This window comes from Aureisphaera galaxeae (assembly GCF_028561275.1).
GTDB classification, from domain to species: Bacteria; Bacteroidota; Bacteroidia; order Flavobacteriales; family Flavobacteriaceae; genus Aureisphaera; species Aureisphaera galaxeae.
On record NZ_JAQQTF010000002.1, the window covers coordinates 634,386 to 865,071 of the forward strand.

Annotated in this window: 195 protein-coding genes, 2 tRNA genes and 1 pseudogene (2 of these 198 only partly in view); 89 read left to right on the forward strand and 109 right to left on the reverse strand. The window is 41.4% G+C overall.

Features of this window, described 5'->3' with window-relative positions; translation table 11 throughout:
- On the reverse strand, nucleotides 1-288 hold the start of the coding sequence (locus tag POV27_RS02735) for a TolB family protein (RefSeq protein WP_272861192.1). The gene continues 825 nt to the left of window position 1, outside the view; the window shows 288 of its 1,113 coding nt (coding positions 1-288); the start codon lies at nucleotides 286-288; its stop codon lies off the left edge, out of view.
- Between the two features lie 94 nt (nucleotides 289-382).
- Between POV27_RS02735 and POV27_RS02740 the strand changes: the two genes are divergently transcribed.
- On the forward strand, nucleotides 383-1,540 hold the full coding sequence (locus POV27_RS02740; RefSeq protein WP_336375827.1) for a DUF4910 domain-containing protein: 1,158 nt from the start codon (nucleotides 383-385) through the stop codon (nucleotides 1,538-1,540).
- Here POV27_RS02740 and POV27_RS02745 read toward each other — a convergent pair.
- The 8 genes from POV27_RS02745 to POV27_RS02780 all read right to left on the reverse strand — a co-directional run bounded on the left by POV27_RS02745 (nucleotide 1,537) and on the right by POV27_RS02780 (nucleotide 8,114).
- A complete protein-coding gene (locus tag POV27_RS02745) occupies nucleotides 1,537-1,755 on the reverse strand; it encodes a hypothetical protein (RefSeq protein ID WP_272861194.1) in 219 nt (72 codons plus the stop codon). The genes POV27_RS02740 and POV27_RS02745 overlap by 4 nt on opposite strands.
- Nucleotides 1,752-3,146: a radical SAM protein gene (locus POV27_RS02750; protein WP_272861195.1), complete on the reverse strand. Its 1,395-nt coding sequence runs from the start codon at nucleotides 3,144-3,146 to the stop codon at nucleotides 1,752-1,754. Before POV27_RS02750 ends, POV27_RS02745 begins: the two co-directional genes overlap by 4 nt.
- 7 nt (nucleotides 3,147-3,153) lie before the next feature.
- Nucleotides 3,154-3,888 (reverse strand): prolipoprotein diacylglyceryl transferase family protein, encoded by a 735-nt coding sequence (locus tag POV27_RS02755; protein ID WP_272861196.1) that lies wholly within the window; start codon nucleotides 3,886-3,888, stop codon nucleotides 3,154-3,156.
- Nucleotides 3,889-3,922: 34 nt separating this feature from the next.
- A complete protein-coding gene (locus POV27_RS02760; RefSeq protein ID WP_272861197.1) occupies nucleotides 3,923-4,831 on the reverse strand; it encodes a lipid A-modifier LpxR family protein in 909 nt (302 codons plus the stop codon).
- 103 nt (nucleotides 4,832-4,934) lie between these two features.
- Complete coding sequence (locus tag POV27_RS02765) at nucleotides 4,935-6,425, reverse strand: cellulose synthase family protein (protein WP_272861198.1); 1,491 nt, start codon at nucleotides 6,423-6,425, stop codon at nucleotides 4,935-4,937.
- Nucleotides 6,425-7,117, reverse strand: a complete 693-nt coding sequence (locus POV27_RS02770; protein ID WP_272861199.1) for a glycosyltransferase family 2 protein — start codon at nucleotides 7,115-7,117, stop codon at nucleotides 6,425-6,427. The genes POV27_RS02765 and POV27_RS02770 overlap by 1 nt, the downstream gene beginning before the upstream one ends.
- Nucleotides 7,114-7,629, reverse strand: coding sequence for a toxin-antitoxin system YwqK family antitoxin (locus POV27_RS02775; protein WP_272861200.1), 516 nt, complete (start codon nucleotides 7,627-7,629; stop codon nucleotides 7,114-7,116). Before POV27_RS02775 ends, POV27_RS02770 begins: the two co-directional genes overlap by 4 nt.
- Before the next feature lie 41 nt (nucleotides 7,630-7,670).
- Complete coding sequence (locus POV27_RS02780) at nucleotides 7,671-8,114, reverse strand: Lrp/AsnC family transcriptional regulator (RefSeq protein ID WP_272861201.1); 444 nt, start codon at nucleotides 8,112-8,114, stop codon at nucleotides 7,671-7,673.
- Nucleotides 8,115-8,239: 125 nt separating this feature from the next.
- Here POV27_RS02780 and POV27_RS02785 point away from each other — a divergent pair, with 125 nt between their 5' ends.
- Nucleotides 8,240-9,658, forward strand: a complete 1,419-nt coding sequence (locus POV27_RS02785) for a pyridoxal phosphate-dependent decarboxylase family protein (RefSeq protein ID WP_272861202.1) — start codon at nucleotides 8,240-8,242, stop codon at nucleotides 9,656-9,658.
- A 56-nt stretch (nucleotides 9,659-9,714) separates the two neighbouring features.
- Here the strand turns inward: POV27_RS02785 and POV27_RS02790 are convergent, their stop codons facing one another.
- Nucleotides 9,715-11,298 carry a 4Fe-4S binding protein gene (locus POV27_RS02790; protein WP_272861203.1) on the reverse strand — a complete coding sequence of 528 codons (1,584 nt, stop codon included), beginning with the start codon at nucleotides 11,296-11,298 and terminating at the stop codon, nucleotides 9,715-9,717.
- 4 nt (nucleotides 11,299-11,302) lie between these two features.
- Nucleotides 11,303-12,604 (reverse strand): NAD(P)/FAD-dependent oxidoreductase, encoded by a 1,302-nt coding sequence (locus tag POV27_RS02795; RefSeq protein WP_272861204.1) that lies wholly within the window; start codon nucleotides 12,602-12,604, stop codon nucleotides 11,303-11,305.
- A gap of 191 nt (nucleotides 12,605-12,795) precedes the next feature.
- On the opposite strand from POV27_RS02795, the gene POV27_RS02800 reads away from it, so the two are divergent.
- The 5 genes from POV27_RS02800 (at nucleotide 12,796) to POV27_RS02820 (ending at nucleotide 17,513) form a co-directional block, all read left to right on the forward strand.
- A complete protein-coding gene (locus POV27_RS02800) occupies nucleotides 12,796-13,512 on the forward strand; it encodes a DUF547 domain-containing protein (RefSeq protein ID WP_272861205.1) in 717 nt (238 codons plus the stop codon).
- A 101-nt stretch (nucleotides 13,513-13,613) separates the two neighbouring features.
- Nucleotides 13,614-14,504 (forward strand): hypothetical protein, encoded by an 891-nt coding sequence (locus POV27_RS02805; RefSeq protein WP_272861206.1) that lies wholly within the window; start codon nucleotides 13,614-13,616, stop codon nucleotides 14,502-14,504.
- A gap of 36 nt (nucleotides 14,505-14,540) precedes the next feature.
- The gene (locus POV27_RS02810; protein ID WP_272861207.1) at nucleotides 14,541-15,542 is read left to right on the forward strand and encodes a glycoside hydrolase family 113; all 1,002 of its coding nucleotides are present in this window, start codon (nucleotides 14,541-14,543) and stop codon (nucleotides 15,540-15,542) included.
- Complete coding sequence (locus POV27_RS02815) at nucleotides 15,526-16,263, forward strand: hypothetical protein (protein ID WP_272861208.1); 738 nt, start codon at nucleotides 15,526-15,528, stop codon at nucleotides 16,261-16,263. Before POV27_RS02810 ends, POV27_RS02815 begins: the two co-directional genes overlap by 17 nt.
- Nucleotides 16,260-17,513, forward strand: a complete 1,254-nt coding sequence (locus tag POV27_RS02820; RefSeq protein WP_272861209.1) for a POTRA domain-containing protein — start codon at nucleotides 16,260-16,262, stop codon at nucleotides 17,511-17,513. Before POV27_RS02815 ends, POV27_RS02820 begins: the two co-directional genes overlap by 4 nt.
- Here POV27_RS02820 and POV27_RS02825 read toward each other — a convergent pair.
- From POV27_RS02825 to POV27_RS02875, 11 genes are all read right to left on the reverse strand, one after another.
- The gene (locus POV27_RS02825; RefSeq protein WP_272861210.1) at nucleotides 17,510-18,046 is read right to left on the reverse strand and encodes a GNAT family N-acetyltransferase; all 537 of its coding nucleotides are present in this window, start codon (nucleotides 18,044-18,046) and stop codon (nucleotides 17,510-17,512) included. The two genes, POV27_RS02820 and POV27_RS02825, sit on opposite strands and share 4 nt — an antisense overlap.
- Nucleotides 18,047-18,074: 28 nt before the next feature.
- Entirely contained in the window at nucleotides 18,075-18,284 is a 210-nt protein-coding gene (locus POV27_RS02830; RefSeq protein WP_272861211.1) for a hypothetical protein, read from the reverse strand.
- A 107-nt stretch (nucleotides 18,285-18,391) separates the two neighbouring features.
- Nucleotides 18,392-18,961, reverse strand: a complete 570-nt coding sequence (locus POV27_RS02835; protein ID WP_272861212.1) for a hypothetical protein — start codon at nucleotides 18,959-18,961, stop codon at nucleotides 18,392-18,394.
- An 8-nt stretch (nucleotides 18,962-18,969) separates the two neighbouring features.
- Entirely contained in the window at nucleotides 18,970-19,386 is a 417-nt protein-coding gene (locus POV27_RS02840) for a hypothetical protein (RefSeq protein WP_272861213.1), read from the reverse strand.
- A 119-nt stretch (nucleotides 19,387-19,505) separates the two neighbouring features.
- On the reverse strand, nucleotides 19,506-20,033 hold the full coding sequence (locus tag POV27_RS02845) for a hypothetical protein (RefSeq protein WP_272861214.1): 528 nt from the start codon (nucleotides 20,031-20,033) through the stop codon (nucleotides 19,506-19,508).
- Between the two features lie 64 nt (nucleotides 20,034-20,097).
- Entirely contained in the window at nucleotides 20,098-20,646 is a 549-nt protein-coding gene (locus POV27_RS02850) for a YceI family protein (RefSeq protein ID WP_272861215.1), read from the reverse strand.
- 3 nt (nucleotides 20,647-20,649) lie between these two features.
- Nucleotides 20,650-21,147, reverse strand: a complete 498-nt coding sequence (locus tag POV27_RS02855) for a hypothetical protein (protein WP_272861216.1) — start codon at nucleotides 21,145-21,147, stop codon at nucleotides 20,650-20,652.
- Nucleotides 21,148-21,275: 128 nt separating this feature from the next.
- Nucleotides 21,276-22,385, reverse strand: a complete 1,110-nt coding sequence (locus POV27_RS02860) for a helix-turn-helix domain-containing protein (RefSeq protein ID WP_272861217.1) — start codon at nucleotides 22,383-22,385, stop codon at nucleotides 21,276-21,278.
- A 23-nt stretch (nucleotides 22,386-22,408) separates the two neighbouring features.
- Entirely contained in the window at nucleotides 22,409-23,119 is a 711-nt protein-coding gene (locus POV27_RS02865) for a TIGR04283 family arsenosugar biosynthesis glycosyltransferase (RefSeq protein ID WP_272861218.1), read from the reverse strand.
- Between the two features lie 12 nt (nucleotides 23,120-23,131).
- Nucleotides 23,132-23,923, reverse strand: a complete 792-nt coding sequence (locus POV27_RS02870; RefSeq protein ID WP_272861219.1) for a DUF547 domain-containing protein — start codon at nucleotides 23,921-23,923, stop codon at nucleotides 23,132-23,134.
- Nucleotide 23,924: 1 nt separating this feature from the next.
- The gene (locus tag POV27_RS02875) at nucleotides 23,925-24,812 is read right to left on the reverse strand and encodes a DUF547 domain-containing protein (RefSeq protein ID WP_272861220.1); all 888 of its coding nucleotides are present in this window, start codon (nucleotides 24,810-24,812) and stop codon (nucleotides 23,925-23,927) included.
- A 256-nt stretch (nucleotides 24,813-25,068) separates the two neighbouring features.
- On the opposite strand from POV27_RS02875, the gene POV27_RS02880 reads away from it, so the two are divergent.
- From POV27_RS02880 to POV27_RS02895, 4 genes are read left to right on the forward strand one after another with little or no spacing between them, the layout of a single operon-like run.
- Nucleotides 25,069-25,602, forward strand: a complete 534-nt coding sequence (locus POV27_RS02880; RefSeq protein ID WP_272861221.1) for an RNA polymerase sigma factor — start codon at nucleotides 25,069-25,071, stop codon at nucleotides 25,600-25,602.
- Complete coding sequence (locus POV27_RS02885) at nucleotides 25,599-26,384, forward strand: HEAT repeat domain-containing protein (protein WP_272861222.1); 786 nt, start codon at nucleotides 25,599-25,601, stop codon at nucleotides 26,382-26,384. The genes POV27_RS02880 and POV27_RS02885 overlap by 4 nt, the downstream gene beginning before the upstream one ends.
- A gap of 19 nt (nucleotides 26,385-26,403) precedes the next feature.
- A complete protein-coding gene (locus POV27_RS02890) occupies nucleotides 26,404-27,192 on the forward strand; it encodes a DUF4097 family beta strand repeat-containing protein (RefSeq protein WP_272861223.1) in 789 nt (262 codons plus the stop codon).
- A gap of 18 nt (nucleotides 27,193-27,210) precedes the next feature.
- Complete coding sequence (locus POV27_RS02895; RefSeq protein WP_272861224.1) at nucleotides 27,211-27,903, forward strand: DUF4097 family beta strand repeat-containing protein; 693 nt, start codon at nucleotides 27,211-27,213, stop codon at nucleotides 27,901-27,903.
- 53 nt (nucleotides 27,904-27,956) lie between these two features.
- On the opposite strand, the gene POV27_RS02900 is transcribed toward POV27_RS02895, so the two are convergent.
- The 8 genes from POV27_RS02900 to POV27_RS02935 form a co-directional block, all read right to left on the reverse strand.
- Nucleotides 27,957-31,046 carry a TonB-dependent receptor gene (locus POV27_RS02900; RefSeq protein ID WP_272861225.1) on the reverse strand — a complete coding sequence of 1,030 codons (3,090 nt, stop codon included), beginning with the start codon at nucleotides 31,044-31,046 and terminating at the stop codon, nucleotides 27,957-27,959.
- A gap of 149 nt (nucleotides 31,047-31,195) precedes the next feature.
- Nucleotides 31,196-32,164 carry an arsenosugar biosynthesis arsenite methyltransferase ArsM gene (arsM, locus tag POV27_RS02905; RefSeq protein ID WP_272861226.1) on the reverse strand — a complete coding sequence of 323 codons (969 nt, stop codon included), beginning with the start codon at nucleotides 32,162-32,164 and terminating at the stop codon, nucleotides 31,196-31,198.
- 65 nt (nucleotides 32,165-32,229) lie between these two features.
- Nucleotides 32,230-33,042 carry a purine-nucleoside phosphorylase gene (locus tag POV27_RS02910; RefSeq protein ID WP_272861227.1) on the reverse strand — a complete coding sequence of 271 codons (813 nt, stop codon included), beginning with the start codon at nucleotides 33,040-33,042 and terminating at the stop codon, nucleotides 32,230-32,232.
- A complete protein-coding gene (locus POV27_RS02915; RefSeq protein WP_272861228.1) occupies nucleotides 33,039-33,656 on the reverse strand; it encodes a TIGR04282 family arsenosugar biosynthesis glycosyltransferase in 618 nt (205 codons plus the stop codon). Before POV27_RS02915 ends, POV27_RS02910 begins: the two co-directional genes overlap by 4 nt.
- The gene (locus tag POV27_RS02920; RefSeq protein ID WP_272861229.1) at nucleotides 33,649-34,149 is read right to left on the reverse strand and encodes a rhodanese-like domain-containing protein; all 501 of its coding nucleotides are present in this window, start codon (nucleotides 34,147-34,149) and stop codon (nucleotides 33,649-33,651) included. The genes POV27_RS02915 and POV27_RS02920 overlap by 8 nt, the downstream gene beginning before the upstream one ends.
- A 16-nt stretch (nucleotides 34,150-34,165) precedes the next feature.
- Nucleotides 34,166-35,221 (reverse strand): arsenosugar biosynthesis radical SAM (seleno)protein ArsS, encoded by a 1,056-nt coding sequence (arsS, locus tag POV27_RS02925; RefSeq protein WP_272861592.1) that lies wholly within the window; start codon nucleotides 35,219-35,221, stop codon nucleotides 34,166-34,168.
- Nucleotides 35,222-35,268: 47 nt separating this feature from the next.
- Entirely contained in the window at nucleotides 35,269-35,598 is a 330-nt protein-coding gene (locus POV27_RS02930; RefSeq protein ID WP_272861230.1) for an arsenosugar biosynthesis-associated peroxidase-like protein, read from the reverse strand.
- A 113-nt stretch (nucleotides 35,599-35,711) separates the two neighbouring features.
- Complete coding sequence (locus tag POV27_RS02935) at nucleotides 35,712-36,464, reverse strand: DUF481 domain-containing protein (RefSeq protein ID WP_272861231.1); 753 nt, start codon at nucleotides 36,462-36,464, stop codon at nucleotides 35,712-35,714.
- Between the two features lie 164 nt (nucleotides 36,465-36,628).
- On the opposite strand from POV27_RS02935, the gene POV27_RS02940 reads away from it, so the two are divergent.
- Entirely contained in the window at nucleotides 36,629-36,850 is a 222-nt protein-coding gene (locus POV27_RS02940) for a hypothetical protein (RefSeq protein ID WP_272861232.1), read from the forward strand.
- A gap of 44 nt (nucleotides 36,851-36,894) precedes the next feature.
- Here POV27_RS02940 and POV27_RS02945 read toward each other — a convergent pair whose 3' ends face one another.
- From POV27_RS02945 to POV27_RS03015, 15 genes are all read right to left on the reverse strand, one after another.
- Complete coding sequence (locus POV27_RS02945; protein ID WP_272861233.1) at nucleotides 36,895-38,550, reverse strand: solute:sodium symporter family transporter; 1,656 nt, start codon at nucleotides 38,548-38,550, stop codon at nucleotides 36,895-36,897.
- 11 nt (nucleotides 38,551-38,561) lie between these two features.
- The gene (locus POV27_RS02950) at nucleotides 38,562-39,506 is read right to left on the reverse strand and encodes a carbohydrate kinase family protein (RefSeq protein ID WP_272861234.1); all 945 of its coding nucleotides are present in this window, start codon (nucleotides 39,504-39,506) and stop codon (nucleotides 38,562-38,564) included.
- Nucleotides 39,506-41,377 (reverse strand): alpha,alpha-trehalase, encoded by a 1,872-nt coding sequence (locus tag POV27_RS02955; protein ID WP_272861235.1) that lies wholly within the window; start codon nucleotides 41,375-41,377, stop codon nucleotides 39,506-39,508. The genes POV27_RS02950 and POV27_RS02955 overlap by 1 nt, the downstream gene beginning before the upstream one ends.
- A 1-nt stretch (nucleotide 41,378) precedes the next feature.
- A complete protein-coding gene (locus POV27_RS02960) occupies nucleotides 41,379-42,590 on the reverse strand; it encodes an MFS transporter (protein WP_272861236.1) in 1,212 nt (403 codons plus the stop codon).
- A 3-nt stretch (nucleotides 42,591-42,593) separates the two neighbouring features.
- Nucleotides 42,594-44,237, reverse strand: coding sequence for an MFS transporter (locus tag POV27_RS02965; protein ID WP_272861237.1), 1,644 nt, complete (start codon nucleotides 44,235-44,237; stop codon nucleotides 42,594-42,596).
- Entirely contained in the window at nucleotides 44,230-44,886 is a 657-nt protein-coding gene (locus tag POV27_RS02970; RefSeq protein ID WP_272861238.1) for a uridine kinase family protein, read from the reverse strand. The genes POV27_RS02965 and POV27_RS02970 overlap by 8 nt, the downstream gene beginning before the upstream one ends.
- Nucleotides 44,887-44,891: 5 nt before the next feature.
- Nucleotides 44,892-46,058 carry a glycoside hydrolase 100 family protein gene (locus POV27_RS02975; RefSeq protein ID WP_272861239.1) on the reverse strand — a complete coding sequence of 389 codons (1,167 nt, stop codon included), beginning with the start codon at nucleotides 46,056-46,058 and terminating at the stop codon, nucleotides 44,892-44,894.
- A gap of 1 nt (nucleotide 46,059) precedes the next feature.
- Nucleotides 46,060-48,195, reverse strand: a complete 2,136-nt coding sequence (locus POV27_RS02980; protein WP_272861240.1) for a glycoside hydrolase family 97 protein — start codon at nucleotides 48,193-48,195, stop codon at nucleotides 46,060-46,062.
- 69 nt (nucleotides 48,196-48,264) lie between these two features.
- A complete protein-coding gene (locus tag POV27_RS02985; RefSeq protein WP_272861241.1) occupies nucleotides 48,265-49,158 on the reverse strand; it encodes a GyrI-like domain-containing protein in 894 nt (297 codons plus the stop codon).
- 16 nt (nucleotides 49,159-49,174) lie between these two features.
- Nucleotides 49,175-50,515, reverse strand: coding sequence for a vanadium-dependent haloperoxidase (locus POV27_RS02990; RefSeq protein ID WP_272861242.1), 1,341 nt, complete (start codon nucleotides 50,513-50,515; stop codon nucleotides 49,175-49,177).
- Nucleotides 50,516-50,520: 5 nt separating this feature from the next.
- Complete coding sequence (locus tag POV27_RS02995) at nucleotides 50,521-53,769, reverse strand: VCBS repeat-containing protein (RefSeq protein ID WP_272861243.1); 3,249 nt, start codon at nucleotides 53,767-53,769, stop codon at nucleotides 50,521-50,523.
- A complete protein-coding gene (locus POV27_RS03000) occupies nucleotides 53,762-57,127 on the reverse strand; it encodes a VCBS repeat-containing protein (protein ID WP_272861244.1) in 3,366 nt (1,121 codons plus the stop codon). Before POV27_RS03000 ends, POV27_RS02995 begins: the two co-directional genes overlap by 8 nt.
- Nucleotides 57,128-57,130: 3 nt before the next feature.
- A complete protein-coding gene (locus tag POV27_RS03005; RefSeq protein WP_272861245.1) occupies nucleotides 57,131-60,424 on the reverse strand; it encodes a VCBS repeat-containing protein in 3,294 nt (1,097 codons plus the stop codon).
- Between the two features lie 92 nt (nucleotides 60,425-60,516).
- Nucleotides 60,517-62,127, reverse strand: coding sequence for a RagB/SusD family nutrient uptake outer membrane protein (locus POV27_RS03010; RefSeq protein WP_272861246.1), 1,611 nt, complete (start codon nucleotides 62,125-62,127; stop codon nucleotides 60,517-60,519).
- Between the two features lie 11 nt (nucleotides 62,128-62,138).
- Nucleotides 62,139-65,297: a SusC/RagA family TonB-linked outer membrane protein gene (locus POV27_RS03015; RefSeq protein ID WP_272861247.1), complete on the reverse strand. Its 3,159-nt coding sequence runs from the start codon at nucleotides 65,295-65,297 to the stop codon at nucleotides 62,139-62,141.
- Nucleotides 65,298-66,056: 759 nt separating this feature from the next.
- Between POV27_RS03015 and POV27_RS03020 the strand changes: the two genes are divergently transcribed.
- From POV27_RS03020 to POV27_RS03035, 4 genes are all read left to right on the forward strand, one after another.
- The gene (locus POV27_RS03020; protein WP_272861248.1) at nucleotides 66,057-67,076 is read left to right on the forward strand and encodes a LacI family DNA-binding transcriptional regulator; all 1,020 of its coding nucleotides are present in this window, start codon (nucleotides 66,057-66,059) and stop codon (nucleotides 67,074-67,076) included.
- Nucleotides 67,077-67,164: 88 nt separating this feature from the next.
- The gene (locus tag POV27_RS03025; protein ID WP_272861249.1) at nucleotides 67,165-68,715 is read left to right on the forward strand and encodes a glycoside hydrolase family 32 protein; all 1,551 of its coding nucleotides are present in this window, start codon (nucleotides 67,165-67,167) and stop codon (nucleotides 68,713-68,715) included.
- A 1-nt stretch (nucleotide 68,716) separates the two neighbouring features.
- Nucleotides 68,717-70,066 carry a sugar porter family MFS transporter gene (locus POV27_RS03030; RefSeq protein WP_272861250.1) on the forward strand — a complete coding sequence of 450 codons (1,350 nt, stop codon included), beginning with the start codon at nucleotides 68,717-68,719 and terminating at the stop codon, nucleotides 70,064-70,066.
- Nucleotides 70,059-70,949 (forward strand): carbohydrate kinase family protein, encoded by an 891-nt coding sequence (locus POV27_RS03035; protein ID WP_272861251.1) that lies wholly within the window; start codon nucleotides 70,059-70,061, stop codon nucleotides 70,947-70,949. The genes POV27_RS03030 and POV27_RS03035 overlap by 8 nt, the downstream gene beginning before the upstream one ends.
- On the opposite strand, the gene POV27_RS03040 is transcribed toward POV27_RS03035, so the two are convergent.
- Complete coding sequence (locus tag POV27_RS03040) at nucleotides 70,938-72,956, reverse strand: six-hairpin glycosidase-like protein (protein ID WP_272861252.1); 2,019 nt, start codon at nucleotides 72,954-72,956, stop codon at nucleotides 70,938-70,940. The genes POV27_RS03035 and POV27_RS03040 overlap by 12 nt on opposite strands.
- Nucleotides 72,957-73,312: 356 nt before the next feature.
- Here POV27_RS03040 and POV27_RS03045 point away from each other — a divergent pair, with 356 nt between their 5' ends.
- From POV27_RS03045 to POV27_RS03065, 5 genes are all read left to right on the forward strand, one after another.
- Entirely contained in the window at nucleotides 73,313-73,702 is a 390-nt protein-coding gene (locus tag POV27_RS03045; RefSeq protein ID WP_272861253.1) for a hypothetical protein, read from the forward strand.
- A complete protein-coding gene (locus tag POV27_RS03050; protein WP_272861254.1) occupies nucleotides 73,699-74,679 on the forward strand; it encodes a hypothetical protein in 981 nt (326 codons plus the stop codon). The genes POV27_RS03045 and POV27_RS03050 overlap by 4 nt, the downstream gene beginning before the upstream one ends.
- A 65-nt stretch (nucleotides 74,680-74,744) precedes the next feature.
- Complete coding sequence (locus POV27_RS03055) at nucleotides 74,745-75,998, forward strand: S8 family peptidase (protein WP_272861255.1); 1,254 nt, start codon at nucleotides 74,745-74,747, stop codon at nucleotides 75,996-75,998.
- 17 nt (nucleotides 75,999-76,015) lie between these two features.
- A complete protein-coding gene (locus POV27_RS03060; protein ID WP_272861256.1) occupies nucleotides 76,016-76,486 on the forward strand; it encodes a hypothetical protein in 471 nt (156 codons plus the stop codon).
- A 5-nt stretch (nucleotides 76,487-76,491) separates the two neighbouring features.
- Nucleotides 76,492-78,042 carry a LytR/AlgR family response regulator transcription factor gene (locus tag POV27_RS03065; RefSeq protein ID WP_272861257.1) on the forward strand — a complete coding sequence of 517 codons (1,551 nt, stop codon included), beginning with the start codon at nucleotides 76,492-76,494 and terminating at the stop codon, nucleotides 78,040-78,042.
- A 369-nt stretch (nucleotides 78,043-78,411) separates the two neighbouring features.
- Here POV27_RS03065 and POV27_RS03070 read toward each other — a convergent pair.
- Nucleotides 78,412-78,484, reverse strand: a tRNA-Phe gene (locus POV27_RS03070).
- Nucleotides 78,485-78,632: 148 nt separating this feature from the next.
- On the opposite strand from POV27_RS03070, the gene POV27_RS03075 reads away from it, so the two are divergent.
- The 7 genes from POV27_RS03075 (at nucleotide 78,633) to POV27_RS03105 (ending at nucleotide 86,203) form a co-directional block, all read left to right on the forward strand.
- Entirely contained in the window at nucleotides 78,633-79,367 is a 735-nt protein-coding gene (locus tag POV27_RS03075) for a type III pantothenate kinase (RefSeq protein ID WP_272861258.1), read from the forward strand.
- Nucleotides 79,361-80,602: a BamG family beta-barrel-assembly machinery protein gene (locus POV27_RS03080; RefSeq protein ID WP_272861259.1), complete on the forward strand. Its 1,242-nt coding sequence runs from the start codon at nucleotides 79,361-79,363 to the stop codon at nucleotides 80,600-80,602. The genes POV27_RS03075 and POV27_RS03080 overlap by 7 nt, the downstream gene beginning before the upstream one ends.
- A 19-nt stretch (nucleotides 80,603-80,621) precedes the next feature.
- Nucleotides 80,622-81,980 carry a tetratricopeptide repeat protein gene (locus POV27_RS03085; protein WP_272861260.1) on the forward strand — a complete coding sequence of 453 codons (1,359 nt, stop codon included), beginning with the start codon at nucleotides 80,622-80,624 and terminating at the stop codon, nucleotides 81,978-81,980.
- 2 nt (nucleotides 81,981-81,982) lie between these two features.
- Nucleotides 81,983-82,549 carry an LPS export ABC transporter periplasmic protein LptC gene (gene lptC / locus POV27_RS03090; protein ID WP_272861261.1) on the forward strand — a complete coding sequence of 189 codons (567 nt, stop codon included), beginning with the start codon at nucleotides 81,983-81,985 and terminating at the stop codon, nucleotides 82,547-82,549.
- A complete protein-coding gene (locus POV27_RS03095) occupies nucleotides 82,542-82,742 on the forward strand; it encodes a hypothetical protein (RefSeq protein WP_272861262.1) in 201 nt (66 codons plus the stop codon). Before lptC ends, POV27_RS03095 begins: the two co-directional genes overlap by 8 nt.
- On the forward strand, nucleotides 82,743-84,032 hold the full coding sequence (locus tag POV27_RS03100; RefSeq protein WP_272861263.1) for a hemolysin family protein: 1,290 nt from the start codon (nucleotides 82,743-82,745) through the stop codon (nucleotides 84,030-84,032).
- An 89-nt stretch (nucleotides 84,033-84,121) separates the two neighbouring features.
- Nucleotides 84,122-86,203 carry a peptidylprolyl isomerase gene (locus tag POV27_RS03105; protein ID WP_272861264.1) on the forward strand — a complete coding sequence of 694 codons (2,082 nt, stop codon included), beginning with the start codon at nucleotides 84,122-84,124 and terminating at the stop codon, nucleotides 86,201-86,203.
- A gap of 59 nt (nucleotides 86,204-86,262) precedes the next feature.
- On the opposite strand, the gene POV27_RS03110 is transcribed toward POV27_RS03105, so the two are convergent.
- Both POV27_RS03110 and POV27_RS03115 read right to left on the reverse strand, forming a co-directional pair.
- Nucleotides 86,263-87,174 (reverse strand): GYDIA family GHMP kinase, encoded by a 912-nt coding sequence (locus POV27_RS03110; RefSeq protein WP_272861265.1) that lies wholly within the window; start codon nucleotides 87,172-87,174, stop codon nucleotides 86,263-86,265.
- A pseudogene (locus POV27_RS03115) lies at nucleotides 87,174-88,490 on the reverse strand (hydroxymethylglutaryl-CoA reductase, degradative); the annotation flags it as partial. The pseudogene POV27_RS03115 and the gene POV27_RS03110, both read right to left, overlap by 1 nt.
- A 187-nt stretch (nucleotides 88,491-88,677) precedes the next feature.
- Here POV27_RS03115 and POV27_RS03120 point away from each other — a divergent pair.
- The 4 genes from POV27_RS03120 (at nucleotide 88,678) to POV27_RS03135 (ending at nucleotide 93,689) form a co-directional block, all read left to right on the forward strand.
- Nucleotides 88,678-90,891: a S9 family peptidase gene (locus POV27_RS03120; protein WP_272861267.1), complete on the forward strand. Its 2,214-nt coding sequence runs from the start codon at nucleotides 88,678-88,680 to the stop codon at nucleotides 90,889-90,891.
- A 31-nt stretch (nucleotides 90,892-90,922) separates the two neighbouring features.
- The gene (locus POV27_RS03125; protein ID WP_272861268.1) at nucleotides 90,923-92,512 is read left to right on the forward strand and encodes a peptide MFS transporter; all 1,590 of its coding nucleotides are present in this window, start codon (nucleotides 90,923-90,925) and stop codon (nucleotides 92,510-92,512) included.
- A gap of 79 nt (nucleotides 92,513-92,591) precedes the next feature.
- A complete protein-coding gene (locus POV27_RS03130) occupies nucleotides 92,592-93,137 on the forward strand; it encodes a thioredoxin family protein (RefSeq protein WP_272861593.1) in 546 nt (181 codons plus the stop codon).
- A 15-nt stretch (nucleotides 93,138-93,152) separates the two neighbouring features.
- A complete protein-coding gene (locus tag POV27_RS03135) occupies nucleotides 93,153-93,689 on the forward strand; it encodes a thioredoxin family protein (protein WP_272861269.1) in 537 nt (178 codons plus the stop codon).
- A 12-nt stretch (nucleotides 93,690-93,701) separates the two neighbouring features.
- On the opposite strand, the gene POV27_RS03140 is transcribed toward POV27_RS03135, so the two are convergent.
- Together POV27_RS03140 and POV27_RS03145 are read right to left on the reverse strand one after the other, a co-directional pair.
- Complete coding sequence (locus POV27_RS03140) at nucleotides 93,702-95,717, reverse strand: ComEC/Rec2 family competence protein (protein WP_272861270.1); 2,016 nt, start codon at nucleotides 95,715-95,717, stop codon at nucleotides 93,702-93,704.
- A 57-nt stretch (nucleotides 95,718-95,774) separates the two neighbouring features.
- Nucleotides 95,775-96,272: a C40 family peptidase gene (locus POV27_RS03145; RefSeq protein ID WP_272861271.1), complete on the reverse strand. Its 498-nt coding sequence runs from the start codon at nucleotides 96,270-96,272 to the stop codon at nucleotides 95,775-95,777.
- A gap of 60 nt (nucleotides 96,273-96,332) precedes the next feature.
- Here POV27_RS03145 and POV27_RS03150 point away from each other — a divergent pair, with 60 nt between their 5' ends.
- Nucleotides 96,333-96,695, forward strand: coding sequence for a hypothetical protein (locus POV27_RS03150; protein ID WP_272861272.1), 363 nt, complete (start codon nucleotides 96,333-96,335; stop codon nucleotides 96,693-96,695).
- On the opposite strand, the gene lpxB is transcribed toward POV27_RS03150, so the two are convergent.
- Both lpxB and surE read right to left on the reverse strand, forming a co-directional pair.
- A complete protein-coding gene (lpxB, locus tag POV27_RS03155; protein WP_272861273.1) occupies nucleotides 96,664-97,791 on the reverse strand; it encodes a lipid-A-disaccharide synthase in 1,128 nt (375 codons plus the stop codon). The two genes, POV27_RS03150 and lpxB, sit on opposite strands and share 32 nt — an antisense overlap.
- Nucleotides 97,792-98,079: 288 nt before the next feature.
- Entirely contained in the window at nucleotides 98,080-98,856 is a 777-nt protein-coding gene (gene surE / locus POV27_RS03165; RefSeq protein WP_272861275.1) for a 5'/3'-nucleotidase SurE, read from the reverse strand.
- 171 nt (nucleotides 98,857-99,027) lie between these two features.
- On the opposite strand from surE, the gene POV27_RS03170 reads away from it, so the two are divergent.
- Together POV27_RS03170 and POV27_RS03175 are read left to right on the forward strand one after the other, a co-directional pair.
- Nucleotides 99,028-101,196 (forward strand): carboxy terminal-processing peptidase, encoded by a 2,169-nt coding sequence (locus POV27_RS03170; protein WP_272861276.1) that lies wholly within the window; start codon nucleotides 99,028-99,030, stop codon nucleotides 101,194-101,196.
- A gap of 19 nt (nucleotides 101,197-101,215) precedes the next feature.
- Nucleotides 101,216-102,319 (forward strand): ABC transporter permease, encoded by a 1,104-nt coding sequence (locus tag POV27_RS03175; protein ID WP_272861277.1) that lies wholly within the window; start codon nucleotides 101,216-101,218, stop codon nucleotides 102,317-102,319.
- A gap of 62 nt (nucleotides 102,320-102,381) precedes the next feature.
- On the opposite strand, the gene POV27_RS03180 is transcribed toward POV27_RS03175, so the two are convergent.
- From POV27_RS03180 to POV27_RS03195, 4 genes are all read right to left on the reverse strand, one after another.
- Nucleotides 102,382-103,170: a hypothetical protein gene (locus tag POV27_RS03180; RefSeq protein ID WP_272861278.1), complete on the reverse strand. Its 789-nt coding sequence runs from the start codon at nucleotides 103,168-103,170 to the stop codon at nucleotides 102,382-102,384.
- 124 nt (nucleotides 103,171-103,294) lie between these two features.
- Nucleotides 103,295-104,035 carry a LytR/AlgR family response regulator transcription factor gene (locus tag POV27_RS03185; protein WP_272861279.1) on the reverse strand — a complete coding sequence of 247 codons (741 nt, stop codon included), beginning with the start codon at nucleotides 104,033-104,035 and terminating at the stop codon, nucleotides 103,295-103,297.
- Nucleotides 104,028-105,884, reverse strand: a complete 1,857-nt coding sequence (locus POV27_RS03190; protein ID WP_272861280.1) for a tetratricopeptide repeat-containing sensor histidine kinase — start codon at nucleotides 105,882-105,884, stop codon at nucleotides 104,028-104,030. Before POV27_RS03190 ends, POV27_RS03185 begins: the two co-directional genes overlap by 8 nt.
- Before the next feature lie 73 nt (nucleotides 105,885-105,957).
- Nucleotides 105,958-107,829 carry a histidine kinase gene (locus POV27_RS03195; RefSeq protein ID WP_272861281.1) on the reverse strand — a complete coding sequence of 624 codons (1,872 nt, stop codon included), beginning with the start codon at nucleotides 107,827-107,829 and terminating at the stop codon, nucleotides 105,958-105,960.
- 109 nt (nucleotides 107,830-107,938) lie between these two features.
- Between POV27_RS03195 and POV27_RS03200 the strand changes: the two genes are divergently transcribed.
- On the forward strand, nucleotides 107,939-108,748 hold the full coding sequence (locus POV27_RS03200; RefSeq protein WP_272861282.1) for a DNA/RNA non-specific endonuclease: 810 nt from the start codon (nucleotides 107,939-107,941) through the stop codon (nucleotides 108,746-108,748).
- Nucleotides 108,749-108,754: 6 nt separating this feature from the next.
- Here POV27_RS03200 and POV27_RS03205 read toward each other — a convergent pair whose 3' ends face one another.
- The 7 genes from POV27_RS03205 to purH form a co-directional block, all read right to left on the reverse strand.
- A complete protein-coding gene (locus POV27_RS03205; RefSeq protein WP_272861283.1) occupies nucleotides 108,755-109,420 on the reverse strand; it encodes a hypothetical protein in 666 nt (221 codons plus the stop codon).
- A 53-nt stretch (nucleotides 109,421-109,473) separates the two neighbouring features.
- Entirely contained in the window at nucleotides 109,474-110,733 is a 1,260-nt protein-coding gene (gene rodA / locus POV27_RS03210; protein WP_272861284.1) for a rod shape-determining protein RodA, read from the reverse strand.
- Nucleotides 110,734-112,608, reverse strand: coding sequence for a penicillin-binding protein 2 (gene mrdA, locus POV27_RS03215; RefSeq protein WP_272861285.1), 1,875 nt, complete (start codon nucleotides 112,606-112,608; stop codon nucleotides 110,734-110,736).
- Complete coding sequence (locus tag POV27_RS03220) at nucleotides 112,605-113,114, reverse strand: rod shape-determining protein MreD (protein WP_272861286.1); 510 nt, start codon at nucleotides 113,112-113,114, stop codon at nucleotides 112,605-112,607. The genes mrdA and POV27_RS03220 overlap by 4 nt, the downstream gene beginning before the upstream one ends.
- The gene (mreC, locus tag POV27_RS03225; protein WP_272861287.1) at nucleotides 113,104-113,919 is read right to left on the reverse strand and encodes a rod shape-determining protein MreC; all 816 of its coding nucleotides are present in this window, start codon (nucleotides 113,917-113,919) and stop codon (nucleotides 113,104-113,106) included. The genes POV27_RS03220 and mreC overlap by 11 nt, the downstream gene beginning before the upstream one ends.
- A 13-nt stretch (nucleotides 113,920-113,932) precedes the next feature.
- A complete protein-coding gene (locus tag POV27_RS03230; protein WP_272861288.1) occupies nucleotides 113,933-114,961 on the reverse strand; it encodes a rod shape-determining protein in 1,029 nt (342 codons plus the stop codon).
- Between the two features lie 64 nt (nucleotides 114,962-115,025).
- A complete protein-coding gene (purH, locus tag POV27_RS03235; RefSeq protein WP_272861289.1) occupies nucleotides 115,026-116,558 on the reverse strand; it encodes a bifunctional phosphoribosylaminoimidazolecarboxamide formyltransferase/IMP cyclohydrolase in 1,533 nt (510 codons plus the stop codon).
- Nucleotides 116,559-116,701: 143 nt separating this feature from the next.
- On the opposite strand from purH, the gene POV27_RS03240 reads away from it, so the two are divergent.
- On the forward strand, nucleotides 116,702-117,955 hold the full coding sequence (locus POV27_RS03240; RefSeq protein WP_272861290.1) for an ABC transporter permease: 1,254 nt from the start codon (nucleotides 116,702-116,704) through the stop codon (nucleotides 117,953-117,955).
- Here the strand turns inward: POV27_RS03240 and POV27_RS03245 are convergent, their stop codons facing one another.
- Nucleotides 117,956-118,411, reverse strand: coding sequence for a GAF domain-containing protein (locus POV27_RS03245; protein ID WP_272861291.1), 456 nt, complete (start codon nucleotides 118,409-118,411; stop codon nucleotides 117,956-117,958).
- 96 nt (nucleotides 118,412-118,507) lie between these two features.
- On the opposite strand from POV27_RS03245, the gene xrtF reads away from it, so the two are divergent.
- The 11 genes from xrtF (at nucleotide 118,508) to POV27_RS03300 (ending at nucleotide 128,862) form a co-directional block, all read left to right on the forward strand.
- On the forward strand, nucleotides 118,508-119,059 hold the full coding sequence (gene xrtF / locus POV27_RS03250; RefSeq protein WP_272861292.1) for an exosortase family protein XrtF: 552 nt from the start codon (nucleotides 118,508-118,510) through the stop codon (nucleotides 119,057-119,059).
- Complete coding sequence (locus tag POV27_RS03255; RefSeq protein WP_272861293.1) at nucleotides 119,056-119,481, forward strand: exosortase F system-associated membrane protein; 426 nt, start codon at nucleotides 119,056-119,058, stop codon at nucleotides 119,479-119,481. Before xrtF ends, POV27_RS03255 begins: the two co-directional genes overlap by 4 nt.
- 34 nt (nucleotides 119,482-119,515) lie before the next feature.
- Nucleotides 119,516-120,055, forward strand: a complete 540-nt coding sequence (locus POV27_RS03260; RefSeq protein ID WP_272861294.1) for a DUF3347 domain-containing protein — start codon at nucleotides 119,516-119,518, stop codon at nucleotides 120,053-120,055.
- 48 nt (nucleotides 120,056-120,103) lie between these two features.
- The gene (locus POV27_RS03265) at nucleotides 120,104-120,439 is read left to right on the forward strand and encodes a hypothetical protein (protein WP_272861295.1); all 336 of its coding nucleotides are present in this window, start codon (nucleotides 120,104-120,106) and stop codon (nucleotides 120,437-120,439) included.
- Between the two features lie 105 nt (nucleotides 120,440-120,544).
- On the forward strand, nucleotides 120,545-122,878 hold the full coding sequence (locus POV27_RS03270; protein WP_272861296.1) for a TonB-dependent receptor: 2,334 nt from the start codon (nucleotides 120,545-120,547) through the stop codon (nucleotides 122,876-122,878).
- 50 nt (nucleotides 122,879-122,928) lie between these two features.
- Nucleotides 122,929-124,167, forward strand: a complete 1,239-nt coding sequence (locus POV27_RS03275) for a PepSY-associated TM helix domain-containing protein (RefSeq protein WP_272861297.1) — start codon at nucleotides 122,929-122,931, stop codon at nucleotides 124,165-124,167.
- Between the two features lie 62 nt (nucleotides 124,168-124,229).
- Nucleotides 124,230-124,640 (forward strand): HYC_CC_PP family protein, encoded by a 411-nt coding sequence (locus POV27_RS03280; RefSeq protein WP_272861298.1) that lies wholly within the window; start codon nucleotides 124,230-124,232, stop codon nucleotides 124,638-124,640.
- A gap of 85 nt (nucleotides 124,641-124,725) precedes the next feature.
- Nucleotides 124,726-125,442 (forward strand): heavy-metal-associated domain-containing protein, encoded by a 717-nt coding sequence (locus tag POV27_RS03285; protein ID WP_336375828.1) that lies wholly within the window; start codon nucleotides 124,726-124,728, stop codon nucleotides 125,440-125,442.
- The gene (locus POV27_RS03290) at nucleotides 125,439-127,703 is read left to right on the forward strand and encodes a TonB-dependent receptor (RefSeq protein WP_272861299.1); all 2,265 of its coding nucleotides are present in this window, start codon (nucleotides 125,439-125,441) and stop codon (nucleotides 127,701-127,703) included. Before POV27_RS03285 ends, POV27_RS03290 begins: the two co-directional genes overlap by 4 nt.
- Before the next feature lies 1 nt (nucleotide 127,704).
- Nucleotides 127,705-128,073, forward strand: a complete 369-nt coding sequence (locus POV27_RS03295; RefSeq protein ID WP_272861300.1) for a heavy-metal-associated domain-containing protein — start codon at nucleotides 127,705-127,707, stop codon at nucleotides 128,071-128,073.
- An 84-nt stretch (nucleotides 128,074-128,157) separates the two neighbouring features.
- Nucleotides 128,158-128,862 carry a hypothetical protein gene (locus tag POV27_RS03300; RefSeq protein WP_272861301.1) on the forward strand — a complete coding sequence of 235 codons (705 nt, stop codon included), beginning with the start codon at nucleotides 128,158-128,160 and terminating at the stop codon, nucleotides 128,860-128,862.
- 40 nt (nucleotides 128,863-128,902) lie between these two features.
- On the opposite strand, the gene POV27_RS03305 is transcribed toward POV27_RS03300, so the two are convergent.
- The 17 genes from POV27_RS03305 to miaB form a co-directional block, all read right to left on the reverse strand.
- Nucleotides 128,903-129,613, reverse strand: coding sequence for a YqjF family protein (locus POV27_RS03305; protein WP_272861302.1), 711 nt, complete (start codon nucleotides 129,611-129,613; stop codon nucleotides 128,903-128,905).
- Nucleotides 129,610-130,158 carry a GNAT family N-acetyltransferase gene (locus POV27_RS03310; RefSeq protein ID WP_272861303.1) on the reverse strand — a complete coding sequence of 183 codons (549 nt, stop codon included), beginning with the start codon at nucleotides 130,156-130,158 and terminating at the stop codon, nucleotides 129,610-129,612. Before POV27_RS03310 ends, POV27_RS03305 begins: the two co-directional genes overlap by 4 nt.
- Before the next feature lie 30 nt (nucleotides 130,159-130,188).
- Nucleotides 130,189-130,620: a hypothetical protein gene (locus POV27_RS03315; protein WP_272861304.1), complete on the reverse strand. Its 432-nt coding sequence runs from the start codon at nucleotides 130,618-130,620 to the stop codon at nucleotides 130,189-130,191.
- Entirely contained in the window at nucleotides 130,613-131,353 is a 741-nt protein-coding gene (locus POV27_RS03320; RefSeq protein ID WP_272861305.1) for a 5'-methylthioadenosine/adenosylhomocysteine nucleosidase, read from the reverse strand. The genes POV27_RS03315 and POV27_RS03320 overlap by 8 nt, the downstream gene beginning before the upstream one ends.
- A 6-nt stretch (nucleotides 131,354-131,359) precedes the next feature.
- Nucleotides 131,360-131,719, reverse strand: a complete 360-nt coding sequence (locus POV27_RS03325) for a DUF4844 domain-containing protein (protein WP_272861306.1) — start codon at nucleotides 131,717-131,719, stop codon at nucleotides 131,360-131,362.
- Between the two features lie 67 nt (nucleotides 131,720-131,786).
- Complete coding sequence (locus tag POV27_RS03330) at nucleotides 131,787-132,128, reverse strand: cyclic-phosphate processing receiver domain-containing protein (RefSeq protein ID WP_272861307.1); 342 nt, start codon at nucleotides 132,126-132,128, stop codon at nucleotides 131,787-131,789.
- A 6-nt stretch (nucleotides 132,129-132,134) separates the two neighbouring features.
- Complete coding sequence (locus tag POV27_RS03335; RefSeq protein ID WP_272861308.1) at nucleotides 132,135-132,710, reverse strand: TPM domain-containing protein; 576 nt, start codon at nucleotides 132,708-132,710, stop codon at nucleotides 132,135-132,137.
- A gap of 30 nt (nucleotides 132,711-132,740) precedes the next feature.
- Entirely contained in the window at nucleotides 132,741-133,214 is a 474-nt protein-coding gene (locus tag POV27_RS03340) for a macro domain-containing protein (protein ID WP_272861309.1), read from the reverse strand.
- Nucleotides 133,215-133,219: 5 nt separating this feature from the next.
- Nucleotides 133,220-133,882 (reverse strand): NAD(P)-dependent oxidoreductase, encoded by a 663-nt coding sequence (locus POV27_RS03345; RefSeq protein WP_272861310.1) that lies wholly within the window; start codon nucleotides 133,880-133,882, stop codon nucleotides 133,220-133,222.
- A gap of 116 nt (nucleotides 133,883-133,998) precedes the next feature.
- Nucleotides 133,999-135,630, reverse strand: coding sequence for a chaperonin GroEL (gene groL / locus POV27_RS03350; protein WP_272861311.1), 1,632 nt, complete (start codon nucleotides 135,628-135,630; stop codon nucleotides 133,999-134,001).
- Nucleotides 135,631-135,701: 71 nt separating this feature from the next.
- Complete coding sequence (locus tag POV27_RS03355) at nucleotides 135,702-135,977, reverse strand: co-chaperone GroES (RefSeq protein WP_272861312.1); 276 nt, start codon at nucleotides 135,975-135,977, stop codon at nucleotides 135,702-135,704.
- Nucleotides 135,978-136,134: 157 nt separating this feature from the next.
- Nucleotides 136,135-136,485 (reverse strand): preprotein translocase subunit SecG, encoded by a 351-nt coding sequence (gene secG, locus POV27_RS03360; RefSeq protein ID WP_272861313.1) that lies wholly within the window; start codon nucleotides 136,483-136,485, stop codon nucleotides 136,135-136,137.
- Nucleotides 136,482-137,381 carry a hypothetical protein gene (locus POV27_RS03365; RefSeq protein ID WP_272861314.1) on the reverse strand — a complete coding sequence of 300 codons (900 nt, stop codon included), beginning with the start codon at nucleotides 137,379-137,381 and terminating at the stop codon, nucleotides 136,482-136,484. The genes secG and POV27_RS03365 overlap by 4 nt, the downstream gene beginning before the upstream one ends.
- 1 nt (nucleotide 137,382) lies before the next feature.
- Nucleotides 137,383-137,892 carry an LptE family protein gene (locus POV27_RS03370; RefSeq protein ID WP_272861315.1) on the reverse strand — a complete coding sequence of 170 codons (510 nt, stop codon included), beginning with the start codon at nucleotides 137,890-137,892 and terminating at the stop codon, nucleotides 137,383-137,385.
- 12 nt (nucleotides 137,893-137,904) lie between these two features.
- Nucleotides 137,905-139,185 carry a sigma-54 interaction domain-containing protein gene (locus tag POV27_RS03375; protein WP_272861316.1) on the reverse strand — a complete coding sequence of 427 codons (1,281 nt, stop codon included), beginning with the start codon at nucleotides 139,183-139,185 and terminating at the stop codon, nucleotides 137,905-137,907.
- Nucleotides 139,186-139,191: 6 nt separating this feature from the next.
- On the reverse strand, nucleotides 139,192-140,157 hold the full coding sequence (locus POV27_RS03380; RefSeq protein WP_272861317.1) for a hypothetical protein: 966 nt from the start codon (nucleotides 140,155-140,157) through the stop codon (nucleotides 139,192-139,194).
- On the reverse strand, nucleotides 140,154-141,605 hold the full coding sequence (gene miaB, locus POV27_RS03385) for a tRNA (N6-isopentenyl adenosine(37)-C2)-methylthiotransferase MiaB (protein WP_272861318.1): 1,452 nt from the start codon (nucleotides 141,603-141,605) through the stop codon (nucleotides 140,154-140,156). The genes POV27_RS03380 and miaB overlap by 4 nt, the downstream gene beginning before the upstream one ends.
- 136 nt (nucleotides 141,606-141,741) lie before the next feature.
- On the opposite strand from miaB, the gene POV27_RS03390 reads away from it, so the two are divergent.
- The 8 genes from POV27_RS03390 to POV27_RS03425 all read left to right on the forward strand — a co-directional run bounded on the left by POV27_RS03390 (nucleotide 141,742) and on the right by POV27_RS03425 (nucleotide 152,160).
- Complete coding sequence (locus tag POV27_RS03390; protein WP_272861319.1) at nucleotides 141,742-142,524, forward strand: hypothetical protein; 783 nt, start codon at nucleotides 141,742-141,744, stop codon at nucleotides 142,522-142,524.
- Nucleotides 142,525-142,673: 149 nt separating this feature from the next.
- Nucleotides 142,674-145,172 (forward strand): type I DNA topoisomerase, encoded by a 2,499-nt coding sequence (topA, locus tag POV27_RS03395; protein ID WP_272861320.1) that lies wholly within the window; start codon nucleotides 142,674-142,676, stop codon nucleotides 145,170-145,172.
- Nucleotides 145,173-146,336, forward strand: a complete 1,164-nt coding sequence (locus POV27_RS03400; RefSeq protein ID WP_272861321.1) for a formimidoylglutamase — start codon at nucleotides 145,173-145,175, stop codon at nucleotides 146,334-146,336. It begins immediately after the preceding gene.
- Between the two features lie 114 nt (nucleotides 146,337-146,450).
- Complete coding sequence (gene porK, locus POV27_RS03405) at nucleotides 146,451-147,824, forward strand: T9SS ring complex lipoprotein PorK/GldK (RefSeq protein WP_272861322.1); 1,374 nt, start codon at nucleotides 146,451-146,453, stop codon at nucleotides 147,822-147,824.
- 62 nt (nucleotides 147,825-147,886) lie between these two features.
- Complete coding sequence (gene porL / locus POV27_RS03410) at nucleotides 147,887-148,528, forward strand: type IX secretion system motor protein PorL/GldL (protein WP_272861323.1); 642 nt, start codon at nucleotides 147,887-147,889, stop codon at nucleotides 148,526-148,528.
- 42 nt (nucleotides 148,529-148,570) lie between these two features.
- Nucleotides 148,571-150,130 (forward strand): type IX secretion system motor protein PorM/GldM, encoded by a 1,560-nt coding sequence (porM, locus tag POV27_RS03415; RefSeq protein ID WP_272861324.1) that lies wholly within the window; start codon nucleotides 148,571-148,573, stop codon nucleotides 150,128-150,130.
- Nucleotides 150,131-150,150: 20 nt separating this feature from the next.
- The gene (porN, locus tag POV27_RS03420) at nucleotides 150,151-151,050 is read left to right on the forward strand and encodes a type IX secretion system ring subunit PorN/GldN (RefSeq protein WP_272861325.1); all 900 of its coding nucleotides are present in this window, start codon (nucleotides 150,151-150,153) and stop codon (nucleotides 151,048-151,050) included.
- A 57-nt stretch (nucleotides 151,051-151,107) separates the two neighbouring features.
- Nucleotides 151,108-152,160, forward strand: a complete 1,053-nt coding sequence (locus POV27_RS03425) for an NAD(P)/FAD-dependent oxidoreductase (RefSeq protein ID WP_272861326.1) — start codon at nucleotides 151,108-151,110, stop codon at nucleotides 152,158-152,160.
- On the opposite strand, the gene POV27_RS03430 is transcribed toward POV27_RS03425, so the two are convergent.
- Nucleotides 152,132-152,515: a DUF983 domain-containing protein gene (locus POV27_RS03430; RefSeq protein ID WP_272861327.1), complete on the reverse strand. Its 384-nt coding sequence runs from the start codon at nucleotides 152,513-152,515 to the stop codon at nucleotides 152,132-152,134. The genes POV27_RS03425 and POV27_RS03430 overlap by 29 nt on opposite strands.
- 59 nt (nucleotides 152,516-152,574) lie before the next feature.
- Here POV27_RS03430 and POV27_RS03435 point away from each other — a divergent pair, with 59 nt between their 5' ends.
- From POV27_RS03435 to POV27_RS03455, 5 genes are all read left to right on the forward strand, one after another.
- Nucleotides 152,575-154,494, forward strand: a complete 1,920-nt coding sequence (locus POV27_RS03435; RefSeq protein WP_272861595.1) for an ABC-F family ATP-binding cassette domain-containing protein — start codon at nucleotides 152,575-152,577, stop codon at nucleotides 154,492-154,494.
- A gap of 2 nt (nucleotides 154,495-154,496) precedes the next feature.
- Nucleotides 154,497-154,676 carry a zinc ribbon domain-containing protein gene (locus tag POV27_RS03440; protein WP_272861328.1) on the forward strand — a complete coding sequence of 60 codons (180 nt, stop codon included), beginning with the start codon at nucleotides 154,497-154,499 and terminating at the stop codon, nucleotides 154,674-154,676.
- A gap of 40 nt (nucleotides 154,677-154,716) precedes the next feature.
- On the forward strand, nucleotides 154,717-155,076 hold the full coding sequence (locus POV27_RS03445; RefSeq protein WP_272861329.1) for a SpoIIAA family protein: 360 nt from the start codon (nucleotides 154,717-154,719) through the stop codon (nucleotides 155,074-155,076).
- A gap of 113 nt (nucleotides 155,077-155,189) precedes the next feature.
- Nucleotides 155,190-155,555, forward strand: coding sequence for a SpoIIAA family protein (locus POV27_RS03450; RefSeq protein ID WP_272861330.1), 366 nt, complete (start codon nucleotides 155,190-155,192; stop codon nucleotides 155,553-155,555).
- Nucleotides 155,556-155,625: 70 nt separating this feature from the next.
- Nucleotides 155,626-155,698: transfer RNA gene (locus tag POV27_RS03455), tRNA-Met, on the forward strand.
- A 182-nt stretch (nucleotides 155,699-155,880) separates the two neighbouring features.
- Here the strand turns inward: POV27_RS03455 and POV27_RS03460 are convergent.
- The 13 genes from POV27_RS03460 to POV27_RS03520 all read right to left on the reverse strand — a co-directional run bounded on the left by POV27_RS03460 (nucleotide 155,881) and on the right by POV27_RS03520 (nucleotide 174,307).
- Complete coding sequence (locus POV27_RS03460; protein ID WP_272861331.1) at nucleotides 155,881-156,135, reverse strand: hypothetical protein; 255 nt, start codon at nucleotides 156,133-156,135, stop codon at nucleotides 155,881-155,883.
- A 22-nt stretch (nucleotides 156,136-156,157) separates the two neighbouring features.
- Complete coding sequence (locus POV27_RS03465; protein WP_272861332.1) at nucleotides 156,158-157,057, reverse strand: vWA domain-containing protein; 900 nt, start codon at nucleotides 157,055-157,057, stop codon at nucleotides 156,158-156,160.
- A gap of 265 nt (nucleotides 157,058-157,322) precedes the next feature.
- A complete protein-coding gene (locus POV27_RS03470) occupies nucleotides 157,323-158,903 on the reverse strand; it encodes an Hsp70 family protein (protein ID WP_272861333.1) in 1,581 nt (526 codons plus the stop codon).
- Nucleotides 158,904-158,933: 30 nt separating this feature from the next.
- Nucleotides 158,934-161,225: a hypothetical protein gene (locus POV27_RS03475; RefSeq protein ID WP_272861334.1), complete on the reverse strand. Its 2,292-nt coding sequence runs from the start codon at nucleotides 161,223-161,225 to the stop codon at nucleotides 158,934-158,936.
- 18 nt (nucleotides 161,226-161,243) lie between these two features.
- On the reverse strand, nucleotides 161,244-164,612 hold the full coding sequence (locus POV27_RS03480) for an acetate and sugar kinases/Hsc70/actin family protein (RefSeq protein WP_272861335.1): 3,369 nt from the start codon (nucleotides 164,610-164,612) through the stop codon (nucleotides 161,244-161,246).
- 6 nt (nucleotides 164,613-164,618) lie between these two features.
- On the reverse strand, nucleotides 164,619-165,983 hold the full coding sequence (locus POV27_RS03485; protein ID WP_272861336.1) for a hypothetical protein: 1,365 nt from the start codon (nucleotides 165,981-165,983) through the stop codon (nucleotides 164,619-164,621).
- Nucleotides 165,934-167,583 carry an Hsp70 family protein gene (locus POV27_RS03490; RefSeq protein ID WP_272861337.1) on the reverse strand — a complete coding sequence of 550 codons (1,650 nt, stop codon included), beginning with the start codon at nucleotides 167,581-167,583 and terminating at the stop codon, nucleotides 165,934-165,936. The genes POV27_RS03485 and POV27_RS03490 overlap by 50 nt, the downstream gene beginning before the upstream one ends.
- Nucleotides 167,584-167,595: 12 nt before the next feature.
- Nucleotides 167,596-169,191: an Hsp70 family protein gene (locus POV27_RS03495; RefSeq protein WP_272861338.1), complete on the reverse strand. Its 1,596-nt coding sequence runs from the start codon at nucleotides 169,189-169,191 to the stop codon at nucleotides 167,596-167,598.
- 1 nt (nucleotide 169,192) lies between these two features.
- On the reverse strand, nucleotides 169,193-170,530 hold the full coding sequence (locus tag POV27_RS03500) for a hypothetical protein (RefSeq protein WP_272861339.1): 1,338 nt from the start codon (nucleotides 170,528-170,530) through the stop codon (nucleotides 169,193-169,195).
- A 4-nt stretch (nucleotides 170,531-170,534) separates the two neighbouring features.
- Nucleotides 170,535-172,244 carry an Hsp70 family protein gene (locus POV27_RS03505; protein WP_272861340.1) on the reverse strand — a complete coding sequence of 570 codons (1,710 nt, stop codon included), beginning with the start codon at nucleotides 172,242-172,244 and terminating at the stop codon, nucleotides 170,535-170,537.
- 47 nt (nucleotides 172,245-172,291) lie between these two features.
- The gene (locus POV27_RS03510; RefSeq protein ID WP_272861341.1) at nucleotides 172,292-172,549 is read right to left on the reverse strand and encodes a hypothetical protein; all 258 of its coding nucleotides are present in this window, start codon (nucleotides 172,547-172,549) and stop codon (nucleotides 172,292-172,294) included.
- A gap of 168 nt (nucleotides 172,550-172,717) precedes the next feature.
- Nucleotides 172,718-173,380, reverse strand: a complete 663-nt coding sequence (locus POV27_RS03515; protein WP_272861342.1) for a hypothetical protein — start codon at nucleotides 173,378-173,380, stop codon at nucleotides 172,718-172,720.
- A gap of 27 nt (nucleotides 173,381-173,407) precedes the next feature.
- On the reverse strand, nucleotides 173,408-174,307 hold the full coding sequence (locus POV27_RS03520) for a tetratricopeptide repeat protein (protein ID WP_272861343.1): 900 nt from the start codon (nucleotides 174,305-174,307) through the stop codon (nucleotides 173,408-173,410).
- A gap of 374 nt (nucleotides 174,308-174,681) precedes the next feature.
- On the opposite strand from POV27_RS03520, the gene POV27_RS03525 reads away from it, so the two are divergent.
- The 5 genes from POV27_RS03525 (at nucleotide 174,682) to POV27_RS03545 (ending at nucleotide 180,543) form a co-directional block, all read left to right on the forward strand.
- Entirely contained in the window at nucleotides 174,682-174,975 is a 294-nt protein-coding gene (locus tag POV27_RS03525; RefSeq protein WP_272861344.1) for a hypothetical protein, read from the forward strand.
- A gap of 267 nt (nucleotides 174,976-175,242) precedes the next feature.
- The gene (locus POV27_RS03530) at nucleotides 175,243-177,192 is read left to right on the forward strand and encodes a tetratricopeptide repeat-containing sensor histidine kinase (protein ID WP_272861345.1); all 1,950 of its coding nucleotides are present in this window, start codon (nucleotides 175,243-175,245) and stop codon (nucleotides 177,190-177,192) included.
- A 42-nt stretch (nucleotides 177,193-177,234) separates the two neighbouring features.
- Nucleotides 177,235-177,909, forward strand: coding sequence for a DNA-binding response regulator (locus POV27_RS03535; RefSeq protein ID WP_272861346.1), 675 nt, complete (start codon nucleotides 177,235-177,237; stop codon nucleotides 177,907-177,909).
- 165 nt (nucleotides 177,910-178,074) lie between these two features.
- On the forward strand, nucleotides 178,075-179,778 hold the full coding sequence (locus POV27_RS03540) for a tetratricopeptide repeat-containing sensor histidine kinase (RefSeq protein WP_272861347.1): 1,704 nt from the start codon (nucleotides 178,075-178,077) through the stop codon (nucleotides 179,776-179,778).
- Nucleotides 179,779-179,784: 6 nt separating this feature from the next.
- Entirely contained in the window at nucleotides 179,785-180,543 is a 759-nt protein-coding gene (locus tag POV27_RS03545; RefSeq protein WP_272861348.1) for a LytR/AlgR family response regulator transcription factor, read from the forward strand.
- A gap of 370 nt (nucleotides 180,544-180,913) precedes the next feature.
- Here POV27_RS03545 and POV27_RS03550 read toward each other — a convergent pair whose 3' ends face one another.
- Both POV27_RS03550 and POV27_RS03555 read right to left on the reverse strand, forming a co-directional pair.
- Nucleotides 180,914-181,282, reverse strand: coding sequence for a GerW family sporulation protein (locus tag POV27_RS03550; protein ID WP_272861349.1), 369 nt, complete (start codon nucleotides 181,280-181,282; stop codon nucleotides 180,914-180,916).
- Between the two features lie 12 nt (nucleotides 181,283-181,294).
- A complete protein-coding gene (locus POV27_RS03555; protein ID WP_272861350.1) occupies nucleotides 181,295-181,801 on the reverse strand; it encodes a hypothetical protein in 507 nt (168 codons plus the stop codon).
- Between the two features lie 217 nt (nucleotides 181,802-182,018).
- On the opposite strand from POV27_RS03555, the gene POV27_RS03560 reads away from it, so the two are divergent.
- Nucleotides 182,019-182,663: an HAD family hydrolase gene (locus POV27_RS03560; protein WP_272861351.1), complete on the forward strand. Its 645-nt coding sequence runs from the start codon at nucleotides 182,019-182,021 to the stop codon at nucleotides 182,661-182,663.
- Nucleotides 182,664-182,752: 89 nt separating this feature from the next.
- Here POV27_RS03560 and POV27_RS03565 read toward each other — a convergent pair whose 3' ends face one another.
- Nucleotides 182,753-184,003 carry a tetratricopeptide repeat protein gene (locus tag POV27_RS03565; RefSeq protein ID WP_272861352.1) on the reverse strand — a complete coding sequence of 417 codons (1,251 nt, stop codon included), beginning with the start codon at nucleotides 184,001-184,003 and terminating at the stop codon, nucleotides 182,753-182,755.
- 518 nt (nucleotides 184,004-184,521) lie between these two features.
- Between POV27_RS03565 and POV27_RS03570 the strand changes: the two genes are divergently transcribed.
- Both POV27_RS03570 and era read left to right on the forward strand, forming a co-directional pair.
- Nucleotides 184,522-185,367, forward strand: coding sequence for an ABC transporter six-transmembrane domain-containing protein (locus tag POV27_RS03570; RefSeq protein WP_272861353.1), 846 nt, complete (start codon nucleotides 184,522-184,524; stop codon nucleotides 185,365-185,367).
- 78 nt (nucleotides 185,368-185,445) lie between these two features.
- Nucleotides 185,446-186,330, forward strand: coding sequence for a GTPase Era (gene era / locus POV27_RS03575; RefSeq protein WP_272861354.1), 885 nt, complete (start codon nucleotides 185,446-185,448; stop codon nucleotides 186,328-186,330).
- On the opposite strand, the gene POV27_RS03580 is transcribed toward era, so the two are convergent.
- Entirely contained in the window at nucleotides 186,327-186,833 is a 507-nt protein-coding gene (locus POV27_RS03580; protein WP_272861355.1) for a GTP-binding protein, read from the reverse strand. The genes era and POV27_RS03580 overlap by 4 nt on opposite strands.
- A gap of 118 nt (nucleotides 186,834-186,951) precedes the next feature.
- Between POV27_RS03580 and der the strand changes: the two genes are divergently transcribed.
- The 4 genes from der to POV27_RS03600 all read left to right on the forward strand — a co-directional run bounded on the left by der (nucleotide 186,952) and on the right by POV27_RS03600 (nucleotide 194,852).
- A complete protein-coding gene (der, locus tag POV27_RS03585) occupies nucleotides 186,952-188,256 on the forward strand; it encodes a ribosome biogenesis GTPase Der (protein WP_272861596.1) in 1,305 nt (434 codons plus the stop codon).
- A 128-nt stretch (nucleotides 188,257-188,384) separates the two neighbouring features.
- Complete coding sequence (locus tag POV27_RS03590; protein WP_272861356.1) at nucleotides 188,385-190,523, forward strand: T9SS type B sorting domain-containing protein; 2,139 nt, start codon at nucleotides 188,385-188,387, stop codon at nucleotides 190,521-190,523.
- An 85-nt stretch (nucleotides 190,524-190,608) separates the two neighbouring features.
- Nucleotides 190,609-191,832 (forward strand): DNA polymerase IV, encoded by a 1,224-nt coding sequence (dinB, locus tag POV27_RS03595; RefSeq protein ID WP_272861357.1) that lies wholly within the window; start codon nucleotides 190,609-190,611, stop codon nucleotides 191,830-191,832.
- The gene (locus POV27_RS03600) at nucleotides 191,832-194,852 is read left to right on the forward strand and encodes a DNA polymerase III subunit alpha (RefSeq protein WP_272861358.1); all 3,021 of its coding nucleotides are present in this window, start codon (nucleotides 191,832-191,834) and stop codon (nucleotides 194,850-194,852) included. The genes dinB and POV27_RS03600 overlap by 1 nt, the downstream gene beginning before the upstream one ends.
- Nucleotides 194,853-194,919: 67 nt before the next feature.
- Here POV27_RS03600 and POV27_RS03605 read toward each other — a convergent pair whose 3' ends face one another.
- The 7 genes from POV27_RS03605 to POV27_RS03635 form a co-directional block, all read right to left on the reverse strand.
- A complete protein-coding gene (locus POV27_RS03605; protein ID WP_272861359.1) occupies nucleotides 194,920-195,873 on the reverse strand; it encodes a hypothetical protein in 954 nt (317 codons plus the stop codon).
- Nucleotides 195,874-195,984: 111 nt separating this feature from the next.
- On the reverse strand, nucleotides 195,985-202,542 hold the full coding sequence (locus POV27_RS03610) for an alpha-2-macroglobulin family protein (protein WP_272861360.1): 6,558 nt from the start codon (nucleotides 202,540-202,542) through the stop codon (nucleotides 195,985-195,987).
- 113 nt (nucleotides 202,543-202,655) lie between these two features.
- The gene (locus tag POV27_RS03615; RefSeq protein WP_272861361.1) at nucleotides 202,656-203,456 is read right to left on the reverse strand and encodes a TPM domain-containing protein; all 801 of its coding nucleotides are present in this window, start codon (nucleotides 203,454-203,456) and stop codon (nucleotides 202,656-202,658) included.
- Nucleotides 203,457-203,894 carry a TPM domain-containing protein gene (locus POV27_RS03620; RefSeq protein ID WP_272861362.1) on the reverse strand — a complete coding sequence of 146 codons (438 nt, stop codon included), beginning with the start codon at nucleotides 203,892-203,894 and terminating at the stop codon, nucleotides 203,457-203,459.
- 14 nt (nucleotides 203,895-203,908) lie between these two features.
- Complete coding sequence (locus tag POV27_RS03625; RefSeq protein WP_272861363.1) at nucleotides 203,909-204,499, reverse strand: LemA family protein; 591 nt, start codon at nucleotides 204,497-204,499, stop codon at nucleotides 203,909-203,911.
- Between the two features lie 12 nt (nucleotides 204,500-204,511).
- The gene (locus POV27_RS03630; RefSeq protein ID WP_272861364.1) at nucleotides 204,512-204,841 is read right to left on the reverse strand and encodes a MerR family transcriptional regulator; all 330 of its coding nucleotides are present in this window, start codon (nucleotides 204,839-204,841) and stop codon (nucleotides 204,512-204,514) included.
- The gene (locus POV27_RS03635; RefSeq protein WP_272861365.1) at nucleotides 204,841-205,818 is read right to left on the reverse strand and encodes a M23 family metallopeptidase; all 978 of its coding nucleotides are present in this window, start codon (nucleotides 205,816-205,818) and stop codon (nucleotides 204,841-204,843) included. The genes POV27_RS03630 and POV27_RS03635 overlap by 1 nt, the downstream gene beginning before the upstream one ends.
- A gap of 117 nt (nucleotides 205,819-205,935) precedes the next feature.
- Here POV27_RS03635 and alaS point away from each other — a divergent pair, with 117 nt between their 5' ends.
- The 8 genes from alaS to POV27_RS03675 all read left to right on the forward strand — a co-directional run bounded on the left by alaS (nucleotide 205,936) and on the right by POV27_RS03675 (nucleotide 216,886).
- Entirely contained in the window at nucleotides 205,936-208,548 is a 2,613-nt protein-coding gene (gene alaS, locus POV27_RS03640) for an alanine--tRNA ligase (protein ID WP_272861366.1), read from the forward strand.
- A 1-nt stretch (nucleotide 208,549) separates the two neighbouring features.
- Nucleotides 208,550-209,500, forward strand: coding sequence for a GSCFA domain-containing protein (locus POV27_RS03645; protein ID WP_272861367.1), 951 nt, complete (start codon nucleotides 208,550-208,552; stop codon nucleotides 209,498-209,500).
- Between the two features lie 77 nt (nucleotides 209,501-209,577).
- The gene (locus tag POV27_RS03650) at nucleotides 209,578-210,114 is read left to right on the forward strand and encodes a DUF6252 domain-containing protein (protein WP_272861368.1); all 537 of its coding nucleotides are present in this window, start codon (nucleotides 209,578-209,580) and stop codon (nucleotides 210,112-210,114) included.
- A gap of 181 nt (nucleotides 210,115-210,295) precedes the next feature.
- Nucleotides 210,296-212,155, forward strand: a complete 1,860-nt coding sequence (locus POV27_RS03655) for an outer membrane protein assembly factor BamB family protein (RefSeq protein WP_272861369.1) — start codon at nucleotides 210,296-210,298, stop codon at nucleotides 212,153-212,155.
- A 106-nt stretch (nucleotides 212,156-212,261) separates the two neighbouring features.
- Complete coding sequence (locus POV27_RS03660) at nucleotides 212,262-213,734, forward strand: MORN repeat-containing protein (protein WP_272861370.1); 1,473 nt, start codon at nucleotides 212,262-212,264, stop codon at nucleotides 213,732-213,734.
- 102 nt (nucleotides 213,735-213,836) lie between these two features.
- Nucleotides 213,837-215,945: an ATP-binding protein gene (locus tag POV27_RS03665; protein ID WP_272861371.1), complete on the forward strand. Its 2,109-nt coding sequence runs from the start codon at nucleotides 213,837-213,839 to the stop codon at nucleotides 215,943-215,945.
- Between the two features lie 39 nt (nucleotides 215,946-215,984).
- Nucleotides 215,985-216,239, forward strand: coding sequence for a hypothetical protein (locus POV27_RS03670; RefSeq protein WP_272861372.1), 255 nt, complete (start codon nucleotides 215,985-215,987; stop codon nucleotides 216,237-216,239).
- Nucleotides 216,236-216,886, forward strand: a complete 651-nt coding sequence (locus POV27_RS03675; protein WP_272861373.1) for a response regulator — start codon at nucleotides 216,236-216,238, stop codon at nucleotides 216,884-216,886. The genes POV27_RS03670 and POV27_RS03675 overlap by 4 nt, the downstream gene beginning before the upstream one ends.
- A 51-nt stretch (nucleotides 216,887-216,937) precedes the next feature.
- On the opposite strand, the gene metK is transcribed toward POV27_RS03675, so the two are convergent.
- Complete coding sequence (metK, locus tag POV27_RS03680; RefSeq protein WP_272861374.1) at nucleotides 216,938-218,194, reverse strand: methionine adenosyltransferase; 1,257 nt, start codon at nucleotides 218,192-218,194, stop codon at nucleotides 216,938-216,940.
- Nucleotides 218,195-218,360: 166 nt separating this feature from the next.
- The gene (locus POV27_RS03685; protein ID WP_272861375.1) at nucleotides 218,361-218,885 is read right to left on the reverse strand and encodes a hypothetical protein; all 525 of its coding nucleotides are present in this window, start codon (nucleotides 218,883-218,885) and stop codon (nucleotides 218,361-218,363) included.
- Nucleotides 218,886-219,636: 751 nt separating this feature from the next.
- Here POV27_RS03685 and POV27_RS03690 point away from each other — a divergent pair.
- From POV27_RS03690 to POV27_RS03725, 8 genes are all read left to right on the forward strand, one after another.
- The gene (locus POV27_RS03690) at nucleotides 219,637-220,530 is read left to right on the forward strand and encodes a branched-chain amino acid transaminase (RefSeq protein ID WP_272861376.1); all 894 of its coding nucleotides are present in this window, start codon (nucleotides 219,637-219,639) and stop codon (nucleotides 220,528-220,530) included.
- Nucleotides 220,530-222,206 carry a dihydroxy-acid dehydratase gene (gene ilvD / locus POV27_RS03695; protein ID WP_272861377.1) on the forward strand — a complete coding sequence of 559 codons (1,677 nt, stop codon included), beginning with the start codon at nucleotides 220,530-220,532 and terminating at the stop codon, nucleotides 222,204-222,206. The genes POV27_RS03690 and ilvD overlap by 1 nt, the downstream gene beginning before the upstream one ends.
- 23 nt (nucleotides 222,207-222,229) lie before the next feature.
- A complete protein-coding gene (ilvB, locus tag POV27_RS03700; RefSeq protein ID WP_272861378.1) occupies nucleotides 222,230-223,963 on the forward strand; it encodes a biosynthetic-type acetolactate synthase large subunit in 1,734 nt (577 codons plus the stop codon).
- Between the two features lie 25 nt (nucleotides 223,964-223,988).
- The gene (gene ilvN / locus POV27_RS03705; RefSeq protein ID WP_272861379.1) at nucleotides 223,989-224,522 is read left to right on the forward strand and encodes an acetolactate synthase small subunit; all 534 of its coding nucleotides are present in this window, start codon (nucleotides 223,989-223,991) and stop codon (nucleotides 224,520-224,522) included.
- Between the two features lie 10 nt (nucleotides 224,523-224,532).
- On the forward strand, nucleotides 224,533-226,032 hold the full coding sequence (gene ilvC, locus POV27_RS03710) for a ketol-acid reductoisomerase (protein WP_272861380.1): 1,500 nt from the start codon (nucleotides 224,533-224,535) through the stop codon (nucleotides 226,030-226,032).
- Nucleotides 226,032-227,294, forward strand: a complete 1,263-nt coding sequence (gene ilvA / locus POV27_RS03715; protein WP_272861381.1) for a threonine ammonia-lyase IlvA — start codon at nucleotides 226,032-226,034, stop codon at nucleotides 227,292-227,294. Before ilvC ends, ilvA begins: the two co-directional genes overlap by 1 nt.
- Nucleotides 227,295-227,527: 233 nt before the next feature.
- Entirely contained in the window at nucleotides 227,528-229,966 is a 2,439-nt protein-coding gene (gene thrA / locus POV27_RS03720; RefSeq protein ID WP_272861382.1) for a bifunctional aspartate kinase/homoserine dehydrogenase I, read from the forward strand.
- A 1-nt stretch (nucleotide 229,967) separates the two neighbouring features.
- Nucleotides 229,968-230,686: the 5' portion of a homoserine kinase gene (locus tag POV27_RS03725; RefSeq protein ID WP_272861383.1), read on the forward strand. 205 nt of this gene lie beyond the right edge of the window; the window shows 719 of its 924 coding nt (coding positions 1-719); it begins with the start codon at nucleotides 229,968-229,970; its stop codon lies beyond the right edge, outside the window.

A 230,686-nucleotide genomic window follows, 5' to 3' on the forward strand; every position in this document is an offset into this window, starting at 1 on the left:
ATCGGCATTCATGAGGAACATCTGATCGCATCCCACACCCCATTCCGTATAGTTGGACTGAAACACCAATTGCTTATCATCGAAACTCCAATAAGCCTCTGCATTATCCCCTCCAAAGGTCACTTGCCTAATAGACTTAAAGTGTTTCTCTTCGGGATAGATGAGGGAATCTTTCACCGTTTCCACTTGTGTCGTGGCAGCTTCGGTATTTTCAGTCTTTTGGTCTTCGGATGTGTTCTTACAGGCAATTAATACCGTAAAGGATAGCAAACAAGCTATAAGTCTCATAATAAGCGTAATTTTGTACAAAAATACAGATATGCGTTTAATTGTTCCCTTAATATGTTTGCTTATTCTTTTTTCCTGTAAGAAACCTGTGTCCATGAAAGATGATGTGGTCTTTCTTTCAAGTGATGAGATGCAGGGAAGGGAAACCGGAACAGCGGGCGAACTCTTGGCCGCGGACTATATTGCTGAGCGTTTTTCCGACAATGGACTCGAAGCCAAGGGAACCGATGGGTACTTTCAGGACTTCACCTTTAAACCGAGTAGCAATCCACATGAAGAAACAGAATTCCTTTCAGATAGAAGCACCGATAGTACGGTTACTGGACGTAATGTGGTTGCTTATTTAAACAATGAGGCAGCGCGTACAGTAGTCATTGGTGCCCACTACGATCATTTGGGAATGGGTGGCTTTGGATCGTTACACCGGGGTGAGGAAAAAGTACACAATGGTGCGGACGATAACGCCAGTGGTATTGCTATGCTATTGCGCTTGGCTGAAATGCTGCATACCAACGAAGGGACCGAAGAGAACAACTATGTCTTCATTGCATTTTCCGGTGAAGAGATGGGACTGTTAGGGTCGGCTTACTGGGTGAAGAATGCTACGATCGACATTAGTTCTGTAAATTATATGATGAATATGGATATGGTGGGGCGACTTAATGAAGAGAATACCCTTGCGGTGCACGGAGTAGGGACTTCGCCTATTTTTAAGCAAACGCTTATGTCGAACAATAAGGATTTCAGCCTTTCGGAATTCGAAAGTGGGATTGGCCCGAGCGATTTCACTTCCTTCTATGTGTACGATATTCCCGTATTGTCATTTTTTACAGGACAGCATGAAGACTATCACAAACCCGAAGACGATGCCGAGAAGTTGAATTATGAAGGCATGGATAAGATTCTTTCGTATATCTATGACATTGCTATGGATTTGGATGATAACGGGAAATTGGCCTTCCGTAAGACCAAAAATGAAAGTGAAGAAGTGCCTGCTTTTAAAGTAGGTCTAGGAGTGGTCCCCGATTATTTGTACACGGGCTCAGGAATGCGAATCGATGGGGTAAGTGAAGATAAACCTGCACAAAAAGCAGGACTTAAGAAAGGCGATGTTGTGGTAAAAATGGGTGATAGCACTGTAGTCGATTTAATGAGCTATATGAAAGTTTTGTCCACGTTTGATAACGGACAGAAAACCAAGGTGGTGGTAGAACGAGATGGGGAGAAGATCGAGGTAGAGGTAGAGTTCTAGAAACCACCTAATAGACTGGCGCAGACGCCAAGACTAATAAGGAGATAAATGCCGCTAATGATCCAAAGGACTTTGGCGGTATTCTTTTTTTTCTTGGCTCGATAAACACCTCCAATGATTGCCAAAATTATGGGAATACCAAAGCCAACAAAAAAGATCATAAATACCAATAATCCTAAGCCGTCCATATTACCTTCAACTAGTATCGCATTCATAGTGTTTCTTCTTGTAGTGTAGTAAGATACGCTCTTTTTTCATCACGATAAAACAAATTCATCGTTTCAAAAGGGATGATGTTATAGTCCTTGTTCACAATATGGACACAGGATTTCTTAATTGCCCGAACATCGAAATTGTGAGCGTCGATAAATTGCATCACAATGATTCGAAACAGATTGTCATAACCCAAATTGGGAGCATCTACATGTGGAAGGCAGCACATAATGGATTTTAGGTTTTCTTCGGCTGCTTCCACAGAATTCCCTGTACTGAACAATTCGATCATTTTGCCATGTAACGCCTCGTCCTGCTCATACACGATGGTATTTTTGCTATTGTCCAATAAGTCATTAGGATTGATATAGCGTGTTAATGGAAACACCTCTTCGCCCAGCTTTAGCGCATACCCCATAACCAAAGCATCTGGGTTGCAGGGCACAGGAATGAGATCGTCGGCATTGAATAATGGAGCCTGTTCCAATATTTTTCTTCGAACTTCTGTAAGTGTAATTCTGTCGGTAGTGGTGTTGAAGTTCTCCAATCTTCCCGCAATTTGGGTGGGTTGAAAAGTCACTCCCCGAACACATTTTTGTTGAAGGCCATACTCGATGATTTTACCTATTTCATGATCGTTTTCCCCTTTCTGAAGTGTCACGACCAAAGTGGTAGATAGATTTACTTCGTTGAGATTTTGTATGGCGGCTTCACGGATACTGAAAAGATCCGCACCACGCATTTTCTGAAGGACCTCATTTTCAAACGAATCAAATTGAAGATAAATCTCAAAGTCGGGAGCGTAGCTTTTTAAACGGGTTGCAAAGTCTTTTTCCTTGGCAATTCGGATACCATTGGTGTTTACCATTAAATGCCGAATGGGAAGGGATTTGGCATAATCCAATATTTCGAAAAACTGAGGATGTATGGTCGGTTCACCACCACTTATCTGGACAACATCGGGTTCCTTTTCATGTTCTACGATGGTATCCAGCATCTTCTTTACCTCTTCCAAACTACGATGCCTTCCGTAGTGTGGAGAAGAGCCCGCGTAACAAGTTGGGCAGGTAAGATTGCATCGGTCGGTAATTTCAATAATGGTCAAGCAGGAATGCTGCTCATGATCGGTACACAAACCGCAATCGTACGGGCAACCGTAGTGGACCTTTGTGTTGAATTTATAGGGAGTTTCCGAAGGTTTGTTATAGTTGCGCAAGTTTTTATAGTACTCAATATCGTCGGCAATGAGCACTTTCGAATTCCCATGCTCCTTGCACCGTTTCAACATATAGACATTGCCTTTTTCAAATACAATTTTTGCGTCTACCCTTTTTAGGCATTCCGGACATAGGCTTAGGGTGAAGTCGTAATAGGTGTACTTTCTTTCAGGCATAGTGCTTTCAGCTTTTAATGGACAAGATAGTTTTTCTGTAGTAAATAAGGCAGACGATACATAAGTATTGAATCGAGCTTAACCCTAACAACAGGAACTCATTCGGTTTAAGGAATTCAATAAAGAATCGAAAAGCGAAATAGGCGATCATGAAGAAAGCAAAGATCTTCCCGCTTTTCAGGGGAACCTTGGCTTGAATCCGTTTCAGGAAAACAAATAGGAACGCCAAAAACAATAATTCGTACAGTGCTAAGGGATGTCGCAATAAACCATCTCCCAAATCCATTCCCAAAAAGGAGTTGGTTACCGTACCGTAAGTAAACTCGTTGGTTCCCGAGAGAAAACAGCCAATACGCCCGATGAAAATTCCAAGGATGATAGGAAAGGTAAAGAGATCGCCAGAAGATTGGGTCTCGCCAATAATTTTCTTAGCGATTTCTACCCCAAGCAACCCACCGAAGAGTCCGCCCATGATGGTTTTGGTATTGAGGAGTACAAGCCATACATTTTCTGAAAAGTCAATAAACGGATATTCCAACCATCCAACCACACGCGAACCTACCAGAGCTCCAAATATGGCTCCTAAAATGATGGATAACCGATTCGTATATGAAATAGGATCATTGGAGTTTTTGCGTAAATACACATAGTAACGAAAGGCAATTAAAAAGGCTAGGTATTCCAGAATAAGGTGCACATTCCAGTGTATTCCAAAAAAAGTAGGCTCGAAGGGTAGCTCCAATGGATATAGATATTTTACCTAAAAGTAAACTATTTTAGAAACTCCTCATAAACGACAATACCATATATAAATGGGGCTTTGTGCCGCTGGTTGCAGGCGTCGCGAAATTATAGCTCAATTTATAATTGTTCCGTTTGTTGTGATGGAACATTTCAAAATTATAGAGAAAGAGGTTTTGGTAGGGTTCTTTCAGGAAGACCGAAAAGTCTTCGACGATGTGTCCTTCTAACAAAGCATCGTGAAAAATATAACGATACCCAACCCGAACCGAAAAGAACCACTCCTTGGCATAATCGCCCAATTGCTGATAGGCCGATGAGGTGTTCATTGGGTTCCTTTTTCCGAAGTAAAAAGCGACATCACTCTGTAGGTATATATCCTTGGTTCCTAAAGCGCCTATGGGATTTAAAGCCATGTACACACTAAAGGGATTGGGTTCTAATTTCCATTCACGCACGTATTGAAGGTAGAGGTTGGTATGAAGACTGTTTTTTATTTGTCCCTCCCAAGTAGCGATTCGGGAATCCTCTGCGGCAGATTCGTGAAAGTAACTTTGCAATTGTTCGGCCTTGGATAGTGGCCCTGAGAATCCGAACAATAAACTGGCATCGATCATCCGTTTGTTATTGGTAAGCATAATACCATTGGAGATACCTATAAATCCTGCGTAGGGACGATCTAGGCGTTTTAAACTCACTTCCAAAAGATCCGCAGGGGTATAGATTTCTTGCTGAATGAAAAAGCGGTATTGCCGCTTGTTGACGGAATCACTTCGGGTAATATCATGCGATCGAATACCGATAAATGAACCCGTAGTATAATATCGGTCCGTGAAGAGTAAAAAATCGTTATCATGTCGCAGTTCGAAGGCAGTTTTGTATACACGGTCCGACGGAGAGGGCACATCGCGTTCTTGTCCTTGGACTTGGAAGAAACAAGACAAGGCGAAAAAATAAATCCATAGCGATTTTACCCTAAGCTGCGTATTTATGAATTCGATACAGGGGACCTTTTAGAGTTCGGAGGGAAAGGTACTACAAATTTCGTTAGGCCTTAGAGACAAGGCTCTTGAAGAAAACGAAGCCGAAACCTAAGAATAGCATGAAATGGAATGGGAACAACCCGAAATCACCGCCTTGGTCACCCACAACAAAGGCCGAATACATACCAAAGGCAAAATAGGCCATAAGCAATCCTTCGATGATCACATTGGGGGATATTTTCTTTTTCAGGTATTTATTGCCTTTCCATCCGTCCTTCAAGGACTTGATGTTGAATTTAGGGGTTCGGATAAACTCACTTTTCTTACCCAAATGCCCTTCCAATACCGCCAATGAATTGTGGACGGAGAAGCCCATGGCAATGGAGAAGAACACAAAGAACATACCCACATATTCGAAGAAACGGGACAGTCCGCCGCCATAAATATTCTTGTACGTAAACCAATAACAGATAAAGAAGATAATGGTGCTTATTACAAAGAAGCTCATCACAATGAAGTACGTCTTTAAGTGGGCATACTCATTCTTAATATAGAGCATAGGGATACTTAAGATGGCTACGATGAGGATGTTCAGGAACATGGTACTATTCAACAAGTGAAGAATCCCATGTATTTTGGTTTTGAAGGATGTATTCTCATTTTTTATCACCTTCCAGAGCATTTTCTGAAAGTTTTCGGCTCCACCTTTGTTCCAACGGAACTGTTGCGAACGTGCCGCACTAATGACCACAGGAAGCTCGGCCGGGGTTTCTACTTCTTCCAAATATTTGAATTTCCAGTTTTTCAACTGGGCACGATAGCTCAGATCTAAGTCTTCTGTAAGGGTGTCGCCTTCCCAATTTCCAGCATCGATAATGCATTCCTTTCGCCAAACTCCAGCTGTACCGTTGAAATTGATAAAATGCCCTTCGCTATTTCTTCCTACCTGCTCCAAGGTAAAGTGCGCATCCAACGCAAATGCTTGTACTCGGGTAAGGATAGAATATTCACGGTTAATGTGACCCCAACGGGTTTGTACCACCCCGATTTCCTGGTTTTTGAAATAAGGGACCGTATTTAGTAACCAGTCTTTTTTCGGGAGGAAATCGGCATCGAAAATGGCAATAAATTCCCCTTTGGCAGTTTCCAAACCTTCTTTAAGGGCGCCTGCCTTAAAACCAACACGATTTACACGGGTTACGTGCTTAATGTCCAATCCGGTTTGTTGCAGTTTTTTAATATGGGCAGCGGTACTCTCCAAGGATTCATCGGTAGAATCGTCCAGTACTTGGATTTCCAGTTTGTCCTTTGGATATTCTATTTGTGCAATGTTGTCCAATAAGCGCTCCATTACGTACAGTTCGTTGAATACGGGAAGCTGAATGGTTACGTTTGGAATTTCGTCGGGATTGGAAAAATCGAACTTAGGACATTCCTCCTTGCGTTTTCGGGCCCTTAGATAGTTAAATAACAGATTGAGCTGGGCCAACGCATACATAAAGATAAGTAGGAGGGCGACGGAATAGATGGTTATGGTGATGGTTTCCCAGAACATTATTTCACACTGTATTTAAAAATCCAACCTAAGATTTTTACGCCTGCAAATATAGCACCTTTTACGGTTCCTGAAACTTTTGAGACACCTATTCTATTTCGGTATTTCACAGGAACTTCGACGTAAGAAAACTTCTTTTTCAATGCTTTTAGCTGCATTTCCACAGTCCAGCCATAGGTCTTATCCTCCATATTCAAGGATAGCAGCTTGTCATATTTAATAGCTCTAAACGGCCCTAGGTCTGTAAATCTGGATCGGAAGAAGATGCGCATTAGGGACGTCGCCAACCAGTTCCCAAATTTTTGGGGACCCGTCATCGAACCTGCTTCCCGTAGGGACTTAACGCGTGCGCCTATGACCATATCCATATCTTCTTCAATAATGGGTTTTACGATTTCCGTTAATTGCTCTGGATAGTCACTATAGTCGCCATCCAAAAACACAATAATATCAGGCTTCTCACTTTTCGAGGCGACATATTCCATTCCTTTTAAACAGGCGTAGCCATATCCTCTTCTTTCTTCCTGTAGCACGGTAGCCCCTGCTTCCTTTGCCACTGTTTCGGTAGCATCGGTAGAATTGTTGCTCACCACAATGACTTCGTTTACATGTTTGGGGATATCCCCAATGACTTTATAAATGGAACCCTCTTCGTTATAAGCGGGAATAATTACGGAAATATTGGGATTCATCGAAGGGAAACATCGGGATTGTCACGTTTAAAGGATACTATGGAAGTCCATTCCCCATCCTTTTTATCGTTTTTGTATCGCTCTGCTCTAACCAATTTTCTCTTGTTATATCGCAAACCGAACCCGTTTTTTTGATTGTTTTTGTACTGAAATTTACTTGTCTTGCGGTTCGCAATATCGTAAAAAATCCACCAATTTTCCGCACTATCCATTACATAGTGCCCTTCCTTTTCCAACTTACCGTTTTTATCGTAAAAATGCCAGTACCCATTTTTCTTGTTATCGGAATAATGACCCTTCGCAGCTATTTCTCCATTAGGATGGTAATAAATCCAAAAATCGGTCTTTGTATTCATGGATTGCCAGCCTTCAGACTTTAGCTTTCCATTGCTGTAAAATTCCTTGGCATACGTTTTTTCTGAAATGTCAACGCTTGGGCTTGCGGCAATGGATGCTGTACCCATGTTTAGGGATAGGATACAAAACAGTAAATAAAAGATTGGCGTTTTCATGATAGCTATGTCGAAGAAACAGAGCTATCCTAACGAAGAAATTAAATTTCTTGCGAGAAAATTTTTCGATCTACAATTTTGGATAGCATAAGGGAAGTGGTGAGTTCCCCATATTGGGAAAGCCGCCTGTTCAATTCTTCCAAATGTTCCGTATCGCGAACAAAAGCCTTCATGAGCATGCAATCGTTTCCTGTTAGCTTTAAACATTCACATACTTCATTCACCGTTTGAACATATTCTTCAAACCGTTCTACTTGCCCGAATCGGATCTTGATGGAAATGTAAACACACAATGTATAACCCAGGGCCTTTATATTGAGATTTGCATGATAACCATTTATAATCCCGGCCTCTTCCAATTTCTGAATTCTTTCTGAAACCGAAGGAGAAGAGATACCTACGTTTTTGGCTATTTCGGTTAAGGGCCTACGGGCATTCTCTTGAAGTTGCTGTAAAATTAGCCAATTGGTGTCATCTAATTTCATTTATTAGGATTTAATCAAAAATTATTATATAAAATTAGGCAAAAATTACATTTACCCAAATATATTAATTTTTTGAAATACTAAGGGCCACTACCTTTACAACGTCTAATGCTAAACCAATGCTTATGAATTTTGATCTTACCTCTAGTGAACGAAACACTACTTGGAATTTCCTTTGGAATGAGTTAGAAGACTATTACTCCAAAACAGAAAAACAGAGAACTGCTATATATCCAGAACGCAAAGAAGTGGTTCATGCGTTGGATTCGGACTTTGAACAGCCCAGGTCGACAAAAGAAGCAGTAGAATATGTACTGAAGAGTTTGTCAAAGTATGCCGTGCATACACCGCATCCAGCGTACTACGGAATGTTCAACCCTAGAGCCAATTTTCCATCAATTTTGGCAGATGTAATTTCTGCGGTTTACAATCCACAATTGGCGGCATGGGGACATGCGCCATTTGCCGTTGAAGTGGAACATATGCTTATTCAAAGGATAGGAGAGAAGTTTGGATATACTGCACCTAATATCGATGGTGTTTTTGCCACGGGAGGGCAAGAAGCCCATATAACTGGATTATTGTGCGCATTGCATGAAAAGTACCCTGACTTCGCCTCTTCGGGTGTCCAAGGCTTAGAAAAACTCCCTGTTGTCTATTGCTCTAGTGCTAGTCATCATGCTACTATTAAGGCAGCCCGGGTATGCGGTTTGGGAGGAAGTGCCGTGAAATATATAGAAGTGGACGATGAACAACGCATGCGGGTCGATGAATTGGAACGCCAGATCAAAGAAGACTTAGAGTTGGGATTGCAGCCATTTTTCGTATTTGCCACGATGGGGACTACGGGCTCGGGTGCTATCGACCCTCTTCCAGAAATAAATGAAATAGCTAAGCAATACAATCTTTGGGTACATGCAGATGCGGCCTATGGAGGAGCTGTTCGATTAACAAAAGAACACACAGAGCTTCTAGATGGAATAGAAAATACCGATTCTATAACCTTCGATGCGCATAAGTGGCTTTCGGTACCCATGGCTGCCAGTCTTTTTATAACCAAACACAGATATGCCCTCGGGAAGGCCTTTAGCATAAGTGCTAATTTTATGCCTGAAGAAGAAGATGAAATAGACCGATTGAGTTCGTATACCCATTCCATTCAGTGGTCCAGAAGGTTCATAGGTCTTAAGCTTTATTTACCATTACTTGTTTTTGGATGGGAAGGTTATGAAGAAACAATTCTCCACCAAATACGCATGGGAGATTATTTAAGGGAGCAACTCCTTGCCAATGGTTGGAAGATCTACAATCATTCCCAACTGCCTATAGTATGCTTTACCGATGAACGAATGGAAGAAGATGCTGCGTTTTCCAAATTTGTCTACGATCGGACCTTAGAAAAGGGAAATGCTTGGATTATAAATTACCCCTATGGAAAATATGCCACCCTAAGAGCTTGTATCACCAATTACAATACAACCGAAAAGCATATCGACGATTTGATCGATTGGCTTAATGAAAATCGAGAGGAGTATTTAAAATAGGAGAAATTAAAAAGCCGCTTTATTCTAGGCGGCTTTTCATAATATTAGTTTGCAAATTATTTTTCGTTTACCAAACTCATAAGGTCTACGTCGTTTCCAAGCAATACCTGATTGCCATCGATACGGCCTTCCAAAGGTCCATTTTCCAATTTCAATACCCCTCTTGGACATACTGCGGAGCAGATTCCACAACCTACACAGCTCGCTCTTACAATGTTTTCACCTTTTTGGGCATAGCTACGAACGTCGATTCCCATTTCACAGTAGGTAGAACAGTTTCCACAGGAAATACACTGTCCTCCATTGGTCGTAATTCTGAATTTAGAGAACAAACGTTGTTGGATTCCCAAGATACCTGCCATAGGACATCCCATTCGGCACCAAACACGATTTCCGAAAATAGGGTAGAAACCGGTTCCTATCACTCCACTGAATACAGCTCCGATCAAGAACCCATAGAATGATCTAAGATCGCCTGCTTCAAAAAGGAATAGTTGATTATTGGAGAAGTAGTGAATAGCGATAAGCCCTAATACGATTACCAAATATCCAATGGCTCCGTAGCGCGCATCTTTGGCCAACTCTTCTCTTTTGTAATACCAAATCACAGCAAAAAGCAACCCTAGGAATACGGCTACTCCGATAAGGAACATGTCCTTGGTCAACCAGTATTTTTCAGAATCGTATCCCAAATAGGTACTTACCACTGCCGTAGTCATCACTACTGAGAATACCAATACGGAATGAATGACCCAGCGCTCCACTTTCCAAGCGACCATTCGTTTATCACTAAGTTGTCTGAAAGAGTCCCCAGCTGTTTCGGCCAGACCTCCACAACCGCATACCCAAGAGCAGTACCAACGCTTTCCGTACTTATAGGTAAGGATAGGGGAGATGACGAATACCGATAGAACGGCAAATACAAGGAACGCTATACCTATGGTTTCTGCATTGATAAATTGATCTACCCGCCAACCATCGAAGGCGTAGTAGTTTAATGGCCACATATTCTTTAGGTCATTGTAGGGTAGGGAAAAACTATCGCTATTTAGTCGCGCCATTAATTCTGGAATTAAAAAGGCGAAAGCGGTTTGAAAGAACATCACGCTTACCGTACGTAATTGTTCGTAGCGATTATGGCGGTATTTCCAGATGAACTTAATTCCAAAAGCCAATATGGCCACGGTGTAAAGGGTTCCGTATACGAACCATTGACTCGCCGGATTCCCGCTAAGGAATCGGCTCAACGGATCGAAAAGGCCGACAATACCTGTATTGCCATCGGGATTGGCTCCCAAAAGGCCTTCGTAAAAGTAAAGGATGACATAGAATCCCGTAAGTGAGATTCCTGCTACCCAGCCCCAAAATCCACGGCTGGAAATACTTTTTATCCATACCCCGTGGTTTTTAATACCTTCTAATTTGCCACTATAAGATCCTTTGGCAAATAGCACAATTCCGCCACCAATGGCAAGCAATGAAAGGGTAAGCCAAAGGGCTTGGTTTGCAAATTCGTGAAACAAAGAGAATACTATAATTCCCAATCCAGCCAAACCAATAACGGTTGCAATTTTTTGGGTAGGATTCAAGTAGTTGGAGGCATCGCCTGTAAGCGACATATTTCGTTGTATCGTACTCATGATTTTAAGCGTTAACTGTTTGTTGTTGGACGTAAGAGGATAGTATTTGCGATTCGAATTGTTTATAGAATTCTGGATCGAAATTGGCTTCCCGTAGATGTTGCATTACATAATCTGTACTGCGTTCTTCGGTCAACCAGCGATCGAATACTTCGTGTCGCATTCTAATGCCAAAGGTGTTGATCCCCAAAAACTGTCCCGTTGAGGTTTTGGTGCAAACGGTGATGCATTTGGTGTCGTCTTCGTGTTTCCAATGGAAGTGCGTTTCGTTTTCCCTAGGCTTGGAAAATACCCAACCATAGGTCTGATATTCTATATCGAAAAACTTGGCGCTGTTAAACCAATGTCCAGGTTTGTATTCGGTAGGGTTGCCACAAATGGTCTGGGCCACGGTTTCTCCCATCATACGACCGGTATACCATACAGCTTCTATAGGTCTACGGCTACCAATGGGTTCATGCTGTTCGGCACAATCGCCTATGGCATAAATGTCTTTTATATTGGTTTCGAGCATGCGGTTTACCTTAATGCCGCGCCCCAATTCAATACCGCTATCCTTTAGGAAAGCAACGTTAGGAGATACCCCAGCGGTAAGCCCAACGATGTCACAAGCGATTTCTTCGCCCGTTTCATCGATAACCGCTGCTTTTGCACGGCCGTTTTCATCGGCAATGATTTCCCTTAAGTTGGAAGAGAGACGCAGATCGATATGGTGGTTTTTAATGTGCCTATTAATCATGGCGCTTTCCCCTTCGGGCAGCACACCATTCCAAAAACTGCTTTCTCGGACCAAAAAGGTAACGGGAATGGCACGGGAGGCTAACATTTCGGCTAATTCTATTCCAATAAGCCCGCCACCTACGATGACGGCATGTTTGCATATTTTATTATTGGGGGCGTTTTTCTCCAAGTTTTCAAGATCCTGATAGGAATACAAGCCTTGTACCCCTTCTAAGTCTTGTCCAGGCCAACCAAATTTGTTGGGTTTGGATCCGACGGCGAGAATAAGCTTGTCATAATCGAGGAGGGAATTGTCGGCAAACTTTAAGCGTTTCTTTTCATGTTCTACCGCGGTTACATATCCTCTTACGAGTTCGATCCTGTTCTTTTTCCAGAAGTAATCTTCGTACGGTTTGGTGTGTTCAAAATTCATGTGCCCCATATATATGTACATAAGGGCCGTACGGGAAAAAAAATGATCTGTTTCTGCGGAGACAATGGTAATTTTTTTATCCGAGTGTTTACGTATATGCCTAGCGGCTGTAACTCCGGAAATACCATTACCTAAAATAACAATGTGTTCCATAGAATTTGAATTGGTTGGCAAGTCTGTCGTTACTAAAGTTAAGTACATTACACCGAACCACCTTATTTGGAATGAAAATAAATTTAGAATTAAGTGTAAGGTTCTCAGAAATCTATTTCGGAAAAAAAATGAAAAAGTTTGTAAGCATTAGGGAAAGGTGTTCGACTTAGGCGACATCAAAAAATGAAAAAATGAAAAATCTTATTATCGCAATAACCGCAATTTTAACACTGACCGTTACCTCTTCCAACGCGCAGTCACTGAATGAATTTTTTACCAAAACCGACGCTTTTTTAAGCACCTACGTTTCTAATGGAAGCGTAGACTACAAGGGAATTAAGAGCAATGTTGGTGAATTGAATGATATCTTGGAAATTGCTAAGAACATTTCAGTCACAACTTCACAACCTAAAGAATATCAGGCCTTTTGGATCAATGCATACAACCTGTCTGTGATCAAGGGAATAATTGACAATTACGGAATTAAGTCTCCGTTGGACAAAAAAGGCTTCTTCGATAAGACAAAATACGACTTGGGTGGAACGGCTATTACGTTAAATGATATTGAGCATAAGAACCTGCGACCCAAATTCAACGATGCAAGATTCCATTTTGTATTGGTGTGCGGGGCCAAAGGATGTCCTCCATTAATCGCTAAGGCCTATACGCCAGCAAATCTTGAAAATTTGTTGGAACAGCAAACAATAAAAGCCCTTAACGACAGTTCTTTTATCAGGGTTTCCGGAAAGAAAGTTGCTTTCTCAGAAATCTTTAAATGGTACAAAGAGGATTTTGTCACAAAAAGTAGCAACGAGATTGACTACTTGAACAAATACAGAAAAGAAAAAGTACCCGCGAACGCCAAAGTCACCTATTATTCTTACGACTGGCGTATCAATTCAAAATAACAACATCTAAACAGTCTTCCCGCTTGTCGAACCAGTCCCCAAGATTCGGCAAGCAGCGGAAGCACAATTCCAAAAAATTACAATAACCAAAAAACAACACGATGAATATTTCAAAAAAAATAATTGCTACCGCACTACTAAGTTTTGTCTTCGCCTTTGGTATGGCTCAGGATGATTATGATTATGGTGATGATACCGGAGGATCGGTGATCCAAACCTTGACACCGTCTAAATTGATCGGCAAGGGACAATTCGATATAAAGTGGTTTAACAATCTATATACCCAAACCGAAAGTACCTTTAGCGATGGTACAGAGCCCAGACAGACTTTCTTTACCTCTACTTTGGAAGGATACACCGGAGTAGGAGAGAACAAACGTGTAAATTTGGGATTAATCCTCGAATTTAGAAGTAATGTAGTGGCCGACAGAAGCGCGCTGGATGTTTTCAGTTTTGATGGTGAAAATGGTACAGCACGAAGTGGATTTACTTCCATTGCACCTTCGGTAAAGTTTGTTCCCTTTAAGAATGTGAACAACTTCTCTGTACAAAGTTCCTTCTTTATTCCTTTGGTAGATAACGAAACGGAACAAGGTGTGTTTTTGGATCAGAATGGATTCATCTGGCAAAACCGCTTTTTCTATGACTATACCTTTCCTGGGGATAAATTCCAGTTGTTTTCAGAAATTAATAGTGAGTTGAACTTTGGGGACGAGGCCGATAGTTTTGCCAACAACAGTCTGCGACTAACCCCAGGGATATTCTTAAGCTATTTCCCGTCTTCTAAATTTACGGTATTGGCTTTGGCCCAACACTCGCAATTGATCGATTTGGGGAATGAATTTTCCCAAGACTTCACCGCAGTGGGTGGAGGTGCCAAGTACCAACTTACGGACGAACTGAATATTGAAGCCTTATACACCAACTTTGTTCGTGGAAACGATACGGGATTGGGAGAAACATTTAATATAGGTTTAAGAGCCGTCTTTTAGAAAAGAACTAATTTGTAGCAGTAAAATTGAATCTACATGCGAGTTCTAAAAATTCTACTGCTACTTATTCTATTACAAAGTTGCGAGGCGCAAAATTCCCGAATCAATGGAGTGAGTTTTGTCGCTTCGCCCAAAAAAGCCACCCAAATCCATGTGGATCCGGTGGTAGCTATAAAAGCCAACTATGCGGCAGTAATGCCTTTCGGTTTTATTAGAAATCTGGAATCTCCAGAAATCATTTACAACACCGATAGGCAGTGGTACGGAGAAACGAGGGACGGAGCCGCACAGTACATTGACATATTGAAAACCAACGGCATCAAGGTGATGCTAAAACCCCAGATTTGGATCTGGCGCGGGGAATTTACCGGGTATCTGAAAATGAAGAGCGAAGAGGATTGGAAAGTTCTAGAAGATTCCTACCGCACCTTCATTCTGGACTATGCCCGTTTGGCGCAGGAAAAACAGGTCGCTCTGTTTTGTATTGGGACCGAATTGGAACAGTTCATCATGAACCGATCCGATTTTTGGAGCCAATTGATCGTAGAGATCAAAGAGATTTACAAGGGGGATCTTACCTACGCTGCCAATTGGGACGAATACAAAAGGGTTCCTTTTTGGAAGGAACTGGATTATGTAGGCGTAGATGCTTATTTTCCGGTTTCGGATAGTGTGACCCCTACTTTTGAAGAGGCCGTGGAAGGTTGGAAGCCATGGTTGGAAGAAATGGAAGGCATTTCTACAACCCATGGGAAACCGGTACTCTTCACGGAGTACGGTTATCGTAGTGTGGATTATGCCGGAAAAGAGCCTTGGAGAAGCGACCGTAGCATGACTGAGGTAAACTTGGATGCCCAGGTAAACCTTACGAAAGCACTTTACGAAGTGATGTATGAAAAAGAGTGGTTTAAAGGCGGATTTATATGGAAATGGTTCATCGATTACAATGGGTCGGGTGGAAGTGAAAATTCACAATTTACGCCACAAAACAAACCTGTAGAACAGGTGTTGAAACAGTATTATGAAAACAATAGGTAAATACTTTATTCTCCTGCTTGTCCTAGCGGCATGTTCGCAAAACGACGATGCTGGCGATGTGCTTGGCGAGCCACAGACCTTGGCAGAAATGATTGCCCAAGGTCCGGTGGAGCTGGAAGGCGTGATTTCCTGTGCCTCTGGAAGTGAGAACGAGAATGAAGTGATCGTGTATCTGTATCCCAGACTTGGTGCAAGGAATATCCGTTATTTCGAAACGGCTACGGCCGATGTGGATCCGAATGACTACGAGAATTACACGGAGCTGGAAATAACCACTATGGATTACTTCAATGGATACCTGCTTCAGATAAAAAGACAGATTACCACAGAGAAATGGGTCATTGTTACTTTTGAAGAAGAGGGCGTATTGCAAGTTTCCAATCCGATACGACTGAAACACCTTACGCAAAATACCCAGTTTAGGAATGGATTCCATATCGGGGGAACTTCTGGGATGCCCATTTTTTCTTGGGGCAATATAGCGACGCCCTTCGATGCTATTTATTTTCAGGTAGTGTCTGATGCGAACGACAATTTACTGTCGGGCACTTATACCCATGAAGCTATTTTTCAATACTACAAGACAGAAAATGTAGTGTTGAACATTACACAAGGAACCCCTCCCGATTTGGTATTGGGCGAAGAATACAATTTCACGGTACTTGCCGTGAGCGAAGACAATTGGGTGAATCTAATCGGACAAAAAAGATTTTCGTTTTGAAAAAACTAACACTCCTCTTATTGTTATTGATTAGCGGGTCGGGAATGGCGCAAGAAATCAGTGAGCTGGTCATTCAGGACAACAAAAAGACCCGGGAATCCTTTATAAAACGACTAGTAAAAGTAAAAGAAGGTATGCCTTTGGATTCACTTAAGGCCGAAGCAGATATTGCACGCCTAAAGCGATTACCGGGGATTGCACATGCCTACTATCAGGTCTATCCCAATGAGGACGGTACGTACAAACTGGTGTACGGGGTAGAGGAGAATTTTACCATTATTCCGTCGGCTCAGGTGTATACCACCAACGATGACGAGTTTGCTTATAGACTGGGATTGTATGAGTTCAATGGATTAGGACGGAACATCACCTTTGGAGGGTTCTTTCAGCGGGATATATACAATTCGTTTGGGATCAATTTTAAAGCCCCTTATCTCTTTACCAATAAACTGGGATTGGCGCTTAACTATCAAGATCTCACTACCCAAGAACCTGTGTTTTTTAACAATACCTCTGCCGATTATAAGTACAACAATCGGTCTATGGAGGCGCTCCTATTGTACGAGCTTACTTTTAATCACTGGTTCGAAGGTGGGATAAACTACTTTACTGAAACCTATGAGTACAAATCAGGCGCTACCGATCCGGCGGTGCCACAGAATTTGGAAGTGAAAAAACTGCTCTACAAGTTCCTGTATCAGTACAACAAGGTAGATGTGTACTATCAGTATGTGGATGGTTTTAAAAGCACGCTCAACTTTCAGTACGTTACTTCCACGGACGATACCCTTCCAGAGTTCCTTATTTGGTGGAACGATTTTATTTATTACAAACGTATTGGCGAACGGGGTAACTGGGCATCACGCTTACGTATTGGGCTGGCGTCTAATGATGAATCGCCTTTCGCACCTTTCTCGGTAGACAACAACCTCAACATTCGTGGGGTAGGAAATACGATCGATCGTGGAACGGGTGCTATTGTTTTAAATACCGAATATAGGCACACCATCTACGAAAAGAATTGGTTTGTGCTACAAGGAAATGCCTTTATCGATGCCGGTAGTTGGCGTAATCCAGGCGGGGATTTTGGGGATTTTAGCGATAGTCAAAACCTTAGGGTATATCCCGGGCTTGGTGTCCGTTTCATCCACAAACGTATTTTCAATACCGTTTTTAGGATCGATTACGGCCATGGTATTACCGACGACGCCACGCGTGGATTCGTTTTTGGGGTGGGGCAGTATTTCTAGGAATTCCAATCCTCATCCAGAATAGCATACATATAATTGTCTTGCCATTCCCCGCGTATGGGTAAAATCTTTCTGCGTAAACCTTCCCGTTGCATTCCCACACGTTCCAGAAGTTTAATAGAAGCTGTGTTTGCTGTAGCGACACCCGCTTCAATGCGGTGTAATTTCATGTCTTCGAACCCCCAGCGGAGGAGTTCCATCACCGCTTCTGTGGCATATCCTTTTCCCCAATAATCCGGGAGTAGGTGATAATGTATTTCGGCCATATTGTATTTAGGGATGGAACGATTCATTCCCAATTGACCTATGAATGTATTCCCGTCCTTTAACTGAAGCACCCAACCCAATATCCTTTCATTTTCTTTAGAAGCATCTAAGGCATTGGTCAATACCTTTGCTGTGTCTGCTTCACTTTTGGGAATCCCGATGGTGTTATACCGTGCCACTTCCTCAAAAGAATTCATTCGGTGGATATCTGGGATATCTTCTTTGGTTAAAGGAACAATGAATAGTCTGTTGGTTTGAAGTTTCAAGGTTATGTCGGTTTATGTGTAATCATCATTATGCAATGTAATTTCCGGTATTGATTACTTCTTTAGCCCATGATTTGTGTTCAAAAATATTTCTTCCAAAACCTGCAGCCATAAATAAATCTCTCCAATCGGTTTGGGCCAATTTAATGGCTTCAAGTAATTCTTGTTCACTTCCTTTCGAAATTTTTAGCACCGAATACCATATACGTTCTAAATCTTTTGGTGAACTTTTTTCCATGAATGGGAGATTATTGGAACATCTACGTAGGAGCAATTCTTCCACACTTTCCGTGCTCTTATAGCGAAAGATGATCTGTATCAATGTTTTTGTTTCTTCTGTTAGCGTCATTTTGATTCACTCGAAATCAATTCAATCTGATTTTTGTCAATTCCCTTTGCTTTTGTCACTTTCCAATCGCCCTTTTCTTCAATGGAAGCATACCAGGTTTGAATTTCCGAATTCTTTATCTGATAGACCATTAGGCTTCCTTGCCTGTTCATTTCGGAGTTTGAAGAAACCCAAATACAAAGACCGTTATTTGTTCTTCTTGAAATCAGATTATTCTTATTCTCCGTGCTCATTTGAAATTTATGTAGGGCTTCCTCAAACCCACTATTTGTAATTCCTTGTTTACTATATCTCAATTCCGACAAAACTCGGTTTGGATTAAAAGGAGGAATAGTGATTTCTTCATTCCAATAGGGTTCAAGAACGAATGGAATAGAAGGATAGGTATCGGTGTTGTATTTTGTAATACGCTTTCCAGAGTAATTAAGCCACTTATGGTCGAACCAATTCTTAATCCTTACGACAGAAATTTCGTCTGGATTAAAAGTTTTGATAAGATTGTCTACAACAGCTTCTACAAGCTCTTTGAATCCTTCGGCATCGGTATCATCAAATTTTATATTCATCTTTCCTTTCAATTGCAACCATAGGCTTGCTTTCTTAAAGCATATTCTTTCCAAAATTTCGTGGTATCTTCAAAAGAGAACCTTTCAGGAATTCTATTTAAAACATGAATCTCTCCCGTGTACAAATTTCTCACGGTGATTTTTGCCTGCGTATTTTCTGAAATTTTCATACTCACAGTGTCCCTCCATTCTCCAAATGATTCAAAAATAATGGTGTCACTTTCCATAATAAGTGTTCTCCATTCTGATAATTTAACCCATTCGCTCTCCGAAGCTACACGCAAAGAATCCCGTTTAAAATATACTTCAGAATAATAACCATCCTCACAGATATAATAGTTCCCTTCAAGTTTTTGTTCTGTTTGACAATTCAAAAGGCATGAGAATATCAATAGGTAAATAAATGATTCAATAAGTTTTCTCACTCCTTAAATTATCTAACTAACAATTAAATATAGGGAAGTATTTTATATAACTTCCCTATTTGTACGATGCTTCAACGGAAAGATAGTTTCCTGTTCAATACAAAATCATCTGCAAAATACTATTCCTCTTCTTCTGCAATTTTAATTTCTTTTTCAATTCGATTAGTCTCGGATTCAACTAACGGATTTAAATCCATTTCCCTGACCTTTTTAATATACTCACTAGCTTTAGTATGGTCTTTTCTCAAAAGCTCAATATGAGCTAAATTCAACAATACAATGGATTTGTCATTTTTGGTTCTTAATCCTATTTCCAAAGCTTGAGTCAAGTCAGAATGGCTTTTTTCTAATTCTTGTTTTTCCAATGCAATGAGCCCAGTCGTGAAATAATAATAACTTTTGTGCCCTTTAATCAGTTTGTCTGGGTTTTTAATTTTTGAAATCAGTACTTCAGCTTTTTTTAAATTACGCCTTTTAACTTGTTGAACAGCAGCATAAACGGTTCCATATTTGAAATACCCATAAATAAAAAGTACACCTGCAATTAACATCATTGACATCGCAATGAAATCTTCCTTTGTGTAATAGTATACCGCTGATGTTAAGCAAACTATGATTAGGAATACTCTTGTAATTGGTGTAAACATATATTCAGGATGGTTTGATCAAATGTTGTATAACTAAAGGTATAAAGAAATTCCATTATCAAGTTTACTTAAAAACGAGTTTCCCCTTCAATACAAAATCATCCGCTATGGCCTGATCTTTCAACTTCTTGAAGAAAGAAGGGGAATTGTAGATCACATCGTAATCTGTACGATCCATGGTATGTTCAAACGTCAAGAAGATTTGATCTCCCATTTGCTCGATGGCTGCTTCAATGGTTTCCGTTTGGGTGATCCCTCGAATGGTCATCTTTCCTGTGAGCAGTGCTTTTCCTTCAACAATTTTGCTCGCATTCGATAACTGAAAAGTTGCCGTTGGGTATTCCGCTATGTGAAAGAAATCCTTGTCCCGTAGGTGATTCCGTAATTGCGTATTTTCCTGTTCTAACGTATTCATGTCGATCGTAACTGTTAAGGCCTCGATGGTTTCATTGGTTATGGAAAAGGAAGCGGATTCGATTTCCAAAGTACCCTCGGGAGTGTACCCACCCACAGCAGCCTTTCCTTGCCATGTTAAGGTTTGTGAATCTGTTATTTGAAAGGTCTGTGCTTGTGCAGTGCTGGATAGCAATAGTAATAAGATGAACTTTTTCATGATTTAGTTTTTAGTGATTAATAAATTTCCTGTGGTGTTAATAGTTTCGTAGCCGCATACAGTTTCCCCATCTGCCGTTTTGCCGATGAAGTACCAAAGGGCCCATCCGCCAAAAAGGGATTCACCCACGCGCCAGTTTTTATTCCAAGTGTAGGGTTCCGCCTGATTCAAAATTTGCTTCTTCGTACCGAAGGTTTTGTCCAAATCTTTTAAGGGATATACCTGCCTCAGGTTCCATTGATCGTTGTAGTAGATGTATGCGCCATATTCCATGACAGTAATTTCACTTTCCCTACAAAGCACCGAGGTGGCGTGTTTCCAGTAATAGGTATTCTCAATTTTAATAGGATCGTTTTCCTTTGGGAAATGATTTACTTCTATGGCCTTTCGCAAACCCCGCAGCTTTTCAGGTAAAGAGGCATCGGTCGGGGTGCCATAATCCGCTTGTGCTGTAATTGCAGTGGTGCTCAACAGGCATAGGAGATATACAATTGCTTTCATGATTTTGTGTTTTTATTGATTTCGAAAGCAAAGATGCGGGATGGACCCTATGCGAGTCGTTCCGATTTATAAAATGAAACGTTTTGAAGGAAAAGGGTAGGTTTCAATTTTAAAATTGAAACTTTTAATTAACTGTTTTTAAGATGTTTGGGTGATTTTCCGGTTAATCGAGTTACGGTACGGTTGAAAGAGGCTTTGGAGTTGAAACCGGCCTCGAAAGCAAGGCTTAGAAGGGTGAATTTTTCATTTTCTGGTTTCGAAAGAAGGAATTTCAGTTCTTCGAAACGGAGTTCGTTTACATAATCGGTAAACTTCTTTTTGAAGACCACCGTGAAGGTTTTGGTCACCAAATAGGATTTGGTTTCAATTGCTTCAGAAAGGAGCCCTACGGTCAATTCTTGATTTTTGAACAACCGTTCTTCTTGCATTTTTTGATTGATCTTTTCAGCAATGCCCCGTAGTTGTTCCATCTCCTTTTCCGAAGGAACCTCAATCGTTTTAAAGGCAATGGTATTCCTTCTGGAAAATCCTTCAATCCCCAACCAATAGGTAATGACCGCCATGGTTACGAAAATGGGATAACCAAAGAAATTGAAGGCGTAGTCGAAGAAGAAATAATGTATAATCGTGAAGAGGGTAAACAACACCGAAAAAATAACCAGCGCCCATACAACACGTCGTATCCAAACGATATTTTTTTCAATAAGGCGATAACCCGGGATTTCGGGTGGATTTTTAAGTACGCGAATGGCTTTAGATCCGTAAAACACGATAAGGGCACCGCCAATAACGTACATGGTGGGGAAGTGCATCCAAATCACATAGCCCCAATAGCCTAGCCAAGTGAGGCTTTCCCGTGTTCCATCCCAATAAAAATTCTGTGCCTTGATGAAGAAACTCCAGATGACTTCGATGATGACCGGTAAAAAATGAATCCAGTCCTTACGCCGCAACCGAAAGTTTGGGTTTATGTAACTCAGGGCGAAGAAGTAGATGAGGGTACCGTAGATCCAATTGAATTCCAACAGGAAATAATACCAAGTATCGTAACGTCCCAATCCGAAGAAGTAGAGCGTTTCCGCCAAAAGGCGATACGAAAAGAAAAAGAGAATGGTCGCTAGAAACCGATTGGCTATTTTGTGGATGGTGTTGGTACGCCAAAGGATAATCCCATAGGTAATACCCTGCAAGGCACCAATTACCAATAGAATAACCAGTAATACGATTTTGGTTTCCACTTCCCTAAGATACAGAAGAAGTATTAAGAGGCAATATTCTTTTTGTAGTAGCGGTACAACTCATCGGCATCGGCTCCGAAGAATTTCTTTACGTAGATCGCCCAAAAATGGTACTGTAAGCGCCAAATTCCTTTTTTGCGGTAGAGTCGGCAAGAAGTAGTTAACGAATTGCGAATCACCACAAATTCGTTACGGCGGTACAGTTCGTTGATAAGGATGTTGTCCTCGTAAATGGTATAGCGCTCATCGAACCCGCCAATTTCATCGAAGAGTTCTTTGGTAATGTATTGACTCTGATCGCCGCCTCGACAGGCACGCCATCGAAAACGGGTAAGCCACCCCGCTAAGCGGAGCCACCAATGATTACTATCGAATTTCATTTGAAAACAACCCGCTCGGTTCCCTTTTTCTACCTGTTCCAAGATAAACGTGTCGAATTCCATAGGTGGAAAGGAATCGGCATGCAGGAAATACAAGATGTCTCCGGTAGCTTCATTAGCACCTACATTCATTTGTTTGGCCCTGCCTCGTTCTGACGTCAACAAACGGAACTTCAAAGGCCATACCTTCTGGTTGATGAATTGAGCAACGATTTCTGAAGTATTGTCGGTACTTCCGCCGTCTACAACGATAATTTCCGAAATATTCTCGGGAGAACAGGCTGTAAGCAAATAGCTCAACTGATCCTTAATACCATCGGCTTCGTTTAAGACAGGAATTGCGATCGAAATCATAAAACAAATATATTATTGCTTGTTTAAATTCCAATCGTATTCCAAATATTCTAAGGGTGCATTGGTCGAAATTTTCTGATTGGCATATTGGTTTATATAACCGATCACATCCTGCTTTCCATTTACCGTATAATCCTTTGCATACCAATTAAAAATGGAAGAGAGCTTGGGATTCTCTGCCGAAAGCTCATTTTTTGGGCCATTGATGAAGGCTTTGGTCACTGCATCCAATTGTTCTTCGATTTTGTCCGCTGTGTAGGCTTCATTCAGCAATTTCGGGCAGGAAATGGAAGCGCAATTAATGGCAAAATGTATTCTGGGTTCGTTCATTTTACGAAGGATCCCATTTTCGATTCCTCCCAAAGAAAGATTTCGTTTTCCAATAGGTACGATTCCACGGGTCCAAGGCCCATTGAGGTCTTTAATGCTTTGTGTAGGGTAATTGTCTACGATCAGTTTTACCGTATGGGCATTATACAGATTGATATAGTAAGCCAATAGTTCCTGAACTGGCCAATCCTTTTTGGGCGAATTGCTGGAGAGAAGTGCTAAATAGGCATCCAATTGCGCTTCTTCTTGTTGAAATCCTTCGTAGTTCACCCATCCTTCGTTCGTCACATGCTTTTGGAGCAATGTGTTCCAAGCGGAGTGATCCACAATCGAAGTCGCGGCCGATTGTAAAGGGGGTTGCACCTTTTTTATAGGTTGTCCTTGGGTGCTTAGTCCTGCAGCTGAAAATAATGCACAGCTCTGTAAGGAGAGCAATAAAAGGGAGAGTCCTGCAATTTTTACCAGTAGTTTCATTTTAGTTGTTTAGTGCCCAATCGTAATCCATAAAGCTTTTTCGGGCATTCGAATTAATTGGGGTTTCCGAATATTTGTTGAGGTAGTCGATAAGACTCCCGTCTTTTTTAAAGTCTTTGGCAAACCAACTGAAGATCTTCGAAATCCGAATACGCTCCGCCGTGATGGTATTGCGTTGTGGATCGTTCACAAACTGTTTGGCCAAGGTGTCTAATTGGCCATCTACTTCCTTAGCTGTAAACGCCTCGTTCAATAGGGGAGGACAGGAAAAAGAAGCACAGTTAATCCCGAAATGAATACGCGGTTCATCCATTTTACGGAGGATTTGGTGTTCTATTTCGTCCAAATTATACCATTTGCTGCCCAGCTTCCATAAACGTTGGTTCCACGGTTTGTCAATATCCTTTATGCTTTCCAAGGGAAGATTTCTTAAAATAAGGTCCACTGTCATGGCATTGTAGGCGTTCATCCAGTAGGCCAGACGATCCTCTTGCGACCAATCTTCGGTAGGCATTTGGGCACCTAAAGAAGCAATGTATTCGCGTAAGGCGTGTCGATTTTGGCGAAATCCTTCATAATTCACATTTCCTTCTATAGAAACGTGATTCTTCAACAAGGAATTCCATACCGAATGATTAAAAACTTCGACCATTTCTGTGTTATCGGGTACCGTTTCTTCTTCCATTGTAATTTCCACTCCGGTTTCCTGATCTATATCGGGTTCTGAGACATCGATAACAATAGTGTCCTTAATCACTTCTTGGGCCACAACGGTATCGGCTACCACTATGGGAGTATCCGTTTTAGGTGAAGTAGCCACTGCTTTTTTACTTCCACCACAGGAAGTAAGAATCATGGATAAAAGAAATAAGGGGATGATATATTTCATTTTGTTTCAGTTATGGGTATGTACGTAAAAAAATAGGTTTTGGATGTTACGGGATACAATTCCTGTTCCAAAAAAAAGTTGAAGGTAGCCGTCTCGTTGCATTCAAAAGTTCTTTCCATCTGTTCTAAAAATAAGTAAAGCCCTGATATTAGTAGGTTTTTAGCGCCAAACTTTCAGTAACTTGAAGAAAATTTACAGAAAAATGTAACCTTTTTATCTAACCACGGTCTTCATACCGATACTAGCCAGCAAAGCCTTGAAGCATCAAAGTGATGAAATAATAATGCAAAGTGTAGCCCACGGTGATTTGGATGCCATGACGATCCTTTTCGATCGCTACCATGAATGGATCTACAACTTCTTTTTTAAGATGAAACCGGATGCTGCTTTTTGCGAAGATCTTACACAGAATGTGTTTTACAAGGCCTTGCGGTACCGTTCTTCCTATAGTGGCGGAAAGTTTGCTTCATGGATTTTTACCATAGCGCGAAACCTCTTCCACGATCATATAGAAAAGGAAAAGCATCGATCTAATGTACCGGTAGAACAACTGGCAATTGTAGATGAGGACGGAAAGGACGACCGAACCGATGAAGTAAAACGCTTGCATTTGGTGCTCAATAAACTGAAGAAGGAAGAAAAGGAACTCATTGTGATGAGCCGGTTTCAAGGGATGAAGTACCAGCAGATTGCCGAAGTCATTGGAAGCAATGAAACGGCGGTGAAGACAAGGGTACATCGAGTCATAAAAAAAATGAAAACACTGTATTTCGAAAATCAATTATCATGAAGTGCAACGAAGTAGAAAATAAGATAATCCCCTTTTTGGAAGGAGATCTGGACACCCAGCAGGAAATCGCTATGAAGGAACACTTGGCCTCTTGCGAACAATGTCAGCGACAGGTAGCGGAGACGCAGCAGATGTTGGAGGTGTTCAACGAGGTGGAAGATGCCGTGCCCAGTGATCGTGTACGGGGGAATTTCATCGAATTTTTGGAAGAAGAGAAATCTTTGCAGCGCTATACCATTGGTAGAAAGGAAACCAAGGAATTCCCATGGAAGATGGCCTTTCAAATTGCGGCTTCTGTACTTATCCTTATCGCAGGATATGCTTGGGGCAGTTTTCAAAAAGGAAGTGAGAATGATGCCCAGATTGCCGAATTACGCCTTGAGGCTACCCAATTGAAGCAGGATATGATGCTGGCCATGCTGGACAACCGTTCGGTAAGCAAGCGAATTCAGGCGGTTAATTATACCGAAGATATTGCTGCTCCGGACGAAGAGGTACTCGAAGCACTTATCGATAGGCTTCATTTCGATGGCAATGTAAACGTACGATTGGCTGCTGTGGAGGCTTTGTCAAGATATTCAGAAAACGAAAAAGTAAAAGACGCCTTTATAAAATCACTAACCAACGAAACCAACCCCAACATTCAGATTGCCGTCATTCAATTCTTGGTAGATGTTCAGGAAAAACGCGCGCTGGCTCCTATGCAAAAGCTTTTGGAGCATACTGAGACGCCAAATTTTGTGAAAGATCGAGCGAATGAAGGGATTATAACACTTATGTAAAACAATAAAGACATCAATTATGAAACGAATTAGTATATGTATCATCGCACTCCTTCTTTCCTGCGTTGCTTGGGGCCAAAAAGAATACAAAACCTCATTAAGTGGAGTAAATAGGGTAGTGCTGGAAACCAATACCACGGTAGACGTGGAGATAGGGTCCTCGGGAGAGCTTATCCTGCGGGATGGTAAAAAAAGGGATAGTGGCTATTCTGATGGGAACGAAAAGGAAGACGAACGTGCTAAAGGCCTTACGGCATTGTATGCCGGTGGTGTAGATAACACGGGCTTCGGAATGGCTACCGAAAGGGATGGAAGCACATTGCGATTAAAGGACCTTAAGCCCTTTACACAACGCAGTAGATTTACCCTAATCTTGCCCAAAAACATAGATCTAACCTTAGATTGTGGGAATTTGGGAAGTGCCAATATTGCGAACTTTACGGCAGAGTTGGAGATCGAAACCAATGTAGGCCATATTAAACTGATGGATGTTACGGGACCGATTACAGCAAACACCAGTACCGGTGCCATCGATGTAACGTTTACGAGTGTAAATCAGAGCGCTCCCATTTCCATTTCGAGTTCTACGGGAACTATAGACGTAAGCTTACCTACAAACACCAAGGCAGATGTTGAAATGAGAACCAGTATGGGGACCGTGTACAGCAATTTCGATCTGGTTCCGGAACGTGAGGATGGATTAAAGATCGTAGGGGCCAATCGGAAGATCAAAGGACAACTGAACGGTGGCGGAGTAGACATTCGTTTAATTTCTTCTGTTGGAAACATCTATTTGAGAAAAAAATAATTTAAAAAACTATCAATCATGAAAAAGGTAATTATATGTGCGCTCCTATTGTTGGGTGGGAGCCAGCTGCTCGCTCAACGGGCGGTAGAGTTGACCGAAAGCGTATCCAGCAGCCAAGAGGTATTCCTGCACTTCAAGTTTGCAGATAATATTAAACTCATACAATGGGATAGGAACGAAGCCAAAGTAGAAGCCTCCGTGCAAATAGACGATGGTGAAGGGAATGAATACTTTAGTTTAAAAACCAAAGAAATGGGATCCGAATTGAAGGTTTACTCAGACTTTGGGGAGTACTTCGAGCAAAAAAGAAAGAAAGACAATTGGTGCAACCATGAGACGGAAATCGACTATGTGGTGTACATACCCAGGAATGCCGAAATCGAGGTGAAAAGTATCTCAGGTAGCGTAGAATCTGACAGGTACAATGGTTCTTTGCGTACCGATTTGGTATCGGGCGATGTCACTATAAAGAATTACAGCGGAGATCTTCGTCTAAAAACAGTAAGTGGCGACTTGGATGTGACTATGAACAAGGCCAAAATCGATGCACGCACCGTAACAGGAACGATCTATTCTGACTTGGATATAGACATGAAGACGAAAAACGGAAAATCGTATGGCGGTAACAAGGTACTCGGTACAGTAAATGGCGGAAGTGAGTTGATCGTACTCAACACAGTTTCAGGAAATATCTATATGCGAAAAGGATAGATTTTCATAATTCCACTAGCGAAAAGGGAGCCGAATGAGGCTCCTTTTTTTGTTTAGAATTTGTAGTTGATTCCCAATTGCATCTTCCATCGAGAATTTTCACTATCCACGACCCAAGGAGTAGCATCCGTCACACTGAACTGAAACTGGGGTTCATTGTTTTCTATCCCTCGAAAACGCAACAAACTGAAGTTGGAGTTCACCACATTGGGCACGAAGACCAAGCGTCCCCAATTTTTATTGATGAGGTTGAATACGTTGAAAACGTCCAAGGAAATTCCTAATGACTGACTTTTCCCAATGGAAAGTTCATAGGCCAGTTTAGAATCCAATCTGTGGTTCCAAGGTGTTTTAGAAGCATTTCGTTCGGCATAGCCTCCTCGGTTATCATTGAGGTAATCATTATTGCTGATAAAGGCATCCAAACGTTGCCATTGTTCGGCAGCTGTGCTAACGACATTGCCATTGCCGTCGGTAATATCGATTAGGTTGATTTCGCTTTCGTTCCTTGGAATGTAAATGAGGTCGTTTCGTGAAGAACCATCACGATTCAAATCTCCCTGGTAAACGAATGAAAAGGGACTTCCCGAGGTTCCGCTGTACAAAAATGAGACGAACAAGTTGCTTTTATCATTAATCTGAAAGGTATAATCCTGATTGGCAATAATCTTATGCCTAAGATCGAAGTTGGAGTAGGACAATTCGGGGTCGTTGGCATTAATGACCTGGTTCCATTCAAAATTTGCTGCTGGAGAATTACGTACTGTACTCGATATGTCCTTGCTTTTTCCGTAGGTGTACCCCAAATAGGTTTCATAGGTTTTGGTCGATCTGGAAAGGCCTAGGGTTAAATTGTAACGATAGCCCTCTTCAGAATTCGTCAGCAAAAAGACATTGGTGAAATCGGGGTTGATTTTAGCTGCATCACCCGTTTCCAGGAAGTATTCCCTATTATCGGCGCCATCGAAACGTCCTATGTTATTTCTTCGGTTAATGGACTTAAAGAAAATACCTTTCAGCACTTGGGTATAGGTTCCACTTAACGAAATGTTGAATTTCTTCGGCAGGGTAATGTCCAAGGAGAGATTGGTTTTCCATTCGCGCGGTAATTCAAAATCGGTATCCACCAAATTGATTTCGGCTATGGGCGAGTTACCCGCTAAGTCCTGTATATTTTCAACAATAGGCGTTGTTTCTGAAGGACGTACATCCACATTAAAATATTGCGTTCCCGAAATGTACTCGGCATATGCAAACCACAAATAGGGAAGGCGTCCTGTAAATAGTCCAGAACCACCACTTAGTTTGTAGTTTCGGTCTTCGTCCAGAAAGTATTTAAATCCGAAGCGCGGATTGATGTGTGGACTTGTCTTTATTTCATTGTTGAAACGACTGAATTCTGGCGTTCGTTGTACTTCTTCGCTCAACGGAATTTCACCCAACAGAAATTGAGAATCGAACCGGATACCTCCAGTTAGGGTAAGCCGATCATTCACCCGAAAGCGATCCTGAAGGTACAGTGCTGCTACCAGTACATCGATTTCGGCAGAAGGAGTGTCACTTACAAAGTCGAAAGCGTTGTTGTCCAGTCGATATACCCCACGAATACGCGAAGGGAGATCGTTTAGGAAATTATCTAAGGAACTGTATTCCCAACGCCCGTTCCAAGCTGAGAGGAATCCGTAGTCCACATCATTGTATTGTGCGAATCCACCTAAAGTAAGGGTGTGTCGGTCCTTGGTATAGGTAAACTTGTCTGTGAGTTGAAGGGTGTTAAGATCGGTTCCGTAGACCGATGCTTCGCGATACGTACCAGCAAAGATCCGATTAGAGGCATCAGAAATCTGAAGGTGTGGGAACACCCGACCATCAAAATCACGGTCTTCGCTAACAATGTTATATCCTATACTTAGTAGGTTGGTACTTTTTTCATTGAATTTAGAATTCAATTCTAAAGTCAAACTATTGGCAACGCTATTGTGTCGGAAGCCCTGGTTTCCGAAGTTGAAAATAGATTCGTTCCATTCCAGATTATCGGCAAAACTGCTCACAAAATTATTCCGCAAAGTCCATTTGGTCTTTTGGGATGCGTTGTAATCCAATCGGAAGAAAATCTTAGAACTTCCCGTTTTTATGGAAGCATCATGAAAGGCACCTGGATCGTAATTATAGCGTTCACGCAAGCGATTGGCAATAGCACGTACCATGTCCAAACTGATGTTGGATCCCGAACTTCCCGGGGCATTAAGTACGGGATTGTTGCTGTTCGCTTGTTCTACATTCAGGTAGTAAAACAGTTTATCTTGCTTCAAAGCACCGCCAATTCCGGCACCCACCTGAAAATCGTAAAAGTTTTCTACGTTCTGTTCTATTCCATCAGAAAACTTCCCAACGGTGAGCTGATTGTTGCCAAAGGCATAGACTTCGGCTTTGGTGTTGTTGGTCCCCGTTTTGGTCACCACATTGATGTTGGCTCCGGTAAAGTTCCCGATACTCACATCGAAAGGGGTTGTTTTTATGGAAAGCTGCTTTATGGCTCCAAAACCGATAGGTTGTGTACGGGATAAACTTCCGGGTGTTCCATTGGCGGTAGAGCCAGAGGCACCACTGGAGGGTTCCTGAAAACCGATCACATCATTGTTGCCAATACCATCAATATTGAGGTTGTTGAAGCGATTGCTAGCTCCTGCAAAGGAATTGAGATTGGCCTCGGGTAAATTTCGCGTAAGGTCTTGTATGCTTCTATTAATGGTGGGCGTAGCCTTTATGAGGTCGCTTCCTATAAGCTGCTCGTTGGTTTTTCTTAATTGGGAACCGTTTACGGTAATGAGTACTTCTTCCAATTCACTGGATGCCGACTTCAAAACGATATTTTGATGGGTCACCGCCCCTAAATTGATCTGTACATTTTCGACGACCGCGGTTTCATACCCTAGAAAACTCACTTCTATCCTGTATGCATTTCCGGGAGGTAAACTATGGACACTATAATAGCCTGAAGGCTGTGATATGGCACCGTAGGCGAAGTTGGTTTCGGTATCCGTAACCACCACAGTGGCAATGTCTATAGGTTCGTTGGAGGCATTGGTAATCTTACCTTCCAATTGTCCGGTGGTTTCTTGACCGTAGATAAATGTGGTCATTAAAAAACAACACGCGATAAAAAGCTTATGCATTAATTTCCAGTTCAAAATCTTGCGATTCGATTATAGTTGATCGGGGAACACTAAACAATATATTCCTGAAAGGAAAACCTATACCTACTTATACGTATTCTGGAGTATGTGTATTCTTAGCAACATCCGCCACCATCGTAATGGAAGGTCGATTCGCTAATGTAGATATCGTCCCTACCCAACCCTGCAAGGTTGGATGCAGTTTTGTCGCAAATAGCAATGGGTTGATTTTTCAATAAAATATGTCCGTTCTGGTCGTCCAAATATTCTTCCTCACCAAAGTAAATGGCGGCTTTACCGGTAAAGACACAAGGGCCGTCGGCTGGCATGGGGTCTTTAATGGCAGCTACTTCGATGGATTCTATATAGATCAACTCATCGGTTGGATAGTTCTTGGGGTCCAGAATTCTGTAAGGCTTACGCGCACGGATTTCGATGGTTCCGAAGCCTACATCGGTCAAGGCCTTAACGTAGTCCTTAATCGGGAGACTTCCGCTTAAACATAAAGCACGAAGACGCTCATCGTTGCGTAAGGTTTCATTCATAGGTTGCTCACACGTAGGATCGCTCATTACCAAACGGCCATGTGGCTTTAACACGCGGTACATTTCCTCGATGGCCTTTTTAAGATCCTCTTCTTTGAATATGTTGAACAGGCAGTTTTGTGCTGCTACGTCTATACTATTGTCTTCTACAGGGAGATTCATGGCATCCCCTTTTTTCAGGTCTACGAATTCACTTTTAAACCAATCGTTTTGTGCTTCCGCTTCCTTAAAATTCTTACGGGAAGCTTCCAGCATTTCATCTACCACATCGACACCAATCACACCACCTTTCTGACGGGAAAAGTATGAGAACTGTAGCAATTCCATTCCACCACCAACGCCCACGTACAATACTTTGGGGTTGTTTGTTAAATCACGCGCATGTACCGTACTTCCGCAACCATAGTTCATTTCCTGCATGATCTTGGGGATTTTTAGTCCGGGAAGTTCCCAAATAGGGTTGGTGGTACAACAAAGGCCAACATCTGGGGTTAATGCGGCTTCTTTGTAAACATCTATCGTAGTCTCTAAGTAACTCATATGTATTATTTGGTCTTCAAGAATAAGTGATTTTGTCGGAAGAAACCACTTTTCTTTACGGAAATTTACAATTGTTTTATTAATTCGGTGAAAATGGCGATCATATCAGGTTCTGCCTTGGCTGCCATGGCAATGATTTCGGGAATGTCCACGGGTTTTAGATTATCCGGATCACACTCGTCCGTGAGCACCGAAATGGCGGCAACAGGAAGATCCAAATGATTGGCCACGATGATTTCTGGCACGGTGCTCATACCCACGGCATCGGCACCAATGATTTTTAAATAGCGGTATTCTGCCCGGGTTTCCAATTGCGGGCCTACAACGCTTGCATACACTCCCTTGTGAAGGGTGATTCCTTGATCTTGGGCAATCTGCTCTATGGCGGCGTTCATTTCCGTATTGTAGGGAGCACTCATATCCACAAAGCGTTCTCCCAATTGTTCTACGCCTTTAAAAGCCAAAGGAGAGCTGCCTTGTAAATTGATATGATCATCGATAAGCATGATTTCCCCTTTTTTGAAGTTGAGGTTAATGGCTCCAGAGGCATTACTTACCAATAATTTTTTAATGCCCAATTCGTGCATTACACGGACAGGGAAGGTAACATCGTTCAATGAATAGCCTTCGTATAGGTGAAAACGGCCTTGCATAAGGATGACGCGTTTTCCGGATAGGTTACCGTAGATCAATTTTCCCTTGTGAAATTCGACCGTGGCTGTTGGGAAGTTGGGAATATGGTTGTAGCTCACTTCGGCAATGATGTCCACTTGTTCTACGATCTGTCCCAATCCGGTGCCTAGGATGATTCCAATTTCGGGCGAATCGAATCCACGGGACACCAAGAATTCTGCCGATTCTTCTATGTATTTCTTCATTCTGTTTTCAAATGTGTTAAAAAGGGCTGGAAAGCCTCAATATCTTTAATATCCTCGTAGTAGTCTACGTCGTTCCGTTCGGGAAGTAGGTAAACGTTCTCATGATCTAAATTAGCTAAAGTATCTTTTAAAACAGCGGAAGTCCCCCATTTTTTATCGAGGAAGAGTTCGGGTTTAAGTCGTTTCATTCCCAACAGATAATATCCGCCGTCCTCGGCGGGACCCACCACATAATCATGATCATTTAGGGCCGAAAATGCCTTTTCAAGATCGCTTTGCGAAAGATCGTAGAGATCGCTTCCGATGATGATAATCCGTTCGAAACCTTCGGCAAAGCCTTGTTCAAAAGCATGCATCATACGCAGACCGAGATCGTCTCCGTATTGCTGTTTTTTGTTGTAAACAGCTTCGTCCCAAAGATCGTTTTCCCGAATCTTGACCGAGTAATGCACCTGTTTCTCCACCTTGAGGTGTTGGGTAATGGAAACGGTATGATGCAAAAGGAATTTATAGATATCCAATGCAGCTTCATCGCCAATGGTGGCTGCCAATCGGGTTTTGCACTTTCCTAATTCGGGATTTCGGGTAAAAATGAGGAGGAGATCCTTAGTCATAAACTTTTATTCCTTTCTTCAGCCATTTGCTCCAAGGCTTGGTACAAGTGTGTACGCTGTCGGTTTCTTTTTCGGATAGATTAAATACGGGATATTCTTTGTTTTTCCATTCAAAAATACCCCCATATAGATTTTTTACCTGCGTAAACCCTGCTTTTTTTAGTTTTTCCCCAATTTCCTCAGAACGGATCCCCAAAGAACAGTACACCACAATGGGCGTGTCTTTGTCTTTAATATTTTCGGTAATGGTATCGATAGAAAAATGGGTGTAGCCCACTAACTGGGCATCTTCAATATGACTTACTTCGTATTCTTTGGGTTCCCTGGAATCTAAGACAACCACTTCTCCTTGTGCTTGTTGCATTTTCAGCTCTTCTACCGAAATATAGGGGATACTGTGGGTGTTGTATTGGTTTAATACTTTATCCAGTTTTTTTTGAGCCGACATTACAGTGGCACAACAAAATAATGCTATGAAGAAATAGAACTTCATCTGGAATACTTCAGAATTACGCTACGGTCCCTTGGCAGCTACTTCCAGCACCAGCGGTACATCCGTAGCAGTGTTGGGAGATAATGATATTTCTATTGTTCAGGATTTCTTCGTTGTATTCGCTAATGTGTTTCACCTTGCTGGCAACCTGCAATCCCAGCATCTGGTTGAAATCGCAATCGTATAACCAACCATCCCAACTTACCGAAATGGTATTGGTGCACATTACATTCGCTACTGCCGAAGGATTAAACGCCTCTACCAACGAATACATATAATCTTCATAATTGTCACTGGCAATAAGGTAATCCAGAAAACGTGAAATGGGAAGGTTGGTAATGGCAAACAGATTGTGGAACTGAATTCCAAAATCTTCCATCAATGCTTTTTTGAAATCCTTCTCCATGCTGGCTTGGTCTCCTGGAAGGAAGGCGCCGCTAGGGTTGTACACCAGATCCAAGCGAAGATCACTATCGGGCATACCATAACCTACGGCATTTAATTCCTGTAGGGCTTTTATGGAAGCATCGAACACTCCATCTCCACGTTGTTTATCGGTTTTTCCTCGGGTCCAGTGCGGCATGGAACTTACTACATGCACATTGTGTTTTTTGAAGAATTCTGGAAGATCGTAGTATTTTTTATTGGCCCTAATGATAGTCAGGTTGCTCCTCACAATAAAATCCTTGATTCCTGCCTTGCTGGCTTCTTCTACGAACCATCTAAAGTCTGGGTTCATTTCTGGCGCTCCCCCAGTAAGGTCCAGGGTATGGGCACCCGTATTGCGAATCACTTCCAAACATTGCTCCATCGTTTCTCGGGTCATGATCTCTTTACGATCGGGACCGGCATCTACATGGCAATGCTCACATACCTGATTGCACATGTATCCTACATTGATCTGTAGAATTTCCAGTTTTTTGGGGCGCAATGGAAACTGCTGGGTTTCCTTTATTTTTTCGGCAAAAGTGGGAAGTTCCCCGTTTTGGAAGATTCCATTGGACAGGATTTCCAATTGCCTATTTGCATTGGCCAATTCGCTCTCCCTTTTGTGCAGGGATTGTGTTTTTATCTTGGTCATACGTTGATTTCCTAATGCATACTATTTGTAAGTTAAGACTAACCGTCCAACTTGTTTACTTTGTTCATCATCATTACCCCATGAACCAAGGTGGCTCCACCTTTAATGGCGGCACCTACGTGAACGGCTTCCATCATTTCCTCTTTGGTTACCCCGCGCTGCAATCCGTCCTTGGTATAGGCATCGATGCAATACGGGCATTGCTCAGTATGGGCTACCGCTAAAGCAATAAGGGATTTTTCACGGGCCGTAAGGGCTCCTTCTTCGAAGACCTTTCCGTAATAATCGAAAAATTTGGTCCCCAATTCTTCGCTCCATTCGGTAATATTCCCAAATTTTCTGAGGTCTTTAGGATCGTAATACGACATATTCTTTCTTTTAACTGCCTTATACTAAAAACAGTAGGGTTATTTGTATTGGGTAAAGATAGGGAAGTAGTCTTATTTGTAGGCTCACCCTTACGAAAGTTTTTAGAAAAATGTCAATTAAAGGAATAGCTAATTCCGGTCCTAAAATCGTACTGTGAATTGGGAATACCCAAGGCGGGAACCGCGTCGTAGACAAAGGTGTAGGTTAACTTAAGGTCGAACCCACCAAAAAGTTCCACTGCTAAGGAGCTTTGGCTCGATAAACGGTAGTCGGATACCTCTTTTAAAAGCGGTTGGTAATAGGTGGTGCTAACGAGAGAAATACGCTCGGTGGGATAGAGACTGAATGAAAGATAGCAGCTTCCTCGAAGATCACGTTGTAGGGGCGTAAAATTATCCGCTGTCTCCTCGTGTTCATACATGATCAATGTCCCTAGATAGAACTTATAATTTTCGGATGTGGTGAGTTTAAATCGGGGTCCGGTTCCCAACAATCCCCGAAAGTCGATAAGGCTTACTTTGTTGTATTGGCCTTGGGCAAAGATTTCCCAAGCGATTCTGTCATGGAAGCGGTTGTTGTGTCGTAGGTGCGTAATACCGCTGTTTTCGAACTTGTTTCCTTCAATTTTCTGAAAGTTGATATCATTTTTGAAGATGAACAAATGTTCCTTCATTTTGTACTGAACATGGACGTCGCTCCCGAGGATCACAAAGTCGTTTACATTTCGTTTTAATGCGAAATGTGCACTTGCTGAACCCGACCAGCCGGAGGTGTCTGTGACCTTCCGCAGGGACTCCGCATTTAGGATTTGTCCGTAGGAGGGAAGGCTGAGTACGAGAAACAAGAGAAATGCGAGGGTTTTCACGTAGTTAGTTTACGTAAATATACACCTTTTGAAAACAGTAAAATTATTATGTTTAACAATGTTAAAATTCTGTTTAAACAAAAGGCAATAAGCGGGGTAGAACGTATCTTTGCCAAGAACGAGGATGTATTTTCTCTAAGTTTAACTATTACAAATACGATTGTATGGATATACTAGATCAGGCCTTGGAATTCGAACAACGTAAAATGACGTTTAAGACGACCAGTGAACGCATCGAAGCTTCACGCGAGGTAAAAAGATTAATTCTAGGAATAAACGAAATATATAAAAAGAATAAAGACGCACAGTTAATGGATTTAATGAAGCGTCTCACGGTCATAAAACAAAAGATCGAGAAACGATTAAAAGGTCGTTTGGCCGCTTAGAAAAAATCCCTTGACATCGTCAAGGGATTTTTTTTGCTTCTCTATTATCTGAAGTAGATATAGACACTTGCCACAATGATGATAATGGCAATACCTACAGGTCTTGCAAATTTCCATTGTGTAATATCCACTTGTTTCGTGTATTCCTGAACGTAAGGTTCCTTGCGCGGTCTAAACTTACCGATGAGCAACATGATCGCCACATTGAATAGGAACAATATGGCCATGACATCCAAGTAATGCAACCCGAAATACGCTTGTGACTCTATGGCTGCCAACTCGGCGGCATCGGTAATGCCATTGGCCTTTGCCTCATTAAGTGCTTTTTCTACAAATCGTGGTTGCAAAATAAATTGACTAATGATATAAAGAATGGAACCGGAAAGTAATCCAATCTTAGCTGCAATTGCAGGGACTCTTTTGGTGAGGTATCCCACAATAATGATGGTTAAAATTGGGATACTATAGATTCCGTTGATCTCTTGAAGGTAATCGAAGAGACTACCGGCATCGGCAATAAACGGAGCAATGAACATGGAAGCTAGTGCTAATAAAAGACCGAATCGCTTTCCTTGTTTTACCACAAGCTTTTCATCGGCTTCCGGATTTATATGCTGTTTGTAAATATCTATTCCGAATAGGGTTACGGAACTGTTCAGTACACTATTAAAGGAACTTAAAATTGCACCAAACATCACCGCTGCAAAGAATCCTAAAAATACGGGAGGCAATACCTCGGCTACCAATCTTGGATATGCTTGATCTACACTGTCCAATCCACCGCTAAACATATGATAGGCTATGATTCCTGGTAAGACTACGATAATAGGTCCCAATATCTTAATGAAAGACCCCAATAACAGTCCTTTTTGTCCTTCGGCCAAGTTCTTGGCAGCCAAAGCACGTTGAATGATTTGCTGATTGGTTCCCCAGTAGAATAACTGTACAAGCATCATTCCCGTGAAAATCGTATGGAACGGAACAGGGTCCGTCGGTTTTCCGATAGATTTGAATTTATCAGGGTTCTCGGTGGTCAAAATGTTAATGCCTTCCATAACACTTCCATCCCCAATAAGCATCAGTCCGAAAACGGGGATGAGAAGCCCACCAATCAATAACCCAATCGCATTTATGGAATCTGAAACCGCTACTGCCTTTAACCCTCCAAAAACGGCGTAGATGGAACCAATGATCCCTATTCCCCAAACACAAAGCCAAATGGATTGACCCTCACTGATATTAAAAGCTTCCGGAACGTTGAACATACCACTAATCGCTACCGAACCCGAATACAGGATAACAGGCAAAAGCACGACCACGTAACCGGTTAAGAACAAGCCAGAGGTAATTGTTTTGGTGGACACGTCGAAACGTTTGGCCAAGAATTGTGGTACCGTTGTTAATCCACCTTTTAGATAACGAGGCAATAGAAAAAGAGCCGTCACTACCATGGCGATGGCAGCAAGGGTTTCCCATGCCATAACGGACAATCCACTTTCGTAAGCGGAACCGTTTAAACCAACGATTTGCTCTGTGGATAAATTCGTAAGTAAGAGCGATCCAGCAATAACGCCTGCTGTTAAACTTCTACCTCCCAAGAAATACCCGTCGGAAGTATTTTCATTGGTTTTTCGTGTAGCTAGGTAAGAAATTACCCCTACAAGGATGGTAAAAGCCAAAAAGGTTACAATTGTCATCATACGTTCAAAAGTTAGTTATTCAATATACTCGATATTATAAGGGCGTAGTCGGGGATTCTGCCCACGTTTTGCAATTTGATGGCCGCCATCTTCAAGGCGGTTTCCATGCATATCTGATTGGATTTTCCTTTGATCCAAGCAAATAAAAATCCACTCCAAAAGGCATCTCCCGCACCCGTAGCGTCCATGATCTTATCCACTTTTAGGGCGGATAATTCCAAGATCGGCTTGCCTTGTTCGCTTAGCTTCGCACCTTCTTTTCCCAAAGTAAGGCATACTAGCTTGGCTCCTAATTTGTGTAAATTAGTAAAAATTTCTTCGTGGCTCATCCCTCTACCAAACAAGCGATCCATATCGTCTTGACTTACCTTCACCAAAGGACCCAATGCGCAATATTTCTTAATGGTTTCCAATGCCTCTTGGGTATTGGGCCATATTTTTTTCGAATAGTTAATGTCAATACTCAGTTGGCAACCCGCGTCATGTGCTTTTTGGGCAATTTCCAAAATGGTTTCCCGGGCTGGGGAACGACTCAACGCAAAGCAACTCGTATGATAGATTCGGGTTCTATCGAGCGTGCTCAGGGTGATTTGTCCACTTTCAATGTGGCAGTCCGCCCCTCTCATGGGAATAAATTCAGGGGTTCCCGTAGTTCGGTTAACAAAAATCACCGTAGAAGGAATACCATCGATTTCCCTTACATCTGAAGTATCGATATCTACTTCACGAAACCGTTTCAGGATATAATCGCCAAAGCCATCATTTCCCACGGTAGCCACCATCTTCACGTTTAAGCCCAAGCGAGCCATGTTCATCGCTACATTGGTGGGCGATCCGCCCAGATATCTATGGTAATCCTTGGTTTCCTTAATTGGTTTTTCTACTTGTGTACCAATAAAATCTATTAATGTTTCTCCTATACTTAGGATATCTATGTCTCTTTGTTCGTCTTTCATTAATGGGGGAATAGTTCCTTGGGAGGAACCAAATCATTGAGTTTATGTAAATAGGCTTCATCCAACAGGGAAACACCATATTGAAAAGAAGCGTTCATCCAACCAAAGCCTTCGGTGGTGATGTATTCGAATTCTGTTCCTACATTTCCATATTCTGCAAATACTTTGTGTGTGGCACTTACCACATCGTATTTTTCTGGGATGGTTCCGTTGTAATCGACCGCATTGCGGGTAATCATGTAGAGCCAACGGTAAATGAGTTCTTGCTGCTCTTCATGGAACCCATAGTTCTGAAGTCCTCTCCAAATCATCATTTGATGAGGAGCCCATCCATTAGGATAATCCCATTGCTTTTGCGGGCGTCCAGCCGATATTTCACCACGACTATCGCGATCGCAAGAAGCCACACCACCGGCTTCCTTCAATTTAGGCAGTAAGTTTTCCACCAGTTGTTTTGCCTGTTCCTGAGAACACATTTGAGCCCAAAGGGGCATTAACCCTGTTGCTGAGTAAAAAACATGCGGCATCTCCTTTTCAATATTGTAATCGAAGTACATACCTTGGGCTTTGTTCCAAAGGTATTGATCCATCCGTGCTTTACGTTCCATGGCTTTGTCCGTCCAATACTGGGAGGTGTATATCTGAGTGTCGATTTTGAAGGAATCGTCAAAATGAGTTTCTATTAGCGAAGCGAAATCCGTTTCATACTTGTAGAGCATGGCATTGAGCTCTACCAAATTGAGGTCGGCGCAAATGCCTTCCAAGCGATACGAAGTGTCATGTCCAGATTCCCGAACCGTTCTATCATGCACGAAATAATCGTCTAAGGCTAGATTTTCTAGGGTGCCTTGAGCATATCGCATTTCATAATCTTCCAAAGGCATACCCGCTTTCTTGGCATGCATTTCGATTTCGTGGTGAAAATGCCCTTCTTCGGCTTCTGGCGGCATGCCAATCCCTTCGGCCAAGTAGCGATTTAGACCATTGGACGTAAGTCGCTTGCCCATCACCATCCAAACGGTTTCGTATTCCAGGATAGCGGTTTCCAAATGACTCTTCAACCATTTCTTATCTTGGGTATGTTCAAAAACTTCGGAAATCATACTACTGTAAAACGGGGGTTGTGTTCGTGTTAAATAGTAAGACCTATTGGCATTTAGGATTTTTCCGTAATGCTGAATTTGATACTGAAAATTATTCGCCATTCCTAGGGCAAGATCGACCCTTCCATCGAGCAATAATCCAACCGCTTCAAAATAGCTGTCCCAACCGTACATTTCATTGAACCTTCCTCCGGGCACAACAAAAGGCTCTCCTCTTATGGCACCATTCTTTTCCGAAAGTTTCAAAGAAAGGATTCCACTGTTGGCATTCAAACTTTTTACGTAGGCAGGAGTAATGTTTTGCGGAAGCCGAACCACTTGCAAGGGTAATTGCCGTTGTAATTCGGTATAATATTTTACAGCCAAGGTATCACCGAAGGGGACATATACAGTGAGCACCTCATTTTCTATGGTTTTGTTTTTGGTATCTGCCAACAGGGCTTCAATACCATGGGCGTCCATGCTACGAGTAAGGCCTTTCCAATAGTAATTGTGAATCATTCGAGAGATACGCTGTACGGGAAGTTCTTCAATTTTTGAAGGATCTATTTCCAGTTCGGTTTTGCCTTCATTTTTGGCTATGACCAATTCCTGCAATAAGTTGGAAAGTGGGTAGGTGCCTTGCACAGTGTACGAACCCGATTCTGAAGAGATCACAAACTTCTTGGGGCCTTGATCCTCAACAGTGATTTTCTTATCACCATCGGTGTCTTCTTGGGCCAGAAGAAGTTGTAATGTTTTCTCTATGTCGACTCGAATTAATGTCACGTTACGCTTTGGCTAGTTTATTCAATCTGAAAAGGACGACAAGGATGATGGCCATGGGAATGAGTGAAAGGTAAAATACCTTATTCCCACCGAGCGTGTCGAACAGGTTTCCAATGATTACCGACCCCAACGTTCCCCCTATGGCCGAAAAGAAAGTTAAGATTCCAGCAAGGGAACTGTGTTGGTCCTTTTCTGTATTCGATAATACGGTTGAACTAATCAATGGATATAATGGCGCCAAGAATAGCCCGATCATAGGGAATAGGAACGAAACTAGCGGTAAATCACCTATGGTGCTTACTTCTATATTGGGTACATTACTTGCCATGGGTAACACAAGTAACACAAGGATAGCTGCTAAAATTACTCCAGCTACCGTAAGGTATATCCACTTTATTTTTTTGACCATAATCCCAGTGAGAAATCTCCCGAGAGCTATGGATCCCATAAGTATAACAGCCATCTGATTGGCTAATTTGGGATCGAGATGAAGGGTTTCCTTGTTGAAGGTAGGCAGCCAGGTCATGATTCCCTGTTCGGTCATTACGTAGAAAAAGGCAAAAAGGGCGAAAAGCCAAATGAATGGTTTTTTGAACAGCCGGAACATGGCATTGAAGTCCTGGCGGACGGTCGTATTTTTAGCTTCAACTTGAAGATTGAATTTAGAAAACAGAATGATGAAAAAGGAAACGGCAATAAGTACGGCCATAAGCAAGTAACCTTGCAACCAAGCATCAGGATCATTTTCATCTATAAACGTAGGCATCACCAAGTACATAAATATGATCCCTACCATGAAAATTGTTTCTATATAGCTCATCAATTGACTATGCCCTTCTTTGGTATCTGTTACCTGACCGATAAGGGCATACACGGCTACTTTTGCAATGGCAAAGGTCATCCCCGTAATCGCGAATAATATTTTAACTGCCCAGAAAGAATTGCCATAGTACATCCCAATACATCCAAAAAACACGAAGGCCAAACTTAAAAGCATTCCTTTTTTATAACCTAGCTTGGGTAGGAATGAACCAATTAGGAAGGAAACCAGTGCAATAGAAAGATCCTTGAATAGCTCTAAATAGGCAGCGTCCTGTTTTAAAACGCCGTACACTTCTTGCGAGCGTTCTACCAGATACCCAACGCTATTCAATAACGCTGCGAATACGAAGTAGATAATAAAAAGGGAAAGCTTTATACCAAAGTTTTTCATACGCTATTCTGTTTTAGATCCTCCTAGTCGCAATGCAAGGATTGCTGCTATGGCAAAGAAAACTCCACCAAATATGATGGCGTTTACAGCATCATTACCCAATAAATGTTTAATTATGGGGCCAAAAGAAACAGTTTGTATCAACATGGGGATTACAATCATCATGTTTACAATACCCATATAAACTCCTCTTCGATCCTCTGGTATTACTTTAGATACCATAGAATAAGGAATACCCATCATGGCAGCCCATCCTATTCCGAATAACACCATAGGAGCTAATAACATGTATTTATCTGTAATGAAGGGCATGCTTATCATAGCTGCAGCTGATAAAAACAGACAGCTCACATATACCGATCGGGAACCGTATTTCTTGGCGAAGGGAACCAGTGCTAATGCTACCAGCATAGTAACCAAATTATAGGTTCCATTCATCAATCCTGTTTGTGCAAGCGCCTGTTCCGATAAAAGTTGAATATTTTGAGCAAAGGAGGTGTCAGCAGCACTTACCGCTTCACCTGCTTTACAGGCTTCCATAATACCGTCGAACTTCTCCTGATCATCATTTGAAATACCCAAAAAGCTAGATCGTAGCATTGGGGTAATAAACTGCCAGTAAATGAATAATGCATACCATTGGAAGAAATAAACACCGGATAATTTCCACATCATTTTGGGCATTTCCCCAATTGCGTCGGCTGCTTCAATAAAAGGGTTCAATAGATCCCCTAATTTTTTAATGCTTGGTTTGTCTGGATTCTTCTTTATCAGGCGATAGAGATAGTACAACCAGATGATGGCAATAATGAGGATGATAATCACCAAAAGGTTAATATTCTCAAATAGGCTAGGAACCGCATAGCCTATGGCAAATCCTAAAGCGGTTGGAAGGGAGAGAATAACAAAAAGAACGCTTAAAATCTGGATTAATGGCGATGGTTTGTCCTTATTGAATTCCTTGATTTCCTCGAGTTCTTCTTCAGAAGGCGGAATTTCGGGTGTTTTCCAGTTGGACCAAAGTACTGTAGTGATGGAAGCAATGGCGCCTAAAAAGAAGGAGTAATACACCCATTTGGGAATAGCCGATACCGATTCTGATGCAGTGCTGCAGAGCGCTGTTGCTTCGTCCACTGGAACGCTGAACCAATCCTGAAATAAGAATAAGGAGAAATTAGCGATGGTAATTCCGGCACCCACAAAGAGACTTTGCATCTGATAACCAAACGTTAGCTGATCGTCATTGAGTTTGTCCCCTACAAAGGCGCGATAAGGTTCCATGGCCGTATTATTGGCAGCGTCGAGAATCCATAACAGACCTACGGCAAACCAAAGATGTGAACTGAAAGGGAAAGCAAACAAACACAGACTTCCCAATATTGCACCGATTAAGAAAAAAGGCTTTCTTCTACCGCCCCATTTAGGCAGCCAAGTTTTGTCACTTATGGCCCCTATGATTGGTTGAATAAGCAAACCCGTTACCGGACCGGCTAAATTCAAGAGAGGGAGTTCCCCATGATCTGCCCCTAAAAAAGAAAATATAGGGTTAACGGCTGTTTGTTGCAATCCGAAACTAAACTGAATCCCAAAGAATCCAACATTCATATTCCAGATTTGCCAAAAGGAGAGTCTCGGTTTCTTAATCATATTTTTTGGTCTTGTACGTTAGTTGAAGCGATTTGGAAATCACAAAATCGGCCAATTCCCTATGCGCTTTTATGATTGTATGTTCTTTCTCAAGAACCCTATTGTTGAATTCATTTATGGGATCACGATCACGGCCAATTCTCCGATTTTCCGAGTCACGGAATGTAGCCTCCATAAACACTCTAATATCTGTATTTTTTAATAAAATCGCGTAAGTTCCCTCAATAATCAGCGAATTTCGTAACGAAATCGTTATCGTTTTTTTAAGAATTTCATTTTTTTCATAATCGACCAAGGGTTTGGTAATGTTTTTTACCCCATTTTTAAACAATTCTGAATGCGTATCCAATAACTCCAAATCCACTTCCTCGGGACCGATCCTAGAAAAATCTTTCAATCGTGCCTCGTGATTATCTTTTGGCGGTAATTTGAAGTAATCATCGCTATGCAGGGTATAGGGCTCCGTCCCTGTTAACTGCTCCAATTGTACGGAAAGTACCTTCGCCAACGAGCTTTTTCCACACCCAGATTCACCTCCAATGGCGATCACGATTCTTTCCTGTTCCTTTAGTTTTTGTTCAATAGATGGAAGCAATTGCGACACCGCCAATTCGTAATCCGAATGATATTGAATGTCGTCACCTATCATGGGTATTATTCCGAAAGATGTAAAGCTAATTTCATGAAAACAATTCCCGAAGCGGTATATCCCATTTGGGTCTTACCACCCAAAGCCAATGTCTTCCCATGGATGTATTCCTGAAAATTCCAATCCGGTTTTTCCCTTACGACATCGACAAATGTAGAAATGATGTTCTTCACTTCTCCATGCATGCCGTTTTTGGCCAATCCCCAACAGAAAAGTCCCATCCAAACCGGCCAGATTCCTCCATTGTGAAAGGCGCCTGGGTGATTTTTAAAACTGAAGGAATAGTTGCCTTCCAATAGATTCCAATCCTCACTTTTCTCTGTGATCATAGGCCAAAAGGCTGGAATCAAGGCCGAACCAATCTCTGAAGTTAAAGTGTCTATGAACTGCGATATTTTTTCCTTTTGATGGGCATTCAAACGTGTTTGAAGCAAGGCCAACGCATTTCCAGCGGCGTCGAAACGGGTGTCGTATTTGCCCGGTAGCATAAAGGCGATAAAGTGCAAAATGGAATCGGGATCCAATTGTTGAAAAGCAGTTTTATGATAGACATGTCCTTCCTCTGTTTCATGGGAAGGCCAAAAATTCTGAAAGGCCCGATCCGAATCCAAAGGTTCTTTTCCTGCAATAGTATTCCAAAGATTTTCTCCCCAAAGGCGCAGCATGTTATCATACAAAGTGTAGCCATGAACCGGATATTCGTCGGCCCAATTTCCACTCAACGGTGTATACAACCATCCTTTGTTATTAAATTCGGTAGCCTTTAGAAAGGAAAGGCATTTTTCCACTTTGGGTCTAAGGATATGCCAAGTGCTTTCGTCTTTCGTTTCTTGATAATACATGCAGCATCCCAAAACAAACCATGTGTTCGCATCGATACGTCCTACCAAACTTCCATAGGAAACATCGTTTTCTTTGGGAAGCACGTTAGAAGGGATCATCCCCAAATCGTTTTGGTGATCCGCTAGGGTAAGAAGCGAGTTTTTAAGTCCTTCAATAACTGTATCATTGCCAATTTTGAGACCCGCCAATCCGCATACAATGCTGTCCCGAGCCCAAATTCGTTTGTAATTATCAGCCTCAATGGTACTGGCAAGTATCCCTTCGGGAGTGCATAAATCCTCTAATAGGGCAACCGCATCTTCGTATATCTCCGAAAATCCTTGGATCATGTTACTCACTTATAAGACTCATGGCAAAACCACCTCCAGGGGCTAAATTCACTGTGATTTTTGAAGAAGCATCTACTTCCATCGTTTCGATTTCATAGGCTTCCGGATTGTCATTCCAATGGGCATCGGCGGCATCTTTGTAGATCATAGCCTGATATTTCTTCCCTTGTGGCAAGAAGCTGAGTTCGACCGTTTGCATACGGCTATCTTCGTTGGTGATTCCTCCCACAAACCAATTTCCGCTTTCCTTTTCTTCACGAGCTATCGTAACAAAATCTCCGATCTCTCCATCCAATACCTTCGATTGTTCCCAATCCACACCCACATCGGTAATGAACTGAAAAGCCGGGTGCGGTTGGCCATCAACAGTGTAATGTTCTGGCAAATCACAGGCCATTTGTACTGGACTATAAATCACCACATACAATGCTAACTGATGAGCAAGTGTCGTATTGACCTGGTTCTCTTCTTTATACTCGTTGAATTTAATGTTGAAAGCACCTGGAGTAAAGTCGATAGGTCCCCCCAACATACGCGTAAAGGCAATGGTGGGTAAGTGGTTGGGTGGATTTCCACCATCACTAGCCCATGCATTGAATTCCTGTCCACGGAGTCCTTCGCGAGCAATGGCATTAGGATAGGTGCGACGTTTCCCAGTGGCTTTAATGGGTTCGTGAGCGTTGATCGCAATTTTTTTGGCAGCGGCTTCGCGAAGTACCTTTTCGTAGTGGTTCACCATCCATTGTCCATGATGGTATTCTCCTTTAGGAATGATTTTACCTACATAGCCCGTTTTTACAGAGTTCATGCCATTTTCTTTCATGAAATTGTAGGCCTCTTCCATTTGCTTTTCATAAGTTCTCGGTGCGGCAGAGGTTTCGTGGTGCATGATTACTTCCACGCCCTTTTCCTTGGCATAGGCCATGACTTCTTCAAAATCATAATCAGGGTAGGGCGTCATAAAGTCGAAAATGCCTTCACGGTCTTCGGTGTTGATCCATTGATCCCAACCGGTGTTCCATCCTTCGACCAAGAGTCCCTTAATACCATTCGCAGCTGCAAAATCAACGTACTTCTTGGCATTTTCGGTCGTGGCGCCATGACGACTGGAGTTTTTGGAACCTTCTATGTAGGTATTCATGTCTTGGCTTCCTTCCATGTCCCAAGTGGATTTACCAATGTGCATTTCCCACCAGATTCCAACATACTTCATCGGAGTAAAATAGCTTACATCGCCAATGGCATTTGGATCGTTGAGGTTCACCAATAAATTCGATTCGATTAAATCTCCTGGTTTTTCCCCTATCTGTAGCGTTCGCCAAGGTGTAGAGAAAGGCAGTGAAACCTCTGCCTTACCTCCTAAAATTTCGGAACCGACCAATTCACTCGTCATTTTTAGGCCAGAAGGGTCTACTTTAAGTGTCATCCCCGAATAGTTGGTAAGGTCGGCTTCGTGAAAACTGAGATACAACCCGTCCTGGGTTTTCATGGTAACCGGAGTATTCACAGCATTTTCCGGGATGTAGGTAGCGATAAGATTAGGGTTGCCAACTTTGGAAAGGGCATCGATTTCCGAGAATTTGGATTCGTTGTATAAATGCTCGTAAATATCCCAATCTCCCGGTAACCACCAAGTATCGTGATCTCCTGTTAAATTGAATTCGGTATTCTCGTCCATGATCAACAGCTCGGTAACGCTTTCCTGTTCTGGGAATTCGTAGCGGAAGCCCAATCCGTCGTCATAAACGCGGAAAACCAAGTTCATTTTTCTTGGTGTTACCGTATTTTCTTCCAATGAAATTTTCAATTCATTGTAGTGATTATTCACCATGCGCTGTTCGCCCCAAGGCATTTCCCAATCTTCGTTTATGGTTTCACTTATGGAAGCGGTAATACTGAAACCGCTTTTAAAACTGGGCTGATCTTTTACATCGAAACTCATATAAGACGTATCGATAACGGTAGCACCTTTATGTTGTACTAGATAATAGAGTTGTCCGGTGTTTGACAGACCTACTTTTGCAGTGATGGATCCGTTGGGTGAGGTTACTTCTGTATTAGGGGTTTCGGGTTGGCATGAAAAGAGGATTGCCCCTGCTGTAGCCAACAACAGGGCTGCTAATCGATTCGTAGTCATAATAGTATAAGTTTCTCTTACTTAAAGATAAGAAAATTATACGGTAAGTCTATAGGAAAAACAGGAAGTCTATTCCTTTATGGGAAGGAAAATTTCGGCTTTCCAATTCAATTCATCACCGCCCATATTGGGATTGTTGTAGAACACCTCCAATGGGGTGAGATCAACTTCAATATTATTGGCTTCCGCATACTCTTCTAACGCATACCATGCCCTATCTGAAGTAATGTAATTTCCGTTGTAAGTAGCTTTCAATGCCTTTTTGGAAAAGATCCTTTTATATCTAATTTCAGGGTGCTCGGGTAGATTCTCACTACGCACAATAGGAAAGCAGAAATTATAGATAATGCTGTCATTTTCCTGATCCCATCGTTCAACCTCCACAAAAGGTGTTCCCCGCGGTTCCAGATTGGCCTGTATCATAAAACCAGTGAGCGTATTGTAGGTGCTCATCATTCCTCTAGCTTTTTCTATCTGAATTCCCTTCAACGGAATATAAGCACAGAAACTCGCTTGGGTATCGCTTTCCCCTTCGATAGTTACCCTAATCTCTTTAAGATGTTCATTCAGTTTCTGAAAGAATTCCTGAACCTGTTCCTTAGATTCCTTTTCGAATTTCGATTCACCGAAGGGAATCTGCGTGCGGTACCTTAGCCCATTTTCGGCATCAATAATACCGGCACTTACCTTAACCTCATTATCGCCTACCTTTTTAATGTTCCAAACATAGGTTCTTACGGTATCTCCCTTTTTGATGGTTTGCACCAATTCCCCCAAGCTTTTCTGAACGATAGGCTCGTGATTTTTAAGGGAGGAGTTCCAGGATTTAATCGACTGATTTACGGTACCAACGGTTGTCTCGGCCTTAAAGTTTACCTGATAATCATAGCTCTTAATGAACAAGTACCACAGTACAGCTAAAACAGCTAGGCCAAGGAAGGTCAATAATGCTTTTTTCACCATAAGGTTGCCTCTGGGTTTAGTTTTTACGCATTTCTAGGGTTTTCACAAAATGTTGCCCAAGGGCTTTCCCTTGATCCAAGCCATTATCGATAGCCGCTCGATAGTGGATTCCTCCATACAGTCGACTTACCGCAGCTTCTGCAGCGGCCAACCTAAAGGATTTAAAATTGCGAATAGGAAGACCGTAAGGAACTTCCGTATTATCGTTGAAAGAGAAATTATCTCCAAAAATTCCAGTTAATACTTCCGAAGCCGCTCCTGAAACTACGGAGTGTCCACTTACATACTCTGGAAATGGTGGTGTTTGTAAAATGGGCTGCCAGCTGTCATCCATGTGCTCATTGATTAAAGTCTCCGGACGTACCAAATTGCTTCGGTATTTTTCGTCCCAGCAACTAATAAAGGCATCTGCGATGGCCATGGAGGTATGCGTGTACGTATACATGGTATTCATCACATCATAATCCGCTTTCTTGGTAGCGATCTTTGCGATACCGATCCAATGCGCTCCTGGGGTTATTTTTTTGGTGGCGAACATAAGGTGACCACGGGTTACCGAAACATAAGGGTTGCAATCCCAAAACTGTGCAATTTCGATCTCTTCGCTATCATCTCCATTCTTGGTAATCTCTTGGCTTACGTCATACACTTCTACCAATTCCTTGTAGAAATCACTGTCCTTGTCCATAGAGAAGGGCGGTGGCGGAAGAGGTTTAAATTGAGAAGCGGAATCCAATAGGAACGGGCGGATTTTATTCCAATGGGGTTCTATACCATCCATATACGATGGAGGTGTAGGTTGCCAACGCGAAGGGTCCTCCGTTTGCACTGTAAACTTGGGCATGGTACGCGTTTGCTTGTAGTTGTCTTTGTCCAACCAAGCGGCGATGTGTTCTGCCACTTCCATCCCATATTTTTTAGAAGCTTGAAATTCGGCATCATTGGTCTTACTCCAAATGCCATAGAGACTATCTTGGAAGGCTCCAATACGGGCTTCCGAAAAAATCAATCGTTTGCTCACGTCCATATGGGCAATGAGTGCTGCCAAATCGTAGTTCACATTGGGATTATCCGTCTTTGGGATGGCTTCCAAATCACTAATTTGACCCGCCAAGGAACTGAAATCATCCGATTGGCTCGCTAGGATTTCGTACGCCGCCACATTGGGATAGGCATAAATCCTACTGGCTACGGGTGGAGAAAAAATATCGTGGATCATCACTTCGGTCACTTTATCTACCGAATTGTGAAAGTCATCCGGGCTTATGGTAATAGGCTGGGGAGGTTCGCTACAGGATGCCAATAACAGTAGGCAAACTGATAAAATACTTCCAAATCGCATCATCATCTTAGGCATGTTTTCTATGGTTTTTTGATTAGGTATACTTCTGCTTTTTCATTGTTGAAGGTGACTAGCAAATAGCTGTTCCCTTGGTGTTCAATGATATTTAGGTGGCGCACCGACTTTTGGGCCAAATCCAATCCTAGGAAATGCCCGAGCACGGGTGGATTTTCATTTTCTATCAATGCTCCAGAAAAAGAATCCAGTCTTCCGTGATAGGGTTTTATACCGAAATAGTTTCCGGCGGCCAACACTTCTTTTTGGTTGTCGTTGTCAAAGTCAAAAGTACAAAAAGAGAGGATAGGAGACACCTGCAATCGGTTGTCGAAAGGAACAAACTCGAAACTTCCAGCATTGTTCTTTAGATAGCCCGATTTGAGGGTGTGCACCTCTAACAGGGTACTTTCGGATAAAACGCCTTTTTCAAATATGTTTTCTATGGTTTGCCCCGCAAAGGACTTATAATCGGGGAATTTTTTCTTCAAGAATACCAATTGCGAGGTGAGTTCATCAAAATCTTCCAACGGATAATAATTCCCATTCTTTTGAGTGGCAACAATAGTCTCTGTTCTTCCATTCTTGTCGAAGTCGTATAGATACATCTTCATGGGAGAATTTTCGGAAGCGATAAACTTGGAGTTTTCTCCCCAATTCCCTAATAACAAATCCTGATCACCGTCGGAATCTATATCGAAGGATGTTAGCGACTGCCATAGCCCATTTAATGGCTCAGCTCCCAATTCTTTCTGAGTGAAGGTTCCGTTTACATTTTCGAATAAGGTTGGGGACATCCATTCACCTACTACCACAAGGTCCTTCACTCCGTCTCCAGTGACATCCACCCAGTGGGCATCGGTAATCATTCCTATGCTCATAGGAGCATTGTTGGGATCTATTTGAAAGGTGCCACCTTCATTCTTCAGGAAATAGGACTCACCTGGCGTTCCGAATCTATTGGTAAGGGTCTGATTTCCTATAAACAAGTCCATATCTCCGTCTCCATCATAATCCTCTGCAGCGACGACTGAGGCATTTTGAAACATTTCCAGTAGATTCGATGCAATGAAGGTCGTATCGCTTTGGGTATACAATGCATCGAGTAGGGCAGGGGACGTTCCGGAAAAATCACCTCCACCAGTACCTACAAACAGATCGTTCTTTCCGTCTTTATTGAAATCGGCGACTACAGCATCTATGTCTTCCGTGACTCTATTTTCAGTAAAAATAGTCTGTGGAGATGCGGCAAAAGCCGTATCACCCTGCATAAACATTTGTGCCTCTTTGAATTTTGACCCTCCAAAGAAAATATCATCAGTTCCATCGCCATTAAAGTCGCCTACAGCCGTAGCAGGACCACGATCGGAAACCTGATACGGAATCAGTTTTTCGCGATGAAAATTGATATAAGGATCCTCCTCATGGGTGAAGTCCAAATAAAGATTGTTTTCTGCCTTTTCGAATAAGGTCTTTTCTGAAGGCTTAAGCGAATTGTAATCGAACGGTTGTGTGCCTTCTGGCTGAATATCCAATTTCTGATTCACATCGACATTCGTTATAACCTGATAGGTTCCGTTGGGCCAAACGATTTTTAAAGAATCCACCTTTGTAGTTTCACCATACCCAAAATGGATGATGGGTTCTGAAGAAGCCTGAAATCCCCGTACCGTATACATTTCCTTGTATTGCTGAATCCCATTGTGATACGAAAATACCTTGGTGCCAATTCCGAAAGGATTCTTTCCATTGTAATTCAATGAAAGTTTCAGGTAGTTGGCTTTATCATCGGTTTTGTTCGCATAAATAATGGGACTTCGATTCAGGTTGTGTGTAATAATATCCAAATCGCCATCACCGTCGAAATCTGCCAGGGCAGAGGCGCCCGAAATAAGGGAGTCCCTTTGTATCCATCGTTCCGATTCATCCGAAAACGAGGCATTGCCCATTCCCTTGAAAATGTAATTAGGAACATTTCCCTTAGGCATTAATTCCAAAGCTTCTTTGTCCATGAGTCGTGTAGATTCCATCTTTTTCTGAATCTGCTCGTTGGAGACAAAGTTGATATAGTCCAGATCATTGGGTCGCTTGGCAATCCCGTTAGAGATAAAGAGATCCTGTTCACTATCCTGATCGAAATCGGCAAAGAGGGCGCTCCAGCTCCAATCGGTGGCCGCCACTCCGCTCAAAGGAGCCGTTTCGGTATAGTCATAGCCCTGCTGATTCAGGAACAGCATGTTCCGGGTGTATTGGTAATGATACCCGTAGTTCTCCGTTCGTAATTTCAGGATTTGGAAGTTATCATCACCTTCCGATGCTTTTAACACCTTTTCATCTTCGGGAAGCATGTCCAAGGAAATAAGATCGGGCCAACCATCGCGATTCACATCGGCTACGTCATTTCCCATGGAAAATCGGGAAGTATGTCCGAAATATTCCCGCATCTGATCGGTAAACGTCCCATCCTGATTATTGATGTAATAATAGTCATCCTCGTGGAAGTCATTACCGATATAAAGATCGGGCCAGCCGTCGTTGTTAAAGTCCGAAACTGCCAATCCAAGACCGTAGCTGTTTACGCCTCCATAAATTCCTGCTTCTTCACTCACATCGGTAAATGTTCCGCCGTCGTTTCTGAGCAGTTTGTCTCCGGTTTCATAATTGCGTTTATATCGTAGGTCTACCTTTCCGAAGGATTCTTGGGTATGTACAGCGTGATTCAGCAAGTAAATATCCAGATCACCATCCAAATCGTAGTCTAAGAAAGTAGCATTCGAGCTATAGGAATCATGATCTAATCCATAGGCAGCCGAACTTTCTGTGAAAGTGTCGTCTCCATTGTTAATGTAGAGTTCGTTATGACCATCGAATCCTAGGATACCTACCACAGCGCAGACGTAAATGTCTAATAGTCCGTCGCCATTTACATCCCCCATCACCGCACCAGTATTCCAAGTGCTATTTCCGGCAACGCCGGCTTTTTCGGTAATGTCTTCGAATTGAAAGTTGCCTTTGTTTAGGTAGAGTTTGTTTCCTACTTGATTTCCAGACAAGAATATATCTGGCAAGCCATCTACATTAATGTCACCCACGGCCACACCACCGCCATTATAGAAATATAGATAGTCGATAATGTTGAGGTCGTCCGTTTCGGTAATGGTATTTTCGAAAATAAGGCCCGTATCTTCACTTTCTAAAGAATCGAAGAGAACGGCCTTCTCTTGACAGCCTACTAGCGATAAAAGTCCGAAGACTAGGAGTAAGACTCTATTCATTATGGGCAAAGATTTTTGGGGTTCCATTATTGATGGCTCCAATGTAGAAACTGTTTCCATCTTTGTCCTTAAAGGCGGCCAAGTACTTCATTTCACCTTTCACGAAGAATCCACTGGTATTGTAGTCCTGCCACTCGAAGTTGAAATCCCCCTTGTTTAAAAGGATATTTCCGTAACTGGCATCTAACTGCGAATATTGGGGTTTGAATTCGAAATTATTTCCTCCCATGATCAAGTCGGTAAGGCCGTCACCGTTTACATCGGTACAAGCAATGCCGCAGACACAGGAAAGCTGCACACGTGCAGGTAATTTTTTAATGCTGAAGTTACCGTTTCCATCATTAATAGCGATTACAGATTCTGGGGTATTCACCTCGCGAACTATGGAACGGTCTATGATTTCTTGAGCAAATAGCTCGTCGATAGCACGTGTAGAATATTCGCGTGCCTTAAGGTTCTGCTTTTTCAAGGATACCATCTGTGAGGTCAATTCCTTTTTCTGATGAATGGGATAATCCTTCCCGTTTTTCTGAAGGGTAGTGATCTGTTCTATGGTTCCGTTGTTGTCAAAATCGTTCACGAACATTTTCATGGGGGTGTCGTTAGAAGGTAGGTAGTGGATGTTGTTTCCTTCGTTTCCTAGAATCAAGTCTAAATCCCCATCCTGATCCAAATCGGAAGCAGCTACCGTTTTCCACCATCCGGTAAGACTATCGAGCATGGTCGCTTTTGGACTCAATCGGCGTCCGGAATTTTTGAATACTTTCACTCCGCCCCAATCGGTCGTTGTCACTAGATCTTTTTTGTTATCCCCATCCACATCGATCCACTCTGCATCGGTGACCATGCCTAGGTCTTTGGTGTCGTAAGCCAAACGCTGTGTGGCATCGGTAAAGGTGCCGTCTCCATTGTTTTCCAAGAAAAGATGCTTGGGAGTCACTCCGTAGATGCCTACTACGCTTCGCGAACCAATGAATAGGTCTACATCGCCATCCGCATCGAAATCATGGGGTGCTATGGTTGAGATGTTCTGAAAGGTGGACGGAAGTACTGTTTCTGACTTCGCGAAATTGCCTTGGCCATCATTCAAGTATAAACGAGGAACGTATTTATTCTCAGCCCCTACCTGATTTCCACCAGTCCCTACGATAAGGTCCAAGTCACCATCGGCGTCGGCGTCAAAGAAAGTGGCTACTACATCTTCTAAAGAGGCATCCGTATTAAATACAGGTTGCGACTTTAGCTTCAGGTTACCCTTCCCAGAATGCAGGTAGAGTGTTCCCGATTGCCCTTGGGCACCTCCAAGGAATATATCATCATTTCCATCACCGTTAACATCGCCAATGGCCATGGCCGGTCCTTCTTCGGAAAGTTTTTGGTAAATCAATCCTTCATAATCGAAGTCATTATAGGCGTTTTCTTTGTGTGTTACCAAAGTGGTATTCGGAATTTCCTTTAACAAGGTGTTATATGTTTCCTTCACTGGAGCATAGGTGTCCGTTGCATCCTCTTGCTTCAAGGCAAGTGTCTGATTGGCTTCAACATTCGTTAGCAGTGCCGTTTTATCGTTCGGCCAAACAACGCGCAGAGAATCTATGGAGGAAACTTCACCCAATCCAATAGTCATATCGTATTCCATGGAAGATTGAAATCCACGGGAAGGTACCAACTCCTGAGTGATAATTTCATCAGAATGATACATCGTTACCTTGGTTCCAATGGCAAAAGGATTCTTTTCGCCTCCTTCAAACGTCAGCTTGATGTAGTTATTCTCGGTTACGTCGCTGGTGTTGTTGCGATAGAGAAAGGCCTCCATATTTACGTTGTTCACCACCAAATCGAGATCACCGTCATTGTCTAAGTCACCGTACGCTGCTCCGTTGGACATACTCGGAGTTCCCAATCCCCAATCTGCAGCCAGATCGGTAAAGGTGATGTCTTTATTGTTGTGGAAGGCATAATTGGGCAGGGGTTTTATGGGCATTTTATCGATAATGGAGTCGATTGCCTGCTTTTTACCTGTCAATGCCATTTTCTGAATGATTTCATTGGCGAAGAAATCGACAAAATCGAGATCGGTAAGGTCGTGGTTAATTCCGTTAGTTACGTAAATGTCACGGTAGCCATCATTGTCCATATCGAACATAAGCCCGGCCCAGCTCCAATCAGTCGCTTCTACGCCACTGTGGTAGGCAACTTCAGAAAAAGATCCGTTTCCATTGTTTATCTGTAGCGTGTTCTGAATGTACTGCTGATAAAAATCCTTACTCTGTTTCAGTTTGAACACGTTGTAACCGTCAAATTCCATCACGGATTTTACGCGCTCTTCTTCTTCCGGGAGCATGTCGGTAATAAAAATATCCTGAAGCCCGTCGTTGTTAATGTCCGAAATGTCCACTCCCATGGCCGAAAGGCAGAGTCGGGAGGTCCAGTTTTTAACGTCTTCGGTAAATGTACCGTCCTGATTGTTGATGTAGAGGTAATCCCTTTCGTAAAAATCGTTGGAGACATAGATGTCCGGATATAGATCGTGATTTATGTCGGTAATCATTACACCCAATCCGAAACCGATAAGACTTCCGTAGATTCCAGCTTCTTCACTTACATCGGTAAAGACGCCATTGTCGTTTCGCATGAGTAAATCTCCAACTCCTCTGAAGATATGTGGTACATTTTCCCAGTTCTGGGCTCGCTTTTCGCGTTGTTCGGCGTAACCCAGACTGCTCACGGGAATATTGCTGTTATTAAGTATATAGGCATCGAGATCTCCGTCCTTGTCATAGTCGAAAAAGGATGCATGGGTAGAGAATCCGGTTTCGGCCAAATTGTATTCCTTGGCACTTTCGGTAAAGGTGAGGTCGCCGTTGTTTATATACAGATCATTATCATGGTTGTTGCCTTCCATATTTCCAGCATTGCTCACGTAGATATCTAATAGACCATCTGCATTTACATCGGCCATGACTACTCCGGTGGACCAGGGCTTGTTTCCAACGACGCCAGCACTTTCGGAAATATCTTCGAATTTCCAATCACCTTTATTCAAATAGAGCTTGTTGGGGCCCATATTGGCGGTGAAGTAAATGTCGGAGAGTCCATCGTTATTAATATCACCAATGGCCACACCACCTCCATTATAGAAGTTACGGTATTTGAAGATGTTGAAGTTCTTCTGATTTTCAACAAAATTCAGAAAAGAAACACCCGTTTCATCACCAGGAAGTAGGGTAAAAAGAGCTTCTGTTTGTTCATCTGTGACATCTTTTTTCTCCGTTTCCGAATCACCGCAAGAGTTGAGCAGAATGAGGAAAGAGGCAATAAACCAAAACTTTCTATGTGGGACGGTATACAACTGCATAGTTTACTGTTCTTTTTTTAGGAATAGGGGAGTGCTATTATTTCTTCCCACTATATAATATAGTTTGTTTCCTAGAGTTAGTTTTTCAATGTTTCTACAGGCGCCATTGCTCGAAAATCCTTGGTTTTCTACCTGAGTAAAAAATCCCTTAGCGTCGTTGAGCAACAGTACACCATGGGAGGCATCCAATCTTCCGATTTGGGTACTTACTTCAAAATTATTTCCAACCAAAAGTGCATCTAGATAGCCATCGTTATTCATATCATCTATCATTACATCATTCACAGTAGAAACTTGGGCTTCCATAGGAAGTAGATGCGAAATATAAGTATTATCACCTTGGTTTTCAAAATATGTGGAGCCTAATTGGAACACTTTTTTAATCCCTCCTTTGGGAGTGTTTTTTATAGGCAATACATCGTTTACGTTGGCCTCTGCGAAGTCCTTGTACGAAAGGTAGTTTTTGTTAATGACGGGTAGCTGTTTGGCCAGTTCATCCTTTGTAGCTAACATGGTTTCTGTTCCCTGATAAAAGTAGGTGAGTATGGGGTCTACTTTTCCATTATTATCAAAGTCATTTCTGTAAAGGGTAATCGGTTCATTTTCGGATGCGCTTAGGCGGGTATTTAGCCCCCAATTGCCTGCTAGGATATCATAATCGCCATCCTGATCGAAATCTGCAACGCTTACAGTGTTCCACCAACCATTTGTAGACTCCAGTCCATTGCCTTTTGAAAGCGTCAGTGTTTTTCCGTCGTTGAAAAAGATGGAAAGGGGCATCCAATACCCAGAAACAACAGCGTCTTTAAAGCCGTTGCCATCCAAGTCGATCCAGTGGACGTCCTTCACATTTCCGATCTGTCGAAATTCCTTCGAAATGGTCTCGGTATGATCCGTAAAGTCTGCGTTGCCATTGTTCACGAAAATATATTGCTGAGGCGTGGCTCCGAATTGATGGGCCAGCACATTGGATGTTATACAAACATCCATATCATTGTCATTGTCAAAATCTACTACGGTTACCTTGGAGGCGTGCAATTCAGTAGTGTTAAATTGAACTGTATCCCGAACCATTTTCCCGTTTAGTTGAATGTACAATCTAGGTTGCAAGGCCTTTCCTTTTCTGAATTCATTTCCGCCACTCACAATTAGAAGGTCGTTGGCTCCATCTCCATTGGCATCGAACACTACAGCATGGGTGTCTTCGTTAACGGAGGTTTCCTCTGCGTCTGGTAACTTCCCTCTTTCGAAAGTGCCATCCTCTAGTTGGCGCCATACTTCCGTAGCTTGAAACTTACCGCCCAAAGCGATAAGGTCGTCGAGATTGTCGTTGTTCAAATCTCCAGTAATGATAGCACCACTATCGTTGGTGTTTGCGAAAGGAATGAGTGGATTACGACTGAATTCTATTGAAACATTATCCTTGTGTTGAAAGGGAATGGGGCTTTCAGTATTCGTAAGTATGGTTTTAGCTTGAGAAATGGGGGTGTCATAATAATTTCCCGAAGCATCACTTTGTTTTAACGTAAGGATACCATTGACGGTTGGATTTTTGAGTGTTTGAAAAGATCCGTTAGACCAAATAACCTGAAGGGAATCTACGGTGGTTTTATCCCCTAAGCCTACAAAAACTTCGGGTGCGATAGCCGATTGAAATCCCCGGGTTGTATAGTTTTCGAAAGATTGGATTTCGTCTCCAACAAATACTTTGATTTTGGCTCCAATACCCATGGTGTTGCTGCCAGTTCCTTGGAATCGTATTAGTAGATGATTGGAGTTGCCGTCATTCTTCTGTGTGGTATTTTCCAATACGAAAGCAGGCTCGTTCACATTGTTTACTACAAGATCCAGATCTCCGTCGTTGTCTAGATCTCCGTACGCGGCCCCATTACTAAAGGACAGTTTTTCTTCGAACCAATCATTGGTGGTATTTTTGAGCTGGCCGTGTTCATTCCTAAAAAAGTAGTTCGCCGTTTTCTTTTGTGGAAGGATTTTGATGAACTCCATTTCCTGTTCCGTCATTCGGGATCCCAGTCTTTTCTGAATGTTATCGTTGGCGATAAAATTCACGAAGTCCATATCGTTGGTAGCCCCAAGAATACCATTGGTAATGTACAGATCTTTCTTTCCATCATTGTCGAAATCAGCCAGTAGGGGAGCCCAGGACCATTCGGATGCTGCTACGCCATATAAAAAGGCATTTTCCGAAAATTGAAGGTTGTCGAAGTTGAGGTGCAAGGTGTTTTGCATGAATTGCGGTTCGTATCCATACCGCAATTGGTTTTGGTAAATGGGATAATTGTATTCGGTCCCAGCAGATTTTAAGGTTTCCAAATCTTCGGGGAGCATATCCATGGAAATAATGTCGGGGAAACCGTTGTTGTCTACATCGGCAATGTCATTTCCCATAGAAAAATGGGTGGAATGCCCAAGCAAGGACTCGGTTGAGTTCAGTTCCTTAAAGGTTCCGTCCTTCTGATTGATATAGCAATAGTCGTTTTCAAAAAAATCGTTGCCTACGTAGATGTCAGGATAGCCATCGTTGTTCAAATCACTAATGGCAAGTCCCAATCCGAAGCTTATGTTGTTTTGTAGGATATTCGCTTCTTTAGATACGTCCACGAATTCACCTTCTTGGTTTTGGAGCAATTTGTCCCCAATGAGTGAATCATTGCGAAAGCGGAGGGTTCCCCTCCCGAAATTCGTATTGGGGTTTAACGTATGATTCATGACATAGGCGTCCAAATCGCCATCGAGATCGTAGTCGAAGAATGCAGCTTGGGTTCCCAAGCTTGCCTGATCTAAACCAAATTCTGCCGCTTGTTCTGAAAAATAAGGAACGCCATCTTTGACCCCTTCATTAATGTACAATTGGTTTTCCCCTGTTAGGTCTAAATGCCCACTTACCTTAGAAATATAAATGTCCAATAGCCCATCTTGGTTAATATCTACCGTTGTGACGCCAGTAGTCCATCCCGTAGCATTGTCGATATTGGCTTGTTGGGTAATGTCTGTAAAATTGAGGTTTCCTTGGTTAAGGTATAGTTTGTCACTTTCTTGATTGGAGGTAAAATAAACATCCAACAATCCATCATTATCAAAATCGGCAAGGGCAACTCCGGCCCCATTGTAAAAATAGAGGTAGTTAAGGATGTTTAATTGGGGTGTGCTTTGTAGGGTGTTGGAGAAATCTATCCCTGTATTTTCCTTAAGTACAAAACGTTTTTCGCCTGTCTCTTTAGAGCAGGATACAAACAGCACGAATAGCAATAATATGGGGATATAGGTTTTATTCACCTAGAAATTACGTTTGCCTAATGGTAGAATAAATATAAAAGAGGATTAGCAACTAATCCTCTTTTATATCAATAAATTTATATCAGATAATCCTAGTAACCTGGGTTTTGCTCAAGGTTAGGGTTAAGGATGATCTGGCTCGCAGGAATCGGGAATAGATTCAAGTTGGCGTCACCAACAGCTCCTGGGTCTTTAAGTGCCCAGTCTCTGGTGTACTGTCCGAAACGAATCATATCGTTTCTTCTCCAGAATTCTGCGTATAGCTCACGTCCTCTCTCGTCTAACATATCTTGTTCTGATACAGAACCTAGAGGAGAAGCACCTCTTAATACACGTAGTTCGTTCACCAATCCAGTAGCATCTCCACCGCCTCGCATAACAGCCTCGGCTTTCATAAGGTGAGCATCTGCATACCGGAAGAAAATCTCGTGGTTGGTAAATCCACCGTAACGTGGGTTGTACTTCATTACACGGATACCAGTAGTTTCATCATTATTAATCAAGTTGATGTTACCATCTCCGTCGGTGAAGTCACGCTTAAATGTTAGTGGCGCACCTCCACGTTCGGTCAATGGAGTTCCATTGATTTCGTACTGCTGTCCGATTAGGAATCCGAATCCAACGTTAGATCCCGATACAAATCCAGGGAAGTCACCAGACTCTTCTGTACCTGCTTCACCGGTAAACGTTTCACCAGCTGTAGGTACGAATCCACGACGCTCTTCCTGACCGCTTCCAGGTTCGTTGATGTTGGCATCTCCTTCGAAAAGATCATAGAACTCTGCAAGGGTAGAGAATCCGTTCCATCCACCTCCTGCAATTTCAGGAGCTTGGTTGTAGTGAAGTCCATTCCAGATACGGTTACCTACTGAGGTTTCCAAAAATAGAATAGTTTCACTATCTGAAGTTTCTCTAAAGATATCGAAGTAACCTGCTTGTAATTGGTACCCTTCGGCAGCAATATCGTCTACAAGGCTAACTACGCGGTTCATGTCTGCTCCATTAGGACTTCCACCTACATAAATGTGCTTGTTCAATAGCACTTTTGCCAATAGGTATCGAGCGGCGGCTTTGGTTCCACGGTTATTTGTAGTACCAGGTCCTCCTGCAGTTAAATTCCCAATAGCACCTTCAAGATCTGAGATGATAGCGTTAACAGCTACTTCACCACGGATCACTTCAGGATCTTCCAAAAGGGAAGCTTCTGGATCACGAATTGGGATTTGCCCAAAGTTGTCCAAAATTACCCAATACCCCAATGCACGCAAGAATTGCGCTTCTCCAGTTTCTTGGTTGCTAGACAACGTAGTTAATGGAGATAGTAGCTGCGTAGCAGCAAAGTGGGTTTGGTTCCACTGGTTCCAAGTATTGGTGATGAAAGCGTGGTCTGTTTGCCAGTTGTGTTGGTGTAACTGTCTCCAGATACCGTTGTCACCCCAGTCGGAACCTCTTGTAGGAATCAAGAATTCGTCTGTAGTAACCTCACTAATGGCAAATAAGTTTGCTTGGTCTCCAATACGACCGTTCAATCCATTGTAGATACCATCGATAAAGGTTGCAGGGTCTGCAATACCGATAAAACCAGGATCGTTAATAGAGTCTGTCTCTTCCACTTCAAGATCCGTACATGAGCCCAGAAGGAAAGTCAATGTCAATACACCTGCGAAGAGGCGAATGCTGTTTTTCAACTTAATACTTTTCATAGTTGCTTTTTTTAAAATTTAGCGTTTAATCCTACAGTAATAGTTCTTGGTCTTGGGTACGATGCGTAATCAATTCCTGCAGTAGGAATTGCAGAAGCATTGATCGTTCCAGTACTAGATGATACTTCAGGATCAAGTCCGCTATAATCTGTTATTAAGAAAAGATTCTGTCCTGTGACGGATAATCTCAATGAATCGAAGAAGCTATTTTCGTCTTTCAATGGGAAGTTATATCCCAACGTAGCATTTTGTAGTCGAACAAAGTCTCCAGCTTCTACGAAACGGGAAGATACCGCTGTAGTAGCTGCTCCATCTTCTCCACTAGAGATGGCCGCTTGAGTTACGTTCTTACCAATGGTGATACCACCCGCAGTAAAGAAGGCGTTATCGGTTGCATTGTACACGTGGAATCCAAACTGACCGTTTAAGAAGGTAGAAAAGTCAAAGTTCTTGTATCGTAAGTTAAGTGATAAACCTCCAGTTACATCTGGCACGGCGTCTTTTCCGATAAAGGTTTTGTCACTATCAGGATCTCCAACACCGTCTCCGTTTACGTCACGGTACGTTGGGAATCCAGCATCGTCAAATCCAGTAAACTCAGCTACATAGAAAGAGAACAATGGCTCTCCTGCCTGTAGTCTTTGAGCAAAGGCACCGGTTAGACCGTTACCGTTAATTGGACCTGCATCGATTACTTGATTGGTGTCCTCTACTTCGTTCTGGTTGTACGCAACATTGAAAGAAGCACTGAAACTGAAGTCCTCGTTGTCTATGATATCATAGTCTAAGGCCAATTCAATACCTTGGTTAATTACCGTACCATCACTCAAGTTAGAGAAGATAGTAGGAATACCAGAAGTTTGAGGAGCCGCTAGGGTTCTTCTCAAAAGAAGGTCGGAAGTCTCTTTACGATATACGTTAAGAGATCCGCTGAAACGATCGTCGTTGAATCCGAAGTCAACACCGAAGTTCAAGTCCAATGTTTCCTCCCACTTTAATTCTGGGTTATCGTTACCTACGAATACGGTACCCGGATCGGTAACAGTACCATCACCATTAAATCCGATACCACCAAAACGGGTTCTTAATAAGAAGTTGGCATATCCCAATCCTTCTTGGTTACCCACGATACCGGCACCAACACGAAGCTTTAAGGTAGATACGTTATCTCCTACGAAGTCTTCTTCAGATAGTTTCCAAGCGAAAGCACCAGAAGGGAAGTAACCATACTGATTGTCACCCCCGAACGTTGATGAACCGTCCGCTCTAAAGGTACCTGTTAGTAAGTACTTGTCCGAGATATTGAAGTTAGCTCTTACGAAGAATGATTGTAGTTCGTCGAAGTTGTCGAACTGATCTGCGAAGTAAGAGTCTATAGTTCTATTGAAAATTCCCGTTAGGTCTTCCACAACAGTTTGCTCACCAAACTCTGCTTCTGGGATTAAACGAGTAATATAAGCTCTGTTTACATCGTAAGCAAATTGTTGGTAGTCACCGCTAACAAGCCCATCTACACGGTCGTAGGTGTCTCTAATATTATCGGCCAACTCATCCAAAGATCGGTTCATGGCCATACCGGAAGCTCCAGCATTGAAACCTCTACGATCGAATTTCTGATATGAGTAACCTCCTAAAAGGTCTACCTCTACGTTTCCGAAAGTATTTTTATAGTTTAAAGTACCTTCAAAAAGAGTGTTCTCATTTTCTAAGGTGTTGTAAGAACCACGACCTCTTCCAGAAACCTGGTTAAGACCGGCTACTTCTGGAGAAAACAAAGAAGTTGTTTCTGCATCACTGTAGTCATAACCTCCCGTTACTTTGGCTGTCAATTCTGGAATGATATCGTAAGCCGCAGAAAGGTTCACTAAGTATCTGTTCGTGTGCGAAAGACTCGAGTAGTTTGCCAATAAATTTACTGGGTTTAATAGGTTACTTCCTGGGTCAAAATTTTCACTAATAGGCCACGTAGGGTTAGCCGTAATAGAAGCCCCAATGAAATCCCCTGTAGAACCAGCGCCACCACTAATAGGGGCATTTTGGTCATTTACTCGGGAAACAGTCCCTTGTAAGGACAGTGTTAACTTATCGCTTAGGAGTCGTTGCTCTGCATTTAGACGACCTACAATACGCTCTTGGTCCGTATTTTTAACAACACCAAATTGCTTTCCGTATCCAAAAGAGGCACGTACATTACCTGTAGCGTAACTTTTTGAATAACTCACGTTGTTACGCGTAGATGCGGGAGAACGTGTATAGAAATCTTGGAAGTCACTGTCGTTTCTAAAGTTCAATGCAGCTGGGTCATTACCGAAATCGGCCAAGGCCTGAAGGTAATCTCTTCTTCCCAATAGGTCATACTCGTTTGCAGGAGTAGAAGCACTTACAGAAGTACTTACTTCCCAAACACCACGAGAGTTTCCTCTACCGCTTTTTGTCTTAACGATTACAACCCCATTTGCACCACGAGAACCGTAGATAGCGGTTGCAGAAGCATCCTTAAGAATACTTATGCTTTCAATATCGTTAGGGTTCAAGAAGCTAAGTGGGTTACGCTGCGCTCCAGCACCGAAAGCTAAATCTCCTGGAGCAGGAGCACCACCGCCACCTAATGGAACACCATCGATAACGAATAGCGGGTTGTTGTTAGAACGAATGGAGTTAGTTCCACGAATTCGGAAGTCGATTCCAGCACCAGGCTCACCCGAAGTTTCAGTAATCTGAACCCCTGCGGTTTTACCCTGGATTAATTGTTCTGGAGATGAAATAACCCCTTGGTTAAAGTCCTCGGACGTCACGGCACTTACCGCACCTGTAGCATCCTTAACTGTAGTAGTACCGTAACCGATTACTACCACTTCACTTAAAGACTCAATATCTTCCTGAAGGGTTACATTTATCGTGCTTTGACCGGCTACGCTAACTTCTTGTGTTGTATACCCTAGGTAACTGAATACCAGAACGGCATCGTTGGCTACATCACTAATTACGTAATTACCATCAAAGTCTGACTGTGCTCCGTTGGAAGTTCCTTTTACGATAATGTTTACCCCAGGGACAGGTCCCGACGAGTCGGAAACCGTTCCACTTACGGTAAGCTGTGCGTAAGCCGAACTACCCATTAATAGGAGAATGGGGAGCACCAAAAGTTTAGTTAGTAATTTGTTTTTCATATAGTTTTCGGTTTAAAGTTAATTTTCAATAATTGCTAATTGTTTGTAGTTAATAATTCGGTTTTTGTATGTCGATTCTTGGTCTTTTATTTCTTTGTTCTAATACCCTAATAGGTCTACCTATTAAATGGGAATATACGATATTTTATCCATATAAGTGTTTAGCCCTAAGGCATGTACCACGGGCTATTTTCTTATATATAGTAAGCTAAACTTCAAATTTTGATGCGATGAGTTAAGAAAATCAATCCCCATTCCATTATGGCTAATTCCTTGACCCTTTACCGAACTGTTCAGGATGCCCAATGTAATTCCTTTTCGTATGGCACTTAATATCACTCTAGGGGATTGATTTACTTTTATTCCAATACCTCCAATCCACTCCGAAAATTTCGTTGTGTACTGTAAAATGGATCTAATTTGCGTAAATAAAATGTTAACTTTTGAATAGGTGATCTCCAAAAGCGTTTCATTTCGCAACGATCCAATAAGAACCAAATAGTTAATTTTCAAGGTTGGTAACTATTAGAATATCAAACACTTAATTAATTATGAAACTAATTTTGCTATTGTTGTAACAAAAGTTGTTAGGTACTAATTTCAATTAATTTTTTTAATTTTATAAAAAAACCTATCCAAAAACACGATTTTCTTAACCGAAAACGTTTTCGATTTTCGTTTTCGAAAATTGCCCTATTTTTTTAAGATTCTTAAATTTTTGCTTAATATCGTATTTCGGTACCGTTAAGAACTCTTCCTATGAAACAAGTTACTTTGAAACAGATTGCAGAAAACCTAGGTATTTCTATTACAACGGTTTCAAAAGCCTTGAAGAACTACCCCGATGTTAGTAAGAAGACAAAAGCGTTGGTAAAAGAGGAAGCAAAGAAACTGCAATACAAGCCAAATGTGTTCGCGGTGAACCTCAGAACCAAACAATCGAAGACGGTTGGGTTGATCATCCCCGAAGTGGTGCACCACTTCTTTTCCAGTGTTATTAATGGTATTATAGAACAAGCCGAAAAGAAAGGGTATTTGGTCATTATCCTTCAGTCCAACGAATCCTATAAACTGGAGAAGAAGCAGATAGACCTTCTTATAAGTAAGCGGGTAGATGGGATTATGATCTCTTTGGCCAGTACCACGGTAGATATTTCCCATCTTCAAGAAGTGCAAAGCCTAGATATTCCCTTGGTCATGTTCGACAAAATTTCGAAACTCATTCCCTGTTCCAAGATAGTGATCGATGACCGAAAGGCGGCTTATGATGCTACCAAACACCTAATCGATAGTGGGTGCAAGCGAATTGCCCATTTTAGGGGAGCCCTGTTACCACAGAATTCCATCGATCGGTTCTTAGGATATAAAAAGGCATTGGAGGATCACGGACTCACCTATGATCCTTCCTTAGTATATATATGTGAAAATGTAAATTATGAAGAAGGAAGGGAAGCTGCCGAAAAGTTATTGAAAGATCACGACGATGTGGACGGGATATTTACCATTACCGATCTAGTGGCCGTAGGTGCCATTGCGGTCTTCAATGAACGCGGGGTGAAGGTTCCTGATGATATATCGATCATGGGCTTCAGTAATTGGTTTGTTTCCCAAGCCATTACGCCTTCATTAAGTACTATAGATCAACCCGGCTATGAAATGGGTAAGAGAACCTTCAAGCAATTATATAAGGAGATGAAGGCTAAAAAGGAAGGGACCCCACTTCCACCCAAAATTAAAACCTTGGATACCTACGTTATTAAGCGGAATTCTACAAAATAGGATTACTGCTCACTTTTATAACTATTATTAAGGTAACAGGACTCATTTTTTTTCTTTCTATATTTAGCCTTCTCAAAATCTTAAGGTGATGTTTAAATATGGATGCCTTATTGCCCTAGCACTTCTTTTTTCCTGTAAGGAGAAAGAAAACACATCGAATACCACAGAACAAGAGACAGCCAGTATAGCCTATACGGAGAAATTCCGTCCCCAATTCCATTTTTCGCCTCCAGAAAAGTGGATGAACGATCCCAATGGATTGGTATTTCATGAAGGGGTGTATCATTTGTTTTATCAATATTATCCCGATGATATCGTTTGGGGTCCTATGCATTGGGGCCATGCCGTGAGTAAGGATATGATTCGATGGGAAAACAAACCCATTGCCCTGTATCCCGATGAGTTGGGTCTCATTTTTTCTGGAAGTGCAGTAGTAGACCGGAACAACACCTCTGGATTTGGTGAAGAAGGCAAAGTGCCTCTGGTAGCTATATATACCTATCATTTAATGGAAGGGGAGAAAGCGGGAAGAAACGATTTTCAAACACAAGGCATCGCCTATAGTTTGGACAATGGTGATTCCTGGACGAAATACGAAGGCAATCCAGTTATAGGAAATGATGGTATTAAAGACTTTCGGGATCCCAAGGTGTTTTGGCACGAACCTTCTCAAAATTGGATTATGGCATTGGTGGCAGGAGACCATGTTAAGTTTTATGAGTCGGACAATTTGAAAGAATGGGAACTTACAAGTGAATTTGGCAAGGACAAGGGTGCCCATGGAGGTGTTTGGGAATGCCCAGATCTTTTTAAATTGCCCGTAACTGGAAACGAAGAGGAGAAATGGGTACTATTGGTAAGCATGAATCCCGGAGCTCCAAACGGAGGTTCCGGTACACAGTATTTTGTGGGCGAGTTTGATGGGACTTCATTTACTACCGATCAAGAAGACGCCAAATGGATTGACTATGGTATGGACAATTATGCTGGGGTTACCTATAATAATACACCCAACGGAGAACGGATTTTTATTGGCTGGATGAGCAATTGGAATTATGCCCGTAACACCCCTACCGAGGTGTGGCGAAGTTCCATGACCCTGCCTAGGAATATTTCTTTGCACAAAAAAGGAGGGGAGTACAACTTGCAAAGTCTTCCGCTGGAGCAATTCTCTTCCCTTCAGAAAATGCAAAAGCAAATGGATTCAATCGTTTTGAATGAAACCTACACTTTGGAGGCGGACACTTTCAACAACACAGATATTTCGTTTACTGCGAATCTCAATGAACCATTAGAAGTAAGTTACTCGAATGCTTCAGGGGAAAAAGTGTCTTTTACCATCAATCCCGAAGAACACAAACTTCTATTGGATAGAACCCAATCGGGTATCGTGGATTTTGAAGAAAGCTTTGGTCAACGTGTGCAAGAGCAACCGTTTACTCTGGAAGATCGGGAAGTGGATATACGATTGATTATGGATGCTTCTTCATTGGAAATATTCATTGAAGAAGGATCCTATATTTTCACCAATCAGCTATTTCCGAAAGAGGAGTACACAACGTTTGAAATTAAGGCAGGAGATGCCGGTGGCGTGGTACGCCAATTTACCTATCATAAAATAACTTCAATCTGGAATTGATATGAACAAAATGTTTACTTGGTCCGTCACCGTTGCGTTGGCGGGATTTCTTTTTGGTTTCGATACCATTGTAATTAGTGGAGCCGATCAACCCATTCAAAAACTATGGAATTTGTCTCCTGCCATGCACGGTACCTTTATTATGAGCATGGCCCTGTGGGGGACGGTATTGGGATCGCTCATTGGTGGGTTCCCTACCAAAATATGGGGTCGGAAGAAAACCTTGTTCTGGATTGGAATACTGTTTTTTATTTCTGCCATAGGAAGTGCTCTCGCACAAGATCCTTATACCTTTTCGGCCTTCCGATTTATTGGAGGAGTGGGGGTAGGAGCTTCATCGGTAGCTGCACCTATATATATATCGGAAATTACTTCTTCCGAAAAGCGCGGTCGATTGGTGGCCCTATATCAGTTTTGTTTGGTGTTCGGAATCATGATCGCCTTTATTTCTAACTGGTTACTTAAAGGAGTGGGTGGTGAGAATGATTGGCGATGGATGTTAGGAGTGGAAGCCATTCCTGCTTTGGCGTATACGCTCATGGTATTGCGAGTGCCCAACAGCCCAAGATGGTTGTTGCTACGACGTAATGATGAAGAAAAGGCACTTTCTATTTTAGAGGTTATCTATTCCAGTATCGATGTGGCAAAACAGAAACTTTCTGAAATAAAACTCGATTTGGATTTGCCCAAAAGCAGCGAAAATCTATTTCAGAAAAAATATAACAGAGTACTCTGGTTAGGGTTTTTAATTGCTTTTTTCAACCAATTGTCTGGAATCAACTTTGTCTTGTATTACGCTCCTAGGATTTTAGAACAGGCTGGATTAGGAGGAGGGGAATCCTTGTTAAACGCAATTGCCATTGGCGTGGTGAACCTCATATTTACCTTGGTGGGAATGCGCCTTATAGATCGTTTTGGCCGTCGACAACTCATCATTATCGGTTCCATTGGATACATTGCCAGTTTGCTTATGGTAGGTGTTGCATTCCAATTTAATCTGGAGCCAGTATATAAATTGATTTTTATTTGTGCCTTCGTAGCTTCGCATGCTATTGGACAAGGAGCCGTGATTTGGGTGTTTATTTCCGAAATTTTCCCGAACCGGGTGCGTTCTTTTGGACAAAGCTGGGGAACCAGTACCCACTGGGTGTTTGCAGCTATTATTACTTTGGTAACCCCAATCTTCTTGGATGATCAGGAAGGTTTGTTGGTAGACACCGTATGGTATATTTACTACTTCTTTGCCGGCATGATGGTGTTGCAGCTGCTATGGGCCTTGTTTAAAATGCCTGAAACCAAAGGTGTTTCCTTGGAAGAATTGGAAAAACAATTAACCGGAGAGGATGATTAAACCCGATGTCATTTGTTTTGGCGAAATTCTTTGGGATGTATTTCCAGATCGCAGTGTTATAGGTGGAGCTCCGCTGAATGTGGCCCTTAGGTTGGCTTCTTTTGGAGTCAATAGTGCCATAGCCAGTTGCGTGGGAGATGATGAACCGGGGAATATCGCTGCACAGTATGTTCAAGAACACGGAGTGATTTCCGATTATATCGCTTCCCATAATGAACTGGGCACAGGTAAGGTGTTGGTTACTTTGGATGATAGCGGAAGTGCCAGTTATATCATAAACGATCCGGTAGCCTGGGATGCCATTCCGCCGGCTCCTCAGATCATAGAAGCCGTTTCCCAAGCCCCCTATTTTGTTTTTGGAAGTTTGGCTCTTCGAAATGCATTCAATAGAAATACCATGAAGGCACTATTGCCCAAAGCCGATACCAAGATATTCGATGTGAACCTACGGGCACCGCACTACAATATTTCCATGGTGTATGAATTGATGCAGCTATCGGATGTAGTGAAATTGAATGATGAAGAACTTTTGGAAGTGTGCGTAGCGTTGGGATGCGAAGAAAAAGAATTGTTGGAGCAATTGAAATGGTTAAGCGAAGTTAGCGATACAGCAACGCTTTGTGTAACACAAGGAGCAGAAGGAGCGACCCTGCTTCATAAGGGAAAACTATATCGTCATCCGGGGTTTCGTGTTGAGGTGGTAGATACCGTAGGGGCTGGCGACAGTTTTTTGGCCACACTCATCCATGAAATGTTATTGAAGAAAAGCGATCCTGATACTGCTCTGGCTTCCGCTTGTGCTGTAGGAGCTTTGGTGGCTTCCAAAAGCGGAGCGAATTGTATAGTGACTGAAGAGGAAGTTCTGGATCTGTTAGCTTCCTAGATCGACAAGAACGGCTTCGTTGTTTTTTAGCGTTCCGTTGTAAACGCTTTTGCCATTGCATACGACTTCCAATTCCAGTTTGTCTTGCTTTCGTTGAATAGAAATGTCGGTATTCTTTCCAAACAATTGAATGTCCTTTAAGTCCAGATAATCCCAATGCGCAGGCAACGAAGGTTTCAGTTTTAATTTGCTGAAGTCTACAGGTTCCATGCCCAGCATCCCTTCTGTGAATATTCTGCAATAGAGCGCACTTTCGGCCGAAAGATGCTTCATATTATTTTCGGGATAGGCTTCGATTACATAGGGAACATGATCTCCCAAAAGTCGCTTTTTCGAATAATCCTTCAATTTCTGAAAACCACGGTCGGTGGCCCCTACTTTGAAAGCCCCTCGCAAGGCATAAAGCGTGGCACGATCCCAAAACATCTGTACTTCGTCTTTTTCCTTGGGACGTAGTTCTACTAAAATCCCGTTTTCGGTCCAGAGCTTATCGAATAGCGCATCGAGTGTTCCCTCTTTTCTTTCGGTAATGTCCATGCATAAGGGAAGGCATATCCAATGACGGAGGTGTTTATTTTCCTCGAAATATTTATAGGTATCAACACCCTCTATATTGGAAGCAAAATAGGTGTTGATTACCGATTTCATTTCCTTCATCCTTTTCTTGTAGGCTCTGGCTTTGTCGTTCATTCCCAGACTTTCGGCTAGCTGAATGCTATATTTAAGTCCGCCGTAATAGAGGGATGAGGTCGATAGGTTGGCTGTTCCCGTTTCTATGCGGCCTTCCATTTCATCACTTTCCGAAATGACGGCACCATCCTTATTTCTATGGTTGTGACAATATTCCAAGCTCCATTCAATTAAAGGCCATAGCTCCTTTGCGGTTTCTGTATTTCCGGCTGCCAATGCATAATGGGAAGTTCCATAGGCGATCATTGCCGCGTCTCCGCGATCCAAATGGGTCATGGGGAAGTTGCCGTCCACTTCAAAAGCATAGGGAATATGGGTGTCACCTTCCGGAATGTTTTTTAGAAACCATTTGTAGGTATTGTAGGCAGCTTCGGTGCCGTTTTTATACCCTAGGTAAGGAAAGAAAGGGCCACTGTATTCCACTTGATCGTTGGCCCAAATACCGAGATAGTAATTTCCACCGCCTGGAGAATGCACCAGTCCCATTTTAGAGGATTCGAAGATGCTTTCGGAGGCTCGGATTTTCGAAAAATAAAACAACTGATTGATCACCGGATCGGGAGTCCTTAGCACTAGGCGATCGGCCATTTTATTCAAGAAATCTTGACGTTCGGTTTTTGCCTTTTTGTAATCGAAGGCTTCTTTGGATTCTTCATTTAAGGTGGCGCCGTAGTATACGGGAAAGGTATAGGATTGTTTGGGTGTTAGCGTAACAGATTTTTCGGCAGTGCTAAGTACTTCCACTGTATAACGTCCCTTATAGCCTTTTTCTTTTTGGGAAGAGGCGACGTTAGAAATTTCTAGGGTCAAGGAAGCATTAGAAGTGTTGGTAAGGGTCCATTCTTCCACTAAAAACCGGTCTTCCATAGAAGGGTATAGCGTTCTGGTAATTTGAAGTCCTTCCATGGGGGTGTGGTAAAACCGAAGATGCCCTTGAATGGAAATGGAGTCTACTTTGGTAGGGGTAAGGGTTTTGTTGTCTAGGTTAATGCTCGGCGTATGATCGTCGGAGAGGGTTCTTCTAAAATAGGCTCGGTACTTTTTCCAATCGGGTTCCCAGAATTTGTTGTAGGTACGTAGCTGTGGAAAGATCACGTCCCTTTTAATGGAAACCTCTTTGTCTTCGTTGATGGAGTAGTAAATGATAGCGGACACCTTCTTTCCCGACATTTCAATGTTTTCCTCATGTGGTAGGCGATCTTCTTCCAAAAGATTCCACGAAATACTTTGATCAGCATTGATTTCCCAGTAGTCTTTTTCTTGTGCGATGCATGTTAAGGAAATAGAAAGCAGGAGCGGGAAAACAAGGTGTTTCATAGGTGGTTGTTATGGAGGGGATTAAAGATAGGTAATAATTAAGAATGTGTTTATTCTATACAACATAAACAAGGAGTAAAAACTGAAACATTCCTTTAAGAATCCTTTTATCTGCAAATTTTTGAAATAATGGACATTAATTGTCCCAAACTTCACTCTCGTTAATAACTCAAAGTTATAAATCCCAGTTCCAATTCACTTAAGAAAAATCAATTTATCTCTTGCGATTTGAGAATGGAAATAGTCGTAATAATTTTTGAATTGTCATTTGTTTCGATTTATCTGTTATTCGTTTCATTTATTTGGTTAAGGGGTTGGTTGTTAGGTAGTTTTGAAGCGAATCAAAAAATAAAATCATGAATAAAAATGAACTGAAACAATTCTATTCTCTAATGATAAAATTAAGAGAATTTAATGAGTCGGATGTGACTGTAGCTCGTAACGAAGTAGGTCAATTACTTAGTTATATTGAAAGAACCGTAATATATGATGCTAACGATTTAGTGTTTTACGAGGTTGCCAATTTTTTTGCCTATATCCGGGATTATCCTTTGCACCTAATAACTACAGAAACTCGGCTGAAAAATGAACTTAGAATGTCAATAAAAGGCAAAGAACACATGCGGGTGCCGTTTACCAAATTCGTACGAAAATTGGGAGGTTCTAAAATAGTAACTGGCCCTGAGTGCAGAAAATGCAAGACGGTTGGTGATTGCGTTGAACTTATAAAATCAAAGCTGTCATGAGAAATTTCGTCCTTATTATTTTCGTTGTTACTTTTAGTAATACTTTTTCTCAAGAAATTGACACAGATACTCACAGGGTTAGCATAAAAGACACTGCCTCAAGCCCGATGAGTAAAGCACGTGATACTATATATCTTCAAAATTTCTTTCTCAGAAAATCAGCCGAAGACTATCTAGCAAACAGCCAGTCCAAACAAGCAAACGAAGGTGCAATTTTTGCTTTCAATAATCCAAAAGATGGAGAGTCTTCATATAGTATAAATGCCTCTGCTATTTATGCTGTAAATGTTGAAAATAGTGATGAAGCTAGAACTCAGGCATTTTCATCATATTTCCAATATGATAGAAACAATCTAATAGATAAAGAACAAGATAATATGAAGACCGGTATAATGTATACCGACAATTTTTTGTACAACTCTAAAAATGATCTTGAATTCAGGTTTAAACCGGAGTTATCTTTATCCGGTTCCTTTAGAAAGGATTATGAGAATAATTTCGATGCCGTCCAAATAAATGCAGTTCTAACCCCTCTTCTATATCATTATTTCAGCAAGTATTCTTTTTATGATCCTTCTCCAGGGCTTCCCTATAGTGAAATACCTTTGTTCGGTGGATTTTTCAATTATTCGATGAATGTTGGATTTGAATACGACTATCGCTTTAATGGTGAAAACTCAAAGTTCGATGGCAACCTTCTTAGAACTTTTTCTCAATTTAAAGCAAATCTTGAATTTTTCGAATTACTTTCTTTTAGCATGGATTGGCAATATCGATATAACCTTTGGAATACCACCGGGTTTAGTGATTCCAGCTTCTCTTTCTTTACTGGTAAAATTGAGTTCATAACAAAATTTGCAAAACTCCCAACCTTTGCTCCATCGATTGGGTTAGTTTATGTCAACGGAGAAAACCCAAGTGTTGGCTTTGCAAAACAGTCCTACTATGCACTTCACCTTTCGCTTAGAATCAACTAATTGTTAAAACTAACTTGAGTAGAATTGATCAATTCTACTCAAGTTATAATAAAACCTTATCAAATATGCGTCTAATAATTGAATCCGATTCGGATATAAAAGAACTTTTGGAAAACTTCCAGGGTCAGTTCAATTTGTCCTTCAAGCCACCTATAGAGAATAAAATGATTGATCTTTTATTCCAATCAAATCCGTCGTTGGATTACGGCATATTGCAGGCTATTAACGAATCCTATGACATTGTTGAAGTTGACGATGTCAACAATATCAACGAATTGATTGAGTCATTTTATAATATCGACAGTATAAAGACTATTCACAAGGATGTTGAAATACAGTTCGAAACTACCCACTTAGGAGGATACTCTGCATCCCCGGAAAATTATGCAAGACATGACATTAATAGAGTTATGGAGCTAATAGGTTTTGATGCTGAATTACTGGGAAAAGAAGAATTAAATAATGGTTCGCCTACAATAGTCGCAGTTGTTGATAGTGGAGTGGACTATTATAATAACAATATTAAGAATAGTCTATGGATGAACGAGGCTCAAACGGGGTATGGATTTAACCTCAGTCGAGGAAACGAAGGAGATATCTTGAACGTTTTTGATGACTGGAGTTCGGGAATTCATCGCGGCCATGGAACCCACATTACAGGACTAATCTCAGGTTCTTTAAAAGTGAATGAGACATTAGGCGTTTTTCCCATGGCGAAGGTTCTTACGATTAAGATTCTTCCTAGCAGAAAAACCTATTTTTCAGATGCTTGCTTAGCAATGGTGTTGGCTGTCCTCCATGGAGCATCTGTAATTAATTGTAGTTGGACTTTCCCTGAAAACTCAATCAATGACAATCTTAAATTGTTGATGGATAAGACATTAAATTTTTTGAAAAAAAAGAACTGTATCCCTGTTTTTTCTGCCATGAACCTTGGTTCTAATGTAGACGATTATTATCCACAAAACATTAGTGAGATTATTACGGTAGGAGCAACTAATTATGAATCTGGTAAAGCTGATTTTTCCAATTGGGGGAGTAAAGTTGATTTCTGGGCACCAGGTAAAGACATCTGGAGTCTCACTCCCAAAGAGACAAGACTGATACAAAAAAGTGGCACTTCGATGTCAGCTCCATTTGTGAGTGCTACAATTGCTATGCTAAAAAAAATGAAATCGGACCTTGACTTAGAGCAAATTAGAGAGATTCTAATCGAATCTGGGACCAAAATTGATATGCAATGGCCGGATGGCAAGGCTAGAGTAATCCGATTGAATATTTCAGGAGCTATTAACTACTTAGAAAATAATTATTTATAACTTTAAATGTATTAATTATGAATGAGAATTTTGTACCTGAAACAGTGAGCGATGTTCGCTCAAAAATTTTTACAACCTTAAACTTAGGAGATGGAGATAATTTTCAACTATTGCACAATGATGTTAATGGGTGTCAGAGTTTCCAGCTTTTTGGTAAGATTACTGGAAGACGACCCAATAATGATTTTAAATTACAAAAAATCGAATTTAAAATTGTTAACAGTAATGTGCCAGATGGGGCACCCTATTATTGTGTTAGTGATGCCAAGATATCCCGTACTTCAAGGGATGGTGTGAATGTAGATGTTTTTGTGAATATTAAGCCCTTGGGGTCAAAGAGCACTGGGATAGACTTTACATATGAATTGGAGGAAGAGTTTTTAATAAGAATGGGAGATATATTAGATTATCATGTTCGAGAGGAAGGAGTGATCGGAGGAAATCGTTTTGGGAACCCATGCAAAAATATGGCAACTTATTTCAAATAATGCTTATGGAGAAATTCTTGGTAGGTATATTATGTTTAATATCAAACCATTTAATTTGGGCTCAAGATGATCAATATTACCAAGTAATCTTTGAGCATTTTAAAGAGTTCAATTTGGAAAGTGCCTATCAATTAATTAATCTAGAAGATGATGATGATGAAATATTGAGATATATTCAATTCGATTATGACTATTTCGTCAATGGGGAGATGTCAGAAGATAGGTTAAAAAATTTAGAGTCATTTCGTAAATACAGTTACTTGGATAGTGTGATCTTTTATAACCTCAAAGGTGATCACCTTTTAAGAAGAACGTTTCGGGATGACTCTATTGCTTTTTCTTGCTACTTAAAAAGTCTGAGGTTGTCGGAAGAAAATAATGACTCTTTTTGGGTGAGTGAAACCTTGAGAAGGATCAATTGGTACTTTGTTCAGAATCCTAGTGACGTTGATCTATACAAAAAATATGTCCAAGAGATTCAAAATTACACTGAATCTTCGGCGGATAAATTTTGGGCTAAATATTATTTAGTCATTTATGACATGACGGTTTCTGCAATTGATGGAGATGAATTGGAATCGCCAAAGATGAGATTTCACCCAGATGATTTTTCTCGGATTGAAAATAGTTTTGAATTACTTATCGAATTGTCAGATGGTAAACCTTTATTGTCAGGTTTAACTCTTCATATGAAGGGTCTTTTTTTAGGAGAAAATGTCTTTAAGATTGAAGATGCGATTTCAAGTGTTGACGAGGCTATTAAAATGTATCCTGGTAGCAGTTATTATGAGTGGTTAAGAAGAACAAAGTCTCTCACGCTTCTAGCGAACTTAAAGTTTAAGAATGGGAAGGTTGATGAAGCCATTGACATTTTACATAGTGCTCTTAGAAGCGAATTCGCTTCTAATGACTTAGGGCTTAGGAAGTCGATCTATCGTAACTTAGAGTTAATTCACTCGTCGAACAAAGTCTGGGATAGCTCTAGACACTACCTAAAACTTTTTCGTAAAGTAGAAAACGAATTAAAACTACAAGAGAACGCCTTTAGAATTAGGCAGCAAGAAATTCTATTAGAACTTGAGGGAAAGGAAAAAACGATAACAGGACTCAGGAGAATAGTAGAGTCCTTTAAAAGACATAAACTTATATATGGTTTAATAATATTTGGTGTCTTTCTAATTGCGAGCTATTCGGCATATCGATGGTGGGATGAAGATCGAAAGTATAAAACTTTAAAAAAGGAGCTTACTGAAACTGGAATGACTATCAAAAAGGTCAAAATAATATTTGCCGAGTTAATATATGTAGAATCAATTAAGCACCATTTGACTCTTTACATGGAAGACAAAGACGGCATCAAAGAAGAGATTATTAGATTTCAAATTGGCAAATTGGAACCGCTCTTGCCTTCCTATTTTAGACGCAGCCATAACAGTTATATTGTCAACAAGAAATTTGTTCGTCACGAATTGGCTGATAAAGTAATATTAAAAACAGGGCAGCACATTCCAATATCTAGAACTTATAAGGATAGTTTTAAATCTGAAGACCGTTAGGGTTTTAACATCATGCGGTGCCTCCAAGATTCATTACTCCGCAATGTTCCTTTAGTACCGCTTCGGTAAATTGAAACCCTAACTGCCTCCGGCAGTTGGTTTTGCCTTTTTGCTTCTTTTGCGAATCTTCCGATTCGACAATCACCAAAAAAGAAAACCCCAAGCTTTCGCTTAGGGTTTCAACATCATGTGGTGTCTCCAGGATTCAACACTCAGTGTTGTTCCTTTGAACCCAAAGTTGCAAATGCAAAACCCAAACTGCATAGCAGTTTAATCTTTTTATCCTTCGGCACTTCGCGAAAGCATACTTTCTCTCCATACCTTGAATAAAAAAACCCGAAACGAAAGTTTCGGGTTTTGCGCTTGATGTGGTGCCTCCAGGAATCGAACCAGGGACACACGGATTTTCAGTCCGTTGCTCTACCAACTGAGCTAAGGCACCTCGGTAATGCGGGTGCAAATATAATCCTATTTTGGCTTTTGCAAAACATTAATCACAAAAAAATACATTCCTTTTTTACCCTACTTTAATAGTGTCTTAACAAACACAATCCTATCGATATTGTATTTTTAGCGCCTCACTCCGTGATATGAACCTAATCATAGATGTAGGAAATACCTCGATCAAGCTGGCTGTCTTTGTCCAGGATGAGCTTGCAAAGCGTGTGGTATCACTTACAGAAACCTTTTCCGAAGACCTCGAACAACTGGTGGAAGACTTTCCAAGTCTTCAACATTGTATTGTTTCTTCAGTAGGGGGATTTGGTAAAAAAGAACTCGATCTCTTAGGTGAAAAGTTCGAAGTACTGGAGCTGAATCACAAAACTCCGGTTCTTTTTCAGAATAACTATGAGACACCCACTACCTTAGGCGTAGATCGTATTGCCTTGGTAAGCGCTGCCGCGGCCCAATATCCAGATGAAAATATCTTGGTCATCGATGCCGGCAGCTGTATCACCTACGACTTTTTAACCGCCAAGAATGAATATTTGGGCGGTGCGATTTCACCGGGACTCCAAATGCGCTACAAGGCCCTAAACACTTTTACAGCCAACCTACCGTTATTGGAAACAGAAACACCTGAAACATTTATTGGTGGGTCTACCCAAGATTCCATGCATATTGGTGTTGTAAAGGGGATGGCGCACGAAATTGACGGGTTCATTGAAGAATATAAGGAGGATTTTTATGATTTAACGGTGATTTTAACAGGGGGAGACACTCATTTTTTGCGAGATCGCATAAAAAATGACATCTTTGCCAACTCAAATTTTTTATTAGAGGGTTTAAACCACATTTTGGAATACAACAAGGATTCATGCTGAAACGTTTTTTTATCATTACACTATTGCTCGTCAGTAGTTTGGCAATTGCTCAAGAAGGAACTACCTCACCCTACTCATTCTTCGGGGTTGGTTCTTTAAAGTTCAAGGGAACCGTAGAAAATAGAGCAATGGGAGGACTAAGCGTTTTTACCGATAGTATCCACCTTAATTTACAAAACCCTGCCAGTGTTTCTGGTCTTCGACGGGTGAACTATTCCATCGCAGGAAGTCATCAATACAACCGATTGGCAACGGAGCAAGATTCACAAAATGCTACTACAACGACCTTGGATTACCTAGCTATAGGAATTCCCATGGGAAAATTTGGAGCCAACTTCGGATTGGTACCCTTAACTTCTACAGGATATAAACTGCAGAACGAAGTTGGGGGAAGTCTTACACAATTTGAAGGTAGCGGTGGACTTAACAAAGCATTCTTGGCGATAGGATATCAAATTACCTCGGATTTGAGTATTGGAATTGACGCCAACTACAATTTCGGAAATATAGAAAACATTGCCACCAATACCCAAGAAGGGATAGAATTTGGAAGTCAGGAAATTAATAGGTCAACCCTATTAGGTTTCAACTTTAATTTTGGCGCCATGTACAAGACCATGGTTACTGAAGATTTACAGATGATGGCAAGCGTTACCTATACGCCAGAGACCGACCTTTCCTCGGAAAATGAGCGTGTAGTTGCAAGTATCCAAGAGCTTCCTAATGGAGCTATTAGGCCTTTGGATATCAGGGAAATAGCAGTAGATGATAGCGATTTGACCTTCCCATCCCAGTTTTCTGTTGGATCAGGAATTGGGAAGCCTAAAAAATGGTTCGTTGGAGCCGAGTATACTTCGCAAAAAACCAGTAACTTTACGAACCGATCTTTCGACCTCCCCAATGTCGCTTTTGAGGATGCCTCTCAATTTAGTGTGGGAGGATTTTACATTCCCAACTACAATGCTTTTGGAAACTACTTTAAACGAGTGGTTTACAGGGCTGGGGTGCGATTTGATGGAACGGGAATTAATGTTAATAACGAATCGATAAATGAATTTGGCATATCTTTTGGTATGGGCTTACCTATAGGAGGGAGATTCTCCAATTTAAACCTAGGATTTGAGTTCGGACAACGAGGAACAAAAAGTGCAGGTTTAGTGCAAGAGACTTTCTTTACTACATTCATAAGTTTGTCGCTCAATGACAAGTGGTTTGAAAAAAGATATTATGATTAATTACAAAAATACTAACACGATGAAAACGAAAGTTATTTTATTAGTAGCAGCTTTGACGCTTACTTTTAGCAGTAACATGCTGGCGCAGATGGACGAATGCGTGGTTACCGCATCCTTGTTCATAGAGCCTGCTAAGGCAAAAAACTACGATGCAGCCTTGCCACACTATGACAAGGTGATTAAAGAATGTCCTACCTATAGTTTGGCGACCTACCAGTATGGTGCCAAAATGTTCGAACACTTCATTAAGAAAGGTGATAAGTCCAAAATTGCCAACTACGAGAGTAACTACAATCTGATGAAGACCAACTATCCTGCTAAAACAAAAGTAGGAAAGGAAATGGCTAAGATTGCTCAGATTAAATACGATAATAAAATGGAGGCTAAGGAAGAGCTGTTTGCCGCTTTCGATAAGGCCTATAAGACGGACGAGAAAACTTTCACCAGTCCTAAGAGTTTATACACATACTTCTCTTTAGCCAAGGACCTTTATGATGAGGGTAAGAAGGACATTCAGGAAGTTTTCGACCTTTATGATGTGATGCAGGAAAAAATTAGTAAGGAAGAAGTGAAGTATGCAGGGAAGTTGTCGAAGTTGATCGAAAAAGAACAAGGAGGAACTGCTTTGACCGCTAAAGAGGCGAAAAAAGTAAAAGGATACGAAACGAATTTGGGAAGCTATGGAAAGATCAAGGGGAGTATCGATACCAAATTAGGTAGTATTGCCGACTGTAGCAACTTGGTTCCTCTATATGAGAAACTATGGGAAGAAAAGAAAAACGACGTGAGCTGGTTGAAGAGTGCTGCTGGAAAGTTGAACTCCAGAGACTGTGATACGCCAATGTTCTTCCAAATGGTACAGCAGTTACACACCCTACAACCTTCTGCATCCTCTGCCTTCTACTTAGGAAGATTGGCTGCAAAGGATGGAAAGCCAAGCCAGGCGAAGAGCTACTATGAGCAGGCGATCGAGTTGGAGACAGATCCTAACCAAAAAGTGAAGTACTACTACAACTTGGCCGAGAACTACAGAAAGAAAGGTAGCTATGGGCAAGCGAGAAAGTACTACAGAGATATGCTAGACATTAAGCCGAATGCTGGGTCTGCTTACCTTAAGATTGCAAGTATGTACGCTAAGAGTGCGAACAACTGTGGAAGCAAACCATTTGAAAAAAGAGCCATCAACTGGTTGGCTGCACAAATGGCCGATAAAGCCGCCCGTGTAGATCCTTCTATTGCTTCTACCGCGAGAAGTGCTGCTAGCAGTTACAGACAAAGGGCTCCTAGTAAGAGTGATATCTTTAGCGAAGGAATGGCTGGAAAGACAATTTCCTTTAGCTGTTGGGTAGGAGGAAGCGTTAGGGTTCCTAATCTATAAGAATGCTATCCATAAAATATATGAAGAGCGTGGTGGTTGTTTTGGCAACCATCACGTTTTTTGCTTGTGAAGGAAACTACAAGAATGTCCAGAAAATGAATCAGCAGGATGGTCTTCCTGCGGGTGAAGGAGCGGGCATTCGTATGGTGTATACCGACTCTGGAAGGGTCGTTACCACCTTAAACACTCCCAAACTCCTTAACTACGATAATCTCGATTTTGGATATAGGGAATTCCCCGAGGGAGTAGAGGTCAATTTCTTCGAAAATGGAGAAAAAAGTACCGTAACATCCGAATATGCTGTGCAGTATCCACTAACGGGAATCGTAGACCTTCGCAAAAATGTGGTGCTGGTCACTTCCGATGGCAACGTCTTAAATGCCGAACAGTTGTACTGGGACCAAAACAACAAATGGGTCTTTACCGATAAGCCCTACCGAATCACCTTTAAGGACGGTTCCTATAATGATGGGGCCCGTTTCGACGCAAATGAAGATTTTACCGTATTTTTATCCCGTAAAAACGACGGTATCCAAATGATCGACCAAAATCAAGAAACCAATGAGTAGAACCATTTATCGCCTTTTCGAATACGTATACATTATCATGGCTGCTTTGGCGGCTTATATTGTGATTACAGATTGGGAAACCGACAGGGGAAGGGCCTATCTATTTGGGTTTTTTGGTGTTGTGGCCATTTTCATGTTTTTTTTCAAGCGATGGTTTCGCAAGCGATTGGAGAAGCGAAACCAAGACCAGTAAATGGAATTTGAAATTCTAATTATTGTCCTTTCCTTATTGCTTTCCGCCTTCTTTTCAGGAATGGAAATAGCCTATGTTTCTGCCAATAAGATTCACATAGAAATAGAGAAGAAGCAAAGCAACTTCTTGGCACTTATCCTACAGCGAATTACAAGAAGACCTTCAAAATTCATTGCGACCATGTTGGTGGGTAACAACATTGCTCTAGTGGTCTATGGACTTTTTATGGGCGATTTGTTAATGGGATGGTTCGAGTCCTATTTGCCTTCAGAATATACATTTGTGAATTATGCTTTGGGAGAGTTAAGCCTGCTTACGCAAACGGTCATTTCAACGCTCATTATTCTACTTACAGCAGAGTTCCTTCCCAAGGTGTTCTTTCAGATTTACGCCAATAGATTGGTGAAATTCTTCGCTTTACCGGCCTACATTTTCTACTTGCTTTTTTCCGTCATTTCGGAATTCGTTATCTGGATTTCCGATTTGGTGCTGAAGGTGTTTTTCAAAACCGAAGGGGATGCTGTGCAACTTAGTTTCAGCAAGGTAGAATTGGGGAATTACATCAGTGAGCAGATCGAAACGCTGGAGCAGAAGGACGAATTGGATAGCGAGATTCAGATCTTTCAGAATGCCCTGGAATTTTCTGAAGTAAAGGCGCGTGAAGTAATGATCCCCAGAACTGAGGTAGTGGCGGTCGAAATTCACACTACCACCAAGGAATTGCAGAAACTCTTTACTGACACAGGTTTTTCAAAAATATTGGTGTACAACGAAAGTATCGATGATATTTTGGGGTATGTCCATTCGTTCGAACTTTTCAAGAAGCCTTCCGTTATCAAGAAAATATTGATGCCTGTGGTATTTGTGCCCGAAGCCATGCTTGCGAAGGACGTTTTAAACATCTTAAGTAAGAAGCGTAAAAGTATTGCTGTGGTGATCGATGAGTACGGAGGTACTTCGGGAATCATTACGGTCGAAGATATTATCGAAGAACTTTTCGGGGAGATTGAAGACGAACACGATTCCGTGGCTTTGATCGAAACCGAACTATCCATGAACCACTACCAATTCTCGGCTAGATTGGAAGTGGACTACCTAAACGAAACCTATAAATTGGACCTTCCAGAGGATGATGCCTATGAAACTTTGGGAGGGATGATCGTAAACTTCACGGAAGAAATTCCCCAACAGGACGAAACCCTAGAAATAGAAAACTTTACCATTCAGATTGTCGAAGTTTCCAATACCAAAATAGAATTGGTGGAAGTACGCAAGAATGGGGAAGAATAATTTTCAATAATCCCCCGTTTTTTTAGGGCGAACCTTTTTATAAATCATTGGAAAATGGTAATTTCGCCCACTATTAAATTTCTACAGCAATGGCAATATTAAATAGCATTAGAAAAAGAGGTGTATTCCTTATCATCATTATTGCATTAGCGTTGTTCGCTTTTGTATTGGATGGAGTCATCAATAGTAAGACCGGTGGCGGTGGTGAAATTGAGAATACAGTGGCGGTGATCAATGGAAAAGAGCTTTCCAGAGAGGACTTTATGGGGAAGGTAGAGAACCAGCAAAGAGCATTAGGGCCGGGAGCCAACACAGCTCGTGCGGTACAGATGGTTTGGGATCGCGAATTGCGTACTGTATTGATGGAGCAACAGACCGAAGCTTTGGGAATGACCGTGAGCCAAGAAGAGATCAATGAGCAGTTGTCATTGGTATTGGCCAACAACCCAACATTCCAAGATGAGAACGGATTGTACAGTGAAGCAAAAATGATCGAGTACGTTGCCAGTATCCAAGGGAATGATCCAGCATCAAGACAGCAACTACAGGCATGGAATGATTTTATTGAAAGTACCCGTGAAGGGATTCTTCAGTCCAACTACATGAACATGGTTCGTGGAGGTTTGGCTTCTACCCTTGCAGAAGGGGAGCAGCAGTACCGTTTCGAAAATGATAAAATCAACATCGAATACGTATACGTTCCTTATACCAAGATCGCCGATGAAGATGTAACTGTTTCTGAAGCTGAAATCGGACAGTACATCAAGGCCAATCCAAAGCAATTTGAAGTAGATCCTTTGGTAGACATTCAGTATGTAATGTTCGAAGAAAAACCTTCCGATGAGGATATCGAAGCAGGAAAAGCGGAAGTAGCATCTCAATTGGATGCATTTGCTGCAGCTGAAGATGCAGGAGCCTATGTAGGTGAGAATTCGGATAACTCCTATAATGACAACTGGGTGTTGGAAAGCAACCTGCCAGTAGCCATTAAGGATACCATTCTTAATATTCCTGATGGAAGTATTTACGGACCTTATCAAGTAGACAATACCTTCAATCTTTCTAAAGTAGTTGCCAGAAGACAATTGGCAGACTCTGCAGAAGCAAGACACATCTTAATTCCATTGGGGTTAAATCCAACAGATAGCATTACCAGAACACCAGAACAGGCGCGTTTCTTAGCCGATAGTATTTTAACTGTCGTAAAGGCCAACAAGTCGAAGTTCGCTGATATGGTGACTCAATTCTCTGGAGATCCTGGAAGTATCGAAAAAGGAGGTAAGTACGAATGGTTTGCTTACAATAGAATGGTAGCACCTTTCCGTGATTTCTCTTTCGAAGGTGAAGTAGGGGATATGGGTGTAGTCGAGACACGTTTCGGATACCACATCATCGAAGTACTTGGGCAAAAAGATTTTAAACCTGCTGTGAAGGTAGCTACGGTAACCCGTAATATTGAAACCACAGAGAAAACCCTTACCGATATTTTCTCTACGGCTGCTAAATTCGAAGATGCTGCTCGTAATGGAGAATTCAATACGGTAGCCGAGGATGGCGGATATGATGCAAAACCAGTGAACAAAATTGGAGAGTTGGATGCCAATATTCCAGGAATCGGTGATAACCGTGCGATCATTAACTGGGCATTTGGAGATGAGAGTAAAGTGGGAGATGTAAGCCGTTTCGACGTGAACAACTCTTATGTAGTAGTGCAGTTAACTCGCAAGAGCACAGAGAAAGCATTGCAAAGTGTTGCCGAGGCTTCTAGCATCGTAACGCCTATTTTAAGAAACAAGAAGAAAGCACAGAAAATTCGTGAAGGCATTAGCGGAACTACGCTTCAGGATGTGGCTTCTAGCCAGAACGAACAAGTGAAATCTGCCAGTGCGTTGACCCGTTCTAACCCAACCATTGCCGGTGCGGGAACTGAGCCTGCTGTAGTAGGAGCTGCTTTTGGTAAAGCTGCCGGAGAAAGCACGAGCTTGATCGATGGAGAAAACGGAGTGTATATGGTAAAAGTATTGGCCGTAAACAAGGCTCCAGACCTTGAAAATTATGCTACTTTCGCTAATACCTTGAATGCGAATGCTAGCGGAGCAATTAGTAACAGGATTTTCGAAGCACTTAAAAGTGCTGCCGATATCGAAGATAATAGAGCGAAGTTCTATTAATATATAAGAATGGCTAACGTTAAAAACCCCTCCGAAGCTTACTGCCAAGGAGGGTTTTTTTATGGAATCATATCATGGAATGGGATAATGGTTTCATATCCCTTATTTCTGAAGTAAGAAAGGTCATCCTCCGTTTTAGCGAGGACCATCACAAAATCACCTCCCCAAGCTCCAAGACTCTTAATAATGCCCGAGAAATCGGGAAAAAGTTGTTCTTTCACCGTTGGGAGTTGTATGAGCGCAGAGATTTCTGCTTCGTGCAGAGTCAATAGTTCTGCAAATCGGGAGCGGGAAGTGCATTGAGAAAGTTCCTCCGTGATTCTTGAAAAGAGATCCAAGTCTACCCCTTCATTTTTTTTCGCCTTACGATAACGTGCTATGCCTTCCTTGCTATCCTGTTTCTGGTTTAAATGGACAAAGTAGAGTTGTTCGGTAAAATCCCATGGGAGGGAAACGGGTATTGCTTCGGGCCGTCCATTTTTTAATGCATATAAAAGTGACTTTCCGTGAGCCGCTACGGCCACGTCATATCCACTTCCTCCAAAACTCTGTTGTAACAGAGAATAGGCGTCCACCTTGGCCCATTTTGAAATATTATGGATTAAGGTAGAAGAGGTGCCTAATCCCCAATTTCTTGGGAAATCCAATACCGTGGTGACGGTATATCCCTTTTCTGAAGAAAGAAATTCGGGGTTTAATTCTTGTGCTACCTGTAAGATACTCTGAAGGGTATCCGAAAATGTGCTCTTATCGCCTTCGTAGCTCAGATCAGGCAACCGGAAGGCTTCTTCATACCAAACAGTTCCTTGGTCGTCTATACTTTGCCATGTTAGTGTTCCCTCCGTGCCATGTGTAATTTCTAAGGATTGTCCATAGGTAGTAGGTATGGCCAAGGCAAGGGCCCCGTCCAAAACGACATATTCTCCCGTGAGGAGCAACTTTCCAGGGCTATGGAAGGTCTGTGAAGCCACTAAGCGCGAAGGTTTTCGATGAATTCTACAACGGCACTATGTGATACGGTCTGTTCTTTAAAATGATCTACCGCTTTTTCCTTTTCCTGTACATTGGCTTCCATTTGGTTTAGGATGTTCATTAGGTGCATTTTCATATGCCCTTTCTGAATGCCTGTGGTCACCAGCGAACGGAGTGCTGCGAAGTTCTGGGCCAATCCTGCTACGGCCACGATTTGCATGAGTTGCTGCGCATTTGGTTTCTGAAGGATTTCAAAAGCCAGTTTCACCAGTGGATGCAAGGAGGTAAGTCCACCAACGGTTCCAAGTGCTAGGGGGATGTCGATCCCGAATCGAAATTCACCCTCCGTTGCCGTGGCATAGGTGAGACTACGATAGTGCCCGTCTTTGGCCGCATAGGCATGAATACCGGCTTCTACAGCTCGAAAATCGTTTCCTGTGGCCAATATTACTGCATCGATGCCATTCATGATGCCTTTGTTGTGCGTTACGGCTCGGCGTGTTTCGGTTTGGGCGATCGCCACGGCACGTACAAATCGGTCGGCAAATTCCTGTGCCTTGTCGGGATCGGGATCCAATTGGGATATGGGGCAGGAAACTTCGGCTCGGACCCGACATTCGGGAACGTAATTGGATAAAATACTCATGACCACTTCTGGGCAATCGTTTTCATCATGAAAAGCAGGATTTATTTGCGCCTCCTCTTCAAAGGTCCTAGCAATGGTTTCCAAGCAACTATTAATGAAGTTGGCGCCCATGGCATCTAGGGTTTCGAAGGTGCAATGCAACTGATAAAACCCTTCCAATTCGGCTGTGCTGTCCTTCAATTCAATATTCAAAAGACCGCCTCCTCTTTTTTTCATGTTTTTCTGGATCCCTTCTATGCTGGTTCTAAGGGTAGGAAGCACTTCATCAAAGAATGCAATAAGGGATGCCTTGTTTCCAAAGTAATTGAAATATACCTGGCCATTTTTTGTGGTTCCTAGGATTTCTGTTTTAAATCCGCCCTTGTCCAACCAAAATTTGGCGGCATTACTAGCCGCGGCCACCACCGAACTTTCTTCAATCACCATGGGAAGGGCATAGAGTTCCCCGTTGATTAGGAAATTGGGAGCTACTCCAAAAGGTAAATAATAATTAGTAATAGTGTTTTCTATAAAGTCGTCATGTAATTTTTGAAGGTTGGCATCGGGATTCCAATATTTTTGCAACACGGAAATGGCATCGGGATCGTCCTTTAAATAATGGGAGGCAAGCCACTTTATTTTTTCTTCTTTGGTCTTCTTAGAAAATCCTAAAACCGGGTTGGTCATGGCATTTTTATTTTGAAGGCAAAGATAGTGCTAAAATCTTCATGGTGTAATTTGTGGATAAGGAAGCACAATGAGCTCGTAACTTCCTGTTTTAAGCCGTTTTTAAGGAAACTCAGCTTGTATTTAACACAAAAAACAGGGGAATTTTCAGGAAATTTTAGTAAAATTGGCATAACAAAATTTTAACAATTTGAAAAAAGTACTTTCACTTGCTGTACTTGCATTTCTTGCAACGCTTACTTCTACTCTTACAGCACAAGAAAAGAATATTACACTTGAGGACATTTGGGGCGGCGCTTTTCGTACAGAACGATTGGATGTGTTACGATCCCTGAAAAATGGAAAGGAATATTCGGTATTGAATTTCAACCGTTCTAAAGGAACATCGGCCATCGATGTATACGACTATAAAAGCGGTAAAAAGGTGAAAACCTTATTGGATAGTGAAAGCTTGGATGACATTAGTCGTTTTATTTCCTACGAATTTAGTGGCGATGAGTCCAAAATTTTGTTAGCAACCCAGCTGAAGCAAATATTTCGCAGATCGTCTCTGGGAACTTTCTATGTGTACGACGTAAATACAAAGGCCGCTACGTTATTATCCGATGATAAAGTGCAAGAACCTACCTTTAATGAGGACGGTACGAAAGTCGCTTATGGATTCAACAACAATATATACATCAAGGATTTGGCAAGTGGAGAGATCACTCAAGTTACTTCCGATGGTGTAAAAAATAAGGTCATAAATGGTATTACCGATTGGGTATACGAAGAGGAATTTGCCTTTGTGCGGGCATTCGATTGGAGCAAGGATGGAAACTACATAGCCTATATCCGATTCGACGAGTCTGAGGTGCCTGAATTCTCAATGGATGTGTATGGAGAAGATCTGTATCAGACCCAACAGGTATTCAAATACCCAAAAGCAGGAGAAGCCAATGCTAAGGTTTCCTTGCATTTGTATGAGGTAAGTAGCGGAAAATCCTCGCAAGTGGATGTTTCCGAATTTAATAGCTATTACATTCCACGAATTAAGTGGACCAACGATCCAGAGGTTTTGAGTGTGCAGTTAACCAACCGTCACCAGAATATTCTGGATTTGGTGTTTGTAGATGCCAAGTCGGGAGAGGCTACTTTGATTCATCAGGAAAAGGATGATGCCTATGTCGATGTTACGGATAATCTAACCTTCTTGAATGATAACAGCTTTATCTGGACGAGTGAAAAGGATGGTTGGAACCATATTTATCACTACAGCAAGAAAGGGAAACTCATCAATCAGGTTACCCAAGGAGATTGGGAGGTAACCCGTTACTATGGTTTCGATCCTAAAACGGGACGTGTGTACTATCAGAGTACCGAAAACGGAAGCATTAACAGAGATGTGTATTCCATTACCAGTTCTGGAAAAAACAAAGTGCGATTAACACAGGATGTAGGGAACAACAGTGCCGCTTTTAGTGCCGATTATACCTATTTCATCAATACGTTCTCCGATACTCAAACCCCTTATTTGTTCACGTTGCGAGAAGCACTTTCGGGCGATCAGGTACGTGAGATCAAGAATAACAACGCCTTAAAGGATAAGGTGGCGGGGTATAAAACTTCTAAGAAGGAATTCTCTACGATCAATATCAACGGAGAAGATTTAAATATGTACATGATCAAACCCAAGGATTTCGATCCTAATAAGGAGTATCCTTTGTTTATGTATCAATATTCCGGTCCGGGATCGCAAAGTGTGGGTAATCGCTGGGGTGGATCTAACGATTATTGGCATCAGATGTTAGCGCAGGAAGGGTTTATTGTAGCTTGTGTAGATGGAAGAGGAACTGGGCTAAAAGGGCGTGATTTCAAAAAAATGACACAAAAAGAGCTGGGTAAATATGAAGTGGAAGATCAGATAGCCGTTGCCAAGGAATTAGGAAAATTGTCTTATATCGATGCCGATAGAATTGGGATTTGGGGATGGAGTTACGGTGGATTCATGTCCAGTAACTGTTTGTTCCAAGGAGCCGATACCTTTGCCATGGCGATTGCGGTTGCTCCTGTAGGTAGCTGGCGTTTTTACGATACGATATATACAGAGCGTTATATGCAGACGCCACAGGAAAACCCAAGTGGTTATGATAATAATTCACCCATTACCCATGTGGATAAGCTGAAGGGGGATTTCCTTTTGGTACATGGTACTGCCGATGATAATGTACATGTTCAGAATTCTTTTCGCCTCGTAGAGGCGCTGGTACAAGCCAACAAAGACTTCGATTGGCTGATGTACCCGGACAAGAACCACGGAATTTATGGGGGATACACACGACTTCATTTGTACAATAAAATGACCCAATTTATAAGGGAGACTTTAGGGAAGCCTGAAAACACCCTTACTGAAATTAGGGACTAACCAATCAAATAATAACTAATACTCACTATTTATGGAATTTAAATTTGGAGGTTCTGAAGTAAATCAAAGAACCGTACTTGGACATCCTTCCGGATTATTTGTATTGTTCTTTACAGAAATGTGGGAACGTTTCTCTTATTACGGTATGCGTGCCTTATTGGTACTCTTCTTAACCGCTACCCTGCTCGATGAAGGTTGGGGATGGGAAAGAGCCGATGCACTCGTCTTATACGGATGGTATACTGGACTGGTTTACTTAACTCCAATTATTGGTGGTTTTATTGCCGATAAATTAATGGGTTATAGAAGGGCTATTGTGCTTGGAGCATTTATCATGACGTTGGGTCACGCTTCTATGGCACTTGAGGTTTTTGCCGACGCCTTCTTTTATTTAGGACTTCTTTGTTTGATTATTGGTAATGGCCTTTTTAAGCCGAATATTTCTTCCATTGTAGGACAATTGTACAAGACACAAGGAAAGGAAAAGGATGCAGGGTATACCATTTTCTATATGGGAATCAATGCCGGGGCATTCTTAGGAATTTTGCTTTGTGGTTATATTGGTGAAAAAGTAGGTTGGCACTGGGGCTTCGGTCTAGCAGGAATTTTCATGTTCTTGGGAATGCTTCAATTCTACTTTGCACAAAAGATATTCGGTAACATTGGATTGAAACCTGGAAAGACCGATGATTTAGACGACACTATTGAAGATGCTTTGGAAGAGATTGGTGATGATATTGAAGAGGTAAAGGAAGAGGCTGAGAATTCTAAGGTGGTGAGAGATAGAATTACGGTAATTGCGGTCTTCGCTTTATTTACGATTTTCTTTTGGTGGGCGTTTGAGCAAGCAGGTGGATCCATGACGATTTTCGCCGCGGACTATACCGACAGGGCACTGGAAGGAAGTTCGGCATTTACCTTTAAGGTGGTTAACTCGATCATAACGATCGTCCCAATGATTGTGATTACTTGGGTATTAGCCATGTTATTTAAACAAACCTTTGGGGCATACTCCATGTCTAATATATGGCTCGGATTGAGTTTTGTAATTATTTGGGGTATCGTAATCTGGATGCTTAACCGTGAGTTCCAAGCAGACGCTACTGAAGTGCCAGCTTCGTGGTTCTCCGTACTCAACTCGCTATTTATAATACTCTTTGCTCCGGTCTTCTCGAAAATATGGGAGAGTAAATTCAATCCTTCGGGCCCCGTGAAATTCGCTATTGGTCTGGTTCTTTTAGGAATTGGATTTGCTGTACTTTCATTTGGTGCCGCAGCGATTCCAGATGGAGCAAAAACGGCTTCTGTGAGCATGATATTCTTGATTCTTGCGTACCTATTCCATACGCTAGGGGAGCTTTGTATTTCGCCAGTAGGATTATCTTATGTAAGTAAGTTGGCTCCGTTGAAATTGGTAGGATTGATGTTTGGTATTTGGTTCATCTCCAACTTCGTCGCTAACCTACTGGGAGGTTTAACAGGAAGCTATATTGATACGATTTCTGAAAACTATGGATTGTCTACCTTCTTCTTAATCTTTACAGCGATACCTGTAGGGGCTGGAATTGTCATGCTTTTATTGAACAAGACGCTCTTGAAGAAGATGCACGGAATACGATAATTTATACTTAAATCATTGCAAAAACGTTCCCATTGTGGAACGTTTTTTGCTATATTACAACGAATTATATGACGATGCCATGAAAAGAATAGTACTCCTACTTTGCTTGTTAGTCGTGTCCACAGCTTCGGCCCAGAAAAAAATAAACTGGATGTCCATGGATGAAGCATTGGCAGCACAAGCCAAAAAGCCCAAGAAAATCTTTATCGATATGTACACCAATTGGTGTGGCCCCTGTAAGATGTTAGATCGGGATACCTTCAGTAATCAGGATGTGGTTAATTATATCAACCAGAATTTCTACGCGGTAAAGTTTAATGCCGAAGGCAACGAAACTGTGAGTTACCAAAGCAGGGCGTATACCAATCCTGGATACAATCCGGCCAAGGCCATGAGAAGAAACAGTCAGCATCAGTTTGCTCGATACATGGGAGTTCGTGCCTATCCTACAGTTTTATTCTTGGATGAGCAAGGAAACCTTATTAATCGCGTCCAAAGCTATAAGAAACCCCAACAAATGGAGTTGTATCTTAAATTATTCGGAACGGATTTGTGGAAGGAGATTTCGACCCAGGAGCAATTCGATGAGTATTTTAAAAACTTTAAGCCCGAATTTAAAGCATAATAAATCCTACTTGCTATGAAAAAAATTGCCTTCGTTGTTGCCCTTATGATTGTTGGTACACTAAGTGCCCAAAAGATTGAGTGGATGACCATGAACGAGGCCCTAGCGGCCCAAAAAGAAAATCCAAAGCATATTTTTATGGATGTTTATACCAAATGGTGTGGACCCTGTAAGCTTTTGGACAAAAGAACATTCAGTGATAAAAGTGTAATTGCTTTTGTAAATGAAAACTATTATCCGGTAAAGTTCAATGCCGAAGGAACCGAAGAGATCACCTATCTGGATTTCACATATACCAATCCTAATTACCAACCCGAGCGAAAAGGCAGGAATGCTACGCATTTCTTTGCCGATGCGCTAAAGTTGCAGGGATATCCCAGTTTGGTATTTTTCGAGAAGGACGGTTCGCTCATTCAGTCCGTTCCCGGTTTTAAAAGCCCAAAAGACTTAGAGGTTTACCTGAAAATGATTGTCAATGGCGATTACAAGAAGTTAACCACCATGGAAGCTTGGGAAGAATACCGGGATAACTTTAATCACACCTTCAAATAAGGAGAATGTAAATCATTCGAAAATATAGGCTCCCATTTCTCCCGTATAGTGAAATGGGAGTTTTCTTTTGGTGCAGGTTTCCTTCCAACGTGCTACATAACTTTTGTAGTTGCTTCCATCCGCAATGATTAATTTCGGGTTTATACTTTCAATAAGCCGATCTAAGTGAATCTTCGGGCTTTCAGAGAGTAATACAATATCAAACCTTTGCCGTGGATAAACACCCATACTATCCAAGCGGATCACCGTTTTTCCTTTTATTCGGAAAACATTGGGGATTTCCTGTGGGAGGAATTCTGCAATGTGTTTTTCTACTGCATAACTTTTAATAGGATAGCCATCCAATGGATGTGTGTGGTTGAATACCTTGAGTTGTGATCCCTGTTTGTGGGCCATTAGACTAACTTTAGATCGATGGAAGATGACAAACTCTTCTTCGGAATACGCAGTTCGTTCCCATACAATGACCCCTAGCAATAGTACAATTGAAGCCAATGTTGCCGTCAATGATATTTTCTTTCTGCTTTTCCAAAGTACACCCAACGATAGGATCAGTATATATACTGCAATCATTTTGGGCAGGGAAAACGAAATGTTTTGAAACAGGAAAGAATCGTTGGATGCAATCCAAGCAATGAAGTCATTCAATAGCCCGATGGCTGAATCGTATAGATGAACTAGAAAGTTTGGTATTTTCACAAGTAAGCTTCCTAATGAGATGAGCAGTCCAAACCCTAAAAGAATGCCTAAAAAAGGAAGTATGACCATATTAGTTAAAAGAAACAGCCCAGGGAATTGATGAAAATAATATAGGCTTAAAGGAGCTACGCCTATTTGGGCGGCCAAGGATACGGTAACCAGTCCCCACAAATACTTATCTACTAGATATCTTGGGCGATACAGACCGTATAGTTTAGGTTGGAGCCAAAGAATGAAAAGAACGGCCAAATAGCTCAGCTGAAATCCCACATGAAACAACCAGTAAGGTTTTAGCAGCAACAAAATGAAATAAGAGAGGAAAAGGGTATTGAAGCCATTGGTGGGCCGATTCAGCATTCCCGCCAAAGCAAAACAGGAGAACATGGTTACTGCCCGAACCACGGAAGGGGAAAGTCCGGCAAGTAAGGCAAAGGCCCAAAGCAGTAATACGATGATCGCTGCTTTGATCCATTTTCCGAAAGGCAGGTATTCCAAGGGTTTAAAAAGCCAAGAAAAAAACAGAAAGAGCATCCCTACGTGTAATCCCGAAACCGCTAAGATGTGTATAGCTCCTGCCGCTGCATAGTTATGGTAAAGTTCCTTGTTAATTGCCCTGCGTTCGCCTAATACCAATGCTTGGGTAATAGCAGTGGCATCTTCGCTAAGCTTGAGGCATTGAATACTTTCGGAAACATAGGAACGAATCCCTTCGGCAAACCCTTTTAGGGTAATGTCCCCTTCCTTTCTTTCTAGGATTTCTCCCCGAGAAATAATGATTTTGTTGTAAACCCCTTGCTTCTCAAGATATTCTTTGTAGTTGAATTGATGCGGGTTTAAGGATGGTGGAATAGGCTGTAACGATGTTGAAACTACTAGGTGATCATCGACATGTAAAGGGAAGTAATGAGCATCATTTCTAATGGAAATAAGTAGTTTTCCTTGGCTTGTTTCATATCCCGATGGAAGAAGACGGCCAAAGTAACGGTGATGGTATCGATCCGGTGTTAGGACTTCTACAATCTGAAGGCTTAGTTTTTCGGGTACTTCGGTAGGGGAAAGATGAACATAATGGTTGGGTTGAAAATGGGGTTGAGAGATTTGCAGATTCAAATATCCTAGGGCAGTAAAGAAGAGAAATGTAAGAATTCCGAAGAAGGGGCCTTGCCTCAGTTGCTTTCTTTCGAAAAACCATGATAACACCAGTAATAACAACAAACCCGAAAAGATGGCTGTGCCGAAACTAGGTGAAATGTGAAAGTAATGCGCCAGAATGATCCCTAAAGTTAGACAAGCCGCCAACTTTAGGATCAGAAAATTAATAAACCTCATATAGTAAGCACAAAAAGTGCAATTACATTAGAGGGGAGTAATTTAAAGTTAGGAAAATTAGATGATTCGGCGTACTTCCACAAAGGCATTTTTCCAATACTTCTCATCCAAGGAAGAGATAATCACCCCACGGGAAGAAGTGGAATGGATAAAATGTACATCACCTTTCTTGCTTTCTACCACTAGACCTACATGATTAATCACATTTCGGTTTTTATTGGTTTTAAAAAAGACGAGATCGCCTTTCTGTACTTCCTTCAACTTCACCCGAATCCCTTTTGTTGCCATATCCCGGGACACTCTTGGCAACTCAATATTCTCCGTTCGGTAGGAAGTATATACAAGGCCAGAGCAGTCCATGCCGCGTTTATCGGTACCGCCAAACTTGTAACGGGTGCCTTCGAAAGTACGGGCATGTTTTACAACTTTAGAAATACGTTTGTTGGTTACGGTAGCAGTTCCCTTGCCAATTACCTTGGTGTCGGTAGTTCTTCTAGAAGAACCACAGGAGGCTAGTAATAAGGAAAATACACAGAGGAGGAGGAGTTTTTTCATCAATGAAAAATAGATTTGGTTTGCTAAATTTACTAGATTTAAGCTAAATAATAAAAAGAGATGCTGTTACAAGTAAGATATGAGCCTCTTCCTATTTATGAAGATCCTATTGTGGTAGAGGTGATCAATTTCCTTATTTTCACCATTATCGCAGTAGTCATTATCCGCTTGGTAAGGGTATTTCGCGCTACGAATTGGCTTACAGATTCGAACCCGCTTCATTTCGAGGATGAGAACAGAATCGTTTCGCCTTTTCTTATGGAAGAACTCGATTCTGGAGAAGCTGTTTTTGCGAATTCCAAGAATCGAATACTTACTCGGGTAGTGGCACTTCTTTTAATCCTGATTTTCGTAACCGTTCCGTTTTGCGTTATAATGCGGGAAGACTACTTTAATACTTTTTTGGCAGTGATGTGGAATTAACAATTAAACCAGCCGTTTTCTCACTGGCACCTTTACCGCCCAGATTGTTTTCTAGATCGTAATAATCCAAGAAAAGCACGGCTCTGTGGTAGTCGTCCAATATTTTCGAAAGTTCTTCCTTGAGTTGTTTGGTGTTGAATTCAGTTTGAATCAATTCCTTCACCGCGGGTTTGTCCAAAATAAGGTTCACCAAAGAAATGTATTTCAGTTTAATGATACGCTTGGCGATTTCATAGGAGATTCGATTTCCTTTATAGCAAACGACTTGAGGTACCTTGTAGAGCCCGGTTTCTAATGTTGCCGTTCCAGAAGTAACCAATGCGGCAGTGGAAAGACTTAGTAGGTCATAGGTTTTATTTGGAATGAAGGTCGCATTCGAATCCTGTGTGAACTGCTTGTAAAATTCCATTTCTTGACTGGGTGCTCCCGCAATGACAAACTGATAGTCCGGAAAATCCTGAGTTACCGAAAGCATCACTTTCAGCATTTTCGAAATTTCCTGCTTTCTACTTCCGGGAAGTAAAGCAATGATGGGGCGCTCGTCCAAACGGTGTTCCTTTCGGAATACCTCGGGATCAACTTGTTCCCTTTTCGAAATGGCATCAATTAAAGGATGGCCCACAAAATGAACGGGGTAGTTGTGTTTCTTTTCGTAAAAATCCTTTTCAAAAGGAAGAATCACGTACATTTCATCCACATCCCTTTTTATGGCCTTAATACGTCCTTCTTTCCAAGCCCATATCTGCGGGGAAATATAATACAGTGTTTTAAACCCTTTTTTCTTGGCCCATTTGGCAATACGTAAGTTGAATCCAGGATAATCGATAAAAATGATGGCATCGGGCTGAAAAGCCTCAATGTCTTTCTTACAGAAGGATATATTTCGCAAGATTGTTCGCAGGTTCTTAAGGACCTCCACAAACCCCATAAAAGCCAATTCCCTGTAGTGCTTCACGGGTGTTCCTGCTTGTTCGGCCATGAGATCCCCTCCCCAAAAGCGAAAGTCTGCATCTGCATCTTTAGCTTTAAGAGCTGCCATTAAATTTGCTCCGTGTAAATCTCCCGAAGCTTCCCCTGCGATGATATAATATTTCATGCTACACGAAATAGATTAAGTAGGCGCAAATAGCTGCTAAAAAGGTAGCCATTAATACACCACGTGCTCTATAATCCCTATTAATTCTCAAAAATCCGAAAAAAGCTGCCAAATTGGGTAATGCCCCTAGGGTTAACAACATCCATAAATTACCGGATTGGCTATACAATTTGAATGTGCTCTGAAAATCGAGATGCTTGACCTTAGAAACAATAAATGTGCATAGGATAACCCCTATTATATTGCAAATGATTCCTACCAAAAACCCGATTCCGATTTCCTTTTTCATTATATATCCCAATTATTAATATCCTTAATAGCGTGATGGGCCGTAAGATCGAATTGCACGGGAACCACCGAAACGTACCCATTTTCCAATGCCCACTCATCCGTATCTTCGCCTTTGTCTTCATTCACAAACTCTCCCGAAAGCCAATAATAGTCGCGTCCCAAAGGATTCGTTCGCTTATCGAATTTTTCAATCCAATGGGCATTGGCCTGTCTGCATACTTTGATTCCTTTGATCTCTTCCTCTTTCAATTTAGGAAAGTTTACATTAAGAACCACTCCCTTGGGCATTCCATGGGCAAGGGCCTGCTGAGCCAGTGTTTTTACATATTTCTTTACAGGATCGAAATTGGCCGTTAGGGAATAGTCCAAGAGGGAGAAACCAATCGAGGGAATCCCTTGGGTCCCTGCCTCGACGGCTGCACTCATAGTACCGCTATAGATAACATTGATGGACGAATTACTTCCATGATTAATGCCGCTAACGCACAAATCGGGTTTTCGCCCCAGAATTTCGTTTACTGCAAGCTTAACGCAATCCGCAGGAGTACCGCTGCAGCTGTATTCTTTAATAGTAGCATCTTTGTCCATGATCACTTCATCCACATAGAGGGTTTCATTCACCGTAATAGCATGTCCCATACCACTTTGTGGGGAATCGGGGGCTACTACACAAATATCTCCCAGTTCCTTCATGACCTCAATTAGGGTGCGAATTCCTGGAGCCGTAATTCCGTCATCATTGGTAATAAGTATAAGGGGTTTCGCGTTAGACATGAGATTGGTTTTTCTACAAAACAAAAATACAGTTATTTCATTAGGATTTTAATCCCAAAAGGAATTCAATTTGACTGATAACTGTTTAACAAAAAATTAGTATCATTATGCCGTATTGGCACGGTTTTTTATATATTTTAGGTCTCTTATAAAAGTGAAGATATGCGATTAATGAAAAAGAATCTCCGAGTGTTGTTACTCGCGGTTTTTGTAGCTGCGGCTTCTTGCAGTTTTACGACCAAAGAATTTAATGATCCCGATAAAGATAAATTGCTGATCGATTTGATCACCTACGTACTGGATAAAGGACACTACGATCCCAAGGATATGGATAATGTGTTCTCTGCTGGGGTATACAAAGACTTTATCAATACTATGGATCCTCTTAAAAGATATTTCTTAGCTCAGGATCTTAAAGAATTCAGTGTCTACGAAACGGAGATCGATGATCAGATACGAAATAAGGATCTTACCTTCTTCAACTTAGTATACGATCGCTATGTAGAGCGTTTCGAAGAATCTAAAAAGTATTACAGAGGAATTCTTAGCGGTCCTTTCGATTATGCCAAAGATGATAAGATCAATGTAGATTATGAAGAATTGGAATACGCCGAAAATAAAAGGGAATTGATGGAGCGTTGGAGAAAGCAGTTGAAATTTTCAGCTATTTCCAATTACTACGATTTAATGGAGGAAAAGAAAAACTCCGATAAGAATAAGGCAGAGGCTCTTGAAAAAGGAGAGGAGTTTGTTGAAAGTGACAACGCCAAACTTAGTGAAAGTGAGATGGAGGAGAAGGCTCGAAATACAGCCATGACTTCGTTGGATGAGTACTATGAGTTTGTTGAAGATTTGGAGCGCAAGGATTATTTCGCTCAATTCCTGAATGTTGTCGTAGAGGAATTCGATCCACATACCAATTATTTTGCGCCGCCCGACCGTGATCGTTTCGATCTGCGTATGAGCGGTAAACTAGAAGGGATTGGAGCACGACTTCAGAAGAAAAACGATTACATCAAAGTAGTTGAGGTTATTAGCGGAGGTCCCGTATGGAGAGGGGAACATCTAGAAGTAGGTGATCTTTTAATGAAGGTAAAGCAGGAAGACGAAAAAGAGGCTGTAAGCTTGGTTGGAATGCGTGTGGATGATGCCGTAAAACTTATTAAAGGACCTAAAGGGACCAAGGTGACCTTAACCGTAAAGCGTGTAGATGGTAGCATTGAAGAAGAAACCATTACTCGTGATGTTGTTGAATTGGAAGAGACCTATGCCAAGTCTACCGTAATTGAAAAAGACAGTAGAAAATATGGTTTGGTAAACCTACCTGCCTTTTACTTCGATATGAAAGATTATGAAGAGAGAAATGCAGCAAGCGACGTAAGAAGGGAAATTGAGAACCTGAAGAAAGAAGGAATGGAAGGTCTGGTATTGGACCTAAGAGGAAATGGTGGAGGATCCCTTAAGACGGCAGTAGATATTGCTGGATTGTTTATTAAAGAAGGTCCTGTAGTACAAGTGGCTTCTGGTGGAAAAAGAAAAGAAGTATTGGAAGATAAGAACGGAGATGTTGTTTGGGATGGTCCATTGGTAATTTTGGTCAATGAGTTGTCTGCATCTGCTTCCGAAATCTTAGCTGCTGCCATGCAGGATTATAAAAGAGGAATTATCATTGGAAGCAAGCAGTCCTATGGAAAAGGAACCGTTCAGAACATGATCGACCTTAATCAGTGGCTTCGTAAAAACGATATGGGCGATATGGGTGCTTTAAAATTAACCACTCAGAAATTCTATCGTGTTAATGGAGGTTCTACTCAGTTAGAAGGAGTAAAGAGCGATGTGGTTATGCCCGACAGATATAGCTATATCGACATTGGTGAGCGCGACTATGACAATCCGTTGCCCTATGATAAAATCTCTCCAGCAGACTTCGATCTTTGGGATGGTTATATAGATTACGAAGGAACCATTCAACGAAGCAAAGAGCGAATGGCGCAAAGCAAGCAGCTGCAGCTTATCGAGGAAAATGCACAATGGATTAAGAAGAGCCGTGATGAGAATGTGGTAAACCTAAATTTCGATAAATACCTTGCAGATATTGAAAGAAGAAAGGAAGAGACAAAGAAGTTCGATGCCATTGAAGAGTACGATAACAAATTGGATTACCGTTCCCTTCCTAGCGAAATTGCCTTAATGAAGCAGGATACCACCTTGCGCGAGAAACGTAAGAGATGGCACAAAAACTTGGCGGGCGATATTTACGTAGAAGAAGCAGTAAACGTGTTGCAAGATTTAAAAATGAACAATATTAGAAACGGTAAAGTGGCAAAAATTAAAAACTAATTTTAGCTACATTTACCATGTGAAAGATTCGACCTCATTAAGTAAACTAGCGCTCCAAAAGTTTAAAAAGAACTTTTGGGGCGTTTTTAGTTTTATTTTTCTGGTGTTGTGCACTTTCACGGCCATTTTTGCCTATGCCTTAGCTCCGGATAATTCCCAAAATGCCAATCAGATGCATTTGTCCATCCATTCTAAGGCACCGGGATTTACCGTTCAGATGCTTACGATTCCTTCAGAAGAGCAAGAGCAAAACGGTTTTTCTACCTTTTTCTTCGGAAAGAAGACTACAGCCACCGAAATTCCCATAGCCAGTTTTAATAAGGTAGAAGAAGGGATTGAAATTGTAGAGTACACTCCCGATGGGTCGGCAGGTCTATCCAAGATATATCCCTTAAGGGTTTTCCCCAATGCGAAGACCGTTCAGGAAATTGAATCGAAATACATTTCAGAAAAGAAATTTATTCTAGGAACCGATAAATACGGCAGGGATCTATTAAGTCGTATGCTTATTGGAATCCGTGTATCACTCGCAATAGGTTTTGTAGCGGTATTCATTTCATTGGTAATAGGCATCTTTTTTGGTTCGCTGGCAGGCTATTTTGGAGGCAAGGTAGATGTGGCCATCATGTGGTTGATCAATGTTACTTGGTCCATTCCAACTTTGTTATTGGTAATAGCCATTACACTGGCCTTGGGAAAAGGATTTTGGCAAGTATTTATTGCTGTAGGACTAACGATGTGGGTAGAAGTGGCTCGTGTGGTACGAGGACAGGTGCTGAGTGTAAAGGAGCGACAATATGTTACAGCGGCTAGAGCTTTAGGGTATAACGATTGGCGTATTATCACAAAACATATTTTACCCAATAGTTTGGCACCCGTAATCATTATCTCAGCTGCCAATTTTGCCAGTGCGATCCTTATAGAGAGTGGATTGAGCTTTTTGGGCATCGGAGCCCAGCCCCCTATGCCAAGTTGGGGAGGCATTATAAAAGATCATTATGCCTATATTATTTTAGGTAAGCCCTATTTGGCTATCATTCCAGGGTTGGCTATCATGAGTTTGGTAACGGCCTTTATGCTTATGGGGAATGCATTACGGGATGTATTGGACGTAAAGAATTAAAAAAAACACCGCTCATTTCCGAGCGGTGTTTTTGCTTCATAACAACTTATTTTCAGTATCTCTTAATCCAAGAATAGCGTGAAATCGATTCCAGGATATTGATTATATAGGCAGGGATCGAATGGAGAAGCATCTCCGGTAGATCTAACAGGTCGTGCTACTATAACATTATCATTATTGGCAACATATGTGTCGTCTACGATTACAAATGAAGTAAAGCTTCCTAAACCGGGTCTAGCAAATGGCTGATGGTATAGTCTTTTTATTCCCTCATTGCACATTTGAGTGGTCAATGGGTGGGACGTAGCCGTGGTGATAAATGAACCAGACAGATCTAGTCCTGTAGGGAAATAAAGTTCTACACAGTTGCTATCCAAAATAATGGATAGGTATTGTTGATAAATCCAATCTGGATTAGCATCTGGAGCACCTCCTTGTACTGGTGGAACCTTTGGTGGGCTATTATCACTATCTGGATCTGGTGGATTCAAATAATAGATAAACTCTTCTTCGAAAGCCGCTTTAAATGCGTCAAGGGTGCTGGTATCACCCAGTAAAGTCTCGGCAGATAAGGTGCCTTCTGCAGAAACCCCTTGCGCCAGAAGGAACTCTGTTCTTGCGGCAGGGTGATAACGTAATACCCTACTCGTAGTTGCAGATAGCCAAAGAAGTTGTCTTTCGAACATGTCTTCTTCAGAATCGCAATCCTCTTCAGGGTCAGGGTTACTAGTAGTTTTTAGATCGAGCGATGGGGATTGTGTTTCCGTTAGTTCGGAACTTTCCCTTTCGCAAGAAACAAAAGATACCGCGATCAAAAGGAGAATCGCGATGGGGAAAAGTGTCTTTTTCATGCTTATGAATTTTTAACGATTAATAATGGTACAATGGTAGTCTGAATTATTGAAATTTTAAAGTGTTCTTATATATATGGCCGTGCTGATTTCATATTCGCTGGGATTTTTTTCAAATTCGTTTTTAGTCAAAAATCCGTTTTAGGGCATAATCCTTACGTCTACTGGAAACAGGCACCTTAAAATCGAGATTTACAATTAAAACGCCCTGTTTATTGTACTTCAGCACATGCTTTTTGTTTACGACATAGGATTGATGACAACGGATAAAAACCTCTTCGGACAGAATTTCTTCAATTTGTTTTAGTGATTTGGAAACCACAATTTTTTCCATTTGCTGGGTATAGAAAGTGGTATAATTTCCATCGGAGCGACAATAAATAATATCATCTTCATAAATCGCATAAACGGTATCCGAGGTTTTCAAAATGACCCGTTTTTTTTCTACGCCCCTAAAATATTCACTGGAAATTTCGATGAGTTTTTCAAGATTGTTATCCTTTTGGTAATTATCTATGGCTTTCTGAACGGCCATCTTGAATTCATCGTCATCTACGGGTTTTAGAATATAATCCAAAGCCCCTACTTTAATAGCTTTAATAGCGTGTTGATCGAATCCAGTAATAAAGATGATATCGAAATTTTTGGTCACGCATTGTTTCAATAAATCGAACCCGGTACCATCACCCATATTGATGTCTAAAAACAAAAGGTCTGGGTCATGGTTTTGAATGGCAGTGAATCCTTCGGCAACAGAGCCTGCTTCGTCTGCAACAAGGATTTCATTACCAAAAAATCTCGAAATCTTTTCTCTAATCTCTTCACGTACGAATGCCTCGTCGTCTATCAATATGGCCTTAATCATGTTCTGTGAGTTTAAATGGAATGAGGAATCGAATCAATAAACCATGCTCTTGCGGGTTTATTGTGTTTTTATCAGTGATTTTGAGGTCTTTTTTAGTTGATTTTTTTAGGAAATTGGAGATTAATCTGATAGAAGCAGAATCTTTTTGCTCCTTTTCGGAATCGATAAGTCCCTTACCGTTATCTTCTATACTACATGCAATGAACTTGCCCTCTAAGGTAAGCGTAATATCGATTTTACCTGTGTAATCAATCCCCGAAAATCCGTGTTCGATGGAATTTTCAACGAAGGGTTGTAAAAGCATAGGTGGGATGAACAAAAGCTCGTCCTCTTCCATGTTTATATAATGAATTTCATATTCAAAAGGGACAGGGGTCCGCATTAATTGAAGGTCCATATACTTTTTCAGTGAATCAATTTCTTTTTCCAACGCAATATAATCGCCCATGGAGTTTTCCAAAAAGAGTCGCAAAAGACGAGAGAATTTCAGTAAATATTGTGTCGCCTCATCGGGGGCTTTTTTTATTTGATTTTGAATGGCATAAAGCGTATTGAATGTAAAGTGTGGATTCATTTGGGAGCGCAACAATCGCTGTTGATTTTGAAGACTTTGTTTTTCAAATTTCAGCTTACGGCTTTGGTAGAATAGGAATCCAATTATACTCAATAATCCAATGGAAATAAGTAATAGAATGGAACGGTTTTGAAGTTTAAGGGTTCTTATTTCAGAAGCTTGCTTTTCCTTGAGCAGTACTTTTTCCCTTTCATTGGCCTTTGTAAGATCCAACAATTCACTTTCAATCTGAAGACGATATAGCTCATCTTGATGATCGGATATCTCCTGTTGTATTTCACGTACTACGGAGCTGCTCCTCGTGTTTTCTAAGGCCAATCGAAGTTCATAGTTGAGCAATGATTTCTGAATGTTTTTGCGCAAATTTTTAAGTCCGAGCAAGCGGGTGGAATCCAAGTATTTCCTTGCCCCGTCATATTGCTTGAGGTCCAAAAGAACTTCAGCAATGTTGTTGTAACAATTGCCTATTCCACTTACTTTTTCCTTGCCACTTACCAATTTAGCGTTCTCTAATGCTTTCAGGTAGAGTTGAAAGGCGGCTTGATAATCCCCATCGAAATATTTATAAACACCATAGTTGGTGTAGATTCTTCGTTTGGAAACGGGTACCCAATCGTCTTCTTTTTCTATGAGTGACTCAAGGATAGAGAATGCCTCTTCTTTTCTGCCAAAATTATAGTATAAAATATCGGCCTGTCCTATTAGTGCTTCCGGAAGGTTAAGGGTATCCTTGGTTCTCGCAATGGCCACTCGTTCCTTGCTGGCAGCAAGGGCGTTGTCGTAATCTTTTTTAAGGAGATAAACCCGTTCTTCCCAATAATGGGCGAGCGAAAGCCAATAGTATTGATCATCCGGATTTAATATGGACTTGAACTTTTCTGAAATGGGAAAGCAATTGCCATATAAACCTAGATCGTATTGGGTGTCAAAAGCCTCCATAAAATAATATCCCTCCCGTTCTCTGGTCATTGAATCCTTTACCATGTCTATGGCGTTATAAAAATAGAGGGCAGCACTATCAAGTTCTCTACGTTTCTGAAAATACCTACCCAATAAATAGTTGTTCTCAGCACGAAGGGAATCGGGATAAGAGGGTAGGCTTAAATGTGCCCTTTCTAGGTTTTTAAGCAATGGATATACAGAATCCTCCGATATGGAGTCGATCCTTTTATGGAGGGAGTGGATTTCGTCTATCGTGTAGGATTCCTTCTTTTTTTGGTGACATCCAAACATGCAGAGAATGGCACATAAGAAAAAAGGGGAGAATCTTCGCATTAGTCAAATGTAACAAAACGCCCGGAATTCTTTAAAAAGTTATACATTCAATTCATAAATTATCACAGAAACTCTAGGGGTGTGAAATGGGAACCCTAAACCTTACAAGGAGACCATTTTCATTGGGGTTTTGATCCTTCTTGTTAATAATTTCGAGCTCTCTTTTTGTGGTCTTTTTTATGAAATTGGCAATAAGTTGAACAGAAGCTGATTTCTTTTTGGTCGGTTTTCTGTCAGAAATTCCCCTTCCGTTGTCTTCAATCTCACAGTGGAGAAATTCTTTTTCCATCGAAAGACGGATATCTATTTTTCCTTGAGAATGTATCCCCAAAAATCCGTGATCGATGCTGTTCTCAATAAACGGCTGAAGGAGCATGGGAGGAATAGATATAGGCTCATCTTCTTCCATGTTTTCGTACTGAAATTTATATGTAAACAGATTGGGATTACCCAGTTTCCTCAGGTCCATATATTTTTTGAGGGATTCTATTTCCTGGTGCAACGGGATATAGTCGCCCATAGAGTTTTCCAGAAAAAGTCGTAGTAATCTAGAGAACTTTAGTAGGTAATGGGTTGCCGCCTCTGGCTCCTTTTTTATTTGTGCTTGTATGGCATAAAGCGTATTAAAGGTAAAATGCGGGTTCATTTGCGAGCGCAGTAAGCGTTGTTGCATCTGCAGGCTTTGCTGTTCGAACTTCAGTTTCCTTTGACGATAAAATAGAAAACCAATTCCACCTAGGATTGCACTGCCCATAATAGCAAACATAAATCCTATTTGAAGTCTTAGATTTTTTACTTCGGTCTCTTTTTTTTCGGTGGCTAGTACCCGCTCATATTCCTTGGATCTGGAAAGTGCCACGAGTTCTTTCTTCGATTTTTCTATATAACGATCCGCCTGCACTTGTCGGATACTGTTGAGGTCGGTTACGATGTCTTCTACTGATGCACCTGTTGCGTGCGAAAGTCGGAATTTGTACTCCAAATAATTCCTGTGTATGTCTTCGTCTATTTTGTCCAAACCGATATCCCTTACGGAGTCTAGATATTTCTCAGCTTTGTCAAAATATCCCAATTTTATGCATACTTCACCTAAATTACAATAGTTGTTAGCCAAATGGGCCATTTTCGCAGGAGACTCGTCCATTTGCTTCACAAAACTCAGCCCTTTTAAATAAAAATCGAAGGAACGCCTATAATCTCCTTCATGAAAAAGGAAGATACCATAAGTGTTATAGAGTTGCCTATTGTAGCCAGGTAGTAACAGAGTATCTCTTTTCATAAGATAACTTAATGTAGAAAAGGCTTTTTTGGGGTTTTTGAAATGGTGATAGTATATTTCGGCCTCTCTAATAAATCCGGAGGCATTATTTATAGTGTCTTTAGAGGCACGCACTAGATCCATCTTTAGTCTATTGTAGTAAAATGCACTATCATATTGTTCAGTTTCAAAAAATTCATTCTCTAGATAATAATAGTAAATGGACCAGTTGGTTCGGTCCTTTTCATTGCTAATAGGAGTTCTTAAGAGTGTTCTGTAACGATTCCTTACAGCTTTGCTATCCCCAAACTTTTCTTGTCTAAAATAGGTAATCCAAGCCCAGTAAAAATAACTCAATTCCCTAGCGCTCATATCCGTATCTTTAACATATTCCATAGCTCTTTGAAAATATATGGAGGAACTATCGATACTTACATGATTTCTATGATAAACTCCTGTGGTGAAGTTGATTTCAGCTTTTAGGGAATCCGAAATGTTAGCCCGATTAGCTTCCATAATCCCATTTAACTCCATAGCAAAATCATGGATTGAATCATGGGTGTTATTCACAAGCTCTTTAGTGAGATACACAATACGTTTGGGGTCTGCGGTATTTCTTTTATAACCCCTTTCACATCCTTGAAAGAGAAGAAGGGATATGACAATAAGGAAACAGAATTTAGGCATGGGAAGGATGTATTACGTTGATAGTACAAAATATTAAAAAGGAAGGCATGACTCTTTACATTTTGACCAACATTTATGAATGTGTACTTTTGATCTTGAAATTTACCCAATGAATCGAAAATATACCTACATCCTTCTGGTACTCTTAGTAACGACGGGGCTTTATTTTGCTGAAAAATATGTGGATGGATCACCAAGCAGTGAACCTGAAACAGCCAAACAATCCAATACCAGCACTACAGAGTTTGGAAAGGAGTATTTGCCGTCTTCAACAACCGGTGCCATTGTGCATCATTCCCATTACTCCCTTTCGTATTCCGAAAAGCATGAACAAGCGGAATGGGTTGCCTACGAAGTGGCCAAATCGCATTTGTCCGACAATGACTTCGATCGCCCTTATTTTATAGAAGATAAAAAAGTAAGAAGCGGCTCGGCCGATTGGCGCAATTACAAAAGATCGGGGTATGATCGGGGACATTTATGCCCTGCGGGAGCCCGAAGGTTTTCCTATGATGCCTACAAAGAAACCTTTTTAACCAGTAACATAAGTCCACAAAACCACGAATTCAATTCAGGGATATGGAATCGACTGGAGCAGAAAGTACGCCGTTGGGCCAACGAGCATGACGGGGTTTATGTTATTACAGGGGGTATATTGAAAGATGGATTAAAGACAATTGGATCTGAAAAGGTGTCCATCCCCAACGAGTTTTATAAAATTATAATCGATAACTCCGGAAGCAAGCCAAAGGCCATTGCTTTTTTAATTCCCAACAGAGATTCCAGCCAGTCCTATTTCGAGTACGTAACGACCATCGATATCCTTGAATCTAAAACGGGGATCGATTTTTTGGAGGGCTTGCCCGATGCCACAGAATCAACCTTGGAAAGCTCTCTGGAGATAGAGCATTGGCAATAGAATGAGCTACATTTCGGGAGTTGCTTTCAAAGATTGACTCTCCAAATCCCAATAGAGCCGATGGGAATTTTTGGCATACCACTCTTTTAAAATGGTTACATGGTGTAATGTTCCATAAGGGTATGTTTCATCAGATTCATCGCAGGAACATTGCAATGAGTGGTGTGTGTCCCTATAATCCGTAATGGGATCTAGAACGCCAATGATATGCAAGGACTTATCCCAAATAACCACGTCGTCCAATAACATTTCTTCCAATTCATTTACAAGGGTGAGAAAGTACTTGTCAGGGTCTCTTTTAATGGGTTCTGGGTTGCTTGTGGTTTTTAGGGTTTCATTTTCTTCATCTAAAATGAGTAACTCTTTGTTCAATTCCAACCATTGCTTCCAATCCTCCAGATTGTACGAAACAGGTTGTCTCATGAACCCCGTAAAACAGGACCCATCGTCGTTAGACCGAATTCCTGTCACTTTTTCCAATGCTTTTATCTTTTCCTGAAAACCTTCAAAATCGTAATCATCTTCATCCCTTCCTTCTAAATAGTCTTCGACCGTGTCTAGATAACTTCTATACACCGTAAAGGCTCTATGCGTATTTTGCTTTTGGGCAATGGACAAATAAGGAAATAACAAGGTGACAACCAGAAGGAGGAATTTGGGGTAAGCTTGCATGAGGTGGTTTTTATTTTATAACTCTTCTGCAAGCCACTTTATTTTACTATACCCTAGGTATAGTAGTAATTGGAGCCATCCAATCGCACAAAAATGAACAGCAAAATGGTGAAGCCCCATAAACCGGATCCTCCATAACTAAAGAAAGGCAATGGAATTCCTACTGTAGGCAGTAATCCCGTAACCATACCAATATTAACCGCAAAGTGTATGAAGATTATAGAAGCTACACTATAGCCATACACACGACTGAATTGCGATTTCTGCCGTTCGGCAAGGATAATAAGACGTACAATAAGGAAGACAAACAAAAGAACGACGACCATGGCACCCACAAACCCCCATTCTTCTCCTACGGTGGTGAATATATAATCCGTTTGTTGCTCTGGAACAAAGTTCCCCTTTGTCTGTGTTCCCTGTGTCCAACCTTTTCCGGTCCAGCCTCCGCTACCAATGGCAATTTCACTCTGATTGGTATTATAACCAATCCCTTTGGTATCCGCTTCTTTCCCTAATACGATATTGAAACGGTCTCTATGGCGCTGTTCAAACACATTGTTGAAGACATAATTCACCGATAACGTAAACCCAATACAAGTAGCGACAACAATAGCGTAGGGGATCCACCGCGTTTTCTTCTTACGCCGTTTGTAAAAATAAATGAGTAGCGCAGTGAGAACAATGGCGATGGCCATTCCTGGGACACCCAATAATAATGTACCTACAAAAAGAGCCGCCGCGAAAAATCCAAATAGTAGGAAAACGAAATGCAATCCTTCGCGGTACATCGGGAAAATAAAAGCTGCATACACCAAAGCACTTCCCGGGTCAGGTTGAGGTATGATGATCAAAGCGGGGATTGCTATGATTAGGAAGGCACGTATTTGGTGCCCAAATTCCTTCATATTGGTTTGTATGTCGCTTATGTATTTACCCAAGGCGAGAGCCGTTGCTGCTTTAGCAAATTCACTGGGTTGAAGGCTCATGCTGCCAAAAGCATACCAAGAAGTAGCGCCATTAATGTTCTTTCCCAACACAAAAAGGCCCAAAAGCGACAATATAGAGGCCAAGTAAATGATACTGGAAAAGCGCTCATAGAACTTGGAGTCAATGGCCAGCACGAAAGTGATGATGATAATACTAAGTCCGATCCATAGCAGTTGTTTGGCATATACTTGCGTAAAATCGAAAAAGCCCACAGCCGAATCGTCCAAAGAAGCGGAGTAGATATTAATCCATCCAAATCCTACCAATAATACATAGAGTAAAATGGTGAACCAATCGAATTTTACGTAGCGGGTAGTGGTATTCATTTATTGGTTAATGGTGAAAGGTTCTCCGCTATGAGGTTTCGCGTATTCTTCTTCCAAGCTTCCATTAAGGACCTTGGTTTCCATATCGGTGCGGGAAATCTCTCCTTTCAAATATTTTTCGATCATTAAACTGGCAATGGGTGCCGCCCATCGACTTCCCCAATACCCATTTTCAACAAAAACGGTAATGGCAATTTTCGGGTCGTCTTTGGGAGCAAAGGCGATAAAGACCGAATGGTCCGTAAGCTGGACCCGCTCTCCATCGATTTTGGTATAATTTTCGGCTGTTCCCGTTTTTCCGCATATTTCTATACCCGGAACCCGAGCGCGGTAAGCCGTTCCATGGGGATCTTCATATACCCCAAAAAGACCGTCTATCACGGGGCCAAAATGTTCCTTATTAATGGTGGTTTCATGTTTAACACGATACTCTCTTGGAATCGTATCCAGCCCTCCAACCTTCTTTATGATATGTGGGCGATAATAATGACCTCGATTGGCAATAGCTGCGGTAAAATTGGCCATTTGTATGGGGGTCATTAAGACTTCACCCTGCCCAATGGAGTTGGAAATGGTGGCAGGCGTATACCATTTGTATTTGGGATACTGATAATATCGATTGTAATAATCCGAAGTTGGGATCAATCCCTTTTTCCCAACGGGAAGATCGTATCCCAGATAATTACCCAAGCCAAAGCTGGCCAGATGGTTTCTCCAATTATCGATCCCTTCCTGCGGGGTCGGATATTTGTCGATCGTTCTGCGATATACTGTAGCAAAATAACTATTACAGGAATTGGCAATACCGTCTATCATAGCCAACGGGCTCCTATGGCCATGGCATCCTAGCGGTTTCTTTCCACCGTAATTATAGCCGCCATAACAGGAAATTCTTTCTTTTAAATCGATAACACCTTCTTGCAATCCGATCAATGAGGTAAGTGCCTTAAAAGGTGATCCAGGAGGATATTCCCCTTGCAATACGCGATCGAATAGGGGCTTGGCGATGGTGTCGTAATACAATTTGGTGAAGTTTTTGGAGCGTTCCCGTCCTACCAATAATGCAGGGTCAAAGTTGGGTGCCGCCACCAAAGCCAATATTTCACCGGAGGAAGGTTCTAACGCTACAATACCGCCTCTTTTGTTCACCATCAATTCCTCGCCATACTGCTGCAATACCGCATCGATGGTTAACGTGACGTCCTTACCACGAACTGGCAGTGTGTCGAACTTCTTATCCTTGTAAGGGCCGATATCACGGTTGAATTTATCTTTCTGAATGTACTTTACTCCCTTGTGACCTCGCAAAAAAGTTTCGTATTGCTGTTCTACACCTCCAACACCGATCAATTCGCCCATTTGGTAGTAAGGGTTTCTCTTTATAATACGCTCGTTTACTTCCGAAATATTCCCTAGTACATTGGCCGAGTGATTTACCTGATAATCACGTAGTGAGCGTTTCTGAATATAAAAGCCATCGTATTTGTACATTTTTTCCGAGAGGGAAGCGTACTCTGTTTTGGTGAGCTGTGGAATAACTACAGAAGGCAATCGGGGGGAATAGACCTTGGCCTTTTCCATAATGGAGATAAAGTCTTCCTTTTCAATTTTTAGTAGTTGGCAAAATTCCAACGTATCCAAGGGCTTCACATCCTTGGGAATGACCATTACGTCATAAGATGGCTGATTGGAAACCAATAAAATTCCATTGCGATCGAAAATATACCCCCGTTGTGGGTAGTCGTAAATAATCTTTACGGCGTTGTTTTCGGACAATCGCTGAAAGGAATCATCGTAAATCTGAAGATAGAAAAGCCGCCCCGCGAAGATCGCACCGGTAATAAGGACAACGAATAGGAGTAAAAATTTTCTCACGAGCTTTTTCTACTGAACAATAAAATGGAAAACACCATTAATATAGCACTGAATATACCTGAAAATAACGTCGATTTTAAAACCAAAAGTATTTGATTAACGTTAAAAATTTCCATGGAAAACAGCATTAAATGATGCAAAAGCACCATCGCAAAAATATAGATGAGTTGCTGTGTAAATGGAGCCGTGCTAATCTTCAGGGTGTTCAATTGGTAACTTACGCCAAAAGAATACTTTAGGGCTACAGGTCGTATCCAAGCTATGAAAATACAGGCCGCGGCGTGCACTCCGCCGGAATCTCCAAACATATCGATGGTCAATCCCAAAAAGAAGCTTATAAGAATGAGCAAACTCTTGTTTCCGGTTAATGGGAATACCAATATGAAAAGCGGATACAAATAGGGGTTAATATATCCTGCCAAATTGATGTGGTTCAGAATAAGTACCTGAACCAGCACCAAGGTGATGAACCTAACTATATTAACAACAATGGCATTATTCTGCATCTTCTACTTCCTTTTCCAATTGCTTAATTTCGACCGCATCCCGATGCGAAATGACATAAACGTGTTTTACACGCGTCATGTCGGAGAATAATTGCACATTGATGTCGTAATAATCCTGATCCGGTTTCCTTTCGAAATCGGCTACCGTACCGATAAGAATACCTTCGGGAAAAATGGTGGATTTTCCATCGGTCACAATAGTATCGCCTACCGCAACGTCCGCCAATCTCGGGATTTCAATAAGCTGAACGATATTCGCTTTTTCGGCATCCCATTTTAGGGTGCCAAATTGATCCGATTTTTTAAACTTGGCTACTACTTGGCTATTCGTATTCAATACCGATTGCACAGAAGCATATTTATTGGAGACCGCATTAATGATCCCAACCACACCTTGCGAAGAGATCACGCCCATATCCACCTTTAGGCTATCCCGAATCCCCTTGTTAAGGGTTAAATAGTTCTTGGTACGTGCATAGTTGTTGTTGATTACCTTAGCACTAATGAAGTTGTAATTCGTGTCTATGGGGCTTTCTAGCGGTGTTTCTACTTCTCTATTAGCAAGAATAGCTCTTAGCCTTTCGTTCTCTTCGGTAAGGATTTTATTCTGTTCTTCCAGATCAAAGTAGTTGGTGACGCTACTTTTCATAGAATAAACACCTCCCGAAAGGAAGTTTGCGGAGGTCACAAATTTGTTTTTGTGATAGGAATGGGAATTGATCGTTAGTGTAAAGGAAATAACGAAGAGGAGCAGGAACAACAGGAAGTTTTTATTCCGAAGAAAAAAGAATATGATCTGTTGCATGAGCCTCTATTTGTTATTTAATCAAAACACTTTTGTACTTGTTGAGGTTCTTTAAACAAATTCCTGTTCCCCGTACTACCGCGCGCAATGGATCTTCGGCGATGTATACAGGTAAATCGGTCTTTTGCGACAAACGCTTATCCAAGCCTCTCAACATAGATCCTCCCCCTGCTAGATAAATTCCGGTATTGTAAATATCGGCAGCCAATTCTGGTGGCGTCTGTGATAGGGTTTCCATCACAGAATCCTCGATACGAAGGATCGATTTGTCCAGCGCTTTGGCAATCTCTCGATACGATGTCTGGATCTGCTTTGGTTTCCCCGTAAGAAGATCACGGCCCTGCACGGCCATTTCGTCCGGTGGTAATTCTAAATCTTCGGTAGCAGCTCCTATTTGGATTTTAATCTTTTCTGCGGTGCGTTCCCCAATGTATAGGTTGTGTTGGGTACGCATATAGTAGATAATATCATTGGTGAATACATCTCCTGCAATCTTTACGGACTTGTCGCAAACGATTCCTCCCAAAGCAATTACAGCGATTTCGGTAGTACCTCCACCGATATCTACAACCATATTTCCTTTAGGTTGCATGATATCCACACCAATACCAATGGCAGCCGCCATAGGCTCATGGATAAGATAGACTTCCTTTCCATTTACACGCTCGGCACTTTCCTTTACGGCTCGCATCTCCACTTCGGTAATACCACTGGGGATACAAATAACCATTCGCAGGGAAGGTGTCAATAGTTTTTTCTTTAATGCGGGAATGTCCTTAATGAACATATTGATCATTTTCTCGCTCGCATCGAAGTCGGCAATAACCCCATCCTTAAGCGGACGGATGGTTTTGATGTTTTCATGTGTTTTTCCCTGCATGCGGGCGGCTTCGCGTCCTACAGCAATGATTTTACCTGTAGTACGGTCTCTAGCTACAATGGAAGGGGCATCAACAACTACTTTGTCATTGTGAATGATCAATGTATTTGCGGTTCCAAGGTCAATAGCTATTTCTTCAGTTAGGAAATCAAAAAATCCCATAAGTGGTAGATAAGATGTAATTTATAGAGTTCATGGTTCGCTAATCCTACAAATGTAACAAAATTTAGTGCTTAAAATGCCGAACCCCAGTAAATACCATGGAGAGGCCATTTTCATTGCAATAATTAATGCTCAATTCGTCTTTTATGGACCCTCCCGGTTGAATCACCGCAGTGACTCCGGCTTTGTCTGCGATCTCCACGCAATCGGGGAATGGGAAGAAGGCATCGCTGGCCATTACCGCTCCTTGTAAATCGAATTCGAAAGACTTCGCTTTTTCAATGGCTTGGCGCAAAGCATCTACGCGAGAGGTCTGTCCGGTTCCACTCGCACAAAGTTGCTTTCCTTTGGCCAATACAATGGTATTCGATTTGGTATGCTTGCAGATTTTTGAGGCAAATAACAAGTCTTCCAATTCGCTTTCCGAAGGTTGGTTGTTGGTCACGGGATTAATCATATCCTCGGCATCGGTCACGTTGTCACGATCTTGCACCAAAGCACCGTTCAAACAACTACGGGTAATGGTTTGGGGGAGGTTGTATAATTTTTGAATAAGTAGGATTCTATTTTTCTTCCCTTTCAGGATTTCCAAAGCCTCTTCGGTAAAGGAAGGGGCAATGACCACTTCACAAAAGAGCTTGTGGATTTCTTCGGCCGTGGCAGCATCGATTTCTGTGTTCGAAATCAAAATACCTCCAAAGGCTGAAACGGGATCACCCGCTAAGGCATCTTTGTAAGCTTCCAATACAGTTCCTCGTTGGGCTAAACCACAGGCGTTATTGTGCTTTAAAATGGCAAAGGTTGGAGCTTCACCCGTAAACTCATTCATTAGGTTTACGGCAGCGTCCACATCAAGCAGGTTGTTGTAGCTCAATTCCTTTCCATGTAGCTTATCGAACATGGCATCGAAATCACCGAAGAAAAATCCTTTTTGGTGTGGATTCTCTCCATACCGAAGTACTTTTCCTTGCGTCTCGCTTATCTTTAAACTAGCAATTTCATGATCGGCATTAAAATAGTTGAAAATGGCTGTGTCATAATGGGAAGACACGTTGAAGGATTTAGCCGCGAAACGCTTTCGCTGTGCTAGGGTAGTGGTCCCATTCCCTTCAGAAATGATCTCAAGTACTTCCGCATAATCTTGCATGGAGGAAACACAAAGGGTATCCTTGAAGTTCTTGGCAGCAGCACGGATCAATGAAATTCCGCCGATATCGATTTTTTCAATGATATCTTGTTCAGAAGCACCCGAAGCAACGGTTTTTTCGAAAGGGTATAAATCTACAATTACCAAATCCAATTGTGGAATGTTGTATTCTTCCATTTGGGCAACATCGCTTTCGTTATCCTGTCGGTTCAAAATTCCACCAAAAACTTTTGGGTGAAGGGTTTTTACACGACCTCCTAAAATAGAAGGATAATCTGTCACACTTTCAACGGGAACCACATTGATTCCTAGGTCGTTGATGAACTTTTCCGTTCCTCCCGTAGAGTAAATAGTAACGCCCAATGCATCCAGTTTTTGGACGATAGGGGCCAATCCGTCTTTGTGAAATACCGAGATAAGTGCCGAAGCGATTTTCTTAGAGTCTGCCATTGAAAGTTTGTTGCTAGATTTAAAGTTGCAAAAGTACATAATTGAGACCTAATTTTGTAACTTATGAGCTAGCAAAACGTCTTATTTTCAATTTAAAAAGAGGATTTGTGGGAATCAGTTCGTAAAATCCAAATCTTGGACGCATGGTCATTTATTTACGGGTACTGAAGGAAAGCTTCAATTTTGCTATTAGTGCGCTTATAAACAATAAGTTACGTACCTTTCTTTCCCTGCTTGGTGTGACCATCGGGATTTTTTCCATCATCGCTGTGCTCGCAGCAGTAGATTCATTAAAAAAAGAGATTGAAGGAACCATTAGTGGTTTGGACAACAGCACCATTTATTTGGGGCATTTTTCTTTTGGTCCCACCAAGGTTCCGCAATGGAAATGGGAGCAGTTTCCTACGGCCAACTATGAAGAATATCAGTTCCTAAAACGGAATATGCCAGACATTAAAGCCATTTCCTATACGTTGAATGTGCCCAATGAAACCCTGAAGTTTGAAGACAAGACGGTCGAAAATGTGGTGATCGGGGCCATCACCCATGAGTATTACGACATTGAAGATCTGAAAATTGAAGAAGGCCGGTTTTTCAATGAATTGGAATCCAACAATGGAGTTGGGGTTATTGTTCTTGGAAATGAAATTGCCAATTCGCTATTCTCTTCCCCACAAATGGCCATTGGGAAGAAAATACGACTCTATGGAAAAAAGTTCACCGTGATCGGGGTTTTGCAGAAAGTTGGATTTGCCCTGGGAGACTCCAAGGATGATGCGGCCTTCCTACCCGTAAATATTGTGCGCAAACTGTATGGTACCAATAACCAAAACCTTTTTCCATTTATCATCATCAAACCCAAAAAGGGGGTGGATAATGATGAGTTTGTTGCTATGTTAACCCAAAGGATGCGCGTTTTTAGAGGATTGAAACCTGAAGAAATCGACAATTTTTTTGTGAATCAGCTGCAAGGCTTTACCGATGCCATAAACAATATGACAGGCACCATGAATAAGATTGGAGGTGTAATTAGCCTATTCTCCTTGCTCGTTGGAGGCTTTGGGATCGCAAACATCATGTTTGTGAGCGTAAAGGAACGTACCAACCTCATCGGAATCCAAAAGTCCTTGGGCGCCAAGAACAAGTTTATTCTGCTTCAATTTTTGTTCGAAGCGATGATTCTGGCCATCATTGGTGGGCTCGTAGGATTGCTATTGGTTTTTATTGCTTCTTTAATCGCTTCCGCCTTTACGGGGGATTTCGAATTTGTCCTTTCTGTTTGGAATCTCTTGCTGGGAACGGCTATTTCGGCCGCAATAGGACTTATTTCTGGAATTGTGCCCGCCTTTTCGGCTTCTAGGCTCAATCCAGTAGATGCTATTAGAACCGGTATCTAATTACAGGATCTCTGCTACCTTTTCGTTTACCCACTCCAGGAAATGCTCGTCGGCTTTTGTGAAAGGATCGGGAGTATGAGAGTCAATGTCGATCTGCCCAATGTTTTTTCCGTCTTTAAAAAGAGGAATCACGATTTCGGCTTTCACGTAAATACTACAAGCGATATAATTATCTTGGGCTTTCACGTCGGGCACCACAAAGTTGGCATTACTTTCGGCTACCTGTCCGCAAATACCCTTTCCGAAAGGAATGACGGTATGGTCGGTAGGCTCCCCGGCAAAAGCCTTTAAATGAAGCGTTCTTTCTGCTTCATTGGCAAAATAAAACCCTACCCAATCATAGGCAGGAAGTGAGGATTGTAGTATTTCGCAAACTCCTGTAAGTTTATCGTTTACCGATGTTTCTGGGGCCGAGAGTATAGCGGTTACTGAGGGTTTAAGGTCTTCAAAAATCACTGAAATCAATTTTTTGGTAAAGGTATTTTAAAAACGTTTTATCTCCCAAGATCTATTTCTATATTTTTGTGAAAGGTCCTAGTCCAATATAGCATTGTGAAAGACATTTTCCATAGATATAAATCGGTCATTCGGTTTGTCGTTCTCTTTTTGGGAACCTATCTCGTACTTACGTTTTTATATTCTTGGTACCTCCAAAGTGCTAAAGGAGGCGAATATCCTCCCGATTTTATTACCCATTTGGTGGCCAAACAGAGTAGTGATGTACTCAACGGATTGGGGTATGAAGCAAACGTAACACCAGCAGCAGACCAACCCATGATGAAGTTATTCGTTAATGATACCTATTTGGCGAAAATCATTGAAGGGTGCAATGCGGTGAGCATCATTATACTTTTCATTGCCTTCATTGTGGCCTTCGCCCATAAATGGAAAAAGACGCTATTATTTATTCTAGGGGGAACGGTGCTTATTTACGGAATCAATATCGTTCGTATTGCCATTTTGGCCATTGCCCTTTACAAATATCCCGAATATGACAAGGTGCTTCATACAGTGGTATTCCCGGGAATTATTTACGGTATGGTGTTCTTGTTGTGGATGATTTGGGTACGTGGATTGAAACAGAAAAATCCGAAGAAAGCATGAAGAAATGGGTGCAATGGACTGTCGTTGTTCTTTTATTTGGACTCTTGGTCCTCATACGTGCCTATGCATCCGACCTTTTTTACGACCCACTCATTGTATTTTTTGAAACTACCCATAGCACAGATGTATTGCCGGAAATGGACATCATCAAGCTTTTGGGAAATACCTCGCTTCGTTTTCTCATGAATACAGCTATTTCGTTGCTCATTCTTTGGGTCATCTTCAAAAGGTCCGATGTCATTAAAGTTTCTGCCTTGTTGTATGCATGTGTATTTGTATTGCTCATGATTTTCTTTTGGATCCTTTTGGGGTCCGATCAGGCCGGCGGGCATATGGCGCTCTTCTACATAAGGCGTTTCCTCATTCAACCTGTGTTTGTATTGCTATTAATTCCTGCATTTTACTTTCAGAAAAACCTTTAGGGACTTATCTTTGTGCTTCTTAAAATCCACTTTCATGAAAGTAAAAGCGATTGTGTCATTGCTCGTAGTAATCGCAGCAATGATTTCCTGTAAAAACGACAAGACCTCCCCAGAAGTAGAAACCGTTGAAGTAGAAAAAACAAAAGAACCCTATGCCTCCGCTCCGTTAGAAGCAGAGTTTAACGACCCAAAAGTGGCCGATGTATACAACGCGTATAATGCACTGAAAACTGCTTTGGTGAATACCGATGCTGCGAGTGCCCAGCAAAAAGCATCTGAATTATTAACGGCATATTCTAATATGGGAGTAGAGGATGAGGTTTTCAAAGCCGCACAAGCGATTGCAGAAAGTGAAGATGTAAAAGTACAACGCACCTCTTTTTCCGATGTTTCGGCCCACATAGAAGGAATGCTGGAAGGGGCTTTGACCTCCGGAGCGATTTATAAACAATACTGCCCAATGGCGTTTAACAACACCGGAGGGTATTGGTTGAGTAACACCAAGGAAATCCGTAATCCGTATTTTGGCGATATCATGCTGAAATGTGGAAGAGTGGATTCCACCCTTAAATAATATATACTGAAAAAGGCGCTAGCCATATCCTTATTCTTCGTATTCGCGATGCGGCCCGCATTCAATGTGGGGCATATACTGTACTATCAATTGAATATTGATTATATCATCGAAACCTATTGTATCAACAAGGAAGCCCCCGAGCTTCAGTGTAACGGGAAGTGTTTCTTGAGCAAACAGTTGGAAAAAGCCGATGACAATCAGAAAGAAGAAACAGCCCAACTCGCCATTATTGAAGCCTTTTTTCCGCAGTATTTTGAAAAGGCTAGTCCCATTCAAATAAAACATATCTTTTTTCTATACAGGGAAAATAATTGGAAGGAACTCGATCTATATACTTCTTTGTCGATTCCAATTTGGGGCCCCCCGCCAAAAGTTTCCTAGTTCCATATTTTCCGATATCTAATGAGTATCTCATGTGTGAGAAGTTTATGAGTCCACGCGTGGGGTGTCTCTGTATTCTCATTTTTAATTTTAGAAAAAACAATCATGACCAAATCATTAGCTTTGCTGGTATTCATGCTAGCAACCATTGCGTCCTTTGCGCAAAATGAATACAAAGGAAAAGTACAGACCCGTAACAATGAACCCCTAGTTGGTGCCACAGTAGTGGCAGCCGAAGACACCTCCAATGGTGTGCAGACGGGTTTCAATGGAGAATTCACAATAAACTTACAGAATAACTCGACGGTTATCGTAAGTTATTTAGGATATAAAACGCAAGAAATCACTCTGGGAACTGGTGAGAATATCATCTTCCTTAAGGAAAGTTCCGAATCATTGGAGCAGGTAGTAGTTTCGGCCAATCGCGAGCAGCAAAAGCGAAGCGAAGTTCCGGGAGCTATTTCTGTTTTAAATGCTCAGACCATCGACGATACCAAAGCTTTTGGCATCGAACAATTGGTAAACCAAGTGCCTGGGGTTTTTATGTCCACTTCCAGAGCTGCGAGTAACGAACAGCACTTTATGGCGATGCGTTCACCCATTTCGACCAAGTCCTTATTCTTGTATGTAGAAGACGGGATTCCGATTCGTCCTACAGCGGTGTTTAACCACAATGCGCTATTGGAAATGAACAACACAGCGTTTCAAAGAATAGAAGTGCTTAAGGGACCCGCTTCCAGTATTTATGGAAGTGAAGCCATTGGAGGAAGTATCAATGTTATTACCAAGAATCCATCGCGTGAGTTAACCGGTGGCGTAGGTTTTCAAATCAACGATCTTGGATTTACAAGATATGAAGCAGAATTTTCACAGTACGTAAGTGACAAGTTTGGAATTTACTTTGGAGCGCATTATGCCCAAAGAGAGGATGGTCTAATTCAGCACAGTGACTATGAAAAAACTGCGATAACCTTCAAAACGGTATACGATATCAGCAATAAGACAAGATGGACCAATACGTTCGATTTGATCGATTACCGATCGGACATGACAGGTTCTTTGAGTGAAGATGATTACACCGGAGGGAATTTTGAAAGCGATCAGACCTTTACCGAAAGGGATGCATTGGCCTTCAGATTGCGAAGTACGTTGGAAACGCGTTGGAATGACAAGAACAAAACCACATTCAATGCCGTTTTCAGAAACAACAAAATGGATCAGAATCCATCGTACCGTATTCGTCAATTCCGCGATATGGGGCAACTTACTGGATTCGGTTCTGGGGAGGTAAATTCTAATGAGTTCAATAGTGTGTTGGCTTTGGTACAACACAAAGCCGATTTCAATTTCATGAATTCTTCTTTGGTGTTGGGAGCTTCTGCCGATTTTTCACCTCAGGATTATGTGTCTAGCCCCACGAGTGTGACCGTGGATACGGAAACAGGTCAGAACGTGGATTTCAGCATCCAGGATGGGTATATTTTGAATTATGAAGCCGATATATTCAATTATGCCGGGTACTTTCAGTATGAAATTTCCCCTATGGAAGATTTGAAGGTAACCGCTGCCATGCGTTACGACCGTTTTACCTACGATTACGACAACCGAATCGATGGTTTGGCAGGTGCTGCCGATACCAAAACGGAGTATGATAACCTTGCTCCAAAATTGGGATTGAACTATAACTTCTCCCGAAAGGCAGGGGTTTATGCCAATTATTCGCAAGGATTTACACCTCCACAGACTTCTACATTGTTCCGAAATAGCTTTGTTGGCGTAGGTGGAGAAGTATTCGATCTTAAACCAAGTGAATATGACAATTATGAAGTTGGTGGGTATTTCAATATCGCCGATAAAGTAACGATCGATGCAGCCATTTATATGTTGGATGGTAAGAATACGCTTGTCACCTTACGTGATGAGAATGATGAATTCTTTAATGCCAATGCGGGTGAGACGCGTTCGTACGGAATTGAATACGGCATAAGCTATTCGCCCATGAAGAACATTACGTTGGCGCATAATGGAAGTTATGCGAAGCATGAATACATCACTTTCTTCGATAGAGGTGTAGATTACAGCGATACGGATAGGGAAACGGCTCCGAATCTTTTAGGAACTTCGATCCTTACCTACAAGCCATTAGAAAACTTAACCATAAGTGCAGAGCACGAATTGGTAGGCGAGTACAACACTAGTTTCGAAGGACAGGTAGAAAATGAAGATGGGACCACGGGCACAGCTACCTATGACGGGCACAATGTGTTCAACTTCCGAATTTCCTATCGTTTCAAGAATATCGAGATTTGGGGGCATGCCTTGAACCTTACAGACGAGCTGTATGCGGCTAGAGCTTCTTACAGCCGTTTTAGAGGAGAAAACAGCTATACCATAGGAAATCCAAGGGCTTTCCACGGGGGTATTAAATATCATTTTTAGCAAAGCCAGGCTGGGGGTCTATGACTCCCAGTCTTTAATTTTTTTATACAATGAAGAAAGACGAAAAATTAAATAAATGGCTTTGGAAATGGCATTTTATTGCAGGACTTATTTCGCTACCCTTCATCATTATTTTGTCGGTAACAGGCGTTATTTATCTGTTCAAAGCAGATTACGAAGCCCCGAGACAACAGCATATAAAGGAAGTAGTAGTAAGTGGCGAATCTATTTCCTTTCAGGAGCAATGGGCTATTGCCAATGCAAATATGCCAAAGAAGCCCAACGCAATGGTAGTTTCCACAGCGGAAAATCAGGCGACACAATTTGTCTCCGGCCGGTTTAGCCATAAAAATAGCTTGTATGTAAATCCTTTTAATGGCGAGGTTACGGGTGCTATTTCTGCGAAAGACGGGCTTATGTACAAAGTGAGAAAGCTCCATGGGGAACTGCTCATGGGGAAGTTCGGGACGAAGATTGTAGAGCTCATTGCCAGTTGGATGATCGTACTTATTCTTACGGGAATCTATGTCTGGTGGCCGGCTAGGGGATGGAAGCTCAAAGGTTTTTTTGTTCCCCGTACCAAAGAAGGAAAGCGAACTTTTTTCAGAGACTTGCATTCCATTACAGGTTTCTGGATATCCATTCTATTGTTAATGGTACTTGGAGGAGGTTTTCCGTGGACCGATGTGGTTGGGGAGAATTTTAAATGGGTACAGAAAGTAACGAATACCGGATATCCGGCCACATGGCAAGGAAGAGGGGTTGTTTCTGAAGGGGAAGGTGAAGCCATTACTTTGGATGAAATGATTGGAATTACAAAATCATTGGAACTTCCAGGGGAGGTAACTATTAGTTTTCCGAAAGGTCCCCAAGGAGTGTACAGTGTTTCCAATAGTACACCGGATTTAGGTAAGCAGCAGGTCGTGCACTTTAATCAATTTACGGGTGAGAAGTTAATGGAGGTACCATGGCAAGAAGTAGGTTCCCTTATGCGGGGAAGAATGTGGCTCATGGCATTTCACCAGGGAGAATTTGGCCGATGGAACTGGTTCCTCATGATCTTTGTGGGAACGGCCTTGTTTGTTATGAGTAGTTCTGCTTTGGTTTCCTTTTTACTGAGAAAACGCAAGGGAAGTTGGGGAGTGCCCAAAGTTCCTAAACAATTTAAAGTAGGGTATGGTATTGTCATAGCTATTGTGCTTTTATCGATCGTTTTTCCATTGTTTGGAGCAAGTTTGTTATTGCTGTTAGCATGGGAAATCTTACGAAATAGAAGAGCCTTCCGTTAAAGTTTTCTATAATTGGGGAGGCTATTTTAGCAAAGTGGCCTCCTTTTTTTACATTTGTATCAATGAAAAAAGTCATTTCAATATGTTTATCCCTTCTATTGTTGCTTAGTAGCACGGGGATTACCTATGCCCAACACTTCTGTGGGGAACACGAAATGATGGCCAAAGTTACCCTAGGGCAAGAGGTTCTTTCCTGTGGGATGGCCATGACACATGACGATGGTTGTGCAGACGAATCGACCGAGGAGCATGGTTGTTGCGATAATAAGTATACACAGGTCGATGTTGATGACAACTTCGCCGATGTATCTTTTGATGTGCAATTGGATCCTGTTTTTGTAGCATCCTTTGTTTCCATTTTCGTACTTAAGGAGACGACTTCTTTCAAGAAAGAACATGACTATTTCAAAGACTACAGCCCGCCTCCCTTGGAGGAAGACTTCTGTGTGCTGTACGATACTTTCTTAATTTGATGTCATTCCATGGGATGTTATACTTCCCTTCGTCCTCATTGGGACTCGTTTGTTTTGGAATGAAACCTAACATCAAAAAGAAATCATGATAACAAAAATATATGCGGTATCTGGAATGACCTGTGAAGGTTGTAGGGAAACTGTTCAGAAAAAAATAGGAGCAGTGGACGGGGTTACCTCGGTCACGGTCGACTTGAAAAAAGGGAAGGCTATCGTAGCTTCCCATGATATGCTCGATATTGCCAAGCTCCAGACCACACTGGGAACGAAATATCAAATTTCACCTATGGCGGCGTTGTCCTCAGATACAGCATCGCCTTCGAAATTGAGACAATTAAGGCCCTTGCTGCTCATCTTCGTTTACTTGGTGGTTGCCGTGGTATTGCTCAATTATAAGGAAGGAAATTTTGCTAGTTCCATGTTGGATTTTATGGGCTTGTTCTTTATCGTCTTTAGTTTTTTCAAACTATTGGACTTAAAGGGATTCCCGCCCAGTTTTAGCATGTATGATCCTTTAGCAAAGGCACTTCCTTTGTACGGGTGGATCTATCCCTTTCTAGAAATAGGACTCGGCATCATGTTCCTGCTTCGATGGGAAGTAAAGATCGCACTCTATGCCACCATTGTTCTCTTGGGCATTACCACCATAGGGGTACTTAGAACCTTGCTCGATAAACGGAAAATAAAGTGTGCTTGCTTGGGGACAGCACTCAACCTGCCCATGACCGAGGCCACCTTTATCGAGAATACCTTGATGATCGCCATGGCGATATTCATGTTGTTAAATCCAACTGCCTTATGAGAAAGTGGTTATTAGCATTGATCTTGTTCCCCGTTGTAGCAACGGCACAGGATCGACTGGAAGGTAGGATATTGGATGGCGCTAGCAATTCTGGAGAAGGCTTGTTTGGAGCCAATGTGGTTTGGTTAAATACAGACATAGGAGCGGTAACGGATGTTGATGGAAGTTTCAGTATTCCCTATGACTCTTCCTATTCACAATTGGTTATTAGTTACGTTGGCTATGAGACCGAAACCATAACGGTTTCGGGTAACCAGCGTATTGAACATACACTTCAGGCCAGTAATGACTTGGATGAGGTTACAGTTTCTGCACGAAAGAAGGCGTCCGCAAGATCCTTCTTGAAAGCGGAAAATACCATTTTGGTGAGCAGCGATGAATTGTTAAAAGCCGCTTGCTGTAACCTTTCGGAGAGTTTTGAAACCAATCCGTCCATCGATGTAAATTTTGCCAATGCCGTAAGCGGAACACGGCAGATTAGAATGCTAGGTCTGGAGAGCCCTAATATTTTGATCGCTACGGAGAATATTCCCTCCATTCGTGGTGCTGCTCAGGCGTATGGGCTTAGCTTTATTCCAGGAACATGGGTGGAGAGCATTCAGATTACAAAAGGGGCGGGTAGCGTGGTGAATGGCTTCGAGAGTATTGCCGGGCAGATCAATGCCGAATTGCAAAAACCTACCAAGGACTTTTCTTTCTATCAAAATTTATACACCGCCAATAGTGGTAGAAACGAACTCAATACTCACCTGAATACAAAGGTGAGCGACAAATGGGATGCCGGTTTTTACCTGCATGGAAATCTTAGGGATGGACATCACGATAGGAACGATGATAATTTTCTCGATATGCCTACGGGAAAGCAAATTAATTTGATGAATCGTTGGCAATACACGAATCCAGAAAAAGGGTTGGTGAGTTTTATCAATTTTAGATATATGGATGACCTGAATGAATCTGGGCAAATACATTCGAATTCAGACGATGGGGATACCGGAGGTCATGGTCATGGAGGATCGGATTCTAATTCGCTACTTTGGAGAAGCGAAATAGAAACCCAGCGATTCGATGTTTCTGCCAAATTAGGGTGGGTAAATCCTAGTGTTCCGTATCAAAGCCTAGGTGTGCAGACTGCTTTTAGTTGGCACAATCAGGATTCTTACTTTGGGTTGAATGAATACGATATTACCCATGCGAGTTTCTATGGAAATGCCCTCTACAATACCATCATTAGCGATTCACGTCATAAGGTGAAAGCTGGCGTCAGTTTTACCTACGATCAATATGACGAAGATGTGAATGAAACCACCTATGAACGCACTGAAAATTCGGTGGGAGGATTTTTTGAATATTCTTACGACAATTTGGATGCTCTTACGCTTCAAGCAGGAATACGGGTAGACAATCATAATCGTTTGGGCTTCTTTGTGACACCCCGTTTGCATGTAAAGTACACGCCCTGGGAGAAATCGGCCTTCCGACTTTCTGCGGGAAGCGGAAGAAGAAGTGCCAATATTTTTACTGAAAATCAGAAGTTGTTTGCCAGCAATAGGAACATCAATATTTTGGATACCGATGGAAAGATTTATGGTTTGGACCCTGAAGTTGCCTGGAACTACGGATTTTCCTATTTGCAAGGATTCAATCTATTGGGAAGAAAGGCAGATGTCACTTTCGATTTTTACCGAACCGATTTTCAGAATCAGGTAGTGGTCGATTGGGAGAATCCGCAAAATGTGCGATTCTACAATCTAAGGGGGGAGAGCTTTGCGAATTCCTTTCAAGTAGAATTTAATTACACTCCTTTTGAGCGATTCGATCTTCGTACGGCCTACAAGTACTATGATATACAGACAGATTATTTGTCGGGTAGATTGGAACGCCCATTAACACCTAAGAATCGAGTATTTGCCAATGCAGGCTATGAGACAGCTAAAAGTGAACAAGGGGCGCAGTGGAAGTTCGATGCGACCTTCAATTGGTTAGATTCGCAGCGGTATCCGTCTACAGCGACAAGTCCAGAGTTTTTCCAACTGTCCGAACGCACTCCAACTGTAAGTACGCTGAATGCTCAGGTAACCAAAGTTTTTTCTCCCCGTTTTGAAGTATATTTGGGCGGAGAGAATATTACAGATGTAAGGCAGGACCAGCCTATTGTAAATGCAGAAAATCCTTTTGCAACCTATTTCGATACTACCTTTGTTTATGGTCCGATATTTGGTAGTATGTATTATGCCGGGTTGCGCTATAAAATTCAATAAGATGAAAAAAATAATTGCAATTGTTTTGGTTTTAATGACCACGGGACTTATGGCCCAAGATAAAAATGCGAAAGCCTCCTTAGATGTAGACGGCGTTTGTATGATGTGTAAAAAACGTATCGAATTGGCCTCATTAAAGACAAAAGGGGTTAAGTCTGCCGTTTGGAATTTGGAGACCCACGAGTTGAAGCTCATTTTCGATGAGCGCAAGACCGACCTTAAAGCCATACAAGAGAACATCGCAGCTGTTGGGCATGATACCCAAGAAATAAAAGCGACCGATGAAGCCTATAACACCGTTCATGAGTGCTGTCGTTACCGAGATGAAAAGATCAGGGATGATCATGAAGATGGAGACGGAGGCCGCTAGTTAGAAGTCAATACCAAAGATAACTGCCCATAGGATGCAATCTTATGGGCTTTTTTGTACTTTCGGGTTTCTAATGAACCAACCATGCGTATACTATTTCTTTTATGTCTTGTCTTATTTTATGGGTGTGCCAAGGAGGTAGAGCCCACTCCCGAAGCACTTATTGATCAAAGCATTCAGGTCCATGGCGGATGGGAAGGGTATGAAAACCTAGATGCCATAGAGATTCGTAAACTTGTGAAACTTTTCGATGAAAATGGGTATTTAGAATCCCAGGATCGGCAGTATCAAAATTTTACCAAAGTACCGAGATATAAAACCCGTATTCACGGTATTTGGGGTGGAGCGGTTCGTGAAATATCCTACGATGGGAGCGAAGTGTTTACATCTATAAATGATTCCATAGTACAGGATTCCATCACATCCCAAACAGCCCTGAAGACCATTCAATCCGCCGAATTTGTATTTTTTCAACCCTTTAAATTAAGGGATTCCAATGCGCAAATGGAATATGTAGGCAAGCGAGTGTTGTTTGACACCATTCCTGTTTCTGAAATTAAAGTGAACTACTCCAATTCTAAAGATACTTGGTGGTTTTACTTTGATGAAGGGAATCGCTGTGTAGCCAATAAAGTGCTGCACAATGGACGTTACAGCTTGATTGAAAATCTAGAATTCCAAGAATACAAAGGATTGCTGCTTCACAAACACCGCAAAAGCTATTTCGTAGATTCTTTACTGAACAAACAGTACTTGCGTGCAGAGTATTTTTATGATGTGGTTAATTAGTCTATAGACTATAGTCCATAGTCGATAGTTGATGATCCCTTCATTTTAGGGTTCGTTTTCCTTCTACGGTGATCAGGGAACCTTCGGCTAGCATCACCGATTTGGGTGTTTCCTCATTTAGGAATTGAAAGGTGTCGCCATAGGTCGCACCGAAATCGACATCTATATCATAATTTTTCACCTCATACTGCTGCCATTTGGGATGAGTCACTTCATATTCTGTAGTGGTAGTGTCATTCTTTTTGGTGTATCCCCAATAATGTTCGGTAATGAATTCGGTTTCACTACCCTCTTCGATAAGACTCAATTCCCGTTCGGCTTCTACAGAGAACTTTTGCCATTGTTTAGCCACTTTCCAAGCGTATGAGACTTGACGGGAAGATTCGTTTTCCGTCCAAGTATGCTTCATTTTATGGGTGGCATAATGTTCGCCATACAGGGTGTTGGCAACAAAAGTAATGGCATGCTTGGGAACAATTTCCTTGATGAATACAACGCCTCTTTTCCACTCAGCGCCATCCTTATACTTCACATAAAACCGCAGGTTCACTTCTTCAAAATTTACATGAAACGGAATCTTTACACCAAGCATTTTGGTGTTCAAGAACATAAAGCCTACAAGGCTCACATAGTTTGTTCCGTTCCAAGTATCCAATTCGGTTCCGTGTGGGACATAGGGTTTCAATAGAGCAGGATCTACTTCGTAGTTGGCCATGGCCAATTTTCGCCATTCAGCTTTTAGGAAACTCATGGCTTTAGGGAATTTTTGAAATCCTCCTCATGAATTCTGTAGACGTAAACATCCATGTCGTAGTAGGTGGTTTGTTTTTCCCTTCTCATTCCATTGCGTTCGGCCACTTTTATTGAAGGGGTATTTTCGAGATCGATAATGGAAATGATAGAAGTTGTCAATTGGTTTTCGAAGGCTAATTTTTTAAAGAATTGTGCTGCTTCTGAGGCATACCCTTTTCCCCAGAATTCGGGAAGTAAGTGGTATCCTATTTCCAATTCTTCTATGTCGTCCACCTTTTGAGCCAAAAGACCGCATTGCCCTATGAGTTGGCCCGATTCCTTTTCAATGAGCGCCTGTAAGCCATATCTACTTTCTGCATACCGTTTCAATTGGAAATCGATCCACTCTTGCGATTTCTCTGGGCTCAATTTCCATTCTATAGGAAAATAGGCCGTAGCCTCTTCGTCCATGATATAAGGAATCCATGGCTCCACATCCTCATTCGTTAATGGGCGGATGATAAGGCGTTCGGTTTCTCTTGTCTCTAGGTACTTTGGCCACATGATTAATGCGTTTTGGTTAGTAAAATTAACTTATTTCAACTTTTCTTGCGATGCTAATTGAAGTAAGGCTACCAAGTATTCCGCACTTGTAGTTTCAAATTTGCTGTTCAGTAGGTCGCAATCTTTTTGTTCAATTTTTCGAATTTTAAGCTTTTTGCAAGCATCGTCTATTAGAATATCAATATCGGACTCATCAATTTTATATAACCTGAAAACATCATCTTCGGGATGCATGTTGAAATTGTCAAGCATTAGCCAACTTTTCAATTCGTCATGGATCAATTCCGCATGTTTAGGGTCGTATCCTTTTTCTTTCAATAAAGAGATATATTCATATTTCATTAAGGGTTTTCGATTGTCCTGTACTTCTTTAAGTTGTCGTTTCCAACTCCAATCTAAAATGCGTCCCCAAATAACGAGTATAAAAATGATTCCCCCTATAATAAACCATGCTTTATGCATTCAAAAATGAGATTAAGATTCCATGGGTATAAACCGTTGCGACTTCCTTAACAAATGCCTGAAAATCGATCGTGGCATTGTCATCAGCTGCGTCTGAAATGGTTCTGATTAAAGCAAAGGGAATGTTGTAGTCTGAACAAACCTGTGCTACGGCAGCTCCCTCCATTTCTACGCACAATAGATCCGGCAGCAGTTGTTTTATATGCTCAGCATCTTTAGCATCCGATATGAATCGATCCCCACTTGCAATGGCGCCTTCCATGATCTTGGGATGATGAATTTTGAAGGTCTCTTTCGTGGCTTCATCAATCGTATTGCTTTCCAGGAAAGAGATGGCAGCACTCTTTAATTGATTTCGAAGGTCTTCATCGGTTTCAAAATAAGAGGTATGCACCAATGGAATTTCGAATTGCGGAAAGATAGGACGGGCATCCATATCGTGCTGATACAATTTTGTACCGATGACTATATCGCCCACATTCAATCGTGGATCTAATGCTCCAGCCACTCCTGAAAATAGGATGCGATCTACTTTGTGTTCTATAATAAGATGGGTTGCCGTAGTGGCGGAAGCTACTTTTCCCCAACGGGAAAATACGAGTACTACCTCATGGCCCCAAAGCATACCCGAATAATAGGTTCGGTTTCCCTTTTCTTGGGTGGAAGTAATGTCCATAACTTCTAGGAGGGATTCCATTTCCTCCAACATAGCGCTCATGATGCCAGTTTTCATACTCTTTTAGTTGATATTGAACCCATAATAAAACCTGTTGATCTGCCCTTGAGAGCTTTGAAGGCCTACAATATCCATAACCTCTTTAAAGTAGAGGCATATACGTTCCCGATCTTCGGAATCGAAACCTAGTTCAAGCTCAGGGAACCTCTCAAGTCCTATTTTAATGGCTTCTTGGTATTGTTCTTCGGTAGGTGTTTCGGAGTTCGCAATTTTCTGGAAGTCCTTAGCAACTTCATTTATTTTTTGTGAAAGAATAGGACGTAAAGACTCTTCCGAAATTCCCGGGTAGGCGCTTTCCACTAAGAATTTATCCTTTGACAAGAATTCTTCGAATAACTGATCAGCGTTTTCGGGAGTTTCCATAAGTGTTTGCTTTTTTGCAGATTGATTGCACGAAATCCCTATGAATAACAATAAAAGCAGTGATAGTTTATTCATTACTTTTCAAATAATTGATGTAATTCGTCAGTAACCCTCTTATCTGTTCGGCGGCTACAGGATTGGCAGAATGCACTTTGAATTCTAAATTCCTTAGATCGAGACCCGATTCGTATACCAGCCATTTGGCTGCGGCGTATCCATCTGGAGCGACTTCGCCTTCTTTGTTCAAACCCAAATCATTATCAAAACTGATGAATGGGGGAAGGCCATGGGTTTCGATATATTTTACAAAAGCATCATACGTTCGTACGATGTCGAACTCGGCTTCCATAGCCTTGTCATACACCATTTCGATGGTTCTAATGTCGTCTAGAAACAGTTTTTTCTTCAAAATAGGTTATTTCCAATGTTGTAATAGTTCATCTAAGGCTACCTCAATTCCATCGTAATAATTGCCTTCCCTAAAGTAGGGCAGCATGGTTTTATCGATCACTGCTTGGCAGATGGAGTCGGTCAATACATTTTCGGTTCCATAGCCTGTTGAAATTCGGACCATTCTCAATTCTTTGCATAGTACAATTAAAAGTCCATTGTCCGAATCCGCTTTCCCCACACCCCATTCATTACCGAGGTCTTTTGCATAATCATTAATGTCCTCGTAGGGTGCTAAAGAGGCTATTGTAACGACAGCTATTTCTCGAGTGGTTTCTTGTTCGTAGTTGGCGAGGCGTTTTTCCAGTTTTTCCGTCTGAATCGATGTGAACACCTTCTCAAAATCGGAAACATATCCCAAAGGTTCGGGGAACATTTTCGTGGCGCTACGGGCTTGAACCGATTCGTTCTGCTCCACTTCCTGCCATGCCTCATAGGAATCGCGAGCTGCCATATAGGTGCCGATGAAAGGAGCCGAATAGTAGGCAATCACGAGTAGGATTGCAATACCTCCAACGATATATAAAATTCTTTTCTTCAATTCTAGTTTAGTTATACTATTTCTGTCCTTCTATCCAAAATCGTAAACGGTTGTACCCACTTTAGAAGCTATTAAACTATCCATGATCAAGGGTTCTATATGCTCCCATTTTCCTCCCGCCAATCCACAGCCTATACGTGGCATATGAACGGAAGCATTAAGTGAAACGGCTTTTTCAGCTACTTGTGTTAGGCCTTTAGCTACTGCATCATAACGAATGGGAGGGTTCCCGTTTTCATCTTTGCGTATTTTGTGTTGACCAATAAGATTGGCAATCCATAGATCATTTGCTACTTGAACAAATTGCACCGCTCCTAATTCAAAACCCTCCTGACTTTTATGCCACTCGCGATAGCGTTGTTCGGGTTCGGGCCATTTTCTAGAAAGTGCCATGACAAATCCTTTTCCCCATCCCCCAATATCATTACATATATGAACAATGATTTTGTTTCCCTCAGTTTGAGGATTTGTAGCATCTCCGATAATGTAATTAATGGTTTTCATTGAACTTACCCTTTCGAAATCACCACTTTTTTCCCAATCAAATCTTTTCTATCGATACTATCCACCATAAACTCGGCCACGCTTTTACGGCTAACAGTCATGCTAGGTTTGGATTCTTCACCAAAAGTCTCCTTAATGGACTGTCTTTTGGTGCTATTGGTTAAGCCCACAGGCCGCACCAAGGTCCATTGTAAATTGGAAGGTTCTATAATGACCTCCTGCCGTTCATGATCCCGATAAGCGGCCCCAATGTTACTGTTATCGATGAACCAACGAAACCATCCGGGAATGTCTTTTTTGGTTTCGGCGACTCCCCAAGCAGAACAGACGATCATTCGATTTACACCTTGTTTTTCGGCCATAGGAATGAGTAGGCTCATTACGTTAGAAAGGTAGTCCTTAGGGGTTTTTAAAGGCGACCACGGAAAGTCCGATTTCCGGGAAACATTCAAGGTGCTAATTACGTGCTGACAGCCTTGAACGGCTTTCAACATAGCATCTGGATGGGATGCATTGCCTTCGAAAACGGTAAGTCCTTCCGCGGGTGGAATTCGACTGGAATTACGCGCTAGGCAATGTACTTGATACCCCTTCTCTAAAGCGGTTTTCAGGACCCATTTTCCAGTTCGACCCGTAGCTCCCAATAAAAGTATTTTTCCTTTTTCCATCTGGTACTACTAAGATACCGCTTTCCCATTAAAAAGAAAACCCCCGCAAAAGCAGGGGTCTTATAGTTCTGGTTTTAAATAAACCTATGTTATTCATTGCCCGGCCGGGCTCCGGCCTACATCATGCCTGGCATTCCGCCGCCACCCATAGGAGGCATGGCAGGAGCATCTTCTTTAATGTCTACCAAGGCACACTCTGTCGTTAGGATCATTCCCGCTACAGAAGCTGCATTCTCTAAAGCGATACGTGTTACTTTCTTAGGATCGATGATCCCAGCTTTTAGCATGTCCACATATTCTTCGTTTTTTGCATTGTAACCGAAGTTTTTCTTTCCTTCCATCACTTTATTGATCACTACAGATCCTTCTCCACCTGCATTTTCAACGATCGTACGTAAAGGTGCTTCGATAGCACGGGCTACAATCTGGATTCCTGTAGCTTCGTCCATAGTATCGGTAGTTAACTTTTCCAGTACTTTCTTGGCCTGTACGAAAGCAACTCCTCCACCTGCAACGATACCTTCTTCTACCGCAGCACGGGTAGCGTGAAGTGCATCGTCTACACGGTCTTTCTTTTCTTTCATTTCTACTTCGGAAGCAGCACCTACATACAATACAGCTACACCACCAGCCAATTTGGCCAAACGCTCTTGAAGTTTCTCTTTATCGTAGTCGCTTGTGGTAGTTTCGATCTGTGCTTTGATCTGTCCCACACGGGCTTTGATGTCGCTCTTGTTTCCAGCACCGTTTACAACGGTAGTGTTGTCTTTATCGATAGTTACTGTCTCAGCAGTTCCCAACATCTCAACAGTGGCATTCTCTAATGTAAACCCTCTTTCTTCAGAGATTACGGTTCCTCCAGTTAGGATAGCGATATCTTCTAACATGGCCTTACGACGATCCCCAAATCCAGGCGCTTTTACTGCGGCAATTTTAAGGGCGCCACGTAATTTGTTTACTACCAAAGTTGCCAAGGCTTCTCCTTCAACATCTTCGGCGATGATTAATAGAGACTTTCCTTGTTGCGCTACGGGCTCCAATACAGGAAGTAAATCTTTCATATTGGAAATCTTCTTGTCATACAACAAGATCATTGGGCTTTCCAATTCCGTTTGCATTTTATCGCTATCGGTAACGAAGTAAGGAGAAAGGTATCCGCGGTCAAACTGCATTCCTTCTACTACGTCTACATAGGTTTCGGTTCCTTTGGCCTCTTCTACAGTGATTACGCCTTCCTTTCCAACTTTTCCAAAAGCTTGGGCGATTAGATCACCAATTTGGTTGTCGTTATTGGCAGAAATAGAAGCTACTTGCTGAATCTTTTCGGAAGAGTTCCCAACCTTGGTCGATTGTTTTTCCAAGTTAGCTACGATCGCATCTACTGCGGTGTCGATTCCGCGCTTTAAGTCCATTGGGTTGGCTCCAGCGGCAACGTTTTTAAGACCTTCTTTTACGATGGCTTGTGCCAATACAGTTGCGGTAGTGGTACCGTCACCGGCTAGATCGTTGGTTTTGGAAGCTACTTCCTTTACCATTTGCGCTCCCATGTTTTCTAGGGCGTCTTCCAATTCAATTTCCTTAGCCACGGAAACTCCATCTTTGGTTACTTGGGGAGCTCCGAAGGATTTACTAATGATTACATTTCTTCCCTTAGGGCCTAAGGTTACTTTTACTGCGTTTGCCAATGCGTCTACACCGCGTTTGATCGCGTCCCGTGCTTCCACATCGAATTTTATATCTTTTGCCATTTTATCTAATGCTTTAAGCCATAAGCTATATGCTATAGGCAGATTGGTTTAACTTTTAGTATTGATAGAATTTAAATGATGGCGAGAATATCATCCTCACGCATGATTAGGTAGTCCTTACCGTCGAATTTAAGTTCGCTACCGGAGTACTTACCGTACAAAACGGTATCGCCCACCTTAACGGTCATATCGTGATCTTTTTTACCCTTGCCAACGGCTACTACTTTTCCTTGTTGTGGTTTTTCTTTTGCAGAATCTGGAATGTAGATCCCAGAAGCAGTTTGGGTTTCGGCGGCTTGTGGCTCGACCAAAACGCGATCTGAAAGTGGTTGGATTTTCAATGCCATTTTCAATTGTATTTTATGAAGTTAATTTTTATGTTTTTTGAATATTACGATTTCCCTTTTTTCAGAAATTATGCCAAGGCCTTTTTTCTGTCAATTTGAAACAAAAAATGCCAACTTATGACAAGTTGGCATTTCTGTAATGTGTTTGTCCATTCAATTATGGGGTTTCAGGAGTACCGCCACCGCTTTCGCCTCCGTTGCTGCCTTCATTACTAGAAGGAAGTTCTACGCTTTCAATTTGATCCTGATCCAAGAACTGCGTGTTTCCTTGTCCTTCAAATAATGAGATATTAGACAAAAGGATTAGTGCCAATAGGATAATGGCTAAAGTCCAAGTACTCTTGTCGAGGAAATCGGTGGTTTTCTTTACACCTCCCAATTGCTGACCTCCGCCACCTCCAAAGGTAGAAGACAATCCTCCTCCTTTTGGGTTCTGTACCATGATAACCACTACTAGCAAAAATGCTACGAAAACGATTAGGACTAAAAATATGGTAAATTGTGTCATTGTTCTTCTGTATTAATCAATTTTTCTATCGCCCGAATTTGGTCTGCAAAGAAACCACTTTTTTCGGGATTTTTCAAAATTAAAATTTTATATGCCTGAATGGCTTTTTTATAATTTTTCTGTTGCAAATAAACCTTGGCTAAGGTTTCTGTCATAAGCTGATCAGGTGCCTGTGTATAAGGCTTTGCAAGGTTTTTGTTTTTCTTGGCTGGCTCTTTCCGTTCTATCTTGGGACGCTCCTGTATGAACTTCTCAATGAGCTGGAATTTTCGCTCCCGGTCTTTTTGAAGATCATTTTTAGAAGCTTCGTCTTCTTTTTCCTCACGATCAATAGGTTGAGCTTGGGTGAGCTTTAACCATTCTCCAAAAGAATGGGTGTCGCTTTTGGTAAAGGTGATGGGGCTATCAATTTCTAGGGTGTCTTCCGGTTCGGTGATCTCTTCCTTTTCCTCTTTTTCTTCGGAAGGGGCTACGGCAATGGGGGTCGATTTACGCTCGAATAGGTCCGGATTTAGAATGGCTTCCGCCTTTTTCATTTCCGTTTGCAATTGCTCGTGAATCTCACGGCTTACCGTTTCAGAAACATTTTCGGAAACCACTTCAATTTCCTTTACTGCATCACTTTGTTGAAGGATGGTTTCTGAAATATTGTTTTGAATAAACTCCTTGGAGGTTATGTATTCGAAAAGGATATCCCTATCGGTCGTATGGGCAGCTGCCAGTTTCAAGGCGTCGTTATAGAGATAACTGCTTTGGTTTTTTAATCCCTTTAGTTGTAATGCCCTAGCACTTTGAAAGTAAGGGTATCTATTTAAAAGCGTGTCCAATTCCTTCACCTGTTCCGGATGGATGGTTTGTGGATTTGCCAACAAATATGTGAAGGTATCGGTGTTCATATTACCAATCGGCCAAGGATTTGTTTATAATGTCTTGCGTAATTCGTTCGAAAATGGCTTCCAATGCTTCATCCAATTGAGAGCCAATTAGCTGAGCGCCACCTTCATAATCGAAATAAAAAGAGAACTTTTGTTCGAAGTCCTTTTCAGAGTCCAAGGTATTGAAAAAACGGACATTTACTTCCATCGTCAAACGGTTCTGGGCTGCTGTACTTTGTGAGGTTGCCGTAATGGGAGCCACATAATATCTAGTAATCTCACCTTCATAGATAATATCGCCATTGGTAGGGGTGAGCGCCAAACTGGATTGGGTAAGGATGATATCCTGAAGGGCCAGGGTAAAATCCCTCGCAATTCTGGGCTCAACCAAAGCCGCATTGTTCACAAAATTGTTTACCTGAAAGGTTTCAGCATCCCCAGTACTAATACCGGAAAAGGAATACTTTATTTTACATCCTTGACATAGGGTAATCAAGGCTAGGCAAAGTGAGATTTTAATAAGTCTGCTCATAAAAATCTAAAACTACAGATTGTATTGCTTTATTTTACGGTATAGGGTACGCTCGCTTATGCCCAACTCTTTGGCCGCATCTTTGCGCTTGCCGTCGTACTTTTCCAAGGATTTTTTAATGAGCTCCAATTCCTTTTCATGTAAAGAAAGATTCTCTTCTTCCTGAATTTCCTCGGCAAAATGATATTTGTCTTCTGCTACTTCTGCAACAGCGTTTTCGGATGTTTGCGATACAACTTCTACGTCATAGGACTGCGGGGTGTCTTCTTCCACGATTGAGGCCAATTGGGCTTCGTGATCGGTTTCTTGGGAATAGATTTTATTGATGAGCGATGCGTTATCTTCACGCACGGCGTCAGTATTTTCTCCCTTCATCAGTTCCATGGTAAGCTTCTTCAGGTCATTGATGTCCCGTTGCATATCGAACAGTACCTTGTACAGGATTTCCCGTTCGTTGCTAAAATCGCTTTCCGGTTTTTTAGTGTTGATCACCGCCGGAAGATTGCTGCCCACATCGGGCAGATAACTTTTCAAGGTTTCGTAAGAAATCGTTCTGTTCTGCTCCAACACCGAAACTTGTTCGGCCACATTTCGTAACTGGCGGATATTTCCGCCCCACTTGTATTGTAACAGCAGTTTCACGGCGGCATCCTCCAAACGGATGGTTGGCATTTTGTATTTCTGTGCGAAATCGGAAGCGAACTTTCGGAATAACAAGTGAATGTCTTCGTGTCTTTTCCGAAGCGGCGGTAAGGTAATTTCAACAGTGCTTAATCGATAGTATAGATCTTCCCTGAATTTCCCTTTTTCGATCGCCTCGGCCATATTTACATTGGTAGCGGCTACAATTCGCACATCGGTTTTCTGTGCTTTTGAAGATCCTACTTTCAGGAATTCCCCATTCTCCAAAACACGCAATAGGCGTACTTGGGTAGGCAAGGGGAGTTCTCCCACTTCATCTAGGAAAATGGTTCCGCCATCGGCCACTTCGAAATAACCACTACGCGTAGCGGTAGCTCCGGTAAAGGCTCCCTTTTCGTGACCGAAAAGTTCACTGTCTATGGTTCCTTCGGGAATCGCACCACAGTTTACAGCGATGTATTTTCCGTGCTTTCTATGGGAAAGGGAATGGATGATCTTGGGAATGCTTTCCTTCCCCACACCACTTTCCCCGGTAACTAAAACGGAAATATCGGTTGGGGCTACCTGAACGGCTTTTTCGACCGCGCGGTTCAATCCAGCGTCGTTCCCTATAATTCCAAAACGTTGTTTTACTGCTTGTACGTTTTCCATATGTTATTATTCGTAATTGAATTCTACATATCGCCTTGAAGGATATAAAGAATTTGCAGGCAATTGGTTACAGAAGACCTTCAAATTTTCTTCCTTAAAACCATTCCCATAGGATGCATTGGTGGAATAAACATTCCATACGCTCCAATTGGTTTGAAACACATCTGAAAATTGACCGGCAAAATTATATCTGCAAAGTCCATTTACAAAAGGTTCTGGTGCCATCCAAAAATTGAGGTACACATTATTGGAAGCTTCATGGAGTGGATTGCCTATTTCATTGGTGTAATTATAAGAATAACGATATCCTTCAAACAACTCTTGCAAATCGCCCGAGATAGGAAAATATCTAAATATCCTGCTTTCGGATGATCGTAATCTTCCAGAGCTTCCATACTCCATAAATTCTCTGGTGTAAATAAAAGTGCCTAGAGGGCTATCTTGCTCTTCCCTGTAACTCTCTCTTTTAAGAAGTTTTCCTTCATTGTCCAATTCCAAGCGTAGCCGAAAAATATCTTCGGGATAATCAAGGTCGATTCCAATAATTACATTTCCTTCGTATTGAAAGTTTATGATTTCAGAAAAGGTTTCGCCATCTACTTCATAAGCTCCCGTCATACTACTTATTTGATCTCCTTCGTATTCAAAACTGTAATTGTAAGTTCCGTCAGGGTAAATAAGCCAAGAATCGTTTAGGAAGCCAAAGGCAGAAACTAGTCTGCCGTTTGCATCATACTCGAATTCGGATACTACATTTTCTTCTTCGTCCAATAAGCGGTCAAATTGAGTTCCATCGCTTGTTAGCAAAAAAGTATTTATGGGGGTTCTGTCCGAGTTCGACGAGGTGATACGATAATTTAGGATAATTTCACCTTGGTCGGACAAGCAACTACCCTCATCGCTCGAATTGTCATCGCCTGAACAGCCAACGATCAGTAATAGCGTAATTAATATGAAAAAATAGTTGTTCAATTATTTACTTTTGAGTATCCCACGGCTTTTCCAATTAAAGTTGCACTGGTACAATCTTCAATCTTCACCATGACAAAGTCACCTACTTTGTAATGCTCTTTTGGGAATACAGCAACCGTGTTTTGTTGCGTACGGCCACTCCACTGAGCATCACTTTTTCGCGATTCTTTTTCAATGAGTACTTCGACCGTTTTCCCAACAAACTCCTGTGTTCTGTAGGCACTGTGTTTTTGCTGAAGGTCTACGATTTCCGTTAATCTTCTTTTTTTCACCTCTTCCGGAATGTTGTCCTCTAATTTCCTTGCGGCCATGGTTCCAGGTCGTTCGGAGTACATGAACATGAATCCGAAATCATACTTTACATATTCCATCAAAGAGAGGGTATCCTGATGGTCCTCTTCGGTTTCTGTTGGGAAACCAGTGATCATATCTTGGGAGATTCCGCAATCCGGGATGATCCTTTTTACAGTATCGATCAATTCGAAATATTCTTCCCGTGTATGTTGACGGTTCATTTCCTTAAGAATGCGGGTGCTTCCGCTTTGTACGGGAAGGTGAATGTAGTTGCAAATATTATCGTATTTGGCCATAGAGTGCAGCACATCCTCGGTCATATCCTGAGGATTGCTCGTAGAGAAACGAATCCTCATTTTGGGCTGTGCCTGTGCCACCAGTTCCAGTAATTGGGCAAAGTTGGTGGCAGTGGCTTTTTGCATTTCGGTAGCGTTTTTGAAGTCTTTCTTCAGTCCACCTCCATACCATAAATAACTATCTACATTTTGTCCTAAGAGGGTAATCTCCTTGTAACCTTTTGCAGCAAGGTCGTTTACTTCTTCAATAATACTTTTAGGGTCACGACTACGTTCGCGTCCACGGGTAAAAGGAACCACACAGAAGGTGCACATATTATCACATCCTCTGGTTATGCTTACGAAAGCAGTAACTCCGTTTCCTCCCAAACGAACAGGTGAAATATCCCCATAGGTTTCATCTTTGGAAAGAATGACATTTACGGCATCACGACCTTCTTCTACTTCTTTCAAAAGATTGGGGAGGTCCTTGTAGGCATCGGGGCCTACGACCATATCCACGATTTTCTCTTCTTCTAGAAACTTGCTTTTAAGACGCTCCGCCATACATCCCAGTACGCCCACCTTCATTTTGGGATTGATCTTCTTAACGGCATTGTACTTCTCTAGCCGTTTGCGAACCGTTTGTTCGGCCTTGTCTCGAATAGAGCAAGTGTTGACCAGAACCAAATCGGCTTCCTCCATTTGTTGGGTTGTATTAAAACCTTGTTCTGCCAAAATGGAAGCGACAATCTCACTGTCGCTAAAGTTCATTTGGCATCCGTAGCTTTCAATATATAATTTACGGGCATTGCCTTCTTTGGCTTCTAAAACCAAGGCTTCTCCCTGTTTGTTCTCGTCTATAACTTTTTCTTCCATAGTTTGTTTCCGTCCGTCTGCGATTATATAGCAATGAACATGCAAAGATAGGAATAAAATGAAGTTTATGACAAAGTGGCAGTTTTCTTTTTACTACATTTACGGGGTTAATTCGCTAACCAAAATAAATTCATTTATGGAACATCCTATTTTTAAGAAGATTGAAAATTCCAAACCTGCAGATTTCGGAGATATCTTTAGCAAAAGCTTCGAAATCTATAAAACCCACTTTACCGAAGGGCTGGTACATACCTTAATAAGTATCGGGGTTTCAATCCCATTACTTTTAATTGTTTATATCCCCGTATTGCCCCTTTATATTGAAATGATGCAGAATGCTGGGGATCCTTATTACACGCCCTCATTTTTGGATGAATATTCTTTGCCGGTAATACTAGGATGGTACCTTTTGGTTTTCTTAATGTCCTTTTTAATGCAAGCCATTAATTTCTCCATATACGGGCACCTTTTCAAAGTTCTTAAAAAGAAAGATTTTAATACCAACGAAGATGTAGGAGGATATTTCGATATCATTAAGAGACATTTCGGGAAGATGATTGTTTTGTCGTTGGCCTCTGCTGGTATCGCCATTTTGGCAACCCTAGCATGCTACATTCCATTGTTTTATGTGATTGTGCCTTTACATTGGATATTCCCAATTTTTATCTTCAATGAAGATTTGGGTGTTTCCGATATCATCAAGGCAGCGTTTAAATTCGCTAACAAGAACTGGCTTATGTTCGCACTGCTTGGAATTGTTTGTGGAATCTTAGGTTCCATTGGAATCATTGGCTGCTATATAGGTATTATATTCACCTATTTCTTCCCATATATGGCGACCTATGTAACCTATAGGGATTGCATTGGTTTTGACGATGTGGATGAAATATCGAGCATAGGTCAAACCGTTGAGGAATAAGTGCAATAGCACCTTCAAAAATTAAAAATTATAGAGCCGGAAGAACTTTTCTCCGGCTCTTTTTTTGGTGTTAAGGGAAGCTTAAATCTTGGGCCCTTTCCGAGCGTATTAAAAAAATCATATACTTTTGTACTCCAAATTTACGGACTATGGCAAAGAATTTAGTGATCGTGGAGTCGCCGGCAAAAGCCAAAACCATTGAAAAATTTCTAGGAAAGGATTTTAAGGTTACCTCTAGTTTTGGACATATTGCAGACCTGCCAGCAAAGGAGCTGGGAGTAGATGTTGAAGGAGGCTTTACACCTAAATATATAATATCGAGCGATAAGAAAAGCTTGGTGAAAGAATTAAAGGAACTAGCGAGCAAAGCCGAGATGGTTTGGTTGGCAAGTGATGAGGACCGGGAAGGGGAAGCCATTGCATGGCACTTGGCCGAGTCGTTGAAACTGGACAAGGAAAAAACCAGGCGAATCGTTTTTCATGAGATCACAAAATCGGCCATTCTTAAGGCGATTGAAAATCCAAGACAAATAGATTACAATTTGGTAAATGCTCAACAAGCCAGACGGGTATTGGATCGTTTGGTGGGGTATGAGCTGTCCCCTGTACTTTGGAGAAAAGTAAAGGGAGGACTGTCTGCCGGAAGGGTGCAGTCTGTTGCCGTACGATTGATCGTAGAGCGTGAACGTGAGATTGAGAAATTCAATCCTGTCGCTTCCTACCGTGTGGTAGCCGAATTCGTAAATGAGAACGGAAACAAATTCAAGGCGAAGCTTCCTAAAAATTTCACGACCGAAGAAGAGGCGAGAGCGTTCCTTCAAAAAAATATAGGTGCTTCCTATAAAGTGTCCGATCTGGTAAAAAAGCCAGCCAAGAAATCGCCAGCTCCGCCGTTTACTACTTCTACGTTGCAGCAGGAAGCTTCCAGAAAATTATATTTCTCGGTAAGTAAAACCATGACCATTGCTCAACGTTTGTATGAAGCGGGGTTAATTACTTATATGAGAACGGATAGTGTAAACCTTTCCGACGATGCACGTAATGCAGCCCAAGAGGAGATTGCCAATTCCTATGGAGCGAATTACAGTCAGCCAAGAAATTACAAAGGGAAGTCGAAAGGGGCGCAGGAAGCGCACGAAGCCATTCGTCCTACCGATATGTCTCGACATACTATTAGTGGTGATTACGACCAGGAGCGTTTGTATCATCTTATTTGGAAGCGTACGATCGCATCCCAAATGAGTGATGCCCAATTGGAGCGCACCAATGTGAAGATAGACATTTTGGGCTCCCAACCCGTAAGCGAGCAATTCGCTGCCAATGGAGAAATGATAAAATTTGATGGTTTCCTGAAAGTGTACTTGGAAGGGACCGATTTCGAAGAGGAAGAGCAAGACGGAATGCTGCCTAAGCTACAGGTAAATGATCCGCTTACAAATAATTACATTACCGCCACCCAGCGCTTTACGCGTCCACCATATCGTTATACGGAAGCAGCATTGGTTAAGCAGTTGGAGGAATTGGGAATAGGTAGACCGTCTACGTATGCACCAACTATTTCTACCATCGTTAATCGTAACTACGTTGAAAAAGGAACAGTAGAAGGAGTGGAGCGGCACTACGTCCAGCTTAAATTGGAAGATGGGCAAATGACCGATAAGAAATTGACCGAAACCATAGGAAGCGATAAAGGGAAAATGGTTCCCACCGACATCGGAATGATCGTGAACGATTTCTTAGTGGGTCATTTCGACGATATTTTAGACTATAACTTTACTGCTAAGGTAGAGGAGGATTTCGATGCCATTGCCGAAGGGAAGGAAGAATGGACGTCTATGATGAAGGATTTCTACGAGAAGTTCCATCCGCATGTAGAAGATGTTCAGGAAAATGCCGGACGCGAAAGTGGGGAACGTATTCTGGGAGAAGATCCCGAAACTGGAAAACCTGTTTTGGTCCGTTTAGGGAAATTTGGACCCATGGCTCAAATTGGTGGTCCAGAAGATGAGGATAAGAAATTTGCCAGTTTACGTCCAGACCAACAATTGCATTTGGTCACCTTCGAAGAAGTATTGGACTTGTTCAAGCTTCCTAAGACATTAGGAGTTTATGACGGACAAGAAGTAGAAGTGGCCAATGGACGCTATGGGCCTTACATTCGATTTGGTTCCAAGTTCATTTCCCTGCCTAAAGGAATGGATCCTTTGGATGTTTCTATGGATACGGCTGCTGGCTTAATAGAGGAAAAGAAAAAAGCAGATGCACCTATATATATGTATGAAGGATTGCCGGTGCAAAAAGGGAAGGGTAGATTCGGTCCTTTTATTAAATGGAACAATATGTTCATTAACGTGAACAAGAAATATGATTTCGACAATCTTTCCGATGCAGATATTATTCAGCTTATTGAAGACAAGAAGCAAAAGGAAATCGATAAGTTGATCAATGAGTGGCCCGAAGAAGGGATACGATTGGAAAAAGCCCGTTGGGGAAGATTCAATCTCATTAAAGGAAAAACCAAGGTAGAACTTCCTAAAACTACCAAGGCCGATAAGATGACGTTAGAGGAGGCTCAAGACTTATTAGAAAAAAACGCACCCAAGAAGAAAACCACACGTAAAAAGAAAGCGACCGCCAAGAAAAAATAAATGATAGAGTTTCTCTCCCCCGTCTCTAAAAAAGTAGTAGCCCATAGGGAAGTATTGCCCCTTGGTGTGCTAGGAAAGGAAATTGAGATTCATCATACCCAGGGAGCGCTTCCTTCTCTTAAAGGAGTTCGCTTTGCGATTGTCGGCGTTAGGGAAAATAGAAATGATACTAATTATATAGGAGGGGATATTTCTTTTGACTCTGTTCGGAAATCTTTGTATTCCCTATACCCTGGAAATTGGTCGTATCCTATAGTCGATCTTGGGGATATAGAAAAAGGGGCTACGGTAGAAGATACTTACTTTGCTTTTAAGACGGTTGTAGAAGCTGTACTTTCTAAAGGCATTATACCCATTGTGCTTGGGGGTAGTCAGGACTTATTGTATTCACATTATCGTTCTTACGATACCTATGGAAGGATGATCAATATGGTGAATGTGGATCATCGTTTCGATTTGGGGGATGCCGATCAGCCACTTTCCAACATTTCTTATGTAGGGAAGATCATTGTGGACAAGCCCTATAATCTTTTCAACTATAGTGTACTCGGATATCAGTCGTATGACAATCCGCCTGCGGAGATTGCATTGATGGAGAAATTGTACTTCGATGCGTATAGACTCGGGAAGGTTACGGGCGACATCACAGTGGTAGAGCCCATTATGCGCGATGCCGATGTTGTGGCTGTCGATGTATCGGCAATAAAAGCTTCAGAATTGAGTTATAATACTAGCGCAGGCCCCAATGGGTTCGATAGTCGGGAGATCTGTGCTATTGCCCGTTATGCAGGGATAAGTAATAAGGTATCGTCCTTCGGTTTGTACGAGCTTACCGATTTTGATACTTCAGAAAGTGCTTCCTTGTTGATCGCGCAGGTAATATGGTATTTCATAGAAGGAGTGAACTTCAGGATTGATGATGAGGATTTCGATGACGAGAAAAGTTATACTACTTATAAAGTACCCGTGGATGACGAGGTTTTAGTGTTCAAAAAGAGCAACAAAACGGGTCGTTGGTGGATAGAATTACCATTTATTTCAAATGTTAATAATAAATTAAAAAGACATACGTTATTACCTTGCACTTATGGCGAATATTTGAGTGCTACAAATCAGGAAATTCCTGAACGGTGGTATAAAGCCCGCCGGAAAAATGAAGTATAATCAAACAAACTAAGAAAAAGAGGTTTAAGGGTTTTTTGAAAAAATTGTTGTTTTTTTGAAATTTTATGGATAGGTTTACGCCCTTAAATCTTACTTAATTTAACCTAAATACCTATGAAGAAGTTAATTGCATTCACTGCGATGGTTGCCTTTTTGTTTAGTTGTAACTCTGGAGACAGAGGGGAACTTATTGGAGCAAAAGGTAAGAAATGGTACCCTCAAAAGCCTTACGGTATGACCCTTATCCCTGGTGGTTCATTCATCATGGGTAAAGCAGATGACGATTTTGTGGCAGTAAACGATGCTCCTACGAGAACTGTTACAGTGCGTTCCTTCTACATGGACGAAACTGAAATCACCAACTCTGAGTATAGACAATTCGTGAACTGGGTTCGCGATTCGACCGTTCGTTTAAAATTAGCGATCCTTGCCGATGAGGTGGGAGCTACTCCTGGAGACGGCGGTATTGGCGATTTTGCATTCGTTGACCAAGAGAATGAAGAAATGACCCCATACGAGCAATATATGTATGACAATTACTACGGTATGGGTGAAGATTTCTACGCGGGACGTAAAATCAACAACGATGTTGATCTTATCTGGGAAACTGGAGATTATCCAGACGAATACTACACTGAAGTAATGGACACCATGTACATTCCTGTAGAGGAGGCATACAATGGACAAAGAACTATCGATGTGTCCAAGTTGTTGTTCCAGTACACCCACATGGACATTCAAGCCGCTGCCCGTGCTAAGGGGCAGAGAAGAAAAGACTTCATTAAAAAAGATACAGTAGCTGTTTATCCAGATACTACAGTTTGGATCAAAGACTTTAACTACTCTTACAACGAGCCTATGCACAACGATTACTTCTGGCATGAGGCATACGGGGACTATCCTGTAGTAGGAGTAAGCTGGAAGCAAGCTAAGGCCTTCTGCGCATGGAGAACGCTTTACAAGAATGCTTACCAAAAATCAAGAAGCCGTCAATATGTAAACTCTTTCAGACTTCCTGGAGAAGCTGAGTGGGAGTATGCTGCGCGTGGCGGTCTAGAATCTGCAACATTCCCATGGGGAGGTCCTTATGCTAAAAACGATAGAGGATGTTTCATGGCGAACTTTAAACCACTTCGTGGAGACTACGCTGCAGATCAGGCATTGTATACGGTTGAGGCCGATGCATATGAGCCAAATGATTATAACCTTTATAATATGGCTGGAAACGTAAGTGAGTGGGTAGCTTCTTCTTACGATCCAGATTCTTACGAGTATTCCTCAACAATGAACCCGAACGTAAATGACGACTTGAACATGCGTAAGGTAGTTCGTGGAGGATCTTGGAAAGACGTAGCGTATTTCTTGCAAGTGAGCACGCGTGACTATGAATATGCGGATTCTGCAAGAAGTTACATTGGTTTCAGAACCGTACAGGATTACATGGGAACCGACGTTACGCTTAACAACAACTTCGGGGATGCCCGATAGTCCTACAAATAGCTGAATCTTAACCTAAATAGTAAAACTTAACTTAACTTAAAAATTGTATTATGGCACAGTCAAAATCATCTAAGAAATTATTTAACATGGCCTATGGTCTTGGAGCTTCTATTGTAATTTTAGGAGCCCTATTTAAGATCCTTCACTGGGAGCTTGGTCCCCTAAACGGAGGTCTTCTATTGGCCATTGGACTTATTACTGAAGCAATCATTTTCGCGATCTCTGCTTTCGAACCAGTAGACGACGATTTAGATTGGTCTTTAGTATATCCTGAATTAGCAGGTGGAAAGACAAAAGACAAGAAAGAGCAGCCTAAAGATCCTCAGGGAATCCTTTCCCAGAAATTGGATGAAATGTTGAAGGAGGCTAAAATTGATGGAGAATTAATGTCTAGTCTTGGTGAAAGCATCCGTTCTTTCGAAGGTGCTGCCAAGGGAATGGCTCCTACTGCAGAAGCTATGAACTCTACTAAGAAATACAGTGAAGAAATGGCATTGGCTGCTGCCCAAATGGAGTCTTTGAACAGTCTTTACAAAGTACAAGTAGAATCTACAAGCCGTCAAGCAGAAGTAAACGAGCAAGTAGTAGAAAACGCTGCTCAGTTGAAAGCTCAAATGGAACACTTAGCCAGCAACCTTTCTTCCTTGAATGGAGTATACGGAGGTATGTTGTCCGCAATGAACAGAAACTAATAGTTTCCTAACTGTAATTATTAATCTTTAAAAAGAGAAAAGATGGCAGGAGGTAAACTATCCCCGCGGCAAAAGATGATTAACCTAATGTATCTGGTTTTCATCGCAATGTTGGCATTAAACATGTCCAAAGAAGTATTATCTGCTTTCGGGCTGTTAAACGAGAAAATTGAAAAGGCTAATACCGATACAACGGCAAGAAACGTTGCATTTATGGAAAGCCTAGAAGTGAAAGCTTCAGAAGCGCCAGAACAGTATTCGGATTTATTAGGTAAAGCCAAAGAAGTAAGTACTGCTTCAGCAGAACTTGACAGCTTTTTGGAAACTCTTAAGAGTGAAGCAGTAAAAGGAATAGAAGATCCCACGGATTATGAAGTAATGGATAAGCCGGATTTCTTCGACAGACGTTTCTTCAATGCGGATAAGTACAAAAAAGAAGGTCAGGACTTTATCGATAAGATAGATAGCTATAGAACTAGTCTTACAACGATCATTGGTGATTCTCTATATCCAGATATTAGAAAATCTATAAATGATAATTTTTCAACTGAAAAAGTTACAAATAGAGACGGTAAAAAGGTAGACTGGCTGAGATATAATTATGAAGGATTCCCATTGGTGGCTTCACTTACTAAATTAACTCAGATTCAGGCCGATATTAAGAATACTAAGAATGAGCTACTTTCCAAAATGTTAGCTGGTAAAACAGCGGACATTGCTTCTTTCGATAAGTATACTACATTATTGGAGCAATCTAAGGGAGCTTATTACGCTGGTGAGTCTTTCGATGGTTCAATTGTTTTGGGTAGAAAAGATGCCGGAACAAGACCGAATGAAGTAAAACTTACGCTAGATGGAAGACCATTAACTGAAGATCAATATGAAATTCAAGATGGTAGAGTTGTGTTGAAAGTTAGTGCTGGTGGAGTAGGTGACCATGAAATTAAAGGTCAATTGATTTTCCTTCAAGATGGAGAAAAAATCCCTGTAGATGTAAACCAAAAGTTCACAACAATCAATCAGCCAAACAAAGCAACAATTTCAGCTACCAAGATGAACGTTGTTTATAGAGGTGTTGTTAACCCTATGACCATCGCTTTTGATGGAGCAAGGAATGTAAATGCAACAGCTCCTGGTCTAACAAGAAAGTCTGGAAGCTCTTATGAAATGCGTCCTGGTCAGGGTAGAGAGGTTACAATTAATGTAACTGCTACTTTACCTGATGGCTCTAAGAAATCGGATCAGCAAAATTTCCGTATCAAGGACATTCCACGCCCAGTAGGAACCATTCGTGGGGAAACTGGAGATGGAGGATGTGTGCGTATGCAGCGTCAAGGACTTGAGATTTCTAGTGTAGGTGCTATTTTGGAAGACTTCGACTTCGATCTTAACCTTAACGTAACAGGGTTTAAGTTCAAAGTTTCCGGTCAGCCAACAGTAGCCGTAAGCGGAAGAAAATTAGACGGACCTGCTAAGAATGCTTTGCGTAGAGCGAAGCGTGGTGAGACCGTTCAGATTTTCGATATCAACGCAAGAATTGCAAACAACTCTGGATACAAGTTGAAGAAGATCTCTCCAGTTTGTATTGAGTTAACAAACTAATAAAAGTAAAATTTCGATTTATGAATTTGAGACACGTTGTTTTAAGTGGAATTGGCCTCTTATTGGGTGTAAGTGCTACTGCACAGATTAACATCCTTAATGCTAAGACTCCCGATGAGATTGGGATTAAGACAGAAGCACAAATCGCTTACGATAACGACGAGCCGCTACCATACGGTTACGTAGATGAGCGTGATGTACTTTGGTCCAAAACCACTTGGGAGTATATAGATCTTGACGAGCGAGTGAATTTCCCATTATACTACCCTATCGATACCATGAATATCGGTTCCGAAAGGCGTTCACTTTATGACGTCTTGGTAAAGGGGATCAAAACAGGTGAGATTGAGCATGTGTATGCAGATTCTTATTTCACCGAGAAGAGAACCTTGGGCGATCTTGGAGCTTCCTTGGAATATGTAGATACCACAGATTTGGGTATCGAGCAGTTCAATGCCGAAGGAATAGTAGATCCAGAATATATTCGTCGCTTCTCGTTAGATGCTGGAGATATTCAGGCATGGAAAGTAAGAGGTTATTGGTACTTGGATAAGCGACAGGGAGAATTGAGATACCGTATGTTGGGTCTTTGTCCTGTAGCTAACGAAGCGCGTTCTAAAGCCTTCGACGATGAAAGTATTGATGCTTCTGTAGATTTGTTCTGGGTATGGTTCCCATCGGCAAGAAATGTTTTGCACAATGCAAAAGCTTTCAACCGTAAGAATACTTCTCAGCCCATCTCCTACGATCACCTTCTTAATTCCAGAAGGTTCCACGGAGTGGTGTACAAAGAAGATAACGTTCAGGGAGACCGTAGCGTTTCAGACTACATCAACGATAATGCTTTGATGCAGTTATTGGAATCGGATCGAATTAAAGAACAAATTCGTAACATCGAAATAGATATGTGGAACTATTAATAGTTTCTATTAGATGATATATTTGCCCTCCATTGCGTAGCTTTGGAGGGTTTTTTTATGAAAGAGGTTGAATTTTTGGTCGTAGGGCTCGGAATTGCGGGCATTTCTTTCTGTGAACGACTCCTACGTTCACAAAAGGATTTTGTGGCCTTAGACGGCCCTAAAATGGCTGCTACGCAAGTTGCGGGGGGAATTGTAAATCCCGTAGTGCTTAAAAGGGTGACTGCAGTATGGAACGCGACTTCCTTTTTAGAAGAAGCCCTTCCGTTTTATGATGCCATTGGCAAACGATTGAAAACCGATTTCTATAAGGAAACCGAAATCCTGAGGATATTTGCTGGCGCCGAAGAACAGAACGAATGGTTGGTGGCAAGTGGTTCCCAAAAGCTTGCTAGTTTTATCGATCCGGAAATCAAAAGCAATCCTTACGAAGGATTGAAAGCACCCAACGGATTGGGTGAAGTGAAGAAAGCCCTTCAATTAAATACCAACCTTTTACTCGATGCGTATCGTTCTCATGTAAGTAATGCAGGAAAGTTCATTTCAGAGGCATTTCAATACGATCGCCTAACAGAACAAGAAGATGGATGGGTATACGGGGATGTGAAAGCCAAGTACGTTGTTTTCGCGGAAGGGGCTTCCGTAGTTCAGAATCCGTTTTTCAATGTGGATGCAGTTATTCCCAAGAAAGGGGAGTACATAACGATCAAGGCAGATACCCTTCAAATAGATAAAGTGATTAAAGGTCCATTTTTCGTTATTCCATTGGGAGATGACCTTTACAAGATAGGGGCGACTTTTGCCCATGGCGATACTTCGCATGAAACTACCGAAAAGGGCAGAGAGCAACTTCTTTCAGCAGTAAATAAAATGATCGATGGTCCTTTTAAGCTGGTAGCACAAGAGGTCGGAATGCGTCCTACGGTAAAAGACAGGAAACCCTTATTAGGGAGTGTATCCAATAACAGGATTTATTTCTTCAATGGATTGGGCACACGCGGGTTGCTAATGGCTCCCTTGTTGTCCCAAATGTTATGGAATCATATTGAAAATGAACTTCCTTTACCTGCCGAAGTGGATATTAGGAGGTTTTCTTCCGATCGAACTTAAAGAAGAAATTAATCCAAATATTTCTGGAAATTCGCAATATTACAGGCAAGAAAACCACAAGAGTTCCTATAATGGCTAAAAAAGACTGTGTGGGATTTAAATTCAAGAAAACATAGGCAATAACAAAGGCAGCTACTCCAAAAGCGATACCAACCCCATAGCTTACGTACATGGCGCCATAGAAAAAGGAAGGTTCTATTTTAAACTTGGTGTTGCAATGGGAGCAACGCTCATTCATTTTCAGGGTTTGCGAGGGGTTATAGGCATTGGAAGTTTCATACATTTTGCCCTCATGACAAACGGGACATTTTCCAGTAAAGATGCTGTAAATCTTAGTGCCTTTTAAGAATGACATAGGCCGTTTTTTTGGTACTGCAAAATTAAGCATCTTTGCACAAATTATATGTTGAAGGAATGCTAAACATTCATAACATATCGGTTTCTTTTCAAGGGGAATATTTGTTCCAGGGAATTACCTTTATGCTTACGCCAGGTGATCGCGTGGGATTGGTAGGTAAAAACGGAGCTGGTAAATCGACCTTGCTTCGCATTATCTCTGGTGAACAGGAATATGACGAAGGCGCTATTGCTACCGATAAGGAGATTTCCATTGGATTTTTGAAACAGGATATCGACTTCGTAAAGGGACGTACGGTATTGGAAGAATCCTACGAGGCCTTTACCCAAATCAAGGAATTGGAGCAGCAACTCGAAGGTATCAATACCCAATTGGCCGAGCGTACCGATTATGAAAGTGAGTCGTACAATCAGTTACTGGTAGATTTAAATGAAATCCAGCATCAATACGAGATCCACGGTGGGTATAACTATCAAGGTGAGACAGAGCGTATCCTTCAGGGATTGGGTTTTCAGCGGGAAGATTTCAATAAAGTCACCGATACCTTTTCTGGGGGATGGCGCATGCGAATAGAATTAGCCAAGTTGTTACTTCAAAATCACGATATTTTACTATTGGATGAACCTACCAACCACTTGGACATTGAATCCATTTTATGGTTGGAGGACTTTCTGAAATCCTATCCCGGAGCGGTAATGCTGGTTTCGCACGATAGGATGTTCTTGGACAATGTAACCAATAGAACCATTGAAATTTCCTTGGGAAAAATCTACGATTACCCGAAGCCCTATTCCAAATACCTTCAGTTGAGAAGTGAACTGAGGGAACAGCAATTGGCGACCCAAAAGAACCAACAAAAACATATCGAACATACCGAGAAGCTTATTGAGAAGTTCCGTGCCAAGGCCAGTAAGGCAACCATGGCACAATCGCTTATCAAGAAATTGGATAGGATGGAACGGATTGAAGTGGATGAGGATGACAACGCCGTAATGAGCCTTCGTTTCCCTGTTTCGGTGACGCCTGGAAAAGTAGTGGTCACTGCCGAAAATGCCTCAAAGAACTACGGGGAAAAGGAAGTGCTTAGAAATATAGATCTGTTAGTAGAGCGGGATAGCAAGATTGCTTTTGTAGGGCAAAATGGACAGGGTAAATCCACTTTGGCCAAGATGATTGTTGGCGAAATAGCCTATGAAGGTGATGTACAGTTAGGTCACAATGTTCAGATCGGGTATTTTGCCCAGAATCAGGCAGATTATTTGGATGGCTCCAAAACCGTAGAGGACACTATGCTGGATGCCGCCGATGAAAAAACGCGCCCAAGGGTACGTGACATTTTGGGGGCCTTCTTATTCCGTGGGGAAGAAGTAGATAAGTATGTTCGCGTGCTTTCGGGAGGGGAACGAAACCGACTGGCTTTGGCCAAATTATTATTGCAGCCTTTTAATGTGTTGGTCATGGATGAGCCTACCAATCATTTGGATATTAAATCCAAGAATGTGTTGAAAGAGGCCCTGAAGAATTTTCAAGGGACTTTGGTAGTGGTTTCTCACGATAGGGACTTCTTGCAAGGACTTACGAATAGGGTGTATGAATTCAAGGACAGAAAGATTAAGGAATATCTTGGGGATATCGATTATTTTTTGGAACAGCGTAATTTACAGAACCTGCGGGAAGCGGAAAAGCGGACCCAAACCGAAAAGAAGGAAGAGAAGCCCAAAGAGACTGGTGGGAAACTAAGTTACGAGCAACAAAAGAAATTGAAGTCCTTGAACAATAGATTGAGCAAGGTGGAGGCGTCCATCAGTCAATTGGAAAAGGAGATCAAGGAAATTGATGTGGAGCTTTCCATCAATTATGAAGAGACCATTGCACAACCCAATTTCTTCGATGATTATCAAGCCAAGAAGAAACAATTGGACGAATTCATGTTGCAGTGGGAGGAAATTACCGAAGCGATTGAAGCGCAATCTTAGTTATGTTAGAGCATTTCTTTCAATGTCCGCATTGTTGGGAGGAGATTTCCATGTTATTGGATCCTTCTGTGAGCACTTCTTATATTGAAGACTGTGAGGTCTGCTGCAATCCCATACAGATAATTACGGGATTTAGGGATGGCGAATTGGAGAATTTTCGTGCAGAAAGTATTCAGCAGTAATTTTTATCTTTGATCCTAGCAAACCTTAACAAACTTTTCCGTGTTTTTAAACTTCGATCTGGGCGATGACGTCGTAGGTTATATTGTGGATGGCGTTATGGACGCCGCTTCCATAGAATATTTGCGCGATGAGATTCTAAAGCGTTTGGAGCGGCATGAAACCATTAGTGTTTACTTGGAAGATGGTGGTGTAAAGCGTTTTTCCCTTAAATCCATGGTTATTACTACCTTGTTTCCGCACAGGCATAGGGGAAGGATCCGGAAAGCGGCCATGGTTACGGATCGATCTTGGATCCACTTCATTTGTTGGTTGAATAATTTTCTGGTCTCTACGAAGATTAAGAATTTCAAGATTAAAGACCGTTTAAAGGCGATGGACTGGATTGCGGAGGAATTGTAATCTGCAGATATTCAATAGTTTTCGATAAACCACATTTCCTCTTGGGCAAATAGCCCGTAAGAATTGTATCGCAACCCTATTTTATTTGTACCTTTTGGGTAATAAAAATCCCCATGAAGTTCTCAGGCTTTAGTTTTGCACAAGATACGATTGGCTATATCATCGATGGTAAGATGGATACCGTGGCTATTAATGCATTGCGTGCACAGATATTGGAAAAGTTTGAGGAGCATGATAAGATCAATTTGTATTTAGAGGATTCGGGGATAGAAAGCTTCACATTGAATGCGGTTTTTATTGCAACGCTTTTCCCGATAGAGCATGCAAAACGCTTCCATAAGATTGCTTTGGTGACCAATAGAAGGTGGATTCATATGTTGGGGAATCTGGATACGCTTATCGCAAAGGTTAATATTCGGAATTTTACGACGGAAGAGCGTATGAACGCCATGGCTTGGATAGCCAGGCGGGAAGAATAATCATTTCTTAAAATTTATTTTACTTACTCTTGCGGCATTTAAAACTCTGTTGTATCTTTGCCGTCCACATCGCGGGATAGAGCAGTAGGTAGCTCGTCGGGCTCATAACCCGAAGGTCGCTGGTTCGAGTCCAGCTCCCGCTACTACGAAAACCGGTTGAGAAATCAACCGGTTTTTTTGTGGCTGGAAGTCAGTGTTTATGCTTTGGTCTTAATAATAAAAGCGATAAGACCCTATCTTTCGTATAATGTAAAATACTTTGTTTGTTTTATAGAAGTGCTATTATTTCCTATCTAATCTTCGAAATGAAATTTATAGGATCCCTTTATTGATTTGATATTTTGTCAATTTTTTTCAGATGATATTCTACATCTTGTAGTATGTTTTGAATTTCAATGTCATTTAAAGACATATTAGTCTTTCCCTCTTTATATGATTCATAAATGCGGCTGCCAATTTCTTTGAAACAGTTGTTAATTGCACTTTTATGTTTATTAATGGCTACCATGTCCTTACCTTTGCCAAATGCGTTGGAAGTAGAATCCGTTACTTTTTTCAGTACTTTTTTCCAATTGCTCATTTTGTGTTTCTTTTAAATTATACTAATAGGGTGATTTTGTGTTCAATCTTGCAAACAGTTTGCTTACTAAATAATTGGACAGTCCTATTAAAAAACCAAAAAGGCCAAAAGTGATCATTCGTAAGGTCCATCCGGATGAAAAACCAATACTGTCAAAAACAATAAACAGCAATGAACTTATAAACCCGCCCAATAAACTGCCTACTAAGACAATGCGTTTAACGCCAGGTCTTTTATCTACCCTGCCAATGGTTATGCCTATAAAAAGCCCCAAAAGCGTCCATCCTAGAATTCGTTTTGTATGTCCTAGTTTTATGGAGTTATCTTTTTCTGAATTAACCTGCGTAATACCCCCTCCCTGATTTTTCGCAATTTGTTTAAACACATTTGTGAGGTTTGTTATATCGTCTGCAGGGAAGAATTTACCATTGCTGTTTGAAGCGATTTGCCTAAGGAGATGCTCATCATATCCATTTCCCACACCAATGGTGTTAATATCTATCTGTGGGTTCTGTACCACCAGATTTACTACCTCATTTGCATTGTTGGGCAGTCCGTCGGAAACCAGGATAAATGTTGCTTTTTGCCTATCGAATTGAGGTAGTAGCCCATAAGCCAATTGCAATCCCTGAGACATATTGGTCCCACCACTGGCCCATAAACTGCTTACTTTATTAAGGACCATTTCATAATTACCAGTAGGGTCGTTTATTATTCTTGCTGAACTATTGAATGAGACTACTGCAATTTGATCATTGCTTTTGGAGCACGTTAAGAGTTGAAGGTACTCCTCAACAGAAGATTTTAACTCCCTCATAGGCCTCCCGCTCATGCTACTGGAGTTGTCCAGTATTAAAACAATGTGATCGGTTATTTCATCATTGTTGCACTGGATCTCCTCTTTCGCAAATTTTGTAAACATTAGTTTTATAAGTAATGCCCCAACTAAGGGAATAATATATGTTCTGTAATTTTTGAGATAAGGCAGAAAAAGTTTCGGTTTTATAAAGTGTATTCCCTGTTCACATAACACTGCTAAGACAATTCCCAATGCCAATGAATAAAACAGCATAAAGTCTCGAAAGTAGCCATACGAGTCATTCCATGGTTCCAGAACTACCCAACCTACTAGCGCACCTAGGGTGGGTAAGACAATAAATCTTATTTTTTTGTTCATACTATTTCATTTACTTCGTTTCGATTTTGGTTTCTTTGATAGCGAATCCATGCTTTTCTGCTAATTCGTATGCCAATTCCCAAGGCACGGTCATTTCGTCCTCCTTTCTATCGCTTGTTAGCTGTTTTATCAACGATCTATTATCCATAGTCAGTGGTATTTCTATACTCTTAAATGTTAGAATTCCATTTTCATCCAATTCAAAAACAGCGACGTAAGCCATTTGTACTTCGCCGATGTATTTTCTAGGGACTTTGTTGTTTAAAACCCCTAAATATGTATTGTTATTAGGGTTGTTGTCTTCGCCCCTAAAAACACTCATGATGACCTTTTCCTGCATTAAAGAACCATCTGAATATCCAATAATGGCAGACTTGCAAGGGTAGTTTGTATTCCTGGGGATGATGGGTGCAAAAAATAGGTCGTTTATAGAGTCCACCATATCGATTCCCAGGGAGTGCGATACGGCATCTTTAATGACTACTTCTTCGGTAGTTAGTTGATTATTACCATCAGGTCCTGCAGTAGGAAAGATGTCTTTAGTGCTTCCATCATTAGTAGGGGTCATTAAGTTATTGCAAAGGATAGCTGCTCCTTCAGCAACACAGGTGTCCATATTATCAGATAAATAGGGTTTTCTAAAATGTACTTCAATGACTTCTTGAACCAGCGGGTGTTTGCATGAACCGCCTACCAGTACGAACCGATTAATATCTTCTTTGGTCAAGTTAGCTTGGTTAATAACATCGTTGGTTTTGGAAACAATTTCGTCAAGGTGTCCCTGAATCAGTTCTTTAAATTGGTCTCGGGTGAACTTATCGATTTCGATGCTTATGCTCGGAACAAGTTCAGAGATGAATATCGATTCGCTTTTAGCTGTGGCCAAAGCTATTTTTACCCGTTCTGCCTCTTCTTTTAGTTTTTGTTGGGCTACTGGATCTTTTTCCAGCGATTTTCCAAATTGTTCCTTGATGTGGTCATTTAAAAATTTTACAATGGCCAAATCAAAATCATCTCCTCCCAATTGATGGTTACCATCCACAGCCTTTACCGTAAAGTCATTATTAATGACTTCTAATATCGACACATCAAAAGTACCTCCCCCCAAATCAACAACCAGTATGGTCTGGTCTTTCTCTTTGTTAAGTCCGTAACTAATGGCTGCTGCTGTAGGTTCTGGTAAAAGCCTGAGGACATTAAACCCTGCTTGTTTGGCAGCTTCCATGGTTTGTTCCCTTTGGTTTTCTTCAAAATAAGCCGGGATAGTAATCACTACATCATCGATATCCTCTGCTTGCTCTTTTAAATACATAAGGATGATCCTTGCAGCATCTACGGCAGAGTATTTTGTACCTTCAATTTCTTTTTCCCAATCCGAACCCATATTTCTTTTTGTAGAACTCAAGCATTGGCTTGAGTTAATTAAAAGGCGGTTTTTGGCAGATTTACCGACTATAGTTTCCCCGTTGTTTATGTATATCACTGAGGGAACGGTTTGGGATCCTTCTATGTTCAAAATTTTTCTGTCACCTCTCGAGTATTCACAAATAACCGAATTTGTGGTTCCAAGGTCTATTCCTATGGCTTTCATATTTTTAAGTTTTGGTGTTATTAAATGTTCTTACGTTTTATACAATACTTTTGGAAGATTTTCGTAATGGTCATTACCATCAAAATTCGTAATGATTGCTACTTTGGTGAGATCGTAAATGATTCCAGAATCGAGTTGTTCGATTTCAGGACCAAAATGATAAATCAGGGAACTGTCTTGTGCCATTTCGTATTCCCCTTCTTTGAAAGTGTCGCGAAATAGGGAAGGCATCGATATAGACACCCCAACGTTTTTTAAAGAATCGATTACCCGCTCATATATAGTTTTTAATATCTGGAGATCAATCCCTTCTTTTTGCATTTTATAGGCAACGGTAGTGGCTTTACTATAGGCGTATAAAATGCATAATGTGTTAATTTCCAGTTTAAAAGAAGAAATGAATTTTTGGTAGAAATCTTGTTTTTTCAATTCCCTAAACATGACTCCTTTGGTTAGGCCGAGGCGTTGTGCTAACAGTCCGTCTTCTTTGGTGTCCATGCATATTTCGTGTGCCAATGCAAATCCCCGCTTCCCTGTTCTACCGAATATCAGGGTTTCAACTTTCTTGGCGAATATTGATTCTGGAACATTGATAGTATTCGTTAGTTTTTTAAGATCTATTAGCGTTGCTTTAAGACCCTCTGTGAATTCATAAACAAAAGCAGGGTATTTCGCGTGGAATTTTGATACGATTTCCGATAGCTCTTTTTTAAAGGTTGAGAGATCATTTGTAGCCTTTAAAACACCAGGGCTTCCCTCTTTTTTTCTCAGGATCTGATAAATTTCATCTATGACCTTTGCTTTTTCCCTTTCGAACCTTACGGTATTAATATCTGCACTCGAACTAATCTGTAGACTGGATAACTCCTTGATAAAGTTCACATGATTTTTAATCATAAAAGATTCTGTGACTTCTATTTCGCGGAAACCTTCTTTAAAGGGTTGCATCTGTTTTTTTTCCTGTTTCAGGTTTTCGAACTTTTTGAGAACATTAGTCAATGGGATTTGAAAATCATTTTCAGAACAAGGAATGTTTAAAGCATTACATAAATCTTGGACAGCTTTTTTATTGCGATTTAGCTGGATTTTGTCTGAGCTTTTACCGTCAGAATCAAGAAAACTATCTTTGCTTTTAGAAAGAGAAATAACCTCCCGTTGTTCCTCTAAGAATGACTTCCATTCCCCAAAAATTTTTGGGAGTTTGGTTTCTTCGTTTCCTTGAGGTAGTTTGTTTTCAATTGCGAGGTGCTTTTTAACTGTTTTGATGGAAGGCCTTCTGAATATGAACTGGAAAAAGTAATAATCAAGAAGGATCAACAACAATAGGAAGATAGGGTTTAAGTAACCTACATTGGATTTGTAAAATGTTGAAATGTTCGAAAAGAAAGTAGGTTTGGATTTTGGTTCGAAGAAAACAGCTTTTACAACTATTTTTTGATTGAAATTGTTTCCAACGGTAATTCCAATTGTGGTATCCAATGAGTGGGTTTCTTCTGGGCTTAGGTTATTAATTGCTCTTTGTGTTTTGTCTATGTTTGGTTCGTCTGGAATGGAGTCCTTTTTGGGATGTAACTGTAAGACAAAGTCTTGTTTTGAAAGAGGCAAAATCTTGGTGGTGTCTATAATGGGTTGGATACTTCCCCAATTGTAGTTGGCAAATTCGTTTCCTTTTATGTAATTGAGACTAATAGTGTCTTTGGATGGATTAACAAGGATGAATGTTTTTTGAACTGTTTTGTCAATTTGTAGGCTGTCGAATGAAAAGGAAACAGTTTTAGAAACGGTATCAAGATCCTTAATCATAAAAAGAGTGTTATCGTATCTGTTTATTTTTGTGGTATCTATTTTAAAAGCTTCGGTGATACTTTCGTGTTTATAGGATAAAAAGATGGGGTTTTTTCCATCCATAGTATAGATAGACAGGGTTCCATACTTTCTTTTTGCGTTTACATCAAACTTTAATTCAAATTCTCTACTAAGTAAGAAGCTTTTGTTTTTGGTGTACGGCACCGAATCTCTATAAAGACCATAGGAATTGTTCAGTTTTAAAGAGTTCTGGCCTTCTTTATCAACACTGATGATTTTAATGAATTCTGGATTCGAATTCTTTATAATTACAAATCGTGTGTTTTGGTCGTAGGAGCATACTTTAAATGTAGTTGTTGGATTGTCTTCCGTTATTGTTGGGTATTGGCGGTTTACAGAATTATTATTTTTGTGTGGTTCGACACTATTTGAATCTATAATTCTAATGGGACCATTATTCTGGGCAATACAAAATGCTGTAAGGCAAAGTAACAGGGTTGTAATGATAATCTTCATGTCATTCTTTTTTAGGTTTTATAAGTAGGGCCACATACTTTTCCTGAATGATTCGCTGTTTTCTAAATCCACACGTAAAGGTTCTGTAGGATCTAAAATGTCCTCCCCAACACTCAAGTGCATTTGGTTATTACTATCAATGCATATTCTTACCATAACTTTATTGATGTCTACATCTATTGCATCCCTTCTAATGGCCTCAATCTTACTGATGTATTCTGTATTACCCTCGTTCATGTCTGTAGCAGTATCTTTGGCATAACTTTGTACAAACCATGCCTTTACAGTGTTGGACATATCTATATAGTTGGAGCGCTTGTTATTACTTGGGTCGGCATCATACATGTCTGTATCGTATTCGAAAATGGTGATACCATCTTTTATGATAGGAGTCGATTTTAGGGGGCGAGTTGAGGGATCGAGCAGATTTTTATATTTCCATAGTCCGGTTTCGGGATCATTATAAAGCACCCCATATCTAGCCAAAAGGTTTTTATTTTCTAGTTGTATTGTAGAGTTTTCGTTTTTGTAGAGCAAGGCGTATTGCAACGCTCCTTTTACCACTATGTTTTTTAAAGAAGATGCATCCAGGTCGTCTATAAAATTGATACTTTCAGTGCAAGACCAGTCTTTTAATACTCCTTTTAGTTCCTCCTTCAAGGATTGAAATTGCATACCTCTTCCTGTGAAGATTACGGTGTCTAGAAGCACCTCTCCTTTACGGTGAAACCCACCTTTCTCTGGAGTAAATAATTGAAAGAAGTTTTCTATAAGCGTATCGGTATTATCTCTAATAAAGTCATGCAATAATCGAGAATTTCGAATCTCCTCGTAAGAACCCACGAGGTCATAATCCAATAGTGTATCATGATCACCCTCTGCTCTAATTTCATAATCCCCATGCTCATCTAAGTGAGGTTTTATGATGTTCTTTACAATATTTTTAAATAACTTTTTGTTAGAAAGGGAGCTCCCTCTCTCGCTCCCTGTATTCATGGGATTGTCTTGAAAATCTTCTTTATGAATATCATATACAGATTGGGCAATTAGATAATCCAAATAGTTCCCAGCTGTAGCTTTACCAAGTTTACCGAGAATCTTTACTTTTTTCTTTTTGCTTTTTTCATTTTGAATTTTGAAGTAAGTCAAATCCAAAGTACCTGCCCCCATGTCATAAACAAGTACATACTCAGATTCATTTGGGTCTTGTTCCTTGTTGTATACGTTCCAATTGTACACATAATTACAGGCCACGGCGTCGGATTCGCTCAAAAATGTGATATAATCTTTCTTGTAATGTTGAAAAATGCTGTCAGATAAGATTTCTTTTATATAAGCAATGTGCTTAGGAGTAAACGTATTGGGTATGGTAAGAATAATTTTGTTTAAGTCACTTTTTTTGCGATCGTTTGTTGTAATCATATTGTGTACCCCTTTTTCTACAAAATGATTGAGCAAGGAATAGTAACTGTTCTTTAAAACCTTTTCTACCTTAGGCGGCTTATCCTTGAACGAAACCTGAAGGTTGCCTTCTTTATATTGGAAATTGTTGAACAAACCATTGAAATTAGGTAGGCTTTCCATACCTATTAAGGATTTGAGGTATGGAATAGGATAATTTGTGTCTTCTTTGGTAGGTGATAAGTGAATCAAGCTTTCACCAAATTCATTGTTCTCGATATCCTTGCCTTCTTTTAAAGTAATGGTAGAGGAAAGGTATTTTGTATCGAACTCTTCGATATTACTCTCTATATACTTTTCACTTGGAGTGCGCTCTTCTAAAGGAGATTGTAGATCTATTAGTATTTCATCCTTGTTTAATAAATCTCCATCGCTAAAGGCCGCTACACAGGCCGAAGTACCATAATCTACAGATAACCAATAGCTGCCGGGGTTTTTTTCTATATTGAAAACAATGATATTCTCAAAATGTCCCGATCCTATTATTTCTTCATTTAATAGCTCTTCATAATCAAAGGAAATAGAACAATTCACTTTGCAGACATCCTTGGGGATATCGATAATTTCATCATGTCTAAAACTTATTTCGTACTCAAAAAAAGATTGAAAAGTGTTTGGACATTCTAAAGTGCTTGTAAATGGGACTTCTTTGTCTTGATGTTTGACAGTAAGATTAAATAGATCGTTGGTGTTTAAAAAGGAATCTTCCTCGAAGTTTTCACTAGGATGTTGACTTAGCTCATTTAATACAATATTAGAGGTAGAGTTTGCATCAATTTGAAAATCAAAAATCAAGTTATGTATTTTAACCAATCCATCATTGTTCTCGGCATGATTTCCTAATAGTAGTGAAAAACATCGCTTTTTCCCCGATTTGTTAGGGATCCATTGGTTCTTTTTTGGAATTTCGAAGCGCTCCCGGTCATTCAGCTCTCTTTGGATTTCGCCAAACTTTATCGTCTTGAGAAGGCGGGTGGTTTTGCTGTCTGGAGTTATAATGAATTGATCGGATCTGGAATCAAAAAAGTCCTTTCCAGCTTTACTGAGGTTGATTTCAGAAATAATTTCTTCCTTTCTTTCTTCAAGTGGATTTTCATAATGATCTAGATCTATGTAAACAGGAATAACCACTTTGTTGTTTGGGTTGAGGTTTTTTAAGGAAATACTTTCATCTGTAAATTCTAAGAGTAGGTCCGAGGCGGTTTCTTCGCCCTCTTCTTTAAGGGGTATTCCGTTAGAAGAAGGGTTGGATTCTGTGATAAAAGTTGCTTCATTTGCTAAGTATACGGTATTGTCAAACCCTTTGAGTTTAGATTTCAAATGGCAAACATCATAGGTCTCTGCATAGAACACAGGAGCTTTATACATAATTTCACGATTCCCTATATGTAATTGCTTGGCTAAGTGGTATTCATAGCCTGATTCTAACTCTGGAATGGTGAAATAGAAGTGATCTATAGGTTTACAGAGAGCTTTTTTAAGGTTCAATGTTGCTTGGTATTCCTTAACCACTTTGGGTTTGTCTTTTGCCTTGCGTTGATGCTTTACCTCAAACTCAATTACAACTTCATCGACATTGATATCCAAGCAATCCTGAATTATGGATGGATTTAAACTAACCTCAAATGGAAATTCGAACTGATTTACTTTAAAATCTTCGATTTTATGGCCCTTTACAGTTTCTATACTTCCTTTGGAGGATTGGTGGATCGTTAATACAATTAACTTATCTTTATGAGAGACTTTTAAAAAGTCTGGAATTTTGAGATTGTCTATATATAAGGAGTGATACTTTTTTATGTTTACTGGCCTAGGGATACCCCAAAGCTTTCTTTTCCCTTTAATACTAATCTGTGATTTTGCTAAAGGCTTTAAGGGTCCAGATAGGTTGTTGAAATCTATGATTACGTCGTGCGTTTTCTCCATGGCCTCTTATTTTACTTCAATTAAACCCCTAATTAAAATATACATGGTAGCGACAAAAGTGCAGAGCAATACAATGTTCCAAAAGATCACACTCCGTTGCTGTTCTTCCCCTAAGAAACTCGCTGAAGCTTTATACAGTAGATCCGAAAGCGGTATAAGTCCAAATAAAATTCTTCTGTTTTTCTCAAAAACAACAGGATAGGTTCTCTTTAGTCCGTTGCTGCCCTGTACACTATCCCCATTTGGATTAAGTGTATGAACTCCGTAAGAACCATCATTAAAGTGTACCCAAAACTTAGCTTCAATAACAAGAGGATCGTTCTTGTGTTTGCTAGCAATGTCCAGTGGGATGGTTGTGGCTTGGTGTAGTCCGTAAACATCTTTTTCCCAAAACAACTTATTGTTGACGGTGTCTTTAAGTTGTAAGTTGATACGCTGAAGTGTAAATACAGGACTGGGATAAGCATTAATCTCTAATTTTTTTTGGTGACTGTCTTTTGGAGTTCTATTAAAGAAGAGCTTCGGTTCGAGAGGTACAACCGCTTCTATGGCGAAGGTTTTTTGCAATGGCTTGTATTCTAAGACTTCCATTTTATAATTGTCTTTGGTACTGCCAGGCCTTGAACTATATGTATATATCCTGTTCCATATAAAAGCTTCTTTTATACGGTTGTATCTGGGTAATATTGCTTCTCTGTGCTTTACATTGATTCTTTTATAATCCCAATAGTCCTCCAATTTTTTTATTTCTAAATTGGGATCACCAAGACCATTAAATTCTCCATCGGTAATGGTAATGATAAATGTCCTGCTAACATCTTTTGGATTATTTTGAAAGTTTAATGAATGAAGTGCAAGGGGGCCCGCAAACGAAAGTCCTGTCCATTCTTTGTTGAAAAATCGATTATACCCAATCCTTTCTATACCCTTCCAAAGATCGTTGAATATTTGATCGTTAAAAGTAGAATCAAGTTTGATTTCCTTTCCTGGTTTTATGGGTATCCCTTGTACGAACTCATTTATATTGGGATCATTTTTTTCCAGTCCAAAGGAAAGTATGGACACATAATCCCCTTTTTCGAGGAGTGCTCTTTTAGAAGGGAGATACTTTTTGGAAATGCTATTTTTTCGGAAGCATAATTCTCTCAATTCGTTATGGATCATTTTTCTAGCAGTAGATTCAGAAATATTGCTTTTATCCTTTCGATCGACCGATCCAGATGTATCCAACAAAACAATTACATGATGCTTTAAAGAATCCTGCTTTGTTTGTGCTACGTTGGGCGTACCCCATAACAGGGAAATTCCAAGAAGAATAACCTTAATTGCTGATGGTACTAATGTTGGTATGTAACGATATGTCTTCCCCATTTTTATCGCTTTTAGGTATAGTTATTTGTGCGAAGAGTTGAGTCTCCGTTGCTTCAAAATTGATTTCGATTTTTATTTCGTCCAGTCCCCTGCCATGGGTATAGATTGTAGGTAACTTTTCCACAAAGCCCAATGGTGTTAGGTTTTCAATGTCTTTAGTGCTTCCTTGACAGATTTTTATACAGTCTAGTTTTACGGTTTGCCTGGATGCGTCAGAATATGCGGTAGGAATAAACGTTTTGGAATTCTTTGCCGGAACTACGGTATTTTCAGGAATAATTACACTTAACTGCCCTTGCTGTTTTTCGATACCCATCGCATGAGAAGTTCGAAAGATGATTTTGCTGTCTTCATAACTTACTCCTTTCCCCAATGCTTGATGGTCGTGCCCATGATCTTTATCCAGTAAATGAGCTGCGTATAGAGCAGCTCCTTTAGCCACAGCATATTTCAAAAAATCCTGTTGTATTTCGAATTGCGCATTTTTAAAGGTGTTTTTTAAAAGGGTTTGGAAGTAGGGGATTTGAGAAGATCCGCCTATTAGGAGAATAAGATCGATGTCATCTTTTTGAACACTCCCTTTTACCAAACTTTTGGTAACAGCTTCCAATAACTCTTTCCCGAAATTTCGTTGCAAGCCGTTGTTTCCGGCCAATAATTGTTCGAAAGTGGTTCTTTTAAGGGAGGTGTCAATGGGTTCGTTGCCAAATAGGTTTCCAGCAAATACACTTACCTCATTACTAAAAGACAATCTTTCTTTGGCATCTTTTACGGCATCCCTAATTGTTTTTTCTTCAAAACGGCGGTCTTTTTCATTGAGATTTTCGAAACTTATTCCCTCTTCATTTACAATATAATCCAAGAGGACATTGTCAAAATCTTCACCCCCAAAGCTGGAATGACCATCACTTGCTAATACTTCAAAATGTAGTTTTTGGGCCTGTACAATGATCTTAAAAAGCGTAATGTCCAGTGTACCACCCCCAAGATCAAAAACTAGTGTGTTACGTTCATGGATTGTTGTATCCACAAGGCTATTTACATAATGCAAGGATGCTGCAATAGGCTCAGGAACAAGTCCTAATACCTTGGGTTTTTTGCTTTCCTTACTAAAAGTATAATCAATAGCTTTGTTAAGAGCTAATAATGTATTGTCGTTTTGGGGTTGTTTGTAATAGTAAGGTACCGTTATTACGATCCCGGAAGGGCAAAAATCAGTACCTTGAGTAATGGGGTCTTTAAAAAGGGTTTTAATGATTTCTGATGAAAGTTCTACAGGGGAGTAAATTTTCCCTCCCAGGTCATAGGTTTTGTCAATCGCTCCTATTTCCCTTTTAATGGCACGCACATAGTTGGTAGGGTCATGGCGCCATTTGTTTTCTGCAGCTTCCCCTATCAGAATCTCATGATCCGTTTCACTGTTCTCCTGTAAGTAAATAGAAGACTGCAATAAATAGGGGTCACTTTTGCTTCCATAGTTATTGAGGTAATAAACCTGACTCCCATGCATACGATTGGTGTTGACAAAGCACGCTATGGCACTGTTCGATGTTCCAAAGTCGATTCCTATGGGAGGATTGTTTTCATAATTATGATTCATATTCATAAGGTTCTATAAACGCAAATCCTCTTCAAAAAAATAATCTGTTCCATCTTGCCTACAACCTGGCATAGATACACTTACTCTTATAAGGTTTTTCTGTACCATAAATTTGAGCTTGCCTTTTATTTCGGTTCTGGATTTTCCATGCGTATAAAGTTGTTCGTTGATTTTTATCCTTCCTACTACAGAATCCTTGTCGCCTTGTAATACAGTTACTTCGCTCCATAGAATAAGTTTTCCATCCTCGGATAATTTGGACGGGATAATGGGTAGTGTTCTGGAAACCGGGGTAATCTGATTGTCCTTGATGATTGAAAAGAAAGGGGACGATGCTGTTCTAATACCAATACTGTGAGCTGTTGGTTCACTTATCGTTACTTTGTTCCATACGGTTAGATGCTCACGCTCTTTTCCTTCTTTCTCTAGTTCTTCATCGAGTAAGTAGGCCGCGTAGATTGCTGCACCCCTAGCTACAGCTAAATTCATTGTAGCTTGTTGCCTAATCTTCTTTTCCCCGAACTTTTCGATTAGGATGTTTTTGAAAAGAGGAATTTTACTGGATCCTCCTGTTAACAAAACAGCACTTATAGCATCGCTTTTTAAGTTTGCCTTGTGCAGAACACTGTCTACCAACAGTTCTATTTTTTTCCCATAATCCACAGAAGCTTCATTTTTACTGAGGCTTTTTTCAAAATCTTTAACCTTTACCTGTAAATCGATGGTTGGCATATCTGCCGATTGAGAAGGAATGATCAATGAACTTTCATTGGCTACGGATAGCATCTCCTTTAAGCTGGTAATTTCGGGGATGGTCTTCTTTAGTGCTCTGGCTTTTGACTTTTCATCCAAAGTGTTGATATTAAAATCAACTTCATCAAGCACCCAATCCATAAGACACTTGTCGAAATCTTCACCTCCCAAACGAGCATCCCCATCTACAGAAAGTACATTGAAATCTATGGTATTGTTTGTCTGGTTTAGTTTGAAAATAGTGAGATCGAAAGTTCCGCCTCCCAAATCGAAGATCAAGAAGTTTTGATCTACCATGTCATTGCCATGGTTATTAAATGCAAAATCCAATCCAGCCGCAATAGGTTCAGGTACCAAGCCTAGAAACATAGTCTCAGGGTTCTCTAAACGATCTTTGTACAAATCTTTCAAGGCTGAAAGAGCTGCTTTTTTTGTGTTAACAAACTGGGGTTGCTTAAAATAGTAAGGTACTGTTACCACTAATCCTTTTGGGGTATAACCACCTGGATTTTCAATCGATTCAGCGGTTTGTAGTAGCTTCTTTAGAATTTCTGCAGAAATATCCATGGGACTAAAGTCATACCCTTCTATGTTAAACCGATGATTTGCATCATCCATATAACGTTTTACAGCCCAAATGGCATTATCGGGACTTATTACCCCTTTTTGAAGCGCACTTTTTCCGACCATAAAAGAAACCTCTTTCCCCTCTATTTCTACAAATACCTTAGAGGCTAATGTGTCACTGGTTTCACTGGCAATGTTATAGGTTTCACTCCCTATAAATCCATTGTCATTTCTCCACTTCGAAATGGCACTATATGTGGTTCCTAAATCTATTCCAATTGGATGCATATTAAGATGTTTTTGATTTGTTAAGTACTACCGTGACTTCAGTTTGCAGCAGGATATATTGAGGATTTAGCTCTTTTGGGTCTGCTGGGATTATTTCGGACATTGGAGTGTAGGCCTGATAGTCTCCCATAAGCCTGAAACCAGTAGTTTCTACATTTTTAATGGTATCATTTTCCAATTCATCATCTGGTTCCCCTCCGCCTTGAGGAAGATGGAAGTGATAGTTGTATGTATCTCCACGGTTACAGTCAATGGGACAGATATGAAGTACATTCTTCAAATATGTAAGGAATAAATGAGTAATTTCCTTAAACAAAGCATCCCAAGCTTCAATGAAGTCCTGTTCTTCTTCCGTTATGGAAGAAGTTTTGAGACCAAAGTTCTTATGGCTGTTTTGAACTTCGTTATATACCTTAAAAAGTCTCTTCAGATATTCTTTATAGGCATTAAAAATGCTTTCGGAGGCAGATTCTATTTCTTTAATTGTCTTTACATTGTTTGTGCTCCAGCTATCAGATGCTTTTTGTACTACTTTACTTTCTATAGGTGTTTGGCCAATTGGGGAAGGGTGTTGTAATTCTGTTTGCAATAATTTTTGGGAACCAATGGTTTTCGATAACAGCAAAATCAATTCCTTTCTACTTCGATCCAACTGTTTGAAAGACAGGGAAAATGTATTGTTCAATACTTCTTTGGCAAAACTGTTTACAAGTGAAGTGGGGCCTATTGATGATAAAGAATAATCCAATTCGGCTGTTCTTCTCACACTGGCATTTCCGTATGAGTATGCAATCTCATTGGAAGGAACCTCTTTAACTGACATGAGTTCTTTACCGAAGTCTTCAAATAATATTTGGTTGTCCTCCTCTTTAGTATGTAACGGAAGAAAGAATACGCGTTTGGATTTTTGAATGTTGTATTCCTCTTTTTCCAAAAGTTCCCCAAAACCATAGACAATTTCGTTATCAAATGTATTTGCTAGAACGTGAATGTAATCTACCCATTTGTTGAACTTGTATTTGGCATTACTAAATTGTTCTTTCTGTTCATTGAAATATTCCATTTCGTTTTCATTGTACTGGTACGAATCCAGGAAGGGCTTTTCTAAAGAACTAATGGTATCCTCCAAATTCCCTACTCGTAAATTCGAAGCACTTGCTTGATCATGTGTTTCAGTTTCATCTTCTGATATATCAGTATCATCGGTTCCTTGCTTTTTTGGAATGCCCTCTTCGGCAGCTTCTTCGATTTGACGAATATCGGAGTCTGGTTTACTTTCCAGAAGTCTATCCAATTTATCGTTCATCTCTTCTAGAAGCGATAGGTGTTTATTTCGCATCTCGTTATAATTTTATTTCTACATTGGCAGTAGCTCCTGTGTTTACAATTTTTGCAGTAACGGCAAGCGTATCGTCTTGATCTATTGAAAAGGTGACTTCAATAGGTTCTTGTCCTTTGGCAGCTTTAGGAATTCCGGTCAACCTAAAATCACCTATACAATCAAAAATTCTACTGTCGTCCACTTTTTCGTTGATGTAATGTTTTCTAGCTAGGGTTCTTTCTCCTTTATCCCCTGTAACATCAATATGTTGTGTTTTGTAAATAGTAATGTTAACAGTTTCCTGCTGCTCTTGGTTGTAGTAGGTTTTTGTTTTGGTAATCCCTTCCGAAATAGGTAGGTCCTTTTCCACCAAGAGGCTAAACTCTGCACCTTCTATTTCTATCCCCAAATGATGGTTGGTTGTTCTATCAATTTCAATTTCACTTGGGTCATTACCAGAAGGAACACTAGCCCCATAAAAGGCAGCGCCCCGAGAAACAATAACATCTACATTTTTGGCAGCAAAAGGGGTTTTTCCTAATGTTTCGACAGTTTCTTTTATCCAATCCGCTTTCGTGGAGCCTCCTACCAAAATCACCCTATTAATATCTTCCATCCCCAATTCGGCATCCTTTAATGTGTTGACAACACATTCATTAGCTTTATCCAATAGTGGCTTTATTCTTTCTACGAAATCGTCTTTTTTTATGGTGTGCTCTAGGCTGTATTTGTTTCCATCCCCATCTTTTAAAAATTCGGGTATAATGATTTCGGATTCTTTACTGCCATTTGCCAACTCTATTTTAGCCATCTCAGATCCTTCCTTTAATTTTTGTTGTGCTACCATGAATTGTCTAGGGAGGGTTGCATTTTGATCGGATTTTAAATCAAATATGTCCAGGCCGTGCTCTTCTTTAAACTCTTCAGCCACCATTTCCATGATCACACGGTCAAAATCATCACCACCCAATTGCGCTACTCCACGTGTTGCCTTTACCGTGAATTTTGGTGCCGTATTATCTGATGATGTGGAATTTAAATGGAGGATTGTGGAATCAAAGGTTCCCCCTCCTAGGTCATATACCAAAATGGTTTGTTCCTTGTCCGCATCCTCTTCCAAGAACCCCATGTCCAATCCATAGGCAAAGGCAGCGGCAGTAGGTTCTTCAAGAATGTGGACTCCTTCGGGTTTGTCCCCATCCATAAGAGTTTCTCCTTCATTATTTTTGATCCCGAATCCAGCTTTTAAAGCGGCTTCATATACATTTTTTCTATATTGATCGGTAGTATTGGCAGGTACACAAATAACGGCCTCTTGGATATCCCCATCCAGATCAAAATCCATCTGATTAAGCACGGCATCTTTAATGGCTTTCAGGACTTGGACTGCGATATCCGTTGGTGTTAAGTCGACACCTTCAATTTGCTCGAACTTTTCTGCTAGATTTTTATAGGCTTCTTCCTTTTTCCATTCATTGTTTTTCATCAACGGTTTAAAAGAACTGAAGACTTCGTCTGGATTGATTAATATTTTTTGTTTGGCTTCCAGCCCCACTTTGGTATCCGTGGTTTTTTTGTCTGGAAACCAAACACAGGAGGGAATGGTAAAACGGCCTATTTCGTCCAACTTAAGGGATTGCGATTCCCCCTTACTGTATATTGCAGCACTTGAATTTGTAGTTCCTAAATCTATCCCGAGAACATATGGGCTTTTTGGCATTTCTATTTCCATGGTTTTATTTGTTTTATAATGGTGTCTGTTATATTTGAATTCAATAACTATATGCCGAATACTTCTTGTATCAATTGGAAAAGCATCTCTCTGAGAAATCGATTCAGCATTAGAAAAATGATGATGAGCAGTAATTTGGCCATGATTCCCGGTGATTTGCTAACCTGATAGGATATAGCTCCAAGTATCAAGGCGAATAGCAACATCCCTGCGAACCCCCTCATTTCGTACCCTTTAATCCCGCCAATAACGATTCCCATTAGGGTTAAAATATCATTGGGGATGTACCTTCTTATGCGTCTCATGCTACTATGGTTATGCCTCCGTAACTTCTTGAAATCGATGCGTGTAACTAGGTGTTTTAAAGCTATTTTATCGCTGGTCTTTCAAACTTAGAAAGAAGAAGGATTTTTATTTTACGGTTTTCCGTAATTGAATCGAGGTTTTAAAAAATGAAAGGGGTTTTATATAGATTACTTCCATTTTTTACTCCTAAGGGAACTCCGTATGGCCCGGATGGTGTTTTCGGCATCGGTAACATTGAATTTACCTTCAATTCCATCAATGGCTTCATAATCTGATAGTGGCATCTCAAATTGTGAGCTTCCACGTGTGGTGATTATAAATTTTTTGGAAACGTTGTATTGTTTTGGGACTCCCTTGATAAAGAGCTTTATTAAAGGCACTTTGTAAAATATTTTTTGTGTAGGACTTAACCACTCTTTGGTTTTAGAAATTTCCTTGGTTTCTAAGGAGACCACCTCTTTGTAGAAATAGGTCCAGGTACATTCATTCAGGGCATTCTCCGTAATGGGATCGAACACACATTGGTAAATGATGATTTCATGCTGTGTAAAATTTAAAATAGTGGCAACTATGGGGATGTATCTAATATAGCCGTCTTTGCCTACCTTGTAGTTTATTTCGGCTCCTGCATAGTCATACACTTTAAGACCATAAATAATCCTTGTTTTACTTACACAATCCTTCTCATGTAAAAGGGTTTTTTCCAAAGCCCTATCGTGAAGAGGATTCATGGCTTTTTTAATTAACGTATCGAATTCTTGATCCGTTATTTTTTTTGTTAAGGCGTTTTTAGAAAAATAATTCTTGATTTTCTTTCCATTGGGTGTCATGGCTATTTGTTTTATGGATTGGACTATCTATGGACATTCAAAATCATGCGGGGATATATCCAACAGTTGATAGATCCTCTTTTCTTCAATCTCATCTTCCGCAAGGTTTTTTAGCTCATTGGGTTTGTAACCTATAGGGGCCATTAAACCTTGTCGCTTGTAAAAATCTTCTTTAATGATACATTGCAGAAGGTAGAATTTTCTTTTGTGTGGATTTAAGTCCAGTGCTGTTCCTAGATGTGACCGAATTTCTTGTATTTCATCTATGCTAAGGCGAAAGGGGCACTTCCCATTGAATTTGGCAAGGGCTAAATTGTAATAGTACTCTTCGTTTATTGGGTTTAGTTCTATACACTGCAATAGGTTTTCTACTGCTTTATCATATGACCCCCACTTTAAGTATAGTACACCAAGCCAAAAAATGAATATGGGATCCTTCCTCTTGACAACCTTTTTTCTTGTTAAAGCATCGATGTGTTGAAACACTTCATTTTTGCTCAATTTGGAGATTATTTCGTATGAAAACTTTTCTTCCCTCTTACCCCCCTTATTTCCAGTCCTATAAATGATTAGGTCAGCAGTTTTGTATTTATTGCCTACTACAGCATTTTTGACTTTGTCCACAAAAGCTTCATAACTCTCGAAACCAATGAAAAAAGCTAACCCATTCATTTTTTTCTTTGCGTAAGTTAATGGAGCAGAACCAACGTAACTTTCTCTATAATTTCTTAAGGTTGTCCATCCTATTGTACTATAGTCGTCTTCATTTTCTGGAATTACCTTTTTTACTTTTCTTGAGATACGCTCAAACCCCCCTTTCTTATAGTCCTTGAATAGCTTTTTGGGTGATGATTTTAAGTCTTCCGATATGACCTCATCCATAAAAACTTTAAACATTGCTAACTGAGCGTCACCGAGATTTTTCATTTTTTCCTATTAAGAATAGACTTTGTCAATTTAGCTAAGTCTCATCTTTCCCTATTACGGAAAGCCGTAAATACTTTATACTAGGAAAGGGAGGTATTTTCAATCTCTATCTAAGCATGAAAAGTGTCAATAAAAGGGTTTGTGTCAATTGACACCATTGACACTTTTTTTATGTAAACATTTGCAATGTAGTTGTCTAGAAAGCTACAACCGAAGTTCGAAGTAGTATTTGCTTAATCTTGGAGAAGGGGTTCAAGCAAATCTACTAACCGACTTCATTCTTCTCCAGAAACCCAAAGCGCTTTGGTTAAACCGAGCTATACACCTAAAACAAGGTGCAGGAAATTCTTTATCAAAATTTAAAATAAACAATAATGAAAAATTTAAAATATATAATAGCCCTATTTGTTTGTATATCATTCTATAACTGTACTCAAGAACCTATTGAAGATGTACGCAAATGTGAAATCAGATGCCACGATGATCACACAAACTATCCACTTGAAGAAGTACGGAAATGCGAAATCGAATACCGAGATGATCGCACAAATTGTCCACTTGAAGAAGTGCAGAAATGTGAAATTGAATATCACGATGATCACGAAAACTGTCCCCAAAAAACTACGGGAGAAGATGGTGGTGGTGATTTAGGGGATGGCGAGAATTAATATCCTTTAATTGTATAACAGGGAAGAGCTTTTTATAAGCTCTTCTCTAAAAAACTAAAAATTAGTTATCGGGTTGAGCCATATAAAATGTATTATTAACTTAAAAGTCCGAGAACATGAAAGCACTATTTAGAACAACCATTTCCGTATTCATCAATTCTAGTTTCAATAGCGGTGTTGAAGAAAAAACCAATGTGGAAAATGGAGGTACAGATGCAGAAGAAGATGAAAATTAACACTTTAATAAAATGATTTAACTTTGGAGGGATGGAAAAAAAATACACATTTACATCCCTCCTTTTTTTTGGATTCCTTCTTTTTTTTTCGGGATGTAATTCGAAAAAGACAACTTCATCACCATTCTCCTCAGATCAATTAGATAGTCTTAATGAGCATTATGAGTTCTGTTTGAACAACTTGGATGCGTTAGGAAATGCGGAAGAAGCAATAGATGTTTTTATTGCAAAATGCGATAGCCTTCGAATAGATTCGTTGCTCTTCAGGGGATATATGCTTAAAACACGCCTTCTAGGTAGGCATAAGAAATATGAACGGGCAATAGAAGCAACTTTCGAACTACTTGAAAGGGCTAAGAATAGGGGTGATAGTGGTTATATGGGGAAGGCATATAATAAATTAGGGATATATCACTCAAGAACCCATGACTATCTTGCAGCATTTAATTTTTACAACACTTCTTTTAAAATACATAGAAATATAGGAGATAGCAGTTTCGCCAGTAAAAGACTATTTTCTATGGCCGATACTCAAAGAATTTTGGGTGATTATGTTGGGAGTAATGTCACTGCGGTTGATGGGTTACGGTATTCGCCGAAAGGCACAGCGGTAAAAATCCGTTCTGTACTTTACCATACCATAGCGGTATCCTATCGAGAAATAAAAAACTACAATGAGGCCCTTTTTTGGAATCAAAAATCCCTTTCGTTCATTAAAGACACAAACTTTATAAAAGAAGTAGGAGCGAAAAATGCTATTACTTTCAAAAACACCAAAGCTAATATTCTTGCAGACCTTAGAGAATATGAAGAAGCTATTGTTATTTTAAAAACTCTACTGAATGACCCTGTGGTTGTTAAAGACTCATTGGAATATGCTAGGATTTTGAGCAACTTAGGAAAAATAAAGTGGCTATATAATTCGGGTAATACCGAAACCGAAGGGATGCTTTTAGAAGCCTTGGCAATAAGGCAAAAGAAAAAAAGCCCTGTAGGGCTTGTGGCTAGTAACATTCATCTGTCCAAGTATTATACCGATTTAGATGCTGTGCAAGCCATTCATTATGCTCAGGAGGCACGCAAAGAGAGTAAACGACTAAGGAACCCCTTATCCGCTCTAGAAGCATTGGATATTATAACGACGATAGATTCCACAGCACTAGAAGCTTACAAAGAATATAAAAGACTAAATGAGTCATTGGAAATCTCGAAGAAAAGTATGAGGCAAATCTACGCGCCCACTCGGTTTGAAAATGAATCCTTAGCAAAGGAAAATCTAGAAAAAGAGAAGCAGGTAGAAAAAGCAAAAAGCGAAAAGAAGTGGCTCCTATTGTTTTTTGTACTCGCCCTCATTGCAGGTTCCATTTATATAGTTCAGAGAAATAGACTGCAAAAATCGAAACAAATTGCAGAAAAAATACTTGCCTCCTACGAAGCCGAAGGAAGGATGTCCAAAGAAGTCCACGACAGCATTGCCAATAACATTTATCTCATTAAATTACTATTGGCGGAGTCTAACGACAAAGAAAAGATCATGAGTAAACTGAAACATGTGTATGATAAGGCTCGGAATATATCGAGGGATAGTAGCGATATTGATTTTGAAAGTTATGAAAACGAACTCTCTGAACTTATAACAAACTATAATACTGAAAGCACACATGTATTTATTAAGGGAGAACGGGATATACAGTGGAAGGACTACCATAAAGTTACCAAGATAGTTATCTATAGACTACTACAGGAGCTCATGACCAACATGCAAAAACATAGTGAGTCTAACTTGGTAAGTGTAGTTTTTAGAAGTAAGGAAAAGGGGATAGAAATTGTTTACACGGATAATGGTCTGGGTCTTCCCAAAAGTGGTGTCCACAACAGGAACGGAATAAAGATTATGGAAAACCGTATAAAAGCCATTGGAGGAAACCTTAGTTTTGATCTGACAAGGGAAAATGGCCTCAAGGCCATAATCACGGTGTGATCCTGCACCAAAACGTATTTCAATCCAAAAACAATAGAGCGGATGTTCAATAGAGTTTTAGTTGTAGAAGATATTGAAATTGCGAATTACGGCATAATTAAGACGCTAGTAGACAACAAAATAGTTTCAGAAAATTCCATTGTTCATACACCCTATTGTGATAAGGCAATGGCTGAAGTGGCGGGGGCATTAAAAGAGAAGAATCCATTCGACCTCATGATCACCGACTTGTCCTTCGATAGAAACTACAGGGATGAAAGAATCCCTTCTGGAAAAGAGCTTATTGATAAAGTTCGGGGAATTCAACCGAAAATTAAAATTATCGTTTATTCCATCGAGGACAAAGCAATAAAAGTTAAGTCCCTGTTTTCAAAACAAAAAATAAATGGTTTTGTGTCTAAAGATGGTTATGATTCCCGAGAGCTTTTGGATGCTATTACTCAAGTACATGAAGGGAAAACTTATACATCATCCCATTTAAGCAATATTTTGGACAGGAAAAACTTGATAGAGTTAAATGAGTTCAATACGAAATTGGTAAAAAAATTGGCCAGTGGTTACTCTCAAAAAGAAGTAGCGCAGCACTTCAAGTTAGAAAACATCACCCCCAATAGTGTGAGTATTATTGAGAAACGTTTGGAAAAACTTAAGGATGATTTTAATGCCAAAAGCACTACCCATTTAATAGTTATCCTTAAGGATTTTGGGTTGATATAATTATGGAACAACATTCTAATTTGCTGAGAACCCTTTTTTCACTAGTATTCCCCCCCACCCCAATGTCATACATCAAGCAATAGTGACGCTTTACGTAATCAAACTCCTACAATTAAATAGAATTCAATAACTTTACCGCAACCCCGTGATCCTCAATTTGTATTGTTGCGTAAACATTACACCATAAAATCCCTAGCATATGGCTTGGCTCTTGGTTTTTGGGCCCTTGCCCTGCTCTCCTGTACCCAAGAAAATAAGTCGAATGGGGAAGGGGAAGAGATCAAGGCTGCTGATCTGCAATACTATTTGGATATAGGGATAAAAGCCCGCGAAAACGGAAGATACATACAAGCCCTGGAGCATTTAGAAATGGGGATGCAATACGCCGAATCCTCTGTGGATCGCAAAATCTACTGGGACCTACTTACCAATATCGCCTACGTACATCGAGACATAGGCAATACCCAAGAAGGGCGTAAAAATTTCAAAAAGGCGCTGCATTATGCCGATACCGATGCCCAGGCCCTGATCACCTACAGTAAGCTGTCCAGTCTGTATAGCTATCCGAAGGAAGCCGACTCCGCAAGATACTATATTGACAAAGCACTTTCTCTTTGTGGATCGGGAACTACCGATAAAAACTGTATGCTTGCCTATAATCACTTGGCTTGGGATTACATTCAAAGGGGGCAGTATGAAAAGGGGCTCGAGGTATTCGAAAGTCGTATCGATATCGAACAATTAAAAGGCGACAGTAGTTCAAGTACAGAATATCTAGGAGCCGTATGTACCCTTGGGGAACTATATCTTAATCTGGAGCAATACGATAAGGCCACTAGCTATTTTACTACTGCACTTACCGGGTTTGAAAAGCATAACAATCTATCCGGAACACTCGCTGCCAAGAAAGGACTGGCCGATACCTATGAAAGAACAGGGGAATTAACCGAAAGCATTAGGGAGCTTAAAGAAATAGAGCGTTTAACAGAACAACGGAATACGCTGCAGCTTCAAAAGGAAGTTGCTAAGCTAGAGGCTGAGAAACTTCTGGAAAACAAAGATGCCGAAATAGACAGTCTGGCACTGGAAACTCAGGAAATTGAGGAATCTATGGATAAAGTGAGGTTGTTCAGCAGTATTCTTGGTGTTTGTGTTATTCTATTTCTTGCCTTTTTCCTGTATAACGGGTACAAAAACAAGATCATATTACACCGACTCAATGAATCGCTTAGTTTAAATCGGTTGAAAGCGTTGCAGTCCATCATGAATCCACATTTCCTATTCAACTCCTTCAGCACGCTTCAGAATTTTATTTTGAAGAAAGAACACATTAAGGCCAATGAGTATATGACCGAACTATCCAGCCTCATTAGAGAGGTATTGTCCAGTTCCGATAGTATCTTTCATAGTTTTAAGAAAGAAGTTCAAATACTTAAATCGTACATTGCTTTGGAGCAAGGTCGGTTCTATGGAAGGTTTGAAGTACAATACGATATTGATGAATCCCTTTTCGAACTAAATCCCACCATCCCCTCTATGATTATACAGCCATATCTGGAGAACGCCATTATCCATGGCTTTTCCCATACAGAAAAAGAAGCAAAATTGACGCTATCTTTAAAGAAGGAGGGCAAGCAGATCTTGTGTAAGGTAATCGATAATGGCATTGGGAGGAAAGAGGCAGAAAAGCTGAAAAAAGGAAGCAAGGCGTCGGGACATTTATCCATAGCCACCCGCAATACGGACGAAAGATTGGCTATATTGAACCAGTTTAACGATTATAAGGCTTCTGTAAATATTATAGATTTATATAACGAAGTAGGAATCTCGGAAGGGACCGAAGTTCAAATTATATTACCAATTTCATAGCATTACATGACAAAAAACCTTACCTGCATTATAATCGATGATGAGAAGAAAGACCGTGAAAACATGCGGCTTCTCCTAGAATCCTATTGCCCCCAAGTGACTATTATTGGCGAGGCCGAGGATCGGACTTCCATCCATAAGGTCTTGTCCGAGAATAAGCCAGATGTCGTCTTTATGGACATTCAATTGGGCGCCATTTCCATTTTCGATGTGCTTAATGAACTGGACCAAATAGATTTCAAAATCATTTTTGTCACCGCTTTCGATGAATACGCCATTAAGGGATACCAATATGACGCAATCGATTATCTATTGAAGCCCGTAGATCCCAAGCGTCTTATAAAAGTGGTAGATAAGGTGAAAAACCTACTGGAAAATACGCCTGCGAAGGAAGATATCTTGGCCGATTTCAAATCCTTTTATTCTAAAGTGATGGAAGGGCCCAAAATTTCCATTACCGACTCCAAAGGAGTGCATGTGGTGAATGTTTCGGATATACTGTATTGCACCAGTGATGGGAATTACACGACCTTCCTCATGGCCGATGAAAAGGAAATCATCATCTCCAAAAACCTAAAGTACTTCGAAGAAAAGCTGAGTGAGTACAACTTCATAAGGATTCATAAATCATACCTTGTCAATATCGATAAGATTAGCTTTATTATTAAAGAACATGGAGGTTCGGTAGTAATGAAAAACGGGAAGTCCCTGCCCATTTCCAGAAACAGCAAGAGTCAGTTGTACGAGAAAATGAATATTCTGTAAGACCTTGAATACTTAAAAGGGATCCCATAGGGCAAGGGCAATGACTCCTTCTTATGGTTGAATACTATAACCTATCACTAAAAACCAAAAAGAATAGTATTCACTGAATAAGTTCTTGGTTGCTTATTGGTACAGGATCCCTAACTATTTGATAAAAGGCACTTATTAGCCTAATTTTAGAAGTCTCAAATTATCGATTTCCATACGTATTTGTCCTTCGTTCCTACAACGATAGTGCACGTTACTACATCGGAAGAACATTTTTCACGATTCTTGGGAATTTTGTACAGATAGGGTAAGATGGATTATATAAAAAAGGCTTCCGTTTAAGGAAACCTTTTTTTGAATAAAGCGGATATGCATTTTAATGTTATACCGGCTCGGCCGTCTTGCTTTTGTTTTCAGCAATTTTTTCGATTAAGTCGGGGACTTTTTCGAAAATAGCTGCCAATCCGCGTGTCTTACCTGCTGCAAGGAAGGAAATCTCTTCCCCTCGGGTAACCAAAAAGCCAATGGGTTCTATCCCAACACCGGCGCCTGCGCCCATTCCTTGTCCCGATTCAGTTTTGGATTTCGTTCCTTCGCCTCCTCCGGAACCAAAGCCCATTCCTACTTTAATTACGGGGACACATTTAAACTCTCCTAGGTCAAAAGGTCCGCCGACCACCGTTTCTGTCTTTGCTTCAGACTTTATAAAACTGGTGATTTTTTCCATTAATTCTTCAAAGGGTAATTCCATAATTAGTGTGTTTTAAAGGTTTATAAATGATGTAATAATTGCTATGGGCCGATTGCTAACCCGTAGCATGAATTGATTGCGGCCTTCAAAATTGATATTGAAAGAACCGCGTGTAAGGTTCAGCAAACCAATGACCGGATATAATTTTGCATTCAGGACATTATCGCCGGTATCCAGATCCAAAAACAACTTCTTTACCTTAAAGGTTCGTATCACCCGACGAATTGCGGACCATTTCATGGCTCTTTTTCGAGTGTGTTTTTTCTTTTTTTTATCGGCTTGAATCTCCTTTCTTTTGGATTTTTTTTGCCGTAAGGGATAGAAGTAAAAGGTGTAAAAAGGAACTCGGAGTTTAATTCTAAGCACGTCTCTTTCATCGCCCTCTATATTGGCTTTCGCCAAGCCTTTTAACTGGAGATAATATGTATTTGCTTCGGTGTCAATATGGAGTATAATGGGTATGAAAAGCAAATAAATCACCAAAAGGAGGATGCCCCCAAAAAGTATATACCAGAACATAGGTTTGTTTTGGGCAAAGGACGTTAACCTAATGGTTTAACACAATGATTTTGATCATGTTAAGTGCTTTTTTTGAAGAAAAATTTTCTTCAAAAAATGGAAGTCATTGATCCTAAAACAGGTGTAAAATAAACTCCATGAAGTTTTCTTTTCTGCCAATTGAAACTTTTATAAGGTCTGTAGTGACACTTTCAATATCTTCGCAAAAAAATACCCTATGATCAAAGCTGTTTTATTCGATATGGATGGTGTCATCATTGACACAGAACCCTTGCACCGAAAAGCGTATTTCAAGATGTTCGAGGAAGTTGGGATCCAAGTATCGGAGGCATTGTATACCAGTTTTACTGGGATGGCCACATTTCCCATTTGTGAAAGACTTTGCAAGGAGTATGAATTAAACCATGAGCCCAAAGAACTGGTGCGCATGAAACGGGTGCATTTTAAAGAGTTGTTTCAAACGGATACCAGCTTACAGTTAATTCCTGGGGTATTGTCCCTTATTCAAGAGTATGTGGCTAATGGACTTACATTGGTGGTCGCCTCTTCCGCTTCCATGGAAAACATCAATCGGGTGTTCGATCGATTCGATTTAAATCAATACTTCAAGGCGAAGGTAAGTGGGGCCGATTTAAAACAGTCCAAACCACATCCAGAGATTTTTGAAAAGGCCGCTATGCTCGCTGAGACGGCGAAAGAGTCATGTATGGTGATCGAAGATGCGACCAATGGAATAAAAGCAGCAAAGGCAGCTGGAATCTATTGTGTGGCGTACCGAAGTAAACATTCTACATCGCAGGACTATTCCCTAGCCGATAAGGTGATCGACTCCTACGAAGAAATCGCTTTTGCCAGATTGTAGATAAAAAAAGAACGTCCCAAAATCTTGAAGGTATTCAAGATCTGGGACGAAGTCTTTAATTATTTAGTATGGACGGTATAGAAGAAGGCTTATTCGTCCAGCCTTGCTTTCAATACGGCATATTTAGAATCCTGTCCTATAACACTGTAGATGTTCAACAATGTTTTAATCACATCCATATTTTTAGGCTGTAATTTTACAATACTCTCTAAATAGGGAAGTGCTTCATTATACAAATTGAAGCGTTCCATCTTCAATTCTTCATAACGCTTGTCATCTGCGGGAGTCATGCCCAAGTTGTTCATTTCATCCAAAATAGCCGATTCCTTTTCTAAAATTAAGAGGGATAGATTTATTTTGGCATTCACATGGTTGGGATCCAACTCCAATGTCTTTTTGTAATATTCTTTGGCCTTTACCGGATCGCCCCCTTGTGTACTAGAGACACCTAAATTATAATATAGGTTCGGGTCTTTCGGCGATTCGGCAATGAGCTTATCATTGATTTTATTGTACTTATCCATAGCGCCCAATTGACGGTACATATGATACGCTTGATTTAATAGCTTTTTATCGTTTGGATGTTTGGCCAATGCTCTATCTATAGCCAATACTGCCGCACTTTCTTGCTTCACCTGCACTGCTGAGGTAGTTAAACCTCTCAATAGCTCAGGCACTTTAGAGCTGGATCGTACAACTTCGGGGTTTTTGTGCGTACCCTGTTCTACCGCTTGATTTCTGTAATAAGAGGATTTGAAAGCCTCTTTTCCTTTGGTTTTAATATTGGTAGCTACGTAACGTACGTTAGAATCGGTGAAACCAATTTCAACAAGGCGCTTATAGCTTCTAAAAGCATCTTCATAGTTTTTGTTCAGTAGGTTGCTTTTAGCCGCATTATATAAAAGAATGGTATCCTTCGTAGATAGGTAGGCAAGATTATAAAGCGTAGCTGCATCGGCGTAATTTTTCTTTTTGAATTCGCCGTCTGCCGCTCGGGCCGACATATTGTTCAATTTCGCCTTAATGTTGGCAATTCTACCTCTAAGGGTTCCGTTCAAAGTATACGTTTGGGCACGTTCAATAGAGTTCGAGATGGACTCCATTCGGGCCAAATCCATGTCCCTGTTGGCAAGCTTCATTTCTGCTTCCACAACATAGAAATGTGCACGTGTTTCACTATCGGCAGCAGCAAAAATTTGTTTTGCTTGCTCCAAATAACCAAAGGCTTCTCCTAATCTGCCAGCATTCACGGCCTGTTCAGCTTTTTTGATTTCTTGTTTTTGAGCCTGAAGTGTAGTGACTGCTAATAGCATTACAGCCATAAGAGTAGTTGTTTTCATGCGCGTGGGTTTTGTAGGTTAGTTCTAATTTTTCAGTTCTCTCTTTGTTTTGGTATCACCAGTTATCGCTCTATTTCCCTACAGAATTTCAGGAGTCGGGGGCAAAATCTTATCCTTTTCAACCCATCAAAAAAATGTTAATTTTTTCTTAAAATCCGTACTGAAATGAGCAATCGATAAGGGGTTGATGGCTAGCAATTTAAAAAAAAATTTGTAAGAAATAAGAAAAAATTGGCATTAATTTTTCACTTTTTATGCATTTCATCGATCATTCGTTCTTTATGTCGATAATTTTAGTTCTTTTTGTAGGATAAGCTAAAAGTTGTAATTCTTTGAAATTACAAGGGTTTTGGGGGAATTCGAAGTTTCACAGATACCTTCGGAAATTCTACATTTTTCCTCTTTTCGATCCTCTGGATTTTGATCTACATCAAAGGAATATTTAAAGGGGTTGAGTACGTTTGAAACCGAAATTCAAAAGAAATTGTCCTGTACGGCATAATTTTAAATTCTCGATAATGGAAAATTTTTCCTTGAGTTCCATTTTTAAACGCTATAAATGGAAGGTATCGTTCACTTTTTTATTGTTGGTTTTGGAGAATGTTTCCAAAGTGTTGCAACCGTTCGTTTTGGGGGTGGCTATTAACGATCTCATCACGGCTAAATATGAAGGCCTTGTGCATTTTTGTATTCTGTATGCAATAGGGTTTCTGTTCGGAGTTATCCGTCGTTATTACGATACTAGGGCTTATACCTCTATCTATACCCAAGTAGCTTCAGAAATCACGGAGAAGCAAAACGCAAAGGACGTAGAGGTCTCTGCAATCGCAGCGAGGAGTTCCTTGGTAAAGGAATTGGTCGATTTCTTTGAGCATGACGTAACACAGGCCTTTACCGCGACTCTTGGCGTAGTAGGGGCATTGGTCATGCTGGCTCTTTTCGATGGTTGGATCTTTTTTGGTTGTGTCGCAGCGATTCTAATCATCATGATCATTTACTTGCTCAGTACAGGCCATATCTATGGTTATCATAAGGGCTTGAATGATGAGTTGGAACACCGGATCAATGTATTGGAAGCGAGAGATCAAAAGGGGATTTTCAATCATTTTAAAAGTATTTCAAGATGGTTGGTAAAGCTTTCCGATTTAGAAACCCTGAATTTTGGACTTATTGAAATTGTATTATTCGCCCTAGCGATCTTTGCCCTCTATGTGTCTGCCAGTGCCATAGGCGCAACGGCCGGAAGCATTTTTTCCATCCTAACCTATGTGCTGGAATTCTCCAATGGAGTGTTCATGCTACCCATTATTTTTCAACAAGTAATTCGCCTTAAGGAAATCAGTTCTCGGCTTAAGAACATCTAAGGGTAAGGGAATTTCTGTGGTGAAGTAAAAGGTTTTTGAAGAATAGGAATTATGGTACCTTTGCCCAAAATCCATTGTATGCCGCACAAAGCAGGTTTTGTAAACATTATCGGAAATCCCAATGTGGGGAAAAGCACCCTTATGAATGCCTTTGTTGGGGAACGATTGTCCATCATAACCTCCAAAGCACAAACCACCCGTCATCGTATTTTGGGAATTGTGAATGGAGAGGACTTTCAAGTGGTGTTGAGTGATACGCCTGGAATTATTAAACCGGCCTATCAGCTTCAGGAGAGCATGATGGATTTTGTAAAATCCGCCTTCGAAGATGCCGATGTACTCCTTTATTTGGTTGAATTGGGCGAGAAGGATTTAAAGGACGAAGCATTCTTCAAAAAAATCACAAATGCCAACATTCCCGTACTGTTACTCATCAATAAGATTGATACAGGGGATGAACAACGATTAGTGGCAGCGGTAGAGCTCTGGCAGGAAAAAGTGCCCAATGCCGAAGTGTTTGCCATATCGGCCCTCGAAAATTTTGGAGTATCCCAAGTGTTTCAACGAATCCTGGAATTGCTCCCAGAATCACCTCCATTCTACCCCAAGGATCAATTAACCGACAAGCCCGAACGCTTTTTTGTGAATGAAACCATACGTGAAAAAATCCTCCTGCATTACAAAAAGGAGGTTCCCTATTCCGTTGAAATTGATACCGAAGAGTTTCACGAAGATGAGAAGATCATCCGTATCCGTTCTGTGATTATGGTTGAGCGCGATACACAAAAAGGAATCATTATTGGTCATAAGGGGAGTGCTTTAAAGCGTGTTGGGGTAGAAGCCCGAAAGGATTTGGAAAAATTTTTCGGTAAGCAAATCCATTTAGAACTCTATGTGAAGGTAAATAAGAACTGGCGCAGTAATGAAAAACAGCTACGTCGCTTTGGGTACAATAACAACTAGTTTCTCAAAACTCCTTTCATGAATTGGTAGAGCTCCAGCATTTCATCATGCCCGGTAGCTTTTCCCATTCTTCCCGCGAAGTACAAAACGAACCACAAAAGTACCAGCAGAGCCATAACGGTAAGTTGTACGGCATAAGGCGCCCCCAACGAAATCTGAGTGTAGACCCATATTCCCATACCAATAAATAATGTGGCGACCAAAAAGTGGATAAACATAAAGAGTGTCCATACACTGGGTTTGGGTCCGAAAAGTCCGTGTAATGTACAGTGATTATCTTCGAAACTGATAATTTCTATATCCAATTGAGGGGACCAGAAATGCTGTTTCTCTTTGGGAATTTTAATGAATACATGATCATCGACACAATGGACAATATATGCGTCCGTGTGTTCCTTAGCTTCAGCAAACCATGATAATGCCTGTTCTTTGGGATACTCCAATTCAATTTTAAAGCGGGGTCGTAGCGCTATTTCCTGGGCTATTTCTTTCGGTGGTTTCATTTTTTCAATGTAAGGAGCGAAGGGGCGGCCGAAAATGACAACCGTCACTTTTCCCAATATTTTAGGTGAAAAGGAGTGTAGCTATCGCGGAAATAGTATTTTTGCAGTCAATTATTGCATTATGAGTATTGTAGCCATTGTAGGAAGACCCAATGTGGGAAAGTCCACCTTTTTTAATCGCCTTATCCAGCGGCGCGAAGCCATTGTAGATTCGGTGAGTGGGGTGACCCGTGACCGGCATTATGGAAAGAGCGATTGGAACGGAAAGGAATTTTCTGTGATCGATACGGGAGGGTATGTAGTAGGTAGCGACGATATTTTCGAAGCAGAGATCGACAAGCAGGTAGAACTCGCCATCGATGAAGCCGATGCCATCATCTTCATGGTCGATGTAGAAACCGGAGTGACTGGAATGGACGAAGAGGTAGCACAATTATTACGAAAGAGCAAAAAGCCTTTTTTCTTGGCCGTAAACAAGGTAGATAGTGCCAACCGCCAGAATGATGCTGTAGAGTTCTATTCCTTGGGAGTAGAGAAGTATTATACCATTTCCAGTATTAATGGAAGTGGGAGCGGGGAATTGTTGGACGATTTGGTGAAGGTGTTGCCCGAGGAACAACCAAAAGAAGAGGAAGAATTACCAAGATTTGCCGTGGTGGGTAGGCCCAATGCGGGGAAATCATCTTTCATCAATGCTTTAATTGGGGAAGATCGTTTTGTGGTGACCGATATAGCAGGTACTACAAGAGATAGTATCGATACCCGATATAACCGTTTTGGGTTCGAATTCAATTTGGTAGATACCGCTGGGATTCGAAGAAAAAGCAAGGTGAAAGAAGACCTAGAATTCTATTCGGTAATGCGAAGTGTTCGAGCTATTGAACACTGCGATGTAGTAATTTTGGTGTTCGATGCTACTCGCGGATTCGATGGACAGGTACAGAATATCTTCTGGTTGGCCCAACGCAACAATAAAGGGATTGTAATTTTGGCGAATAAGTGGGACTTGGTAGAGAAAGAGACCCATACCGTAAAGGAATACGAAGCCATGATTAAAAAGCAATGCGAGCCCTTTACCGATATTCCCATTGTATTCATGTCTGCGCTTACCAAACAACGAATTTACAAAGCGATAGAAACTGCTGTAGATGTACATAAGCGAAGAAGCAACAAGATAAAGACGTCTTTGCTAAACGATACCATGCTGCCCATTATTCAGGCAACACCACCGCCTGCTTATAAAGGGAAGTATGTGAAGATAAAGTTCTGTACGCAGTTGCCTACGCCGCATCCTTGTTTCGCATTCTTTTGTAATCTTCCGCAGTACCTTAAAGATCCATATAAGCGCTTTATTGAAAATCAGTTACGCGAACATTTCGATTATACAGGAGTTCCGCTTACCATTTACTTTAGAAAGAAGTAGCCGATGGGTTCACATAGGGTAATTTGCGTTTCACGAGTACAAACTGTTACATTTAGGTTATAAATCCCGTCTATTATAGTAATTGACAAGGAGTACGTTTAGATTCTCCGTATCTTTCTATAGTTGTTATGAAAAGATGGGTGCTCATTATATGCGTTCTTATGGGAGTGCAGGCTGTTTCCCAGATCACCGTAGACGAGAGTTATACAACTCAGGAAATGGTGGAAGATATCCTTATAAACAGCCCTTGCGCAGAGGTTTCCTTTTTTTCTTCGAGTACCGGGACCGATTTTAATGAAGTAAACGGCATAGGTGTATTTACAGGCAATGGATCGGGCTTCCCTTTCGATTCGGGAGTGATCTTAAGTACGGGTGATGTACTGAAGGCGCGCGGCCCCAATGATAGCATCCCCAATAGCGATGGAACGATAGCTTGGCGGGGCGATCTGGATTTGGAAGATATTACCAATGTGAGGGAAACCAGCAATGCCTCTTCCATAGAATTCCATTTTATTCCATTGTCCAATCGCATTAGTTTCGATTTCATTTTAGCCTCCGAGGAATACAACCAAAGCTTCGAATGCAATTTTTCCGACACTTTCGCATTTATACTGACCCGCCTCGATACTGGGGAAAGTCGAAATCTGGCGGTCTTGCCTGGAACAAGTACACCCATTACGGTGACCAACATTCACCCCTTGGTGGAAGCCACACCCAATACCAATGGATGCCCAGCTAGAAATGAAAATTTCTTCGACACCTATAACTTTCCGCCGTTTCGGCCTAGGGATGAGTCCCCCACCGATTTTGGAGGGCAAACGGTTGTCTTAACAGCTAGGGGCAATGTAATAAGCGGTGAAGAATATGTAATAAAATTGGTCATTGCCGATTCTAGGGATACGCTGGTCGATACAGCGGTGTTCATTGGGGGAAATACCTTTAATATAGGAATAGAGTTAGGGGAAGATCTTACCTTGGAAAATGGAAACGCTCCTTGCGAAGGGGATAAAGGGGTTGAAATTGGAGTAGAGCCTGATAGTTTGATCAGTTTTCAATGGTTTTTAGAGAATCCCAATACGGGAACGTTCGAGATCATTCCTGGGGCTACTTCCAGTACCTTTTTTGCCACTCAGGAAGGAACCTATCGGTTGCGGGGATCGCTCAGCTCTGGGTGTGTGATAGAAGATGATATCTTGGTCGAATTCGGCCCAATTCCCGTAGCAGGCCCTCCACTGGAGTATGTGCTGTGCAATATTGAAAATAACGATGTTCCTGTCCTTTTCGATCTCACCAATCCCGATATTATTGCACAGATTTTAGATGGACAGGATCCGTCCATTTTTGTCGTTACTTTCTATGAAACCCTAGCCGATGCGCAAGCAGCGGAGAATCCACTTCCCGACCTGTATGAAAACAGCTCGAATCCCCAGACGATTTACGTGCGCATCGCAGCGGGAAATACCAATTGTTTCGATATCACTACCCTTCAATTGGAAGTAAGAACCATTCCTTTTGTGTCTTTGGAAGAACTCTACCGCATTTGTGTGGATGCAGAAGGTGCTGTTATTTCTGAAGAAGAAGGGGAACCTTCGCCCACACTTATAGAAACAGGCTTGGGATCTGGCAATTTTCAGTTTCAATGGTTTCTGAATGGACAGTTACTAGAAAATGAGACCGGTTCCAGTATTTCTCCTGAAGAGGAAGGCATTTACAGTGTTACTATAAGTGATTTGGTGAATGAATGTTCGGCCTCGCTAGAAACTAGGGTAGTGGCTGCTTCCCCTCCTTTTACCTATACGGCTGAGGTAACGAACGACTTTTTTGCTGAAACGACCAATATCGAAGCCGCTGCCGAAGGATTGGGTATCTATGTTTTCCGTTTGGATGACGGGCCTTTTCAGGAAAACGGATTGTTCGAGAATGTTGCTTCGGGAAGTCACACCCTACTCATTAAAGATGCAACGGGTTGTGGAAGTGTCTTGATTCCCTTGCTCATTGTCGATTATCCAAAACTACTAACGCCCAATCAGGATGGATACCATGATCGATGGAATATTTTCGATCTGGCCGAGATCGATCCTGATGCCCGTGTGTATATTTTTGACCGCTTCGGAAAATTATTGAAAGAATTACGAGCCAATTCCCGCGGATGGGACGGAACCTTCCACGGCAATCCACTTCCTTCGAGCGACTATTGGTTTCGGGTAGATTATACCGAAGAGGGAGTAGGAAAAACGTTCCGTGGGCATTTTACACTGAAACGATAGAAGGAAGTCATATTTCAAAAAAATATGGGTATTTAAACTTCTATTATTGGAATATTTCCTAAATTTGGAATAATTCCAATAAACTATGTCTAATCGTACCATCCTCCATCTCGATCTGGACACTTTTTTTGTCTCCTGCGAACGCCTTCTAGACAGCCGTCTGGTGGGACGTCCCGTCATTGTTGGTGGTACAGGGGATCGTGGTGTAGTGAGTGCGGCAAGTTATGAAGCTAGAGTGTACGGTGTGCATTCAGGGATGCCCATGCGTATGGCCCGAGATCTCTGTCCTATGGGAACGTATATTCGGGGGAATGCCGGTACCTATACCAAGTTTTCGAAAATGGTGACAGAGATTCTTCAGGAAGAAGTTCCTGTGCTCGAAAAGTCTTCCGTAGATGAGTTTTATGCCGATCTAAGCGGGATGGACCGTTTTTTTGGTTGCTACAAATTTTCCAGCGAGTTGCGAAAGCGAATCATCAAAGAGACAGGCTTGCCCATTTCCTTTGGGCTTTCAGAAAATAAGACGGTTTCCAAAGTAGCTACCAACGAAGCCAAACCCAACAACCAGCTTAAGATCGATACGGGTTACGAAAAACCCTTTTTGGCCCCGCTTTCTGTAAAGAAAATACCCATGGTAGGCGAGAAGACCTTTCGTACGTTCTGCAATTTGGGGGTAAAGCGTATTGCAACCGTTCAGGAAATGCCCTTGGAAATGATGTTATCGGTTTTTGGAAAAAATGGAAGGATCATCTGGCAACGCGCCAACGGCATTGACGCCACTCCCATTATTCCTTACCACGAACGCAAGTCCATTTCGAGCGAGCGTACCTATGGAAAGGATACCACAGATATTACCAAGATAAAGACGACCATCATTGCGATGGCCGAAAATTTAGCCTTTCAATTGCGAAGGGGCGAAAAGCTTACTTCCTGTGTTACCGTTAAGATTCGGTATTCCGATTTTCAAACCTATTCCAAACAGGCGAAGATTTCATATACCTCTGCAGACCATAATCTCATTCCCAAGGTGATGGAGCTCTTCGATAAACTGTACAATAGGAGGTTGCTCATTCGTTTGGTGGGAGTGCGTTACAGCAGTCTTACGGCTGGAAATTATCAGATCGACCTTTTCGAGGATACCAAGAAGACGGTAAATCTTTATCAAGCAATGGATACCATACGCCTTCGCTATGGTGATCGAAGCATCATGCGAGCTGCTACTTTGGGAGAAGGCGCCCGAACCGTGGGCAATTTTACGAATCCATTCAATGGGGAACCTCCCATTGTCCTTGCACACAGAACCCAGTAATGTACTTGAACAATCACACATATTACAGCATGCGGTATGGGGCCCTTTCGGAAGACGAGCTGTTGTCCCTGGCCCAACAATGCGGATGCAAAAAAATACCTATTACTGATATAAATAATACCTCCGCCTGCCTCAATTTTGTTCGTAGGTCATCCGAGTTCGATATCAAGCCTGTCGTAGGGGTAGACTTTAGGAATGGGGCCGAGCAACTATTTGTGGCCTTGGCAAAGAACAATGAAGGTTTTTTAGAGATCAATAATTTCCTTTCCCATCATTTGCATAACGATGAGGACATTCCGCCAGAGGCTCCTCCTTTTGAGAATGTAATAGTCATCTATCCTTTCGAAAAAGTACTGCTGTTGGAAAAAACGAAGTTTGCCAAGCATGAATATATCGGGATTCACGAACGGGAACTGAACAAGCTTCGCTTTTCGAGTTTATCGAAATACCGAGATCGTTTGGTAGCCTTGCATACGGTAAGTTTTCGGGGCAAACGGGATTACAACATTCATCGATTGCTCAGGGCTATAGACAACAATACCCTGCTCAGCAAATTATCTGAAGAGGAGCAAGGGGATAAGAATGACAGCATGATTCCCCTACACGATTTTGAAGCCCTCTTTTCCGAACATTCTTATATCATTGAAAATACCCGAAAAGTACTTTCTGAATGCAGTATTACATTCAATTTTTCCCGGGATCAGAAACCGCAAAACCTTTTGGCTTTTACAGGCTGTATGAAGCAGGATTTCGAACTATTGAATGAACTCTGCCAGAAGGGCCTTCCATATCGATATCCCGATGTAGATGATGAGATTTTGAAACGATTAAAAAAAGAACTTGATCTCATAAAAAAGAAAGGCTTCGTTTCCTTTTTTCTCATCAATTGGCGCATTGTACAGTATGCCAAAGAGAATGGTTATTACCATGTAGGCCGAGGGAGTGGGGCCAATAGTATTGTCGCCTATTTGCTCGAGATTACCGATGTAGACCCTATTGAGCTCGACCTGTATTTTGAACGTTTTATGAACCTGTACCGTTCGACCCCACCCGATTTCGACATCGATTTTTCCACCTGGGATCGGGAAGATGTAACTCGTTTTATTTTCGAATTTTTTGGAGGCAAAGGACAGGTAGCATTGTTGGGGGCCTATGTGTCCTTTAAGCACAGTGGGGCAGTGCGGGAATTGGGAAAGGTCTTCGGATTGCCCAAGGAAGAGATCGATAAGTTGAGTAGTGGTAAGTTTAAGGTAAGCAAGCTGGATGATCTGTCGAAGTTGGTGCTAAAGTATGCCAAGCTGTTTCACGGTCGTCCCAATTATATAAGTATTCATGCGGCAGGCATCCTTATTTCGGAAAAGCCCATCCATTATTTTTCGGCTACGAATCTACCGCCCAAAGGATTTCCCACGGTACAGTTCGATATGCACATTGCGGAAGATGTGGGGTTGTATAAGTTCGACATTTTGGGGCAGCGGGGTTTGGGGAAGATCAAAGATGCTTTGACCATTATTAAGGAGAACCATCCTGGGGTGCAATTGCTCGACATTCATAACGCAAAACCCCTGTTCAAAGATGAAAACATCAACAATATGATTGCTCAGGCGGAGTGTATTGGTTGTTTCTATGTAGAATCCCCAGCCATGCGAATGCTTCTGAAAAAGATAGGTGTGAACGATTATCTAACCTTGGTAGCTGCGAGTTCCATTATTAGACCTGGTGTGGCCAAGAGCGGAATGATGCGGGAATATATCCTTCGGCATAAAAATCCGGAGCGCAGAAAACAGGCACATCCCGTGCTTTGGGATCTTATGGAAGATACCTACGGAGTTATGGTATATCAGGAAGACGTGATTAAAGTAGCACACCATTATGCCGATCTAACCCTTGGGGAAGCTGATGTGTTACGAAGGGGAATGAGTGGAAAGTATCGATCCCGAGAGGAGTTTCAGGCCGTACGGCAAAAGTTCATCGATAATTGCCGGAAGAAGGGGGAAGACGATGCCATGATTTTCGATGTGTGGCGACAGATCGAAAGTTTTGCGGGCTACGCCTTTGCAAAGGGGCATTCGGCTTCCTATGCGGTAGAGAGCTATCAGAGTTTGTACCTTAAGTGTTACTATCCATTGGAATATATGGTAGCGACCCTCAATAATGGAGGTGGGTTTTATCGGGTAGAAACCTATGTACACGAAGCCCGTCGATATGGAGGAACCATCCACGCACCCTGCATTAATAGAAGTGAGATCCAAACCGTGATCTACGGAAAGGAGATCTATTTGGGGTTTCAACATCTGAAGGGTTTAGAAAAAGGGACCATGGTAAAAATTATCAATGCTAGGGATGGCGGCACTTTTGCTTCCCTTGACGATTTTATTGAAAGGGTTCCCATGAGTATTGAACAGATGGATGTTTTGATACGTATCGATGCATTGAGGAGTTTGGGAAAGGACAAGCGAAGCTTTTTGTGGGAAGCCTATATGAAAGAAAACAAATCCTTGATAGATGAAGCCCAACAGCGCATGTTCCGGCTATCGGGACGTGAATTTGCATTGCCCAATTTCGAAATTACCCATCTTGAAAATGCTTTCGAACAAATGGAACTCATCGGGTTTCCCTTATATGATCCGTTTATTTTATTGGAAGAGCCGCCAAAAAATGAATTAACAACTAGAGAATTGCCCAAATTCCTGAACAAAACGGTTGTGATCTATGGGTACTTGGTAACGATAAAAAATACGAGTACGTCTAAAGGGGCACGAATGAATTTTGGGACGTTTTTGGATCAGGAAGGAAATTGGATCGACACAGTACATTTTCCCCCTGTGGCGAAGAAATATCCTTTTCGTGGAAAGGGCATATATAGGATTACAGGAAAGGTAGTAGAAGAGTTTGATTTTCTTACGATCGAAGCTTCAAAATTGGAACGGATGAACTATATCCCCGATCCGCGATTCGACACTTCTTTTGATGGAAAGCCTACGAAAGGCCCCAGTCTTTTATTACCAGAAGCTCTTTGAGTTTGGGCATTAAAAAAGTCCATCCCTGTTGAAAAGAATGGACTTTCGCTAAGCAGTCGTTTGTTCCTTACATAGGCGCAAATATTCCGGCTCCCATAAAAAACGGACCTATGGGATTAGGAACCCTGAATCTACCATTTACGGTATAGATATATACCGCACCAGTTCTTCTGTCTGTATAGGATGCCACATAGCGGGTTTTTCCATTAATTAAATCGACGGTTCCAACGAGATCGCGGTCCTTTAAGTCTGGAGCACCGTCGGCATCGTTCGGATACCAATTGTTCGTGGCGCATTGAAAGGATGCTATTTTGGTAACATCTCCATCTATGAATTTTACGCTAGTGATAGGGATATCCGTAGTGGTAAAATCGAAATTCACCTTTCCTCCATTTTGAGTGAAAGAAATCGTAACAAACCGTACTTTGCTGTTGGCTTTGTCCAATTCACCGTCAATGGTCACAATTTCATATTGCGCTTTGAATACAGTGGGACCGTCATACTGAGCAGCATGGCCTTTGGCACTCTTTACTTTTTCTTTGCTAGCAGTTTTACCCATGTCATTTACGCCGGCACGGGCACTGCTTTTGGAATTTGCATTTACAAGAACTTCTCCTTTTACCAAGATGGGTACAACCAACATAGCTGTAAATTTTAGCGTAAATACGGCTACTTTGCCTCGATCCCCACCTATGGCTTCCACGGTGACATCGATCGTGAATTCTTGTGCCCCGGTTTTGTTAAGGTCTATCGTTACTTCTTGCATGGCCGCTCCAAAGTCACTGAACTTGTCTTGCTCCACAATCTTTACCGTAAAGGGTACTTTGAATTCATTTTGTTCGTCGGTAAGTGCTTTAAGCACGGTTCTGTTGAGATCGCTCAAGGTATCCCCATTGGCGATTCTCTTTTTGAAATTAGTATCGGTAAAAGGCCCAGGTATAATACTGAAGGTAAGATCTCTTCCTATGTTGTCCCCCTTATAGGCGATACTGTCTAACGTTATTTTTACTCGCTTTTCCATTGTTACTTATTATGTATAGTAATGCTTACTCTGCTCGGTTTTCAGCCTCCCCGTTTTTGAGCTCATCTATACATACGAGAAAAGTTGTGCAATGGATTTTTACTTATAGATTCATTCTTTAATTGTAACTCTTATTCCTTTTGAATTTGAAGAATATTCGGGCGCATACATGCTCTGAAGAGTGCTTATTCCATTGGAGAAATTACCAATATTATTGGCGCGTAGATCATATTCGAAAACGTAACTTCCTTTCGGTAAGTCATCGAAGAAAAAGTGGGTGGCCGTATCCTTGGTACTTTGATAATAACCCAAACCGTCTTGCCATTTGTATTCAGACAAAACGTCTATGGGTTCAAACCCGGAGGCTCGCATATCCTTTAAATGAACGAACTCCATGATATCTGTGGATTCAATTTCTATTCTTAAAGTAACCAAATCCCCAATTTGAATGGGTGTTTCGGGTGTAATTGGAGTCAGCTTGGTTCCTTCATTATCGGTTTTCTTAAGGAACAATGATTTTTTAATACGCATCGGACTTTCACCAGAATCAGTAATCTTATCCAAATCTTCAAAGTACTGCCAATAGACGCCACCATATCCTGGGATATCGCCTTTGTTTTTTATACGTACGGTTCCCATACTAGGATTGATTTCATTTTCATTCCAGTTTACTTTGAAGTAACCCGTTCCGGCTTCTTTTTTATGGGGTTCTAGTTTTTTCGTTTTTATCTTTTCGTTTCCAATTTCAATCATAGTATTGTCAGTAACAGAAAGCCAATTGCTTCCACTCATTAATAGCGCATAAATGGCTTCTGTGGTGGCTTTGGTAGTTCCCCAGTCTTGGGTTTGTTTATGTTTGAGAAGCCACTGTTTTAAGCTTTCAATTTTTTTGGTGTTATTGCCAATTTCAGCAAAGGCTTCAATGATCAAAGCTTGTGTTTCTATAGGTGCACGATACCAATACCAACTATTCGTGTTGTCCTTCCAATACATTCCATTTTCTTCATTGCGGACCGATTGTTCCTCCAACGCTTCCAATATAAGCTTTGGGGTTTCCGTATCACCCGATCTATGAAGAATAAGCGCGATCATCGCTTTTTTATAGAGACTTTGTGTTAACCAAGATTCTTTGCATTTATTCAAATATAGATCCGTGATCTTTTTTGCTTTTTCGTGAAGTGCATGGGAGTCTAAGAAGAAACTACGGGCGTACAGATAATGAATCTCACCATAACCAAGATACAAATCCTCCGTTTTGGTGTCTCTGGTTCCATTTCTTTCATAATCCCGTATCCATTCTTTATCCAGATAGGAAATCGCCTTTTTGATGAGGGAATTTGTTTCATATTCAAAATCCCCCAGCACATTCAACTTTTTTAGGTGACCGGAACTGGCTACAATATGGCGTGTAATGAAATCACTTTCCCTTCCACCAGAAAACCATGGAAATCCTCCCGAAGGTAGTTGTAACTGATCCAATTTGTAAAGCGCTCTGTCCTGCGCGTCCTTCACTTTTTCTGTATTGAAAAGTTGGGCAAGTTGGGATTTGTTTTCCTCATCGCTTTTTGAATCCATCGCCCAAGGGGACTCAGAAATAAGGATGGACTTTAAAGATTCATTTTCTTCCAGGGAAGAGGGTAAAGAGTCCTTAGCTTCCCAACTCTTGAAGACTTCTTCTATTTTGGGATTTTTAGCAACGATATCTTGGGCCAACGCATTGGCATAAAAACGTGAGAACGTTTGCTCCGCACATTCATGGGGAAATTCCATTAAATACGGGAGCGATTTAAGGGCTGCCCATGCTGGGTTCGATGTATATTCTAGCATAAACCTATGATTCTTTTGAGAATTGGAAGAAGGTTTTTTCAATTTCTCAAAAGCAATTTCCCGTGATTTTCCAGCGGGAACCCATAGAGGTCTGGATTCCGTAACCAACATTCTATTGGCTAAAACAGGCAGCACAGCCGTTTCCCCATCACTATGAGTTCCTGCCTTAGCTACTATTTTATATTGAATGGCTGGAATTCCTTCAGGGATTTTTAGCTTCCAAGAAACCGAATAATTTCCCTGGGAAGGAATGGAGAAATTCTGGGTAGGCGAAAGTGGAATGATGTCTTTGCCAATAGGTTCCATGGTAAGCCCATCCATAAGTTGTAGCAAAGCAGTGCCGTTTAACGAGGCTTCAGTTAGATTACTAATCTTGGCACTTAGTGTAATGGAATCATTTTCCCGAAGGAATCTGGGCGGATTGGGTATGACATTGATATTCTTTCGTGTAACGGCCGATTTTTCCAATGAGCCTATATCTAGATTTTTGGTATGTGCCAATAGCATTAATCGCCATTTTGTCAAAGCCTCTGGGGAATCGAAGGTGAAGGATAGTTCCCCGTTTTTATTTGTTCGTAATTGTGGAAAGAAAAAAGCGGTTTCCTTGAGGTCATTTCTGGGTTCCACTTGGGTCAGTGCTTCTAAGCCTTGCTTGGTGGTGATGATAATCACTCCATTTGATCCGGATTGTCCATAAATTGCTTCTGCACTGGCTCCTTCCAGAACAGAGATGTCTTCTATATCTTGAGGCAATAAAGTAAAAGCTTTATCCTTAGAGTTTATGGGAACACCATCTATGATAATTAGGGAGCTTCTTTCAGCGTTATAAGAAGCGGTGCCGCGTATCCTTATTTGTCCGCCATTTGCCCCCGGAATACTGGTAATGTTCACCCCAGCAGCTTTTCCAGATATTAGCCTTTCAATTTCTCCATTCAAATATTTAACGGTTTTGTATGATAGCGAATAGGCCAAAGCTTTTTTGCTTTTCATGCCAGCCGTCGCCATGATAACAACTTCACTTAAGGACTGGGCATCGGCCCTCAAGGCCATATTATACGTGCCAGATTTACCAAGGGTTAATTCTGTATCTATATATCCGAGGTAGCTGAACAGTAATTTTGATCCTTCGGGGGCATTAATGGAGTAAAAACCATCCAAATCGGTTTGTGTTCCTATACTCGTTCCTTTAATTATTATGTTTACAAAAGGTAAGGGTAGGCCGCCTTCATCAATTACAATTCCACTTATGTTCCCCTTGGCTTGCTTTTTTACTTTTTCTCCCAGTCTGGATAAATAGGTTTTGTTTGCGTGATCTCCTGAACCGAAATTTAATCCATACCACTCCAGGCTATGGTAATTTTTAAAATAGGCTATCGGATTTCTAACTTTAGGAAAAACAAATCCCTTGAATTTCGTTGTGCTAAATAAATCAAACCTTCCCACATTAGGGGCACCATAGCCATAGTATTCATCAAAATATAGATCGGTATTCCAAGAATGCGATTTAAACTGATCCAGAGACGTATCATACATAGAGGCAAGCACCTCTGCATTGGCTGCTTTTCCATTCGGATCTGTAATCTTAAAACTCCAGGTTTCTTTTTGATCGGGGGTAAGCTTGTTTCTGAAGCTCAGTGTTTCAATAGTTAGGCTTTCATTGTCTTTTGGGAATTCGACAGAAAATTCCCTTTCATAGAAGCTATTGAACTTAATGTAGTACAGATTAAAATCCAATCTGTCCTCGTATTTCCAGCTTACAGGTATTTTTATGGCCGTTTTTCCTTTTGAAATAGGGAAGGTTTCTTTGAATACTGGTTTGTCTTTATGATAGGCCGCTAGGTTTACATTGAGACTTTCGCAAGCTGTTCTAAGTTGTATCTCGACATAACCATCTTTTTTATGATCGGAATTGATGATTTCATATGAAAATATCTGATGGTCCGAAACGGTATCTTGTTTGGGATCATAAACACTAAATATTTTTGTAATGGAAACGGTGTCTTTTAATTTATCTATAGCCTTCACTTCAAGTTCGTACGTCCCGGCTTGCCATTCGGAAATTTTTTCAAGAGCAATGGAAGTAGATGCTTCTATTTTTCTTTCATCGGAAAATTGAACAAACTCCTTTTTCCAATTTTTTTTCAGATCCCTAGCGTCGTAGGGCTCGTTTGGAAATAGGGCAATAAACTTGTCCTTTGGCAGGTAAGGCAGTTCTACCGGGTCCCATGGTTTTTTCCGTAAGACCCTTTGCTGTCCTAAAAGTTTGTGAATGGTAATTTGGGCATTAGCCGTAATGGGTTGACCATTCAAGTTGGTGGTCTTTACTTCAAATTCTTGAGGTTGGTTCAAATCCATTTTTGTAGCAATGGATACATTTACTTTTAGGTTGTGAAATCCAACCTTTACTACCTTCGAAGCGCTTCGGGTTTCACCATTAGAATCGATAACATCAGCGTTCACGTCATATAGAAAAATAGGTCTATTCTTTGGGACGGAAAGGGAATCGGGTCGTGTGGCAAATTTAATTTCGAATGTGCCTTTGTCATTCGTTGTGGTTTCTCCGGTATCGACGACTTTTTCAGAACCTCCATATCTCCAATCGGATTGTTTTCTCGTTATGGAGAATCGAACTTTTGCGTCAGATATGGAAGCTCCCAGAAGGGCCTTTGCCGTTCCTGTTACCCTAATACTATCCCCAATTCTATAGCTCTCGGTTACATCGTCAAAGTTCACTTCAAACCTAGGGCGTTTGTATTCTTCTACGGAGAATTCGACCTCTGCATATTCAAGATCGTCAATATCTTCGTAATATGGATCATCGTCTTCATCGTCGGTGCCGTAGTCCTCGTCCATTTCTATGGTGAACTCTCCCGTAAGTGCATCCTTGGGAATTTTGAATTCTCCAGTAACGGACCCAAACTCGTTGGTCTTTAAACGGTATTCTTTAATCTCATCGTCATTGGCATCGTAAACGAAAATGGAGACGTACGTATTAGCAACGGGTTTAGTTACTTTATTTTTCCGATCGACCAAAAGTCCTTTAAAGTAAACAGTTTGTCCTGGGCGATAAATACTCCTATCCAAATAAATGAACATTTGTGCAATATGGTCATCATCATCGTCGTCATAGTCATATTTCTGGCCCAAATACACATTCTTGGTGGATAGCGTGTCTTCGCGATATGACGCTTTTAATTCAAGATGATGGTACCTTTCATCACCTTTTTTTATCGCAAATTCTCCCTTACGGTCTGTCTGTCCATTTTTTTTGAATCCTTTGTTTCCCAAAACGGAAATCTTTACTCCTTCTATAGGGGTGCCGTTTTCCCTGTCCATAACCTTGATTGTGGTAGATTTGTCATTTTCCATTCGGATGAAGGAAAGTTGGGTGGCTGTAACTATACCATAACTGTAGATGTCTTCGATGAAGTCTGGCTTTTCCTTATTGGATGCTGCGATGAGATAAGTGCCTACATCAAGGGGATCAATATCTATTTCGGTGGAGTATTTATAATAATTTTTTTTTGGTTGTAGTATATATAATCTCGATTTATGGGGGCTTTGATTCTGGACCATTTGAAAGACCGTACTGTCTCTTTTAAAGGAAGGTAAATCAACAAACTTATTTAGGTCGATCTTGTAAATAGCCACGAAAAGACTATCGACTCCCTTAAAGTTGGCTTTCGCAAGAAATGGCTTCCCCGGAAGAACGTATTGCTCGGCTTCAATGGATAGCTCCTTTTCTTCCACCTTCTTTTTTAAAATGGAGCAGAGTGTTCCACCATCAGAGTTGGGAAATCTTTTAATCGCGGCATTGCAAATCTCCAAAGCGCGAATTTTGTTTTTGCTTAAAGTTTGATCCTCCTTTGCATCCCTTTTTTTACTCGCATCTATGAGAAAGTCCGCCATTTCATAATCCACGGAAGACGAGGATTCATGATTTCTATACGTTTTTGATAAGTTGATCAAAGCATCGAAGTAAAGCTCATTACGATTATCAACAACCCCTTTTTGTTTGGCGAACTTCAATCGCCCCAAAACTGCATCTATATATGCGGTCGTATCCTTGTCATTATGAAAAAGTTCCAACTCTTGATACAGCTTCAATGCATTTCTATAGGAGTATATACTGTCTTTGGTGTAAAAAGCTTCTTTTACGAATTCTTGGGTAGGTTTATAAATGATCGGGTCGTTCAGCACAAAATTTCCTTCACTAGCCCTTACGTACCACCTGTTGGTTCTATAATAATTTATCGCTCTATGGACTAGGAAATCAAAAAGGGTAGGGCGAAATTTATTAGAAGTATTACTATGGGATAGGATGGCTTCAAAGTCGGTTATGGGTATCTCTTGCAGGGCTTTCGGATTCTCCAAGGACAATCTGTAGTGTCGCGCTATTTGAGAATGAAATGTATAAATGTCCCACTTTTCAAACTCACTTGAATCTTCTGGGAAATCCACTTGAGTACGCTGCCTGATCCTATATCTATCTTTGCTCAAGTATTGTTCTAAAAACCCTGCGTAGACGGACTCAAGAATTGCATTTGTTGGGAATTCGGATTCACTAATGGCAGATTCCAATTCGGCAACAATTTTACGCTGGGCATCTTCATCTAGAAGAAGTGTAAACTTGGATTTATAGATGAAGGCCTTAATATATTGACCTCTTACCTCGTTGCGCTTAGCCCTTTTTAGGATTTTATCTACGACTGCATCGGCACTTTTTATTTTGCCTTCCAGTTCAAATAACTCCACCTGGCTCCAAAGTTTATCGTATTTGGATTGTGCATTGGCAATTGTAACGGACAAAAGGAAAATGCAGAGCAGGATGCTATTTTTCATGATGGTTAACTTTAGTTGGAACCAAGTTCAGTAATTATAAGTTAAGGGAAAATTAAGATTGAGTAAACCCCAGGTTTCGTTAAGTTAACGCTACATTTCGGCAATTAAGTACATCACCAACTACCAGAAGCGCCACCGCCTCCAAAGCCACCGCCGCCAAAACCACCACCAAAGCCGCCTCCGGAGCTCCATCCGCCACCCGAAGAACTGCTGCTGCCACCGCCCCAATCGGAACGCCCCATATTGCTTAGTATGATCACGTCTAACAAACTGCCGCCACCACCATTACCGCCGCCACGACCATTTTTCTTATAGGTCAAGGCAATGAAAAGAATAAAAAAGATGAGCATTACAAGGAACTGTCTAAGCACCTTGTTGTCTCCAAACTCACGATCTTCGGTGTATTCGCCATTCAAATAGGCAAACATGGCGTCGGTTGCCTTGTCAAGACCTTCGTAGAAGTTGCCATTTTTGAAATTGGGCACCATGATCCTATTAATGATCCTTTCGGCATCACGGTCGCTAATGAGGTACTCTATGCCGTAGCCAGTATTGATATCGACCGTGCGGTCATCTTTGGCTAGTAAGATGAAAATCCCATTGTCCTCATCGGCTTGGCCAATGCCCCAGGCATGCCCCCATCGAGCACCCAATAGGGATATGTCTTCTCCTTTGGTGGTACTTATAATGTATACTACAATTTGGGTAGAAGTGCTATCTGCGTAATTCTCTAGTTTATTTTGAAGTGCTGTTTGCTGTCCCTTACTTAGTAAATCGATTTTATCGTAAACCGCTTTCTGTTCGCTCTTCTTTGGTTTCTCGGGAATGTCGTATTGGGCAAGGAGTACACCCGAAAAGAAAACCGTTAGAAACAGGCAAAAAACCAAGCGATATGTATAGATACCCTTGTTCATTTAGCGGGTAGAGATTTCATTGGGCAATTCGTCTTGGTCATCTAGGGTATACGGGAAGTGTTGTTTCAATTGCTTTCCGGCTTCCAAAATGCCTTCCACTAGTCCTTGTTTTATATGGCCTTGCGAGAACTGTGCAAGGATGCGATCCTTGGTGCTTTCCCAGAAGTTGCCCTCTACCACCTCATTAATGCCCTTATCACCCATGATAACCAGCTTTCGGTCTTCCACGGCAATGTAAATGAGCACCCCATTGGCATTCTTGGTATTGTCCATATGTAGAAAATGAAAGACTTCTTGCGCCCTATCGAAAACATTACCCTCGGCATGTGCTTCTAAATGCACACGAATTTCCCCGGAAGTCTTCAGTTCGGCCTGTCGTATGGCTCCAATTACTTCCGATTCTTCTTGCGGGCTTAAGAATGCTTCTACCTTAGACATGATGATTAAAAGGTCTAATTCCCAAAGTCGAAATCAACCTCAGGGGCTTGGTCAGCGCCCTCTTCAGCTTCGAAGTAGGGTTTTTTATTGAAACCAAATGCTTTGCCAATAATCACAGAAGGAAAACTTCTTGTTTTCTCATTATAGGGGTTTAAGGTTTCATTAAAGCGATTCCGCTCTGTATTGATTCTATTTTCTGTGCGCTCCAGCTCGTTGATCAATTCCTTGAAGTTTTCATTGGCCTTTAAATCAGGGTATCGTTCAAAAACGGCCAATAGCCGCGCTAGGGCAGAGGAAAGTCCGTTTTGCACTTCCTGAAACTGTGCCAATTGCTCTGGTGTTATATTACTGGGATCGATCGTTACGGAGGTCGCCTTGCTTCGGGCTTCAGTTACCTTAATGAGGGTTTCCTGTTCAAACTCGGCATATCCCTTGGCGGTATTTACGATATTAGGAATAAGATCGGCCCTGCGCTGATAGGAACTTTCTACATTTCCCCATTGGGCTCCAACATCTTCATCAAGGCTAACAAAACTGTTATACGTAGGTATACCCCATAACAATAGAATCGCAGCGATTGCGATAATTGGTATCCACTTTTTCATAATTGGAAAGATTTAAAGTTGGTCTTTAATTTTCAGTAATTCAGCTTTTACTGTTTCCAATTTACGAATAATCTCAAATTTGTCGAGGGTACGTTTTTTGTTTTCTTTTAAATGCGTTTTTGCACCGTCCAACGTAAAGCCGCGTTCCTTCACCAAGTGATAGATAAGCTCTAAATTCTTTACGTCCTCTTGGGAGAACTTCCGATTTCCCTTGGCGTTCTTTTTTGGCTGGAGTACATCGAACTCCTTTTCCCAAAAACGGATAAGAGAGGTATTCACCTCAAAAGCATTGGCGACCTCACCAATACTGTAATAACGTTTTTCGGGCAGTTCTACGTGCATTAATCCAAAGATTGGTTTTCTTGTTGTGATTTCTTCAAGAGTTCTGCAAACTCTTCGGCGCTTAGGTTTCCGTAATAGAAATTAATAGGGTTGATTCGCTCGTTATCCTTAAAGATCTCATAGTGCAAGTGAGGTGCTTCACTTCGTCCCGTACTTCCTACAAAACCGATAAGATCACCACGTTTTACCTTTTGGCCTTTCTTCACATTGTACTTATAAAGATGCGCATATAAACTTTGGTATCCAAATCCGTGGTCAATTCGGATGTGTTTTCCGTAACCAGAAGCGGCATTATCGGCGCGGGTTACCACTCCATTTCCTGAAGCATATACGGGTGTGCCGCGCGGGGCAGTAAAGTCCATTCCCCAGTGAAATTTCCGCGCTTTTGTAAATGGATCGGTTCTATATCCATATCCTGAGGCCATACGGGTAAGGTCTTCATTATTTACGGGTTGAATGGCAGGAATGGCCTCCAGTAACTGCTCCTTTTCTTCAGCCAATTGGGTGATCTCATCCAATGATCGCGATTGTACCACAATCTGCTTGGTCAAAATGTCCAGTCGCTGGCTCGAATTAATGATAAGGTTGGAGTTGTCATACCCTTCCAGTTCCTTGTAGCGATTGATTCCTCCAAAACCAGCTTTTCGCTGCTCTTCGGGAATGGGATTCGCTTCAAAATATACGCGGTATAGATTATTGTCACGGTTGGCCAAATCTTCCAATACCTCTTCGGCTTGGGACATCTTACGATTCAAGATTTCATACTGAAACTCTAAATTCGCCAATTCACGCTTCATGGACTTCTCTTTGGGAGTCTCTATCCCGGGAATATTGTATAGGATTAACACCCCTAGCAAACCAAATAGAATTGCAGCAACAAAGAAGAGTGCTACAAAACCAAATTTCCTACCTTTTTTGGGCTCTATTTTTCGGTAGGATAGCGTATCGCTATCGTAGTAATATTTTACCTTAGACATAAATAAAAAGTCCTATTTTTGCGGTTGATAGAAAGCGTTACCATATGTGTGTAACGCTGGGCAAATTTAGAAATTGTTTGGCCACACAATATACGTAAATTCAATTAATCGATTTTTATGACTTCTTCTGAAATACGAAGCCAATTTTTGAAATTTTTCGAATCGAAAACACACGCTATTGTTCCTTCGGCACCCATGGTGATTAAGGATGATCCTACGTTGATGTTCACCAATGCAGGGATGAATCAATTTAAGGAGTTCTTCTTGGGAAATAAGGAAGCGAAAAACAAGCGTGTAACCGATACCCAAAAGTGCCTTCGCGTAAGCGGAAAGCATAACGACTTGGAAGAAGTGGGGATGGATACCTATCACCACACCATGTTCGAAATGCTGGGGAACTGGAGTTTTGGCGATTATTTCAAGAAAGAAGCCATTGCTTGGGCCTGGGAATTCTTGACCGAAGTGGTAAAAATTGATAAGAATATCATTTACGTCACCATTTTTGAAGGAGATGATGCCGAAGGACTGGAACGCGACAATGAAGCCTATAACTTCTGGAAGGAACATATCGCCGAAGACCGTATCCTAAATGGAAGCAAGCACGATAATTTCTGGGAAATGGGTGAACAAGGACCTTGCGGCCCCTGTTCCGAAATTCACGTAGATATTAGATCTGAAGAAGATAAGGCGAAATTGGACGGTGCTACCTTGGTAAATCAGGATCATCCTCAAGTGGTAGAAATCTGGAACTTGGTATTCATGCAATTTAATCGCAAGGCGGACAAGAGCCTTGAAAAGCTTCCCGAACAACATGTAGATACTGGAATGGGCTTTGAGCGCCTTTGTATGGTACTGCAAGGAAAGCAGAGTAACTACGATACCGATGTATTTACCCCGCTTATCCGTGAGGTAGAAGCCATTACCAATACCAATTACGGTAAGGATGAGAAAGTGGATATTGCCATTCGTGTGATTAGCGATCACGTTCGCGCAGTAGCGTTTTCCATTGCCGATGGGCAATTGCCGAGCAATTCGGGAGCTGGATATGTAATCCGTCGTATCCTTCGTAGAGCGATTCGCTACGGATTTACATTTTTGGACAAAAAAGAGCCTTTTATCCATAAGTTGGTGCCTACCTTGGTAAAGCAAATGGGGAAGGCATTCCCAGAATTGGTTTCGGAAAAGAATCTTATCACCAACGTAATTCGTGAAGAGGAAGCTTCTTTCTTACGCACCTTGGATCAAGGATTGGTATTGTTGGAGAATGTAATTAAAAATACTGCGGAAAAAGAGATTTCTGGAGTAAAGGTCTTCGAATTGTACGATACCTACGGGTTCCCAAAAGACCTAACGGCTCTTATTCTTAGGGAACGTGGCTATGATTATGATGAAGATGGATTTCAGGCCGAGCTTCAGAAGCAGAAAGACCGTTCCCGTGCCGCTACCAAAGTGGAGACGGGCGATTGGGTGGTGCTAGAAGACGATTCTGAAGAAGAGTTCGTAGGGTACGATATGTTAGAAACCAACGTAAAGATTACCCGTTACCGAAAAGTAGAAAGCAAGAAAGAAGGGGAGTTGTACCAGCTCGTATTCAATATGACACCTTTTTACCCCGAAGGTGGTGGACAGGTGGGTGACAAAGGATATTTGGAAGCTTCCAACGGAGAAGTGGTATATATTGTAGATACCAAGAAAGAGAATAACCTAATTGTTCATTTTGCAAAGAACCTTCCACGTCATCCCGAAGAGAAGTTCAAAGCCGTGGTAGATAAACTGCAACGTGCTCGTACAGCCTCTAACCATACCGCTACGCACCTGTTGCATCAGGCATTACGTAATGTATTGGGAGATCACGTTACCCAAAAGGGATCTATGGTACATAGTAGGTATATGCGTTTCGATTTCTCGCATTTCAGTAAGGTGACCGATGAAGAACTGCGTCAGGTAGAGGATTTTGTGAATGCCCGAATTCGCGAGGGTATCGATTTGGAAGAGAAGCGCAACATTCCTTACCAACAAGCCATCGACGAAGGTGCCTTGGCACTGTTTGGTGAAAAGTATGGAGATACCGTGCGTGCGATCAAGTTTGGAAAATCCATGGAACTATGTGGGGGAACCCACGTAAGTTGTACCCAAGATATTTGGCATTTTATCATTACTTCTGAAAGTGCAGTGGCAAGCGGAATCCGTCGTATCGAAGCTATTACGGGCGATGCAGCTAAGGATTACTTCGTGAATAGAAGTGAAAGTTTGAAAGGCGTTCAGAAACTGTTGAACAATTCACAGGATCCTGTAAGTACCATTCAAAAATTGCAGGAAGAGAACAACGAAATGCAAAAGCAAATCCAGCAATTGCTGAAGGACAAGGCGAAGAACCTTAAAGGGGACTTAAAGTCCGAAATCACCGAGGTGAATGGTGTACAGTTCTTGGCCAAGGAATTGGATTTGGATGCTGGTGGAATGAAAGACCTCGCCTTCGAATTAGGAGGGGAACTGGAAAACCTATTCCTTATTTTTGGTTCCAATGCAGGCGGTAAAGCGTTGCTAACCTGTTATATTTCCAAAGATTTGGTAGGAAGCAAGGAGCTGAATGCAGGGCAAATTGTCCGTGAACTTGGAAAACACATCCAAGGTGGCGGAGGGGGACAACCTTTCTTCGCAACTGCTGGAGGAAAGAATCCTGCGGGAATACCCGAAGCACTGGCTGCGGCAAAGGCATACTTAAATTAAATTGGACTTACAGACCCATATACGGTTAGTACCAGAAAAGAATCAGATCGATTACGATTCGCAACTACTGTTATTGGGATCTTGCTTTACCGAACATATAGGAGCGCAACTGGAATATTTCAAGTTTCAGAACCTTCAGAATCCTTTCGGAATCCTTTTTAACCCGGTTTCCATTTCCAAATTGGTGACAAGGGCACTTACAGATGCATTTTTTACTGAAAAGGACATTTTCAAAAAAGATAGCGTTTGGCATTGTTTTGCGGTACATTCGCTGGTATTCGATACGGAAAAGGAAGAATACCTGAAACGGTTGAATGAACTATTATCTGGTTTAAAAGAGACACTGATACAGAGTTCGCATATCATCTTCAGCTTAGGAACCGCTTGGGTACACCGCTTCAAAGAAACGAATGAGATTGTGGCCAATTGCCATAAGATTCCGCAAAAGGAATTTTCAAAGGAACTGTTGACAATGAATGAAATTTCCAAATGTCTCGAGGAGATGGTTGTTGCCATTCAAAAAGTAAACCCCAAAGTACAAATACTCTTTACGGTATCGCCGGTACGGCACATTAAAGAAGGACTGCCGGAGAACAATTTGAGCAAGTCGCATCTTATTACAGCTATCCACGAAGTAGTCGCATCTACAGAAGCTACGCACTATTTTCCTTCCTATGAAATCATGATGGACGAGTTGCGCGATTATCGGTTTTATGAAAAAGATATGATCCATCCCAATGAAACGGCCATTGCCATCATCTGGGAGAAATTCAATTCAGTTTGGGTGGCCTCAGAAACACTACCTATTCAAAAAGAAATCGATACCATACAAAGAGGATTGGCGCATAAACCTTTTCATCCCCAAAGTACCGAACATCAGGTTTTTCTAGATAATCTCAAGGATAAAATAGTACGTCTTCAAGCACGATTACCACATCTATCTTTCTCATAATAGGGCAATTGTCGTATTGAATTGCCTGTCGGGTTGTAGCACCTTTGTACCCATACTAACTACAAAACCCAACAATTATGAAAACCTTTAAAAGTGTATTATTTCTATTCCTCCTTTCAACGCTTATAATTTCCTGTAGCAACGATGACGATGCTGGGGACAGTGGAACTACAGGTGGTGGAGGAGAGGCCTTTTCTGCTAAGATTGATGGAGCCGATTTTGCCGCTTCCACAAACCCGGCCACCCTTATCGGAGGAACCTTTACCACGACCAATGGGACTTCCCTACTAACAGGTCAAGGAAGCACTAACAACGGTGATTTTATCAATTTCTCCATCATTGATTTCAATGGTCCAGGAACGTATACCACAGGAGATAATATTAGCAACACCAACCAGATTCAGTATGGTGAACTGGTGGGGCAAACGGCCAATGTTTGGGCATCCAATTTAGCATCTGCGTCTGTAGGGGGCCTGCAAGCAGGAGAGATTACGATTACCTCCCAAGATGACAATGGCGCAGAGGGAACCTTCTCTTTCGAAGGGTATAACGCAGCTGATATGTCGACTAAAATGATTAGCGAAGGACAATTCAAGATTTCCTTCGACAATTAAGAGCATACAAGAATCTCATACGTTGAGGTTTTTATGCGTGACCGGGAGCAGGACCTAGTTCTGCTTTCGGTTTTTTTTTGTTGAAATATCTAATGCCCTAGTAATCAATATACGTCAATTGCCTTATTGAATTGAAATCGATGGATTTGCACCTTTGAACCATCAACTTAAAACCAGAATTATGAAAACTTCAACGTTAAAAAATGCGATCTTCCTTTGTGCCATCCTGTGCTTATCGCTAGCACATGCGCAAAGGGCAGAAGCTCCCGATTTTCAGTACGATGTTGGGGCCAAGATCAATGACATGACCCTAACCGAAGGGGGAACCATGGTAGTAGCTACTAATGATGGATTGGTAGGGATTAAACCAGGAAGTAACGATCTGCTATTCAACTTTACCGATTACGGGCGTGTAAAACCCGAGGAGCTCTTCTTCGTTCCTCGTGCACCTTATGTGGTGGTTGGGCAAACCGGATTCGGTGCCATGACGACCAAAAAAGCCGTGATTGACTATATGTCCGGAAAGAAGCTCTTCAGTACCGAGGACAACGGTTGGAAAATGATCATGACCTGCGATGTTATGATGCCACAGAACAAATTGGTGGTGAGCGGGCAGCGCAGATCGAAAGAGCAATTTGCCTCGGCTGTTGCAGTGTATGACCTCAATACGGGACAGCAGGAAAGTTTTTTCAAATTTAAGGGATCTGAAACCGTAAGCGGAAGACCCCTTATGCTGAAAAGTGGACTCATCATTCCTACAACAAAAGCCCTTAAGAAAATCAATATGGAAACAGGGACTATGGAATGGAGTACAAAGTCGGACGATATTAAATGGATGGTAGCCGATGAGACCGAGCAGGAAATCTACGGATTCGAAGTAGCTCCCAATGGAGGTAATACCAAAGTGCACAAAATTGGAGCCAACGGAAACCTGCTTTGGGAAGATCCGCACAAGGTGAAAGGGAAAGTGGTCAATTTCGAAATCCTTCCCCAAGGATTGGCCATAGTGAGTAACGTGGATAACTCAGGCAAGTCTAAACTAATGAAATTGGCTTCGGGCCGTTCCGAATCGAAAATCGCTTTCTTAAGTGCTTCGAATGGAGATGACCTTTGGGAGAAAGCACCCAAAACCAAAGGGTATGTACAGCATTTCTATATCATGGATGATGGTATCTTATTTGGAATTTACGAAGGGGGAATCAACAAGATTTCTTTTGAAGGAAAAACCCTTTTCAAGAAGCCTCTAAAGACTGGCGAAAACATCCTCACCATGGCAAATACACCTCAAGGATTGATCTATATTACCTCAGAAGATGCAAATATTGTAAATTTAGATACCGGGGAGCAGGTGTGGAGCAAACCGCTCAAGTACAAAAGAGCGGATGCCGTAGCATCGGATTACGATGAAAAAAACCAGCGCTACCTTATTAGCGCAGACGAAAAACTATTTGCAGTGGATGCCAGCAGCGGAACCGTATCTACTTTGGCCGAATCTAAATTCGACGGGAAAGAAGACCCTACAGGTGTAGAAGTTAGGGACGGTGGAATTCTATTGACCAGCGACCAGAATATGATGCTTTTAAACTGGGAAGGAAACCAGAACTGGCATGAGTATCACAGAGCACCCGGCAAGAGTGCCTTTGGAGCCATTTTAATGGGGGCACTGGCGGTAGCTACTGCCGCAACGGCTACAGCATCCTATGCCGAAGCCAACCGCAACCGCAACCGTCTTGGGTATTATACGTCCCGAGGTGAAGCTTATGCCAATATGGGCGATAGCATGGCGGCCGCATCGGGAGCATCTATCGCCGAAATGTTGAAACGCTTCAAAGCGACTTCGGCTACAGCGAATGCTCAGTTTGTATTGACCAAATTGGACGAAGGTGTTGGTTTGGTGAAACTAAACAAGGATACCGGAGCCAAGGAGAAAGAGATCATTCTTAAAGATAAAAAACCTGAATATACCGTAGACGATTTTGGAGGCGTGCTCTATTACAAAGCCGATTCCAATTCCATTTACGCCTATGATTTAACTAACTAGCCAATGGTTGAGTTGTGACCGCAGATGAGAGGAGTATTTGTGGTCGATTAAAAGGGGTCGCTTGTTGCGGCGGCCTCTTTTCAGAATAACGCATAATAAACTTTCAATGATGAAAACACTTGTTCAAATTTTAGTAATCGTACTACTGTTGCCCGTAGCGGTAATGGGACAAACGAAGCGAAGCGATGCTACACCCTTAAATCCTTTTACGGTGCGGTACCACAAAAGTCAATTCAATTTAAAGGGTCCTGTAAAACAATACAATGACTGGTTGGGGACCTTCCATTTCAATGAAAAAGGATATCTGCTAAAGGATGAAAGCCTTTTGGGATTAACGACAGATTTTCATTACGATTCTTCTGGGAATCTTTATAAGATCGTAAGCACCTATGCCGGAAGCCCCGTTACGTATAATGTGATTCTAGACTCCAACAAGAACGTATTAATTAAGGCTACCGCTTTGAACATTGGTGAAAAGTACACCTATGATTCCAAAGGGAATGTACTTGAGAAATATCGCTTGGAGGATAATGAACTGCAAAACCGCTATACCTATGACAGTCAGAATCGACTGATTAGAAGTGATGGGTTTTACAATGCCATTAATGAAACTTCTACAACAACGTACAGTTATGCCAATGAAAGTGGATATCTTAAGGTAAGTTCCCATTACAAATCTTCGAATCCCGAAAAAAAGGAGAACCGGTATGTGAGCTATTATAAAGATGGGGAGTACAGTGGGCAATCCAAGAATTCTGCCATGAAGTACGATAAGCATGGAAATCCCTTATCGTATTTGGATAAATTTGGAAAGGTAAGTTCGGAAAAGAGTTACGTGTACTTTGGCGAAGAGCCTTCTTCTTCGACTAGTTCGGTGAGCACACCACAGGTGAACACTCCTTCCAGTGTATCTGCCACATCCAGTGGATCCGGATGTTCTGGCGATTGCCAAAATGGATGGGGATATAAGACCTATGGAGACGATTATTACGAGGGATTCTGGAAGAATGGCCAACGTGATGGCTATGGAATGTATTATTGGACGGGTACCGGAAAGCACATCGGTTTTTGGAAGGAAGGTAAACAGGAAGGCTTTGGAGTGTACCTGGCCGACGGCGGAGATAGTAAAACCGGAATGTACAAGAACGGTAAAATGAATGGCAACGGTTATTCTAAGATCAATGAAAAATGGGAGCGCGGATACTATGTGAATGGGTCGATTTCTACCCCTTATAATTTCTATGACAATAAGGTGGAGACCGGTTGTATTGCAGGAGATTGCCAAAACTCATACGGCCGCTACAAATGGTCCAATGGGGATGTATTTACTGGATACTTTAAAAATGGCGTGATGCACATGGGGTATTATTCCTTTGTCAGTGGCGATGCCTATGCAGGAATGTTCAATAGCAAGGGACAATTCCATGGAGGCGGTCGCTATTTCTTCAAGGACAAAGCCTATTACGGAGGGCTTTGGGATAACGGAAAATACCATGGTCGAGGGTATTACCACGACAAAGATTTGAAACAGCAGATTGGGGAATGGAGCCAAGGGGTACTCTCCCGTAATATGAAGTAAAATGTGGCTTAGAAAGGGCTTGTTTGGATACTGCCAGGCAAGCCCTTTATGGCTTTCTACATTATTTTGTAAATTAGAGTACAACTAACTAACAACCATAAGATGACCCCTAGAGTAATACGTATATGCTGCGTTTTGCTGCTTTCGTGCCATTTTATATGGGCGCAAGAGAAGGCCGCACAAATTGATAGTTTACATCTCGCCTTACAAGCAGCAAAAAATCCAACGGACGAAGCCACCATTATCAGAGACTTGGCAAAGAGTTATATGGAGGTGAATTTAGATTCTTCTATTGTGCTTTATAAGCGATTGGAGGATATTGCCGATGCGCTCAAGGACGAAGAAATGAAAGCCAGGGCCCACTTTGGCTATGCGTGGGTGTATGACCACAAAACCCGTTTCGATTCGGTACAGCACTATTTGAAATTGGCCGAACCCATGATCGATCCTAAAGAGGATTATGACCTTCACAGTACCTATTTAATTTTGGAAGGACGTCGTGCTTTGGGCCTTGCCGAATATGAGGCTTCCGAAGAGATCTTTTTGGGAGCCATAAACTATATAGAATCTGAAGGCAACAAACCAGATCTCGCTATTTGTTATAACAATTTGGCTGTCATATACGATTATCTGGGACAGTTCGAAAAGGCCATCAACATGCATATTCTTTCGGCCAATATTGCCGAAGAATTTGGCGATGTAAATGGAGTAGCTAAATCTTATAATAATATTGGTTTGGTGCATCATAGTCTTAAGGAATATGATAAAGCAAAAGAATATTTTCTGAAATCCATAGCATTAAAGAAGGAGGTGGGCAATATCGTAGGTACGGTTTCTTCCTATCATAATCTTGGTAACGTGTACCGTAGGCATGGCATTAAATTGCTGAGCATGGAGAAATTGGATACCGCCAAGATGTACTATCAAAATGCACTGCGGCTTAGCGAAGAATCCAATTACGATCGTGGGGTTACCATTTCCTATATCAATCTTGCGTTGATCAACACCACCGTTGAAGAATTTGATGAAGGAATACGATACGGGAAACTGGCTTTGAAGCGTGCCGAAGAATTGAATGACATGAATTCCATGATGACGGCTTCCATTAATCTGGGAGATACCTACCAGTTCAAAAAGGAATATGAAGAAGCTGAGAAGTATCTCGTTCAAGGATTGGATATTGCCACCCGTATAAAGGACGTGAACATTAGAAGGCGTACCATGTATTTATTGAGCCGTTTGCACCAAAGACAAGGCAATTACAAAGAGGCTTTGAGTTATTATAAGGCACGGGTTGCCCTGTCCGATTCGGTAGCTTCTGTCGATGTAAAGAACAAAGTGAACGAGTTGGAAACCAAGTACCAAACGGAGAAAAAGGAAAAGGAAATCCTTACCCAACGGGCAGAACTGGCCGAAAAGGACTTGCAGGTCCGTAGAAAGAACACTTGGATCTTTGGAGGCTTCGGATTGGCCTTGGTACTGGGATTATTGGGGTATTTATTATTCAACCAACAAAAACTGAAAAACCGTCAGCTCAAGAAAGAAGGTGAATTGAAGGCCGCGCTTGCTAAGATCGAAACCCAAAATAAGCTTCAGGAACAACGATTGCGTATTTCCAGGGATTTACATGATAATATCGGCTCCCAGCTTACATTCGTAACTTCTTCTGTAGACAACCTCAAATTCAAAATGAAAGGGGGAGATGAAAAAGTGACGGAAAAACTGGGTGCTATTAGTGAATTTACGACCCAGACCATATACGAATTGAGGGATACCATTTGGGCCATGAACAAGACGGAGATCAGTTTCGAAGACCTTCAGGCGCGTATCGCCAACTTTATGGATAAAGCCGGAGGGGCCAGCGATCGAGTGGTATTCAATTTTAATGTGGCCGATGGAATTTCCAAAGAAACGGAGCTTACGTCGATTCAAGGAATGAACGTGTATCGTATTATTCAAGAAGCAGTGAACAACGCCCTAAAGTATGCGGAAGCGAGTGAAATAGATGTGGCCCTTTCAAAAACCAATGATGAAGAAATGGTTGTAAGGATAACCGATAATGGAAAAGGGTTCGATATGGATACGGTTGAAAGGGGTAATGGTTTGGCGAATATGAAAAAAAGGGCACGGGATCTTAATGGTGGGGTTGAGGTGACTTCAGAAGTAGGCAAGGGAACAAAAGTCAATTTGCAGTTTAAATACGGCAAATGACGTATATTTCTCAAGGCAGCGGATACCTACCTTTACAGAATGAAAGTAGTGACAGGAATCCCCATTCTATTGGTTGTTAGCGTAGCTTCTATCTGTTTGTTTATGATAGGGCTATTTCGATTTCAAAACCATAGATTACAACAAGTGTTTTTGAATAGAACACAAAGAATAAATGAAATGATTACGCAACACAGCCATCAGATACAGTACCGAGAGAAGGGATTGAATGCTTACGACTTTCTACTTCGAAATCTGAAAGAAGCATTGCGAATTCAAAAGGACATCGAATTATGAATATTAAAGTGGCCATTGTAGACGATAATACTTTCCTTATTCATGCGATTAAGGAAAAGCTGTCTTTTTTCGACGATGTGGTGGTAAAACATACTTCCTTGAATGGAAGTGAATTATTGACCAAATTGGAAGAAAACCATAATCTCGATGTCATCCTCATGGATATAGAAATGCCTGTGTTGAATGGCATAGAGGCTACGCAAGTCGTAAAGCAAAAGTATCCTCAGATTAAAATCATTATGCTTACGGCTTTCGATAATGACGAGCATATCTTCAATTCCATTAAAGCCGGTGCCGATGGTTATTTGTTGAAGGAAATAGATCCCGAGGGATTGTATAATGGAATAAAAGAAACCCTGAATGGCGGTGCCGCTATGAATCCTTCCATAGCATTAAAAACCTTGAAGTTACTCCGCAACCCGCTCAATATCGAAAACCAAAAGGATAAAGAAGAGATTTCCCTTTCCAAACGGGAAGTCGAAGTGTTGGAGCAGCTGAGTACCGGACTAAGCTATACCAGCATCGCAGACAATCTCTTTTTATCACCCAGTACGGTTCGAAAACATATTGAAAACATCTACAAAAAGTTGCAGGTACACAGTAAAATAGAAGCTGTTCAAAAGGCTAAAAATCACAATATTATCTAAATAAAAAACCCCCTCTATTGAGGGGGCTGTATCTATTATAATGATCAGGTTCTAAAGTCCAAAAGCGGCTTTTACCTTATCTACGTAATCTAATTTTTCCCAGGTGAACAATTCTACCTCAACCGTTTTCTTTTCTCCGTTAGGGGTGGTAAATGTTTTGGAAACCACTTCATTGATTCGTCCCATATGGCCATAGGCTGCTGTTTCTGAATACATAGGCTGACGTAGCTTTAAACGTTCTTCAATAGCGGCAGGGCGCATGTCGAAAATCTCAGAAACTTTGTTTGCAATCTCACCGTCGGTCATATCCACATTAGAAGTGTCATAGGTATCCACAAAGATTCCCATAGGCTCAACCACACCGATTGCGTAACTTACCTGCACCAACACTTCATCACACAATCCAGCAGCTACTAGGTTTTTGGCAATATGCCTTGTGGCATACGCTGCAGAGCGGTCTACTTTACTAGGGTCTTTTCCACTAAAAGCACCACCTCCGTGAGCACCTTTTCCTCCGTAAGTATCTACAATGATCTTACGTCCGGTCAATCCGGTATCCCCGTGAGGACCTCCTATTACAAACTTCCCAGTAGGGTTAATGTGATAGGTTATATCGTCATTAAACAAGGCTTGGATCTCTGGCTTGGATTGCGCCTTAATTCTAGGGATTAAAATATTAATAATGTCGTCCTTAATTTGAGCCAACATCCTTTCATCGTCTGTATCAAATTCGTCATGCTGGGTAGATACTACAATAGAGTCGATACGCGCTGGTCTATTGTCATTGTCGTATTCTATGGTTACCTGACTTTTAGAGTCAGGGCGCAAGTATCCAATTTCACTTCCGTCGCGACGCATGGCAGCCAGCTCTTTTAGGATGCGGTGGGATAGGTCCAACGCCAAGGGCATAAAATTGTCAGTTTCGCGCGTAGCATAACCAAACATCATTCCTTGGTCCCCGGCACCTTGTTCTTCTTTAGATTCACGATCCACCCCACGGTTAATGTCATCACTCTGTTCGTGAATGGCAGAAAGCACACCGCAACTATTTCCGTCGAACTGATATTCACCTTTAGTATAACCAATACGGTTAATCACGTCCCTAGCGATCTTTTGTACATCTAGGTATATGTTAGACTTTACCTCTCCGGCCAGTACTACCTGTCCTGTGGTTACCAAGGTTTCGCAGGCTACTTTCGATTGGGGATCGAAGGCCAAGAAATTATCGATTAATGCATCACTAATCTGATCTGCAACTTTATCTGGGTGTCCTTCAGATACACTTTCTGAAGTAAATAAATATGCCATACAATGGTTTTAAAAAAATAACTTCTGTTTAGAGGTAAGATTTGACGAGAATGGGTCGGGAAGTTAACACTGCCTTTAGCATTTTTTCTCGAGGTTGCAATCAGTCAAATCTGTCCTCAAATTGTGACGGCAAATGTAAGCATTCTCGCAAAACTACAAAAGCTTTTTACTGTTTCTGAAGCACAGCTCTTTGCACGGTTGTTATGGGGTAGGAAATAACCTCTGTTTGCTCCTCTCCCTCAGCATAGGTTACATTTTTTCGATCCTTGGGTGCGAAGACAATTTCGAATACCATATGGTCCTTTTCAAACGTGATGAATGTGGTCAACAAATTACCTCCTACTTCGAAGAGGGCGTACATTCTATTGTCAATAACCTTATCGTCCAAAATGATACCGTTATTCTCATCTACCGCATAGATTCCCTTTTTTGGGTCCTTTTCAATAAGGGTATAGTTGCGTTCCTGTCGTTTATCTCCCGCGCCATATACCAAAATATAGTTGTAAACACCTGTAGAATCGGTTTCGGTAAGATGAAACTCCATAGGAATGTCTTGTTTCCCTCGTTCAGCATCTATGTGAAGTGTTCCAGTATAGATACCCAGATAATCGTTTGGGAATTGAAGGGTTTCTTGAGCTTGAACTAAGATTCCATTCAATAGAAGGAATAGGAAAAAGGGAAGGGATTTCATGAATATGGTATTGTGAAAATTAAAAATAGGACTTTAATCTAAATATTTACAATATCTTCGAGATCAAGAGTTAGAATATTAGAGATTATTATGTCTATAAAGAAATACAAAGATCCTTGGTTTTATATCGCTACGATCGGAATTTGCCTATACGGACTGATTTTTTGGATTAACTATGATTTCGAATATCTATCCGATATAATTTTCACGGTTCTAGTAGGAGCAACACTACTTATTTTGCTAATTTTCTCAGTGAGCGGATTAGTAAAATCGAGAAAAGAGCGAAAATAAATTTTGATTTCTAAAAAACTTTTCCAAACATTTGTATAGATGAATATCCAAAATGTCATTACTGTCATTATTAACATTGTCATTCCATGACGATGCGGGACGGTATTCATTGATATTATAACAAAATAATATATCGAAAAAGCCTTCCCAGAAAACGGGAAGGCTTTTTTGTTGGAATACATATGAAGCATACAATTGTCATTACTGTCATTATTATCGTCTCGCCCTTCCGGCGCTGATGCAGACAGTCATGACCCATTAAAAAGACCTGTATCAGCGCGATACAGGTCTTTTTTTATGCCCAATACATAAAAGTGAACATCGGAATGAAAATGAATTTAAATAACTGTAAATCAATTAAATAAATCAAAACCAATTGAAATTAGACATCTTCCAAAACGTAAAAAACGAAATCTCACTGCGTGAAGGATGGTCTACTTTCGATCTAATTTAACAAGTCATGTATTACGATCAGGAAACACAAGTGTATTTAGACGGTGCTTGGATCAAAGCAAGCGAAGCACAAACAGGACTCTATTCCCAAACCCTTCATTATGGCAATGGGGTCTTCGAAGGAATCCGGGCGTACCAAACCGACGACGGTCCGCAGATTTTTAAAGCCAAAGAGCATTACGAACGTTTTCTGTACTCTGCGGAGGTCATGCACATTCCCTGTCCTTATTCGGTGGATGAATTGATCAAATTGAGCTATGAACTCTTAGATAAGAATGGTTTCGAAGATGCCTACATCCGCCCATTGTTGTACCAAGGAGAGATGATGACTTTACAACCCGCCGAGAAATCGCACCTATTGCTGTGCGCTTGGGAATGGGGCAAGTATTTAGGAACTAAAGAAGTGAGGCTCATGACCTCTTCGTATCAGAGACCCAATCCGAAATCCACCCACATTCAGGCAAAACTCGTTGGTCACTATACCAATTCTATCATGGCCACGACCGAAGCTAAGGCTAATGGATATGATGAAGCCCTGTTGTTGGATCAGTACGGTTATGTGGCCGAAGGGCCGGGAGCCAATTTTTTCTACGAAAAGAATGGCGTGCTCTATACCTGTCCATTAGGGAATATCCTTTCAGGAATCACTCGACAAACGGTTTTCGAAATGGCCGAGGAACTGGAAATCGTAATCCTAGAGAAACATTTTACGCCTAGCGATGTATACAAAGCCGATGGTGCCTTCTTCACGGGAACCGCTGCGGAGATAGCTCCCATAAAGTCCTTGGATGGCAAGGAATTCAACAAACCTTGGAAAGAAACCTTGGGATATCGCCTTTCGGAATTGTACCAAAAGCTCGTACGGGCACATACTACTCACTTTTTTGAACCCGCATACTAATGGAACTCAACAAATACAGCAAAACAGTAACCCAGGATCCCACGCAACCAGCAGCCCAAGCCATGTTGCACGCCATAGGACTCACGCGTGAGGATTTCGAAAAGCCATTTGTAGGGATTGCCAGTACGGGATACGAGGGAAATCCGTGCAATATGCACTTAAACGATTTGGCGAAACGCGCTAAAGAAGGAACCCAGAATGAAGGATTGGTCGGACTTATTTTCAACACCATTGGGGTAAGCGATGGCATTTCCATGGGAACTCCGGGAATGCGTTATTCATTGCCTTCTAGGGACATTATTGCCGATTCCATGGAAACGGTGGTGCAGGCCATGAGTTATGACGGACTCATTACGGTCGTAGGCTGCGACAAGAATATGCCCGGTGCTTTAATGGCCATGATCCGACTCAATCGCCCTTCCATTCTTGTGTATGGGGGAACTATTGATTCTGGTTGCCACAATGGAAAGAAACTGGACGTGGTTTCTGCATTTGAAGCATGGGGAAGCAAAGTAGCAGGCACCATTACCGAAACCGAATACCAACAAGTGGTAGAAAAAGCCTGTCCAGGAGCGGGAGCTTGTGGCGGGATGTACACGGCCAATACGATGGCTTCAGCCATTGAAGCATTGGGGATGGCATTGCCCTACAATGCCTCCAATCCTGCTTTAAGTGACGAGAAAAAGAATGAATCGGTAGCTGCGGGAGAAGCCATGCGAACTTTATTGGAAAAGGACATCAAACCTAGTGATATAGTCACCCGAAAGTCACTGGAAAATGCAGTTCGATTGGTGACGGTGCTCGGTGGATCTACCAATGCAGTGCTTCACTTCTTGGCAATTGCCAGAGCTGCGGACATTCCCTTTACCCTGAGGGATTTTCAGGCCATAAGCGATAGCACACCTTTCTTGGCCGATTTAAAACCTAGCGGAAAATATCTGATGGAAGACATTCACGAACTGGGTGGAATTCCCGCCGTGCTAAAATACCTCCTTAGAAAAGGATTGTTGCATGGAGATTGTCTAACGGTTACCGGTAAAACCTTGGCCGAAAATGTAATCGATGCACCCAATCTTCCTGAAGGGCAGGATGTAATTCATCCTGTTGAAAAACCCATTAAACCTTCTGGGCATCTTCAAATGTTGTTCGGAAATCTAGCCGCAGAAGGCTGTGTGGCCAAGATTACAGGAAAAGAAGGGCTAAAGTTTACGGGCAAAGCCAAAGTATTCAATAGCGAGTTTGAAGTAAACCTGGGCATAGCCGAAGGAAAAGTAGAAAAAGGGGATGTAGTAGTCATCCGGTACGAAGGCCCCAAAGGAGGGCCCGGAATGCCCGAAATGTTGAAGCCTACTGCTGCCATTATGGGAGCGGGATTGGGGAAAGAAGTTGCCCTCATTACCGATGGCCGCTTTTCAGGAGGAACCCATGGTTTTGTAGTGGGACATATCACCCCAGAAGCTCAAGAGGGAGGAACCCTCGCCTTGGTTGAAAATGGGGATGAAATCACTATCGATGCTGAGCAGAATTCAATTCAGTTGCACGTAAGCGACGCAGAATTGGCTGCCCGAAAGGAAAACTGGACGGCACCACCGCTCAAATTCAGAAAAGGAGTACTGTACAAATACGCAAAAACGGTTTCATCGGCCTCACAAGGCTGTGTAACCGATGAGTTTTAATCTTCACATCTAAAAATAAAATTATGGAATTACAAACCGTAACTCAAACCAAGACTTCAAAGGCTACCAAAACCCATATGGCAGGAAGCGAAGCGGTCGTTCATTGTTTATTGGCCGAAGGTGTGGAGACTGTCTATGGCTATCCTGGCGGAGCCATTATGCCCGTATACGATGAGTTTTATAAATACCAAGATCAACTCCAACATATTTTAACCCGACACGAACAAGGGGCTACCCATGCCGCGCAGGGCTATGCCCGAATTTCAGGAAAAGTAGGGGTTGCTATTGCTACTTCGGGTCCAGGAGCTACCAATCTCATTACAGGAATTGCAGATGCGATGATCGATTCTACACCCATGGTTTGCATCACCGGGCAGGTAGGAGCACACCTTTTGGGCACAGATGCCTTTCAGGAAACCGATATCATCGGTATTTCTACACCGGTAACCAAATGGAATTATCAGATAACGAAGGCTTCAGAAATTCCCGAAATCTTTGCCAAAGCCTTTTATATTGCTCAAAGCGGAAGACCGGGACCGGTATTGATCGATATTACCAAGAATGCGCAGTTCGAAAGTTTCGATTTCGCCTATGAAAAATGTTCGGCCATTCGAAGTTACCACCCCGTTCCTCAATGCGACCCGAATGCACTGCAGGAAGCGGCAGATCTGATCAATAACGCCAAAAAGCCCTTCATTGTTTGGGGACAGGGCGTGATTTTAGGCAAGGCCGAAGAGGAATTGAAAACCATGGTCGAAAAAACGGGAGTTCCAGCTGCTTGGACCATTTTAGGGGCTTCGGCTATTCCTACTGCTCATCCGTTAAATGTTGGGATGGTAGGAATGCATGGGAACTATGCGCCCAATATCTTGACTAACGAATGTGATGTGCTGATAGCTATTGGTATGCGATTCGATGATCGTGTAACCGGAGATTTAAATACCTATGCCAAGCAGGCCAAGATCATTCATTTTGAAATCGATCCAGCTGAAATCAATAAAAACGTTCCTGTTGATGTGGCTGTATTGGGAGACGCCAAGACCACACTTTCAGAACTTATACCCTTACTACAACCTAATGAACATACTGCTTGGCGACAACGTTTTACCGAATTGCAGGCCGTAGAGCAGGAAAAGGTCATTCAGAATGATCTATTCCCAACTAAGGAAGGATTAACCATGGGTGAGGTAATGCTTGCCATTAACAAAGAAAGTGAAGGCAAGGCTGCCATTGTAAGTGATGTGGGACAGCATCAGATGATTGCCTGTCGTTATGCCGAGTTCAACGAAACACGAAGTAATATCACTTCTGGTGGATTAGGAACCATGGGCTTTGCCCTACCAGCAGCTATTGGAGCCAAAATGGCGGCTCCCGAAAGAGAAGTTATTGCCGTGATTGGCGATGGGGGATACCAAATGACCATTCAGGAACTGGGAACCATCTTTCAGAATAGAACACCCGTAAAGATTGTGGTGCTTAACAATGAGTTTTTGGGAATGGTACGGCAGTGGCAGCAGTTGTTTTTCGAAAAGCGCTACGCCTCAACCGAAATGACCAATCCCGATTTTGTGAGTATTGCCAAAGGCTATCACATAGAAGCGGATAGAGTCACAAAACGAGAAGAATTGCATGAAGCAGTTCGTGATATGATTCAATTTGAAGGACCGTACTTCTTGGAAGTATGTGTAGAAAAGGAAGACAATGTATTCCCAATGATTCCGTCGGGAGCATCAGTATCCGATATCCGATTGGAATAATTATAAAACAGCTAAAGAAAACGATATGAGTTCAGAAGAAAAGAAACTGTACACTGTTTCCATTTATACCGAAAACAACGTGGGATTGCTGAATCGTATTTCGGCCATTTTTCAACGTCGGCACATCAATATTGAAAGTATCAACACTTCCATTTCTGAAATTGAAGGGGTATCCCGATGGACCATTGTGGTGAAGGTGACCGAACCACAGATTCAGAAGATTATTGGTCAGATAGAAAAGCAGGTCGATGTCATTCGGGCCTATTATCATATGGATGAAGAAACCATTTATCAGGAGTGTTGCCTTTTCAAAATTCAGAGTGATCTCTTTTTCGAAGATCCTAACATTCAGAAAATCATTTCGGCAAGCAATGTGCGCATTGTCACTGTAGAGCGCGAGTTTTTTGTACTCGAAAAAGCCGGGCGCAGAAGCGAAATAGAATCCCTATACCAACAACTAAAACCTTTTGGGATTATGCAATTTGTACGTTCAGCACGTATTGCCATTACCAAGGAATCCTTAAACATTAGTCCATTACTAACCGCATTTCAAGCATAATAATAAAACGATGAAAAATTATTTCAATACCCTCTCATTACGTGAACAATTGGCTCAATTGGGACAGTGCCGATTTATGGAAGCTTCCGAATTTCAGGATGGCATTAAAGCCCTCGAGAACAAAAAAGTGGTCATTGTAGGATGCGGTGCCCAAGGCCTGAATCAAGGAATGAACATGCGCGACTCTGGCCTGGATGTTTCCTATGCGCTCCGTGCTTCTTCCATTGCAGAAAAAAGACCTTCCTATCAAAACGCAACGAACAATGGATTTGAAGTGGGAACCTATGAAGAATTAATTCCCTCGGCCGATTTGGTTTGTAATCTAACACCGGATAAGCAACATACGAGTGTGGTGAATGCCGTAATGCCGCTTATGAAACAAGGCGCCACATTGTCCTACTCACATGGCTTCAATATTGTGGAAGAAGGCATGCAGGTGCGTGAAGATATTACCGTAATCATGGTGGCTCCCAAATGTCCCGGAAGTGAAGTGCGCGAAGAATACAAACGAGGATTTGGAGTGCCAACTTTGATTGCTGTACATCCACAGAACGATCCTGAAGGAAAAGGATGGGATCAAGCCAAAGCCTACGCCTTTGCCACAGGAGGGCATAGAGCGGGTGTTTTGGAATCATCCTTCGTGGCTGAGGTAAAGAGCGATCTTATGGGAGAGCAGACCATTCTATGTGGCGTGTTGCAAACAGCATCGATCCTTTGTTTTGATAAAATGGTAGCCTTGGGAGTGGAAAAGGGATATGCTGCTAAGCTCATTCAGTATGGTTGGGAAACCATTACCGAAGCCCTAAAACATGGAGGAATTACCCACATGATGGATCGTCTTTCCAATGGAGCGAAGATAAGAGCCTATCAACTTTCGGAAGAGTTACGAACCTTACTTACGCCATTGTTTGAAAAGCATATGGACGATATCATAAGCGGAAGATTTTCTTCTGGAATGATGGCCGATTGGGCCAATGACGATGCCGATTTATTACGTTGGAGAGCTGCTACGGCAGAAACGGCTTTCGAAAAGACAGAAATCACCGCTGAACATATTTCAGAACAAACCTATTTCGATCATGGTACTTTGATGGTCGCCTTTGTGAAGGCGGGTGTAGAATTGGCTTTCGATACCATGGTAGCTTCCGGAATCATTGCAGAATCGGCCTACTACGAGTCGTTACACGAATTACCGCTTATTGCAAATACAGTAGCCCGCAAGAAGCTCTACGAGATGAACAGGATCATTTCCGATACCGCAGAATACGGTTGCTATTTATTCGATCATGCTGCCAAACCATTGTTGGCCGAATTCATGGAGCAAATCAGTTTAGAAGATATAGGTAGGGATCGTGATGCTGAAAATATCGATAATGTGGAGCTTATTGAAGTGAATGAAGCCATTGCGTCTCATGAGATCGAAACTGTAGGCAAGACATTGAGAAGTGCTATGACCAATATGAAGGCGATCAACATCGCTGCTCAGGAAGAACTGGTTGCTGTTGGCTAATGGAAGTCGTTTCTATATATCGACCTACAGTTACCGCTGTAGAAGAGGCAGCTTCTTTATTGGAGGGCGTAGTGGTAAAAACACCACTACTGAAAAGCCAACGACACTCCCGCTTGTTCGGGGGTGACGTGTATCTGAAACGGGAAGACCTTCAGCCTGTCCGATCCTATAAAATCCGTGGAGCCTATCATAAAATGGCCACTTTGGTAGGATTGGAACGGGAACAGGGTGTCATCTGTGCCAGTGCTGGGAATCATGCCCAAGGGGTGGCCTTGTCCTGTAAATTGCTCAAAGTAAAAGGAACCATTTATATGCCCGCTACCACACCCATGCAGAAGATTGAGCAGGTCCAGCATTTTGGTGAAGGGTACGTAGAAGTTTGTCTCGAAGGGGATACCTTCGATGATGCGTACGGAGCAGCAATGCTCGTTTCAAAGGCAGAGAAAAAGACATTCATCCATCCGTTTGATGATGAAAAGGTGATTGAAGGCCAGGGTACTATTGGATTGGAGATTTTAGAGCAATCGTCGGAGCCCTTGGACTATGTCTTTGTACCTGTCGGCGGTGGCGGATTGGCTGCAGGATTGAGCAGTGTTTTTCAACAATTGTCACCTTCAACCAAAATCATTGGGGTAGAACCGGAAGGTGCTCCTGCCATGAAAAGATCGATAGAGCAGGGAAAGAATGTGTATTTACCGCAGATCGAAAAATTTGTGGACGGTGCTGCAGTAAAGCAGGTGGGAGAACGAAACTTTCAGATATGTAAGGATACCTTACATGAAGTGATTACGGTTCCCGAAGGAAAGATTTGTGAAACCTTGTTGGAATTGTACAACAAGGATGGCATTATCGTAGAACCAGCGGGAGCATTGAGTGTGGCTGCCTTAGACTACTATTCCGAAGAAATTAAAGGGAAAAAGGTGGCCTGTGTGGTCAGTGGTAGTAATAACGATATTACTCGAACCGCTGAAATTAAAGAAAGGGCCTTGCTCTATGCCAACGTGAAACATTATTTCATAGTGAAGTTTCCACAACGAGCAGGTGCTTTGCGACAATTCCTTACGCAGGTGTTGGGTCCGGAGGATGATATTACCTATTTCGAGTATACTAAGAAGACAAATCGGTCTACCGGTTCGGCGGTGGTAGGGTTGGAGTTGAAGTCACCCGAAGATTTTGAACCCTTGGTAGCGCGCATGAAAGCCCATCAATTTTATCAGGATTATCTAAACGACAAGCCCGAATTGTTCCAGTTTTTGGTATGATTTAGAAATATTCGAAAAATAACCCACGAAATTTTGATTTCTAAAATTCTTTTCAAACATTTGTATGGAACAATGAAGCATATCATTACAAATACCACCACGACAACTACCGGCACTAGCTGACGGCAGGGATGGTATTGTTTTATATAACAAAATAGAAGGCCTTCCCGAAACGGAAGGCTTTTTTTATGCCATAAAAGAAACTAAATGATGAATCAACAACATATACAATCATGGAAGTACTAAAGTTTGGGGGGACTTCAGTCGCCAATTCGGAAAACATCCAAAAGGTGATCGCTATTTTGGAAGCGAAAAGCAAGGACAAAGCCCTTGTGGTAGTGGTTTCCGCATTGGGAGGTATCACCGATACCTTATTTCAAGCCGGTGAAAAGGCCAATGCCAAGGATGAAGATTACAAAGAAGTATTAAGGCAGATAAAGGATCGGCATTTGCGAACGGCCAACGAATTGGGATTGAGCTACGATGCGCAGGAACGTTTGCAAGAGCTGTTGAAAGATTTACAAACTATCGTGCAAGGGATTTATCTCATCAATGAGTTTTCAGATAAAACCAAGGACAAGGTGTTGAGTTTTGGAGAAGTGCTTTCTTCCTATATGATTTCGGAAGCTTTGAAGGCGAAAGTGCCAGCTTCTCAATTAAAGGACAGTCGGGAATTGATCGTAACCGATTCCCACTTCACGCAGGCCCAAGTCCAAACCGAAACGACTGAAAAGAACATTCAGGCGTTCTTCAAAAACAGTAATGCAAGAGTTACCATCATGCCGGGTTTTGTTTCCCTAAATGAAGCTGGTGATGCTACTACCTTGGGTCGCGGAGGTTCCGACTATACAGCAGCCATCCTGGCTGCCGCATTAAATGCTTCGGTTTTGGAAATCTGGACCGATGTAAGCGGAATGTTCACCGCCAATCCTAAATGGGTAAAGCAAGCATTCCCCATCAAAAAACTATCCTATCCAGAGGCAATGGAATTGTCCCACTTCGGAGCCAAGGTTCTGTATCCACCTACTATTCGTCCTGTATTGGAACAGAAAATCCCGATCATCATTAAAAACACTTTCGATCCGGATGCTGTTGGAACGTATATTCATGATGAAGTGCAAAGTCAAAATGGCCCCGTAAAAGGAATCAGTCATTTGCCAGATATTGCCTTGCTCACCTTAGAAGGCAATGGCATGGTTGGCATTCCTGGCATTTCCCGACGCTTATTCGAAGCGCTTTCTTCTGTTAAGGTGAACGTCGTTATGATCACCCAAGCTTCTTCAGAGCATTCTATTTGCTTGGCCATTAAAAGCGAGGATGTCACTACTGCTTCCGAGGCAATTAATGGCGAATTTGCCTATGAAATTTCCTTAGGCACTATCGATCCTATCATTTCCGAGGATGACCATGCGATCATCTCGGTAATTGGGGATGGCCTAAAAAATTATCAAGGCGTAAGTGGAAAAATGTTCAGTTCCTTAGGCAAGAACAATGTGAATATCCGGGCCATTGCTCAAGGAGCTTCCGAGCGGAATATATCGGCCGTTATTGCCCGGCGTGACGTGAAGAAAGCATTGAATACCCTTCATTACCGCTTTTTTGAACGCCAAGTGAAGTCCTTGAATCTATTCATTGTTGGAGTTGGGAATGTGGGACATCGTCTATTGGCGCAGATAAAACAGCAACAGGAATATCTGTATGAGCATTTGTTTTTGAATTTGAAAGTGACCGGATTGAGCAATTCCCGAAAAATGGTCTTTAATGAGGCGGGAATCGATCTTTCCCAATGGGAATCCTTGTTGAACGATGGAGAAACCAAGAGTGAAGAGGCTTGGCAAGCGAGTATTCGGGAAATGAACTTACGAAACAGTGTGTTTGTAGATATTACGGCTAATGCAGATGTGGCGGCTAGTTATGACTTTTATTTGAAGGAAAGTATCGCCATTGTAGCCTGTAATAAGATTGCCTGTTCTTCAGAATATACTAAGTATCAGGAATTGAAGGAGCTTTCTAGAAAGTACAATGCTCCTTTTTTGTTTGAAACCAATGTAGGAGCGGGATTGCCAGTGATCAATACCTTGAAAAACTTGATCAATTCGGGAGATAAAATAACTTCTATTCAAGCCGTATTATCGGGTAGTCTCAATTTTGTATTCAATAATTTTTCTTCAGACAATACCTTTTATGATATTGTAAAACAAGCCCAGGATGAAGGCTACACCGAACCAGACCCAAGAATTGATTTGAGTGGGGTAGATGTGGCCCGAAAGATATTGATCTTGGCTCGAGAGAGTGGAAATGAAATCGATTTGGAAGACATAGAAAACACCTCCTTTCTTCCAAAAGCTTCTAATGAAGCCGATTCAGTAAACGACTTCTATGAAACCTTGAAGGACGAGGCTAAACATTTTGATGTGCTGTTCGAGAAAGCCAATAGTCAAGGAAAACGATTGAAGTATGTGGCGCAATTCAATAATGGAAAGGCTTCTGTTGGATTGAAAGAAGTTGCGCTGGAAAGCCCTTTCTATAATTTAGACGGAAAAGATAATATTGTCCTGTTTTATACCGAACGTTATGCCGATCAGCCACTCATTATCAAAGGAGCAGGAGCAGGGGCCGATGTAACGGCTTCGGGATTGTTTGGGGATATCATCAGTTTAGGAAAGAAATAATATGGAACGATTACACATATTTTCACCAGCCACGGTGGCTAATGTTTCTTGCGGATTCGATGCTATGGGATTTGCCTTGCAACAATTGGGGGATGAAATGACATTTCAGAAAACCTCAGATAAAGGCGAAGTAGTCATTACTAAGATTGAAGGAGCCAAACTTCCTTTTGAAACCGAAAGGAATGCGGCTGGCTTTGTCGCCCAAAAGATGTTGGAAGATGCCAAGGCCGACTTCGGTTTGGAAATTGAAATAATAAAGAAATACAAACCCGGAAGCGGATTGGGAAGCAGTGCCGCTAGCAGTGCAGGATCGGCCTATGCGGTAAATCAGTTTTTAGATGGAAAATTTTCGCAATTAGAATTGGTAAAATACGGGATGCTAGGAGAAGAAGTGGCCTGCGGTGCACAAATTGCGGATAATGTTTCGGCTGCGTTGTATGGCGGATTCGTACTTATTCGCAGTTATGACCCTTTGGAGATTGTTTCCATTCCTACACCGGAGGATTTGTTCGTAACTGTCTTACATCCTCAAATAGAACTGAAAACCGAGGACGGACGCAATGTGCTGCCCAAAAAGGTACCACTAAAAGATGCTGTGAAACAATGGTCCAATGTAGGAGGATTAATCAGTGGATTGTATACCAGCGATTATGAATTGATCGGTCGTTCGTTAGAAGATATCATCGTAGAACCTGCACGTAAGTTATTTATTCCCCATTT

Bases quoted from the DNA above. Each gene is read 5' to 3' on its own strand.
- POV27_RS02740 (WP_336375827.1), top strand. From the start codon at position 383: ATGAAAGATGATGTGGTCTTTCTTTCAAGTGATGAGATGCAGGGAAGG.
- POV27_RS02745 (WP_272861194.1), bottom strand. From the start codon at position 1,755: ATGAATGCGATACTAGTTGAAGGTAATATGGACGGCTTAGGATTATTG.
- POV27_RS02750 (WP_272861195.1), bottom strand. From the start codon at position 3,146: ATGCCTGAAAGAAAGTACACCTATTACGACTTCACCCTAAGCCTATGT.
- POV27_RS02765 (WP_272861198.1), bottom strand. From the start codon at position 6,425: ATGTTCTGGGAAACCATCACCATAACCATCTATTCCGTCGCCCTCCTA.
- POV27_RS02770 (WP_272861199.1), bottom strand. From the start codon at position 7,117: ATGAATCCCAATATTTCCGTAATTATTCCCGCTTATAACGAAGAGGGT.
- POV27_RS02775 (WP_272861200.1), bottom strand. From the start codon at position 7,629: ATGAAAACGCCAATCTTTTATTTACTGTTTTGTATCCTATCCCTAAAC.
- POV27_RS02780 (WP_272861201.1), bottom strand. From the start codon at position 8,114: ATGAAATTAGATGACACCAATTGGCTAATTTTACAGCAACTTCAAGAG.
- POV27_RS02785 (WP_272861202.1), top strand. From the start codon at position 8,240: ATGAATTTTGATCTTACCTCTAGTGAACGAAACACTACTTGGAATTTC.
- POV27_RS02790 (WP_272861203.1), bottom strand. From the start codon at position 11,298: ATGAGTACGATACAACGAAATATGTCGCTTACAGGCGATGCCTCCAAC.
- POV27_RS02795 (WP_272861204.1), bottom strand. From the start codon at position 12,604: ATGGAACACATTGTTATTTTAGGTAATGGTATTTCCGGAGTTACAGCC.
- POV27_RS02800 (WP_272861205.1), top strand. From the start codon at position 12,796: ATGAAAAATCTTATTATCGCAATAACCGCAATTTTAACACTGACCGTT.
- POV27_RS02805 (WP_272861206.1), top strand. From the start codon at position 13,614: ATGAATATTTCAAAAAAAATAATTGCTACCGCACTACTAAGTTTTGTC.
- POV27_RS02810 (WP_272861207.1), top strand. From the start codon at position 14,541: ATGCGAGTTCTAAAAATTCTACTGCTACTTATTCTATTACAAAGTTGC.
- POV27_RS02815 (WP_272861208.1), top strand. From the start codon at position 15,526: ATGAAAACAATAGGTAAATACTTTATTCTCCTGCTTGTCCTAGCGGCA.
- POV27_RS02830 (WP_272861211.1), bottom strand. From the start codon at position 18,284: ATGGAAAAAAGTTCACCAAAAGATTTAGAACGTATATGGTATTCGGTG.
- POV27_RS02835 (WP_272861212.1), bottom strand. From the start codon at position 18,961: ATGAATATAAAATTTGATGATACCGATGCCGAAGGATTCAAAGAGCTT.
- POV27_RS02845 (WP_272861214.1), bottom strand. From the start codon at position 20,033: ATGTTTACACCAATTACAAGAGTATTCCTAATCATAGTTTGCTTAACA.
- POV27_RS02850 (WP_272861215.1), bottom strand. From the start codon at position 20,646: ATGAAAAAGTTCATCTTATTACTATTGCTATCCAGCACTGCACAAGCA.
- POV27_RS02855 (WP_272861216.1), bottom strand. From the start codon at position 21,147: ATGAAAGCAATTGTATATCTCCTATGCCTGTTGAGCACCACTGCAATT.
- POV27_RS02865 (WP_272861218.1), bottom strand. From the start codon at position 23,119: ATGATTTCGATCGCAATTCCTGTCTTAAACGAAGCCGATGGTATTAAG.
- POV27_RS02870 (WP_272861219.1), bottom strand. From the start codon at position 23,923: ATGAAACTACTGGTAAAAATTGCAGGACTCTCCCTTTTATTGCTCTCC.
- POV27_RS02875 (WP_272861220.1), bottom strand. From the start codon at position 24,812: ATGAAATATATCATCCCCTTATTTCTTTTATCCATGATTCTTACTTCC.
- POV27_RS02885 (WP_272861222.1), top strand. From the start codon at position 25,599: ATGAAGTGCAACGAAGTAGAAAATAAGATAATCCCCTTTTTGGAAGGA.
- POV27_RS02890 (WP_272861223.1), top strand. From the start codon at position 26,404: ATGAAACGAATTAGTATATGTATCATCGCACTCCTTCTTTCCTGCGTT.
- POV27_RS02895 (WP_272861224.1), top strand. From the start codon at position 27,211: ATGAAAAAGGTAATTATATGTGCGCTCCTATTGTTGGGTGGGAGCCAG.
- POV27_RS02900 (WP_272861225.1), bottom strand. From the start codon at position 31,046: ATGACCACATTTATCTACGGTCAAGAAACCACCGGACAATTGGAAGGT.
- arsM (WP_272861226.1), bottom strand. From the start codon at position 32,164: ATGAGTTACTTAGAGACTACGATAGATGTTTACAAAGAAGCCGCATTA.
- POV27_RS02910 (WP_272861227.1), bottom strand. From the start codon at position 33,042: ATGAAGAAATACATAGAAGAATCGGCAGAATTCTTGGTGTCCCGTGGA.
- POV27_RS02915 (WP_272861228.1), bottom strand. From the start codon at position 33,656: ATGACTAAGGATCTCCTCCTCATTTTTACCCGAAATCCCGAATTAGGA.
- POV27_RS02920 (WP_272861229.1), bottom strand. From the start codon at position 34,149: ATGAAGTTCTATTTCTTCATAGCATTATTTTGTTGTGCCACTGTAATG.
- POV27_RS02930 (WP_272861230.1), bottom strand. From the start codon at position 35,598: ATGTCGTATTACGATCCTAAAGACCTCAGAAAATTTGGGAATATTACC.
- POV27_RS02940 (WP_272861232.1), top strand. From the start codon at position 36,629: ATGGATATACTAGATCAGGCCTTGGAATTCGAACAACGTAAAATGACG.
- POV27_RS02945 (WP_272861233.1), bottom strand. From the start codon at position 38,550: ATGATGACAATTGTAACCTTTTTGGCTTTTACCATCCTTGTAGGGGTA.
- POV27_RS02950 (WP_272861234.1), bottom strand. From the start codon at position 39,506: ATGAAAGACGAACAAAGAGACATAGATATCCTAAGTATAGGAGAAACA.
- POV27_RS02960 (WP_272861236.1), bottom strand. From the start codon at position 42,590: ATGAAAAACTTTGGTATAAAGCTTTCCCTTTTTATTATCTACTTCGTA.
- POV27_RS02965 (WP_272861237.1), bottom strand. From the start codon at position 44,237: ATGATTAAGAAACCGAGACTCTCCTTTTGGCAAATCTGGAATATGAAT.
- POV27_RS02970 (WP_272861238.1), bottom strand. From the start codon at position 44,886: ATGATAGGTGACGACATTCAATATCATTCGGATTACGAATTGGCGGTG.
- POV27_RS02975 (WP_272861239.1), bottom strand. From the start codon at position 46,058: ATGATCCAAGGATTTTCGGAGATATACGAAGATGCGGTTGCCCTATTA.
- POV27_RS02980 (WP_272861240.1), bottom strand. From the start codon at position 48,195: ATGACTACGAATCGATTAGCAGCCCTGTTGTTGGCTACAGCAGGGGCA.
- POV27_RS02985 (WP_272861241.1), bottom strand. From the start codon at position 49,158: ATGGTGAAAAAAGCATTATTGACCTTCCTTGGCCTAGCTGTTTTAGCT.
- POV27_RS02990 (WP_272861242.1), bottom strand. From the start codon at position 50,515: ATGCCTAAGATGATGATGCGATTTGGAAGTATTTTATCAGTTTGCCTA.
- POV27_RS02995 (WP_272861243.1), bottom strand. From the start codon at position 53,769: ATGAATAGAGTCTTACTCCTAGTCTTCGGACTTTTATCGCTAGTAGGC.
- POV27_RS03000 (WP_272861244.1), bottom strand. From the start codon at position 57,127: ATGCAGTTGTATACCGTCCCACATAGAAAGTTTTGGTTTATTGCCTCT.
- POV27_RS03010 (WP_272861246.1), bottom strand. From the start codon at position 62,127: ATGAAAAGTATTAAGTTGAAAAACAGCATTCGCCTCTTCGCAGGTGTA.
- POV27_RS03015 (WP_272861247.1), bottom strand. From the start codon at position 65,297: ATGAAAAACAAATTACTAACTAAACTTTTGGTGCTCCCCATTCTCCTA.
- POV27_RS03020 (WP_272861248.1), top strand. From the start codon at position 66,057: ATGAAACAAGTTACTTTGAAACAGATTGCAGAAAACCTAGGTATTTCT.
- POV27_RS03025 (WP_272861249.1), top strand. From the start codon at position 67,165: ATGTTTAAATATGGATGCCTTATTGCCCTAGCACTTCTTTTTTCCTGT.
- POV27_RS03030 (WP_272861250.1), top strand. From the start codon at position 68,717: ATGAACAAAATGTTTACTTGGTCCGTCACCGTTGCGTTGGCGGGATTT.
- POV27_RS03035 (WP_272861251.1), top strand. From the start codon at position 70,059: ATGATTAAACCCGATGTCATTTGTTTTGGCGAAATTCTTTGGGATGTA.
- POV27_RS03040 (WP_272861252.1), bottom strand. From the start codon at position 72,956: ATGAAACACCTTGTTTTCCCGCTCCTGCTTTCTATTTCCTTAACATGC.
- POV27_RS03045 (WP_272861253.1), top strand. From the start codon at position 73,313: ATGAATAAAAATGAACTGAAACAATTCTATTCTCTAATGATAAAATTA.
- POV27_RS03050 (WP_272861254.1), top strand. From the start codon at position 73,699: ATGAGAAATTTCGTCCTTATTATTTTCGTTGTTACTTTTAGTAATACT.
- POV27_RS03055 (WP_272861255.1), top strand. From the start codon at position 74,745: ATGCGTCTAATAATTGAATCCGATTCGGATATAAAAGAACTTTTGGAA.
- POV27_RS03060 (WP_272861256.1), top strand. From the start codon at position 76,016: ATGAATGAGAATTTTGTACCTGAAACAGTGAGCGATGTTCGCTCAAAA.
- POV27_RS03065 (WP_272861257.1), top strand. From the start codon at position 76,492: ATGGAGAAATTCTTGGTAGGTATATTATGTTTAATATCAAACCATTTA.
- POV27_RS03075 (WP_272861258.1), top strand. From the start codon at position 78,633: ATGAACCTAATCATAGATGTAGGAAATACCTCGATCAAGCTGGCTGTC.
- POV27_RS03080 (WP_272861259.1), top strand. From the start codon at position 79,361: ATGCTGAAACGTTTTTTTATCATTACACTATTGCTCGTCAGTAGTTTG.
- POV27_RS03085 (WP_272861260.1), top strand. From the start codon at position 80,622: ATGAAAACGAAAGTTATTTTATTAGTAGCAGCTTTGACGCTTACTTTT.
- lptC (WP_272861261.1), top strand. From the start codon at position 81,983: ATGCTATCCATAAAATATATGAAGAGCGTGGTGGTTGTTTTGGCAACC.
- POV27_RS03095 (WP_272861262.1), top strand. From the start codon at position 82,542: ATGAGTAGAACCATTTATCGCCTTTTCGAATACGTATACATTATCATG.
- POV27_RS03100 (WP_272861263.1), top strand. From the start codon at position 82,743: ATGGAATTTGAAATTCTAATTATTGTCCTTTCCTTATTGCTTTCCGCC.
- POV27_RS03105 (WP_272861264.1), top strand. From the start codon at position 84,122: ATGGCAATATTAAATAGCATTAGAAAAAGAGGTGTATTCCTTATCATC.
- POV27_RS03125 (WP_272861268.1), top strand. From the start codon at position 90,923: ATGGAATTTAAATTTGGAGGTTCTGAAGTAAATCAAAGAACCGTACTT.
- POV27_RS03130 (WP_272861593.1), top strand. From the start codon at position 92,592: ATGAAAAGAATAGTACTCCTACTTTGCTTGTTAGTCGTGTCCACAGCT.
- POV27_RS03135 (WP_272861269.1), top strand. From the start codon at position 93,153: ATGAAAAAAATTGCCTTCGTTGTTGCCCTTATGATTGTTGGTACACTA.
- POV27_RS03140 (WP_272861270.1), bottom strand. From the start codon at position 95,717: ATGAGGTTTATTAATTTTCTGATCCTAAAGTTGGCGGCTTGTCTAACT.
- POV27_RS03145 (WP_272861271.1), bottom strand. From the start codon at position 96,272: ATGAAAAAACTCCTCCTCCTCTGTGTATTTTCCTTATTACTAGCCTCC.
- POV27_RS03150 (WP_272861272.1), top strand. From the start codon at position 96,333: ATGCTGTTACAAGTAAGATATGAGCCTCTTCCTATTTATGAAGATCCT.
- lpxB (WP_272861273.1), bottom strand. From the start codon at position 97,791: ATGAAATATTATATCATCGCAGGGGAAGCTTCGGGAGATTTACACGGA.
- surE (WP_272861275.1), bottom strand. From the start codon at position 98,856: ATGTCTAACGCGAAACCCCTTATACTTATTACCAATGATGACGGAATT.
- POV27_RS03170 (WP_272861276.1), top strand. From the start codon at position 99,028: ATGAAAAAGAATCTCCGAGTGTTGTTACTCGCGGTTTTTGTAGCTGCG.
- POV27_RS03180 (WP_272861278.1), bottom strand. From the start codon at position 103,170: ATGAAAAAGACACTTTTCCCCATCGCGATTCTCCTTTTGATCGCGGTA.
- POV27_RS03185 (WP_272861279.1), bottom strand. From the start codon at position 104,035: ATGATTAAGGCCATATTGATAGACGACGAGGCATTCGTACGTGAAGAG.
- POV27_RS03190 (WP_272861280.1), bottom strand. From the start codon at position 105,884: ATGCGAAGATTCTCCCCTTTTTTCTTATGTGCCATTCTCTGCATGTTT.
- POV27_RS03195 (WP_272861281.1), bottom strand. From the start codon at position 107,829: ATGCCTAAATTCTGTTTCCTTATTGTCATATCCCTTCTTCTCTTTCAA.
- POV27_RS03200 (WP_272861282.1), top strand. From the start codon at position 107,939: ATGAATCGAAAATATACCTACATCCTTCTGGTACTCTTAGTAACGACG.
- POV27_RS03205 (WP_272861283.1), bottom strand. From the start codon at position 109,420: ATGCAAGCTTACCCCAAATTCCTCCTTCTGGTTGTCACCTTGTTATTT.
- rodA (WP_272861284.1), bottom strand. From the start codon at position 110,733: ATGAATACCACTACCCGCTACGTAAAATTCGATTGGTTCACCATTTTA.
- POV27_RS03220 (WP_272861286.1), bottom strand. From the start codon at position 113,114: ATGCAGAATAATGCCATTGTTGTTAATATAGTTAGGTTCATCACCTTG.
- mreC (WP_272861287.1), bottom strand. From the start codon at position 113,919: ATGCAACAGATCATATTCTTTTTTCTTCGGAATAAAAACTTCCTGTTG.
- POV27_RS03230 (WP_272861288.1), bottom strand. From the start codon at position 114,961: ATGGGATTTTTTGATTTCCTAACTGAAGAAATAGCTATTGACCTTGGA.
- purH (WP_272861289.1), bottom strand. From the start codon at position 116,558: ATGGCAGACTCTAAGAAAATCGCTTCGGCACTTATCTCGGTATTTCAC.
- POV27_RS03240 (WP_272861290.1), top strand. From the start codon at position 116,702: ATGGTCATTTATTTACGGGTACTGAAGGAAAGCTTCAATTTTGCTATT.
- POV27_RS03255 (WP_272861293.1), top strand. From the start codon at position 119,056: ATGAAGAAATGGGTGCAATGGACTGTCGTTGTTCTTTTATTTGGACTC.
- POV27_RS03260 (WP_272861294.1), top strand. From the start codon at position 119,516: ATGAAAGTAAAAGCGATTGTGTCATTGCTCGTAGTAATCGCAGCAATG.
- POV27_RS03265 (WP_272861295.1), top strand. From the start codon at position 120,104: ATGCGGCCCGCATTCAATGTGGGGCATATACTGTACTATCAATTGAAT.
- POV27_RS03270 (WP_272861296.1), top strand. From the start codon at position 120,545: ATGACCAAATCATTAGCTTTGCTGGTATTCATGCTAGCAACCATTGCG.
- POV27_RS03275 (WP_272861297.1), top strand. From the start codon at position 122,929: ATGAAGAAAGACGAAAAATTAAATAAATGGCTTTGGAAATGGCATTTT.
- POV27_RS03280 (WP_272861298.1), top strand. From the start codon at position 124,230: ATGAAAAAAGTCATTTCAATATGTTTATCCCTTCTATTGTTGCTTAGT.
- POV27_RS03285 (WP_336375828.1), top strand. From the start codon at position 124,726: ATGATAACAAAAATATATGCGGTATCTGGAATGACCTGTGAAGGTTGT.
- POV27_RS03290 (WP_272861299.1), top strand. From the start codon at position 125,439: ATGAGAAAGTGGTTATTAGCATTGATCTTGTTCCCCGTTGTAGCAACG.
- POV27_RS03295 (WP_272861300.1), top strand. From the start codon at position 127,705: ATGAAAAAAATAATTGCAATTGTTTTGGTTTTAATGACCACGGGACTT.
- POV27_RS03300 (WP_272861301.1), top strand. From the start codon at position 128,158: ATGCGTATACTATTTCTTTTATGTCTTGTCTTATTTTATGGGTGTGCC.
- POV27_RS03305 (WP_272861302.1), bottom strand. From the start codon at position 129,613: ATGAGTTTCCTAAAAGCTGAATGGCGAAAATTGGCCATGGCCAACTAC.
- POV27_RS03310 (WP_272861303.1), bottom strand. From the start codon at position 130,158: ATGTGGCCAAAGTACCTAGAGACAAGAGAAACCGAACGCCTTATCATC.
- POV27_RS03315 (WP_272861304.1), bottom strand. From the start codon at position 130,620: ATGCATAAAGCATGGTTTATTATAGGGGGAATCATTTTTATACTCGTT.
- POV27_RS03320 (WP_272861305.1), bottom strand. From the start codon at position 131,353: ATGAAAACTGGCATCATGAGCGCTATGTTGGAGGAAATGGAATCCCTC.
- POV27_RS03325 (WP_272861306.1), bottom strand. From the start codon at position 131,719: ATGGAAACTCCCGAAAACGCTGATCAGTTATTCGAAGAATTCTTGTCA.
- POV27_RS03340 (WP_272861309.1), bottom strand. From the start codon at position 133,214: ATGAAAACCATTAATTACATTATCGGAGATGCTACAAATCCTCAAACT.
- POV27_RS03345 (WP_272861310.1), bottom strand. From the start codon at position 133,882: ATGGAAAAAGGAAAAATACTTTTATTGGGAGCTACGGGTCGAACTGGA.
- groL (WP_272861311.1), bottom strand. From the start codon at position 135,630: ATGGCAAAAGATATAAAATTCGATGTGGAAGCACGGGACGCGATCAAA.
- POV27_RS03355 (WP_272861312.1), bottom strand. From the start codon at position 135,977: ATGGCATTGAAAATCCAACCACTTTCAGATCGCGTTTTGGTCGAGCCA.
- secG (WP_272861313.1), bottom strand. From the start codon at position 136,485: ATGACACAATTTACCATATTTTTAGTCCTAATCGTTTTCGTAGCATTT.
- POV27_RS03365 (WP_272861314.1), bottom strand. From the start codon at position 137,381: ATGAACACCGATACCTTCACATATTTGTTGGCAAATCCACAAACCATC.
- POV27_RS03370 (WP_272861315.1), bottom strand. From the start codon at position 137,892: ATGAGCAGACTTATTAAAATCTCACTTTGCCTAGCCTTGATTACCCTA.
- POV27_RS03375 (WP_272861316.1), bottom strand. From the start codon at position 139,185: ATGGAAAACGTACAAGCAGTAAAACAACGTTTTGGAATTATAGGGAAC.
- miaB (WP_272861318.1), bottom strand. From the start codon at position 141,605: ATGGAAGAAAAAGTTATAGACGAGAACAAACAGGGAGAAGCCTTGGTT.
- POV27_RS03390 (WP_272861319.1), top strand. From the start codon at position 141,742: ATGGAACATCCTATTTTTAAGAAGATTGAAAATTCCAAACCTGCAGAT.
- topA (WP_272861320.1), top strand. From the start codon at position 142,674: ATGGCAAAGAATTTAGTGATCGTGGAGTCGCCGGCAAAAGCCAAAACC.
- POV27_RS03400 (WP_272861321.1), top strand. From the start codon at position 145,173: ATGATAGAGTTTCTCTCCCCCGTCTCTAAAAAAGTAGTAGCCCATAGG.
- porK (WP_272861322.1), top strand. From the start codon at position 146,451: ATGAAGAAGTTAATTGCATTCACTGCGATGGTTGCCTTTTTGTTTAGT.
- porL (WP_272861323.1), top strand. From the start codon at position 147,887: ATGGCACAGTCAAAATCATCTAAGAAATTATTTAACATGGCCTATGGT.
- porM (WP_272861324.1), top strand. From the start codon at position 148,571: ATGGCAGGAGGTAAACTATCCCCGCGGCAAAAGATGATTAACCTAATG.
- porN (WP_272861325.1), top strand. From the start codon at position 150,151: ATGAATTTGAGACACGTTGTTTTAAGTGGAATTGGCCTCTTATTGGGT.
- POV27_RS03425 (WP_272861326.1), top strand. From the start codon at position 151,108: ATGAAAGAGGTTGAATTTTTGGTCGTAGGGCTCGGAATTGCGGGCATT.
- POV27_RS03430 (WP_272861327.1), bottom strand. From the start codon at position 152,515: ATGTCATTCTTAAAAGGCACTAAGATTTACAGCATCTTTACTGGAAAA.
- POV27_RS03435 (WP_272861595.1), top strand. From the start codon at position 152,575: ATGCTAAACATTCATAACATATCGGTTTCTTTTCAAGGGGAATATTTG.
- POV27_RS03440 (WP_272861328.1), top strand. From the start codon at position 154,497: ATGTTAGAGCATTTCTTTCAATGTCCGCATTGTTGGGAGGAGATTTCC.
- POV27_RS03450 (WP_272861330.1), top strand. From the start codon at position 155,190: ATGAAGTTCTCAGGCTTTAGTTTTGCACAAGATACGATTGGCTATATC.
- POV27_RS03460 (WP_272861331.1), bottom strand. From the start codon at position 156,135: ATGAGCAATTGGAAAAAAGTACTGAAAAAAGTAACGGATTCTACTTCC.
- POV27_RS03465 (WP_272861332.1), bottom strand. From the start codon at position 157,057: ATGTTTACAAAATTTGCGAAAGAGGAGATCCAGTGCAACAATGATGAA.
- POV27_RS03470 (WP_272861333.1), bottom strand. From the start codon at position 158,903: ATGAAAGCCATAGGAATAGACCTTGGAACCACAAATTCGGTTATTTGT.
- POV27_RS03475 (WP_272861334.1), bottom strand. From the start codon at position 161,225: ATGAAGATTATCATTACAACCCTGTTACTTTGCCTTACAGCATTTTGT.
- POV27_RS03480 (WP_272861335.1), bottom strand. From the start codon at position 164,612: ATGGAGAAAACGCACGACGTAATCATAGATTTCAACAACCTATCTGGA.
- POV27_RS03485 (WP_272861336.1), bottom strand. From the start codon at position 165,983: ATGGGGAAGACATATCGTTACATACCAACATTAGTACCATCAGCAATT.
- POV27_RS03490 (WP_272861337.1), bottom strand. From the start codon at position 167,583: ATGAATCATAATTATGAAAACAATCCTCCCATAGGAATCGACTTTGGA.
- POV27_RS03495 (WP_272861338.1), bottom strand. From the start codon at position 169,191: ATGCATCCAATTGGAATAGATTTAGGAACCACATATAGTGCCATTTCG.
- POV27_RS03500 (WP_272861339.1), bottom strand. From the start codon at position 170,530: ATGCGAAATAAACACCTATCGCTTCTAGAAGAGATGAACGATAAATTG.
- POV27_RS03505 (WP_272861340.1), bottom strand. From the start codon at position 172,244: ATGGAAATAGAAATGCCAAAAAGCCCATATGTTCTCGGGATAGATTTA.
- POV27_RS03510 (WP_272861341.1), bottom strand. From the start codon at position 172,549: ATGAGACGCATAAGAAGGTACATCCCCAATGATATTTTAACCCTAATG.
- POV27_RS03515 (WP_272861342.1), bottom strand. From the start codon at position 173,380: ATGACACCCAATGGAAAGAAAATCAAGAATTATTTTTCTAAAAACGCC.
- POV27_RS03520 (WP_272861343.1), bottom strand. From the start codon at position 174,307: ATGAAAAATCTCGGTGACGCTCAGTTAGCAATGTTTAAAGTTTTTATG.
- POV27_RS03525 (WP_272861344.1), top strand. From the start codon at position 174,682: ATGAAAAATTTAAAATATATAATAGCCCTATTTGTTTGTATATCATTC.
- POV27_RS03530 (WP_272861345.1), top strand. From the start codon at position 175,243: ATGGAAAAAAAATACACATTTACATCCCTCCTTTTTTTTGGATTCCTT.
- POV27_RS03535 (WP_272861346.1), top strand. From the start codon at position 177,235: ATGTTCAATAGAGTTTTAGTTGTAGAAGATATTGAAATTGCGAATTAC.
- POV27_RS03545 (WP_272861348.1), top strand. From the start codon at position 179,785: ATGACAAAAAACCTTACCTGCATTATAATCGATGATGAGAAGAAAGAC.
- POV27_RS03550 (WP_272861349.1), bottom strand. From the start codon at position 181,282: ATGGAATTACCCTTTGAAGAATTAATGGAAAAAATCACCAGTTTTATA.
- POV27_RS03555 (WP_272861350.1), bottom strand. From the start codon at position 181,801: ATGTTCTGGTATATACTTTTTGGGGGCATCCTCCTTTTGGTGATTTAT.
- POV27_RS03560 (WP_272861351.1), top strand. From the start codon at position 182,019: ATGATCAAAGCTGTTTTATTCGATATGGATGGTGTCATCATTGACACA.
- POV27_RS03565 (WP_272861352.1), bottom strand. From the start codon at position 184,003: ATGAAAACAACTACTCTTATGGCTGTAATGCTATTAGCAGTCACTACA.
- POV27_RS03570 (WP_272861353.1), top strand. From the start codon at position 184,522: ATGGAAAATTTTTCCTTGAGTTCCATTTTTAAACGCTATAAATGGAAG.
- era (WP_272861354.1), top strand. From the start codon at position 185,446: ATGCCGCACAAAGCAGGTTTTGTAAACATTATCGGAAATCCCAATGTG.
- POV27_RS03580 (WP_272861355.1), bottom strand. From the start codon at position 186,833: ATGAAACCACCGAAAGAAATAGCCCAGGAAATAGCGCTACGACCCCGC.
- POV27_RS03590 (WP_272861356.1), top strand. From the start codon at position 188,385: ATGAAAAGATGGGTGCTCATTATATGCGTTCTTATGGGAGTGCAGGCT.
- dinB (WP_272861357.1), top strand. From the start codon at position 190,609: ATGTCTAATCGTACCATCCTCCATCTCGATCTGGACACTTTTTTTGTC.
- POV27_RS03600 (WP_272861358.1), top strand. From the start codon at position 191,832: ATGTACTTGAACAATCACACATATTACAGCATGCGGTATGGGGCCCTT.
- POV27_RS03605 (WP_272861359.1), bottom strand. From the start codon at position 195,873: ATGGAAAAGCGAGTAAAAATAACGTTAGACAGTATCGCCTATAAGGGG.
- POV27_RS03610 (WP_272861360.1), bottom strand. From the start codon at position 202,542: ATGAAAAATAGCATCCTGCTCTGCATTTTCCTTTTGTCCGTTACAATT.
- POV27_RS03615 (WP_272861361.1), bottom strand. From the start codon at position 203,456: ATGAACAAGGGTATCTATACATATCGCTTGGTTTTTTGCCTGTTTCTA.
- POV27_RS03620 (WP_272861362.1), bottom strand. From the start codon at position 203,894: ATGTCTAAGGTAGAAGCATTCTTAAGCCCGCAAGAAGAATCGGAAGTA.
- POV27_RS03625 (WP_272861363.1), bottom strand. From the start codon at position 204,499: ATGAAAAAGTGGATACCAATTATCGCAATCGCTGCGATTCTATTGTTA.
- POV27_RS03630 (WP_272861364.1), bottom strand. From the start codon at position 204,841: ATGCACGTAGAACTGCCCGAAAAACGTTATTACAGTATTGGTGAGGTC.
- POV27_RS03635 (WP_272861365.1), bottom strand. From the start codon at position 205,818: ATGTCTAAGGTAAAATATTACTACGATAGCGATACGCTATCCTACCGA.
- alaS (WP_272861366.1), top strand. From the start codon at position 205,936: ATGACTTCTTCTGAAATACGAAGCCAATTTTTGAAATTTTTCGAATCG.
- POV27_RS03650 (WP_272861368.1), top strand. From the start codon at position 209,578: ATGAAAACCTTTAAAAGTGTATTATTTCTATTCCTCCTTTCAACGCTT.
- POV27_RS03655 (WP_272861369.1), top strand. From the start codon at position 210,296: ATGAAAACTTCAACGTTAAAAAATGCGATCTTCCTTTGTGCCATCCTG.
- POV27_RS03660 (WP_272861370.1), top strand. From the start codon at position 212,262: ATGATGAAAACACTTGTTCAAATTTTAGTAATCGTACTACTGTTGCCC.
- POV27_RS03665 (WP_272861371.1), top strand. From the start codon at position 213,837: ATGACCCCTAGAGTAATACGTATATGCTGCGTTTTGCTGCTTTCGTGC.
- POV27_RS03670 (WP_272861372.1), top strand. From the start codon at position 215,985: ATGAAAGTAGTGACAGGAATCCCCATTCTATTGGTTGTTAGCGTAGCT.
- POV27_RS03675 (WP_272861373.1), top strand. From the start codon at position 216,236: ATGAATATTAAAGTGGCCATTGTAGACGATAATACTTTCCTTATTCAT.
- metK (WP_272861374.1), bottom strand. From the start codon at position 218,194: ATGGCATATTTATTTACTTCAGAAAGTGTATCTGAAGGACACCCAGAT.
- POV27_RS03685 (WP_272861375.1), bottom strand. From the start codon at position 218,885: ATGAAATCCCTTCCCTTTTTCCTATTCCTTCTATTGAATGGAATCTTA.
- POV27_RS03690 (WP_272861376.1), top strand. From the start codon at position 219,637: ATGTATTACGATCAGGAAACACAAGTGTATTTAGACGGTGCTTGGATC.
- ilvD (WP_272861377.1), top strand. From the start codon at position 220,530: ATGGAACTCAACAAATACAGCAAAACAGTAACCCAGGATCCCACGCAA.
- ilvB (WP_272861378.1), top strand. From the start codon at position 222,230: ATGGAATTACAAACCGTAACTCAAACCAAGACTTCAAAGGCTACCAAA.
- ilvN (WP_272861379.1), top strand. From the start codon at position 223,989: ATGAGTTCAGAAGAAAAGAAACTGTACACTGTTTCCATTTATACCGAA.
- ilvC (WP_272861380.1), top strand. From the start codon at position 224,533: ATGAAAAATTATTTCAATACCCTCTCATTACGTGAACAATTGGCTCAA.
- ilvA (WP_272861381.1), top strand. From the start codon at position 226,032: ATGGAAGTCGTTTCTATATATCGACCTACAGTTACCGCTGTAGAAGAG.
- thrA (WP_272861382.1), top strand. From the start codon at position 227,528: ATGGAAGTACTAAAGTTTGGGGGGACTTCAGTCGCCAATTCGGAAAAC.